We start from the raw sequence: 226330 nt of genomic DNA, 5'->3' as shown, positions 1-226330 counted from the left end.
GGTATACGACTGCTTCATCTCGGCAACCTCCTCTGGTGTACCGCAACCGATGATCTGACCACCTTTAGAGCCACCCTCGGGGCCGAGGTCGACGATCCAGTCAGCGGTCTTGATCACGTCCAGGTTGTGCTCAATCACCACAACGGTGTTGCCGTGGTCGCGCAGGCGGTGCAGTACGTCGAGCAGTTGCTGAATATCCGCGAAGTGCAGGCCTGTGGTGGGTTCATCAAGGATGTATAGCGTTTTGCCGGTATCGCGTTTGGACAACTCGCGAGACAACTTGACCCGCTGTGCTTCGCCGCCAGACAGGGTGGTCGCTGACTGCCCCAACTTGATGTAGGACAGGCCGACATCCATCAGGGTCTGCAGCTTGCGCGCCAGGGCAGGCACAGCATCAAAGAACTCACGGGCTTCCTCGATGGTCATTTCCAGGACCTCGTGGATGTTCTTGCCCTTGTACTTGATCTCCAGGGTTTCGCGGTTGTAGCGCTTGCTCTTGCACACATCGCAAGGCACGTAGATATCCGGCAGGAAGTGCATTTCAACCTTGATCAAACCGTCGCCTTGGCAGGCCTCGCAGCGTCCGCCTTTGACGTTGAAAGAGAAGCGACCCGGGCCGTAGCCGCGGGATCGCGACTCTGGCACGCCAGAAAACAGTTCGCGAATCGGTGTGAACAGGCCGGTGTAGGTTGCCGGGTTCGAACGTGGGGTGCGTCCGATCGGGCTCTGGTCGATATCCACTACCTTGTCCAGGTGTTGCAGGCCGTCACAGCTGTCGTGCGCTGCAGCTTCCAGGGTGCTGGCACCGTTGAGCGCCGTAGCGCTGAGCGGGAACAAAGTATTGTTGATCAGAGTCGATTTGCCCGAGCCGGACACGCCGGTTACGCAGGTTAGCAGGCCGATAGGGATCTCCAGGTCGACGTTCTGCAGGTTGTTGCCACGTGCGCCTTTGAGCTTGAGCGAGAGCTTTTTGTTACGTGGCGTGCGTTTGGCAGGTACAGCAATTTTCACTCGGCCGGACAGGTACTTGCCGGTCAACGAGTCAGGATGGGCCATTACTTCGGCTGGCGAGCCTTCGGCAACAATCTGCCCGCCATGTACGCCGGCACCCGGACCGATGTCCACCACATAGTCAGCCAGACGGATGGCATCTTCGTCGTGCTCAACGACGATGACCGTGTTGCCGATATCGCGCAGGTGATTGAGGGTTGCCAGCAGGCGGTCGTTGTCGCGTTGATGCAAGCCGATGGAAGGCTCGTCGAGGATGTACATCACTCCCACCAAGCCAGCACCAATTTGGCTGGCCAGGCGGATACGCTGGGCTTCGCCACCGGAGAGGGTGTCGGCACTGCGGTCGAGGGTCAGGTAGTCGAGGCCGACGTTGACCAGAAACTGCAGGCGCTCACAAATTTCCTTGAGGATCTTGTCGGCAATTTCGCCGCGACGCCCGGTCATCTTCAGGCCGCCAAAGTATTCGCTGGCATCACCGATCGGCAGGTTGGTCACCGCTGGCAGGGTTTTCTCGCCCACCCATACATGGCGTGCTTCGCGGCGCAAGCGTGTGCCTCGGCAATCCGGGCAGGGCTGAGTGCTGAGAAACTTGGCCAATTCCTCACGGACAGTGGCGGACTCGGTTTCGCGATAGCGGCGTTCAAGATTGGGCACAATGCCTTCAAACGGGTGCGAACGCTTGACGATATCGCCACGGTCGTTGAGGTACTTGAAATCGACGTTCTGCTTGCCGCTGCCGTGCAGGATCACTTTCTGCTGTTCAGCCGACAGGTCGCCAAAAGGCACTTCAAGGCTGAAGTCATAGTGCGCTGCCAAAGAGCCGAGCATCTGGAAGTAATAGACGTTACGCCGATCCCAGCCACGGATCGCACCTTCGGCCAAGGTCAACTCGCTATTGACCAGGCGCTTGATGTCGAAGAACTGCTTGACCCCCAGGCCGTCGCAGGTCGGGCATGCGCCAGCCGGATTGTTGAAGGAGAACAGCTTGGGCTCCAGCTCGCTGATGGCATGACCACAGATCGGGCAGGCGAAGCGTGCGGAGAAGATCATCTCTTCGAACGGTTCGTCGTCCATCGCAGCAACCAGCGCGATACCGTCGGCCAGTTTCAGTGCGGTTTCGAACGACTCAGCCAGACGCTGCTGGAGGTCTTCACGAACTTTGAAGCGGTCAACCACCACTTCGATGGTGTGCTTCTTCTGTTTGTCGAGCTTGGGCAGCTCATCGAGCTCAAACAGTTTGCCGTTGACCCGGGCACGGACAAAACCCTGGGCGCGCAGTTCGTCGAAGACGGCCAAATGTTCGCCTTTGCGTTCGCGAATCACCGGCGCCAGTAGCATCAATTTGCTGCCTTCGGGCTGAGCCAGCACCAGGTCGACCATCTGGCTGACCGTTTGCGCTTCCAGCGGGATGTCGTGGTCCGGACAGCGTGGTGTGCCTACGCGGGCATAAAGCAGGCGCAGGTAGTCGTAGATTTCGGTGATGGTGCCGACCGTGGAACGCGGGTTATGCGAGGTCGATTTCTGTTCGATGGAGATGGCCGGCGACAGCCCTTCAATCGTGTCGACGTCAGGCTTTTCCATCATCGACAGGAACTGGCGGGCATACGCCGACAGCGACTCGACGTAGCGGCGTTGACCTTCAGCGTACAGCGTGTCGAAGGCCAGCGAAGACTTGCCAGACCCGGACAGGCCGGTGATGACGATAAGCTTGTCCCGGGGCAGGGTCAGGTCGATGTTCTTCAGGTTGTGGGTCCGTGCCCCACGAATCAGGATCTTGTCCACTGCGGCCTCGCTTGGCGGGCATAACGTAAACGGTTGAGTATACGGCTCCCTGCTATTACGCGGCAAAGCGTCACGTATATGCCGTTACGCGATGGGACTGATAGAATCGCGGCCGGTTCACACGAGGTTTATCCATGCACGATTCCCACAGCGAACGCATGAGTGGCAGCGAAACCCGCGCCGCAGGCGGCCTGGCCATGGTGTTCGCCTTCCGTATGCTGGGCATGTTCATGGTCCTGCCAGTGCTGGCGACCTATGGCATGGACCTGGCTGGCGCTACGCCCGCGTTGATTGGCCTGGCCATTGGTGCCTATGGCCTGACCCAGGCCTTCCTGCAGATCCCGTTCGGGATCATCTCTGACCGCATTGGTCGGCGCCCGGTGATTTACCTGGGCCTGGTCATCTTTGCCCTGGGCAGCGTGCTGGCAGCCCAGGCTGATTCGATCTGGGGCGTGATTGCCGGGCGCATCCTGCAAGGTGCCGGGGCAATTTCCGCAGCCGTGATGGCGTTGCTGTCAGACCTTACCCGCGAGCAACACCGCACCAAGGCCATGGCCATGATCGGCATGAGCATTGGCCTGTCGTTTGCCGTAGCGATGGTGGTTGGCCCCTTGCTGACTCGCGCTTTTGGTTTGTCTGGCCTGTTCCTGACCACGGCAGCCATGGCTGTGGTAGGTATCGCGCTGATTGCGTTTGTCGTGCCTGCGTCTCATGGCGCTTTGCAGCACCGTGAATCAGGCGTCGCCAAGCAGGCTTTGGGCCCGACCTTGCGTCATCCCGACCTGTTGCGCCTGGATGTGGGCATCTTCGTTCTGCACGCGATCCTGATGGCCAGCTTCGTCGCTTTGCCTCTGGCGTTCGTCGAGCGTGGTGGCCTGCCCAAGGAAGAGCACTGGTGGGTGTACCTGACCGCCTTGCTGGTCTCATTTTTTGCAATGATCCCGTTTATCATTTACGGCGAAAAAAAGCGCAAGATGAAACGTGTCCTGCTGGGCGCGGTCAGTGTGTTGATGCTTACCGAGCTGTTCTTCTGGCTGTCGGCTGACAACTTGCACGAACTGGTGATCGGCACCGTGATATTCTTTACTGCCTTCAACCTGCTGGAGGCATCGCTGCCTTCACTGGTGAGTAAGGTGTCGCCTGCTGGCGGCAAGGGCACGGCAATGGGGGTGTATTCCACCAGCCAGTTCCTCGGCGCTGCACTGGGAGGCATTCTCGGTGGCTGGTTGTTCCAGCACGGTGGCTTGAGCACAGTGTTCCTCGGCTGCGCCGCCCTGTGTGCCGTATGGTGGGTCGTTGCGCTGAGCATGCGTGAACCGCCGTACGTGACCAGCCTGCGCATGCCGCTGTCGCCCGAGGCGGTCCGCGAAGCGGGACTGACCGAACGGCTGTTGGCCGTACCGGGTGTGACCGACGCAGTGGTGGTAGCCGATGAAGCTGCCATCTACATCAAACTTGATACACAAATTTTGGATCGTACGACCCTGGAGCGCATGGTAAACCCAGCCTCCGAAGCGTGCGAAGCCTAGGAGAACGTTATGGCCCGTGGGGTTAACAAAGTCATTCTGGTCGGTACGTGCGGCCAGGATCCAGAAGTCCGCTACCTGCCCAACGGTAACGCCGTGACCAACCTGAGCCTGGCTACCAGCGAGCAGTGGACCGACAAGCAAACCGGCCAGAAGGTCGAGCGCACCGAATGGCACCGCGTATCGATGTTCGGCAAGGTTGCCGAAATCGCCGGCGAGTACCTGCGCAAAGGTTCGCAGGTGTACATCGAAGGCAAACTGCAGACCCGCGAGTGGGAAAAAGACGGCATCAAGCGTTACACCACTGAAATCATCGTCGACATGCAGGGCACCATGCAGCTGCTCGGCGGCCGTCCACAGAACCAGGACGGTGGCAACCAGTACAATCAGGGTGGCAACCAGGGCGGCAACTACAACCAGGCGCCGCGCCAACAGGCACCGCGTCCGCAGCAGGCTCCACAGCAGCGTCCGGCACCGCAACAGGCCGCGCCGCAGCCAGCTCCGGACTTCGACAGCTTTGATGACGATATTCCGTTCTGACGAGCACCTTAGCGAAAACTGTAAAGTTTTCCTTGAAGAACCCCGCGCTTGCGGGGTTTCTTCGTTATTGGGGAGTGAAAACGCGCGCAAAAAAAGACCGGCCTGAGCCGGTCGAAAGGGGGAAACCTGTTTTAGCTCCGGGCCCTGGGCTCCCGGGGCATGCCGAGGGCGCGTTCGGCAATGATGTTGCGCTGAATTTCGTTACTGCCGCCGTAGATGGTGTCCGAGCGGGTGAAGAGGAACAGCGACTGCAGGCGCGACAGTTGGTAGGGCGCCTCGGGGAGGATCTCGGCTTGCGGGCCGAGCACGTCCATGGCCAGCTTGCCCAACTCAAGGTGCCAGGTAGACCACGCCAGCTTGTAGATCATCGCCTCGCGGCGCAGGCTTCCGTCCTGGTTGCCGGAGAGCATGCGCAGGGAGTTGTAGCGCAGCACTTTGAGGCCGGCCCAGGCCTTGGCCAGGCGCTGGCGTAACAGCGGGTCTTGGTCAGCGCCGTTTTCGCGGGCGATCTGGATGACCTCGTCGAGCTCGTTACGAAACAGCATCTGTTGGCCGAGGGTGGATACGCCGCGCTCGAAGCCGAGCAGTGCCATGGCCACCTTCCAGCCCTCGCCGGGTTGACCGATGATGTTGTCCGCTGCCGTGACGGCATCGGCGAAGAACACCTCGTTGAATTCGCTGGTGCCGGTCAACTGCTGGATCGGTTGCACCTCGATGCCCGCTTGCTCCATGGGCACCAGCAGGAAGCTCAGGCCCTGGTGGCCGATGCTGCCCGGCTCAGTGCGGGCCAGTACGAAGCACCACTGGGATTCGTGGGCCAGGGAGGTCCAGACCTTCTGGCCGTTGATGACCCAGTGGCTGCCATCGGCGTCGAGCTGAGCGCGGGTTTTCACCCCGGCGAGGTCGGAGCCGGCGCTGGGCTCGGAGTAGCCTTGGCACCAGAATTCGCGGCCTTCGAGGATGCCGGGGAGGAAGCGGCGCTTCTGTTCCTCACTACCAAGGGCCACCAGGGTTGGGCCGATCAGCCCTTCGCCGATGTGGCCCATGCGACCGGGGCCGCCGGCGCGGGCATATTCTTCGTGGAAGATGACTTGCTGGCTGATGGACAGGCCACGGCCACCGTACGCCTTCGGCCAGCCGATACCGATCCAGCCACCTTTGGCCAGTTCGCGCTCCCAGTCTTTGCGCTCTTCGGGGAACATGTGTTCGTCGCCCGGCCCACCACGAAAACGCAGCGGGGCGAAGCGGCCTTGCAGGTGGGTTTCGAGCCAGTCGGCCACTTCCTGGCGGAAGGCTTCGTCCTCGGGGCTGAATCCGATCTTCATGGGCGGGACTCCAGAATCAGGCTGGCCAGGCGTTCGCGGTGCCAGGCCGGCGTGCCCAGCAGTTGCTCACCGGCTCGGGCGCGTTTGAAAAACAGGTGTGGGTCATATTCCCAGGTGAAGCCGACACCGCCGTGTAACTGGATGGATTCGGCGGCGCAGGTCATCAAGGTTTCGCTGGCTTCGCTCTTGGCAATGTGCGCGGCCTCGGCCAGTTCACCGGCCAAAAGCGGGTCGCCCTCGTCAGCCAGGGCCTCGCGAGCCACGCATGCGGCGTAAAAGCTGGCCGAACGGGCGCACTCGATGGCCAACATGAGGTCGGCGCAGCGATGTTTGATGGCCTGGAAGCTGGCGATGGAGCGACCGAACTGCTGGCGCTCACTGATGTAAGCGAGGGTCAGGTCCAAACTCTGCTGGGCGCTACCGACCTGCTCGCAAGCCAGGGCGATTGCGCCCACGCCAAGGGCCTTGTCCAGCAGTGCGGTGCCGTCGCTGACCGGGTTCAGGCAGTGCGCTTCGGTTACTTGCACGGCGTCCAGAACGACCCGTGCCAAGCGTCGAGTCTGGTCCAGCGAAGGTAGGGCGATGCTATGCAAGCCCGGGGTGTCGGCAGGTACGGCGAACAGTAACAGGGCGTCGGTTTCATCGCGGCTGGCGAGGATCAGCAGACCAGCGCTGGCGCCGTCGAGTACTGCATCAAAGTGACCGTCCAGCTGCCAGCCCTGGTCGTGGCGGGTAGCTTTGGGCTGCGGCGCGGCGTGCCAGCCCTCACGGCCCTGGCGGTAGGCCAGGGTGGCGGTGAGGTTGCCAGCGGCCAGTTCCGGCAGCCAGCGCTCGCGCAGCCCCTCGTTGCTGCCCAGTAACAGGGCCGGTGTGGCCAGGCAGGCGCTGGCCAGGAAGGGCGAGCAGAGCAGGTGGCGGCCCATCTGTTCCAGCAGTACCGCCTGTTCGACGAAGCCCAGTCCTACACCGCCGTACTGCTCGGGGATCATCAGCGCCGGCCAGTACAGCTCCTGGGCGATCTGCTGCCAGACCTCGGGAGTAAATCCCTCCGGGCGTTGCATGGCAACGCGCACAGCCGCCGAATCGGAGGCCTTGGCCAGAAAGCCAGCGGCGCTTTCCTGAATCATCAATTGTTCGTCGTTGAAGGCGAAGTCCATCTACAGGCTCCTTGGGCCAACCTCTGTTGGCGACGAGTCTGCGTGAGCTGGCGGCGTGGCGAATCCTTAAAAAGGACTAGCAGGCGGTGTGCTAGTCCGATCCGAGGATGTAGCGGCCGGTGGCGGGGGCGAAGCTGGTCACTCCAATGACTACAGGAGTGCAGGCCATGACCGATTCGCTCATTGATCAGTTCGCCATCGAACAACTGCTCTATTGCTATGCGGCGGCGGCCGACGCGCGTGATGGCGAGGCGTACTGCGGCTGTTTCGTCGATGGCCAGGTGCGTATCCGGGGACAGTACGAGATATCCGATGGCCATGAAGTGGTGCGTCTTCTGCGGGAGTACTACCCGTGGACCATGCACAACGTGCACAACCGCCTTTACACGGTCGAGGGCGACCGCGCCAGTGGCTTCTGCTACTGCGTGGCCAGCCACGCCACGTGGCGCGACGGCAAGCCGTACAAGCTGGATCTGTACATCCGTTATGACGATGAACTGCAGCGCACAGCCCACGGCTGGCGTTTCGTCAGCCGACATCTGGACGTTCTGGCCGAGACCGTGGTTGCGCTTGAGCCGCAATAAAGTGCGGGCAGCGCTCTTTAGTCTCAACGGACGATGAGCTGCGCCTGCCCCCTTCGCACAATGCACGGTAATCACCCGACGAGCATTCAAGGAGCAGGGACATGATCGACATTCGCGCACTGAGCTACTTTGTCGCGCAGATTCGCAATCTGAGCCAATGGCAAAGCTACGCCGAGGACGTGCTCGGCATGCCGGTCAGTCCGGCCCCCGGCGGCGGCCTGTATGTGAAGATGGACGAGCGCCCGTTTCGCATGCTGATCGTAGAAGGCGACGAGGATCGCTTTCAGGCCTGCGGCTGGGAGCTGGCCAGCCGTGAGGCCTTCGACGCGGCTCTGGTGCTGCTGGCGAGCAAGGGCATCAGCTGGGAGCTGGGCGATGCCGAGCTTTGCCGACAGCGCGGGGTGCAGGCCCTGGCGGCGTTGGTCGATCCCTCCGGCAACCGTCACGAGCTGGTCTGGGGCCATCGCTCCGACTGCCTGCCCTTCGTGTCACCCCAGGGCGTGCCGCGCTTTATCACGGGCGACATGGGCTTGGGCCACGCAGTGCTGCCGGCGCCACAGTTCGATGCCACCCTGGCTTTCGCCACCGAGGTGCTGGGCTTCTCCGTGTCCGACATCTTCAACTTCAGCCCGGCCGAAGGTGTACCGCCGGTGCGCATCTACTTCCTGCACTGTGCCAACGCCCGTCACCACAGCCTGGCCTTGGCCGAGTACCCAGTGCCCAGCGGTTGCGTGCACGTGATGGTGGAGGTGGACAGCATGACCGAGGTGGGCCGCGCCCATGACCGCATGCAGGCTAGCGACGTGGCGTTGTCAGCCACCCTTGGCCAGCACCTCAACGACCACATGACCAGCTTCTACATGAAGACCCCGTCCGGCTTCGACCTGGAGTACGGCTACGGCGGCCTGCAACTCGACTGGGAACAACACTCGGTCTTCGAATTCACCCGCGTGAGCATTTGGGGCCACGACTTTTCCGTTGGCCGCCCGCAGTAAGGAATCGCCATGAACAAGCAGATGACAATCCAGGATGCAGTGGGTTTGCTGGAAGACGGCATGACCATCGGTTTCGGTGGCTGGGGCCCGCGGCGCAAGCCCATGGCCGTGGTCCGGGAAATTCTCCGTTCCGATGTCAAAGATCTCACCGTGGTGGGCTACGGCGGGCCGGAGATGGGCATGCTGTGTGCTGCCGGCAAGGTACGCAAGCTGGTATTCGGTTTCGCGACCTTAGACGCCATTCCCCTTGAACCTTGGTTCCGCAAGTGCCGCCAGGCGGGGCAGATCAAGGAGCTGATGGAGCTGGACGAAGGCATGTACCAGTGGGGGCTGCGTGCCGCTGGCATGCGCCTGCCGTTCTTGCCCACCCGCTGTGGCCTGGCCACTGACGTGACCCGTTTGAATCCGGACATCAAGACCATCACGTCGCCGTACGCGGACGGTGAGGTGCTGCTGGCCATGCCGGCGCTGAACCTGGATATCAGCTTCCTTCACGTGAACGAGGCCGACCGCCTGGGCAACACCCTGATCACCGGCAACGACCCGTATTTCGATCATTTGATGGCCCGCGCCTCGAAGCGTTGCGTGGTGTCGTGCGAGCGCATCAGCGAACGCCTGGAACTGTCGGCCGAGCAGGCGCGCTGCAACCTGTTCGAGCGCTATCTGGTGACTGGCGTGGTGCATGCGCCCTACGGCGCTCACCCGACCACCTGCTCACCGGAGTACGGCTGGGACCTGGCGCACCTGAAGCGCTACGCCGAGTCCGCCGAGGCGCAGAACGGCTGGGAGACCTACATGGACGAGTTCGTCCGCAACGGCGAGGCCGCGTACCAGGCCGCCAACGGCGGCACTGAGCGCCTGTCCAGCCTGGCCCAACCGGTGTTCTGAGGAGTTGATCATGAGTGTTGCCACTAACTTTTCCCTTGCCGAACTGCTGATCGTCGCCGCCAGCGAAGCCTGGCGCGGCAATGGCGAAATTCTCGCCTCGGGTCTCGGTGTGTTGCCGCGCCTGGGCGCCAGCCTGGCCAAGCTGACCCACAGCCCCGAGCTGTTGATGACCGACAGCGAGTGCTTCCTGGTGGAGGAACCGATTCCCGTCGGCCCCCGTGGCGACTATGTGCCGAAGTACTCGGGCTACATGGGTTTTGAGCGGGTCTTCGAGTGCGTTTGGGGTGGCCGTCGTCACGCGATGATCGGTCCGACCCAGATCGACCGCTTTGGCCAGAGCAACCTGTCATATGTGGGCGATGACTATTACCAACCGAAGATCGCCATGCTTGGTGTGCGCGGCCTGCCGGGTAACAGCATCAACCACAGAAACTCCTTCTTCATGCCTAGCCACTCGACCCGATCGCTGGTGCACGAGGTGGATATGGTGTCTGGAGTGGGCCTGAACCCGGAGCGCTGGGAAGCGGGCATGAACAAAGCGCTGATGTCCATCGGCATCGTCCTCACCGACCTCTGTGTGATCGACTTCAACGGCCCGGACAACGCGGCCCAAGTGCTCTCGCTGCATCCGGGCGTGAGCTTCGCAGAGGTGCAGGAAAAGACCGGCTTCCCTCTGCTCAAGGCACCCGGCATGGGCGAGACCCCGCACCCGACCGAAGAGCAGTTGGCACTGATCCGCCGCCTCGACCCGCACGACCTGCGCTCGCGGCAGCTCAAGGGCAATCCACCAGGCGTGAGGGGAGAGCGTCATGAGTGATTTCATCGAGCGCCACGACCAGAGCGTCTACGAAACCGAGACCCCGGTGCTGTACAGCGTGGCCGACGGCATTGCCACCGTGCGCATGAACCGCAGCGAGTTCAACAATGCGCAGAACTCGCAGATGACCTACGCCTTGGACGAAGCCTTCAAACGGGCGATCAGCGACGATGCGGTCAAGGTCATCGTCCTGCGTGGCGAGGGCAAACACTTCTCCGCCGGTCACGACATCGGCACGCCAGGGCGCGACATCAACAAGGAATTCGAACGCGCCCAGCTGCTTTGGGACCACAGCAACAAGCCCGGCGGCGAGTTCCTGTACGTGCGCGAGCAGGAGGTCTACCTCGGTATGTGTCGGCGCTGGCGCGAAATGCCCAAGCCGGTCATCGCCATGGTCCAGGGCGCTTGCATCGCTGGCGGCCTGATGCTGGCCTGGGTCTGCGACTTGATCGTGGCCAGCGACGACGCTTTCTTTCAGGACCCGGTGGTGCGCATGGGCATTCCGGGGGTGGAGTACTTCGCCCATCCCTACGAGATGAGCCCACGCATTGCCAAGGAGTTCCTCATGTGCGGCGAGCGCATGCCCGCCAGCCGCGCCTATGAAGTGGGCATGGTCAACAAGGTGGTATCGCGCGCCGAGCTGGAGCAGGCGACCTACACCCTGGCCGCGCGGATCGCCCAGCAGCCGCGCATGGGCCTGGCCCTGACCAAGCAGGCAATCAACCATGTCGAGGATCTGGCCGGCAAGCGCACGGCAATGGATGCGGTATTTGCCTGGCACCACTTCGCCCATGTCCACAACGAGCTGCTTTCCGGCGACAAACTGGGCGGCTATGACGCCAAGGCCATGGCCCTGGCCAACAAGCGCGCGGCGGGAGAAGCCTGATGTCGGCCTGGCTGGATACTGAACTGACCCGCCGCCTGGGCTGCCGCTACCCGGTGGTACAGACCGCCATGGGCTGGGTGGCCGACGCCAACCTGGTGATCGGCACCACGCGCGCTGGCGGCTTCGGCTTCCTCGCTGCGGCGACCCTGGACACGCCGCGCACCCGCAGCGAGATCGAGCGGATCATCAACGCCACCGGCAGCCGTAACTTCGGCCTGAACTTCCACATGTTCCAGGAGAACGCTGCCGACTGCGTAGACATGGCCATCGAGTACGGCCTCAAGGCGGTCAGTTACGGCCGTGGTCCGGACGCCGCGACGGTCAAGCGCTTCAAGGATGCCGGGGTGCTCTGCATCCCCACCGTGGGCGCGGCCAAGCACGCGGTGAAGGCGGTGCAGATGGGCGCCGATATGGTCACGGTGCAGGGCGGTGAGGGTGGTGGCCATACCGGCGGCGTGCCCACCTCGATCCTGCTGCCCCAGGTGCTGGATGCGGTACAGGTGCCGGTGATCGCCGCCGGCGGCATGTCCAGTGGGCGAGGTCTGGCCTCGGCCCTGGCCGCGGGTGCGTGCGGCATCGCCATGGGCACACGCTTTCTCATGAGTCGCGAATCACCGACGCCAGCCGCCACCCTTGAGCGCTATCTGGCGGTGAACGACCCGCAGCGCATCCGCGTGACCCTGGCCGTTGACGGCATGCGCCACCGGATGATCGAGAACGCCTTCATCGACCGCCTGGAGCGCGCCGGGGGGCTCGGCCGCCTGCTCATCGCCCTGCGCAGCGCCTGGAGCTGGAAGCGCCAGACCGGTATGAGCGCCGGGCACATGCTCGGCACCCTGCTCAAGGTACTCCGGGAAGAGCCCGAGGCCTTGTCTCAGACGGTGATGGCGGCGAATCAGCCGGTGCTGCTGCAGAAGTCCATGCAAGACGGCCTGCCGGACGAGGGCATCCTGCCTTCCGGTCAGGTGGCCGCTGCCATCGAAGAACTCGCCAGCTGTGAGCAAATCATCAGCGCCATCGTCGCGCAGGCTGAGGCCTGCCTTGCCGAACTCTACCAACGCAACCCCCAACCCCTGGCCGAGCCCTGCAGGAGCGTCCAATGAACAGCGCATTCACCACCCGCCGTGACAACGGCATCGTCGAGCTGGTGATCGACAAGGCCCCGGTCAACGCCCTCGACAGCCGCGAGTGGCAGGCCCTGGCCGACAGCATCAACGCCTTGGGCGCCGACCCCGAGACCCGTGTCATCGTCATTCGTGCCGAAGGCCGGGGCTTCTGCGCCGGTGTCGACATCAAGGAGTTGGACCAGCACCCCGAGCGCATCGTCGCGGTGAACCGCGGCAACTACGAAACCTTCAAGGCTGTGCACCGCTGCCCGGTGCCGGTGATCGTCGCGGTGCATGGGTTCGTGCTCGGTGGTGGCATCGGCATCACCGGTGCGGCTGACATCGTCGTTGCCTCCGAGTGCGCCAGCTTCGCCCTGCCGGAAGTCGACCGTGGGGCGATGGGCGGCGGTGCCCACCTGCAGCGCCTGTTCCCGGTGCAGAAGGTACGTTACCTGTTCTTTACCGGCGAGAAGATCGGCGCCCGCGAGGCCGAACGCTACGGCTTTATCGAGCGCGTAGTGGCCAAGGCCGAGCTGCGCGAAACGGCTTTGCAAATCGCCGCGAAAATCGCTGCCAAGAGCCCGGAGATGATCCGTATTGCCAAAGAGGCGCTGAACGGCATCGAGGACGGCAACCTAGAAGACAAGTACCGCTGGGAGCAGGGCTTCACCCTGCAGGCCTACACCTGCCCGGATTCGGCGGAGACACGCCGTGCCTTCGTCGAAAAACGCGACGCCACGTTCTGAGAGCCCGTCATGGAACTGAACTACACCCCGCGCCAGCAGGCCTTCCGCGCCGAAGTGCGCGCCTGGCTGGCGGCCAATCTGCCGCAGGAACCCCTGGCCAGCTACGACACCCGTGAGGGCTTCGAGCAGCACCGCGCCTGGGAGCGCCAGCTGTTCGAGGCACGCTACTCCATGGTGATGTGGCCCGAGCACCTGGGCGGGCGCGGCTGCGACCTGACCGAGTGGCTGATCTTCGAAGAGGAATACTACGGTGCCGACGCGCCCATGCGTGTCAACATCAACGGCCAACTGCTGCTCGGCCCCACCTTGATGGAGTTCGGCAGCGAGGAGCAGAAGCGCCACTTCCTGCCGCGCACCGCCTCCAGCGAGATCATGTGGGCCCAGGCCTGGTCCGAGCCCAACGCCGGTTCCGACATGGCCGCCATCAATTCACGGGCAATCCGCGACGGCGACCACTACGTGATCAATGGCCAGAAGACCTGGTCGACTCGCGCCAGCTACGCCGACATGGCCTTTGGTTTGTTCCGCAGCGACCCCGGGTCCAGTCGTCACCATGGTCTGAGCTTTCTGATGGTGCCGCTGGACGCGCCGGGGGTGACCATCCGCCCGATCAAGGCGCTCAACGGCAAGGACGCTTTCGCCGAGATCTTCTTCGACGAAGTGCGGGTGCCGGTGGCCAATCGCATTGGTGACGAGGGCCAGGGCTGGCACGTGGCGATGGCCACCGCCGGCTTCGAGCGCGGCCTGTTGCTGCGCTCACCAGCGCGCTTCCAATCCAGTGTGCGGCGCCTGGTACAGCTGTACCGCGCCAACCAGGCCAGTGCCGACCGCGATCCGGGTATCCGCGAAGCGGTGGCACGCGCCTGGATGGGCGCCGAGGCCTATTGCCTGGGCGCTTACCACACCGTGGGCCGGCTCGGCCGAGGGGAGAAGATCGGTGCCGAGTCGAGCACCAACAAGATCGTCTGGTCGGAGCTGGACTTGCTGATCCACGAGACCGCCATGCGCATCCTCGGCGCCAGGGGCGAGCTATTGGGCGACGCGCCGTTGCTCGGCGCTGGTGAGAGCGACTGGCTGGAGGGCTTCCTCTTCGCCCAGGCCGGGCCGATCTACGCCGGTACCAACGAAATCCAGCGCAACATTATTGCCGAGCGGATGCTCGGCCTGCCGAAGTGAGGGGCGGGCGATGAACTTCACCTTTACCGAAGATCAACTGGCCTTTCGCGAGGCCATCAGCCGCTTCCTCATGACCGAGGCGGCGCCGGAGATGCTCCGCGAGCTCTGGGAGACCGAGGCTGGCCGTTCCCCAGACCTGCGCGGCAAGATCGCCGAGCAGGGCCTGACGGCGCTGTCGGTTCCGGAAGACTGCGGCGGCCTGGGCATGGATGACGTGGCCTGGGCGCTGATGACCCAGGAGCTGGGCTACTACGCTATTCCCGATTCGCTGGGCGACACCGCCTACATCGCCGCCGGCCTGCTGGCCGCGCTGCCCGAGAGCGAGCGGCGCAGCCAGTGGCTGGCCAGAGTTGCCGAAGGCAGCGTGCGCGTTGCCGTCGGCCACCCGGTCAACCCTTGGGTCGCCGATGCCCGCGATGCCGACCTGTTGCTGCTGGCCCATGGCGACGAGGTACACGCCGTACCCCGCGCCGAAGTGGATGTGATCGCCAACCCGAGTATCGATGCCTCGCGTCGGCTGTATCAGGTGGCCTGGAATCCGTCGGCTGCGACCTGTCTGGCTGGCGGCGAGGCGGGCAAGGCGCTGTGGGCGCTGACCCTTGATCGCGGTGCGCTGTCGGTTGCCGGGCAACTGGCGGGCCTGGCCCAGCGCATGCTCGACCTGTCGGTGGACTACGTGGCCCAGCGCAAACAGTTCGGCAAACCTATCGGCAGTTTCCAGGCGGTCAAGCACCACCTGGCTGACGTCGCCACCCGCATCGAATTTGCCAAGCCGGTGCTCTACCGCGCCGCCCACGCGCTGGCACAGGGCCAGGGCCAAGCCCGGGTACGGGTTTCCCACGCGCGTCTGGCCTGCGCCGAGGCCGCCTTGCTCGCCGCTCGCCACGGCATCCAGGTGCACGGAGCCATGGGATACACCTGGGAGGTGGACCTGCAGATGTTCATGAAGCGTGCCTGGGCGCTGGATAACGCCTGGGGCGACCGCGCCCTGCACAAGAACCGTGTCGAGGCACACCTGCTCACGGCCGAACTCGCGCCGGGCCATACCTTCGAGGATTGACACCATGCCCCAAGCCTACATAGTCGACGCCCTGCGCACGCCCACCGGCAAGCGCAAGGGCGCTCTTGCCCACGTCCACGCCATTGACCTGGGCGCCCATGTGCTCAAGTCGCTGGTGCAACGCAACGGAATTCCCGCCGACGAGTACGACGACGTGATCTTCGGTTGCGTCGACACCATCGGCTCCCAGGCTGCCGATATCGCCCGCACCAGCTGGCTGGCCGCCGACCTGCCGCTGTGCGTGCCGGGCACTACCGTGGATCGCCAGTGCGGCTCGTCGCAGCAAGCGCTGCACTTCGCCGCGCAAGCGGTGATGAGTGGTACTCAGGACGTGGTGGCGGTGGGTGGCGTGCAGACCATGACGCAGATCCCGATTTCCTCGGCCATGCTCGCCGGTCAGCCCCTGGGCTTCCCCGATCCGTTCTCTGGCAGCCTGGGCTGGCGCGCGCGTTTCGCCGACCAGCCGGTGAACCAGTTTTATGCCGCACAGCGAATCGCCGACCACTGGCGGATCAGCCGCTGTGACATGGAAGCCTTCGCCCTGGAAAGCCATCGGCGCGCGCTGGCAGCCATCGAAAGCGGCCATTTCCAGCGTGAGATCGTGCCTTGCGAAGGTCTGCTTCATGACGAGACGCCGCGTGCTACCAGCCTGGAGAAGATGGCCAGCCTGGAACCGGTAGACCCGAACTTCCCAGCCATCACCGCAGCGGTGTCGAGCCAGACCTGCGATGCCTCGGCGGCACTGCTGGTGGTGTCGGAGGCAGCGCTGCAGCGCTACGGGTTGACGCCCCGGGCGCGCATTCACCATCTGACGGTGCGCGGTGACGACCCGATCTGGCACCTCACCGCGCCCATCGAGGCTACCCGCTTCGCGCTGAAGAAGGCTGGCCTGCGCATGGACGACATTGACCGGGTAGAGATCAACGAGGCTTTCGCTTCGGTGGTCATGGCGTGGGCTCAAGAGCTGGACTACGACCCGGCGCGGACCAACGTCAACGGTGGCGCCATCGCTCTCGGCCATCCCTTGGGTGCTACCGGTGCACGGCTGATGACCACGCTGCTCCACGAACTGGAGCGCAGCGGCGGTCGCTACGGCCTGCAGACCATGTGCGAAGGTGGTGGCCAGGCCAACGTCACCATCATCGAGCGTTTATAGGCGAGCGCGGTTAGCGCCTCTTACCCGACAACAGACAAGGAATAGAGCATGGCAATCCTCAAAGACCGCGTGGTCATCATCACCGGCGCTGGTGGCGGCCTTGGCGCGGCCCACGCCCGCGTGTTCGCTGCCGAAGGCGCCTGTGTGCTGGTGAACGACATCAACCGCAGCGCCGCCGAGGCGGTGGTGGCCGAGATCGTTGCCGCCGGTGGCCGCGCCGCTGCCAACCACAGCGACATCACTCACTACGGCGACAGTGCCAATGCGGTGCGCCAGGCCATCGAGACCTGGGGCGACCTGCACGTGGTGCTGAACAACGCCGGGATTAACCGTGACCGTATGTTCGCCTCGATGACCGAGGCCGACTGGGACGCCATCATGGCGGTGCACCTGAAGGGGCACTTCTGCATCAGCTCGCATGCCGTGCAGTACTGGCGCGAGCGGGCTAAGGCCGGCCATGCAGTGGACGCGCGGATCATCAACACCACTTCCGGCGCGGGCCTGCAGGGCTCCATCGGTCAGTCGAACTACGCCGCGGCCAAGGCTGGCATCGCCGCCTTGACCCTGAACCAGGCCGCCGAGCTCAAGCGCTACGGCATCACCGCCAACGCCGTGGCACCGGCCGCGCGTACCGGTATGACCACTGCGGTGGAGTCCATGGCCACGCGTATGGCTCAGCCGGACGATGGCAGTTTCGACTACTGGGCACCAGAGAACGTTTCCTCGTTACTGGCCTGGCTGGCGTCGACCGAGGCGGCGGGGATGACTGGCCGGGTATTCGAGGCCGAGGGCGGGCGAATTTCCATCGCCGACGGCTGGCGAAGCACCGCCGGAATCGACAAAGGCGCGCGCTGGCAGCCTGCGGAAGTGGGTGAGGCCATGCTCGCTTTGGTGGCCGCCGAGGTTACGGCGCAAAAGGTCTACGGTAGCTGACGGAGCGCCCCTGGCGCAGGAGGTGGTCATGGCTGGACAGGAAGGTGTGGCGCTGGTCACCGGCGCCAGTCGAGGGGTGGGGCGGGGCGTGGCCGAGGCCCTGGGTGCCGCCGGCATGACGGTGTACGTCACTGGACGGAGCGTGCGCCAGGGCGAGGCGCAGTTTCGTGGCCAGGCCCTGGAGGGCACGGTCCACGACAGTGCCGAGGCGGTGACCGCCGCTGGCGGCCTGGGCATCGCGGTGCCCTGCGACCACGGCGACGACGATGAGGTCCGCGCGCTGTTCGAGCGCATCGGGCGCGAGCAGGGGCGGCTGGACATCCTGGTTAACAATGCCCTCAGTATCGATGACAGCCTGACCGATGCCGGCCCTTTCTGGGAGAAACCACTGGCCCAGGCACAGATGCTGGACATCGGTCTGCGCTCGGCCTACGTCGCCAGCCATTACGCAGCGCCGCTGCTGATCAAGGGCGGTGGCCTGATGGCTTTCATTTCGTCCTTTGGCGCCGCTTGCTACATGCACGGGCCGGCCTACGGCGCGCAGAAAGCCGGCAGCGACAAGATGGCCGCCGACATGGCGGTTGATTTCGAAGGCCACGACGTGGCAGTGGTGTCGCTCTGGCTGGGTATGCAATTAACCCAGCGCAGCGCCCTGGCCAGTGGCGGTCACCCGGAGCACTACCGGCAATTCCTCGCCAGCGCCGAGACGCCGCAGTTCAATGGTCGGCTGATCCACGCGCTGTGGCGTGACCCCGAGCGGCAGAAACGCAGCGGTCAGGTGCTGATCAGTGCGGAACTGGCGCGGGAATATGGCGTGCTCGACGAGGGCGGCCGCCAGCCCATGTCCTGGCGTGAGCAATTGGGTGGGCCCCGGCCATTCAACCCGGCCCGGGTGGGCTGAAGGAGGAAAGACATGGATCTGCAAGTGCGTATCGCGCGTCTGGAGTCGCTGGAAGCCATTCGCCAGCTCAAGCACCGCTACCTCAACGCCTGTGACCTGAAGGAGGTGGAAACCATCCGCGACTGTTTCGCCGAGGGCGAAGTGGACATCGACTACGGGCCACTCGGGCGGTTCCAGCACCGCGATGGCTTCATCGAGCTCTACCAACGTCTGGCTTGCCAGCTTCGGGTGATCGACAGCCACCACGGCGCCAACCCGGAAATCGAGTTGCTCGACGACGACCACGCCCGTGGCCGCTGGGCGCTGAGCTACTTCAACCTGGACGCGCAAACCGGCGTCACCCGCCGCCTGGGGGTGATCTACGACGATCGTTACCAGTGTATCGACGGTCAGTGGAAGATCACCGCCAGCCGTTCGCGCATCCTCGCCGAGGTCCTCGGCCGACACCAGCCATAAGCCTGAGCATGGCCGCCCACGTCCGTTTTGACGATGTGGGCGACCGATGCGGCCTTTATATCTAACGGCGCATTCCGACCATCGAGGTTTTCGCCGTGAGACAAGCTCCCCCCTATGTGGCTGGCCATCAGTTGCTGGCTGGCAAATCTGTGCTGATCACCGCTGCCGCTGGCGCTGGTATTGGCTATGCCGCGGCTCGGCGCTGCGCCGAAGAAGGCTGCCGTGCGCTGATGATCTCTGACATCCACCCGCGCCGCCTGGAAGAGGCAGTGGAGCGCTTGAAGGCCGAAACAGGGCTGCAGACGATCTACGGCCAATTGTGCAACGTGGTAGTGGAAGAAGACGTGCAGGCACTGGTGGCCGCTGCCGAACAGACTCTGGGCGGCGTCGATGTGCTGATCAACAACGCCGGCCTGGGTGGCCAGAAGCGTGTCACCGAGATGAGCGACGAGGAATGGCTGCGGGTGATTGACGTGACCCTCACCGGCACCTTCCGCATGACCCGGGCGATGTTGCCGCACATGCAGCGCCGGGGCGCCGGGGCCATCGTCAACAACGCGTCGGTGCTGGGCTGGCGCGCGCAAAAGGAGCAGGCCCACTACGCCGCCGCCAAGGCCGGAGTAATGGCCCTGACCCGCTGTGCTGGGCTGGAAGCGGCCGAGCACGGTGTGCGCATCAATGCAGTATCGCCGTCCATCGCCCTGCACGACTTTCTGAAGAAGGCCAGCAGCGAGGAGCTGCTGGCGCAGTTGGCCGGGCGCGAGGCCTTTGGCCGCGCCGCCGAGGTTTGGGAAGTGGCCAACGTGATGATCTTCCTGGCCAGCGACTACGCCTCCTACATGGTGGGCGAAGTGCTGTCAGTCAGTTCCCAGCAGGCTTGAGGAAGGCGCCATGACCATTGTGTTCAGTAACGCTGACGAGTTGCTCGCTGCCGAGGGTACGGACTTGGGCCACACCGAGTGGTTGGAGATCACCCAGGAGCGCATCGACCTGTTCGCCGAGGCCACCGGCGATCACCAGTGGATCCATGTCGACCCCGAACGCGCCGCCAGTGGCCCGTTTGGTACCTGCATCGCCCACGGCTATCTGACCCTGTCTTTGGCCAACCTGTTCATGCCGCAATTGATGCGCATCGACAACCTGGCCATGGGGGTGAATTACGGCAGCGACCGCACGCGCTTCCCGGCGGTGGTGCCGGTGGGGTCGAAGGTGCGCGGCCGTGGCGAGGTGCTGCGCGCCGAGCGTGTCGGCGAGGCGGTGCAGTTTGCCGTGCGTATCAGCGTCGAGATCGAGGGCGGTGAACGCCCGGGCTGCGTGGTCGACACCCTCAGCCGCTACCTCTTCAATCCGGAATCCAAGTGAGTAATGCCATGAACAATGAAGTCGTGATCGTTTCCACCGCGCGTACTGCGCTGGCGAAGTCCTTCCGGGGCTCTTTCAACGACACCGAGGCACCGCTGTTGGGCGGCGCCGTGGTGCGTGCGGTGGTGGAACGCGCCGGTATCGAGGCCGACGCTGTGGAGGACGTGATCATGGGCGCGGCGGTGCAGCAGGGCACCCAGGGCTACAACATCGGTCGTCTCTGCGCCTACACCGGCGGCCTGCCGCAGAGCGTGCCGGGCATGGCCCTGGACCGCATGTGCGCTTCCGGCCTGATGGCTATCGGCGTGGCAGCAAAAGGCATCCTCGCCGGCGAGATGGAGGTTGCCATCGCGGGCGGCGTTGAGTCCCTGTCGCTGACCCAGACGCGCCACAAGAACACCTACCGGGCCCAGTCAGAGGCAGTGCTCAACTGCATGCCGACGGCCTACATCCCGATGATCGAGACCGCCGAAATCGTCTCGCGTCGATACGGCATCAGCCGTGCTGCCCAAGACGAGTATGCCCTGCAGAGCCAGCAGCGCACTGCTGCCGCCCAGCAGGCCGGCTTGTTCGCTGAGGAGATTCTGCCGCTGGCCGCGCGCAAGCTGTGCTTCGACAAGGAAGGCAAAGAGACCGGCCATGAGGACGTGTTGGTGGAGCGTGACGAGTGCAATCGTCCGAGCACCCGCCTGGAGGATCTGGCAGCACTGAAGCCGGTGTGGAAGGACGGCAAGTGGATCGAGCAGGGCGAGTTCGTTACCGCCGGCAACGCCTCGCAGTTCTCCGATGGCGCCAGCGCCTGCCTGCTGATGAGCCGCGCCGAGGCGCGCCGCCGTGGCCTGACGCCGCTGGGCATCTACCGTGGCATTACTGTGGCCGGTTGTGCACCAGAGGAAATGGGCATCGGCCCGGTGTACGCGGTGCCGCGCTTGCTGCAGCGTTTTGGCCTGACGGTTGACGACGTGGACCTCTGGGAGATCAACGAGGCCTTTGCCGCCCAGGTGCTGCACTGCCGCAACGCGCTGGGTATCGACAACGCCCGCCTGAACGTCAACGGCGGCGCCATTGCCATCGGCCATCCGTTCGGCATGTCCGGCTCGCGGATGGTCGGCCATGCGCTGCTCGAAGGCCGGCGTCGTGGCGCCCGCTACGTGGTGGTGTCGATGTGCATCGGGGGTGGCATGGGCGCAGCAGGGCTGTTCGAGTTGCCCTGAACCCTGATTGTCAGCGCCGCCCGGCCCGGTGCGGTGCAGCCCCGGAGCCTAACCCGTTTGGACGATGTGGGTGCCGGGGGCCGGCCACAAGATTGTACTCACCAGCAACCGCGCGCAGGTCCTGCGACGCGGTTCTGCCAATAACAACAAGAACGAGGATTCTCCATGCGACCTGTCAAAGTGCCAGCGGGCCTCTGTGAAGGGGGCTCCATGCCGCAACTGCTTGCTTACGCCGTTAGCGCTCTGGTGCTGGGCGCTCTGTTCTTCGTTCTGATGTCGTCTCCTGCGCCCCGGTCGTTGCAAACCGCCAGCGCCGAACTGCCCCTGCAGCCGGCGATGATGGTCCCGGCCAATCCCTGGGGCGCCTTCCGCTGAGGCGGACCGAAAACAAGAGGATGCAACATGCTTTGCTTCGTGCACGTCAATCGGCCGAGTGGAGGGCTGCCATGCGCCAGCTGATCGGCTATGCCATGAGCGCCCTGGTGATGGTCACTGTGGGCTATGCCTTCGCCCCGCGCAGCCCGGCGCCGCTTGCCGAGACTCGGCTACACGCCGACCGGGTGCAGATCAACGACATGCTGGTCAACGACCGGCAACTGGTGGCCGTGGGCGAACGCGGCACCATCCTCACCAGCGCCGATCACGGTCTTAGTTGGCAAAGTGCAGTTGTCGAGCCGCAGCGGGCCATCTCCCTGACCGGGGTGACCGCACTCAGCGACCAGGTGTTGCTGGCAGTGGGGCATGACGGTTGGATTCTGCGTTCCGAGGACGCCGGCGCCAACTGGCACGAAGTGGGCTACGACGCCGAGTCCGGTGAGCCGCTGCTCGGCGTGTGGAGCGCCGACGGGCACAAGGTCGCGGCGTTCGGCAGCTACGGGCGCTTCTTTGAATCCGACGACGGTGGCCGCAGTTGGACCCCGCGCGAGGTGAACCCGGATGGCCTGCACCTCAACGGCATGGACGGTGACGTCGACGGTCGGCGCATGCTGGTGGGCGAGCAAGGGCTGGTGATGCGCAGCAACGATGATGGCGCCACCTGGGAGAACCTCACGCCTTTCTACAACGGCTCGCTGTTCGGCGTAGTGCGCCTGAGCGACGAGAACTGGTTGGTCTACGGCATGCGTGGCCATGTGTTCCGCACTGACGATTTTGGTCGCAGCTGGCAGCGCGTCGGCCTGGACCACCATAACCCGCTCTACGGACATGTCTTGCTGCCCGACGGCGGCCTGGTGCTGGTGGGGGCAGACAGCAGCGTGGTGCACCTGGACGCCAGCGGCAAGCTGCTGGACAGCAGTCGGCGCTCTGGCCTCGGCACCCTGACCTCGGCCGCGGCGCCGAGCCAGCGGCTGGTGCTGTTCGGGGGCGAGCGAGGCGTGTTCCAGGGGGCCGACGAGCACCTGGCGGCAGGACATTGAGGGTCGAACGATGATGCAGAACAAAACGTGGATAGAACGCGGGGTGGAGTGGAGCGCGGACCGGTTGATGCAATGGCGCCGGCCGCTGCTGGCGCTGTTCGTGCTGGTGACCCTGGCACTGGGTTACAGCGCCACCCAGGTGCGCCTGGATCCGGCGTTCAACAAGCAGATTCCGGTGCGTCACGAGTACATGCTGAACTTTCTCGATTTCAGTCGCATCTTCACCGGGGCCAACCGCCTGCTGGTGAATGTGCGCTGGAAGGGCGAGGGCGACATCTATAACCCGGAGTTCCTCAAGACCCTGCAGCAGGTGACCGACGATGTGTTCTTTATCTCCGGTGTCAGCCGCCCGAGCGTGACCTCGCTGTTCACTCCAAACGTGCGCTACATCGAGATCACCGAGGAGGGCTATGTCGGCGACCTGGTGGTGCCACCTCAGTACAGCGGCACTACCGAAGACCTGGAACAGGTGCGCAATAACGCCGCACGGTCCGGGCAGGTCGGTCGCCTGTTGGCCAATGACCTGAAGGCGGCGATGGTACGCGCCGACCTTCAGGACACCGATCCGAAGACTGGCGAGCCGGTGTCGTACACCGAGATCGCTGCCAGCCTGGAAGCGATCCGCGCCAAATACAACAGTGACAAGGTAGAGATCAACGTCGTCGGCTTCGCCAAGCTGGTGGGCGATGTGGTGGAGGGCCTGAACACCGTGATCGGGTTCTTCGCCATGGCCTTCGTCATCACCGCCGTGCTGTTGTGGATTTACGCTCGTTCGCTGAAGCTGACCCTGGTGTCGCTGGTAGTGGCGCTACTGCCGGTGGTGTGGCTGCTGGGCATCCTACCGCTGCTGGGGTTGGGCATCGACCCGATGTCGATCCTGGTGCCGTTCCTGATCTTCTCCATCGGCGTGTCTCACGCGGTGCAGATGACCAATGCCTGGAAGCAGGACGTGTTGCTGGGCAGCGACTCGGTCAGTGCGGCCCGTTCGGCCTTCTGCAAGATATTCATCCCCGGGGCCCTGGCGCTGCTGATGAACGCCTTGGGTTTCGCGGTGATCATGCTGATCGACATCCCCATCGTCCACGAACTGGGCGTGACCGCCTGCATTGGCGTGATGCTGATGATCATCACCAACAAGCTGATGCTGCCGATCATCATTTCTCACCTCAGCCTGGAGCGCAGCGCGCGTAACAGCAACCGGCCCGCATCGCTGGAGCGCCATCCGCTCTGGTGGCGGTTGTCGGCCCTGGCCGAGCCGGGCCCGGCACTGGTGGTGTTTGCTCTGAGCCTGGTGCTGCTTGGCTTCGGTGTGCTCAAGGCGCGCCAGCTGGAAGTCGGCGACATCGGCGCGGGTGCGCCGGAGCTGCGCAGCGATTCGCGCTACAACCAGGACAACGCGCAAATTCTCTCCAGCTACTCCATCGGCCTGGACGTGCTGGCGGTGTTCGTTGAGGTCAAAGGTATCGAGGAGGCCTGTCTGGACCCGCGAGTGATGCGCGCGGTGGAGACCTTCGACTTCGAGATGCGCAACGTTGCCGGGGTGCAGTCGGTACAGAGTGTTGCCGGCATGGGCAAGAGCGTGATCGCCGGCAATAACGAAGGTAATCCGCGCTGGGCGGCCATTCCGGGTTCCTCCCGTGGCCTGCAACAGGGCTCCCTGGCCTACTCGCCGGATCACGGCCTGGTGACCGACGGCTGCCAGCGCATGCAGATTCTGGTGTTCCTCACCGATCACGAAGGGGCCACGGTGTTCCATGTGGTTCAGGAGGCAAAGCGCATCATCGCCAGCATCGCGGTGCCGGAGGTGGAGTTCAAGCTGGCAGGCGGCAACGTTGGGGTGATGGCGGCGGCCAACGAGGCGGTCAAGCACGCTGAGGTGGTTATGCTGGCGGCGCTGTTCTGCTCGGTGGCGCTGTTCTGTCTGCTGACGTTCCGCTCCCTACGTGCGGTGCTGTGCATCCTGGTGCCGTTGGGCATTGTGGCAACACTATGCAACGCGCTGATGGCCATGCTCGGCATCGGTCTGAAGGTGGCCACCCTTCCGGTGATGGCCCTGGGGGTCGGAGTAGGGGTGGACTACGGCATCTACCTCTACGAGCGCATCCAGCATGAGATGGCCGAAGGCCGCGACCTGCGCAATGCCTTCTACCAAGCCATGTGCCAACGCGGTACCGCCGCGGTGTTCACCGCCATCACCATGTCCATCGGTGTTTGTACCTGGGCCTTCGCACCGCTGAAGTTCCAGGCCGACATGGGCGTGTTGCTGGCGTTCATGTTCCTGGTCAACGTGTTCGGCGCGATCTTTTTGCTGCCAGCGCTGGCGGCCTGGTTCAACCAGGGGCGGCCGCTGGTGCGCGCCGCCACGCCCGTCGCCGCACAGGCCTAGGGGCCGGGTGTGATGACGGCCCCCGTGATCGAAAGAAGAGATTGCGTTCCTGCCCGCAGTAGGTGAATTTTACCGAGAAGACGCCCGTGACATTCCCCGGTCCGGGCGCTGAATTACAAGAACAACAACAATAAAGGCGGGAGCGTGGCCCGCCCCGAAAAGAGGGAAACGACCTTGGATCTCGAAGTGGAGCAAGACCAGGTAGCGGCTAGCCTTGGCATCGGCCTGGCCGAATATGACCGGATCATCGATTGCATGTACGAGGCCGCGCTTGACCCCAGGGCTCTGGGGCGTGCATTGGGGCTGGTGCGAGGCCTGTTCCAGGCCAATTACGCCACCCTGATCCTGCGGGCCTCGGACGAACCCTGTCCGTCACCGATGATCGTGTCCGGCGACATCGAGGGCATCGGCGACCCGGATGGCGAAGTGATCTACTTCACCTATCACGACGACTCCAACCCCTTTGGCAACCTGACGCCGGACAAGGTCTTCACCATGGAAGACCTGATGAGCGACGCCGAGTGGTCCCGCTCAACTTACTACCTGATGTACTGTCACCCCTACAATGTGTTCCACACCCTGGGCGCCAACATCACCACGCCCGACGGCGGCACGCTGCGCTTTCGCATCAGCCGATCGCGTTCGGTGGGGCGCTTCAACGACCGCGACCGTAAACTCTGCGAACTGCTCCTGCCGCATCTGCGGCGGGCCATGCACATGTATTCGCTACTGGACCGCAGCGAATCTCTGGGGGTGCTCTATTCCCAGGCCATCGGTCGCCTGTCGGTGGCCACCATGGTCCTGGACCAGAGTGGCTCGGTGCTGGAACTCAACCCGGTGGCCCGCGAAATCCTTGCCAGCAACGATGGCTTGAAGTTGGTGGGCGGCCGCCTGGAGGCCACCTACCCCAGCGACAACCGCGAGTTGCAGCGGGTGCTACGTACCGCTTTCTCGCGCCAGACGGGTGAGGACAGCGGCGGTGAGGCCATGTCCATCTCGCGGCCTTCGGGCCAGGTCAGCCTGGGGGTGGTGGTGGAGAGTATCCCCTCCCAGGAACTGGTGGAGGGCAAGGGACGGCCGGCGGCAGTGGTGTACATCCGCGATGCGGTGAGCAAGTCGCTGGCCAGCACTGTGGTCACCAAACAGCTGTTCAACCTGACACCGGCGGAAACCTCCCTGGCACTGGAACTGGCCAACGGTCTGTCGTTGGAGGAGGCGGCGGAGGAACTGAACATCCGTCGCAACACGGCGCGGGCGCACCTGCGCTCGATCTTTTCGAAGACAGGGGTACGCCGCCAGACCGAGCTGGTACGCATCATGCTCAACAGCGTGATGGCCCTTGGCAGCCCGTCCAAACCCCTCGCCAAGCCACTGGTTCAACCGCAAGCGGCCCGTGGCGTCGGCCGCGTGGCCGGCCTTTAGAAACCTGGTGTGTCGCCTGCGGGCGGCACGTCACTCTGTTAGTCCGAGCGGACGATGCTGGCCGCTCTCCCTCCTGCGGATACTCGACTCAAGCGTAATGCGGCCACTCGGCCGCGCGGCTGATCGTCGATTCCAATAAGGAGAACAAAATGCGACGCAAACCCTCCCTCGGTATCTTCCTGAGCGCCGCGGTGGCGCTGCAGGCCTTCTCGGGCCTGGCCCGGGCGGAACTTCCCGCCGACCAGGTCGCCCGCCTGGGCAACGAACTGACCTGCTTCGGTGCCATCAAGGCCGGCAACGCCGATGGCAGCATCCCCGCATTCACCGGCAAATGGTCCGGCGCTCCAGACGGCGTTGACTTCAAGGGTACCGGTAATCACCCCCAGGACCCCTACACCAGCGAAAAACCGCTGTTCGAGATCACCGCGCAGAACATGGAAAAGTACGCAGCGCACCTCTCGGCGGGTCAGAAGGCTCTGTTCAAGCTCTACCCGCAGACCTTCCGCATGCCGGTGTACGCGACCCATCGCGACTTCACCTACAGCCAGGGCGTGTGCGATGCCACCCTGGAGAACGCCCGCATCGCCAAGCTGGTGAACAACGGCGAGGGTATCGAAGGGCGCGCTGGCGGGGTGTTCTTCCCGATTCCACAGAAAGCCGAGGAAATCCGCATGAACGCCACCATGGGTGGCCGCTATGCCTGGACGGAGGATTACATCTCCGACAACGCCTACGTACTCAAAGACGGCAAGATCAACTGGGGCCGCGTGCATTCGCGCAACATGGCGCCGGGTAACGAGCCGGGCAAGGTGATCTACACCAAGGACATGCCGGTGTCCTCCAACTACAACAACCTCACCATGCTGCCCCAGCGCGACAAGGGCGAGGTCAACACCGGCATCAGCTTCTGGGACTACGTGGGCGCGCCGGTCCAGAGCTGGCGCTACGATCCTGGCACCCGTCGGGTACGTCAGGCCCCGGGCTATGGCTATGACATGGCCTTCCCGGGCACCGGCGGTTCCATCACCGTGGACGAGGTGCGGGTGTTCAACGGCTCCGGTCAGCGCTACGACTGGAAGATCATCGGCAAGCAGGAGGTCTACGTGCCGGCGAACAACTACAGGATCCACTCCAAGGACCTGAAGTACACCGACATGCTCACCCCCAACCACGTCAACCCCGATGTGATGCGCTATGAGCTGCGCCGCGTCTGGGTGATCCAGGGCACCCTGAAACCCGGCTTCCGCCACCTCTACGCCAAACGTGACCTGTACATCGACGAAGACAGCTGGTTCGCCGTGATGGGCGATAACTACGACAACCGCGGCGAGCTGTGGCGTACCTCGATGCTCAACAGTATCCACTTGCCTGAGCTGCAGGGTTGGCAATCTGGCGTGGGCCTGTACCACGACCTCAACGCCGGCAGTTACCTGGCCTTCAACCTGATCAACGAGCAGCGCAAGGGCTACAGCCTCAACACGGGTAACGTGAGCTCTGGCGACTTCGGCCCCGAAGCCGCCCGCCGTCTGGGTCAGTGACCCGCCGCTCCCCGCCCCGGCGGGGAGTTCGCCTTCCCATCCGCGCATCTGTGCCGGCTCGCTGGCCGGGTGCCTTCGTATCGCAAGGAGATGAGAATGAACGAACTCTGTAAGGGTAGTTTGGCACTGGTGGTGGCGCTGTCGCTGTCCAGCCACAGTGTCGAGGCGTTGGCCAATGATGCGTCACGCCTGGGCAAGGACCTGACCTGCCTCGGGGCGGAGCAGGCCGGCAATGTCGATGGCAGTATTCCGGCGTTCAGCGGCAAATGGCTGGGAGCGCCGCCCCAGGTGAAGTTCGAAGGCACCGGCCATCATCCGGTCGATCCTTACCCGCAAGAGCAGCCGCTGTTCGTGATCTCGGCGCAGAACATGGCCGAGCACGAGCGCTTCCTCACCGATGGCATGAAGGCGTTGTTCAAGCTCTACCCGCAAACCTTCCGCATGCCGGTGTACCCCTCCCATCGCGATTTCCGCTTCGGCGACAGCGTGTGTCAGGCGACGCGGGCCAACGTTGGTTACGCCCATCTCACTGACGATGGCGAAGGCGTGGTGGCCAAGACCGGTGGCACACCGTTTCCCATCCCAGCCAATGGCCAGGAGTTGCTGAAGAACGCCTCGCTGTTCACCCTGCGCCCCTGGACCGAGGAGTACACCTCAGACAACGCCTATGTGCTCAAGGACGGCAAGGTCAACTGGGGCCGGGTCTACTCGAAGAACCTGGCCCCGCATCTGGCGCCGGGACATGTTGGCGATACACAGGGCGCATCGGCCTATTACCTCAATGAAACCCTGCTGCCACAGCGCGACAAGGGCGAAGTGAACACGGGCCTGGAGTTCTGGAACGACAAAACCGAGCCACGCCAGAGCTGGCGCTACGATCCGGGTACGCGCCGGGTACGTCAGGCGCCGGGCTACGGTTTCGACATGGCCTTCCCCGGCACCGGAGGGTCCATCACCGTGGATGAGGTACGTCTGTTCAACGGCTCGGGCCAGCGCTACGACTGGAAGATCGTCGGCAAGCAAGAGCTGTACATCCCCTACAACGCCTATCGCATCCATTCGCCGCAGCTCAAGTACGCCGACCTGCTCAAACCAGGCCATATCGACCCCACCTACATGCGCTACGAGAAGCATCGGGTATGGGTGCTGGAAGGCACGCTCAAGCCCAGCTACCGGCACCTGTATGGCAAGCGTCGGCTTTATGTGGATGAAGACACCTGGTTCCCCATCGTCGGCGACAACTACGACAACCGTGGCGAGCTGTGGCGTACCTCGATGCTCAACTTCTTCTACGCCTACGAGAGCCAGACACCTCAGGCTGGCGTCGGCCTGTATCACGACCTCAACGCCGGCACCTATCTGGCTTTCAACCTGATCAACGAACAGAACAAGGGCTACATCCTCAACCAGGGCAAGTTCTCCGCCCGCGACTACGGCCCCGAGGCCGCTCGCCGCGCGGGGCGCTGATCCCGTTCTCCAGGTCCCGGGGCCGTTCGCGCGCCCCGGGGCCACTTTCTCCCGGAGTCTGCAATGAAGTACCTCAGCCTGATCCGCCGCCGGGCCGACCTCGATCGCCCGGCGTTTCGCCGCTACTACGAAGAGGTCCACGCACCGCTGGCGCTGCGCTTCTTCCCGCCCCAGCTGTACCAACGCAACCATCTCGACGAGGCCGCAGAGTGGGATTTCGATTGCCTCAGCGAATTCGCCTATCCCGACGACTTCGACCCCATGCACGTGCTGGAGGGTGAAGCCGGCCCGCTGCTGGCCCAAGACGAGGCCAACTTCATCGCCCGTGAATTTACCCGCAGCGCCTGGGGGAGGACGCTGCGCAGCCACCAGCCTGGCGCCACTGGCGAGCGCCAGCGCGAACTCTGGCTGGTGCCCCATGGGGCTGGTGAACACAACCTGCTGGCCTGCTTCGAGAGGCTACTGCCTGCGTTGGTGCCGGGGCAGGGCGCTTGCTTGGAAATGCTCGAACCCTACTACTGCGAGTCCTTCCCCTTTGCCGCGCTGATCTCGTTTGAGGGGGTGTTCGCCGGGGCACTCGACCCGGAGCTGCAAGCACTGGGAACCCTGCGTCTGGCGGTCAGTTGCTGCCCCTCGCCGACCTGAGAATGGCTCCGGTTTGCCCTAGTCCAAGCGGAGGATGAGCGGGGGTGGGCGGTGCAGGAAGATACGCCCGCAGGATCACTTGCAAACCGTGAGGACTTTGCGGGGCGGGTGACTACCACCTTAGGGTTTCCATAAAGGAACAATAACGATGACGAAACTCGCTGAAATCAAGGTTGAATCTGCCCTGGAGAACTACCGCTACGCACGCGGCTGGCACTGCCTGGGTGACGCCGACCAGTACCGTAACGGTAAGCCGCACACCCTGGACGTGTTCGGCACCCGTCTGGTGGCCTTCGCCGACAGCACGGGCAAGATCAATATCCTCGACGCTTACTGTCCGCACATGGGCGCCGACCTGTCCCATGGCACGGTGGAGGGCGACCGCGTCGTCTGTCCTTTCCACCACTGGAAGTACGATGCCGGTGGCAAGTGCGTGGAGATTCCGTACTGCAAGCGCATCCCGCCCAAGGCCCGGACCAAGAGCTGGCTGACCTGCGAGGAGAACAACCTGCTGTTCGTGTGGAACAACCCCGAAGGCAATCCGCCCCGTGAAGGCGTGGTCATCCCGCACCTGCCGGAAATGGACAGTGACGAGTGGATCCACGAGTGGAACATCGACTCGATGCTGATCGAGACCAACCCGCGTGAGCTGGTGGACAACCTGGTGGATGCCCATCACTTCGGCCCGGTACATGGCACGCCGACGTCGTACTTCTCGAACATCTTCGAAGGCCACATTGGGCATCAGATTTTCCGTGGCGACTCCTCGCGTCTGGGCGGCGGCCTGAAGGCGGACTCGGCCTACTATGGCCCGGCCACCCACTTCACTCGCATCAGCTCCAACTTCGATGGCCTGGAGATCCACGCCATCCTGCTCAACAGCCATGTGCCCATCACCCCCAACAGCTTCCTGCTGCGCTTCGGCTGCATGGTCAAGCGGGTGCCGGGCTTCACCGATGAGCAGAACCGCAAGGTCGCGCTGGACTACGTCAAGGGCAACCGCGATTCCTTCTACCAGGATGTGGTCATCTGGCAGAACAAGATCCGCATCGACAAGCCGGTGCTGGCCGAGACCGACGGCCCGGTGTACCAGTTGCGGGAGTGGTACCAGCAGTTCTTCATGGATGAGGACCAGTTGCCCACGAGCATGGCCGAGCGCCGTGAGATCGTTACTGTGGACCTGGGCCAGTCCTGAGCCTTTACCCGGTAGGAGCGGGCTTGCCCCGCGATAGCGATGTGTCAGTCACATCAAATCGCGGGGCAAGCCCGCTCCTACCGGTTGCTCAGCCCCTTGTATTGGAGACGCAACCCTGTGAGTCAGTCGCCCCTTGTCATCGAACGCCAGTCGGCCGTGCTCCGGCTGCGCTTCAATCGCCCTGAAGTGCTCAACGCTCTGGATGTGCAACTCGCCCAGTGTCTACGCGAGGTTTTTCGCGAAATCGCCGTGGACCCGGACGTGCGCGTGGTGGTGCTTTCCGGCAGCGGGCGGGCCTTTATGGCAGGCGGTGACCTCAACGCGTTGCGCGCCGACCCAGTGGGCGCCGCCACGCGTCTGATCGAGCCTATGCACGAGGCCATTCGCCTGATCAGCGAACTGCCGCAGCCAGTGATCGCCAGTGTTCAGGGCGTCGCGGCAGGCGCCGGGCTCAGCCTGTTGCTGGCGGCGGACTTGGTGGTGGCGGCCGAGGAGGCGCGCTTCAACTTCGCCTACACCGATATCGGTACGTGCTGTGATGGCGGGGCATCCTGGTCTTTGCCTCGGGCAGTGGGTTTGCGCCAGGCCCTGAGCATTGCGCTGCTGGGGGAAGGCTTCAGCGCCGCCGAAGCCCTGCAGATGGGCATGCTCACCCGGGTAGTACCGCAGGCAGCACTGGATGAGGCAGTCAGCGACATGGCCAGACGTTTGGCCAGCCGAGAGCCTCACGCCTTGGCCCATCTCAAACGGCTGATGCGCGGCGCTTCGCAGCACAGTCTGGCCGAGCAACTGGAAGCTGAACACGCCGCCTTCGTCGACTGTGCCCGACGCCCTGAGTTCGTTGCCGCCATCGACGGCTTCTATGCAAGGCGCAGTGCCAGGGTGCAAGGGGTGGCCAAATGACGGGCGCGGCCTTTGACTGGCTGGCGCCACGTTTGCCGTCGCGCAGCGAGTACGTGGACTGTTGTGGGGTAACGCTGCACCTGCGTCACTGGGGTAACCCCGAGGCGCCTTTGGTTGTTCTGCTGCATGGCTGGATGGATTGCTCGGCCACCTACCAGTTTATGGTGGATGCCTGCACGCGAGACTGGCACTTCGTGGCCCTGGACTGGTGCGGCTATGGCCGCAGCGGCAGGCGGGCGAGCTATGCCTTTTTCGACTACTTGGTGGATCTGGATGCGTTGCTCGATCGGCTGTCGCCCGAAGAGCCGCTGTGTCTCGTGGCTCATAGCATGGGCGCCAACCTGGCCATGCTCTACGCGGCGTCCCGTCCGGAGCGAGTGAAGGCGTTGGTGAACATGGAAGGTATGGCCAGCTTGCCGGGCTATGACGACGGTGCACCGGGGGCGATCCTTCGGCACTGGCTGGACAGCCAGAAAGGCGGCCCCCGGCCTCTGCGCTATGCCAACAACATCGATCTTGCGAAGCGCCTGCTGCGGGCCAATCCCGGTCTGCCGGAAGCGGGGGCAGGGTTTCTCGCGCAGGCCTTATTGCATCCAGACGGGGACGGCGGACAGGTGCTCGCTGCCGATCCCAGGCTCTATCGGCAGGTGCCCTGGTATCCGAGCCAGGAGCAGGTGCTGGCGTTGTGGCGGGATATCCAGGCACGGGTGTTGTTTATCCTTGGGGAGCGCTCTTTCGTTCATGAGAGTTTTCAGGGCCGCGAGGCGTTGCTGCAGGAACGCCTGAATTGCATCAGAGATTCTCGTTGTCTGGTTATCCCCGGATCAGGACACAACATGCATCACGAGTCTGCTGCGCAGGTGGCTGGCGCGGTGGAAGCTTTTTTTGCATAGGCGCGAAGCCATCTGAACAACGTTTCTAAAAGCTGGCGGCAGATCATGCCTCTCTATAGCGCAACTCTTCCTGTGGCGCGCCTGGCCGCAGCGAGCGCACCGCCGATGAACAGGCCAAGGTGTTCGGCCAGGCCCTCGACGGGCAGGGCGGTCATTGCCCGAGGCCAACCGGACTGGCTCCGCAGCATGCCGATGCAGGCATGGCTGAGCCGGTTCAGGGTGATGGACGCAAGGCCCGGAGCATCTTCGGCGAGAATCGCCGTCAGGCATTGAACGTAGTCTTCACACAGGGCGTCGATGTGCGCGCGTTGTTCTTGCGACAGATTCGGACTCTCACGCTCCAGCAGGGTCAGGCGATGGCCTTGCCCGGCCTGGAACTCGACGTAGGCACACACGAAGCGGTGCAAGCGGTTGCCGGGTTTCCGTAGCTCGCTGCGGGTCACTGCGAGCAGGTCATGGAGCGTGTCTTCCATCAGTTCGAAGAGCAGGCTCTGCTTGCTTTCAATGTGGTTGTACAGCGAGCCCGGCTGTAGCTCCAGGTGGGTGGCAAGGTCGCGCAAACTGGTGGCCTGGTAGCCCTGGCTGCTGAACAGCTCCAGCGCCGCCTGGCGCAGGCGCTCCTGGGTAGCGGGACGCAGGTCCAGCGATCGCATGTGGTTCATGGCTGGGTTCTCGCGAGCAGGGCGCCGCACACGCCGGCAGCGTGCCGGGACGGCGGCGCACCTTGCGTTGTGGCGGGTCAGGCGCGTTGCTTGGCCAAGGTCATGGCGGTGTCTTCGATCATGTCTTCCTGGCCTCCGACCATACCGCGACGGCCCATCTCCACGAGGATCTCGCGAGCAGACACGCCGTACTTCTTCTCGGCGCGCTTGGCGAACAGCAGGAAGGAACCGTAGACCCCGGCGTAGCCCATGGTCAGGGCATCGCGGTCGCTGCGGATCGGGAAGTCCATGATCGGGAACACCCGATCCTCGGCCACGTCCTGGATGCCGAACACCGACACGCCGGTTTCGATGCCCATGCGGTCGCAGACCGCTACCAGCACTTCCATCGGTGTGTTGCCGGCACCGGCACCCAGGCCCGCGCACGCCGCGTCGATTCGATTGGCGCCAGCGGCGATGGCGGCGATTGAGTTGGACACCCCCATGGACAGGTTGTGGTGGCCGTGGAAGCCGATCTCGGTTTCCGGCTTGAGCACCGCGCGCAGGGCGGCCACGCGGGCGGCCACGTCCTCGGGCAACAGGTAGCCGGCCGAGTCGGTGATGTAGACGCAGTGGGCGCCGTAGGACTCCATCAGCAGCCCTTGGCGGGCCAGGCCCTCGGGGCTGTTCATGTGGGCCATCATCAGGAAGCCCACGGTATCCAGGCCGAGTTTGCGCGCCTGGGTGATGTGCTGTTCGGAGACGTCCGCCTCGGTGCAATGGGTGGCCACGCGCAGGGTGCTCACGCCCAGCTCGTGGGCCATCTTCAGATGGTCGACGGTGCCGATGCCGGGCAATAGCAGGGCCGAGACCTTCGCGCGCTTCATCAGCGGGATCACCGCCGAGAGGTACTGCTCGTCGGTGTGGGCAGGGAAGCCGTAGTTTACCGAGCGGCCGCCCAGGCCATCGCCGTGGGTCACTTCGATCAAGGGCACGCCGGCCTCGTCCAGGCCGGTGGCGATGTTGCGCATCTGCTCCAGGCTGATCTGGTGGCGCTTGGGGTGCATGCCGTCGCGCAGGCACATGTCGTGGACGGTGATTTTCTTGCCGCGAAGATCCATGGTGTGCTCCTTAGGCGGTTGCGGTGGCGTTGAGCAGGGATTCGGCGAACATCTCGGCGGTGCGCGCGGCGGCGGCGGTCATGATGTCCAGGTTGCCGGCGTACTTGGGCAGGTAATCGCCCAGGCCTTCCACTTCCATGAAAATTGACACCCGGTTGCCGTCGAACACCGGGCCGTTGACCAGGGTGTAGCCCGGCACGTACTTCTGTACCTCGCCGATCATGGCGTGGATCGCAGCGGTGATCCGTGCCTGATCCGGCTCGCCCTCGGTGAGGCAGTGCACGGTGTCACGCATGATCAGTGGCGGCTCGGCGGGGTTGATGATGATGATCGCCTTGCCTTCTTTCGCCCCGCCGACCTTCTCGATGGCACTGGCAGTGGTGCGGGTGAACTCGTCGATGTTCTTGCGGGTGCCCGGCCCCACGGATTTCGAGGCGGCGGTGGCGATGATCTCGGCGTAGGCCACCGGCTGTACGCTCGATACCGCAGCCACCAGCGGAATGGTGGCCTGGCCACCGCAGGTGACCATGTTGACGTTCATCGCACCGCTGGCCAGGTTGGCCTTGAGGTTCACCGGCGGCACGCAGTAGGGGCCGATGGCCGCCGGGGTCAGGTCGATCATCAGCACGCCCAGCTCATTGAGCTTGCGGCTGTTCTCGGCATGGACGTAGGCGCTGGTGGCGTCGAAGGCGATGCGGATATCGTCGGCTTCGATATGCGGCAGCAGGCCATCGACGCCGTCACTGGTGGTCTTCAGGCCGAGCTCGCGGGCTCGTATCAGTCCCTCGGAGCTGGCGTCGATGCCGACCATCCAAACCGGTTCCAGCACCGGGCTGCGCTTTAGTTTGTAGAGGAGGTCGGTGCCGATGTTGCCGGGCCCGATCAGGGCGCATTTGATCTTTTTGCTCATGGTGTTCTCCCGAGGTGAGGCGCCGGTCACTCGACGAAGCGCAGGCTGGATTGGCCGATGCCGCTGAGGCTCATGCCGATTTCGTCGCCGGGGCCGACCGGCACCAGCGGGGCCAGGGCGCCAGAGAGGATGACCTCGCCCTTGCGAAAGGGAATGCCGAAGGCGCCCAGGGTGTTGGCCAGCCAAGCCACGGCGGCGCATGGATGGCCCTGCACCGCGCTGCCCAGGCCGTTGCCAGCGGGCTGGCCATTGAGGGTCATGCGCAGCTCCACCGCCGCCAGGTCCAGTTCGCGTGGGTCGATGCGCTCGGTGCCCAGGCAGAACACGCCGCAAGAGGCGTTGTCGGCCACGGTGTCCTGGATGCGGATGCGCCAGTCGTGGATGCGCGAGTCGACGATTTCGAAGCAGGGCAGCACCCAACGGGTGGCTGCCAGCACGTCTTCGGCAGTGATGCCGGGGCCGCTGAGGTCCTCGCCGAGGATGAAGGCGATTTCGCCTTCGGCACGCGGCTGGATCAGCCGGTGCTCGGTGCAACTCACGGCACTGCCGTCGGCTACCTGCATGCGGTCGGTGAGGAAGCCGAAGTCCGGCTGGTGCACGTTGAGCATTTCCTGCACGGCGCGGCTGGTGACGCCGATTTTTTTGCCGATGACCCGCTCGCCGACCTGTTCACGGCGTTGCAGGAAACGCAGGGAGATGCGGTAGGCGTCGTCCAGGTCGATGCCGGGGTGGCGCTCGCTCAGGGGGGCCAGGGGCTGGCGGCCTTGTAGCGCGTGGAACAGCTCGTCGCCGAGCGCTTCGATCAGGTGGGCGTCCATAGGGGGCTCGCTCCGTTGCGTGGGAATAAAAAGGCCGGGCGCGGCGTGGCTAACCCGGCAAACCGATGTCAGCCGGGCCAGACGGTGGCGTCGGCGCCACCATCGACGTCGAGGATGCGCCCGGTGATCCAGCGCGACGCCGGGCTGGCGAGGAACAGCACTGCGGCGGCCATATCAGCAGGCTCGCCCAGGCAGCCGAGGGGGGTGTTGCGCTCCATGACCTCGCGCATGGCGTCGGGCATCACCCCGGCCAAGGCGTCGGTCAGGGTTGGCCCCGGGGCCACGGCGTTGACCCGTACCTGCGGCGCGAAGTCCTGGGCCAGCAGGCGGGTCAGCTGGTTGAGCGCAGCCTTGGCGGTGCCATAGGCACTGAAGTGGCGTTGGGCATAGCGCGCGGCCACCGAGCTGATGTTGACGATGTTGCCGCCGCCAGCTTCGCGCATCAGCGGCACGCACAGTTGGCTGAGGGCGTAGGCGCTGGTGACGTTGAATTCGAGCAGTTCGCTGAAGCGTTCGGGCGGCAGCTCCAGCGGGTCGTTAGGACCGCCGCCGCCGGCATTGTTGACCAGGTGGGTGAGGCGGCCCATGTAGTTGTGGGCGTCATGCACCAAGGCGCGGCGCTGCTCGGCGTCGGTGACGTCGCAGGCCACGGCCAAGGCGCGGCGGCCGAGCGCCCTGGCCTGTTCGGCCACGGTCTCGATCTCGTCCAGGGAACGGGCCGAACAAACGATATCGGCGCCAGCTTCGGCGCAGGCCAAAGCGATGGCGCGACCGATGCCGCGGCCGGCGCCGGTAACCAGGACGACACTGCCGTCCAGGCGGAATCGCTGCAGGATACTCATCGGGTCATCTCCGTAAAGGGCGCGCTCAGCGCGGGCCCCAGAGGTCGGGCAAGCCGACGTCGGTGGTGGTGATCAGGCGTTTGAGCAGCACTTTCAGGGCGTCTGCGTCGGCGGCACCGAGGCGGTCCACCAGGTCTTGCTCCACCGCCTTGGCCAGAGCGATTTCCTCCAGCGAGGTCTCACGGCCGGCGCCGGTGAGCACATAGCGGATCTCCCCTTCGATCGACTCCACCGCCACCAGGCCCTGCTTCTCCAGGAATCGCATGGTGGCCGGAGTGACCTCGAAGCCGGTGTAGGAGACGAAATTGTTCAACTCTTCCAGGCTCAACTGGTCGCGGATGCACAGCACCGAGAGAACGAAGAAGGCGTGCTCGTCCAACTGCTGGGAACTGAGCAGGCGGCGCAGGGCGTTGAGCATCTGGTAGTGGGCGCGACCCAGCAGGTAACCCAGCAGGTCTTCGGTATAGCTGCACTCCGGCGGTGGTGTGCTGCTCAGGCGTAGTTCCTGACGCGGCTTGCGCGTGGCCAGGGCGTACTGACCCGCCTGGAACGCCAGGGGCGAGCGCTCGCTGTGATCGAAGGCGAGCACTTCGCCAACGAAAATCACATGGTCGCCGCCCTCGTATTGAAAGGCGGTGCGGCACTGGAAGCGTGCGGTGCAGTCCTGCAGCAGCGGTGCCGGGGTGATGCCCTCGTCGAGGTCGACACCGGCGAACTTGTCCTCACCCTGGCGGGCGAAACGGCCGGACAGGGTCTCCTGCTCGTGCGACAGCACATGCACGTTCCAGTGCTTGCCGCTACTGAAGGCCGGCAGGCTGCGGGCGTTCTTGGCCAGGCTCCAGAGCACCATCGGCGGGTTCAGCGAAACCGAGTTGAAGCTGTTGGCGGTGATGCCCACCGGCTCACCGTCCTCACCACGGCTGGTGATGATGGTCACCCCCGTGGTGAAGGTGCCGAGGGCGGCGCGGAAGGACTGCGGGTCAAAACTGGTGTGTGCGGACATGGCAGGCTCTTGGGCTGGAATCTCGTGGTCGCAGTATCGATACCCGCCCCCCGCACAACATCGTCTCAACGGACTAGCGCAAAGAACCCTCTCTCGTCCGATCGGACGAGGCGACCACTCCGGCTTGTCGGCAACGTTCGCCGCGGACGCCGCCGGCCGGAGAAGGCAGCGCCAACAAGAAGCCGGCACCTGAGCGATGTCGGCCAAGCCGCTCACCAGCAGGGAACCTATCCATGTTCAATTCCATCACCATCGCCCAGCGCCTGTGGTTCTGGGCGCTACTCGCCAGCCTGCTGTTTTTCGTTGCCGTGGCCCTGGGGTGGCACGGCCTTTATCAAGCACGATCCAGCCTCAAGCAGGTGCACGATGAGCGCCTCAACGCCCTGCAGACCTTCGCCGAAGTGCGCCAGCGCCTGGATGACAACCGCCGCCTGGTACTGCTGGCCTTTCAGTACGACCCCAAAGGCACCCTGGTGCTGGCCCATGAGCGTCCGGTAGCTGTCCAGCTGGATGCCATCGACGCCAACAGCCGGGCCATCGCCGGGCTGTGGAAGACTTACCTGGCAGGGCCGCTGAGCGAGCGCGAGACAGCGCTGGCAAAGGCTTTTTCCAGCAGCTACGAGGAGTGGCTGGTGGAACTGGACAGCGTGGCCGCCTCCCTGCGCCTGGACGATTTTCGCAGCGACGGCATGCTCAGTTTCCTGCAGGTGGGCATGCCCCTCGGTGAGCAGGCCAGCCAAGCCCTGGACCAGTTGCAGAGCTATCAGCGCGAACGCACCGCGCAGGACTACCAAGCGGCGGAGAAACGCTACCGCATTGCGCTGGGCGCCTACCTGGCGCTGGCGGTGCTCGGTGTTCTGGCAGGCAGCGCGACCGCGCTGTCCACGCTGCGCCGCCTGCGTCTCGCCTTCGGGGTTGCCAGCGAGGCGCTGCGCACCATCGCCGACGGCGACCTGTCACGGCGGGTGCCGGAGCTGGGGCGCGACGAGTTCGGCCTAATGCTGCGCGACGTGGCGCAGATGCGCGACAACCTGCACCGGTTGATCGCCGAAATGCGCGAACAGGTCGAACGCCTCGGTATCGAGGCGCGGCAAATGGCTGGCGCGGCGGCCGGTGCCTCGCAAGCCAGCGAGCGTCAGGCCGAGGCGCTGGCCAGCATGAGCGCAGCGGTGCAGCAGCTGTCTCTGTCCATCGACGCGGTGGAAAGCCACGCCGACGACTCGCGCCACCTCACCGAAGAATCCGCCGGGCGTTCCGGTGAGAGCGCGGGCTTCATTCGCGAGATGGCCGAAGAGATGCAGCGCATTTCCCAGGTGGTGACCGAGACCGCCAGCCAGCTGCGTGAGCTGGAGGCGTGCTCGGGCGATATCAATGGTGTGCTCGGGGTGATCAAGGAAGTGGCCGAGCAGACCAACCTGCTGGCGCTGAACGCCGCCATCGAGGCGGCGCGGGCTGGCGAGCAGGGGAGGGGGTTCGCCGTGGTGGCCGACGAAGTGCGCCTGCTGGCCCAGCGCACCGGGCGCTCCATCAACGAGATCGGTGGCACCGTCGGAAGGATCCAGGATGGCATGCGCGACGTGGCCGTGAGCATGGAGCTGGCGGTGCGCCGGGTGGGTGATGGCGTAAACCTGGCGGGCAAGGCCGGCGGTTCGGTGGCGCAAATCCGCTTGGGCACAGAGCAGGTGATTCGCGCGGTGGACGATATCGGCAAGGTGCTCAAGTCCCAGGTGGCCGCCACACGCGAGATCGCCCAACAGGTGAAAGGGGTTTCGGCCGGCACAGGCGAACTGGCTGCCAACGCTGGGCGCAGCGCCGCTGCGGCGGCCGACCTGGACCGCCTGGCGGTCAGCCTGGAGCGACTCTCGGCGCGTTTCACCATCGCCTGAATGACGCAGCGCCAGCGGCGTTCCGACTAGTCCGCTTTGACGATGAAGGAAGTGCCCCAGCCTCCGATGATCGGCCCAGGCTTGCGCAGAAGGCGCACAGAACACAGGGAGACCCCACACATGACCGGCATTCGACACATGACCCCGCAAGAGATCGAACTGATTGAACGCGCCCGGCGCCTGGTGCCCGCACTCAAGGAGCGGGCGGCGCAGGCCGAGCGCGACTTCAAGGTGCCGGACGAAACCATCGTCCAGATGCACGAGGCCGGCCTGTTCCGTGCCCTGCAACCGAAGGCCTTCGGCGGCTTCGAAGTGGACTTGCGTACCTTTTTCGAAATTCAGATGACCCTGGCCGAGGGCTGCATGTCCACCGCCTGGATCTACGGTGTGGTGGGTGTGCATCCCTGGCAACTGGCGCGCTACCCGTTGGAGGCCCAGCGTGATGTGTGGGGCACCGACAGCTCGGTGCTGATCTCCTCCACCTACATGCCTTCGGCCCGTGTCACCCCGGTTGAAGGTGGTTATCGCATCAGCGGCCGTTGGGGTTTCTCCAGCGGCTCGGAGCACTGTCAGTGGGTGTTCCTCGGCGGCATCCTGCCGGCCGAAGGCGAGCTGCCCGCCGAGCACGGTACCTTCCTGCTGCCGCGCGCCGATTACCGCATCGAGCACAATTGGGACGTGCTGGGCCTGCGTGGCACTGGCAGCCACGATATCGTGGTCGAGGACGTGTTTGTGCCAGCCCACCGTGTGCAGCGCACCAACAACTTCTCTCTGGAAGCGACGCCGGGGCGCAAGATCAACACCAACCCGATTTACGGCATTCCCTTCGCCCAGGTGTTCACCCGTGCGGTGTCCACCTCCGCTATCGGTGCCTTGCAGGGTGCAATCAACGAGTTCCGCGCGGCCGCCGCCGGCCACGTCGGCAAGCACGGTATGCGCACCGCCGACGACCCCATGGCACAGACTGCCGTGGCCGAAGCAACGATTCTCGTCGACATGCTGCGCCTGGTGCTGGAGCGCAACTATGCGCACTTGCTGGACCTCTCCGGCAAGGGGGAGGTGCCGGACACCGATACCCGCCTGCTGTACCGCTTCCAGTCTTCCTACGTGACCAACGTCTGCGCCGAGAAGGTCAGCGAGCTGCTGCGCTGCATGGCCGCCAGCGGCTTGTACAGCAGCAACCCGGTGCAGCGGCTGTTCCGCGATCTGCACCAGGCCCGTGGGCACATCGCCAACAACTACATGCTCTACGGCAGATCCTTCGGCACCGTGCAACTGGGCCTACCCAACCCCGATCCCTTCGTCTGAGGCGTGGCGGGGCGCATGTCGCCCCGCCCCTCCCGCGTTCCGGCCGTGTCGCTGCGGCCAGCTTCGATCACAGCCAAAGGCATAACAATAAATGACGGCTCAAGCAGAAGTTCAGACCAGTTTCGACCTCATCGTCGTTGGCTCCGGTGCCGGCGCCATGACTGCCGCGGTGTTTGCCGCCGACCACGGGCTTTCCGTACTGGTGGTGGAGAAGAGCAACCAGTTCGGTGGCACGTCGGCGATCTCCGGTGGCGGCATCTGGATTCCGAACAACCACCACTTCATTGCCAAGGGTGGCAACGACAGCGTCGACAAGGCCTGGACCTACCTCAAGGCGGCCGTGGGCGAGCGGGTCGACGAGAAGCGCTTGCGCACCTACCTGGAGCAGGCGCCGAAGATGGTCGGCGAGCTGGAAGCCCGCAGCCGGGTGCGCTTCGCCGTCGCCGACAAGTATCCCGACTATTACCCGCACTTGCCCGGTTCGCTGGCCGGTGGGCGTTCTCTGGATCCGGAGATTTTCGACGCCAGTGTGCTGGAGGACGAGTTCAACAACATGCGTCCGGCCTCAGCCACCACCCTGCTGATGGGCAAGATCGCCTGGACCGCGCGTCAGGCCCACAAAGCCATGTCACGCAGTTTTGGCTGGAGGCTGATGCTGCTCTGGCTGATGCTGCGCTACAAGCTGGACTTCAGTTGGCGGCGCAAGAGTGAGCTGGACCGCCGCACAGCCCTGGGTGCTTCGCTGGTGGCGTCGCTGCGCCGCTCGTTGATGGATCGTGGCGTGCCATTGTGGCTGAACACCGATTTTCGCGAGCTGACCATGGACGCCGGACGCGTCGCCGGTGTGCGCGTGCACTGTGGCGGCCGCGAGCTGGAACTCAAGGCCCGCTTGGGGGTGATTCTGGCCAGCGGTGGTTTCGAGCAGAACCAGGCGCTGCGTGAGCGCTACCTGCCGCAGCCCACGCGTCGTGAGTGGAGCGCCACGCCACCGGGCAACAACACTGGCGCGGCGCTGGAGGCCGCTCAAGCCCTCGGCGCGGCCACCGACTTGATGGAATGGGGCTGGTGGGCGCCGACCATCGCCGTGCCGGGTGAGGAGAAACCCCGGCCGATTTTCGCCGAACGCGCATTCCCCGGTGCCATCGTGGTCAACGCCAAGGGTCGGCGCTTCGTCAACGAGGCGGCGCCTTACCTCGAGTTCGTCGACGCCATGTACCGCGATCAGCAGGCCAGCGAGGGCGGCTCGATTCCGGCCTGGGTGGTATTCGATTCGCGCTTTCGCTTCAGCTATGCCATGGGCCCGCTGATGCCAGCGCAGATCATGCCCGACAGCCGTCTGCCGCAAGCGTGGTTGAACAGCCTTTACTACCGAGCCGACAGCCTGGACGCACTGGCCGCACAGATCGGCGTCGATGCGCCAGGCCTGAAAGCCACTGTCGAGCGCTTCAATGGCTTCGCCCTCAGCGGCGAGGACATCGATTTTGGCCGGGGCGGCAACGTCTTCGACCGTTACTACGGCAGCGTCGACGTCAAGCCCAACCCCTGCCTCGCCCCGTTGGCCAAAGGGCCGTACTACGCCATGCGTATCGACGCCGGCGACATCGGCACCAAGGGCGGCCTGCTGACCAACGAACATGCTCAGGTGCTGCGCGAGGACGGCCAGCCCATCGCTGGCCTTTACGCCATCGGCAACACCTCGGCCTCGGTGCTCGGCACCACCTATCCGGGGGCCGGGGGCACCCTGGGCCCAGCCATGACCTTCGGTTATGTCGCCGCCAACCATATCGCCGGCCAGCGTTGAGGAGACGTCCATGAGCAAGCACCAAGGCAGCAGTGTCACGGAAATCCTCCAGCCGCTGTACATCGACGACGCCGACGGCCAGCACTGGGATGAGCAGTGTGAACTGCTGGTGGTGGGTTGGGGCGCAGCAGGCGCCTGCACCGCGCTGGAAGGCCATGCACAGGGCCTGGACGTGTTGATTGCCGACCGCTTCCAGGGTGGTGGCGCCAGCGCCAAGAGCGGCGGGGTGGTCTACGCCGGCGGTGGTACGCGCCAGCAACGGGCTGCCGGTTTTCGCGACACTCCCGAAGCCATGCTCGACTACCTGCGCCACGAAACTCAGGGCGTGGTCAGCGATGCCACCCTCAAGCGCTTCTGTGACGAAAGCGTGGCCAACCTGGCCTGGCTGGAAGGCCACGGGGCCCGCTACGAACACAGCATGCCGCCGGGCGGCGGCAAAACCTCTTACCCGAAAGATGGCTACTTCCTCTACTACTCCGGCAACGAACTGGTGCCCTCGCATCGCGGCGAGCACGACCCCGCGCCGCGCGGCCATCGCACCGTGGCCAAGGGACAGAGCGGCCAAGCGCTGTTCGGCCATTTACGGGACGCCTGCTTGCGCGCCGGCATCCGCACCCGCTTGCAATCGGCGATCCGTCGCCTGGTGCTGGATTGTGGCGGCCGGGTGGTTGGTGCCGAACTCTGGACGTTGCCGGCCGGCAGCTCGGTGGCAAAGAAGCACGCTCGCCTGGCCGAGCGTGCCGAGCGCCTGCAAAACTTCCGCCCGGCCCATTGCGACGGCCTGCGTGCGCAGCTCAGCCAGATCGAGCGTGAGCACGCCCGGCCGCTGCTGGTGCGCGCCCGCCAGGGCGTGGTGCTGTCCACAGGTGGCTTCATTTTCAACCCGCAAATGATGCGCGAGCACGCGCGCAAGTACCTGCGCAACTTCAAGGTGGGCGCCACCGGCTGTGATGGTTCGGCGGTGCGCTTGGGCGCTACCGTCGGCGCCGCCAGCGAGCGCCTGGGCCAGGTGTCTGCCTGGCGCTTTCTCAATCCGCCGCTGTGCTGGCCCAAGGGCGTGGTAGTCAACCGCCAGGGCCAGCGCTTCTGCAACGAGGAAGTCTACGGTGCCACCCTCGGCGCGCCGCTGTGCGAGGATCACGGCGGTGATGGCTGGCTGGTACTGGATCGCAAATTACGCCGCCAAGCGCTGTGGGAGACCCTGACCGGCGGCTACTGGTGGTTCCAGACAGTGCCCGCGCTACTGCTGATGCTGAGCGCACGCAAGGGCCGAACCCCGGAAGAACTGGCTCGGGCCGCCGGAATGGACGCCGCCACCTTTGGCCGCACCCTGGCCGACAACAACGCCGCAGCGCGTGGGCTGATAGACGATCCGCAGGGCAAGTCCGCGTACAGCCGCCAGGTGCTGGATCAGGGGCCGTTCTACGCCTGCGACATCTCGGCGGGCAACCAGGCCTACCCCATGGGTGGCCTGACCCTTGGCGGCCTGCGGGTGGCTGAAGACAGCGGTGCGGTGCTGAGTGCCGAGGGCAAGGCCATTCCCGGCCTGTATGCCGTCGGCCGCGCGGCCATCGGCGTCGCTTCCAATCTCTACGTCAGCGGCCTTTCCCTGGCCGACTGCGTGTTTTCCGGCCGCCGCGCCGCCCGTGCGGTGGCGCAAGCCCGGCCCGTGGCGCAGGCGCCGCGCGCGGCCACCGCTTGTTCCTGATGAGTACCGCAACCATGAACAATTACCTGACACTGCGGGTGGCCCGGGTGGTCGAAGAGACTGCCGATGCCCGCTCCCTGATCTTCGACCTGCCGGCCGAACTGGCGGCGGATTTCCGCTACCAGCCGGGGCAGTTCCTCACCCTGCGCGTGCCCCATGACGAGGACTGGCTGCCACGCTGCTACTCGTTGTCGAGTACGCCGCTGTTGGACGAGCCGCTGCGGGTCACCGTCAAACGAGTGGCCGATGGCCGTGCCTCCAACTGGCTGTGCGGCGAGCTGCAAGCGGGTGACCAGCTGCAGGTCATGCGCCCGGCCGGGGTGTTCGTGCCGCGTCGGCTGGATGGTGACCTGCTGCTATTCGGTGGCGGCAGCGGGGTGACGCCAGTGCTGTCGATCCTGCGCTCGGCGCTGCTGGCCGGGCAGGGTCGCATCCTGCTGATCTACGCCAACCGCGACGAGTCCTCGGTGATCTTCCGTGACGAGCTGAAGGCCCTGGCCAGTGCCCATCCGTCGCGGCTGCAAGTGGTGCATTGGCTGGACTCGGTGCAGGGCATTCCCAGCGTGGCCCAACTGGCCGAGCTGGCGCGTCCCTTCGCTGCGGCCGAGGCCTTCATCTGCGGGCCGGGGCCATTTATGGACGCTTCCGTGGCGGCTCTCGCGCAGTTGGATATGCCCAAAGCCCGTATCCACGTCGAGCGCTTCGTCTCCCTGCCGGGGGAGGGCGAGGTGGTCGAGGTGGCGGCCAGCGACGCCGCGATGGCGGCTCGCGTGACCGTCGATCTGGACGGCGAGCGCCACGAGCTGGAGTGCCGCAGCGGCGAGACGTTGCTGCTGGCCATGGAGCGTGCCGGGCTCAACCCGCCCAGTGCCTGTCGCGTCGGCGGCTGCGCCTCGTGCATGTGCACCCTGGCCGAGGGCAGCGTCGAGTTGCTGATCAACGACGCGCTGGATGCTGGCGAACTGGCCGAGGGCTGGGTGCTGTCCTGCCAAGCCGTGCCCACCAGCGACGCGCTGCATATCCGTTTCCCCGAATGACCCGTAAGGCGAGCCTTTCGCGATGACTCAGACTGCCCAATCCGCCCGTTCCCTCCAGGAACGCTTCCAGCCCGACTCGATTCCCGCTCTGCTCTTCGCCGCCGCACGGCGCTACGGCGACCGCGCAGCCATAGAGGAGAACGGCGAGGCCATCGCCTATGCCGAGTTGCCAGCGCGTGTACTGCAGGTGACCCGGGCGCTGCTGGCCCGAGGCATCGAACCTGGCGACCGGGTCGCCATCTGGGCGCCCAACAGCCGTGACTGGGTGCTCGCTGCCCTTGGCCTGCATTGCGCTGGCGCCGTGCTGGTGCCAGTGAACACGCGTATGAAGGGCGTTGAGGCCGCCGATATCCTTGAGCGCAGCGGCACACGCTTGCTGTTTGTTCAGGGCGAGTTCCTTGGCGTCGACTACCCAGCGCTGCTTGAACCCCACCGCCCGGCCAACCTCGAACACCTGGTGCTGCTCGGCGCCGAGACGCCCGCGCCCGGTCGCCTCGGCTGGGAGGCGTTCCTCGCTGGCGGCGCCCAAGTGGCCGTCGACGCGGCGCGAGAGCGGGCCGAATCAGTACGTGCCGAGCACCTTTCGGACCTGCTGTTCACCTCCGGCACCACTGGCAAGCCAAAGGGCGTGATGAGCGCCCACGGGCAGAACGTGCGGGCCTTCGGCGAGTTCGTCAAGGTGCTCGGGCTGGTGCCCGGCGACCGCTACCTCATCGTCAATCCGTTCTTCCACGCTTTCGGCTACAAGGCCGGCTGGCTCACCTGCCTGCTGGCCGGAGCGACCATTCTGCCGCACCCGGTGTTCGACGCCGACGCAGTGTTCCGCCGCATCGCCGAGGAACGTATCAGTGTGCTGCCGGGGCCGCCCACCCTGTACTTGTCCATGCTCGCCCACCCAGGCCTGGCCGAGACCGACCTGTCGTCGTTGCGAGTGGCGGTGACCGGTGCTTCGACCATACCGCCGGTGCTGATCCAGCGCATGCGTGAGGAACTTGGCCTGCAGGTGGTCACTACCGCCTACGGCCTCACCGAATGCGGCGGACTGGCGACCATTTGCGACCCCACCGATGACCCCGAGGTCATCGCCGGCACCAGTGGCAAGGCCATCGCCGGCACCGAGGTGAGCATCCGCGATGCCGACAGTCGCGCGCTGGCCGTCGGTGAGACCGGGGAAATCTGCTTGCGTGGTTTCCACGTTATGCAGGGCTACTTCCAGAACCCCGAGGCCACGGCGCAAACCATTGACGCCGATGGCTGGTTGCACACGGGCGACGTCGGCAGCCTCGACGCCGCCGGCAACTTGCGCATCACCGACCGGCTCAAGGACATGTTCATTGTCGGCGGCTTCAACTGCTACCCGGCAGAGATCGAGGCCGGTTTGCTGGAGCACCCGGCCATCGCCCAAGTGGCGGTAATCGGCGTGCCCGACGAGCGCATGGGGGAGGTGGGCTGCGCCTGCGTGGTGCTGCACGAGGGGCAGCGGCTGGACGAGGCCGGGCTGATCGGCTGGAGCCGTGAGCGCATGGCCAATTACAAGGTGCCGCGCCTGGTGCGCTTCTTCCCCGTGCTGCCGCTCAACCCCTCGAACAAGGTGGCCAAGAACGAGCTGCGTGCTCACGTGACAAGCCAGGGTGCATGACCGGACTAGCTCGAATGGAGGATGTGCCGCCCTCGCAGGTTTTCCACACTGCGGGGGCGTCCAGTGGAGCCTGCGGGCGGCCACGGCCTTTCGTAGGGGCGGGAATTCGAGTGCAAAACAACAATAAGGATAAAACCATGTGCAAGAAAGAATTGGGGAGGGGGTACGTCCCCGGCATACTCGGCCTGACGCTGGCCCTGGCCAACGCAAGCGCGGTGGCCGGACCGACCATCGAGCTGGGTGAAGAGACCACTCTGGACTCGACCCTGACCGTCAACTACACCGCCTCGGTGCGTACTGGCAAGCAGGCCAACCAGTACCTCGACAGCCTGAACAACGACGACAGCACCCGCAACTTCGACCGTGGTGCGTTGATCACCAACCGTGTCAGCCTGTTCGGCGAGCTCATGCTCGCTCACCAGAACCTCGGCGCGGTGGTGCGCGGTAGTCACTTCTACGACGACGTCTACCACAACCGCAACGACAACGATTCGCCCGACACAGTGAACAAAACGGGCCGTTACGATGCCTTCATCAGCGACACCCGCCGCTACAGCGGCAGCAAGGCGCGCCTGCTGGACGCCTACGTCTACGGCAACTTCGATGTGTTCGACAGCCAGTACCTGTCGGTCAAGGCTGGCCGCCACCTGGTGGCCTGGGGCGAGAGCCTATTCTGGCCGAACATCAGCCAGGGCCAGGCGCCGGTGGACGCCACCAAGTTCAACGTGCCCGGCACCGAAGCCAAAGACGCCTACCTGCCGGTGGGGCAGATCTCCGGTTCCTGGTCGCTGAACGAAGACCTCGCGCTGCTCGCCTATTACCAGTACGAATGGGACGAGACGCAGATCAACCCGGTGGGCGACTACTTCAACGGCAACGACATCTATGGCCCCGGTGCCGAGTTCTTCCGCTTCGCCGCGGGTGACCCAAGCCTTACGGCGTTGGCCTTCGCTGGCCGTGACAAGCCCCGTGACAGCGGCCAGTGGGGTGTCGGCGCGCGCTACCGGCTGACCGAGAGCACCGAGGTAGGCTTGTTCCACTATCGCTACCACGAGCGACTTGGCGCGCTGTTCTTCAACTTTGGTGGCGACACCCAGTACTCCACCCTGGACAGCGTCGTGGCCGCCGGCACCTACAAGGTCGGCTTCTTCGAGGACGTAGACCTGACCGGCCTGAGCTTCAGCTCGAAGATCGGCGACTCGGTGCAGTTCGCCGGCGATCTCAGCTACCGTGACGGCTCGGCGGTATACCTGGACAACGGCGCCCCGGCCCGTGGCCAGGTGTGGCAGGGCAACCTCAACGCCATGTACATGATCGGCCCATCCTGGCTGGCGCAACAAACCTCGGTGTTCGGCGAGGTGATGCACCAGTACATCGAAGACGTGGACCCAGTGAGCGTCAGCGTCGGCGGCTTCACTGTCGGCAGCTTCGATAACTTCGTCTATGACGGCCAGACCCGTGGCTCGACGCTGTTTGGTATCGGCGCGCAAATGGACTACCCGGGCGTGTTCAGTGGCTGGGACCTGATCACCAAAGCCAACTGGCAGCAGAACATCGACGGCAGCGCCATCCAGGGCATCGGCCGCGAGGAGAAGCGCATGACCCTCGGCGCGGACCTCAAGTACCTGGGCAACTTCCAGGTGGGCCTGACTTACGTCGACTACCTCAGCTCGCCTAACGTTGCCATGGGCCGCCTGCTTGCAGACCGCGACTACCTGTCGTTCAACGCCAAGTACAGCTTCTGAAGCTGTTCCCCGGTCGCGGCTTGCGCCGCGGCCGGGCCAGTCGAGCGCCCATGCCAACCCGTGAAGATACGCCCGAGTCCCGGCTTGAACTGGTCGGCCTGGTCTACGAGGGCGTGCTTGAAACGGTGCCCTGGACCGCTCTGTTGGAGCGGTTGCGTCAGCTCCTTTCGGCCAACTTCGTTTCCCTGGCGGTGCGTTCGCCAACGCCGGGCGACCCTGGCCTGGTGATCTTCGCCGGCCATGCCCGGCCCGCTATCGCGCTCACCTATGAGCGTTCCTGGTATGCCCTCGATCCTTTCATCGACCTGCCGTCCGGCCAGATGCTGATGCTCCACGAACGGCTCGACGAACGTCGCTGGCTGGACAGCGCAATCTACCGCGACCTGCTCCGTGAACTGGATATCCGCCATGTGATGGGGGCCGACCTGGACCTGGAAGAGGGGCGACAGAGCCGCCTGCGGGTCACCCGGCCACCGAAGATGGCGCCCTTTAACGAGGCGCAACGTACCCTCTGCGCCTTCCTCCTGCCGCACCTGCAGCGGGCCTTGCGCCTGCACGCACGGCTCGACCGGGTGGAATCTGAGCACCGTCTGCAGGCTGCGACCCTGGAGCGCCTGGGGGTGGGCACGCTGCTGCTCGATGCCCACGGCGAACTGTTGCAGTGCAGCGCGGTGGCGGCACAACTGCTTGCCGCCAACCATGGCCTGACCCTGAAGGGGCGCCGCTTGCGAGCCACCAACGGGCTGGACGAGCGGCGCCTGGAACGGGCTCTGCAGCGGGTGCTGGCGGCCCGCACCGAGAGCGCCGGGCCTGCGGCTCAGGCGCTGGCGCTGGGCAGTGGCGAGCATGGCCTCGGGGTGCTGTTGCGCGGGTTGCCCCACGGCCAAGGTTACGCCGGCGAGGCGGCATTGGAGGTGATCATTCGCGACCCCTTGAGCCGTCCCGAGCCCTCCGAGGCTCTGTTACGCCAGCTTTATCAGTTGACCCCGGCGGAGGCTGGCCTGGCTGCGCTGCTGTGCCATGGTCAGAGCCTGGAGCAGGCGGCTGGCGCCCTGACCATCAGCCGTAATACGGCGCGGGCGCATCTACGGGTGATCTTTTCGAAAACCGGTGTATCGCGCCAGGCCGACCTGGTGCAACTGCTGCTGGGCAGCGTGGCAGCCTTCAGCCCGGAGGAGGCGGGAGGCTAGTCCTGTCGGACGATGTCGCTCGTGCAGGGCGGGCGAACAATCCCTGTAACCCACAACTACAACAACAGGGGTGACCACAACATGCACGACAATGCCCTGCGCGGCGCGGAACCGACCGCCTTTCAACCCTTGCGGATTGGCCCGCTGACCTTACGCAACCGCTTCATCAAAGCCGCCACAAACGAGGGCATGTCGCCTGCCGGGGTGCCCAGCAAGGGCCTGTTGCGCCTGCACGAGGCTCTGGCCGCCGGTGGGGTGGGCATGACTACCTTGGCTTACTGCGCGGTCAGTGCCGACGGTCGTACCTTGCCGAACCAGATCCTCCTCGACGAACCCACCCAACCACACCTACGGGCCATCACCGACGCAGTGCACCGCCACGGCGCAGCAGCCTCGGCACAGATTACCCACGGTGGCTGCTTCACCTTTTTGCCGCCCGCTGGGAGCCGTCGGCCGCTGTCTTCCAGCGGCGGCTTCAACAAGGTGGGGATCATGAGCGGCATGCTGTTCAAGCAGGCAATGACCGACGCCGACCTGGAGCGGGTGGCCGGCGAGTTCGTGCGTGGCGCGCGGCTGGCGCGAGAAGCTGGCTTCGACGCGGTGGAACTGCACATGGGGCACGGCTACCTGCTCAGCCAGTTCGTCTCGCCGCTGTACAACCGGCGCCGCGATCAGTACGGCGGCAGCCTGGAGAATCGCCTGCGCTTCCCCGCACTGGTGCTGCGTCGGGTGCTGGACGCGGTGGGCAAGGACCTCGCGGTGCTGTGCAAGTACAGCATCACCGAGGGTGTGCGCGGCGGCCACGATGCTGACGACGGTGCTGCCGTGGCGCGCATCCTCGAACGCGAGGGCGCGCACCTGCTGGTGCTGAGTGCGGGGATGAATGTGGAGTCCATCACCACCATGTTCGGCTCCTCCTTCCCCAAGGAGAACCGCGTCAGTTCTGCAAACCCGTTGATCGCTGCGGCCATGGCGGTGCAGCGCCTTACCGAACCTAAGGTGGAGTTCCGCGAGCTGTACTTGCTGGAACATGCGCGCAAGGTTCGTGCGGCGGTGCGCATGCCCTTGGCTTATCTGGGTGGGGCCAGGGGGCTGGAGGGTATTGGCCGGGTCATGGCCGAAGGCTTCGACGCAGTGGCCATGGGCCGAGCGCTGATCGCCGAGCCGGACCATGTGGCCAAGCTCAGGGGCGGTGCCGAGCGCGACTCGATTTGCACTTCATGCAACCGTTGTGTGGCGATGATGTACAGCCCCGGCGGTACCTCCTGCGTTCTCGGCCAGCCTGGCGACGCGCTGCTCAATCGTCTGGGCGCAGCGTCCTGAGCGAAGCGGTACCCATCGGCCAGTTCTGCTGGGTATCGCAGCGTCAAGTCCTTCCCTGCTGCAGCGCGTTTAGCGGCCTTCGAAGCGTGGGGTACGTTTGTCGAGGAAGGCCTGCATGCCTTCCTTCTGGTCGCGGGAGGCGAACAGCAAGGCGTTGGCCTTGCGCTCCAGGGCCAGGGCTGCCTCCAGTGGGGCATCCATGCCGGCCAGAATCACTTCCTTGATCTGCTCGGCAGCCAAGGGCGGCATGGCGGCGATGTTGCGGGCCAGTTGCAGGCTGTGCGCCAGTACCTGATGGTCGTCGACAACCTCGCTCACCAGACCAGCAACCCAAGCTTCCTCTGCACTGATCGGCGCGCCGGTCAGCGCCATGCGCATGGCCTTGGCCTTACCCACGGCGCGCACCAGTCGCTGGGTGCCGCCGATGCCCGGCATGATGCCGATGCGGATCTCCGGCTGTGCGAAGCGCGCGCTGCGTCCGGCGACGATCAGGTCGGCCAGCATCGCCAGCTCGCAACCACCGCCGTAGGCGTAGCCGCAGACGGCAGCGATGACTGGCTTCGGGCAATGCTGGATCGGTGCCCAAAGGCGCTCGGTGTGACGCTGGTAAATATCGATGGCGCCAACCCCGGCCATGCTGCCGATATCACCACCGGCGGCGAATACCTGGTCGCCGCCAGTGAGGACGATGCAGCGCACCTCGGGGTTGTCCGCCAGTTCGGCGAAATGCCCGGCCAGCAGCGTCTGCAGCTCCAGGCTTAGGGCGTTGGTAGCCTGCGGCCGGTTCAAGCGCAGCAGGGCGATGCCCGGTTCTGGGCGTTCCAGCAGGACGGGTGGGATCGGCTCGGTCATGGTGCTTCTCATAGCGGGCGGCGCGGGCCGCGTTCAGCGTGATTGTTGCCCCCACCGAAGGTCGGCTCATCGTCCGTTCAGACGTGGTGGGGCGGCGTCGCTGCTTCTAGATTGGCGCCCAGATCGCTAGAGGAGTCGAACGACCATGGATATTCGCAAAGGGCTGGATTTCAACGGCAAGGTGGTGCTGGTCACGGGTGGCGCCAAAGGCATCGGCGCGGGTATCAGCCGCAGTTTCCTGGAAGCTGGCGCCGAGGTGCTGGTGTGCGGGCGCAACGCGCCTGAACAGTTGCCGCAAGCGGGTGGACGTCAGGCACAGTTCATCGCCGCCGACGTGCGTGACAGCGAGTCCCTGGAGCGATTGTTCGCTCAGGTCCGCGAGCGTTTTGGCCGTCTCGACGTGCTGGTGAACAACGCCGGCGGCAGCCCCTCGGCCGAAGCCGCCACTGCCTCGCCGCGCTTTCACGAAAGCATCATCCGCCTCAACCTGATCGCGCCGCTGAACGTGGCCCAGCAGGCCAACGCCCTGATGCAGGGTCAGGAGCAGGGCGGGGTGATCGTTTTCATCGGCAGCGTCAGTGCCCTGCGCCCGTCGCCGCTGACTGCGGCCTACGGTGCGGCCAAGGCCGGCATCCTCAACCTGGCCACTTCACTGGCGGTGGAGTGGGCGCCGAAGGTGCGTGTGGTTACGGTCAGCCCTGGGCTGGTGCATACCGAGCAGTCCTACCAGCATTACGGCGATGAGGCGGGAATCGCTGCGGTGAGCGCTACCATTCCGGCCGGTCGCATGGCGATGCCAGAGGACATCGGCGCGGCTTGCCTGTTCATGGCCTCACCCCTGGGTGGCTACGCCAGTGGTTGCAACCTGCTGTTGCATGGCGGGGGTGAACGGCCGGCGTTCCTTGATGCGGCGAACGCTTGAGGGACTGTCTTGTTGCGCTTTAACTCCTGCTCCGGTGGGAGCGGGCTTGCCCCGCGACCGGTTGCACAGTGGCCGTAAAACAGCCGCTTGCAAGGCAAATGACACACCGAGGCGACTGAATTGCTGCCGCTTCGCGCCAGATCGCAGGGCAAGCCAGCTCCCACCTGGTGCTGGCTTCATGGTCATTCAGGCAAAGCCCTGCAAGACGGTTGGTTACGGTCAGCCCGGGGCTGGAGCATACCGAGCAGTCCTATCAGCATTACGGTGATGAGGCGGCGAACGCGTGAGGGACAGTCTTGTGGCGCTTTAACTGGCCATGAGGCCCTGCTCCGGTGGGAGCGGGCTTGCCCCGCGATCGGCTGCGCAGTGGCCGTAAACAAGCCGCTTGCAAGGCAAATGACACACCGAGGCGACTGAATTGCTGTCGCTTCGCGCCAGATCGCAGGGCAAGCCAGCTCCCATCTGGAGCTGGCTTCATGGTCATTCAGGCAAAGCCCTGCAAGACGGTATCTCCCACCGGAGCAGGTGCGATCACCCGTGGCGCAGGAACTCCAGGCTGCTGCGGTTGAACAGCTCGCGATGCTCCACCTGCACCCAATGCCCGCACTGGTTGAGCACGATAAAACGTGCCTTGCGGGCACCATCGACGATGCGCTGAGCACCGCTCACCGGGTTGAAGTTGTCGTTGCTGCCCCAGAAGCCGAGGATCGGGCAGTTGATCTCGCCCAGGCGCGCTTCCATGTTAGGGATCATCATGGTGCTGAACAGGTTCTTCGGCTGGGTCACCGCCACCGCCACCCGTTCGGCCAACAGTTCTTCCGGCAGGATCGACGGATCGAACAACTGCAGGCTCATCATGCTGCGCATTTCGTCCATACCGATGGGGCCAGCGCCAAACAGCGAGACCATGCGCAGGATGCCGGGCATTTTGAAGTAGGTTTCGCGTTCCTCGACGCCGCCCGGCGCCAACAGGATCAAGCCTTCCACCAGGTCCGGTTCGGCCAGGGCCAGGCCCAGGGCGATGGCACCGCCCAGGGAGTTGCCCAACACAGTGCAGCGAGTCAGGCCCAAGGCGCGGGTGAAGGCCTGTAGGGTCTGGACGAAGAACGCCAGGTCGTACTGGCCGTCATCGGGTTTGTCGGAACGGCCGAAACCCGGCAGGTCGAGGACGATGTTGCGGTAGCCGGCGGCGACGAACTCCGGGTAGTTGCCTTTGAAGTTGCTGTAGCCGCTGGCACCCGGGCCGCTGCCATGCATCCACAGCACCACCGGGCCCTGGCCCTCGTCCAGGTAGTGCAGCCGCAGGCCGCTGGGCAAGGTGAGGTAGTGCCCGACGGGCAGTGGCAGATCGACGAGTTGGGTCATCTGGATTCTCCGTTTCTTGTTGTAGGGGAGGCGCCAGCACGGCCTCCCTGGTTCCCGGATGCTCCACGGGCTGCGCACGCCGGGCATCGTCCGTTCAGACCAGCTGACGACAGCAGTCGCCTTAGTCTCATCGGACGATGTGGCAGCCGGGCGGGCCATCAATGATGCGAGGCAACTTCGGTCGTGCAGCGGCACGGTCGTCCGTTTATTTCTCTCGCAGGAGAACCCGCATGAAATTGCACAACAAGGTCGCCTTCGTTACCGGCGCAGGTCAGGGTATGGGCCTGGCCATCGTCCGGCGCTTCGTCGCTGAAGGCGCCAGCGTGGTCGCCACCGATATCAACCTGCAAGCGCTGCGCGAAGGGCTGGCCGAGTTCGGTGATCAAGTGCTTGCGGTGGCATGCAACGTCGCCGACAGCGCCTCGGTGGCTGATGCCATGGCTCAGTTGGAAGCGCGTTTCGGACGCCTCGACATTCTGGTCAACAACGCCGGTATCGGCGGCCTGGACAGCTTTCTCGACACCCCGGTAGAGAGCTGGCAGCGGGTCATTGGCGTCAACCTCACCGGTACCTTCCTCTGCGCTCGCGACGGCGCGCGGCTGATGGTCAAGGGTGGCCAGGGCGGCAGCATCATCAACTTGTCCAGCACCTCGGCGCTGACCGGCGAAGGCCCCAACCACTACTGCGCTTCCAAGGCCGGGGTCATGGGCCTTACCCGCGGCATCGCCCGCGAACTGGCCGCCAGCGGCATTCGCGTCAACACCCTGGTACCGGGGCCGACCAACACCCCAATGATGGCCGGCATCCCTGACCAAATGATGGCCGACCTGCTCAAGGGCGTGCCGCTCGGTCGACTCTGCGAAACCGACGAGATCGCCCGCGTGGCGGTGTTCCTCGCCAGCGAAGACGCCAGTTTCATTACCGGCCAGAACATCGCCGTCAACGGCGGTATGGCCTTCATCTGATCAGGGGAACCCGCAATGTCTGCACGTCTTGATGGAAAGATCGCCTTCGTCACTGGAGCAAGCTCCGGCATCGGCGAAGCCACTGCCCTGCGCTTCGCCGAGGAGGGCGCCTGCGTGGTGCTCTGCGGCCGCCGCGCGGAACCGCTGCACGCGCTTCGCGAGCGCATCCTCGAGCTGGGTGGTCGGGCCGATGTGGCGGTGGCCGATGTTGGTGACGAGGCGGCCTACGTCGCGGCACTGGAAGACGCCGCACGCCGCCATGGCCGACTCGACATCCTGGTGAACAACGCCATGGCCTACACCTGGGGCAGCGTCGACAGCATGTCCACTGAGGACTGGCACGCCAACTTCCGCACCACGGTAGACGGCACTTTCTTCGGTACCCGCACCGCCATGCGTCTGATGAAGGATCAGGGCGGCGGCGCCATCGTCAACATGGCCTCGATCTGCGGTCTGTTCGGCACCGCCTGGATGTCTGGTTACTCGGCGGCGAAGGCGGCGGTCATCAACTTCAGCCGCGCAGTGGCCAGCGAAGGTGCAGCCTGCAACGTGCGTTGCAACGTAGTGATTCCCGGTGTGGTGGATACCCCAGCGATGGCCGGCATGATGAACGACCCCAAGTCGCGGGCGAACACCGAGAAGCTGATCCCGATGAAGCGCGTGGGGCAACCTCACGAGTTGGCCAACGCCATCCTCTTCCTTGCCTCGGATGAAGCCTCCTACGTCACGGGCGCCACCCTCTGTGTGGACGGCGGGCGCAGCTCCGACCTCTACACCGTGCTGGAGTGAACCGCGCCATGGATCAAAAAGACTTGCTCGCACGCATCGACCGCCTCGAATCTCTCGACGAGATCCGCCAATTGGCCGGCAAGTACGCGCTGTCCCTGGACATGCGCGACCTCGACGCCATGGCCAACTGCTTCGCCCATGACGTGCGAGTGGGCCGTGACAAGGTGGGCCGAGCCCACTTCAAGGCTTGGCTCGACGACACCATGCGCCTGCAGTTCGAAGGCACCGCCCACCACTTGGGCCAACACATCATCGAGTTCCGGGATGCCGACCACGCTACCGGCGTCGTTTATTCCAAGAACGAGCATGAGACCGGCCCTGAGTGGGTGATCATGCAGATGCTCTATTGGGATGACTACGAGCGTATCGACGGTCGCTGGTACTTCCGCCGCCGGTTGCCTTGCTACTGGTACGCCACCGACCTGAACAAGCCGCCCATCGGTGGCATGAAGATGCGCTGGCCGGGCCGTGAGCCCTACGTCGGCAGCTTCCATGAGCTGTTCCCTTCCTGGGAGGCGTTCTGGGCCCGGCGTCCGGACAAGGAGATGCTGCCCCAGGTGGCCGAGCCGGCACCGCTGGAAGGTTTTCTCGCCAACCTGCGGCAAGGCGCCCAAGACCCCAAGATTCGCGTGCGCTGACGGCGCCCCCTTTTGCCCGCTCCGAAACTACCCGCCTCGCCGGGGCGGGCCTTTTCTTCTTCCGTCGCCTGTTCCGGCGTCGGCCCCTTCAGAGCCAAGGAGTTCCGTCCATGAGCCTGCTGTTCCAACCCTTGCAACTGGGCGAGCTGGCGCTGGCCAACCGCATCGTCATGGCGCCCATGACCCGTAGCCGCGCCGACGCTTTCGGGCTGCCCGGCGCCGAGATGGTCGAGTATTACCGCCAGCGCGCCGGCGCCGGGCTGATCGTCGCCGAAGGCACCGCGCCGTCGGCCGATGGTCTCGGTTATTGCCGTACACCGGCCCTCTACAACGCCGCGCAGGTGGACGCCTGGCGCGCTGTAACTGACGCCGTCCATGCTGAAGGCGGGCGCATTGTGCTGCAACTGATGCACGTGGGACGCGCCGCCAGCCATCACAACAAACCTGCGGGCGCACGTACCGTTGCGCCGTCGGCCTTGCGTGCGCGTACGCAATTGTTCAGCGATGCCGCTGGCCTGGTGGACACCGACGAGCCCCATGCACTTGGCAGCGAAGAAGTGGCCGAGGTGGTGGCAGACTACCGCCGCGCCGCGCTGCTGGCCCGCGAAGCCGGCTTCGACGGGGTGGAACTGCACTGCACCAGCGGCTATCTGCCGATGCAGTTCATGGCCAGCGGCAGCAACCAGCGCGAGGATCGCTACGGCGGCTCGCCGGACAATCGCGTGCGCTTCCCGGCCGAGGTGCTGGCCGCCATGGCCGAAGCCATCGGCGCCGGGCGAGTGGGCTACCGCATGTGCCCGGGCAACCCCTTCAACGACATCCAGGACGACGACCCGGCGGCTACCGCCAGTGCGCTGATGCGCGCAGTGGCGCCGCTAGGGTTGGCTTACTTGCACATCATGCGTTCGCCGGTAGCCGGGCTGGACGCCTTCGCCCTGGCACAAACCGAAAGCAAGGCCGCACTGATCCTCAACGACGGTTTCGACGGTGCTTGCGCCGAGGAAGCCTTGGCGAGCGGGCAGGGCGCGGCAGTTTCCTTCGGTCGCTACTTCATCGGCAACCCTGATCTGGTGGAACGCCTGCGCCATGGCCGACCCCTGGCCGGCTTCGACCGCAAGACGCTCTATACCCCGGGCCGTGCCGGCTACACCGACTATCCAGTCTGGCAGGCCTGAGCCCCAAGAGCGGCCGCCTACACCGGCAGGCCGCGCCCGATTCGGCACCGGGCCCATGGGCCTGGTGCCGGGTGGGCGGGCGGCAACTCCGTCGCCCGCACCTGCGCCAATAACAACAAGAGCATGAGGTGTACAGGATGGATTTCAAAGGCAAGACGGTATTGGTCACCGGTGGTGGTGCCGGGATTGGGCAGGACTTGGTGATGCGCTTCGCTGAGCTGGGTGCACGCCTGGTGGTGCTGGAGCGTGACGCCGAGCGTGTCGAGGCCCTGGGCCGCGCGTTGGCCACGACGGAGGCACGGCACCTGCTGCTGCACACCGATGTGACCTCGGCCGAGCAGCTCGATCAGGCGTTCACCAGCATCGGTGAGCAGTGCGCGTCGCTGGATGTACTGGTGAACAACGTCGGCGACTCGCTGCAGATCTTCAAACCGCTGGAGGACTGCAGCGACGACGACTTCGATCGACTCTATGCGGTCAACCTGGGCCAGGTGTTACAAGTCACTCGGCGTGCCATTCCTCTGCTGCGGCGCCATGGTTTCGAGCAAGCGAGCATCGTCAATATCGCCAGCATCGAAGGTTTTCGCGGCATTCCCTACCTTTCGGCTTACGCGGCCTTCAAGGCCGCCCTCGGTGGCTTCACCAAGAGCCTGGCGCTGGAGCTGGCGGCGGCGCGCATCCGGGTCAACCAGATTGCCCCGGAAACCACCGACACCGCTCAGGTGCCGGTCAGTAATTTCATCCATCCGGAATATCGCGAGCGGGTCGGCGACTGGATTCCGCTGGGCCGCTTCGGCGAGGTGCGCGACATGAGTAACGCCGTGCTGTTCCTGGCGAGTGACCAGGCCAGTTGGATCACCGGAACCACCCTGCACGTGGATGGTGGCGCCCTGGCGGCCGGTGGCTGGTACCGCACGCCCCAAGGCGGCTGGACGCTGGCGCCGGTGATTGAGCGCAGCGGTTTCATCTACTGATGCGGCACGCCCGCGCTTGTGAGCGGGCCTTCTTTTCGACAACGAGGAAAGCTGGATGAAAACACTTGTAGTGGGCGGCACCGGACTGCTCGGCGGTCATGCCGCACTGTACCTTCAGGAGCAGGGCTTCGATGTGACCCTGGCGTCGCGCCGCCCGGCTGAAGCGCCAGCCCTGCGAGCGCTGCCCTTTATGGAGCTGGACTACACCCGCACGGACCTGTCGGCGCAGCAACTCGAAGGTTACGAAGCCCTGCTGTTCTGCGCTGGCAACGACATCCGTCACGTCGACACCACGGGCGACCTGGCCGCGCAGTGGCGGGAAAACAATTCGGTGGCCATCCCGCGTTTCTTTGCCCTGGCCAAGGCTGCCGGAGTACGCCGCGCGGTCATGCTGGGCAGCTTTTACCCGCAAATGGCGCCGGAGCTGATCGAGCGCAACCCCTATGTGCGCTCGCGCCACGAATCCTGCGAGGGAGTGCGTGCGCTGAACGGCGATGGCTTTGCCGCCATCTCGGTCAATGCACCGTTCATGGTGGGCCATGTGCCGGGGCTGCAGGTGCCGATGTTCGACGCCTATCTGGCCTACGCCCGCGGCCAACTGCTGGAGGAGCTGCCGGCCTTCGGCCCGGCCGGCGGGACCAATTTCATGTCACTTCAGTCGCTGTCCGAAGCGCTGTGCCAGGCGCTGGTGCGGGGCGAACCCGGCAAGGCCTATCTGGTGGGCGACGAGAACCTGAGCTTCGCCGAGTACTTTCAGCTGTTCTTCGACGCCGTGGGCAGCGAGCGGCAAGTGGAAGCGCTGGACCGGGAGCACCCGTTGATGCCGGATTCGGCGATCTATACCGGACGTGGAAACCATGCCCGTTATGAGCCGGATGACAGCCTTGGCTATTGCCGCGGGGATGTGCGTCGGGCGGTGCAGGCGCTGGTGGCACAGCAGGGCGGTACTGCCTAGGGGCTGTTTCTGTTCATTTAAATTTAAGCTCCAGGGTTTGTAACGTGATCCTGGGGCTTTTTATTTGTCTGTGTGCAGTGCATGAGAGAAGCGACCGCGGTTCGCTATCAAACCGTCTCGGAGTCATGATTGACTCACGGCCTGATGTGAGAGGAAGTGCAAGGAAGTTCAGGGTTGAGCAAGTAGTGAGTTTGCTTGGTGGGGCTGTCGTTTTCAACGATGGAGGCTGAAGCTTGCCGAAAATACAAGGCTACTTCAGACCATCCTTCGCTCTAGGCAATGTTAAAAGCGATTAGAACCAGCTTTTTTTGCCGACGACGTAAGTCTGTTCGAAGTCTTCTTCAGACTTGATCAGGTAAATAATGAATTCGATGAACGCAATGATGCCGATGATCATCGACGGGATGCCGAGCAGCAACCAGCCGAACAGGAATACCAACAACATGATCACGCCCTGAGCGGTGTAGCCCAGGTAAAATTTGTGTGCGCCGAACGCGCCAAGAAAAAATGCCAGCAGGGCGGCCGGGATTTTTTTCGAGTTGCCAACCAACGTCGTCGTGTCGGCGTAAATCGCCTCAGCAACGCCACCGGTGTTGGTGAAGTCTACACGGCTGCCAGCCTTCGGCAGAACGGCACTTTTCCATTGGCCGACTTCAAAGGTGTAACGGTTGCCATCGTCACCAGAGATAACGCCATTGCGAGTGTTTGAGTCAAAACTCAGAATCTTGCCTTTCATTTGAAGCTCCTTGGACATTCACGTGCCGGGTGTGGCGCGCTTCTTTCTACGGTGTTGCATTGCGGTATAGCGCGGGACTACCTTCCCATGGCCATCATATTGCCATGATTCTTCTTTGATGTGTTACATGAGGTAAATGTCCGCCACCTGGGTGATGACCGTGACCATCCCTCTGTGGTAGGGACTGTCTAAAGCGCCAGTGGTCTTTTGCCATCGCGCTTCCTGAAATCTTGACTACAGTATCAACTGGTGACTGCCGCAAAAGTCGCCACCGTGATCGTTCAAGAGGCGCCGGCAATGTCCCGTGCGTCCACCACCTGATCAGGAGTGCACGATGGATCTCAACCGTCGGCAGTTCTTCAAGGTCGCAGCTGTAGGCCTTGGAGGCTCGAGCCTGGCGGCGTTGGGCATGGCCCCGACACCCGCTTTTGCCGAGCAGGTGCGTCACTTCAAGCTGGCGCATACCAAAGAAGCCCGTAACACCTGCCCTTATTGCTCAGTCGGCTGTGGCTTGATCATGTACAGCCAGGGTGACGGGGCCAAGAACGTGGCGCAAAACATCATCCATATCGAAGGCGACGCCGATCACCCGGTGAACCGCGGCACGCTGTGCCCGAAAGGCGCCGGGTTGCTCGACTTTATCCACAGCCCCAACCGCCTGCAGTACCCACAGGTGCGCAAGCCGGGCAGTAAGGAGTGGGCTCGGGTGTCGTGGGACGAGGCGCTGGATCGCATTGCCGATCTGATGAAGGCCGATCGCGACGCCAACTTCATCGAGAAGAACGCCCAGGGCCAGACGGTCAACCGCTGGCTGAGCGTAGGCTTTTTAGCCGCCTCGGCTTCGTCCAACGAAGCCGGTTACATGACCCACAAAGTGATACGCAGTCTTGGCATGCTGGGGTTCGATAACCAGGCACGTGTCTGACATGGCCCGACGGTGGCAAGTCTTGCCCCGACGTACGGCCGTGGAGCCATGACCAACCACTGGACCGATATCGCTAACGCGAATCTGATCCTGGTGATGGGTGGCAACGCTGCAGAAGCCCATCCGTGTGGCTTCAAATGGGTGACCGAGGCCAAGGCGCACAACCAGGCCCGGTTGATCGTGGTCGACCCACGTTTTACCCGAACTGCTTCGGTGGCCGACTATTACGCGCCGATCCGTACGGGCACTGATATCGCCTTCATGGGTGGGCTGATCAATTACCTGCTCACGGAAAACAAGATTCAGCACGAGTACGTGCGCAACTACACCGACGTGTCGTTCATCGTCAAAGCAGGGTTCAGCTTTGAGGATGGCCTGTTCAGTGGCTACGACGCTGACAAGCGCAGTTACACCGACAAGTCAGGCTGGGGCTACGAGCTGGGTGAAGACGGTTTTGCCAAGGTCGATCCGACCCTGCAGGACCCGCGTTGCGTCTACCAACTGATGAAGCAGCACTACAGCCGCTACACCCCAGAGTTGGCCAGTCAGATCTGTGGCATGCCGGTTGAGAGCATGCGCAAGATCTGGGAAGAGATCGCCACGTGCTCGCAACCGGGCAAAACCATGACGATCCTCTATGCCCTGGGTTGGACCCAGCATTCGATCGGTTCGCAGATCATTCGCAGTGCGGCCATGGTGCAGTTGTTGCTGGGTAACGTCGGCATGCCGGGTGGCGGGGTGAACGCCTTGCGGGGGCACTCCAACATCCAGGGGCTGACGGACCTGGGGTTGTTGTCCAACCTGCTGCCGGGTTACCTGACCCTGCCTTCGGATGCCGAGCAAGACTATGACGCCTACATCGCCAAGCGCGCCCTCAAGCCGCTGCGACCAGGGCAGATGTCCTATTGGCAGAACTACGGCAAGTTCCATGTCAGCCTGATGAAGGCTTGGTACGGCGCCAATGCCACGGCTGAGAACCATTGGGGCTACGACTACCTGCCGAAGCTGGACATTCCGGGCTACGACGTCCTGAAGATGTTCGACATGATGGCCAAGGAGCAGGTCAACGGCTATTTCTGTCAGGGCTTCAACCCGATAGCGGCCTTGCCCGACAAGAACCGCGTCACAGCAGCGCTCGGTAAGCTCAAGTGGCTGGTGGTGATGGACCCGCTAGCCACCGAGACCTCCGAGTTCTGGCGCAATGCCGGGCCGTTCAATGATGTCGATACGGCGAACGTGCAGACTGAAGTGATTCGCCTGCCCACCACTTGTTTTGCCGAAGAAGACGGCTCACTGGTGAACAGCAGCCGCTGGCTGCAATGGCACTGGAAGGGTGCGGAAGGCCCAGGGCAAGCGCGTACCGACGTGTGGATCATGAGCGCACTGTTCCTGCGTCTACGCGAGCGTTATCAGCGTGAAGGCGGGGCTTGGGCCGAGTCGATCCTCAAGCTCAACTGGCCGTACAAAGTGGCGCACGAGCCGACACCGGAAGAAATCGCCAAGGAGTTCAGCGGTTACGCCGTGGCGGATGTCACCGATGCGACGGGGGCCACGATCAAGGCCGGGCAGCAATTGGCGGGCTTTGCCCAGCTCAAGGACGACGGCAGTACCGCATCCGGTTGCTGGATCTTCTGTGGCAGCTGGACCGAGCAGGGCAACCAGATGGCTCGGCGCGACAACGCCGACCCGTTCGGCATGAAGCAGAACCTCGGATGGGCGTGGGCCTGGCCTGCGAACCGGCGGATTCTCTACAACCGGGCGTCGGCGGATGTGCAAGGCAAACCCTGGTCGCCGAACAAGCGTTTGGTGTGGTGGAACGGCAAGACCTGGGGTGGTACCGACGTGCCGGACTACAAGGCCGATGTCGCACCGGAAGCGGGGATGAACCCGTTCATCATGAACCCCGAAGGTGTCGCGCGTTTCTTTGCCCTGGACAAGATGGCCGAAGGGCCGTTCCCGGAGCATTACGAACCGTTCGAAACACCGATTGGGGTCAACCCGTTGCACCCGAACAACAAAAAAGCGGTCAGCAACCCGGCGGGCCGGGTGTTCGATTCGGTGTGGGACACCCTGGGGCAAGCCAAGGACTTCCCCTATGCCGCCACCACCTACCGGCTGACCGAACACTTCCACTTCTGGACCAAGCATTGCCCGATCAACGCAGTGACACAGCCAGAGCAATTCGTCGAGATTGGCGAAGCGCTGGCCAAGGAGAAGGGCATTGCCCCTGGCGACCGGGTGCGAGTTACCTGCAAGCGCGGGCATATCGAGGCGGTGGCGGTGGTCACCAAACGGATTCGGCCGTTGCAGGTCAACAACCAGACCGTGCATCAGATCGGTATCCCGTTGCACTGGGGCTTTACCGGGGTGACCCGGCACGGCTACCTGACCAACACCCTGGTGCCGTTCCTCGGTGACGGCAATACCCAAACGCCGGAATCGAAGTCGTTCCTGGTCAACGTGGAGAAAATCTGATGGCTAGCCAAGACATCATCGCCCGTTCGGCCACTACCACGGCACCGTCGTCCATCCGCCATCAGGAAGAAGTGGCCAAGCTGATCGACACCACCAAGTGCATCGGTTGCAAGGCGTGCCAGGTGGCGTGTTCGGAATGGAACGAGCTGCGCGACGAGGTGGGGCACAACTACGGTACCTACGATAACCCTCATGATCTGAGCGCCGAGACCTGGACCCTGATGCGCTTCACCGAGCATGAGAACGCCGAAGGCAACCTGGAGTGGCTGATCCGCAAGGACGGCTGCATGCATTGTGCCGACCCCGGTTGCCTGAAGGCGTGCCCGAGTCCCGGTGCGATCATCAAACATGCCAACGGCATCGTCGACTTCAACCAGGACCATTGCATCGGCTGCGGTTACTGCATTACCGGATGCCCGTTCAACATTCCGCGGATTTCGCAGAAGGACCACAAAGCCTACAAGTGCACCTTGTGTTCCGACCGCGTCGCGGTAGGGCTGGAACCGGCATGTGTGAAAACCTGCCCAACCGGCGCCATCGTGTTTGGCAGCAAGGAGGACATGAAGGAGCATGCCGCCGAACGCATCGTCGACCTCAAGTCGCGAGGTTTTGACCAAGCGGGCTTGTATGACCCGGATGGTGTGGGGGGGACGCACGTCATGTACGTGCTGCATCACGCCGACCAGCCAAAGCTCTACGCAGGCCTCCCGGACCAGCCAGTGATCAGCCCGTTGGTAGGGCTGTGGAAAGGGGTGAGCAAACCGCTTGCGTTACTGGCGATGGGCGCTGCTGTGCTGGCCGGTTTTTTCCATTATGTGCGTATCGGTCCGAACCGGGTCGAGGAGGACGAGCACCCGAGTGCACCCGACACCAGCGTGCATGTGGTTGACCCGACGGTGCATGTGTATGACCCGAACAAGCCGGGTGCGCAAGGGGAGGAGCGGCCATGAAAGACAAACCCATCCTGCGCTACAGCGCTAACGAACGGACCAACCATTGGGTAGTGGCGATCCTGTTCATCATGGCCGCATTGTCGGGGCTGGCGCTGTTTCATCCGGCGCTGTTCTGGCTCAGCCACCTGTTTGGCGGTGGGCCCTGGACGCGCATCCTGCACCCGTTCATGGGCGTGTTGATGTTCGTGTTCTTCCTCGGCCTGGTGCTGCGTTTCTGGCGGGCGAACTACTTCATTGCCAATGATCGCCAGTGGCTCAAGGGCATTGGTCGGGTGATGCGTAATGAAGAGGAGGGCGTGCCGCCAATCGGCAAGTACAACCCCGGGCAGAAGCTGCTGTTCTGGACCCTGCTGTTGTGCATGCTGGTGCTGTTGCTCAGTGGCGTGGTGATCTGGCGTGCCTGGTTCAGCCAGTACTTCAGTATCGGCTCGATTCGCCTGGCGACACTGCTGCATGCCCTGGCGGCGTTTGTGCTGGTGCTGAGCATCATTGTGCACATCTATGCCGGGATCTGGATCAAGGGCTCGGTCAGCGCCATGCTGCATGGTTGGGTCAGCCGCGCCTGGGCGAAGAAGCACCATGAACTGTGGTATCGGGAAGTGACCCGCGAGGAGTCACCCGACTCGCAGATCAGCAAAAAAGGATGATCATTTGAGCACTATTCTTGAACCTGGGCAGATTGAAGCGGCGGCCAGCACGCCGCCGTTTCTCTACCTGCCTCCTGCCAACCTGTTTGCCTTGCGTGCTGCGCGTCTGGATACCCTCGCAGCGGGTAATACGCTGGCTGATTACCTGCACCTGGTTGCCGAGTTATGCCGAATCCAGCAAAGCCTGCTTGACCAGCCGCCGGTCGCGGCACCGGCCGAAACGCAACGCCAGCGCCTATGCCTGGAGCACGGCTTGCCGCCGCTTGCCGCCGACAGCCTGGTGCGAGAAGGGCATTGGCTGGCTTACCTCGATGCACTGTTGCAGCGTTATTCGGTACCGGCCAACGCCGAACTGGTTGCAGCCGTCAGCCGTCTGCGTGAGGCCAGTGACGAACAACGCAAACTCTGGGGGATCGCCCTGTTGACCGGGCAGTTCAGCGCTGTACCCGCAGCGCTGGTGCCATTCTTGGGCGCTGCGCTACAGGCAGCGTGGAGCCATTGGCTGCTGAATTTACCCAGCACTGAACTCAAGGCGGGCGACAGCCTTTGTCAGTGCCCGGCTTGCGGTTCACCGGCAATGGCCGGGGTGATTCGCCATCGCGGCAAATACAACGGCCTGCGCTACCTGGTGTGTTCGTTGTGCGCGTGTGAATGGCATGTGGTGCGGGTCAAGTGCATCTATTGCGAGCAGAGCAAAGGGCTGACCTACTTCAACCTTGAAGATGACCGCTATGCCGCTGGCAAAGCACCGCTGCGCGCTGAGTGCTGCCCGGGGTGTAATAGTTACCTCAAACAGTTGTACCTGGAGTGCGATGCCGAGGCAGAGGCGCTGTCGGCCGATTTGGCCAGCCTGGCGCTGGACATGCGTCTGGACCAAGAGGGTTTTCAACGGTTGGCACCCAACCTGATGTTGGCGCCGGGAGGGGAGTGAGGCTAGGGTCTACATTATCGCGCTCCCACAGGGGAAATAACTGTGGGAGCGGGCTTGCCCCGCGATCAGGTCCACACTGTTGAAGGTAACCTTTTGCATGCCCTCCAACCTCGCCAAACTCCCGATACGCCTGCCCTCCATCGACGCCCTGTTGCGCCACCCCGCCAGCCAGCCGCTCACCGACCGTTACGGCCGTGATGCACTGCTCGCTACCCTGCGCCAACTCCTCGACGATCTGCGCGAGCCTGCCAGGCTCGGCCAACTGGAAGCCGCAGAGTTAGCGGAGGCCGTGCTTGTTGGTCGTGCCGGCGAACGGCTCGCCGCTCAGCACCGTAGTCAGGTAAGGCGCGTGTTCAACCTCACCGGCACGGTGTTGCACACTAACCTGGGGCGGGCACTGTTGCCGCAGGAAGCCATCGATGCTGTGCAAATGGCCGCGCGTTACCCGCTGAACCTCGAATTCGATCTGGCCACGGGCAAGCGTGGCGATCGCGACGACCTGATTGAAGGCTTGATCCGCGAGCTGACTGGCGCCGAGGCCGTTACGGTTGTCAATAACAACGCCGCCGCTGTCTTGCTGGCGCTCAACAGCTTGGGTGCGCGCAAGGAAGGCATCATCTCCCGTGGCGAGTTGATCGAAATCGGTGGTGCCTTCCGTATCCCCGACATCATGGCGCGTGCCGGGGTCAAACTGCATGAAGTCGGCACCACCAACCGCACCCACGCCCGTGACTACGAGGCGGCCATCGGCCCGCGCAGTGGCCTGCTGATGCGCGTGCACTGCAGCAATTACAGCATTCAGGGCTTTACCACCCAGGTTCAGACCAAGGCGCTGGCGCAACTGGCTCACCAGCATGGTTTGCCACTGCTCGAAGACCTGGGCAGCGGCAGCTTGCTCGACCTGACGCGCTGGGGGCTGCCTGCCGAGCCGACCGTGCGCCAGGCACTGGCCGATGGTGCGGATATCGTCACCTTCAGTGGCGACAAACTCTTGGGTGGCCCTCAGGCCGGCATTATCGTCGGACGCAAGGAACTGATTACGAAGATCAAGAAGAACCCGCTCAAGCGCGCCCTCAGGGTCGACAAACTGACCCTTGCTGCGCTGGAAGCTGTACTGGGCTTGTACCGCAACCCTGACTTGCTGGCTGAGCGGTTGCCCAGCTTGCGGTTGCTTACTCGGCCTCAGCCAGAGATTCTTGCCCAGGCTGAGCGCCTGGCGCCTATGCTCGGTCAGGTGTTGGGGGCTGACTGGGAAGTTACCGCTGTGCCTGCGCTGAGCATGATTGGCAGTGGCAGCCAGCCTGTCGCCCGGTTGGCCAGTGCTGCGTTGTGCCTGCGGCCTCAGTTGTCCAAACGCTTGCGTGGTCGTTATCTGCGTGGCCTTGAGGAGGCTCTACGGAACCTGCCGATCCCGGTGCTCGGGCGTATCGATGATGACGCGCTGTGGCTTGATCTGCGGCAACTGGATGACGAAGCCGGCTGGCTCGCGCAGTTGCCTCAGTTGCGCTGGGTGGAGGCGGCGAGGTGATTGTCGGCACGGCAGGTCATATTGACCATGGCAAAACCTCGCTGTTGGCCGCCCTGACCGGTCAGACAGGTGATCACCGTCGTGAGGAACGCGAACGTGGCATGACCATCGACCTGGGCTATCGCTACGCGAGCCTGGAAGCCGGGGCGCCGTTGACCGGCTTCATTGATGTGCCGGGGCATGAGCGGTTTATCCACAACATGCTGGCCGGGGCTCAGGGTGTTGATTTGGTGGTATTGGTCATTGCAGCCGATGACGGCGTGATGCCGCAGACTCGCGAACACTTGGCAATCGTTCAGTTGTTGGGCATTCCCCGGTTGCTGGTGGCCATCAGCAAGTGCGACCGCGTGGAGCCGCGCCGGGTGCAGGAGGTGCAAGCGCAAGTCAGAGAGCTGCTGGCGGCTGGGTTTTATGCTGGCGCGGCACAATTTCCACTCTCCAGCGTAACCGGCGAGGGCGTCGACACCTTGCGTCAGGCGTTGATCGCCGCTCAGGGTGAGGTGCGCGAGCGCAGTCGTCGGGGCGGTTTTCGTTTGGCCATCGACCGTGCGTTTGCTGTAGCCGGTGCCGGCATCGTGGTGACGGGCACTGCGCTGGATGGCCAGGTGCAATTGGGTGACACGCTGTCGTTGGGCAAGGCTGGAAAGTCGGTGCGGGTGCGTGGGCTGCATGCGCAGAACCAAATGGTGGCCGAGGCCTGGGCGGGGCAGCGGGTGGCGTTGAACATCAGTGCCGAGCGCCTGGAGCTGGCGCAGATTCACCGTGGCGACTGGTTGCTTGCCGAGTGGTTGCACGGGCCGACACAAAGGGTGGATATCGAGCTGCAGTTGCTGGCCAGTGAAACCCGTAGCTTTGCCCACTTCAGTCCGGTGCATGTGCACTTGGGCACCCAGGATGTCAGCGCGAGAGTGGCATTGTTGCAAGGCGAATCACTGTTGCCGGGCGAGCGTATGTTTGCCCAGCTCCAGCTCAATGCACCGCTACAGGCCGTGCATGGTGACCGGTTGGTGCTGCGTGATCACAGTGCCCAGCGCACCCTCGGCGGCGGTCGAGTGCTTGATCCATACGCCCCAGCGCGACAACGCCGGAGTGAAGCACGCCTGGCGCAGCTGCAAGCGCTGGCCGCTGCCGAGAGCCTGGAAGAGGCCTTGTCGGCGCTGCTGGCCAATGACGAAGTAGGCCTCGATCCGCAGCGTCTGGAGCGTCAGTTCAACCGTTTGCGTAGCAGTTGGGTGTTGCCGACGGATGTTCAGGTCATCGCTACCCGCCAAGGCCCATTGATGTTCACCACCGCGCGTTGGCAGGGCTTGAAGCATAAGGTGCTGGAGCAGTTGGGGCATTTTCACGAGCAAGAGCCAGATCAGCTCGGCCCCGATCGTGATCGGTTGCGCCGCTTCGTGGCCCTGGCGCTGGAGCGTCCGGGGTTTATCAGTCTTCTGGATGAGTTGCTCGCCAGCGGGGCCATTGTTGGCAATGGGCCCTGGCTGCACTTGCCAGAACATCAGGTACGGCTGAGCGAAGCGGACGAGGCGTTGTGGCTACAGGTGCTGCCGTTGTTGCAACAAGGGCAGTTCGATCCACCTTGGGTGCGTGACCTCGCCAGAACACTGCTGCAAGAAGAGGCGCAGGTTCGCATGTTGCTGCGCAAACTCTCGCGCCTGGGCCAGGTGCACCAAGTGGTGCGTGATCTGTTCTATCCTGAGGCCACAATCCGACAAATGGCAGCTATGCTCTTGCAGCTGGCCAGCGACGATCCCGTGGTGCAAGTCACGGCGTTTCGTGATGTGCTGGGCATCGGCCGCAAGCGCAGTATTCAGGTGCTGGAGTATTTTGATCGGATAGGCCTGACCAGGCGCGTCGGTGACCGACGTCAGGTCCGTGCTGACAGCGCCCTGGCACAATCGCCAGGGCATTGAGTTCAAGGAAGGCAATCGCGCCCGGTGGCGCGGCCGGGCTTCAAACCCGGTTGGGGACGGCAGCCGTTCCCGGGCAGGTTCGACTCCCGCTGCCTTCCGCCATTTCTACTGCGCCCTTTCCCCACACAGGTCCAGGGCGAACCAGTGCTGCGCGGTGGCCACATCCAGCCCGGCACCCAGTAGCGAGAACAGTTTGCCTAATGCCGCCTCGCGGGTCATGCCACCGGCCGATATCAAGCCAGCATCGCGCAGTCGGCTGCCTGCCGCGTAAGTGTCGAACATCACACTGCCTTCAGGACATTGGCTGACCGCGACCATCAGCACACCACGCTGGCGCGCCTCGGTCAGGACCTTAAGCAACGCCAGGTCATCGGAAGGGCCGGTGCCGCTGCCGTAGCATTCCAGCAGCAAGCCTTTGACACCACTGTCGATCAGCGCCCGCACATGTGCGGCCTGTAACCCTGGAAAGATGGGCAACACGGCCAGATTCACCGGCACCCGGGGCTGACAGTAGGTGAGTACCGCCGGCACCTGTTCAGCACGTTGGCCCTCACGGTGACGCGGCAGTGCGGCAAAGGCATTGAAGGCTTCGCTGCGCAGTTTGCTGGCGCGGGCACCGTGTAGCAGCTGACCGGCGAAATACAGATGCACGCCGTCGGCTACGCCAGTTTCGAACAGGCTCAAGGCGCCGCACAGGTTGCTCCAGGCATCACTGTTTGGCGCACCGGCAGGCAGCATCGAGCCGGTCAGCACCACCGGTACATCCAGCCCAAGCAACAGAAACGACAGGGCGGCTGCGCTGTAGGCCAGGGTATCGGTGCCATGCAGCACCAGAACGCCGTCGTGACCCTCTTGCTTCACCGCCTCGACAATCGCATCGCACATCGCCAGCCAGTTGGCTTGCTGCATGTTGGCGCTGTCGAGCAACGGTGAGAGCTCACGCAATGTCCAGCCGATGGTGGGCGCGTGTGGGTTGGTTGCCAGATAGTCACGCATGCGTGGCTCGAAACCACCCGCAGGCGCCAGGCCCTGCGGGGTTTCGAGCATGCCGATGGTGCCTCCGGTATAGAGCACCAGCAGGTTTTTCACGGCGCGCATATCAGTGCTGCGGCTGCGCAGTAGCAGTTGCAGTGACCGGGCTTTGGGCTGTAGTCGCCGGGTTGGTTGGCCAGGCTTGCAGGTCCAGATCCAGGTCGCTGAACTTCGAGGCATCAAACACGGGTTGTTTGATACCGGCTTTGCGTTGCTCGTCGTAGTCGCGCATCACCCGCAGGCCGATTTTGAACAGCAGGGCCAGGGCAATCAGGTTGACGAACGCCAGGCAGGTCATGGTGATGTCGGCGAAGGCAAACACGGTGGACAGGTTTTGCACCGAACCCCAAACGATCAGCGCCAGCACCAGGGCGCGGTAGCCCAGCAGCACCATGCGGTTACGAGTGAGGAACTGCAGGCTGTTTTCGCCCAGGTAGTAGTTGTACAGAATGCAGGTGAAGACAAACAGCGACAGCGCCACGCTGACGAACAAACGACCCCAGTCACCGACGACAGCCGCCAGCGAGTTCTGGGTCAGGACAATGCCGTCGCCTTCAAAGCCTGGGGTGTAGAAGCCGGACAGCAGGATCAGCAGCGCCGTGCAGGTACAGATGACGAAGGTGTCGAGGAATACGCTGAACGCCTGAACCACGCCTTGCGCGCCAGGGTGACGTACGGCTGCTACAGCGGCGACGTTCGGCGCACTGCCAAGGCCCGCTTCGTTGGCAAACACACCCCGTTTCACGCCCATGACAATAGCGCTGCCGAGCAGGCCACCGAAGGCCGGGTCGAGGCCGAAGGCGCTCTTGAAGATGGTTTCCAGCATGGCCGGAACGTGTTCGATCTGGCTGCCGATCACGTACAGGGTTACGCCGATGTAGGCCAGCGTCTTGACTGGCACCAGCAGGTCGGAAACCGCCGCAATACGTTTAATGCCACCCAGAAAGACGATAGCCAACAGCACTGCCAGCGCGACGCCGGTGTGTTGCGGTTCAAAGCCGAATGCATTCTGCAGTGAGTGAGTTACGGTGTACGACTGCAGGCCATTGAAGGCAAAGCCGTAGGTCACCAGCAACAGCAGCGAGAACACCACGGCCATGGTCTTGAGTTTCAGGCCGTGCTGGATGTAGTAGGCCGGACCGCCACGGTACAAGCCGTCACCATCGCTGCGTTTGTAGACTTGAGCCAGGGTGCATTCAAAAAAGCTGCTGGACATCCCCACCAGCGCAGTGACCCACATCCAGAACACGGCACCAGGGCCGCCCAGGGTAACGGCGATGCCGACACCGGCAATGTTGCCCGCACCCACTCGACCGGCCAGGCTCAGCATCAGCGCCTGGAACGAACTCAGTTGGCCGGCCTGGCCGCGCAACGACTCCTTGAAAACACCGAACATGTGGCCGAAGTGGCGGAATTGGACAAAGCGGGAGCGCAGGGTGAAATAGCTGCCGAGTCCGACGATGAGCACGATGAGGAGTTTCCCCGAAAGGAAATCGTTGAGCGCTTCGAGCATGGAGTAACCTCGATTCTTGTTTTTTTGCATGAAAGACGACAGGGCCGCCGTCGATGCGTCGTGCCCTGGGCGCGCATAGTTGGCCAAGATAAACGTTGTTACAATTTCGCATGTTGCTCTGAGTTGACGCGACTTGATGCTAAACTGGCGCCTGTCGCATCACCTGGAACGGATCGCATGAGCGAAAATCTCGGTATCAACCTCAAACTCGCCTGCAGCCACTACCGCTCTATTTCAGAGGTTTGCCGCCAGCTGTCGATCAACCGTGCGCAGTTCAACAAGTACCTGAGCGGGCAAAGCCAACCGACACCTTTCAACCTCAAGCGCATCGGTGATTTCTTCGGCGTGGAGGATTACGAGCTGGGGTTACCACCTGAGCAGTTCGCCCGTTTGATCGGCGCGCGCAATCCGGCCACCGTCGCCGCCTCACCGGCAGACCCGCTGAGCGACTTGCTCAAGCCATTGCGCGAGCAGAGCGGCAACCTCTCGCGCTATTGCGGTTATTACTTCGAGTACTCCAACTGCATGTCGGTGCCGGGCTTGATCCTGCTGTCGCTGGTTCATCTGCGCGAAGAGCGGGGCACTTTTCTGTTCGAGCGTCAGGAGCGCCAGGAACGTTCGAGCAGCACCGATGTACAGGCCGAAGACTGGGTGCGTTGTCGCTATCTGGGGGCGGCGTTCCAGTTGCAGGATCGCTTGTTTCTCATCGACTACGAGTCGCTGACGGTCAATGAAATGAGCCAGACCATCCTGATTCCGAGCTTCAAAAGCCGTATCACCCGGCTCAACGGTTTGAAAACCGGGGTGTCCAGCGGCGACCGACGCACCCCGGCCTGCACCCGGGTGGTGTGGGAGTACCTGGGCACGGAGATCAACCGCATCAATGCCTACCGTCAGGTAAAACTGTACCGTCCGGATGATCCGCGCATCGATGATGACGTGCGCGAGCGGCTCAGCGTCGGGCCTGTCAGCAATGGGTTGTTCGAGATCGAATGATCAGCGCTCGCCGAGGATGAACTCTGCGACCGTTTGCGCCACCTGGTCGGCGACCAGGGGCGTGGAACGCAAATGTGCGGCGACACCGTGATCACAGTTTGAAAGCAACAAACACTCCAGATGCGGTGGCGGCACCGATTTGAGCAACGTGCGGGTAACTTCCTCCGGAATCGGGCTGTACCGCTGCGCACCTGCCAGCCACAGGGTCCCGGCCGAAGTGCCCGCGCCTTGGCCGTGAACCTGAGAGTTGAGCCCGTCGAATTCCCCCATCACCAGCAGCACGCGGCCCTGAAATTGGCGCAAGAACTCAAAACTGTCGCAATCAAGAAAGCCATAGGGCTTGCTGATCGCAGCCTTGAACGCCGGTCCGAAGGGCGCGTCGTGGGCATTGTCCGGGTACACCGCAGGGCAAATCAGCACCAACTTATCCACAGCGGGTTGCTGTGCCGCCAACTTCAGGGCAATGGAAGCCCCCAGGCTATGGCCGACCACCGTTTCGCAGCGCGTTGCAATATGCCGGTGAAAGCGCAGTGCTTCTGCGCGGTTGGTGCTCAGCGAGGGTTCGAGCGCGCCTGGTTCGCTGGCGACACTGTGGCCGGACAGGTTGGCGGTCAGAGAGCCGATGCCCATTGCCTGCAAGCGGTAGAGCAGGGGATTGAGGCGGGTAAAGTCGGATTGTGCGCCGCCGACGACGAACAGTGGCGGCGCGCATTCTTCATCAGGTATCAGCCAGCGTGCCTGTTGCTCATAACTATCGAAAGTCTCAGTGATGAACTGCTCTACGCCGGGGCTGGGTTCATCGTATTGCCAGGTAGAACGATATGAAGAAGTTGCTTCAAGCTGCATGGACCACCACCTAAAGAAGCGCAAGATGTAACCAATCACCGAGTGGGTTACCTGTGCTGAGCAACAGCTTGAGCGCCATGATGCAGCACACGCAAACCAACAGTGGCCGAATCAGTCTAGGGCCAAAATGCACAGCGCATCGTGCACCGGCTTGTGCGCCGAGAAACGCCGCACAGGCCATTGCCAGAGCAAGTGGCCAGATGATTGCACCGCTGAGCGAGAATACCGAGAGTGCACCAAGGTTGCATGCAGCGTTTAGCAGTTTGCTGTTGCATACAGCCTGCAGCAGGGTTTGGCCGAGCAAAATCACGCAGGCGAGCATGAAAAAGGAACCGACCCCAGGGCCAAAGACACCATCGTAAAAGCCGATGACTGGCGCCACCGCCAGGCAAAACAGCGCAGTGGACAGCTTCGCCTTGCGTTGCTGGTTGTCCAGCTTGGGGCTGAAAGCGAAGTAGGTGGCTACCAGAATCAGCAGTACAGGTACGCAGGCCTGCAGTAGCGTTTTGGGCACCAAACTCACAGACAACGCACCAAGGGCGCCACCTGCGAAAGACATGCAGGCCATGGGTAATCCGCGCTTCCAGTTGATCATGCCTTTATGGGCAAATGCATAGGTTGCGGACACCGTGGCCGATGCCGCTTGAAACTTGTTGGTGGCAATTGCGGCCAGTGGGTCAATGCCCACAACAAACATCACTGGTAGTGTGATTAGCCCTCCACCGCCAGCAATGGCGTCAAAAAAACCAGCCAGCAATGCCACGCCGGCCAACGTCAGCAACAGGGCAATATCTATTTCGATCATCTGCGCGTATTCCTCTCATCAGCCTTGAACCAGCAACGGGTCTTGGCGGATCACAATGGGCTGGGCGAAGCGGGAGTAGCCGAACAGGCGTATCAGCAGGCGTCGGTTGTCTATCAGGGCATCCCGGCCGTGCAGTGTTCGGGTGTTGTTGATCAGCAAGGCTGAATCCGGTTGCAGCTCGAAAGTCAGGGGTTCGGCTGCCTGAACCAGCGCCACAAACGCATCAAAGGCTCGGCCCGCAGCATCACTGGCATGGTGGTTGAGGGAGAAGCGATAGGCGTTGTAGCGCAGGGTAAAGCCGCCATTGGCGTCGAACTGCAGTATCGACGTTGCAGTGCCGGCTTCGCCCAGGCCGGCGACGAAGCATTCACTGCGGGAGAAGTCGAACGATGCTGATGTCAGGGCCAGCGCGTGCAAGGTGCCCAGGCGCTCAATGATGCTTGGCAGCGGCACGATGTTGATAGGTTGGCGGGCCGGGTTCCATCGCGCCGTGAGGATCAGTGCCGACGGGGCCGGGGAGTGCCCGGCACGGGCGATCACAGAGCAGTTGTAAGGGGCTTCGGTATGTAACCCCAGTTTTAAGCCTGAGTGAGAGCTAAGTTCCACGGGAGCACACGTTGTTTCACTTGCCAGTGGTACACGGCCACCTCCCTTGAAGTTGCCGACCAGGCGAATCTGTTTGCCTTCATTGTCGATATCGAACGCAAAAGCGCGGTAACGAACCAATTCAAGCAACAGCTGATTGCGTGCTGCCAGGTACCTGCAGCGCGGGCATTGCTCCAAGGTGGGCAGGTCAGGTAGTTGTTCAGGGATGGGATCAGGGCCCGGACAAGGCAGGTTTGAAAACATCAAGGCCGATAACCGTCCATCGGCAAAACGCTGAATAACGCCTTTCTGTTCTGGTTGCAGAGTGGATGCCAGATGCTTGACCCATTGCCGGGCCAGGTCGGCAACGCCAGGGGCTTCTGGGCCCCCTATCTGGGTGAGATGCTCGCTGGCAGCCGCAAGTTCGCGGCCCTGGTGGAGATCAAAGCTTAGATACGCAACGTCTGAATGCTGCATGAAGAAACGTTCCTTGTTATTGATTCTTATAGGAAATACGCGCAAGGCGGTTTTCAATCGGGCGGGCAGTTGGCCTGAAAACGATTGAGGGGTAATTCAACGCAGTTTGTGATGACAGAGGAATTCAGACTTTTCCGCGTAATGCGTAAGACGTTTCCTAAACTTGTGAAGTCGGCAAAGAAAGTCATTGATCAAGACGCCAGGCACATGCTGAGCGGGCCCGGGTTGGACTTCCCAAGCCGGAAAACGCAAAATGTGCCTTTTCCTCAATCAATCTGACCGGATCTGCTGACTCTATGCGAATGCGCCTGATGCTGTTGGGTGGTGGAAATGCCCTTGGGCAAGCGCTGATTCGTCTTGGTGCCGAGGAAGACATCGGCTTTCTGGCGCCGCGCCCACCCGAACAAGGCTGGGATCCGGCCAGCCTGACTCAGTTGCTGGACGACACCCGCCCCGATGCGGTGATCAACCTCGCGTATTACTTTGACTGGTTCCAGGCCGAGTCGGTCAGCGAACAGCGGCTGGCGCTGCAGGAGCGCTCGGTGGAGCGCTTGGCCGAGTTGTGCCAACACCACAACATCATTCTGATTCAACCGTCGAGCTACCGTGTGTTCGATGGCTCGCGCGCCACGGCGTACAGCGAGAAAGATGAGCCGGTACCGCTGGGTCTGCGTGGCCAGGCACTGTGGCGCATTGAGCAAAGTGTGCGTGCAACTTGCCCGCAACACGTGCTGCTGCGGTTTGGTTGGTTACTCGACGAGAGCATCGACGGTGTGCTGGGGCGTTTTCTGACCCGTGCCGAGCAGCCACAGGAATTGCTCCTCGCCGATGACCGGCGCGGCAACCCGACGCCAGTGGATGACGCTGCGCGGGTGATTCTCTCGGTGCTCAAGCAACTCGACTGTGCGGCACCGCTGTGGGGCACTTACCACTATGCCGGTAACGAAGCCACCACGCCGCTGGCGCTGGGGCAGGCTATCCTCAGTGAGGCCTCGCAGCTGCACAAGCTGGCTGTCACTGCACCGACCGCGCAGGCTCACGCCTCCCGTCCGGATGCCAGCGAAGAGCCGCAACATGCGGTGCTGGCCTGCAAGAAAATTCTGCACACTTTCGGTATCAAACCGCGGGCCTGGCGCTCGGGTTTGCCACCTCTACTGGATCGATTCTATCGTCATGGCTGATGCCCCAATTCTGATCACCGGCGGCGCGGGCTTCATCGGCTCTCACTTGAGCGATGCGTTGCTGGAAAAAGGCTACGCGGTACGGATCCTCGATGACCTGTCCACCGGAAAGCCCGAAAACCTGCAAATGGGCAACCCCAGGCTTGAGCTGATCAAAGGCGATGTGGCCGACGCCGAACTGGTCAAACAAGCTGCGGCAGGGTGCCAAGCGGTTGTTCATCTGGCCGCCGTTGCCTCAGTGCAGGCGTCGGTGGACGACCCGGTGAAAACCCACCAAAGCAACTTTATCGGCACCTTGAATGTGTGCGAGGCGATGCGCCTCAACGGCATCAAGCGTGTGCTGTTTGCCTCTAGCGCGGCGGTGTACGGCAACAACGGTGAAGGCCTGGCAATCGAAGAAGAGGCGCCTAAAGCCCCGCTGACTCCTTATGCCGTCGACAAACTGGCCAGTGAGCAATACCTGGACTTCTACCATCGTCAGCATGGGCTGGAGCCGGTGGTGTTCCGCTTCTTCAACATCTTCGGCCCGCGCCAGGACCCGTCCTCACCGTATTCGGGGGTGATCAGCATTTTCTGTGAGCGCGCCTTGAGCGGCCAGCCGATCACTCTGTTCGGGGATGGCGAACAGACCCGTGACTTTCTCTACGTGGGCGATCTGGTCAGCGTAATGGTTCAGGCGCTGGAGCAAGCGCAAGTCGAGGACGGGGCAGTGAACATCGGCCTGAACCAGGCCACGTCACTGAACCAGTTGCTGGCTGCGCTGAAATCGGTGCTGGGTGATTTGCCGGCCATCCATCATGGGCCTGCGCGTTCCGGCGACATTCGCCATTCGCGGGCGAATAACCAGCGCTTGCTGGCGCGATTCGACTTTCCTGAGCCGACGTCGATGGCCGAAGGGCTGGCGCGGTTGTTGGGGCGCTAAACGCATCGCGGGGCAAGCCCGCTCCTACAAACCACGGTAGGAGCGGGCTTGCCCCGCGATCGATCTAAAGCCTTAAATCAGAACTTGTAACCTACACCAACCATGTAAACCCATGGATCGACATCGACGTCGACCTTGGTTCTGCTGACGCCCAGGGCGGTTGGGCCATCCATGGTGGCCTTGGTGTCGATGTCGACGTACCAGACCGCGGCGTTGACCAGGAAGTGATCGGTGATCATGTAGTCCATGCCCAACTGACCAGCCAGGCCCCAAGAATCTTTGAGCTTCAGGTTGCTGAAGCCTTGCGCCTTACGGTCGCTGCTCAGGTCTTCGTCAAAGAACATGGTGTAGTTCAGACCGATACCGGCGTAAGGCTGGAACTTGGACGTCGGTTCCATCGGGTAGTACTGCAGCGACAGAGTCGGTGGCAGCTGTTTGATGTCGCCCAGTTTGCCATCCAGGCCGGCGCCCAGGCCTTTGACCCCAACGGTGTGTTGGAAGGGAGTGGCCGCGAGCAGCTCCAGGCCGATGTGGTCGGTGAGCATGTAGGCGAAAGTCAGGCCCAGTTGGGTGTCGCTGTCCAGCGTAGCTTTGGTGCCCGAAACTTTGGCACCATCGAGTTTGATGTCGCCGCTGTCTTCATTGGGAGCGGTAGTGATTGCGCCAGCACGCAGGATAATGTCACCTGCTTGGTGTGCATGGGCAACAGGGGCTGCGAGCGCCAAGGTAATGAGCGAGGCGCTGAGCAAGGACTTGTTCATGGAAGCTCCCAAAGGACGTTTAGAATTAAGTACGTCCAATGTTAAAGAGCCACCCGTTTTGCAATTTGACCCAGCTCAATGAAAGCGTCAAAGCCTGTAGCGCGGGCGATTCATTCTAGTTCATAGGCGTAGATTTTTTCGGCGTCCATCTGATAGCCCGCATCGGCCAGCTCACTGCTGGTGTTTTTGACTTGCATCCGCCCTTCAATCCAGTAGGGCTGGTAGAGATCTTCTACCCTGACGCCCATCTCGCTGACGATATGCACGATCTGGTTCGACGGTGGTGGCGGTACATGGATGCAGGCGCCGTAATAAGGCACCAGCAGAAACTCGGTGGTGCGGCCTTCTTCGCTGACTTCCAGTGGCACGATATAGCCCGGCAACTTCACCTGCTGGCCATCGAGCGCCTTGACCACCGGCGCGTTCGGCGCCTGCTGGCGCGCCGCTGGCGCAGATTCTGCCGCCAGGGCATCCGCCAATTGCGAGAGGTCGTGCATCGGCGCCAGTTGCGGCTGGACAATCGGGGCACCGGCCGGGATCAACTGTGGCCACTCCAGTGTGCGAGGTTCGCTTGCCCACAACGGCGTGGTCACCAGCAGCAGTATCGATAGCAGAACACGTGGCATTGAATGTCTCATAAGTGAATAGACAGGCCATCGGCCAACGACTGCCGGTAGGCACGCCAGGCCGGTACGCTCCCCATGATCAGAGCCGCCCCCAGAATCAACGCCAGCAAGTTCCATTCGTGGGCGCTGGGCCAGGCCAGGGGCAGGTAGAGCCCATAGTTGGCTTGTACATAACCTTGCGCAAGGGCAATGCCGATGTATAGCAAGCCCAGGCCTGCAGCAATCCCCACCAAGGCCAGCGCCAGGGCTTCTAGCACCAGCAGCCCGGCAATGTGCCAGGGGCGGGCGCCCACTGAGCGCAGGATCGCCATTTCCCGGCGGCGCTCGTTGAGGCTGGTGAGGATGGCGGTGAGCATGCCGATCAGCCCTGTCAGGACGACAAACAAAGAGACCACGAACAACGCTTGCTCGGCCGTGCTCATCAAACTCCAGAGTTCTTGCAGTGCAACCCCGGGCAGAATCGCCAGCAAGGGTTCGTTGCGGTACTCGTTGATTTCGCGTTGCAGGCTGAACGTTGAGATCTTGTTGTTCAGGCCGAGCATGAAGGCCGTGATGGCGGCAGGCTTAAGGTCCATGTCGCGAGCCTGTTCGGCACTGATACGCCCAGCACCTCGGGCCGGCACGCCGTTGTGCCAGTCGATGTGGATGGCTTCCATGCCGCCCAGGCTGATGTGCAGCGTGCGGTCTACCGGTGTCCCGGTGCGCTGCAACACGCCGACCACCGTAAACGGTTTGTCGTCATGCTTGACCAGGCTAATGGCGGCCACACCATGGGCCAGTACCAGTTTGTCGCCGAGCTTGTAGTGCAGTGCTTGAGCGACCTCGGCACCCAGCACCACCTCGAACGGTTCGGTGGCAAAGGCGCGACCCTGGGCCAATTGCAGGTTCTGCTTGCGCGCGTACTGGTAGTGTTCAAAGTAGCTGCTGGTGGTACCCATTACCCGATAGCCGCGATGGGAGTCGCCAAGGGAAATCGGAATCGCCCACTTCACCCGTTTGTCGTTGGCGAAGTGTTCGTAGCTGTCCCAGCGAATGTTGTTGGTGGCATTGCCGATACGGAACACCGAATACAGCAGTAGGTTCACCGAACCGGAGCGGGCGCCGACAATCAGGTCAGTGCCGCTGATGGTGCTGGCGAAACTGGCGCGGGCTTCGGTGCGTACTCGCTCGACAGCCAACAACAGGCAGACCGAAAGAGCAATGGCAAACGCGGTGAGCAAGGCGGTGAAACGGCGATTGGCGAGGCTCGCCAGGGCAAGACGGAGCAGGTACATCAGGCCTCCAGATCGTTGGCTGGCTGGGCCGCACGGTTGAGTTCGGTCAGTGACAACTGGCGGTCGAACAGGCCTGCCAGGCTCTGGTCGTGGCTGACGAACAACAGGCTTGAACCTGCGTCACGGCATTCAGCGAACAACAGGCGGATGAAGGCCTCACGGGTATCGGCGTCGAGCGCGGAGGTCGGTTCGTCTGCAATCACCAGCTCGGGCTGGCCGATCAGGGCGCGGGCAGCCGCCACCCGTTGCTGTTGACCAATGGACAGGCTGTCGGCGCGACGCGCGAGCAAGGCCGGGTCTTTCAAACCCAGGTGGGCGAGCAGGCTGGCGGCAGCCTGGTCGATGCTTCCGTGACGCTGCACGGCGCGTTGTGCGCGGCTGCGTGAAAAGCGGCAAGGCAACTCGACGTTTTCCCGCACCGAGAGAAACGGCAGCAAATTGAATTGCTGAAAGATGTAGCCAGTGTGGTCGACCCGAAAACGGTCGCGAGCAGCCATTTTCAGTGCGCTCAAGTCCTGGCCGAGCAGGCGGATGCTACCGCGTTCAGGCGTGTGTACGCCGCCGAGCAGACCAAGCAAGGTGGTTTTGCCGCTGCCGCTTGGGCCTTTGAGAAACAGCGATTCACCGGCCTCGAGGCGCAAGGCGGGAATATCCAGCAAGGGGGCTTGGCCCGGCCAGGCGAAGCCCAGGTCGGTCAGTTCAATCAGTGCCTGGCTCATAAATGAACGCCCAGGTTACCCTGGGCGCTTCGCTGCAAAAGGGCTATTAGAAGGTAAGGGTGGCCTTGTCCGGAGTCGCTTCGACACCTTGCTGGCCGCTGGGCCCGATCAGTTGTAGCTGAATTTTCCGGGTAGCGGGGAAGGCGTTGAACAACGGGCCTAGGTCGAGCGCTTTGAGCTGATCGGGGTTCTCGCAGATGAAGCGGTAGTGCGCATTGATGTCGCTGTGATCATGCCCGTCTTCATCGACCGCCGGTGTGTCGCCGAACAGCGGACTTTGCAATTCTTGGTCACTGATACTGCAGTTTGCAGACTTGGCCAGGGTGAACAGGGTCAATGGCTGCTCAAGTTGACTGCGTACGGCGGCGACCTTGGCCTTATCGGCATCGCTGCTGGCCACATGTTCGAAACCAACCAGGTTCATCGCCGGGCTGTCCAGTTCCAGCTCCAGTGTCTTGCCATCGAGTACAGCATTAAGGCGGGCAACGCCATGTTCATGGGCGGCGAGGCTGCCGTGGTCGTGATCATGGTCGTGGTCCTCATGGGCATGGGCTGCGGCCAGAGGTAACAAAGCAAGCGGCAAGGCGAGGAACAGGCGACGCATGGGCAAGACTCCACGAGGGCATAGAACAGATTTGGTTATGTTATAACAAGTTATTCCGTACTTGCTAGCGTGCTTGGCGGCGGGTCGTTGGCGTGGGAGCATTGAGCCCGTTAGTGAGCAGAGGACACGACCGTGCGAATTCATGGACATATCGGTGACTGGCCGGTGGATTTGACCCTGGAGCTGGACCCGGCGGAATGGGCGCAGTTGGGCGGGCAACTGACGGCGGTGGCGCCGGTCGCGACGGCTGCGGCGGTGACATCGGTGGCCAGCAGTCGGCCGGATGATGCGCTTTGGCAGGCGGCTCGAGAGGTGCTGCGCAAGGCCGGGCAGCTCAGTGGCCCTGAGTTATTGGAGCATCTGGAAGGGTTGGCGGGCAGTACGGCAGCGGGTAAACGCCTGCTGGTGCGCTTGCGTCACAGCGCCGAAGTGAAAGTGGAAAGCGGCGCAGATGCACCGGTGTATCACTGGCTAGGGTAGGAGCGGGCTTGCCCCGCGATGCGATGTGACAGGCACTCCGCAATCGCGGGGCAAGCCCGCTGCTACCGGTATAAGTCAGTACAGCGCGGCAAACAGCTTGCGGCGATAGGTTCCTACCAGTGGGTGGTCATTACCCAGCAAATCGAACACTTGCAGCAGGGTCTTGTGCGGCAAGCCACCTTCATAGCCACGATTACGCATGAACAGTTTGAGCATGCCATCCAGCGCCGCTTCGTACTGCTGACGCGACAGCTGCTGAATGCACAGCTGATAAGCGGCTTCATCGTCTTCGCTGTTTTGCGCCAGGCGCGCTTTAAGGTCAGCCACTTCCGGCAAACTGGCAGCCTGGCGCAGGAAGGTCAGTTGCGCCTTGGCACCGGCCAGAGCGGCCTTGTGTTCATCACTTTTGACCGCATCGAGTACGGTTTGGGCTTCGCCCAGCTCACCGCGCTCGGCCAGGCAGCGGGCATAGAGGATCAACGCACTGGCATTGGTGTTGTCTTCGGTCAATAGCGCCTTGAGGGTTGCTTCGGCTTCGCTGAAACGCCCTTCTGCAAACATCGCCTGAGCCTGCTCCAGCGGGTCGGCAGCGGCTGGTGGTGGCATTTGTACATGCGGTTCGAGCAAGGCACGGATCGCCGACTCGGGCTGGGCACCGGCAAAGCCATCCACCGGTTGGCCGTCTTTGAACAGCACCACGGTTGGCAGGCTGCGAATGCCGAAGCGGGCAACGATGTCTTGTTCGATGTCGCAGTTCACCTTGGCCAGCAACAGTTCACCTTGGTAGCTCTCGGTGATTTGCGCGAGCAGTGGCATCAGCGCCTTGCAGGGGGCACACCACTCGGCCCAGAAGTCGACCAGGACCGGTTTGTGGAAGGAGTTCTGAATGACCGACTGATCGAAGTCGGCCGCAGTGGCGTCGAAAATGTACGGGGTTGCAGGGCTCATCGCGACTCTCGAAAATCCGTGAATGGCATCACTATAAAGGCTGGCGGCTGGCGTGGTACAGGCTGACCCGGCGGAATTCATGGGGTTCGGCCAGGTCAGGCAGGGTCAGCGCTTCCAGCACGCCAAGCGGTTGGTACAGCGGGTGGCTGAAGTCGCGCACGCGCGAGTCGGCCACCAGGGCCTGCCGGCCACGGGTGAGAAACTCATCAAGCAGCGGCAGGTTGGCACGGTCATACAGCACATCGGCCACCAGAATCAGGTCAAAGCGGTCGGCTTCCTGGAAAAAATCGTCGGAGTAGCTCAGTTCCACACCGTTGAGTTCGGCATTCGCCCGGCAGGCTTCCAGCGCCAGCGGGTCAAGATCGCAAGCAACTACTTCCAGGGCGCCGGCGCGTGCGGCAGCAATGCCAGCAATGCCCGAGCCTGCGCCAAAATCCAGCACCCGCTTGCCTTCGACCCAATGGCGGTGCTGATCTAGATAACGGGCCATGGCCAGGCCGCTGGCCCAGCAAAAACTCCAGTAGGGTGGTTCGTGGAGAATGCGGCGGGTTTCATCGGCGCTGAACTCGCGGTCCATGTTCTGGGCATCGATCAACCACAGTTTGAGCGCGCACTCTGGTAGATCGCTTACCACCAGGCGGGCATCGCCTAGCAGTTCACCCAACGCGTGTTGTAAAGACGCAGGTGCCATCATGGGGCCTTTTCGAAGCGCAGGGGGCCGGTGGCCTGGGTTTGTGCCTGGAAAATGCGCACAGGCGGCAGGTGCAGGATCAGCTGCCCGGACTTGCTGGCCCGCCCGCGCAGTTCGACCCGGCCACCCGCCGGAAAGGCCTCGGGGCTGAAGCGCAGTTGATAGGGCAGGTCCAGGCCGTTACCGCTGATCGTGCTGCTGGCCAATAGGTTTTGCGGGCGGCCGCGTTCATCGATGACCAGCAGGGCCAGTTCGACTTCGGCGCCTGATGGCACATTCAGCAAGGTGCCGCTCAATTCACGTTGATATGCTGGCAAGGGGCCGAGCGGTTTCGCGGTTTTGCTGGCGACCGGGGCTTTTGGCTCCGGCGCAGGCTGTGGTTGATCGCTGCTACAGGCTGCCAGCAAGGCGGCAAAACTGAGCACAACAAGCGCTCGAAATGGCATGGGGAATTCCTTCGCGACATATTTCCTCAGTGGATGGTAACCCCTTTGGCTTGTCTTGCCAGTGGGATGCGCTACCATGGCCCTCCCTTTTTTTGTTGCCTGCCACCATGCACTGTCCCTTCTGCGGTGCCAACGACACCAAGGTCATCGACTCGCGACTGGTTGCCGAGGGCGAGCAAGTGCGCCGTCGGCGCGAATGCGTAGCCTGCGGTGAGCGTTTCACCACCTTCGAAACCGCCGAGCTGGTGCTGCCCCGCTTGATCAAACAAGACGGCAGCCGCCAACCCTTCGACGAAGAAAAACTGCGCGCCGGAATGCAGCGCGCCTTGGAAAAACGACCGGTCAGCGTCGAGCGACTCGAGGCGGCGCTGGCGCACATCAAGCACAAGCTACGGGCGACTGGCGAGCGTGAGGTCAAGTCGTTGGTGGTGGGCGAACTGGTGATGAACGAGCTGCAGAAGCTCGATGAAGTCGCCTATGTCCGCTTCGCTTCGGTGTACCGACGTTTTCAGGATCTCAACGAATTTCGTGAAGAGATCGAACGCCTGGCCCGTGAGCCCGCAAAAGAATGACTATGGCCAACGAACGCGCGGTACTCGATGCCCACTACATGGCCCGAGCCTTGGAGCTGGCCCGTAAGGGCGTGTATTCGACCCACCCGAATCCGCGCGTCGGCTGCGTGATCGTTCGCGACGGCCAGATTGTCGGTGAAGGCTGGCATGTCCGTGCAGGTGAGCCGCATGCCGAAGTGCACGCCTTGCGTCAGGCCGGCGAGCTGGCCCGCGGCGCGTGCGCCTATGTCACGCTTGAGCCTTGCAGCCACCACGGGCGTACGCCGCCGTGTGCCGAGGCGTTGGTCAAGGCGGGTGTCGCGCGAGTGGTGGCCGCCATGCAAGACCCCAATCCGCAAGTGGCGGGGCAAGGCCTGCAGCGTCTGGCCGCAGCCGGTATCGAGGTCGCCAGCGGCGTCCTTGAAGCTGAGGCGCGGGCACTCAACCCTGGGTTTCTCAAGCGCATGGAGTTTGGTGTCCCGTTCGTGCGGGCGAAACTGGCGATGAGTCTCGACGGCCGCACCGCCATGGCTAATGGCGAAAGCCAATGGATCACCGGGCCGGCCGCTCGCTCCGCCGTGCAGCGCCTGCGGGCGCGCTCCAGCGTGGTACTGACCAGCGCCCAAAGCGTGTTGGCCGACAATGCGCGGATGACCGTACGCGGCGAAGAGCTGGGCCTGGACCTGGAAACCACGGCGTTGGCCCTGGCGCGTCCCCCCTTGCGCGTGTTGATCGACGGGCGCTTGCGTCTGCCGCTTGATGCGCCGTTCTTCACCGTTGGGCCAGCGCTGGTGGTGACTGCCGCAGCGGTCGAAGCGCGTTATGCCGAGGCCGGCCATGAACTGCTGAGCCTGCCGGGTGAAAACGGGCAGGTTGATCTGCCTGCCTTGCTCCGCGAGCTGGCCGTCCGCGGTGTCAGCGAGGTGCTGCTTGAGGCCGGTGCAGGCCTGGTGGGAGCTTTTGCCCAGCGCGGCCTGATCGACGAGTACCAGATTTTTGTGGCCGGCAAGTTTCTCGGTTCCAGCGCCCGCCCGTTACTGGACTGGCCGCTGAACCACATGAACGAGGCGGCACACCTGAAAATTACTGAAATGCGCGCAGTAGGCGATGACTGGCGAGTCACTGCGGTTCCTGTGCCGGCGCCCGGCGTATAATTCCAGGCTAGCCATGCGCAGCCCTGTTCTCGAGGAGGACTCATGTTCACCGGCATCATCGAATCCATAGGCAGCATCCGCTCGCTGACCCCAAAAGGCGGCGACGTGCGCGTGTATGTCGAAACCGGCAAGCTCGACCTGGGCGACGTCAAGTTGGGCGATAGTATCGCCGTCAACGGCGTGTGCCTGACTGCTGTCGAGCTGCCTGGCGACGGCTTCTGGGCTGACGTCAGCCGGGAAACCCTGGAATGCACCGCGTTTGACGACCTCAAGAGCGGTAGCCGGGTCAACCTGGAAAAAGCCTTGACCCCCACCACCCGTCTGGGTGGTCACCTGGTCAGCGGTCACGTTGACGGTGTAGGCGAAGTGATTTCGCGCAGCGATAACGCCCGCGCCATCCAGTTCCGCATCCGTGCCCCGAAAGAGCTGGCCAAGTACATTGCCCACAAGGGCTCGATCACCGTTGATGGCACTAGCCTGACGGTGAATGTCGTCGATGGCGCCGAATTCGAGCTGACCATCGTCCCGCATACCCTGGCCGAAACCATCATGGCCGACTACCGTCCAGGTCGTCGGGTGAACCTTGAGGTCGACCTGCTGGCCCGTTACCTGGAGCGTTTGCTGCTGGGTGACAAAGCTGCCGAATCCAGCAATGGCGGCGGCATTACCGAAAGCTTCCTGGCCGCTAACGGCTACCTGAAATCCTGATTTGAAAGGGGGTGCCGCGTGGCGCTCAACAGCATCGAAGAACTGGTTGAAGACATCCGCCAGGGCAAAATGGTCATCCTCATGGATGACGAAGACCGCGAGAACGAAGGCGACCTGATCATGGCCGCCGAGTGCTGCAAGGCCGAGCACATCAACTTCATGGCCAAGCACGCCCGTGGCCTGATCTGCATGCCAATGTCGCGCGAGCGTTGCGAAACGCTCAAGCTACCGCTGATGGCACCGCGTAATGGCTCGGGCTTCGGCACCAAGTTCACGGTGTCGATCGAAGCCGCCGAAGGCGTGACCACCGGTATCTCCGCCGCTGACCGTGCGCGCACTGTGCAGGCGGCCGCGGCCCGTGATGCCAAGGCTGAAGACATCGTCAGCCCTGGCCACATCTTCCCGCTGATGGCCCAGCCTGGCGGCACCTTGGCCCGTGCAGGCCATACTGAAGCCGCCTGCGACCTGGCGCGTATGGCTGGGTTCGAGCCAAGCGGTGTCATTTGCGAAGTGATGAATGACGACGGCACCATGTCGCGTCGTCCGGAACTGGAAGTATTTGCCGCCGAGCATGGCATCAAAATCGGCACCATCGCCGACCTGATCCACTACCGCATGATCCACGAGCGTACCGTTCAGCGGGTTTCTGAGCAGCCGCTGGACAGCGAGCTGGGCAGTTTCAAGCTGGTGACCTACCGTGATTCGGTCGAAGGTGACGTGCACATGGCCCTGACTTTGGGCAACATTTGCGCTGAAGAACCGACCCTGGTGCGGGTACACAACATGGACCCGCTGCGTGACCTATTGATGGTCAAGCAACCTGGCCGTTGGAGCCTGCGCGCCGCTATGAGCGCGGTTGCCGAGGCCGGTAGCGGTGTGGTGCTGCTGCTCGGTCACCCATTGGAAGGCGATGTGCTGCTGGCGCATATCCGCGAAAGCGCCGACGCCGCACCGGCGAAAGCCCCGACCACTTACAGCACCGTCGGTGCCGGTTCGCAGATTCTGCGTGACCTCGGCGTGCGCAAAATGCGCCTGATGAGTTCGCCAATGAAGTTCAATGCGATATCCGGATTCGATCTGGAAGTTGTAGAATACGTGCCCTCCGAATAAAGCAGGCGCTTCGTCGCACTGCCATTCGTGTCCCAAACCCCTACAGGCCGCCCTTTGCGGCCTGGCTCTTTAAGATGAGAACTGCGCAATGACCCTGAAGACCATCGAAGGTACCTTCATTGCCCCCAAAGGTCGCTATGCTTTGGTGGTTGGCCGCTTTAACAGCTTCGTCGTCGAAAGCCTGGTAAGCGGTGCCGTTGATGCCCTGGTTCGCCATGGCGTGAGCGAAAGCGACATCACCATCATCCGTGCACCGGGTGCTTTCGAAATCCCGCTGGTGGCACAGAAAGTCGCCCAGCAAAGCGAATACGCTGCGATCATCGCCTTGGGCGCTGTGATCCGTGGCGGTACCCCGCATTTCGAATACGTGGCGGGCGAATGCACCAAGGGCCTGGCCCAGGTGTCCATGGAGTTCGGCGTACCGGTTGCATTCGGTGTCCTGACTGTCGACTCGATCGAACAGGCCATTGAGCGTTCCGGCACCAAGGCCGGCAACAAGGGCGCTGAAGCTGCCCTGTCCGCTCTGGAAATGGTTAGTCTGCTGGCGCAGTTGGAGGCCAAGTGATTAGCGACGAGCACGATCGTTTCAACCCGCGCGATCCAAAACCTGCGGATGCTGGCAAGCCATCGAAGAGCGCCAAGCGTCGCGAAGCCCGTCAGCTCGCGACTCAGGCCCTGTATCAATGGCACATGGCTCGGCAGTCGCTGAACGAGATCGAAGCGCAGTTCCGGGTCGATAACGATTTCACCGATGTCGACGGTGCCTATTTCCGCGAAATCCTGCACGGGGTTCCGGTAATGGTGCAGGAAATCGACAAGGCCCTGGCTCCTTGCCTGGACCTGGCCCTTGAAGAGCTTGACCCGGTCGAACTGGCGGTTCTGCGTCTGTCTACCTGGGAGTTCATCAAGCGCGCCGACGTGCCTTACCGCGTTGTCATCAACGAAGGCGTCGAGCTGGCCAAAGTCTTCGGTGCTACCGACGGTCACAAGTTCGTCAATGGTGTGCTCGACAAGCTGGCTCCACGGCTGCGTGAAGCCGAAGTAAAGGCGTTCAAGCGCTGATCTCGGCGCTGATTGCCAATGGGTGAGTTCGAGCTGATTCGCCATTACTTCGCCGCTGCGCCTTGCGCGCAAGGCGGCGAAGCGGTTGCGTTGGGCATTGGCGATGACTGTGCCTTGCTCAACCTGCCGGCCGGTGAACAACTGGCGATCTCCACCGACACGCTGGTGGCTGGGGTGCATTTCCCGGCTGTCAGCGATCCTTTTCTGCTCGGTCAGCGCTCGCTGGCCGTTGCCGCCAGTGATCTGGCAGCCATGGGGGCTACCCCCGTCGGTTTTACCCTTGCCCTGACGCTACCGGACGTCAACGCCGAGTGGTTGCAGGCATATGCCAAGGGCCTCAATCACATGGCGCAGTCATGCCGCCTGAGCCTGATTGGTGGTGATACCACCCGCGGCCCCTTGAGCCTGACGATGACCGTGTTTGGTCGCGTACCCGTCGGCCAGGCCCTGACGCGCAGTGGTGCACATGCCGGCGATCTGCTGTGTGTGGGCGGCGAGCTGGGTAATGCTGCAGGCGCCTTGCCGTTGGTGCTCGCGCAGCGCCAGGCTGATCCGATAGTCGCCGAGCCGTTGCTCGCCCATTACTGGTCACCGCAGCCACAACTGGCCCTGGGGCAGGCGCTGCGTGGCAAAGCCACGTCTGCGCTGGATATCTCCGATGGTTTGCTGGCCGACTGCGGGCATATTGCCAAAGCGTCGCAGGTGTCGTTGCAGGTTGAGTTAGAGCGCTTGCCTTTGTCTGCCGCGCTGCAAGCATTCTTCGGCCTTGAAGGCGCCCGCCAGGCAGCGCTGGCCGGTGGTGACGACTACGTACTGGCTTTCACCTTGCCTGAAGCGGAACTGGCGCCTTTGCTTGCAGCCGGCTGGTCGATCCATGTGGTGGGGCGGGTTGCCAGCGGGGCGGGGGTTCACCTGCTCAATGGTCAAGGGCAAGACATCACCCCGCAAACCCGGGGTTATCAACATTTTAGGGAGCAACCGTGACCGATCACCCCAATCAGGTGCCTGCGGAGAACGTTCCGCCGTCGGTCTGGCGCAATCCGTGGCATTTTCTCGCGTTCGGCTTCGGCTCCGGAACCTTGCCCAAAGCGCCGGGAACCTGGGGTTCGCTGGTGGCATTGCCGTTCATCCCGTTGTGGCAAATGTTGCCCGATTGGGGATATTGGTTGATGCTTGGTCTGACCATGCTGTTTGGCTTCTGGCTGTGCGGCAAGGTCGCCGATGACTTGCGTGTGCACGACCATGAAGGCATTGTCTGGGACGAAATGGTCGGTATGTGGATCACCCTGTGGTTGGTCCCCGAAGGCTGGCAGTGGTTGTTGGCGGGTTTTTTGATGTTCCGCTTCTTCGACATCCTCAAGCCGTGGCCGATTCGCTGGGTTGACCGTCATGTCCATGGCGGCGTCGGCATCATGCTTGACGATGTGCTGGCAGGTGTCTTTGCTTGGTTGGGCATGCAGGTGCTGGTATGGAGTGTCACTTAAGGGAGTCGCACGATGCGTGGATGGCGAGTGGTCCTGTTGAGTCTGGTGCTGGGCATCAGCGGCGTTAACGCCAACGAGACAATCGAGGTGCCCAAGCAGGTTCGATTGGCCAGTGAGCGTTGGGAGGATTACACCAACGCCGACGGCACCGGCATCGCCTGGGACATTCTACGAAAGGTATTCGAACCCGCTGGCGTCAAAGTGGTGGTGTTCAGCGTCCCTTACAGCCGTGCCATCGGCCTGGTCAAGCGCGGTGAGGCCGATGCCTGGGTGGGCTCCTATCACGAAGAGAGCCCCGACAACCTCTACCCGCGCTGGAATTTCGACACCGACCACATCTACGCCCTGAGCCTGGCCAGCAAACCGCTGCCAACCCCGGAAAACCTGGGTCAGTTCAAGCTTTCCTGGGTGCGCGGCTACGACTACCAGTGTTATTTGCCGACAGTCGGTGAGTACCGCGAGGTGCAGCGGCGGGAAGGAATCCTACCGATGCTTGAGCGCGGGCGTGTCGACTTCTATATCGATGCACAAACCGAAGTCGACTACGTACTGGACCAAGCGGTAGAAGGTGAGCGCAGCAAATTCCGCAGTACGCACATCGCAGAATTGCCGCTGTACCTCGCCTTCGGCAAAACGGATAGAGGCCGTGCATTGCAGGCATTGTTCGATCAGCGCATGGAAAAGCTGGTTGCCAGTGGTGAACTGCGTGCGATCTTCAGCCATTGGTCGCAACCTTATCCGTTCGACAAGGTTGAGGGCCTGAGTACGTTAAATCGTACCTGTCGATCGATTTGAACAAACATTCAGCCTGAGCAGCGGGTCCACATACTGATACAATCGGTCCACTTTATTTTCCAAGTTTTCGAATCAGGAGCACAAAGTGCCCGTCGTCTTTGTTGCCGCTTCCAAGCTGCCTACCCCGTTTGCGATTTTCACCATGCATGGTTTTCTCGATGAGGCCACGGGCCGCGAGCACGTTGTGCTCAGCCTGGGTGATGTAGCCGACGGGCAACCGGTACTGGGGCGTTTGCATTCCGAGTGCCTGACAGGTGACGCCTTGTTCAGCCAGCGCTGTGACTGTGGCTCCCAGCTTGAGGCGGCATTGCAGGCCATCGCCCGCGAAGGCCGTGGCGTGCTGCTGTACCTGCGTCAGGAAGGCCGTGGCATTGGCCTGCTGAACAAAATTCGTGCTTATGAATTGCAAGATGGCGGCGCCGATACGGTCGAGGCCAACGAGCGCCTGGGCTTTGCCGCCGACCAGCGTGACTATGGCATGTGCCTGCCAATGCTTGAGCACCTGGGGGTCAAGTCGCTGCGACTGATGACCAACAACCCGCGCAAGGTCAAAGCCCTCACCGGCATGGGCATTCCGGTTGCTGAGCGGGTGCCGCTGCATACCGGGCACAATCCGCACAACAAACACTACTTGGCCACCAAGGCTGGCAAGCTCGGCCACATGATGGGTAACGAGCACCAGGGCGAGGCCGGCCGGGCGTGACCCGCGCGCAAGTTCGCCGTCGTCTGGAGCTCGCCTGGTGGCAGTACCTGGCGGTGGCGCTGGCACCTTTGTTGGTGTTCGCATGGGTTTTTGGCGGTGGTCAGGCACTGATTCCGGTGCTGGCCATGCCGATGTTCATCGCCGGTGTGGCCTCGATGTTTCTCAGCTTGCCGCGCTTTGGCGCCTACAAGCATGCGCTGATCGCCACGCAAAAAGCCTTGAACACTGACGCCGAACCGGGCGCCTGGATCGACTTGGCGCGTATTCGGCGTCTGGGGATGTTGTTTGCTTGCCTGCCAGCGTGGATAGCGGCGCTGTCCGTGTTTGTCGGGCTGGAAGCCGTGCCGCAGATCCTTCTGGCAGTGTCCAGCCTGGTGCTGATGTACCTCTATCGAATTCCGCGTCAGCTGGGTTGATGCGCGGCGTTCTGCTGCTGGCAATGCTGACACTGGCCGCTCCACTGATGGCGGCCACGCGGGTGGTCAGCTTGGCACCTTCGTTGTCGGAAATCGTCGTTGAACTGCACGCTGCCGACCTGCTGGTGGGTCAGCTTAAGGGTGGCGAGCGTCTCCCGGCCTTGGCTCAGGTGCCTTCGGTCGGGCGCTATGGCCAGATCGACATGGAGCGCCTGCTCAGCGTCAAGCCTGATCTTTTGCTGCTGTGGCCCGACAGCGTCCCGGCGGCACAGCGCGACCAGCTCGCGCGCCTGGGTATTCCCGTTTACAGCGCCGAACCCCACAGCCTGGATGAGTTGATCGATCAGATTGAGGCGATCGGTGAGCAGTTGGGGCGCGCGCAGCAAGGGCGCGAGCGTGCTCAGCAGTTGCGCGAGCAGTTGCAGGCGCTGCGCACGCGCTACCATCGCGAGCAGCCGCTACGGGTTTTTTATCAGGTATGGGACAAGCCCCTGTACACCCTCGGCGCTGCGCAGATTGTCAGCGATGCGCTGGCGGTGTGCGGTGCGCGCAATGTATTCGCCGACCTCAAGATGCCGGCGCCGCAGGTAAGCCTGGAGTCGGTGCTATTGCGCGACCCGCAGGTAATTCTCGCCGCTAATCAAGCCCAGCTCGACGCCTGGAAAGCCTGGCCACAGGTGGATGCAGTGCGTAACGGGCGCTTGCTGCAAGTACCCGACAAGGGCTTGGAACGTCCCAGTGGGCAAATGATCGAAGCTACCGCGCGCTTGTGCCAGGCGCTGGAAGCTACAGCGCCGGTGTCCAGGTGACGCCGAGCAACCAGGTACGGCCCTCTTCGCGGTAATCTGCAAACCCGCTGCCGTAGCTGTACTGAGCGCGGCTGTAGGTTTTATCCAGCAGGTTTTCGGCTTTCAATTCCAGACGGATTTCGTCGCTGAGGTTCCAGCTGCTGCGCAAGCCCAACAAACCGTAGCCACTGAGCGTCCGGGTGTTGTCGGCATCGGCATAGCTGCTGCTGACCGCTTGCCAGCTGGCGCCCAGGCCCAGGCGATCGAACTGCCGGTCCAGGTCCAGGCTGAGGGTGCGGCGTGCCCGGCGTTCCAGAGTGTGGCCGGATTCGCGGTCACGCGGGTCGATCAGCGACAAACCAAGGCTGCTTTGCCAGCCAAACCATTGCTGATGCAGGCTGGCCTCGAAGCCATTGATCCGTGCCGATCCGACGTTTTGCGGAATGTAGTTGCTGTCGAGGACAATCGCATTTTGCAGGTCGGTGCGGTACAGCGATGCTTCCAGGCGGGTGGTCTCACTCAACTGGCTGCGCCACTGCAGTTCGTAGCTTTTGGAGCTCTCGGGCTTGAGATCGCGGTTGCTGTATCCCGGGAAATAGAGGTCATTGAAGGTCGGTGCGCGGAAACCTTCGGTGTAGGACAGCAGCAAGTCGTTGCTCAGGTTCACCGGTAGGGTGAGGCTCGCACTCCAGCTGTTCTGGCTGCCAAATTGCTGGTTTTGGTCTCGTCGCACGCCCAATTCGGTGGAGAATTGCTCGCCTTTGTAACGATGCTGTATGAAGGCCGCGCGGTTCCAGCGGCTATCTTCGTTCAGAGGGCTGCTGGTGTGCAGGCGATCCTGGTACCAGTCGCCACCGACAATCAGGTTGTTGCGCTCATTCAGGCTAAAGTCGTTGTGCCAGTTGACTGCGTCGCGATAGGTATTGAACTCGCTAGGCTGGAGCGGGTCATGTCTGGTGTCACGGTTCTCGCTATGGCCCAACTCCAGGCGCGAATGCCAGGCATCACTTAGCTGCGCGTCGGCATAAGTACCAACACTACTCAGGTTGAAGTCGTAATATGGCTGACTGGCGTCGAAAGGCGGGTTGTCGTATTCACTGCGGCCACGGTTATCGAGCAGGTTCACCCCCAGTTCCAGCGCGTCGCTGACGACATGGCTGAGGTTCAGGTTAAAGCTCTTGTTACGGTAAGCGTCGTGATCGCCGTTCGCTGGGTAGGACGTAGTCGTTGCATCGATGCCAGCGCTTTCTTCCAGGCCCGCCGAGAGATTGAAGCGGGTTTGATCGTTGCCGCCGGAAAGGCCGACATCACGTTGCCAGGTCTGGTTGCTGCCGGCACCCAGGTGCAGCCTTGCTTGCAGGCCGGGCTTGTCGGCGCGGCGGGTAAAGATCTGAATCACCCCGCCAATCGCGTCGCTGCCATAGATGGCCGAGCGTGAACCACGAAGCACCTCGACCCGTTCGACTTGGTCGATGTTGAGAAATTGCAGGCCACTGTCGCCAGAAGAGGTATTGGCGATACGTACCCCATCGACCAGTACCAGGCTCTGTGCCGATTTAGTGCCGCGAATGAATATGCCCGGCAGGCTGCCGCGACCGCCGGTACGCGAGACCTGAACCCCAGGAACACGGGTCAGCAGGTCGGTGACGCTGGACGGCTGCAGGCGATCGATGTCGTCGCGGGTGAACACGGTGTTGGCAGTGCTCGATTGTGTGCGGTCTTCAACCTGGCGATTGGCGCTGATCAGCGTGTCGGACAGCTTCAGAGCGCTGTCGCGATCAACGGGGTCGGCCAGCAGGGCGGTGGGCAGGCACAGCAGGAGCGGGGCAAGGCGCAGGGGTTTCATGGGTGCTTCCAATGCTATCGCGGGGCAAGCCCGCTCCTACAGAAGGGTTAATCAACCTAACTGTGGGAGCGGGCTTGCCCCGCGATAAAGTCTCATAGACCGAGCAATTGCAGGCGCTGACGCACCGAAGTCTCAATGCCGTTAGCGTCCAACCCGCATTCAGCCAGCATCTGCGCAGGCTTGGCGTGCTCGACATAGACGTCAGGCAGGCCCAGATGCAGTACCGGCTTGAGCATGGCTTCGCGGGCGAGGAACTCGCTGACCGCAGCACCAGCACCGCCCATGATGGCGTTCTCTTCGATGGTCACCAGCAGCTCATGGCTTGCCGCCATGTCGCGCACCAAGGCCTCGTCCAGCGGTTTGACAAAACGCATGTCAACCACAGTTGCATCCAACTGTTCAGCGACCTTCAGCGCTTCTGCCAGTTGAACGCCGAACACCAGCAGGGCGACTTTGCTGCCCTGGCGGCGCACCACACCTTTGCCGATTTCCAGCGGTTCGAGGTTGTTCTCGATGGTCGCGTTCGGGCCACTGCCGCGTGGGTAGCGAACAGCCGCCGGGCCGTTGTACAGGTGGCCGGTGCTGAGCATTTTGCGCAGTTCGTTCTCGTCGCTCGGGGTCATCACCAGCATGCCGGGGATGCAGCGCAAGAACGACAGGTCGAAACTGCCAGCGTGGGTCGGACCGTCTTCGCCCACCAAGCCGGCACGGTCGATGGCGAACAGTACGTCGAGATTCTGTACCGCAACGTCGTGGATCAGTTGATCGTAGGCGCGCTGCAGGAAGGTCGAATAGATCGCCACTACCGGTTTGGCGCCTTCGCAGGCCATGCCGGCCGCGAGAGTGACTGCATGCTGTTCAGCGATGGCCACGTCGAAGTAACGCTCAGGGTAGCGCTCGCTGAAGGCCACCAGATCAGAGCCTTCTTTCATTGCCGGGGTAATACCGACCAAGCGCTCGTCAGCGGCGGCCATGTCGCACAGCCACTGGCCGAACACTGCCGAGTATTTCGGGCCGCTGACCTTTTTCGGTGCGGCAACCGGTGCGTCGACAGGCTCAAGCTTGGTAATGGCGTGGTAGCCAATCGGGTCGACCTCAGCCGGGGCGAAGCCTTTGCCTTTTTTGGTGACCACGTGCAGGAACTGCGGCCCCTTGAGGTCGCGCATGTTGCGCAGGGTGGTGATCAACGTCGGCAGGTCGTGGCCGTCGATCGGGCCAATGTAGTTCCAGCCCAGCTCTTCGAACAGGGTGCCGGGGACCAGCATGCCCTTGGCGTACTCTTCGGTGCGGCGGGCAATTTCCCAGGCGCCAGGCAAGCGCGAGAGAACCTTTTTGCTGCCTTCACGCATGCTGGAGTAGGTGCGGCTGGAAAGGATCTTGGCCAGGTAGTTGGACAAGCCACCGACATTGCGCGAGATCGACATGTCGTTGTCGTTGAGGATCACCAGCATGTCGGCATCCACTTCCTGAGCGTGGTTCAACGCTTCGAAAGCCATGCCGGCGGTCAGCGCGCCGTCACCGATCACCGCGATGGATTTACGCGGGTCGTTCTGCAGGCGGGCGGCAATGGCCATGCCCAGGGCGGCGCTGATCGAGGTGCTGGAATGGCCGACGCCAAAGGTGTCGTACTCGCTCTCGGCGCGGCGCGGGAAGGCGGCGAGGCCGTCTTTCTGGCGCAGGGTGTGCATGCGCTGGCGGCGACCGGTGAGGATTTTGTGCGGATAGGCCTGATGACCGACGTCCCACACCAGCCGGTCGTCCGGGGTGTCGAAAACGTAGTGCAGGGCAATCGTCAGCTCGATGACGCCCAGGCCGGCACCGAAATGCCCGCCGGTCTGACCAACGGTATAGAGCAGCTCCTGGCGCAGTTCGTCAGCCAGGTTCTCCAGGTCGGCTTCAGCCAGGCGGCGCAGGCCGGCAGGCGTATCGGCACGGTCGAGCAGCGGCGTGACCGGGCGTTCGCGGGGGATCTCTTGAAACGTCGTGGGCATCAGGCGAATCGTTATAGATATGAAATGGCGGCAGTTTACCTTATTGCGGTAATGGCTGCCCGTTTGCGCTACTCGCGGGGCAAGCCCGCTCCCACAGTAGCCGTAGGAGCGGGCTTGCCCCGCGATAGCTGCACTGATTAGTTACGGCGCTCGACGATATAACGTGCCAAGGCGCGCAGCGGTTCGGCTGCTGCGTCGAATGGTCGCAGGGCCTCCAGTGCTTGATCGCGCAATTCCAAAGCATAGACCTTGGCGGCTTCCAACCCGAGCAGGGCGGGGTAGGTTGGCTTGTCGCGGGCGATATCGGCGCCCTGGCGTTTGCCCAGGGTTTCGGTATCGCTCTCAACATCGAGAATATCGTCTTGTACCTGGAATGCCAGGCCAATGGCCTGCGCATAAGTTTGTAGGGCATCAAGCTGCGCCTGGCTGGCGCGGGCGCTGGCCAGGGCACCGAGCCGGACACTGGCTTCAATCAGGGCGCCGGTTTTGTGCCGGTGCATGAACTCAAGCGCAGTCTGATCCAGCTTCACCCCCACCGAACCGAGGTCGATGGCCTGACCACCCACCATGCCAGCTGGCCCGGCCGCCTGGGCCAGGGTTTGAACCATGGCCAGACGAATTGAATCGGCCTGCGGGCTCAGTTGTGGGTCGAGCAGGGCGTTGAAGGCCAGGCTCTGTAAACCGTCGCCGGCAAGAATGGCGCAGGCTTCGTCAAAAGCTTTATGCGTGGTCGGCTGGCCGCGGCGCAGGTCGTCGTCGTCCATGGCCGGCAGGTCGTCGTGCACCAGCGAATAGGCATGGATCAATTCGACGGCACAGGCGGCGCCATTGGCATGCTCAGGCGTAGCCCCAAGGGCCTCGCAGGCGGCATAGGCCAGCAGTGGGCGCACCCGCTTGCCGCCGTTCATCACGCTGTAGCGCATGGCGGCGTAAAGGCGGGTCAACTCCACCGAAGGCGCAACGAACAACTGCTCAAGGGCTGCATCGACCCGAGCCTGAGAGCTGGCTTGGTAGTGGGCGATCATTCTGCCGATTCCGCGTCGAATGGTTCTGCCTTCAGTTCGCCATCGCGCTCCAGCAAGACCTGAACCTTCTGCTCGGCTTGCACCAACGCGCTCTGGCAGTCGCGGGTCAGGCTGATGCCTTGTTCAAAGGCGGCCAGCGAGTCTTCCAGTGACAGCTCACCGTTCTCCAGGCGCTCGACCAACGCTTGTAGGTCGGCAAGGGATTGCTCGAAATCAATAGTGGCTTTTTTTCGGGCCATGGCGGCTGTCTCGGTGGCAGTATAAACGGCGCGACACTAGCAGAGCGGGGCGGGGGGAGCAAATCGATAGGTCGGATCTTTCGTCGCATTCTGTTGCATAAAGTCCGACAGCTGAGCCTTGATTTTCCCGCAAGGCTCGCGTTGTTCGCGGCTGCAGCTCTCTGCCATAATCGCGACCGCTTTACCTTGTGCCTTGCGCGCAGGTACAGCCTCTTCTCTCTGACGTCACGTAATGGACTACGTTGTGAGCTTCCTTTCGATTGAGTTTGGCCTCAGCTTCATTCTGTTTTTCGTCATTTATTGGAGTTTGTGCTGGAGCTTTCGACTTCAGAACGTACTTCTGCTGGCAGCCAGTTATGCCTTGGTAGCGAGTTTCAGCCTCAACTCCCTGTATGTGCTGTTGGGCTATACCGTACTGGTTTACCTGCTTGGCCTGCTGGGCGAACGCTATCCGGGGCGGCGCTTCAGTTATTTGCTGGTGTTGCTGCTGGTGCTGGGCTGCTTCTACCTGTTCAAGTACCAAGAATTTTTTGTCGCCAGCCTGCAGGGCGCGCTGGCCAGCGCTGGCTTTGATGTGTCGTTGCCGGTGCTGGAAGTGCTGGTGCCAATCGGGCTGTCGTTCTACACCTTTCACTCGGTCAGCTACCTGGTGTCGATCAATCGCCAGCAGTTGCCGTCGGCAAGCCTGCTGGACCTGGCGCTTTATCTGGCCTTTTTCCCGAGCCTGATCGCCGGCCCGGTCAACCGCGCTGCACACATGCTGCCGCAGATACGCCCGCAGGTCCTGCGTCAGGTGCTGGAACCGCAGCGGGCACTGGGGCTGATCGCCCTGGCAGTGGTGAAGTTGTTTTTCTGCAGCGCCTGGCTGGCCAGCGAGTGGGTCGATCCGGTGTTCGAAACGCCAGGTGCATACTCTCCGGAGCAGGTGTTGCTGAGTGTCTATGGCTACAGCTTCCTGATCTATTTCAACTTCAGTGGCTACACCAACCTGGTCACCGGAATCGCGCTGCTGCTGGGCTTTCGTCTGCCGGATAACTTCAATGCGCCCTATGCGGCACACAACCTCAAGGAATTCTGGGCGCGTTGGCACATCAGTCTGTCGCTATTCATTCGTGACTACGTGTACATCCCGCTGGGAGGAAATCGCCGGGGGTTATGGCGTGGCAACCTGAACATGCTGCTGGCCATGCTGATTTCCGGCCTGTGGCATGGCGCAAGCCTGAATTTCATCATTTGGGGCGCGCTGCACGGTGTGGGGCTGGCGGTGTACAAAGCTTCGACCTACGTGCTGCCACAGCCAATGCACTGGCCTGGAGCTGGGCTGGCAGCACGGCTGTTGACCTTCCATTACGTGGCCTTTGCCTGGATCTTTTTCCGCAGCGCAACACCGAGTGACGCCGTGGACATGCTCGCCGGGATAGGCAGCTTGACCCTGAACGGGCTGTTCACGGGCACCGGCATGCTGTTGTTTGCGTGCGTCGCGTATGTCGCGGTGTATCCGCAGCTGTTGGCCTTGGTGCGCCCGATGTTTGCCGCCTCAACCCGCTTACCCTGGCAGTTCTACCCGATTCCGCTCGGGGTGTTTGTGTCGTTGGTGATCTTTGCTTCGCAGTCGGGCGTGCCGGGGTTTATCTATGCAAGTTTCTAACGCTGCGCAACTGCTGCGCACGCACCTTGGGGCCGCCAGGGCGCTGTACGGCATAGTGCTGACCACGTTATTGCTGTTATGGCTGAACCAGGACTCGATCAGCCTTTACTGCCAGCAGAAATACCACCAAAGCTGCGAGCTGCCGGTTCTCGGGCAAAGCCCGGCCTGGCGCCTGGGCGGCAACCTCACCGAAGCGTTGGGCGCGGCGCGTGACAGTTTTGTCGACAGCCTGACCCAGAGTCGTACGGCAGTTGCCCAAGTTGAAACCGTTGAGCTACCGCCGCCGATCCCCGTGGTTCCGGTTGTTCTGGATGCCCCCAAGGCGCCCGCTCCTGTTGTAGCGAGCAAACCAATTGTTGCAAAAGTGGCGGCGGTCACTGCGCCAGCGAGCAAGCCAGCCGCAGCCATTGGCTCACCTGTACCCGCTGCAACGGTAGTCTCCCTTGCAGTAGGAGACGAAGTGTTTCTGGTGGGGGATTCGTTGATGCAAGGCGTTGCGCCGCACTTGTCCAACAGCTTGCGCAAGCGCTACCAGATCAAGAGCGTCAACCTCAGCCGGCAAAGCACCGGGCTGGCGTACCCGGGATTTTTCAACTGGCCGCAAACCGTGGCGCGCACACTGGAGAGCTCACCCAACATTCGCTTGATGGTGATCTTCCTCGGCCCCAACGATCCGTGGGACATGCCCCAGGGAAAAGGCAAACCGTTCCTGCGGTTCAAATCACCAGACTGGGAAGCCGCCTACCGTCAGCGCATCGATGCAATCCTCGAAAAGGCTCGTGAGCACCAGGTGCAAGTGATCTGGGTCGGGCCTCCGAATATGCAGAAACCGCGACTGTCCAGCGCCATGGCCTACCTCAGCGGCTTGTACCAGGAGCAGGTTGGCCTGTACCAGCAACACTACCTCTCGGCCAACCCGGTGCTAGGTTACAAGGACGACACGTTTTCCTACACCTTGCAGAACAGCCAGGGCAAACGGGTCAAGACTCGGGTCGATGACGGCATCCATTTCACCATTACCGGGCAGAAGCTGATCGCCGAACAGATACTGTCGATGATTGCTTTCCCGGGCCTCACTGTAACGGGACACTGATGCGTCGACTGCACAATATTCTCGGGCTTGCCCTGCTGATCCTGCTGTTGCCGGGCTGTAGCCCGGTGGCGGCGGTCAACACCGCAGGCAAGCCAGTCACTACGCCTGCCAGGGGGCCGGTCACTCAAGGTAATGGCAACCTGGCGGTGCTGGCCGGCAAGTTAAAGGCGGCCAACCGTGCGCCGGTGACCATCGTCCAGTTCGGTGATTCCCACACCGCTGCCGACCTGTTCAGCGGCGAGATGCGCCGCTTGCTGCAAGCGCAGTATGGCGACGGCGGCATCGGCCTGGTGTCGGCTACGCCCGTGCCCGGCACGCGTTATGAGCAGGTCATTCTCAAGACCGCCAAGCGCCAGTGGGAGCTGGTGTCGGCGCGTAACCAGCAAAGTACGCAGTTTCCCCTGGGTGGTTATCTGTCGGTGCCGTTGGCGGCAAAGCCAAGCGTGCGGATTGAGGCGCGAGAACCGAGCACGCAACGCTACCGAGTGTCGGCCTTGTACCAGGCCCGTGAAAGCACCTCCCTGCTGCTGAGCGACAGCCGCAGCCAGAACCGCCGACTGCTGGCGGCCACCGCCGGGCAATGGCGCTTCGGCCCGATGGTCAACAACCTTGGCTTGCCGCTGGACCTGACCCTCGACAGCCGCCCCGGTACGGTGCTCGGTGGCTGGTACCTGCAAGGGCAGAAGAATGCTGGTGTCATTTACTCGGCACTGGGCATCAATGGCGCTCGCCTGGACGTACAGAACAAATGGCAGCCCGGTTGGGAATCCACGCTGAAATCGCTGCGTCCAGACTTGGTGATCCTCGCGTACGGCACCAATGAAGCCTTCGATGACACGCTAGACCTGAACTTGTACCAAGCGCAGCTTGAGCAAACCCTTGAGCGCCTGCGTCGCGATCTGCCGCGTGCAGTGCTGTTGATCATCGGCCCGCCTGATTCGATCAAGCACCGTAAAGCGCAAAGCTGTGCAGCGCGCCAACCGCAGCCATTGGCGGCAGTGGTGCGTATTCAGCGTGAGGCAGCCAGACAGGCCAATGCCCTGTTCTGGGACTGGCAGGCATACATGGGCGGGCCCTGCTCGATTGCTGCCTGGCAGGCGCAAGGGTTGGCGCGGGGGGACCTGGTGCACCTGAGCGCAGACGGCTATCGCAAGAGCGCCGCCGGGCTGTACGACTATCTGCGTACGCAGCTGAATTTGCAGTAAGAGCAGGAAAAGGAGAGGCGGGGACAACTCCGGGTTGGCTTGCGGGGCCCCATGGAGTTGTCTACCCGGCCCTCAAAAGAGGCCGATCCAGATGCCCGAAAGCACCTGCTCAGCAAGTGTCGGTTGACATGCTGCCAACCGCGATTCGGCCCTCTGAATACACCTTAGTCGCTGTCTGATGTACTGTAAATTTTCTCGAACGCATTATGTATCGGCGTGTAAAAACGCGACTGTCTAGCCAGAGGTGGGACATGAACCTGCTTGAAGTGGTCGGTGGCAAGCCCATCAAACTCTGGACCCAAGGTGTTCCAGTCGAAGACGAGGCTCGTCGGCAACTGATTAATACGGCGAAGATGCCGTTCATCTTCAAACACCTGGCGGTGATGCCGGATGTGCACTTGGGCAAAGGCTCGACCATCGGCAGCGTCATCCCCACCCTCGGCGCGATTATTCCGGCAGCGGTTGGGGTGGATATTGGCTGCGGCATGATCGCTGCCCGTACCTCGTTGTTTGCCCGCGACCTGCCAGACAACCTGCACCGCCTGCGTAGCGCCATCGAACACGCCGTGCCCCACGGCAAGACCTTCGGCCGTCACGACCAGGGTGCCTGGGATAACGTCCCGACGCAGGCAGACCATGCCTGGAAGGCGTTGGCCGGGCGCTTCAAGGCCATCACCGGCAAGTACCCGCGGTTGGAAAAAACCAACAACCGTCATCACCTTGGCACCTTGGGCGGCGGCAACCATTTCATCGAGGTGTGCCTGGACGAAGCCGACCGGGTCTGGTTCATGTTGCACAGCGGATCGCGTGGCGTCGGCAACGCCATCGGTAACCTGTTCATTGAGCTGGCCCAGGCCGACATGCGCCAACACATCGCCAACCTGCCGGATAAAGACCTGGCCTATTTCGAAGAAGGCAGCCGACATTTTGCCGACTACGTCGAAGCGGTGGAGTGGGCTCAGGACTTCGCCCGGCAGAACCGCGCCTTGATGATGCAGGCGGTGATCAGTGCGGCTCGTCAGGTGCTTGGTCGACCATTTGAAGCGGACCTTGAAGCCGTCAACTGCCACCACAACTACGTACAACGCGAGCGCCACTTTGGTCACGATATTCTGGTGACGCGCAAGGGGGCGGTATCAGCGCAGAAAGGCCAGCTCGGCATCATTCCCGGCTCAATGGGCGCGAAGAGTTTTATCGTGCGCGGCTTGGGCAACGAGGAATCATTCTGCTCTTGCAGCCACGGCGCCGGGCGAACCATGAGTCGCACTCAGGCGAAAAAGCAGTTCACCGTGCAGGATCAAGTACGTGCTACAGCGCATGTGGAATGTCGTAAAGACAAGGACGTGATCGATGAGATTCCCATGGCCTACAAAGACATCGATGCGGTGATGCAGGCCCAGCGGGAACTGGTGGAAGTGGTACATACCTTGCGCCAGGTGGTGTGCGTCAAGGGTTGAGATGACCCAGCGAAGGCAGCGTTCAAGCTGCCCTCGCTATGGATCGGCGCGGTGAGTGCCGGTTAAGGCATCTTGCCTTCAGCGCACCAGTCTTCCCATTCGCCGATTTGCCCGCTGGTGACCATGGCATCTTCACCCACTTCGTTACGGTAGGCGGTGACCCAGGAGTCCAGGCACGTTTCGGCAGACACCACAGCAGCTGTACTCAGCAGCGACGATGCGGACTCTCGCACACCATTGGCCCAGCGTTCTTCGCCTTCTAGCTGGCCGGTTTGAGCGTTGTACGACTGGATCACGCCGTCAGGCACCAGGTTGCCCGGATAGCCGCTGTGGAAATCTTCGTCTTCGGCTTCTTGAGTACGCACCAACTTGATTTCTTGCAGTACCTTTCCGTCTGGCGTACTGAACTGCCGGAACCAGCCGGAAATGGCAGTACCGTTCTGGTAGATCACTTCGGATTCTTGCTGCACGATTTCGGTGTGCAGAATGTTTTTGTACTGCTTCTGCACCCCGTCCAGCTTGCCGTCGTTGTAGTTGCCCTCTGCTGCTACGTACTGCTTCACCGTTCCGGCGAAGTAGCCATAACCGATTTGCGCGCCATGCAGTTGGCCGTTGGCATAGCTCTGCTTGCCGTTGGAGTCGGTTTCAAAGCCGCTGAACTTCTGGCCGTTGCTCCAGGTAAGTTCAGTGATCAACTTGCTGCCGTCGGCGGTCCAGCGGGTTTCCTTGCCATCAGGCTGGCCATCTTTGAACGCCTGCTGATACGTCAGCACACCGTTCTGGTATTCCTCGGTAACCCCGTCCTGGCGACCGTTCTTCCAGTGTTTGACAGAAACTTTAGCGCCCGACTTGGCGTCGTACACGGTTTCTACACCGCTCTTTTTGCCAGCCTCGTATTCAACTTCGTACACCTTGCGCGAATCATAAAAGCATTCGCTTTTACCGTTGTAGCGCCCCTTTTCGATCTGCGAATTGCACAGCGCGGAAATGCCAGGCAGGCCGGCTGGTGTGTTAACCACGCGACCACTGAAAGGATCGGTGTCGCCGTATTTGTAGATCAGGCCGTTTCGCGTCACAACTTCCGCATTGTCGATTTCGGCGCTGCAGCCTGTCAGCACAACAGCGGCCAAAGAGACTGCAAGTAGATTTCTCATGTTGCGTTCCATATCCATTAGCGTCTTGGGGTAAAAATTTTGGCAAAGCCTGCAATGGCCAAAAAGGTGGCCTTCAGAGGGCATTCAGCGGGCCGTGGGAGTCTCGAGGGTGAGGGCGTTGATGTCAATGTGCTAGCGCGGCGCGCGCGGTGACCACCCTGATAAAAATGCCAGTAGGCAGAGGGGGGGAGTGGGAGGACGATAAGTTCCAGTTGAGCGCATCCGTGTTCAACGACGAGCCTTATTTAACTTGTCAGGAGATGAAAGATGCCTACTGGAACCGTTAAGCACTTCGACAGCGAAAAGGGGATTGGCGTCATTATTGAGGAAGGTGAGCCGAGTGTGGACATATTCGTGCATTTCTCAGCCATTAACTCGGGCGGCTTCCGGGCGCTGGAAGAGGGGCAGCGAGTCGAATTTGATATCACGCAGTCCAGTGCTGGTCCGCAGGCTGTAAATGTCCAGGTTTTGTAGCGTTTAACGCCACAGTAAATGACAAAGCCGATGCAAACTGGCTGGGTTTCAGGCAGGCATTAAAAAGCCGGCTTGTGGCCGGCTTCCAGGGGATGGGCTTGGCTAATTTATGGTAAGCCGCAACCATCTTAAAATCGTTGGACCGGCGCTGGGGCCGGGAGAGGCTGCAAGCAGTGTGTGCCGCGCCAGGCCCGCTGGCGTGCTAAGCAGCCGGGGCTAAATGTGCGGCGTAGCATACTGGGTATAGCGGCCAATGCCCAGCAATAATTGCACTTCAACCGCTCAAGCCGGGCGACTGCCGCGTAAATGGCTCCACCAGAACACCCAACCCAGTACGCTCAACTTCTGGTTTTTCAGCTGTGCCGGGCTGTAGGTTTCGGTGGGGTGTTCGTCGCTATTGTGGCTGTGCAGGCGCAGGCTGCCGTTGGGTTGCTGGCTGAGGCTGTTGATGCGCAAGCGTCCGTTGTGCAGCAGGGCATAGACTTCGCCTTCAACGATAGCGGTCAGGCTGCAGTCGACGGCCAGGGTGCTGCCGCGCGGAACCAGCGGGCTCATATTGCTGGTGGGCATACTCAGGCACAAGGCCTGACGCGGATCAACGCCGAGGGCGTCAAGGGCACGAATGGGCAGGCGCAGGTAACGCTCGGCAATGGGTTTCAGTTGCCTGGACTGCATGTTGTAGAACGGCAACTGAATGTCGTTGGCGGTGTTGGCGGCCAGCAGGCCTGGGTCTGTTGGTTCTGGACCGGGTTTGCACGGGCTTGTATCAATGCGCGGTAACGGAGCCGGGTGCTTGGGCCCTTCACCGGTGCGCAGCCATTTGCTGCGAACACACAGCAACTCGGCGATTTCGTCGAGCCGGGCCAGGGGCACGCCACGTTTGAACCAGTTATTGACGTGCTGCGGCGTAACCTTGCGCTGTGCGGCAAAATCCGAAGGCGAGAGGTTGCACTCGATCAGCAGGGTTTTGAGACGATCACCTGACGTATTCATAAGTCCCGAGTCTAGTGGGCCAGGGCCGCGAGGGATATAAACGCTAAGTTCATTTTTAAGGCCGAAAATGTTCTGGTTTTACAGGCAATTCCTAGGCTGCTGTAAGAGATTTCCTGGCAAACAAATCAGCCCGACCTGCAGAGGGGCTGAGTGAGGTGCGACCCGGTGCACACTCTTTGAAATCGGGGCAGATTGATGGCCAATTGATGGTTACCTGTTCAGGAATATCGCTGTATAAGGCAGTCAGCGCGAGATGGTCCGTTCAGACGGGCTGCGCCTGCACGCAAGCGTCCTTTAGGGCGGTTGGTAAAAATGGAATTTGTGCTCGCTTTGGATAGCCTGCGGCGACGCACCTTTGGGCCTGCCTTATGAAAACTTACAAGCTCATCGCAGTACTGATCTTGCTGCCTTTATGTCTGAACCTGTTCGGCGTCTGGGAACTGAATCGCAGCACCGAAACCAATTCGGAACTGGTCAGTATTCAAGCCAATATCAACGAAATCCTTCCGGAACTTGAAGCGCTGGTCTCCCAGAGCGGCTCACAAGCGCCTATGGTCGAGATCGATGGAGAACGCCTTTCCGCCAGTCTGGCCTTGTCCCGGTTGAGCACCGCCAAAAATGACATCAATACGCTGATACCTCTGGGTGAATTGAAGAGCTGGCTGGCCAAGGCGGTGATTGCCTTGGGGCTGCTCGCCGCGCTGGTCGGCGGAATCGGTATGTGGGGGTTGAACTGGGCGGGGACGCGCGCCCTGCATTCTCGTGAGCGATTGCTACACACGTTCACCCGCGTCAGTCGGATTCTGCCTTACGTGCTTGTGGGGCATATCATTTTGATGGGCGCTGCGGTTGCCTCGATTCTCGCCTTCGAAGGCCTGGGGATCTGGCACGCGGGGAAAATGAACACCGGCGAAATCAAATTGATGCTGGTCGCGCTTTTGATCATGGCGGGCTGCCTGTATTCAATGTGGCAAATGGCCAAGCAATTGCGGGTCATGCTGCACATGTTCGAGCCTACCGCCATGCCGGTGCTGGGGCAGGGCGTTAGCGAAGCACAAGCGCCTGTGCTTTGGGCACATGTGCGTGAGCTAGCCGGTCGCCTCGGTGCGTTGGCACCCGACCACATCGTATTAGGCATGTCCGAGGGCTTTTACGTCACCTCCAGCGACGTCGAACTGCTGCCCGCCGGCAGCACGCTGCAGGGCCGTACCTTGCATGTGCCGTTGATGTACCTGGGGCTGCTCGACACGGGTGAGATCGATGCGGTCATTGGCCATGAACTGGCGCACTTCGCCGGTGCCGACACCGAGTACAGCCTGCGCTTCGTACCGATTTACGATGGAATCGGCCGCAGCCTGGGGGTGATTGCCGAAACCATGCTGGCCAGCGATATGCTGCAGCGCACGATCCTGCGCCCGGCATTCATGCTGGGCGTCTACTTCATGGAGAGCTTTGACCACGCCGTCAATCACTGGAGTCGTGTGCGCGAACTGGAAGCCGACGCTGCAGGCGCACAATTGGCGGGCAACCTGGCAATGGCGTCGGCATTGGTGCGTATCTCCGCCATCGACCCTGTGCTGTTGGAGCGGATGCACACGCATATCGCCAGCGCGGTCCAACAGACGCCCGAGCATCCGCCGGTTGCCGACTTGCCGACTTGTGTCACCCAGGAGTTGGCGGGGCAACCGTTGAGTCTGCCGGAAGAGGAAATGGCGACACAGTTGCCGCACCCTTCAGACACTCACCCCTCGAACGGCGAACGCGTAGCCGCATTGCAGGTTGCCGTCGATGATGCCGTCCGTAGCGGCACCCGTGCCCTGGATGCAGGGCAGGCCTGCGCTGCGCTGGATCGCTACTTTGCCGACCCGCAGGCGTTGCGCACGCGCATTACCCAGGATTACATCAACCACTATATGGCCCAGGATGCCGCAGCGGTCGAAGAGTTACGTGATCATGCCAGCAAGGTCAGCGGCAATGTCAGCTTGCATGAAGGTTCGCAGCTGCGTGGTTTGCTGTTGCTGGTCTTTTGCGCGGTGCTCACACTTGCCGCACTTGGTGTAATGACCATACCGTTCTTGTCTTCGACGGCGGGAGAGAAATTCCCGCGTATTTTGATCGTGACTACCGGCGTTTTGATTTTCACGGTGGCGTGCATATTGCCGTTTGCGTTGCGCATGCGTGCCCGCTCCGACAAAACGGCCTTGCTGCTTACCCCGGACCATCTGGTTTTCAGCAACTTCAAAGCACCATTGCCGATTCAACACATTGCCGACTTCGGTTTGCAGACCGGTCAGGGCGTGATTCTGAATATCCAACTTGAAGACGGCGCGCCATTGCCGGAGTTGGCTTCGCGGTCGTTCTTTGCCCCGAATGCCAAAGTGTTCAAGAAAAAACGCTGGATTCAGTTGCAGTTGACGCAGTTCTGTCGCAATGGCAAAGCGCTCAAAGCTCAGGAACTCGCCGACTTGATCGGTAGCTACCTGAACGCTGGCGCGGCGCGTCACTTGCTGCAACAGCGTTTCGAACAGGCATAACGCAAGGGCTCCAGCAGCCCGCTGAAAACAAAAAGCCCCGCAAGTGCGGGGCTTCTTGTTTTGGGTCGCTTAGCCTTTGTAGGCAGCAACCGATTTGGTGATCGCAGCACGGGCGGCGTCAGCGCCTTCCCAGCCTTCGATCTTGACCCACTTGCCTTTCTCCAGATCTTTGTAGTTCTCGAAGAAGTGCTCGATCTGCTGAATCAGCAGTGCTGGAAGGTCGGTGTATTCTTTGACGTCGACGTACAGCTGCGACAGTTTGTCGTGCGGTACGGCAACAACTTTAGCGTCGCCGCCGCCGTCGTCGGTCATGTTCAGGATGCCGACCGGGCGAGCGCGGATCACCGAGCCTGGGGCAACCGGGTAAGGGGTAACAACCAGCACGTCCAGCGGATCACCGTCGTCAGCCAGGGTGTTCGGGATGTAACCGTAGTTGGCCGGGTAGAACATTGGGGTGGCCATGAAACGGTCAACGAACAGGCAGTCGCTGTCTTTGTCGATCTCGTATTTGATCGGGGCGTGGTTGGCTGGAATTTCGATGGCGACGTAGATGTCGTTCGGCAGGTCTTTGCCAGCCGGAATCTTGCTGTAGCTCATTGGGCAGTGCCCCCATGTTTGGCCAAAAATTGGTCGCGATTATAGGCACATTCCGCTGTGCTTGCCACGCCCACCCGGATGTCTGGTGTGTCAGCCTTGTGTCTGCTGGTAATGCGGGTGGTTGTGCTGCAAATGCTGCAGGCGGGCCAGCGGGTCCTGGCGGTAGAAGCCGCGCAGTTGTTGGTATACCGCAGGGTAGGCTTCATTGAGCAGGTCGGGGGCGCTGAAGAAGTATTCGCTGGTCACAGCGAAAAATTCTGCGGGGTTTTCTGCCGCGTACGGATCGATGGCGGTCTCGGCGTCCGGGTCGCGGTCGAGCTGACGATTGAGGTCGTCGTAGGCCTCTTGCATGGCCTTGGCCCAGTCACTCACGCGCATGTCATTGTGCAGCGGCGGCAGACCGTTGGCGTCGCCATTGAGCATGTCGAGTTTGTGCGCCAGTTCGTGAATGACCAGGTTGTAGCCCTCCCAGCCGCCGCTGGCCAATACGCCGGGCCAGGCCAGAATCACCGGGCCTTGCTGCCAGGCTTCGCCACTGTGTTCGCCATTCCATTCGTGTTCCACGCCGCTGGCGTCACGGTGGCGCTGAGGGCTGAGGAAGTCGTCGGGGTACAGCACGATTTCGTGGAAGCCCTGATACCAGTTCAGCTCACCCAGATGCAGCAGCGGCAACTGGGCCTGGGCGGCAAGAAACAGGCGCTGCTCACCGTCCAGCTCAACACCGGGCAGGGCGCTCAGGTGTTTGTCATGCAGAAACAGCACACAGGCTTCGCGCAACCAGTGGTCTTCGTCGGCGCTCAGGCCGTCGAGCATCGGCAGACGCTCGCGAACCCGCTGCCAGCGCTGCGGGTCGACGGGGTGGCGGGCCAGGGTGCGGCGTCGGCGCCAGGCGCTCAGCGACCACATGACCCGAACTTAGTGGACCTTGGCGGTGCGGTGCATACGGCTGCGCACCACGCCAATGATCATCGGTACCAGCGACAGCAGGATGATCGCGACGATCATCAGCGACAGGTTCTGCTTGATGAACGGGACATTGCCGAAGAAGTAGCCAAGGGTCACAAGGCCTCCGACCCACAGCACGGTGCCGGCGACGCTGAAGGCGAGAAAACGTGGGTAATGCATCTTCGCGATGCCGGCGACGAACGGTGCGAAGGTCCGCAGGATCGGCAGGAAGCGCGCCAGGGTGACGGTTTTACCGCCATGACGCTCGTAAAAGTCGTGGGTTTGCTGCAGGTAGTCGCGACGGAAGATCTTCGAGTTGGGATTGCGGAACAACCGTTCTCCCGCCGTTCGGCCCACCACGTAGTTGGTGCTGTCGCCGAGTATCGCCGCAGCCATCAACAGGCCACCGAGCAGCACAGGGTCCATGCCGCCGCCAGCCGCTACCGCACCGGCAATGAACAGCAGCGAATCGCCCGGCAGGAACGGCATTACCACCAGGCCGGTCTCGCAGAAGATCACCAGGAACAGGATTGCGTAAATCCAAGGGCCATAGTTGTTGACCAGCAAATCGAGGTAGGTGTCGAGATGCAGAATGAGGTCCAGCGGGTTGAAATCCATGTACAGCACCTGTGTTCTTTGACCCGGTAGAGGGGCATGCGATGACTGGCAGTGCGAATGCGAGCAGCCGTTACCCGAGAGATGGGTAAAGTGTCACACATTTTTGGAGGGCGCATTATACGGAGACGACAAGAATGTGCCTGCGCAGTTTGTAGCGACGGATTTCTAAAACAGGCAGGGGCGAACACAACCTTGTGGGAGCGGGCTTACCCAGCGATTGCGGTGTGTCAGGTATGCCGCAATCGCGGGGCAAGCCCGCTCCCACAGGGTGGTGGGTCAATCTGAGTTGATGGGCAGGATGTAGCTCTTGAACTCGGTGTCCTCACGAAAGCCCATGGATTCGTAGGTTTTCATCGCCACTTCGTTGTTGCTGCTGGTAGACACCCGCATGCGCACGGCGTTGGTTTCTTTGGCCATTTTCTTGGCTTCGCGCATGAGGTGGTCGGCAACCAGCATGCGGCGGGAGTCTTCGGCTACAAAGATGTCGTTGAGGATCCAGACACGTTTGAGCGACAGCGACGAGAAACTGGGGTAGAGCTGGCAAAAGCCAAGCAACTTGCTGTCGTCATCGTCTGGCAGCGCCAGGTAGATGATCGATTCGCCACGCTCCAGGCGCTTTTGCAAGAAGTTGCGGGATGAGTCGGGGTAGGGCAGTTGCCCGTAGAACTCGCGGTAACGGACGAACAGTGGGGCAAGCAGGTCCAGATGTTCCAGGGTTGCTTTGATGATTCGCATAAGCAGGCCTCAGGGTCCATGGAAGTGTGCGGCGAATCGCCGGCAGCCTCGGGTGATGCTGCCTGAAGGCAATTAGAAAGTGCAATCTACGAAACCGATGCCGGTTCAGGATTTACTTAGCAAGAAGTTTCCTTTGTTTGGCGCGTCTGCTGCGGACTCCAGCGTGTGCACTTGCGCTTCATCTTTGAGGTTGACCCCGGACAGCTGCCGCCGGCACGCCTCGCGCATCAGGTACAACAAACGGTGGGCGGCCATGCCATAACTGAGCCCTTCAAGGCGGACGTTGGAGATGCAGTTGCGGTAGGCGTCGGTCAGGCCGACCTTAGGGTTGTAGGTGAAATACAGGCCCAGGCTGTCTGGAGAACTCAGGCCGGGGCGCTCACCAATGAGGATCACGGTCATTTTTGCCCCGAGCAATTCGCCGACTTCGTCGGCTACTGCGACGCGCCCTTGCTCCACCAGAATGACGGGTGACTTCGACCAACCTTCGGCAGCCGACTGTTCTTCAAAGCGGGCCAGAAACGGCAAGGTATGGCGGTGTACAGCTAAGGCGGAAAGGCCATCGGCAACCACGATGGCCAGGTCTATACCGCCTGGATTGGCTGCGGCATGTTCGCGTAACTGTCGAGCCGAGTCCGGGTGCAGCCGACGGCCCAGGTCTGGGCGTTGCAGGTAGCTGTGACGGTCGGCAGCGGCGCTGTGTAGCAGCAGGCTTTGCTGCTGGCGTTCGTCCAACTGGGCGCGCAACCCTTGGTGGTCAAAGGCCAGATGCACGGCATCTCGGGCCTGTGCATGGGCGAACTGGAAGTCCAGCTGAGCACTGGTGGGCAGGCTGGTGCCGGTGCGGCCCAAGGCAATGCGCGCCGGGGTCAGGCGGCGCAGTTCCAGCCAAGGGTTGCTGCTGTTGTCGGGGGTCTTGTCCATGATCACCTCGCTTATCCCAGTTGTGCCAGGGCCTGGCGAAACGCCGGTGGCAAGTTGTCACCGAAGCGCACGCGGCCATCGGCCTGGGTGAAAATCCCGGTGCGTGCCAGCCAGGCTTCGAACTCCGGCGCCGGTTTCAGGCCCAGGGTCTGGCGGGCATAGAGGGCATCGTGGAACGACGTGGTCTGGTAATTGAGCATGATGTCGTCGGAGCCTGGGATGCCCATGATGAAGTTGATCCCAGCCACACCGAGCAGGGTCAGGAGCATGTCCATGTCGTCCTGGTCGGCTTCGGCATGGTTGGTGTAGCAAATGTCACAGCCCATCGGCACGCCGAGCAGTTTGCCGCAGAAGTGGTCTTCAAGGCCGGCACGGATGATTTGCTTGCCGTTGTACAAGTACTCCGGGCCGATGAAGCCGACCACGGTGTTGACCAGAAACGGTTTGAAGTGCCGGGCCACAGCGTATGCGCGGGTTTCGCAGGTTTGTTGGTCTACGCCGTGATGGGCGTTGGCCGAGAGTGCACTGCCCTGGCCGGTTTCGAAGTACATCAGGTTTTGCCCGAGGGTGCCGCGATTGAGGCTCAAGCCCGCTTCGTAACCTTCTTTCAACACGTTCAGATTGATACCAAAGCTGGCGTTGGCCGCTTCGGTGCCGGCAATCGATTGGAATACCAGGTCCAGCGGCACACCACGGTTGATCGCTTCGATCGAGGTGGTGACGTGGGTGAGCACGCAAGCCTGGGTGGGAATGTCGTAGCGCTGGATGATGGCGTCGAGCATTTCCAGCAGCGCGCAGATTGAGGCGATGCTGTCGGTGGCCGGGTTGATACCGATCATGGCATCGCCGTTGCCATACAGCAGGCCGTCAAGAATGCTGGCGGCAATACCGGCCGGTTCGTCAGTCGGGTGGTTGGGTTGCAAGCGTGTAGAGAGGCGCCCACGCAGGCCCATGGTGCCGCGAAAGCGGGTGACTACACGGATTTTTTGCGCGACGAGCACTAAGTCTTGCACACGCATGATTTTTGACACGGCTGCGGCCATCTCCGGGGTGAGACCGGGTGCCAGCGCACGTAAAGCGGCCTCATCAGCCTGATCGCTGAGCAGCCAGTCACGCAACCCGCCCACGGTCAGGTGGCTGACGGGAGCAAAGGCGGCGGCGTCGTGGGTGTCGATGATCAGCCGGGTAACTTCATCGGCTTCGTAGGGAATCAGGGCTTCGTTGAGGAAGTGCTTGAGGGGGATGTCGGCCAGGGCCATCTGTGCGGCGACCCGTTCACCGTCGTTGCTGGCTGCCACCCCAGCGAGAAAATCGCCCGAGCGGGCCGGGCTGGCCTTGGCCATTACTTCCTTGAGGCTTTCAAAACGGTAAGTCTGGTGACCTGCCGTGTGTACAAAACTTGCCATACAGAATCTCCAGAACGCCGCAGGCCGGGCCTGCGGCGCAGGTGGCGTTGATCAGTGCAGGGCCTCTTCGGCCTTTTGGATCGCGGCGAACTCTTCTTCCGGTGTGCCCGCTACCAAGTGGTGGCGGCTGTAGAACGCAAAGTAGGCAATCAGTACGCCATAGATGATCGCAGCACCAATAACCACCCGTGGGTCTACCAGGAAACCGGCGACGACGGCCAGGCAAGCCAGCACCAAGGCCACACCCGAAGTGAAGATCCCGCCCGGTGTGCGGTATGGGCGCTCCATTTTGGGGCGTTTGATGCGCAGGGTGATGTGCGCGGCCATCATCAGTACATAAGACAGCGTAGCGCCGAACACCGCAACCAGGATCAGCAGGTCGCCCTGGCCGGTCAACGACAAGACAAAACCGATGATTCCGGGAATCACCAAGGCCAGCACCGGTGCTTTGCTCTTGTTGGTTTCTGAGAGTTTGCGCGGCAGGTAGCCGGCCCGTGACAAGGCGAAAATCTGCCGCGAGTAGGCGTAGATGATCGAGAAGAAACTGGCGATCAGCCCCGCCAGGCCCACCAGGTTGACGAAACCACCCATCCAGGTAGAGCCGCCATAGGCTTTGGCCAGTGCTTCAACCAGCGGGTTGCCCGAGCTTTTCAGTGCATCGGCACCTGCGCCGCCGGGGCCAACCACCAGAATCAGCAGGGCGAAGGCCAGCAGCACCAACATGGCGCCGATCAGGCCGCGAGGCAGGTCGCGCTTGGGGTTTTTGGTTTCTTCGGCAGCCAGCGGTACGCCTTCGACTGCGAGGAAGAACCAGATCGCGTAAGGGATCGCGGCCCACACTCCAACGTAACCGAACGGCAGGAAACTGCTGGCGCCCACAGCGTCGGTCTGGGCAATGTCGAACAGGTTATTCACATCAAAGTGCGGCACCATCGCGACCAGGAACACGCCCAGTGCAATGGCGGCGATAGCGGTGATGATGAACATCAGCTTCAACGCTTCACCGACCCCGAAAATGTGGATGCCGATAAAGATGATGTAGAAGGCCAGGTAGATCATCCAGCCGCCAATTCCGAACAATGATTGGCAATAGGCGCCGATGAACACGGCGATGGCCGCCGGAGCGATGGCGTATTCAATCAGGATCGCCGTGCCGGTCAGAAAGCCACCCCAGGGCCCAAAGGCGCTGCGGGCAAAGCCGTAACCACCACCGGCGGTGGGGATCATGGAGGACAGTTCAGCCAGAGAGAAACACATGCACAGGTACATGGTGGCCATCAGCAAGGTGGCGAGGAACATGCCACCCCAGCCGCCTTGGGCCAAGCCAAAGTTCCAGCCGGCGTAGTCGCCGGAAATTACGTAGGCAACACCTAGGCCGACCAGCAACACCCAGCCTGCTGCGCCTTTTTTCAATTCACGTTGTTGGAAGTAGTCGCTGCCGACTTTTTCGAAATCGACGGAAGAACCGGCCGGCACGCTGCCGGAGTGATCGCTTGGCATAGGGTTCACCTGTTTTTTTCTTTTTCAACCAGCGGTTGCCAGTTGTTGGTGATGGTCTTGCAGGAAGCGAGCCAGAGCGGCCCCGGGGTGGGGCCGCGCTGTGAGTGGGTTAGAAGAAGCCCAGCGGATTGATGTCGTAGCTAACCAGCAGGTTTTTGGTTTGCTGGTAGTGGTCGAGCATCATTTTGTGGGTTTCGCGGCCAACGCCAGACTTTTTGTAGCCACCGAACGCGGCGTGCGCCGGGTACAGGTGGTAGCAGTTGGTCCACACGCGACCAGCTTTGATGCCGCGGCCCATGCGATAGGCGCGGTTGATGTCGCGGGTCCAGACGCCAGCACCCAGACCGAACTCGGTGTCGTTGGCGATGGCCAGGGCTTCGGCTTCATCCTTGAAGGTGGTGATGCTCACCACCGGGCCGAAGATTTCTTCCTGGAACACGCGCATCTGGTTGTTGCCCTTGAGCAGGGTTGGCTGGATGTAGTAACCGGTCGCCAGGCTGCCTTCGAGTTTTTCCACCTTGCCGCCGGTCAGCAGCTCGGCGCCTTCCTTCTCGGCGATTTCCAGGTAGGAGAGGATCTTGTCAAATTGCTGCTCGGAGGCCTGGGCACCCACCATGGTGTCGGTATCGAGGGGATCACCGCGTTTGATCTGTTTGATCTTTTTCATCACCTCTTGCATGAACGCCGGGTAGATCGACTCTTGTACCAGAGCCCGCGATGGGCAGGTGCACACTTCGCCCTGGTTGAAGAAAGCCAGCACCAGGCCTTCTGCAGCTTTTTCGATGAAAGCAGGCTCGGCCTGCATGATGTCTTCGAAGAAGATGTTCGGCGATTTACCGCCCAGCTCTACAGTCGACGGAATGATGTTCTCGGCGGCACATTTCATGATGTGCGAGCCCACCGGGGTGGAGCCGGTAAAGGCGATTTTGGCGATGCGCTTGCTGGTGGCCAGGGCCTCACCGGCTTCGCGGCCATAGCCTTGCACCACGTTGAGTACGCCAGGTGGCAGCAGGTCGCCGATCACCTCCAGCAGCACGGTGATGCCCAGTGGGGTCTGCTCAGCCGGTTTGAGTACTACGCAGTTACCGGCAGCCAGCGCCGGTGCGAGTTTCCACGCAGCCATCAGGATTGGGAAGTTCCACGGAATGATCTGCCCGACCACGCCCAGTGGTTCGTGCAGGTGGTAAGCAACGGTGTTGCCGTCGATTTCTGCGGCGCCGCCTTCCTGGGCGCGCAGGCAGCCAGCGAAGTAGCGGAAGTGATCGGCGGCCAGCGGGATATCGGCGTTCAGGGTTTCGCGGATGGCCTTACCGTTATCCCAGGTTTCGGTGATGGCCAGCAGTTCCAGGTTCTGTTCGATACGGTCAGCGATTTTCAGCAGGATCAACGAGCGTGCCTGGGCTGAGGTGGTGCCCCAGGCGTCAGCGGCGGCATGAGCAGCATCCAGGGCCTTTTCTACGTCTTCGGCAGTGGAGCGCGGGAATTCGGCAATCAGTTGGCCGTTGACTGGCGAGGTGTTCTCGAAATATTGCCCTTTGACCGGTGCAACGAATTCGCCACCAATGTAGTTCCCGTAACGGCTCTTGAAGGAAACCTTGGCGCCTTCGGTACCGGGGTGTGCATAACGCATGGTGTGTCTCCTGGCTCTTGTGTTTGTTTGGGAGGTAATAACTAAGCATAGAGCAAGGCTTGGGCCAGTGTTGCCCGGCTCAGGAAAATCAAGGGTTTGCGAGGTTTTTGCGGGGCAAGGCAGGGAGGTGCTGTGGCAGGGCTGATACAGTGCGGGTGACACTTTGTACCGTTTATGGCACAGGCTGTGACTCGGTGGTCAAGCCGCCATTGCATTGCACCGACGGGTAGAGGATGCTGGGCCTATCTTGTCTGCGGAGAACAATAAAAAGTGCAGAACAATCACCTCAGCCGGCACGCCCGGCAAGTGCTTACGGTGACTCAGGGGCAAGCACAGATGCAGGGGCCTGGCAGTGATCCATCCATTGCCCGCTCGTGGCTGCGTTGCCTTGAGGACTACCATTTGGACCCAGCCCTGAGTGTGGCGCCCACGGTGCTGGAGCATGGGCGCGTGCTGGAGAGCCGTGAGCGCCTGCAGCAGGTACTGCAAATTGCCGGTAATGAGATGAACAGTCTGCACCAGCAGTTGTCCGGAGCAGGGCATGCGGTGCTGCTCACCGATGCCCGCGGGGTGATTCTCAACTGTGTCACGGCGCCCACTGAACGGCGCATTTTCGAGCGTGCCGGGTTATGGCTGGGTGCCGACTGGAGCGAGGCCCGTGAGGGCACCAATGGCATTGGCACCTGCCTGGTCGAGCGTCAGGCGCTGACTATCCACCAAGACGAACATTTTCGAGGTCGCCACACGGGCCTGACCTGTTCGGCCAGCCCGGTGTTCGATCCACATGGCGAGCTGTTGGCGGTGCTCGATGTTTCTTCGGCGCGCCCGGATGTTTCGCGCCAGAGCCAGTTCCATACCATGGCCCTGGTCAATCTCTCGGCGAAGATGATCGAGAGCAGCTATTTCCTGCGGTATTTCGAAAACCAATGGTTGCTGCGCTTTCACCTGCAGGCGGAATCGCTGGGCCTGTTCAGTGAGGGATTGCTGGCGTTCGACGGTGACGGGCGGATCAGTGCGGTCAATCAGAGTGCGCTGAACTTGCTCGGTACGATCCGTGGCGGTGTGCTGGGCAAGCCTGTGGATATGTTTTTCGATTGTTCTCAAGATGAACTGTTCAGCCGTGCGATGCCTGAGAGCAGCGCCCGCTGGCCGCTGCGCACCCGTGACGGGCGGCAGCTTTTTGCCAGCTTGCGTGGACAGGCGCGTTCGCTGCCGGCTGTGGCAGTGCCAGTCATACCGGTTCAGGCGCGTAGCCCGGCGAGCATCTGCTTGGTCGACCCAGCGTTGCAGAATGATTTTCGCCGCGCGGTGCGGGTGTTTGAGCGCGATGTACCGCTGCTGCTCAATGGCGAAACCGGCTGTGGCAAGGAGGCGTTCGCCAAGGCGGTGCATCAGGCCAGCCAACGCAACGGCAAGGCCTTCGTCGCGCTCAACTGTGCATCGATCCCTGAAAGTCTGATCGAGAGCGAGCTGTTCGGCTATCGCGGTGGCAGTTTTACCGGAGCGCGCAAAGAAGGCATGCGTGGCAAGTTGCAGCAGGCCGATGGCGGTACGCTGTTGCTGGATGAAATTGGCGACATGCCGCTGGCCTTGCAAACCCGTCTGCTGCGCGTGCTCGAAGAGCGCATGGTAGTGCCCATTGGTGGCGAGCCGCAGGCGGTTAACGTGCGCATCATCAGTGCCACGCACCGTAACTTGTTGGAGCGGGTGGCAGACGGTAGCTTCCGTGAAGACCTCTACTACCGGCTCAATGGCTTGGAAATCCAGCTGCCGGCGTTGCGTGAGCGCAGTGACAAGTCGCAGTTGCTGGATTTCATCCTGGCTGAAGAGGCGGGTGAGCAAACGGTGGTGCTGGAACCAGCGGCGCGTCAGGCCTTGCTCGACTTCGCCTGGCCCGGGAACGTACGCCAGATGCGTAACGTGTTACGCACCTTGGCGGCCCTGTGTGACGACGGTTGCATCCGCCTCCCCGACTTGCCATCAATCATGGTGGGAGCGGCGGTGCGGCGATCCGACTTGCCCCGCGATTGTAATCTGTCTGAACCAGTGCATCGCGGGGCAAGCCCGCTCCCACAGGAGGTGCTCCCACCGCTGGAGGATGCTGAACGCAGTGTTTTGCTCAATGCGCTGGAGCAGCAACGCTGGCACATGACCCATGTGGCGGCGCAGTTGGGAGTTAGCCGTAATACCTTGTATCGAAAACTTCGCAAACACGGCATCGCTCGCGACGCTTGAGCGAAACACAGGGTGCGATTTCCTGCGCCCTGGGCTACCCTGCCTCGACGTTTTGCGAGGTCGATAATGCATATTCATATTCTTGGTATCTGCGGCACTTTCATGGGCTCTCTGGCAGTGCTGGCCAAAGAGCTCGGGCATCGGGTTACCGGCTCCGACGCCAATGTCTATCCGCCTATGAGCACTCAGCTTGAGGCGCAGGGCATCGAGCTGACCCAGGGTTATGATGCGGCCCAGCTTCATCCGGCACCTGATCTGGTCGTCATCGGTAACGCCTTGTCGCGCGGTAACCCGGCGGTCGAGTATGTCCTCAACAAGGGCCTGCCTTATGTTTCCGGGCCGCAGTGGTTGGCTGATCACGTACTGCAAGGGCGTTGGGTGTTGGCAGTGGCCGGTACGCACGGTAAAACCACCACCAGCAGCATGCTGGCCTGGGTACTGGAACATGCCGGTATGAGCCCAGGCTTCCTGATTGGTGGTGTACCGCAGAACTTTGCCGTGTCGGCTCGTTTGGGTGGCACGCCGTTCTTTGTGGTTGAGGCCGATGAGTACGACAGCGCATTCTTCGACAAGCGCTCGAAATTCGTGCACTACCGCCCACGCACCGCGATCCTCAACAACCTTGAGTTCGATCATGCGGACATTTTCCCTGATCTTGCTGCCATCGAACGACAGTTCCACCACTTGGTGCGCACCATTCCGAGCGAAGGCCTGGTGATTCATCCCACCACTGAGCCGGCGTTGGAGCGGGTGATCAAGATGGGCTGCTGGACCCCGGTACAAACCACCGGTGAAGGCGGGCAGTGGCAGGTCAAATTGCTCAGTGCCGATGGCTCGCGCTTTGAAGTCAGCTTTGAAGGCGAAAGCCAAGGTGTGGTCGAGTGGGCGCTGACCGGCCAGCACAACGTGGCCAACGCTTTGGCTACCCTGGCTGCGGCCCGCCATGTAGGCGTGGTACCGGCACTGGGCATTGCTGCGCTGAGCGCGTTCAAAAGCGTGAAGCGGCGCATGGAAAAGGTCGCCGAAGTGCAAGGCGTGACCATTTATGACGACTTTGCCCATCACCCGACCGCCATTGCCACCACCCTCGACGGCCTGCGTAAACGTGTTGGCGATGCGCCACTGATCGCCGTGATCGAGCCGCGCTCCAATTCGATGAAGTTGGGTGCCCACCGCGACGGGTTGCCGGAAAGCGTTAACGATGCTGACCAGGTCATCTGGTACGCGCCACCGAATCTCGGCTGGGATCTGGCAGCCACCGCTGCCGAGTGCACGGTACCGTCGATGGTTGCCGATAGCCTTGAAGCCATCATTGAGCAGGTTAAAAGTCAGGCCAAGCCGGGCACCCAGGTGGTGATCATGAGTAACGGCGGTTTTGGCGGGCTGCATGGCAAATTGGCAGAGGCGCTGAAATGAGTGGGCCGGAACGCATCACACTGGCGATGACCGGCGCCTCGGGGGCGCAGTATGGGCTGCGCCTGCTCGATTGCCTGGTGCGTGAAGACCGCGAGGTGCATTTCCTGATCTCCAAGGCAGCACAACTGGTGATGTCGACCGAGACCGATGTGGTGCTTCCGGCCAAACCCCAGGCGATGCAGGCCTTTCTGACCGAGTACACCGGCGCTGCAGACGGGCAGATTCGTGTGTATGGCAAGGAAGACTGGATGTCGCCGGTGGCGTCCGGCTCCGGCGCACCGGCGGCGATGGTGGTGGTGCCATGCTCTACTGGCACCTTGTCGGCGATTGCTACCGGCGCGTGCAACAACCTGATCGAGCGCGCCGCCGATGTCACGCTCAAAGAGCGCCGCCAGCTGATTCTGGTGCCACGTGAAGCGCCGTTCTCGACCATTCACCTGGAAAACATGCTCAAGTTGTCGAACATGGGCGCAGTGATTTTGCCTGCGGCACCGGGGTTCTATCACCAGCCGCAGACCATCGACGACCTGATCGATTTTGTGGTGGCACGGATTCTCAATCTGCTAAACATCCCTCAGGACATGCTGCCGCGTTGGGGTGAGCACCACTTCGGCGCTGATGAATGAAGCGACTGCTTGGCGTCGCCTTGTTGGGGATGTTGGCCAGTGGTTGTGCAACCGTGCGCACGCTGGATGCAGCGAAGCCGGGTGCGCCGTTGGTGTATAGCGGTACACGCTTGGATTTATATGCGTTACAGGGTGGGTGCTGCGCCATGGACCGCTTTGGCGCTGAGGCACCGCAGTATCCGGGGCTTGATCTGCCGGGCAGTGCTTTGCTCGATACCTTGCTACTGCCCCTGTCGGTGCTGACGGCTATAGGCGTGAGTTTTCAGGCGACAGGTGGATTGTAAATCGCGGGGCAAGCCCGCTCCCACAGGCGCCTCATAACCTGTGGGAGCGGGCTTGCCCCGCGATCATTTCCCAAGCCTGCGCAGCTCATCAGACTCGACAATACGAATCCCGTCTTGCTCCTCAAGCGCCAAGCGCCATAAAGCACGCGCCAGCTGGCAGGCTTCAATGCCACGGTACTTGCCGGGAATCAGCTTTGACAGCGGCCCTGCAACCCGTTCGGCCAGGCGCGGCTCTTGTCGATCGCCCAGCAGCAGGGAAGGCCGGGCAATGGTCAATTGTGGCCAGTCTTGCGCCTTCAGCGCTTCTTCCATCTCGCCTTTGACCCGGTTGTAGAAAATCGGCGACTTCGGGTCGGCCCCCAGGGCACTGATGACGATCAGGTGACGTGCGCCCATTTCCCGCGCGCGTTTGCCGAAGGCGACCACCATGTCCAGGTCAACGGCACGGAATGCGGGTTCGGAGCCTGCCTGTTTTATCGTGGTGCCCAGGCAGCAGAAGGCGATATCGACGCGACCGCCCAACTGCGGTAAGAACAGCGCAGGGTCTCCCACCGGGTTTTCCAGGTGCGGGTGTTCAGCCAGTGGCCGGCGGGTGGGCGCCAGTACCCGGCTGACAGTCGGCTCGTTGAGCAGCCGATCGAGTAAATGTTCACCGGTGAGGCCGGTGGCTCCGGCAAGCAGGATGTGTTGAGGCGTCAAGTACATGATGTCTCTCCCTTGATACACTCAGCTTAGTGGTTGCCGGCATGTTTTGCATGCCCGGTCAATTTCTGCGCATTGCTCTGCAGCGCTTTGCGTGCCTGTTGCTGGCGTAGTTGCTGCCAACGCGACAGTACTTCGCTCGGGGCCCAGATCTGTGGCTCGGATGCTTCGAAACCTTCCACGGTCTCCCGCTCGGCAACCAGGGTGTTGGCCAAGTCAAATGCCTGACGCAAATCGTCGGTCTGGTTCAGGGCCTGGGCGAACAGAGCGTCGCCGAAGTAGGTGAAGTCGGCCTCTTCAGAGCAGCCGAACGACACGCGGTCAGCGCGTGCGGCGGTCATGATCAGGGTCTTGTTGTCTTTGAGTGCGTCGATGTAGCCACCGGAGTAGCACGCCGAAATGACGATCACTTTGTCGCGATCTTTTAATGGCGCCAAAGCGCTGGCCAGCGCGTCGGCGGGCAGGTCGGCCAGTTGCAGGCGCGGTAAGTCCAGCACCAGTTCGTGGTCTTGGCTGCCATGGCTGGTCAGGTAGATGAACAACAGGTCTTCGGGGCCACTGCGTTCGGCCAGGGTGCGTGCGGCACGCGCCAGGTTTTCGCGGGTGGCCAGCGGGCGGTCGTCGAGGTGATCGCGGTGGTTGACCAGGTTGACCTGGCCGATGGCGCCGAAACGGCTTTTGAGCAAGGTGCTCACGTACTCGGCTTCGCGCATGAACACACTTTGTTTTCCATCGCCCGCCAGCACCAGGCTGTACAGTTCGATTTCGGGGGTCGATGGCGGGACCTTGGCCAATGCGTTATCCAGTAATGTGCCTTGGTTGAGCAGGGCCAGTTCCAGTGGGTCAGGTAGCAACCTGCCTTGCTCGTCACGCACGCGCTGGCCATTGACCCAGTAGCCACTCTGGCTGCTGCCATCGCTCAGGGTCAGGCGGCCCTGGCCGTGGTAGGTGTCGTTGTCGAATCCACCCACATACAGGCTGCCATCAGCCAATTGCAGACGACCCTTGCCGGTAAAGCGCCAGTCTTGGAAGTTGCCCTTGTAGTGGCTGCCATCGGCGCCAATCAGTTCACCTTTGCCATTGAGCGTGCCGTCTTTGAACTGGCCAATCCACACATCGCCCTCGGCGCTTTCGTAGCGGCCGCGACCTTCCAGGCGGTTGTCATGGAACGCGCCGATGTACTGATCGCCTTCGGCGCTGTTGAAGGTGCCGCTGCCTTCCAGCTGACCATTGGCGAAGCGGCCGCTGAACTGGTTGCCGCTGGCGTCGCTGCGAATGCCTTCGCCATTGGGTTTGCCGCGAGCGAACAGGCCCTGGTACTGGCTGCCATCGGATAACTCCAGATGCCCGGCGCCACTGTACTGATCGTCCTTGAACTGGCCGCGATACAACAGGCCGTTTTCTTTGAGAATGCCTTCGCCGTCGCGGCGCCCGGCTTTGAAACTGCCGGTGTAGCTGCTGCCTGGTGTTTTCAGGGTGCCCAGCCCATGAAACAAGCCCTGCTGGAACTGGCCACGGTAGACCTCGCCGTTGCTGCCATGCCACTCGCCTTTACCGTGCCATTGGCCAGCCTGGAAGTTGCCGGCGTACCAGCTGCCATTGGGGTAATCGATGCGCCCTTCGCCTTGCAGCAGGCCATCCACGATTTGCCCACGGTAGCGTCCGCCATCGGGGAGGCGAGCATCAGGTGGAGACAGTGGTTCACCCTCGCCACAGGCGGCGAGTAGTAAGGTCAGGGCAAGCGGAACAAGTGGGCGCATGACGGGGTCCGGACGGGTAAGGCCCCGAGTATGCCGCACAATGCGCAGGCTGAAACAGCCGCCGAGGGCTGTTTCAGTGTAGGGCGCTTCTTAGACGAAGCAGAGGGTCAGTGGCTCAGCAATATAGGCGGGCTTTTCCTGGCCTTCGATTTCCAGGGTGGTGGTGAGCTTGAGTAGCCATTGGCCAGGCTTTTTCTCCTCCGCTTTTGCCAGCTCAACTTTGAGCCGTACCCGGCTGTCGACCTTGACCGGTTGGATAAAGCGCACGCTGTCGAGGCCGTAGTTAACGACCATCTTCAGGCCCTCAGGAAGCACAATGATGTCTTCCATCAATTTGGGGATTAGCGAAAGAGTGAGAAAACCGTGAGCGATAGTGCTGCCAAATGGCGTATTTGCTGCCTTCACCGGATCGACATGGATGAACTGAAAATCGCCAGTGGCTTCAGCAAACAGGTTGATGCGGTTTTGATCGATGGTCAGCCATTCGGAACGTCCCAGTTCCTTACCAACGTACTGCGAAAGCTCTGCAACAGGTACTTGAGGCATCGTGACTCTCCAGATTGCTTTGGTTTTCTTATAGGGGCGGCAGAATCGAAAGGCTAAATTCACCACGCCTGCCAAAAGCGGTCAAGTCGGCATGTTTTCGGCGAATATCAGGTTATAGGCAGGTCGTTAGCGTGCTTATAATGGCCGCCAGGCCCGAAGGAGAAAGTTATGCTGTTGCGTGGTTTGACCTGGCTGGTGTTGTTTCAATTGCTTGGGACGGCGATTAACCATTTGTTTGTGCCCATCTTGCCTGGGCCGATTATTGGTCTTCTGCTCTTGCTGGTGTTTCTGATGCTGCGCGGGGAAGTAGGCGCGCCGCTGAGCGAGGCGGCCAACAGCTTGCTGCGTTACCTACCGTTGCTGCTGGTACCGCCAGCGGTGGGTGTGATGGTGTACGCCGCAGACATCGCTGCAGATTTCTGGGCCATTGTCGGGGCGTTGGTGATCTCGGCGCTGGTGACCCTGGCTTTTGTCGGCGTGCTCATGCAAAAGCTTATCGCCCGGCAGGCCAAGCGTGAGGAGCGGCCATGAACCTGGACTGGAACGGTGCGCTGAACGCGGTCATTCATCACCCCTTGTTTGGCATCGGCATTACCCTGGGCGCGTACCAGTTGGTGTTGGCGGCCTATGAAAAGACCCGCTGGATTTTTCTGCAGCCGGTACTGGTGTCGATGCTTGTAGTCATTGGCGTACTGCTCACCTGTGGCCTGACTTACAGTGAGTACCGCAAAAGTACCGAAATCATGAGCATCCTGCTCGGGCCTGCGACCGTCGCACTGGCGGTTCCGCTTTATCTCAATCTGCGGCGCATTCGCCAGCTGTTCTGGCCGACCTTTACTACGCTAGTAATCGGAGGGATCGTGGCAACAGGCGCTTGCGTGTTGCTGGGCTGGTGGTTTGGCGCCGAGCATATGATTCTGATGACCATGGCGCCCAAGTCGGTGACTTCGCCTATCGCCATGCTAGTGGCTGAACAGATTGGCGGCGTGGCCGCACTGGCAGCGGTGTTTGTGCTGATCACCGGCGTGATCGGTGCGATCTTTGGCCCTCAATTGCTGTCGCGTTGTGGGGTTCACAGCCCGGAAGCACGAGGCATGGCCCTGGGGGTAACCGCTCATGCGGTGGGCACTTCGGTGGCCCTGCAGGAAAGTGATGAGTGTGGGGCCTTTGCGGCCCTGGCGATGAGCCTGATGGGCGTGGCCACTGCGGTTTTCCTGCCGTTGGCGGTCAGCCTGGTTGCTTGAGGAATTGCAATGACGTTACCGCTGTTTCCACTCAATACCGTGCTGTTTCCAGGTTGCTTCCTTGATTTGCAGATTTTCGAGGCGCGCTACCTGGACATGATCGGCCGCTGCATGAAGCAGGGCGGCGGCTTTGGTGTGGTTTGCATCCTGGAGGGCGAGCAGGTCGGCAAGGCGCCTGAAGGCTATGCCTCTATTGGTTGCGAGGCAGTGATCCGCGATTTCCAGCAGCAAGACAATGGCCTGCTCGGCATTCGTGTCGAAGGTACTCGGCGCTTTCGTGTGCAGAGTGCTCAGGTGCAGAAAGATCAGCTACTGCTGGCCGATGTGCAGTGGTTGCAGGAACGTCCGGACACTCCATTGGCTGAGCAGGATGACGACCTGCTGGCGCTGCTCAAAGCGTTGGGCGAGCACCCGATGGTGGCTGCGCTGAACATGCCGTCTGCGGTGGTGGGCCAGCAATCGCTGGCCAACCAGCTGGCCTACCTGCTGCCCTTTGTCGAAGAAGACAAACTGGACCTGCTGGCCATCGACTCCGCGCAGCAACGCCTGAATGCTATTCAGGCATTGCTTGACCGCCTGCAAGGCGAACTCTTCGCCTGAGTTCTCAATACTGATAGCGCAGCAGGGCGTCCGGCATTGCGTGCAAGCTGAAGAACGCCAGAAGGGCGATGCACGCGGGCAGAATCAACCACCAGACCTTTAGTGGCAGGGCCGTCAGCGGTTGGCGGCGCTGGATCAAGGTCAGACTGGTGGCGCATATACAGCAGGCGAGCATGGCGCCGGCAAGAATATCGGTTGGCCAGTGCACTCCCAGGTAGACCCGCGACAGGGCAATGGCCAGTGCTGGCAAACAACCCAGCATGATCCAGGTCAGGCGCATACGCGCTGGCTGGCCGCGTCCGGCCAGTACTGCCAGCACCAGGAAGAAGGCAAACGCCGCCGAACTGTGGCCGCTGGGCATGCTGTAGGTGGTAAGCGGATCGGTCAGGACTTCCGGACGGGCGCGGGCGAACAGCCATTTCAGACTGCCGTTTGCCAGGGCAGTGCCGACCAGCGTGGTGCCGGCAAACAGCGCTGGACGCCACTGCCGTGCCAGCAGCAACAGGCCGGTCAGCAGGCCACCGAGGAAAAACTGCGTGCGAAAATCGCCCATGCGGGTGATCAGCACTACCGTGCCATCGATGGCGTTGCTGCGATGCTCCTGAATCAGCGTCATCAAGCCCTGATCGAACTCATGCAAATACGGCCAGCCAACAAACAGCCCGGTCAGCGCCAGCAGGCTGAGCCCCGCGATCACGCGGGTGCCGCGACGCATGCTGCGCAGGCTGCAATTGATGCTGACGCCAACCAGAATCGCCAAACCGGCGGCGATCAGGCCGGCATCGAGCCAGAAGCCCTCGGGCAGTGGCAAGCGCATGGCGGCACCTGTGGCCCAGCCGGGCAACAGGTAGGCAACCGACCAACCGGCACCAGCGATCAGGCTGACGGCGATAAAGCGTGGCAGGGGCATGTCGAACATCCCGGCGACCATCGGCAGCATCGGCCGCAGTGGCCCGATGAAGCGCCCTACCAACAGGCTGGCAATACCGTAGCGCTGGAAATAGGTTTCGGCGCCGCCGATCCACTCCGGGTGATGGCGCAGCAAGGGCAGGCGCCGGATGTTCTGATGAAACTTGCGCCCCAACGTGTAGGAGATGGCATCGCCCAAAATGCCGCCTAGGAACCCCAGTAGCAAGGTTTCACCCAGCGACAGGGCACCGCTGCCCGCCAATACGGCGACGCCAAACAACAGTACGGTGCCCGGTACGATAATCCCGGCGATGGCCAGGCATTCCACGCAGGCCACCAGAAAAATTGCCAAGCCAAGCCATTGCGGGTTGGCACCAAGCCAACCGGTCAGGCTGTCGAGCCATTGGCCCATCGTGTCAGATTCCTTGTGTCAGTAAAAAGTAGTCCCGGCCTTCGACTTGGCCGCGGCGCAGTGGGTTCCGCGTGCACTGGCGGGCAAACTCGGCGTCGACAAAGCGGTAGGGCAGATGTTCGTCGCGGCCAGCGGGGATGCCTAGACGGGTGGTCTGGATAATGTGTTTCACCTTGATTCCGCAGTCTTCAACGAACAGCCGTTCGGCGTCAAAACGCTTGGCATCCCAATGCGGTACTTTCAGGCCCAGTGCTTTGCACAATAGCGTCTGACCTGAGCACAAGCGTTCGCTGTCGCGCAATTGACCGTTGGCGGCGGGGCTGTTCAGTTGCATCTGCGCCAGGCTGTTGGCATCGGAAATGGCGTCGACGAAGGCGACGGCCGATTTGATCAGCACCGCATTGCCCGGGCCCTGGGCGCTGAAGTTCAGCGAGTCGCCGCCGCGTGCGTAGTACATGTAGATGTGCCCGCCATCGAGGAACAGCGCCTTGCGTTTTTCTGTGTAACCGAGCGAGGCGTGGCTGCCCTTGTCGCTCAGGTAATAAGCCTCGGTCTCGATAATGCGCGCCGCCAGCCAGTAAGGGCCTTGGCGGTGGCGGATGATCTTGCCCAGCAGGGCCTTGGCCAGTTCCTGTGCATCGCGGTTAAAGAAACTGTCGGGCAATGCTTGGGTCGGGCAGGGGGCTGAGTCGGGCATGCGGGCAGGTTCGCGGTGGGCTGGTCGGCGATAATAGCAATTTCTGCCTTAACCGAACCTGTAGGAGCGGGCTTGCCCCGCGAGGCGATGTGACAGACAAATCGCAATCGCGGGGCAAGCCCGCTCCTACAGGGAATCGAAACTGTTTTTTACCATCCGCCTGTCTCCGCTGGGCGCGGGGCGGCGCGACAGTTATAATCAGCCGATTTCCCCTTCGCCAAGACACTGAGCCCATGACTGAGTCTGTTCTTGACTATATGACCCGCCTGGGTCGCGCTGCCCGTGAGGCGGCCCGCGTCATCGCCCGAGCCAGCACCGCGCAGAAGAACCGTGCGCTGCAGGCCGCTGCCAATGCCCTGGATGCTGCTCGTGACGAACTGTCGGCCGCCAACGAGCTGGACTTGGCCGCCGGCCGTGCCAATGGCCTGGAACCGGCCATGCTGGAGCGCCTGGCGCTGACCCCAGCCCGCATCGACAGCATGATCGTCGGCTTGCGTCAGGTGGCCAGCCTGCCAGATCCGGTCGGTGCCATTCGTGACATGAGCTACCGCCCATCGGGTATTCAGGTCGGCAAGATGCGCGTACCGCTGGGCGTCATCGGCATCATCTACGAGTCACGTCCCAACGTGACCATCGATGCGGCCAGCCTGTGCTTGAAGTCGGGTAATGCCACCATTTTGCGCGGCGGCTCCGAGGCGATTCACTCCAATCGCGCGATTGCCGAATGCATCCAGCGTGGTCTGGCTGAGGCAGGCCTGCCTGCGGCTGTGGTTCAGGTGGTAGAAACCACGGATCGCGAGGCGGTCGGTGCATTGATCAGCATGCCGGAGTATGTCGATGTGATCGTGCCGCGTGGCGGCAAGGGCCTGATCGAGCGTATCAGCCGCGATGCGCGGGTGCCGGTGATCAAGCACCTCGACGGCATCTGTCATGTGTACGTGGCTGAGCATGCGGAGCTGGACAAGGCGCGGCGTATTGCCTTCAATGCCAAAACCTACCGTTATGGCATCTGTGGGGCGATGGAAACCCTGCTTGTGGACCAAACGGTCGCAGCAGACTTTTTGCCGGAAATGGCCCGCCAATTTCGGGAAAAAGGCGTCGAACTTCGCGGTTGCGAGCGCACCCGCCAGATTATCGATGCCGTGCCGGCCAGTGAAGAAGACTGGAACACCGAGTACCTGGCGGCGATCCTGTCGATCCGTGTGGTCGACGGCCTGGATCAGGCTATCGAGCACATCAACCATTACGGTTCGCACCACACCGACTCCATCGTCACTGAGCATCAGGGGCAGGCCCGGCGCTTCACTGCCGAAGTTGATTCGTCTTCGGTCATGATCAACACGCCAACCTGCTTTGCCGATGGCTTCGAGTACGGCCTGGGCGCAGAAATCGGTATTTCCACCGACAAGCTGCACGCCCGTGGCCCGGTCGGTCTGGAAGGCCTGACCTGCGAAAAATATGTAGTGATCGGCGACGGTCAACTGCGCGGGCAGGAGTCGCTCTGACTTGGCTGAGCGCAAACCGCTCGCTACAGTCATGACGATGACGCCTGGCCGGCGCATCGGCGTGCTCGGCGGGACATTCGACCCGGTCCACATTGGTCACCTGCGCAGTGCGCTGGAGGTGGCCGAAGTGCTGGCGCTGGACGAGCTTCGGCTGATGCCCAACGCCCGTCCGCCCCACCGCGACACACCACAAGTGTCGGCCCAGGACCGGCTGGCAATGGTTCGCTGTGCCGTTGAAGGTGTGCCGAATCTGTCGGTGGATGCGCGCGAGCTGGAGCGTGACACGCCGTCGTATACCATTGAAACACTTGAGCTGATGCGTGCCGAAATGGCCGCCTCTGATCAGCTGTTTCTGCTGCTGGGCTGGGACGCGTTCTGCGGCCTGCCGAGTTGGCATCGTTGGGAAGAATTGCTGCAACACTGTCACATCCTGGTGCTGCAACGCCCGGATGCCGACGTCGAGCCACCAGATGCCCTGCGCAATCTGTTGGCTGCACGCTCAGTCAGTGATCCGCAGGCCCTGGTGGGGCCAGCGGGACATATTGCATTCGTCTGGCAGACGCCGCTCGCGGTGTCAGCCACGCAGATCCGACAGCTGCTGGCCAGCGGCAAGTCGGTGCGGTTTCTGGTGCCGGACGCAGTACTGGCCTACATCGATGCGCACAACCTTTACCGTGCGCCGAACTGAAGGTGCTGTGAAGCGCCTCACACTATTGAGTTGAATGAGTTTTATATGACCAAGCAAAAAATCAGTGCCATCAGTGGCGAAGAACTGGTCGAACTGACCAAGGCCGCTCTGGAAGACGTCAAGGCCCAGGACATCCAGGTCATCGACGTGCGCGATAAACACAGCCTGACCGATTACATGATCATCGCCACCGGTACGTCCAACCGCCAGATCAACGCGATGCTGGAAAAGGTCCGTGAAGCGGTCAAAGCCAAAGGCGCGCAGCCGCTGGGCGAAGAAGGCAAGGGCGACAGCGACTGGGTACTGCTCGACCTCAACGATGTCATCGTTCACATGATGACCGCTGCTGCCCGTCAGTTCTACGACCTCGAGCGCCTGTGGTTGGGTGCCGAGCAGAGCCGTGCCGCTGATGGCAAACACCACAGCCCGGAAAATAACCACGCCTATTCCGACAACCTCAAAGACCGGGAATAAGGAAGGCTCGTGCGTCTGCGTCTGATCGCGGTCGGCTCGCGCATGCCCAAATGGGTCGAAGACGGTTGGCATGAGTATGCCAAGCGCTTGCCCTCGGAGCTGTCGCTGGAGCTGGTGGAGATTCCGCTCAATACCCGGGGCAAGAATGCCGATGTCGCTCGCCTGATTCGTCAGGAGGGCGAGGCCATGCTCGCCAAGGTCCAGCCAGGGGAACGGATTGTCACCCTGGAGGTCCATGGCAAGCCGTGGAGCACCGAGCAACTGGCTGTTGAGCTGGACCGCTGGCGGCTCGATTCGCGCACTGTGAACTTCATGGTCGGCGGCCCGGAAGGGCTGGCGCCGGAAGTCTGCGCGCGTGCCGAACAGCGCTGGTCGCTGTCGCCGCTGACCCTGCCGCACCCATTGGTAAGGATACTGATCGGCGAACAGCTGTACCGCGCCTGGACCGTGCTGTCCGGGCACCCTTACCACAAATGAACCTGTAAGCCTTTCAATGACGCAGCCGATTCGTCTCAAGGATCACGAGAAAGACGCCCGTTTGGTGCGCAGTCGCGTCGTGGTCGGTGCCGTGGCGATCGTCCTGCTGATCTGCGTGCTGATCGCTCGCCTGTATTACCTGCAGGTGATCCAGTACGACTATCACTCGACCCTGTCGGAAAACAATCGGGTGCATGTGCAGCCGATTCCGCCGACCCGCGGGCTGATTTTCGACCGTAACGGCGTGATCATCGCCGACAACCGGCCCAGCTTCAGCCTGAGCATGACCCGAGAGCGTTCCGGCGACTGGCAGCAGGTGCTCGACGTGATCGTCGAGGTGCTCGAGCTGACCCCAGACGACCGTACGCTGTTTGAAAAGCGCATGCGTCAGGGGCGTCGACCGTTCGAGCCGGTGCCGATTCTGTTTGAGCTGACCGAGGAGCAGATCGCCCGGATTGCGGTGAACCAGTTCCGTTTGCCCGGTGTTGAAGTGGTTGCCCAGTTGGTGCGGCATTACCCGCAAGGTGCGCACTTTGCGCATTCGGTCGGCTATGTGGGGCGGATCAACGAGAAAGAACTCAAGACCCTCGACCCGGTCAACTACAGCGGTACCCACCATATCGGCAAGACCGGCATCGAACGTTTTTACGAGCCTGAGCTGCATGGGCAGGTGGGCTATGAGGAAGTCGAGACCAACGCCCGCGGCCGGGTATTGCGGGTGCTCAAGCGAACCGACCCGATTCCTGGCAAAGACATTGTCCTGAGCCTCGACATCAAGCTGCAGGAAGCCGCCGAAGCTGCGCTGGCCGGGCGTCGTGGCGCTATCGTCGCGCTCGATCCGAACACCGGCGAGGTGTTGGCCATGGTCAGTCAGCCGAGTTTCGACCCCAACCTGTTCGTGACCGGTATCAGTTTCAAGGCCTATGCCGAGCTGCGCGACTCGATTGATCGGCCGCTGTTCAACCGCGTGCTGCGCGGGCTGTATCCGCCGGGCTCGACGATCAAACCAGCCGTGGCCATTGCTGGCCTGGATAGTGGCGTAGTGACTGCTTCGAGCCGGGTATTCGACCCTGGTTATTACCAACTGCCCAATTACGACCACAAGTACCGTAACTGGAACCGCACTGGTGATGGCTGGGTCGACCTCGACACGGCGATCATGCGTTCCAATGACACCTACTTCTACGACCTGGCGCACAAGATGGGCATCGACCGCCTGTCCAGCTACATGAACCGCTTCGGGATTGGTCGCAAGGTCTCGCTGGATATGTTCGAAGAATCACCCGGCTTGATGCCTTCGCGTGAGTGGAAGCGTGCGACGCGTCGCCAAGCCTGGTTCCCCGGCGAAACCCTGATTCTTGGTATTGGCCAGGGCTACATGCAGGCCACACCGTTGCAGCTGGCCCAGGCCACTGCGCTGATTGCCAACAAAGGTAAGTGGAACCGTCCGCACCTGGCCAAGACCATCGAAGGCCAGCCGCCGGTGGATGAGAACCCGATCGATGACATCGTGCTGCGGGACAAGTCCGACTGGAACAAGGTTACCCACGGCATGGAGCAGGTGATGCACGGCGCGCGGGGTACAGCGCGCAAGGCTTCGATCGGCGCGCAATACCGGATTGCCGGCAAGAGTGGTACCGCTCAGGTGGTGGCCATCAAGCAGGGTGAGAAATACGACCGCAACAAACTGCAGGAACGCCACCGCGACCACGCGTTGTTCGTAGGTTTCGCACCGGCAGACAACCCCAAGATCGTGGTGTCGGTGATGGTTGAGAACGGTGAATCCGGTTCCGGTGTTGCCGCCCCTGTGGTGCGTCAGGTTATGGACGCCTGGTTGCTCGGAGCCGACGGTCGCCTGAAACCTGAATTCACCAACCCCTCCATTGCGCAGGAATCGGCCCCGTGATGAGTAACTTCAATCGCATGCTCTCTAGTGAGGATGTGATGCGCCGCCGCGCCAGTTTCTTGCAACGTATCCATATCGATGGCCCGTTGCTGATTCTGTTGCTGACCCTGGCGGCTGGCAGCCTGTTTGTCCTTTATTCTGCCAGTGGCAAGAACTGGGACCTGCTGCTCAAGCAGGCCAGTTCCTTTGGCATTGGCCTGGTGTCGATGTTCGTCATCGCTCAACTTGAGCCGCGATTCATGGCGCGGTGGGTGCCATTGGCTTACGTCTGTGGGGTGATCTTGCTGGTGGTGGTCGATGTGATGGGCCACAACGCAATGGGCGCCACGCGCTGGATCAACATTCCCGGGGTGATTCGCTTCCAGCCCTCGGAATTCATGAAAATCATCATGCCGGCCACTATTGCCTGGTACCTGGCCAAACGCTCGCTGCCTCCGCACCTCAAGCATGTGATGATCAGTCTGATCATGATCGGCGTGCCGTTCATCCTGATTGTGCGACAGCCTGACCTGGGCACCGCCTTGCTGATTCTGGCCTCGGGTGCGTTCGTGTTGTTCATGGGCGGTCTGCGCTGGCGCTGGATTCTCAGCGTGCTCGCCGCTGCGGTCCCGGTGGCGATTGCCATGTGGTTTTTCGTCATGCACGACTACCAGAAACAACGGGTACTGACCTTCCTTGACCCGGAAAGTGACCCATTGGGCACCGGCTGGAACATCATTCAGTCCAAGGCGGCCATCGGTTCTGGGGGCGTGTTTGGCAAAGGTTGGTTGCTAGGTACCCAGTCGCACCTGGACTTCCTGCCGGAAAGCCACACTGACTTCATCATCGCCGTGTTGGGTGAGGAATTCGGCCTGGTGGGCATCTGTGCGTTGCTGCTGATCTACCTGCTGTTGATCGGCCGCGGCCTGGTGATTACTGCCCAGGCGCAAACGCTCTACGGCAAGCTGCTGGCAGGTAGCTTGACCATGACCTTTTTCGTTTATGTATTCGTCAACATCGGTATGGTCAGCGGCCTGTTGCCCGTGGTGGGTGTACCGCTGCCCTTCATTAGTTATGGCGGAACTTCGTTGGTGACGCTGCTGTCAGCGTTTGGAGTTTTAATGTCGATCCATACGCATCGCAAATGGATTGCGCAGGTTTGAATAAGGTGAAGAATTACATGCAAGCAATGCGTGGCTGGGCTGCTCGTTGTGCGCCCTGGGTTGGCCTGTTGGGCCTGCTCGGTGGCAGCCAGCAAGCGACGGCCGGGGACTATGACGGTTCGCCTCAAGTGGCCGAATTCGTCGGTGAAATGAGCCGCGATTACGGCTTTGCCGACGAACAATTGATCGATGTGTTTCGTGACGTAAAACGCAAACAATCCATCCTCGATGCGATTTCGCGCCCGGCCGAGCGGGTAAAACCCTGGAAAGATTATCGCCCCATGTTCCTGACCGACGCCCGGGTAGCCCGTGGCGTGGATTTCTGGCGTCAGCATGAGGCAACCCTGGCCCGTGCAGAAAAGGAATACGGTGTCCCGGCTCAGGTCATCGTTTCGATCATCGGCGTGGAAACCTTTTTCGGCCGCAATACCGGCAACTACCGGGTAATCGATGCACTCTCCACCCTGGGCTTCGACTATCCGCCGCGGGCCGAGTTTTTCCGTAAGGAATTGCGTGAATACCTGCTGCTAGCCCGTGAGGAACAGGTCGATCCGCTGACGCTCAAAGGCTCTTACGCCGGTGCCATGGGGCTGCCGCAGTTCATGCCGAGCAGCTTTCGTGCTTACGCCGTGGACTTTGACGGCGACGGCCACATCAATATCTGGAACAACCCGGACGATGCCATCGGCAGTGTTGCCAGCTACTTCAAACGCCACGGTTGGGTGGGTGGTGAGCAAGTGGTCAGTCGCGCCACCGTCAGTGGCGCGCGCGTCAATGAGGGCTTGAGCCCAGGCATCGAAGCGGTCAAAACGGTCGGGGAGTTGCGGGCATTGGGCTGGTCAAGTCATGATGCGCTTCGCGATGATCTGCCGGTCACCGCTTTCCGGCTTGAAGGCGACAATGGCCCCGAATACTGGCTGGGCCTGAAAAACTTCTACGCGATCACTCGCTACAACCGCAGCGTGATGTACGCGATGGCGGTACATCAGCTATCGGACCTGCTGGTTCAAGCACGGGGCGCCAAGTAATGCGCGTATTGTTTTCTGATACATCTTTGAAGCTGATCGGCTGTGCAGCCCTGGGCTTGATGCTGGCCAGTTGCTCGTCGAGCAAGCCCGCGCAACAAAGCACCAATGTGGTGCGCGCCAAGCCAGGCCTGGACATCAACCGCGCGCACAAAGACGGCGCGCCGTGGTGGGATGTGGATGTCTCGAAGATCCCCGACGCCACGCCAACGGTGCATACCGGTAACTACAAGGCCAACCCGTACACTGTACTGGGCAAAACCTACTTCCCGATCCAGGACTCGCGTAATTACCGCGCCGAAGGCACGGCATCCTGGTACGGCACCAAATTCCACGGCCAGAACACCGCTAACGGCGAGGTCTACGACCTGTACGGCATGAGTGCGGCGCACAAGACGCTGCCACTGCCGGCCTACGTCAAGGTCACCAACCTGGACAACCATCGCAGCGTCATCCTGCGGGTGAACGACCGCGGCCCGTTCTATTCGGACCGCATCATCGACTTGTCCTATGCCGCAGCGAAAAAGCTCGGCTACGCCGAAACCGGTACGGCACGGGTGCGCGTCGAGGGGATTGACCCGAAACAGTGGTGGGCCCAGCGTGGGCAACCGGCGCCGATGGTGCTGGAGCAGCCGCAGGTTGCCCAGACCCAGGCGTTTACGCCCAACACCGGTGCCGTCGAACAATGGACACCACCACCGCAGCAGCACGCAGCGGCGGTAGTGCCCGTGCAGATCGCCAGTAACTCTGCTCAGGCCGCCAATGGTCTTTACTTGCAGGTCGGTGCCTTTGCCAACCCGGACGCCGCCGAGTTGTTGCGTTCCAAGTTGAGCGGTATGGTCAGCGCGCCGGTCTTCATCAGTTCGATCGTACGCAACCAGCAGACCCTGCACCGGGTGCGCATGGGGCCGATCAACAGCCAGGGTGAAGCCCAGCAGATGCAAGACAGTGTGCGTCTGGCCAATCTTGGCCAGCCGAAAGTCGTCACGGCAGACTGATCGGGGGGACTGGTCGGTTTGTCATGCAAGCGGGCAGAACAGCCATGTACAATGGCCGTTTTGCTCGTAAGGCCCTGCGCCTGAATACGTTTTGCCCATAAGGGCATGAGCCCATTAGCCATTTCGAGAGACGGATGAACATCACCACCTTTGCCAAACGCCTTTGCCTGCTTGTACCGCTGATGATCACCCCTGCCGCCTTCGCGGCAGAGCAGATGATGCCGTCGCCGCCGCAACTGGCAGCCAAGTCCTACGTGCTCATGGAAGCCTCCAGCGGTAATGTCCTGGTCGAGAACAATGGTGACGAGCGTTTGCCGCCAGCCAGCTTGACCAAGCTGATGACTGCCTACATTGCGACCCTGGATATCCGTCGCGGGCAAATCGGCGAGAACGACCCAGTGACCGTCAGCGAAAACGCCTGGCGTACCGGTGGTTCGCGGATGTTCATCAAAGTCGGCACCCAGGTCAGCGTCAGCGACCTGCTGCACGGCATCATCATTCAGTCGGGCAACGACGCCAGCGTGGCGCTGGCCGAGCACATCGCCGGTAGCGAAGACGCGTTCGCCGACATGATGAACAAAACGGCTACTGATCTTGGCATGACCAACAGCCACTTCATGAACCCGACCGGCTTGCCGCACCCAGAGCATTACTCGTCGGCTCATGACATGGCCGTGCTGGCTCGCGCGATCATCCACGAAGACCCGGCGCACTACGCGATCTACTCGCAGAAAGAGTTCTTCTGGAACAACATCAAGCAGCCTAACCGCAACCTGCTGCTGTGGCGTGACAAGACCGTCGACGGTCTGAAAACCGGTCACACCGACGAAGCCGGTTACTGCATGGTGTCTTCGGCTGTACGTGATGGCATGCGCCTGATTGCCGTGGTCTTCGGTACCAACAGCGAACAAGCCCGTGCTGCCGAAACCCAGAAGCTGCTGACCTACGGTTTCCGTTTCTTCGAAACCCAGACCTTCTACCAAAAGGGCACTGAGCTTGCCCAGGCTCAGGTCTGGAAAGGCGCTGCCAACCAGGTCAAGGCCGGTCTGGCCCAAGACCTGACCATGACTTTGCCTAAAGGCCAATTGAAGAAACTGGCTGCAAGCATGACCATGAACCCACAACTGACCGCGCCAATCGCCAAAGGTGACGTGATCGGTAAAGTGGAAGTCAAACTGGATGACAACGTTGTCCACAGCGCCGATCTGATCGCGCTGGATGCTGTTGAGGAAGCTGGTTTCTTCGGCCGGGTGTGGGATAGCATTCGTCTATTCTTCTACGGGCTGTTCAACTGATATCGTGACCTGCCACGCCCCCGCCAATTCACGCGGGGGCGTTGTTGTTGCCACGGCTTACGAGGCCGTTACTGCCATGACCGAAGCTGACAAATCGCACAAAATCGAATTCCCTTGCGCTGATTACCCGATCAAGGTGATCGGCGACACCGTGGTCAATTTCAAAGACACGGTGATCGAGATCCTCAAGAAGTACGCCGAGGTCGATCTCAAGACCCTGGCCGAGCGCCAGAGCAAGGAAGGCAAGTACACCACCGTGCAACTGCATATCGTCGCTACCGGCGAAGAGCAGCTGCACAACATCAACAGCGCCCTGCGTGCCACCGGCATCGTGAAAATGGTGCTGTGATGCCCGCAAGCCTCGGCTTTCGCGATCTGGGATTGTTGCCTTACGAGCCGGTGCTCGAGGCCATGCAGCGGTTTACCGACCAGCGCGGCCCTGAAACCTGCGACGAAGTCTGGTTGGTGGAGCACCCGTCGGTGTTTACCCAGGGCCAGGCGGGCAAGGCCGAGCACCTGCTGGTGCCGGGCGATATTCCGGTGGTGCAGACCGACCGGGGCGGCCAGGTGACTTATCACGGCCCTGGCCAGTTGGTAGCTTATTTGTTGTTGGATGTTCGCCGGCTGGGGTTTGGTGTGCGTGATCTGGTGTCCCGGATCGAACGCTGCCTGATCGAGTTGCTGGCCAGTTACAACGTTGAGGCGGCGGCCAAGCCTGACGCCCCTGGTGTATATGTCGACGGGGCGAAAATTGCCTCCCTCGGCCTACGGATTCGCAATGGCTGTTCTTTCCATGGCCTTGCCTTGAACGTGGACATGGACCTTGCGCCATTCCGCCGGATTAATCCCTGCGGGTATGCGGGGCTGGCAATGACCCAGCTGCGTGACCATGCAGGTTCAATCGAACTCTCTGAGGTAAGGGCAAGGCTGCGCGGGCAGCTGGTCAAGCACCTCGACTATGCTGAGCAGACGACCCTTACGGGCGGAATATTCTGAATATGACTACTGTTGTGCAAGAACCAGTGCAAAGTGTGACGCCGGCGCCGCGGCCGAAGGTCGAGGCGGGTGTCAAATTGCGTGGCGCGGAAAAAGTCGCGCGTATCCCGGTAAAGATCATCCCTACCGACGAACTGCCAAAGAAACCTGACTGGATTCGCGTGCGCATCCCGGTTTCGCCGGAAGTCGACCGTATCAAGCAGCTGCTGCGCAAACACAAGCTGCACAGCGTTTGTGAAGAAGCCTCTTGCCCGAACCTGGGCGAATGCTTCTCCGGTGGTACCGCCACGTTCATGATCATGGGTGACATCTGCACCCGTCGCTGCCCGTTCTGCGATGTTGGCCACGGACGTCCGAAGCCTCTGGATGTCGACGAGCCGAAGAACCTGGCGGTCGCCATTGCCGATCTGCGCCTGAAGTATGTGGTGATCACTTCGGTAGACCGTGACGACCTGCGTGACGGTGGTGCCCAGCACTTTGCCGACTGCATTCGTGAAATCCGTGCGTTGTCGCCGGGCGTCCAGCTGGAAACCCTGGTGCCAGACTACCGTGGTCGTATGGACGTGGCACTGGCGATCACCGCCGAAACGCCGCCGGACGTGTTCAACCACAACCTGGAAACCGTACCGCGCCTGTACAAGGCTGCGCGTCCGGGCTCTGACTACCAGTGGTCGCTGACCCTGCTGCAGAAGTTCAAGGAGCTGGTGCCGCACGTACCAACCAAATCCGGTTTGATGCTGGGCTTGGGCGAAACCGACGAAGAAGTGATCGAAGTGATGCACCGCATGCGCGAGCACAATATCGATATGCTGACCCTGGGCCAGTACCTGCAGCCATCGCGCAGCCACTTGCCCGTGCAGCGCTTCGTGCACCCGGACACCTTTGCCTGGTTCGCCGAAGAAGGCTACAAAATGGGCTTCAAAAACGTTGCTTCCGGCCCGCTCGTACGTTCCTCGTACCATGCTGACCAGCAGGCACACGAGGCCAAGATCAAGCTCTGATCCTGGCTGTGCTCAATGCCGGTGCCTGCTTGCCAGCGGCACCGGCATTTTTGTTTCCGGTATTTTTTCCACACGCTATTTGACCTTCAGCGGTACTAAGGTTGATGCTCACGTCCGAACAAGGAGCCGTCTGGATGAATCTTCCTATCGATCACAGGCCTGAGCTGCATTCAGGCTGTTCAATGCTGCCCAAGGCGCTGCCCGCCGATGGCCGTATTGCCATCATCGCACCGGCTGGGCCGGCCTCTCTCGATACGCTCAAGGCAATCGAGTGGTTTGAGGGCCGTGGTTATCGCTGCCGGATCTACCCTGGAGTGATCGAGGCTGAAGGTTATTTGGCCGGGCGCGATCAGTGTCGGCTGGATGACCTGCATGCAGCATTCGCCGCAACTGATGTCGATGCGATCATTTGTCTGCGCGGTGGCTACGGCAGCATGCGCCTGCTGGACGAGTTGGATTTCGAGCTGTTGCGCAATAACCCCAAGCCGTTGGTGGGGTACAGCGACATCACTGCGTTGCACAGTGCCATTGCCCGGCATGCTGGTTTTGTGACCTTTCACGGGGCGATGCTCAAGTCTGATCTGCTGGCAAATAAGCAAGCGCCAACCCTTGCTTCACTGTTCGAGCTGCTCAGTGGACGTTTAAGGTGTGATGACGTGATTGAGCATCCTCAGGCCTACCCGCTGAGCACTATCGTCTCTGGCGCCGCCTCAGGACGGCTGCTGGGCGGTAACCTGGCCATGCTGTGTGCAACCTTGAGTACCCCGGCAGAACTGCACAGCCAGGATGGCATCCTGTTTATCGAGGATGTGAACGAGCCGCTATACCGCATTGATCGCCTGCTGACTCAGTTGCGACTTGCTGGCAAGTTCGAGGGGCTGCGCGGGGTTTTGGTGGGGGATGTGGCCGGGCTGACAGTGGAGGGGTTGACGCCGCTGCTGCGAGAGATGTTCGAACCGCTGCGGATTCCGGTGCTGGCGGGGTGGCGCAGTGGCCATTGCGACCCCAACATCACCTTGCCACTGGGGTCTCAGGTGCATCTGGATGCTGATCGCCAGTGTTTGAGCCTGAGGCAGGATCTGTTTGTTTGAATGCGATCGCGGGGCAAGCCCGCTCCCACCAGACCGTGGGAGCGGGCTTGCCCCGCGATTATTCAACGCTGGCGCAGGTTATCCAGCAGCTTATGGGTCGGATAGCCATCTGCTGGCCAGCCCAGCGCTTGCTGTGCACTGCGAATGGCCTTGCGGGTGTTGGCGCCGATAATGCCGTCGGCGGCACCTGCGTCGTAGTTCTTCGCGCTGAGCAGTGTCTGCAACTCCACACGTTCACTGCGGCTCAAGGGCAGGTCATCTTTCGGCCAGCTGCCAGCGATGTAGCCAGAACCGGAGAAGCGTTGACTGAGCAAGCCAACTGCCATGGCATAGGACGACGAATTGTTGTACTTGAGAATGGCGCGGAAGTTATCCAGTACCAGGAAGGCGGGGCCGCGATAACCTGCAGGTAGCAGCAGGGCAGCGGACAGTTGCTCGCTACCCGCAGGCAGGCGCACACCGGCGGGTAATTTCAGGCCCAGCTGCATCCATTCCGACACGGTCTTGCGCTGGCTACCATCGGCCAACCAGTAATCGAAGCCCGGTGCCAGTTGTACTTCGAAGCCCCAAGGTTCGCCACGCTTCCATCCAGAGCTTTGCAGGTAGTGGGCAGTAGAGGCCAGGGCATCGGCAGAGCTGTTCCAGATGTCTCGACGACCATCACCATCGAAGTCCACTGCGTGGGTGTTGTAGGTGGTGGGGATGAACTGGGTCTGGCCCATGGCGCCGGCCCACGAGCCCTTCATGGCATCGGGCTGGATGTCGCCGTTTTGCAGGATTTGCAGGGCTGCAATCAACTGCGCCTGGGCAAAGGCCGGGCGACGGCCTTCATAGGCGAGGGTGGCCAGGGAGCGGATTACCGACTTGCTGCCCTGGAATTGGCCGAAGTTGCTTTCCATACCCCACACCGACACCAGCACATCGCGGTCAACGCCATAGCGTTGTTCGATCTGGCTCAGCAGTGCGGCGTGTTTTTCCAGCAGGGCTTTACCGTTGCGCACGCGCACCGGTGACAACGCGCCGTCGAGGTATTCCCAGACAGGGCGGGTGAATTCCGGTTGGCTACGGTCGGCTTTGACTACATCCATATCGGGGGTGACCCCGAGGAACGCGCGATCAAAGGTGCCAGCGTTAATGCCCGCTTGCAGGGCTTGCTGGCGGAAGCCGGCTTGCCATTGGGCAAATGTTTGCAGCGGCTGAATTTCAGTGCTGGTGTCGACGGCGGGGTTCGGTACGGTCACCACCGGAGCAGGCTGGGCAGGGGCCAGCGGCAGCGCATCGGCGGCAGTGGGCTTTTCCGCGCAGGCGACAAGCAGGATGAGGCTGGAGGCAGCAATCAGCTGACGAGGTTGCCAGCGATGGGAAAGACAAAAGGGCATGCACAGGTCCAGGTATTTCAGTTCAGGTGTCGACCATACCATGCCTGTCGAATTCTTGCTTTTATGCGGCCAAAAAGTAAGAAGCCTCCCAATCTCTCGATTGGAAGGCTTCGCGGCGGTAGCTGCCTTTGCCTTTACCCGGGCGTTCCTGGCGGCAGCGGAACAAGGGTTGGGCAACAATGGATTTGGCCTTGTTGGGCCGGGACTTTTTGCTCATGGCAGGGGCTCCGTTGGCGGGTTTGGGGGCAATATAGGGGTGAAGTTGTCGCGGGGCAAGCCCGCTCCTACAGGTGTTGATCAATCTCTGTGGGAGCGGGCTTGCCCCGCGATTGGTATCACTCTGCTGGCAATGGCAGCCGCTGCCCAGCCATCAGCAACGACAACCGTGCCAGGCTGGTCCAGGGCGAGCCCTGAGCCTGGCCTTTGATTTGCGCATCGATGCGCTGGGCGTCTTGCAGCAGCTGGCTCCAGCGCTGCGCCGAGAGGCGTTGCAAGGCCTTGCTCATCAGTGGCTTGCGCTTGTCCCAGACCGGCGGTCGGGCCTGGCTGAAGGCTTTGTCCAGCGGCACGCCTTGGCTGAATTGCTGGGCAAGGCCAGCCAGTACACGTAGCTCGCGGGCCAAGGCCCAGAGAATTACCGGTGGTTCAACCCCTTCGCCACGCAGGCCTTCCAGCATGCGCAGGGCATGAGCGGCTTCGCCGTTGAGAATGGCATCGACCAGGCCGAATACATCAAAACGCGCACTGTCAGCTACGGCCGCTTGTACCGTTTCGACAGTGATCTGATTGCCTTCAGCCAACAGCTTGAGCTTTTCGATCTCCTGAGCAGCCGCCAGCAGGTTTCCCTCAACGCGTGCGGCAATCAGGTCGACTGCATCGCGCTGGGCAGACAACCCGGCCTGGGTCAGGCGTTGGTTGATCCATTGCGGCAGTTGCTGGGCATCGACAGGCCAGATCTGCACGAATTGGACGTGCTGCCCTTCGACCAGCGCCTTGCCCCATTTGGTTTTCTGCGCACTGCCATCGAGCTTGGGCAGGCTGATCAGCAGTAGGGTGTCTTCTGCAGGGCGCGAGCAGTATTCGATCAGCGCCGCAGCGCCTTTGTCACCTGGCTTGCCGGATGGCAGGCGCAACTCCAGCAGGCGGCGTTGAGCGAACAAAGACAGACTGGCGCCAGCCTGGAGCAGGGTACCCCAGTCGAAGTTGGCGTCGGCACTGAACACCTGACGCTCGTCGAAGCCTTGTTGACGTGCAGCAGCGCGGATCGCGTCGGCGGCTTCCTGGCAGAGCAGCGGGTCATCACCGCTGATCACGTAGACCGGCGCCAAGGTGCCTTGCAGGTGTTTGCTGAGTTGGGCGGGGGCGAGTTTCATGAGGGCAGGCGGGGCACCGAAGTGCCCCGTTCAGGCTCAGTTGATCGGCAGTTGCAGTGGCGACTGCTGAGGCGTTTCGTCTTGAGCGCGACGAGCGGCTTCTACGGCTTCAGCTTCAGCCTTGGCACGGGCATCGGCTTCTTGCTGCAGCTGGTCGAGCTGGCTTGGGGTCAGCAGTTGCAGGCGAACCATCATGCTCTGCACCAGGTCACGACGCATTTCCTCGCGGGTTTGTGCTGCGTCCTGGTCACCGCCGGTGATGTTGTTGCCGTCGTAGACGTAGACCTTGCGGACTTCGAGCTTGTCGTTCAGCAAGTTGGTGTTGTTCAAGCCATTGATGCTGTAGCTCAGCACGGTGGTCAGCTCATACTCGGCGGTGCTGCCGGAGCCGGAGTAGGTGGCTGCGCGCTGGGATTCGGCTTCGTTGGTCAGAACCAGTCGGTACGGTGCGCCAGTGTGTACATTGACGCCGCTGTTTTTCAGGGCCTGACGCAGTTGGGTGACAGTCTCGCCGTAGGCGTTGCGTGCGCTGACGTCCAGTTCCTTGATGCTCAGTTCACTGTTGCCGGTACCACGCAGCTGGAAACCGCAGGCGCTGAGCATGACAGCCAGGCCCATTACCAGCAGATTGCGTTTGATCATCTTGTTGCTCCCTTGTGGGCCGATTCTGTGCACCGGCCCGCGGTTCAGACGGGCCGGTATTCCTGTCAGTTGGCGACGATGTTGACCAGCTTGCCCGGTACCACGATGACCTTGCGGATGCTCAGGCCTTCGGTGAAGCGCAGCACGTTCTCGTTGCTGCGCGCCGCCGCTTCGACTTCTTCACGGCTTGCGCCGGCTGGCATTTCGATCTGCCCGCGCAATTTGCCGTTGACCTGAATGACCAGCACGATGCTGTCCTGAACCAGAGCGCTTTCGTCTACTGCCGGCCAGCCAGCATCGATCACCGCACCCTGGTGGCCCAGGCGATGCCACAGCTCGTGGCTGATGTGCGGGGTGATCGGGGCCAGCAGCAAGGCGACGGCTTCCAGGCCTTCCTGCAGCAGGGCGCGGTCTTGTTCGCTGGCTTGCGGAGCCTTTTCCAGCACGTTCATCAGGGTCATCACTTGGGCGATGGCAGTGTTGAACTTGTGGAACTGGCCGACGTCGATGCTGGCTTGTTTGATCGCTGCATGAGTGGCGCGGCGGATCACTTTCTGTGCGTCGTCCAGGCTAGCCACATCCAGCTTGCCTGGCAGGCCCTGGCTGACATGAGCCTGGGCCAGACGCCATACGCGACGCAGGAAGCGGCTAGCACCTTCGACGCCGGAGTCGGACCATTCCAGGCTCATGTCGGGCGGCGAGGCGAACATCATGAACAGACGGCAGGTGTCGGCGCCATAGGCTTCGATCATCGCCTGCGGGTCAACGCCGTTGTTCTTGGACTTGGACATCTTCTCGGTGCCGCCGATCTCGACCGGCAGGCCGTCGGTTTTCAGGCGGGCGCCGATGATCTTGGCCTTGGCGTCACGCTCGACTTCGACGTCAGCCGGGTTGAACCAGTCTTTACCGCCGTTGCTGGCAACACGGTAGTAGGTTTCGGCAACGACCATACCCTGGGTCAGCAGGTTCTTGAACGGCTCGTTGGAGGTCACCAGGCCTTCATCGCGCATCAGCTTGTGGAAGAAGCGCGCGTACAACAGGTGCAGGATCGCGTGTTCGATACCACCGATGTACTGGTCGACGGGCAGCCAGTGGTTGGCCGCTTTCGGATCGACCAGGCCACCCTCGTAGTTTGGCGAGGCGTAGCGGGCGAAGTACCAGGACGATTCGACGAAGGTGTCCATGGTGTCGGTTTCACGCTTGGCCGCCGTGCCGCATTTCGGGCAGGTGCACTCGTAGAACGCTGGCATGCGCGCCAGTGGCGAACCGGCACCATCGGGTACCACATCTTCAGGCAGGGTGACCGGCAGTTGATCTTCAGGTACCGGCACATCGCCACAGGATGGGCAGTGGATGATCGGGATCGGGCAGCCCCAGTAGCGCTGACGGCTGATGCCCCAGTCGCGCAGGCGGAACTGGGTGCGCGACTTGCCAAGTTCTTTCTTGATCAGTGCCACTTCGATGGCATCGAATGCGCCTGGGAAGTCCAGGCCGTCGAATTCACCGGAGTTGATCAGAACGCCGTGCTCGCCGCAGGCAGCATCCCACTCGGCAGCGACTTCGTCGCCCAGGCTGGTGCGCACCACTGCTTTGAACGGCAGGTTGTACTTCTTGGCAAACTCAAAGTCACGCTCGTCGTGAGCCGGAACTGCCATTACTGCGCCATCGCCGTAGTGCATCAGCACGTAGTTGGCGACCCATACCGGCAGTTTTTCGCCGGTCAGTGGGTGCTCGACGAACAGCGAAGTGGCCAGGCCTTTTTTCTCCTGGGTGGCGACGTCGGCTTCGGCGACGCTGCCGCTCTTGCACTCGTCGATGAACGCCTGCAGCTGCGGGTTGCCTTGAGCAGCCTGGGTGGCCAGCGGGTGTTCAGCCGCGACGGCGACATAAGTGGCACCCATCAGGGTATCAGGACGGGTGGTGAAGACTTTCAGCGCCCCGGCGTGGCCAATGCTGGCCTGATCGTAAGGGAACTGGACTTCCATGCCACGGGACTTGCCGATCCAGTTGCGCTGCATGGTCTTGACCTGTTCAGGCCAGCCCGGCAACTCGTCGAGGCTTTCCAGCAGCTCGTCGGCATAGTCGGTGATCTTGAAGTAGTACATCGGGATTTCGCGCTTCTCGATCAGCGCGCCCGAACGCCAGCCACGGCCGTCGATGACCTGCTCGTTAGCCAGTACGGTCTGATCGGCCGGGTCCCAGTTCACGGTACCGTTTTTACGGTAGATCACGCCTTTTTCGAACAGGCGGGTGAACAGCCACTGTTCCCAGCGGTAGTAATCCGGTTTGCAGGTGGTGACTTCGCGCGACCAGTCGAATGCCAGGCCCAGGCTCTTGAGCTGGGTCTTCATGTATTCGATGTTTTCGTAAGTCCATTTTGCCGGCGCGACGTTGTTCTTCATCGCGGCGTTTTCAGCCGGCATGCCAAAGGCGTCCCAACCCATGGGTTGCAGGACGTTCTTGCCCTGCATGCGCTGGTAACGGGCGATCACGTCACCGATGGTGTAGTTGCGCACGTGGCCCATGTGTAGCTTGCCGCTTGGGTACGGGAACATCGATAGGCAGTAGTAGGACTCCTTGCCTGGCTGTTCACTGACTTCAAACGACTTTTGCTCATCCCAGTACGTCTGGGCGGCGGCTTCGATTTCGCGGGGCTGATAGAGTTCGTGCATGGCTACTTTGCGCTTAGAAATGGGAGACCTTATCCAGGCAGCGGAAAAAACGCTGCATCGGCAATCCGGTGTCAAAATGGTGAACGGCCTAGCATACATGACCCCTGTCCATCGAGGGAAACCCTGATTGCACCGCCTGTGCGGCTGCGGGCCGTTGGTCGCAGCGCCCGGCTGCTTTTGCGAGTGACGCTAAGCTCACTTGTGGGGGGAGATATTTTATCTTCAATGAGGTGAACGGATGGGAGATTCACAGCTTCACGTAACAAAACCGGAGCTTTACGAACGCCTGATCGATCGCTTGGGGTTGGCCTTGGAAGTGGCCAAAACCTCGGTTCGATTGCGCGATGAAGTGCCTGCTGAATTGGAACTGCGTGGCCTTAGCCGCGCTGAATTCGATGTAATCAAGGCCTATCTGGACTCCCTTCCAGAAGGCAGGCATGGATGCTCTGGCGCACAGCTAACGGAGCCGTCACCTTCGGCCAGTGTGGTCTGGCTCAAGGACAAGAAGCGCTCCACCCCCACGGCAAAATCCAGGGCGCTGCAGTTCAAATAGTCGTCCGGATTTCCAGGCGCAATGCGGAGTGCGCTCTCTTTGGAAATGTTCCTGAAACCAGATGATCGGCATCTGACTATTGTTGCCAGGTGTCGATCCTCTTAGGCTGCGCATCTCCAAGGAGGTGCCGTGTGCCCATTCGCTATTTGATCAAACAAATGATCCTGCCGCCCGGGGTGTTGTTCCTGCTGTTGATAGCAGCCTGGTGGTTACGTCGTTCCTGGCCGCGACTGTCTGCCCTGTGCTTTGTTCTGGGGCTGGGTGGCTTGTGGGCGATGAGCCTGCCGATTGTCGTCGAGCGCAGTGCGCGTTTACTGGAAACCGAATCCGCCTTGAGCCAGCAGCAATGGGCGCACCTTGCTGAACAGGCTGACGCCATCGTTATTCTGGGGGCAGGGCGCGAGCGGGGTGATCTGGCCTGGGATTCCGTTGATCAACCCACCGGTGTGGCCATGGAGCGCATGCGGTATGCCGCGCAGTTGGCCAAAGCCTCAGGTTTACCCTTGCTGACCACCGGTGGCTTGCATTACGGCACACCACCCAGCGAAGCCCAGTTGATGGCCGATGCCCTGCAGCGCGATCTGGGGGTAAGTGTGCGCTGGAAGGAAGAGCGCAGTCACACCACCTGGGAAAACGCCCAGATGAGTGCTCAGATCTTACTGCCGGAGGGTATCAAGCGCGTGGTGGTGGTGACTCAGGCATGGCATATGCCGCGCTCGCGCTGGAGCTTCGAACAAGCGGGGTTTACCGTGGTACCGGCCCCAGTGGGCTTTCTGGGGCGTGACCATGCCCGGCCGTTCGGAGGCTGGCTGCCAGAGAGCAAATCTATCTGGCAGAGCGGCCAACTGCTCAATGAGGCAGTCGGCCTGCTCGGTTACCGGGTGTTCTACTAGACGGTTTTGGCTACCCGGCTGGCCAACAGCGCCCAGCCGAATAGCAGGACGCAGACAATCACCAGCGGCCAGGAGCGCCACTCCAGGTACGGCGTGAGTTTCTGCATCGGTACCACTTCACCGTAAAGGATGCCGCGCTCGAACTGCGGGATCTGCGCGGTGATGCGGCCGAATGGATCGATCAGGCCGGTGACGCCGTTGTTGGTGGCGCGAATCATCCAGCGGCCGGCCTCCAGTGCGCGCATCTGGGCCATCTGCAGGTGTTGCAGCGGGCCGATCGAGGTGCCGAACCAGGTGTCGTTGCTGATGGTCAGGAGGATGTCGCTGCGTGCAGCCAGGCTGGCCGCGAATTCCGGATAGACCACTTCGTAGCAGATATACGGTGCAATCTGATATCCCTTGGCCTGCAGCAGGGGCTGGTCTGCCGGGCCGCGGGCAAAGTCCGACATCGGCAAGTCGAAGAAGGCGATCAGGCCACGGAGCATGTCTTGCAAGGGGACGTACTCGCCGAAAGGCACCAGCTTCTGTTTCAGATATGTGCCGTCGCCTTCGCCGGTTACCGTGATGCCGTTGTAGTAGCGACGTTGCTGATGCACCACTTCACGTACTGGCACACCGGTGATCAGCGCGGAATGACGGTCGGCGGCGAAGCTGCCCATCATGTCCAGATAGCCTTGGGCCTGCTCTTTTAGCACAGGAACCGCTGTTTCCGGCCAGACCAGCAGATCAACTGGCTTGGAACTGAAGCTCATGTCCCGGTACAAGGCCAGTTGGGCATTGACGTGCTCGGGGTTCCACTTAAGTTCCTGCTCGATGTTGCCTTGCAGAGCGGCAACCGTCAGCGGCTTACCGGCAGGTTCGGTCCAGGCGTGGTTTTTGAGACTCAAACCCACCAACCAGGGCGCGACCAACAATACGATCGCCACTGCCAGGAACGGCTTGCGCGCGCGCAGACGCGGCAAGTTGCATAGCAGGGCGGCGCAAAGCGCAATACAGAAGGAGATCAGCCACATGCCACCAACCGGGGCCAGGCCGGAAAGTGGGCCGTCGAGTTGACTGTAACCGGAGTACAACCACGGGAAGCCGGTGAGGAACCAGCCGCGGAAGGCTTCCTGGCCAACCCACAGCGCGGCGAAGCACAAGGCGTCGGCCAGTGGTGCTTCGTTGCGCCGCAGCCAGCGTGCCCAAAGCCAGGCAGGCAGGGCAAAGAACCAGGCAATGGCGGCGAAGAATGCCACCAACAGGCCGGTTGCCAGTAGAGGCGTAGCGCCGCCATAGGTGTTGATGCTGACGTAGATCCAGCTGGTGCCTGCGGCATACAGGCCGAAGCCGAAACACCAGCCTCGGCCCAGCGCCTGGCGTGGGCTCAGCTCACGCAGACCGAGGTAGAACAAACCCGCCGCCAGCAATGCCAGCGGCCAGATGTCGAACGGCGCCAGCGCCAGGGTGGTGATTGCACCGGCCGCCACGGCCAGCAGGTTACCGGGCCAGCCGGGGCGGGTGATCCAGCGCATGGTTGTCCTTAACGGGTGATAGGGGTCAGTCGCAGCAAGTGGATCCGGCGGCTGTCGGCATTGAGAATGCGGAAGCGGTAAGGGCCGATTTCGGTGGTCTCGTTACGTTTTGGCAAGTGGCCAAAGGCGCTCATGACCAGGCCGCCAACCGTGTCGAACTCATCGTCAGAGAACTGGCTGTCGAAGAACTCGTTGAAGTTTTCGATTGGCGTCAGTGCCTTGATCAGGAAGTCGCCGCTGGGCAATGGCTTGATGTAGCTGTCTTCCTCGACGTCGTGTTCGTCTTCGATGTCGCCGACGATCTGTTCGAGCACGTCTTCGATGGTCACCAGGCCCGCCACACCGCCGTATTCGTCAATGACGATGGCCATGTGGTTGTGGTTGGCGCGGAACTCGCGCAGCAGCACGTTCAGGCGCTTGGACTCGGGCACGAAGGTGGCCGGGCGCAGCAGGTCTTTGATGTTGAAACTGCCGCCGTTCTCTTTGAGGATCAGGGGTAGCAGGTCTTTGGCCAGCAACACACCCAGCACATCGTCATGGCTTTCGCCGACTACCGGGTAGCGCGAGTGCGCAGCGTCGATCACCGCTGGCAGGAACTCGCGAGGCGACTGCGTGGCCTTGATGCTGATCATTTGCGAGCGCGGGACCATGATGTCGCGTACTTGCAGGTCGGCAACCTGGATGGCGCCTTCAACGATGGTCAGCGCCTCGCTGTCGAGCAGTTTGTTCTGATGGGCTTCGCGCAGCAGCTCAAGGAGCTCCTGGCGGTTTTTCGGCTCATGGGCAAAAGCCTGGGTCAGTTTGCCCAGCCAGGACTTTTGCCCGTTGCTCGATCGATCTTCGCTCATGGCGGTTACTCGTGATCCTTGCAGATATCAGTGTGGGATGTGTCGTGTTCGTCGTCGGCGTAAGGGTCCGGATGACCCAATTCAGCCAGCAATTCTCGTTCCAGGGCTTCCATTTCTTCGGCCTCATCGTCATCGATGTGGTCGTAGCCCAGCAGGTGCAGGCAGCCATGAATGACCAGATGCGCCCAATGTGCCTCCAGCGACTTGCCCTGTTCGGCAGCTTCGCGCTCGACCACAGCGATGCAGATCACCAGGTCGCCCAGCAGCGGGATGTCGAGCATGTCGTCGGGGACGTCGGCCGGGAAAGACAGCACATTGGTGGCGTAGTCTTTGTGCCGGTAGGTGTGATTGAGCTCACGGCCTTCGGCCTCGTCCACCAGGCGGATGGTCATTTCCGAATCGGCCGTGCGCTGGCGCAGGGCCAGCTCACACCATTGGCGGAACTGTTCTTCACGTGGGTGCGGGGCATCGCTTGCCAGCTGTAGATCGAGTTCAAGCATCGCGTTTAATGCCTTCGCCAGATTCTTGCGGGCGGTTGTCAAAGCGCTCGTAGGCCTCGACGATGCGTTGCACCAGTGGGTGGCGAACCACATCTTTGGGCTGGAAGTGGGTGAAACTGATGCCTGGCACGTCTTTGAGCACTTCAATCACGTGCGACAGGCCCGATTTGGTGCCGCGTGGCAGGTCGACCTGAGTGATGTCGCCGGTGATGACTGCGGTGGAGCCGAAACCGATACGGGTCAGGAACATCTTCATTTGTTCGACCGTGGTGTTCTGGCTCTCATCGAGGATGATGAAGCTATTGTTCAGAGTGCGACCGCGCATGTAGGCCAGCGGCGCAATCTCGATGACCTGGCGCTCGATCAGTTTGGCCACATGCTCGAAGCCGAGCATTTCGTACAAGGCGTCGTACAGCGGGCGTAGGTACGGGTCGATTTTCTGGGCCAGGTCGCCAGGCAGGAAGCCGAGCTTTTCGCCCGCTTCTACCGCCGGGCGCACCAGCAGAATGCGGCGCACCTGCTCACGCTCCAGGGCGTCGACTGCACAGGCCACTGCCAGGTACGTTTTGCCGGTACCCGCCGGGCCAATGCCGAAGTTGATGTCGTTAGCGAGGACTTCCTTCACGTAACGCTGCTGATTCACCCCGCGTGGGCGAATCGTGCCCTTGCGTGTACGCAGAGACACACTGACTTCGTTGACGGCTGGATGCTCCAGCTGTTCGACCGCAGACTCCTGCAGGAACAGGTGAACCATTTCCGGCGACAGCTCGGTGGCCTTGGCCTCGCGATAGAGGCGGCGCAGCAGTTGCTCGGCAGAGGAGGTGTGCTTGGGTTCGCCGATCAATTCGAACTGATTGCCGCGGTTGCGGATTTCGATAGCCAGGCGCTGCTCGATCAAGCGCAAATGCTCGTCGAACTGCCCGCACAGATTGGCGAAGCGATGGGCCTCGAAGGGTTCGAGGATGAAACGATGAGGTTCTATGGGTGCGTTCAAGGTCGTTTTTCAGCCGCCCAACGGCAATGGAGATGGACTCAAGGATAACCCTAGCCGCTGCAGGGCGAAAGCGCTGAAACGATCAAGGGTCGCCGGGCCTGTAATCAGGCCCGGTAGGACAGGTTACTGCGCCAGCGAACCGAACAGCGAATGCGGGCGGGCGTCGTCGATGTGAATATCGACGAACTGGCCGATCAGCTTCGGATTGTCGCAGCGGAAGTTGACGATACGGTTATTCTCGGTGCGCCCCTGCAGTTGGCCGGGGTCGCGGCGCGAGTAGTCGGTGACCAGAATGCGCTGGATCGTCCCGACCATTTGTCGGCTGATCTCGAAGCCTTGGGTATCGAGGCGGTGCTGCAGGGCTTTGAGCCGCTCCTTTTTCACCTCTTCCGAGGTGTCGTCGGGCAGGTCGGAGGCCGGGGTGCCCGGACGCTGGCTGTAGACGAACGAGTAGGAGAAATCGAAGCCAACCTCGGCAACCAGCTTCATGGTTTGCTCAAAGTCTTTCTCGGTTTCGCCGGGGAAGCCAACGATGAAGTCCGAGCTGATGCAGATACCCGGTACGGCTGCCTTGAGTTTGCGCAGCTTGGACTTGTACTCAAGGATGGTGTGGTTGCGTTTCATGGCTGCCAGCACGCGGTCGGAGCCTGACTGCACCGGCAAGTGCAGGTGTTTGACCAGCTCGGGAACCTCGGCGTGGGCCTGGATCAGGCTGTCGGAGAATTCCAGCGGGTGCGACGTGGTGTAACGGATACGGTCGATGCCATCGACGGCAGCTACCACGCGGATCAGCTCGGCCAGGTCCGCCAGGCGACCGTCGTGGGTCTGACCGCGATAGCCGTTGACGTTCTGCCCCAGCAGGGTGATTTCACGCACGCCGTTTTCGGCCAGGTGGATGACTTCAGACAAGACATCGTCGAACGGCCGGCTGACTTCTTCGCCGCGGGTGTACGGCACCACACAGAAGGTGCAGTACTTGCTACAGCCTTCCATGACCGAGACATAGGCGGTTGGCCCGTCGATGCGGGGCTCGGGCAGGTGGTCGAACTTTTCGATTTCCGGGAAAGAGACATCCACCTGAGGCAGGCGGGTGGTGCGTGCGGCATCGATCATTTCCGGCAGGCGGTGCAAGGTTTGCGGGCCAAACACCACGTCAACGTACGGCGCACGCTTACGGATGGATTCGCCTTCCTGGCTGGCCACGCAACCACCGACGGCGATCACCATGTCAGGGTTCTGGTCTTTCAGTTCACGCCAGCGGCCCAGCTGGGAGTACACCCGGTCTTGGGCTCGCTCGCGGATCGAGCAGGTGTTGAGCAGGATCACGTCGGCGTCTTCGGCCCGCGCTGTGACCTCCAGGGCTTGATGTTCACCCAGCAAGTCGACCATGCGCGAGCTGTCGTACTCGTTCATTTGGCAACCGTGGGTTTCGATGTAAAGCTTCTTGGCCATGGGAGATCATCAGGTAATTCGAAGAACCGCACATTATAGGGGGGAGGTGCGGCGGATCCTAGCGTTCTCGGATTGGGGGCTATGTTATAGTTTGCGCTTTCTTTACAACCTGTGACTGTCCCCGCCGAAATGAGCAAACGCGAAGCGCCTATCTACAAAGTAATCTTTCTCAATCAGGGTCAGGTGTTTGAGATGTATGCCAAGCAGATCTACCAGAGTGATCTGTGGGGCTTCCTTGAAATCGAAGAGTTTGTCTTCGGTGAGCGCACCCAGGTGGTGGTTGACCCGAGCGAAGAAAAGCTCAAGGCTCAGTTCGAAGGCGTGACGCGCAGTTTTGTGCCGATGCACTCGATCGTGCGCATTGATGAAGTCGAACGCTTGGGCACTCCGAAGATCAGCGAAGCCCGTGGTGTCAGCAACGTGATGCCGTTTCCGATGCCAATGCCGGAAAAATAACCCCGGGTTTCAGGGAAGTGGCGAGAAGGGGGTGCGCCCTTCGGCGGTCTGCAGTTCCAGCAGGTACTTGCGGAAAATCTGCCCCAGCACCTGGGTTGCCACCTCCAAGTCTTCACGAGGCATTTGCTCGGAGACCTCGTCGGCCAGGTCCAGCGCATCTTCAGCACCATTGACGGCAGCCATCTTCAGCACGATGTAGGCTTGCACGTTGTTGGCTGCGACACCTTCACCTTTGAAGAACATGGTGCCCAAGCGGTACTGGGCCTGGGCGTGGCCTTGCAGCGAGGCCTGCTCGAAGTAGTTCAGGGCTTGTTTGAGGTCGCGAGGGGTATTGGTGCCCTCATAATAGAACTCGCCCAGTTCGTATTGGGCTTGCGCGTCGCCTTGCTGAGCAGCCTGCTGGCAGGCGGCCAGGGCTTGGGGCAAGTCTTCGGGCTGGGAATTGAGGGTGCAGCGGCCCGTTGCTGGAATCAGCAACGAGTTACCGCCTGCCAGGGCCAGCAGGGGCTGAAGAAGCAACAGGCAGCCCAGGGCGAGGGCGCGGCCGGTGCGGTTCATGGGGATCGACTTACCTCTGCAAAGCTGCGGCCAAAGTGTCTGGTGGCACATTATGGGTTAAGCAGCGCCTACCTTACAAAGTCTTTACTCGATTTTCTCTTCATCGCGGGGCAAGCCCGCTCCTACATTATCCTCTGTAGGAGCGGGCTTGCCCCGCGATCAGTCCAGCATCAGAGTTTAGCGAAAGCCCGCTCAGCAGCATCCAAGGTGATTTTCAGCTCGGTTTCGCCATGGGCGATCGAGGTGAAACCTGCTTCAAATGCACTTGGCGCCAGGTACACGCCGCCTTCAAGCATCAGGTGGAAGAACCGCTTGAAGCGCTCGGCATCGCTGGCCATCACGTCTTCGAAGGTGACGATATCGTCAGCACCGCTGAAGTACAGACCGAACATGCCGCCTGCCTGGGTGGTGACGAACGGGATGCCAGCAGCATCGGCGCGCTGCTGCAGACCGTCGAGCAGGCGGCTGGTGTAGTTGCTCAGCTCGTCGTGGAAGCCCGGGCGGCTGATCAGTTTAAGGGTAGTCAGGCCGGCGGCCATGGCCAGCGGGTTACCCGACAGGGTACCGGCCTGATAAACCGGGCCCAGCGGAGCAATCTGTTCCATGATCGAGCGCTTGCCACCGAAGCAGCCGACTGGCATGCCACCGCCGACGATTTTGCCGAAGGTCGACAGGTCAGGGGTAACACCGTAATGCGCCTGGGCACCGCCCAGGGCTACACGGAAACCGGTCATCACTTCGTCGAAAATCAATACCACGCCGTGTTTGTCGCACAGCGAACGCAAGCCTTCGAGGAAGCCAGGCGCAGGCGGTACGCAATTCATGTTGCCGGCCACCGGCTCAACGATGATGCAGGCAACGTCCTGACCCACTTCAGCGAGCATTTTCTCGACAGCGTCGATGTCGTTGAAGGGCAGAGTCAGAGTGTGTTTGGCGAAGGCAGCAGGCACGCCGGCGGAGCTTGGTACGCCTTGAGTCAGCAGACCGGAACCGGCTTTTACCAGCAAGCTATCGGAGTGGCCGTGGTAGCAACCTTCGAACTTGATGATGCTGTCACGGCCGGTATAACCACGGGCCAGACGAATGGCGCTCATGGTCGCTTCGGTGCCGGAACTGACCATGCGCACCATTTCCATCGACGGCACGATCGAGCAGACCAGGTCGGCCATCTCGGTTTCCATGGCGGTTGGCGCGCCATAAGACAGGCCGTGTTCCAGTTGCTTGCGCACGGAGTCGAGTACGTCCGGGTGGCTGTGGCCGAGGATCATCGGGCCCCAGGAGCCCACGTAATCAACGTAGCGTTTGTCGTCTTCGTCAGTAACGTAGGCACCTTCGGCATGCTTGAAGAACAGCGGTGTGCCGCCAACGCTCTTGAACGCCCGCACCGGCGAGTTGACGCCCCCGGGGATATGCTTCTGGGCGTTGGCGAACAGGGTTTCGGAACGAGACATGATGGGCTCTCTCAATCAGGCAGATGCGAACAGGGCGTTGAAGGCGCGGGCACGACGGGTGACTTCCTGCGTGCTGTCAGCGCCGAACAGGCCGTGAATCACCGCCAACAGGTCGGCGCCATGGGCGACCAGCGGGGCGGCGTTGTCCAGGGTGATGCCACCGATCGCGCAGATCGGCAATTTGAGCCGGGAGCGTGCTTGCTCCAGCAAGGCCGTATCGGCTGCTGGCGCGCCCGGTTTGGTTACGGAATTGAAGAAGCGGCCAAAAGCGACGTAGCTGGCGCCTTCGCGGGCCGCCTGCTCAGCCAGCTCCAGCTGGGCGTGGCAGGTTGAGCCGATGATTGCCTGACGCCCGAGCAAGGTACGCGCCGGGGTCAGTGGGCCATCGGTCTGGCCCAGATGAACGCCGACACCCAGACGCGCTGCCAGCTCGGCATCATCATTGATGATCAGCGGCGTCTTGTAGCGCGCACAGAGTTCGGCCAGTGACTCGGCTTCCCGCAGGCGGCGCGCCTGGTCTTCGCTTTTGTCACGGTATTGCAGCAAGGTCAGGCCGCCTTCAAGGGCCGCTTCGACATAGGGCAGAAACTTACCAGCCAGCAGTTGGCTATCAGTGATGGCATACAGACCGCGGAGCTTCATCTAGGGCCTCGGGCTCAGGAGCAGAAATCCAGGGGAAGGCGACGGGGCACATATTGGCCTTTGCCCAGTTGTTCGGCATCGCGCAACGTGCGCCAGGTGTAATCCAGTGCCGAGCGTACCGCGCTTTCCAGCTGTTCACCCAGGGCCAGGCGACCGGCCAGCGCACTGGCCAGGGTGCAACCCGAGCCGTGGTAGCTGCCAGGCAGGCGCTGGCAGGTCCAGGTGTGGCGTTGGCCGTCGCGGCTGTACAGGCGGTTATGGATTTCGTGCTCGTCACCGTGACCGCCGGTGATCAACAGGTGTCTGACAAAAGGCAGCAGTTTTTCTGCGCACTCGTCGGCGGTGCCATCAGGCAGCTCTGCGAGAATGCGGGCTTCAGGGAGGTTAGGGGTGGCGATCGTCGCCAGTGGCAGTAGCCGCTCACGCATGGCGTAGCCGACTTCATCTTTACCCAGACGGCCACCACCGCCGGCACGCAGTACCGGGTCGCAGACCAGTGGCAAATGAGGATGGGCGCTGAGCAGTTCGACGACGGTGTCGACCATTTCCAGCGAGCCGAGCATGCCCAGTTTGACGGCCGCTACCGTTGAATCGGTAAGCACGGCGTTGGCCTGGGCCAGTACCCACTCGCGGTCGAGGACGCGGAAGTCACTGACATTGACGGTATCCTGAACGGTCAGGGCGGTCACGGTGGGCGCAGCGTGACAGCCTTGGGCAATCAGGGCTTCGATATCTGCCTGCAAGCCGGCACCGCCACTGGGGTCGTGGCCGGAGAGACAGAGGACAACGGGGCGGGAGCTGTAGGTATTCATGGTGCGCGAGCTTACCATCAAACGCTTTTGTCGGGTCTGCCCCTGCGCCAAGCTTTTTTGATCAAGTGGTCAGAAAATTGTTTTTTTAATCGCTGTAAATGCCGTGCTAGAGCCTTTTCTTCAAAATTTTATGTGGCGTCTGGAAGCGATGAAAAGCTATGCTAGAGTGCTCGAACAATTGATAACGGTTACTGCCGGATCGCGTCGCCTCAAACGGACAGGAGGCCTGCGCGACACGACCGGGACAGACCATGCTGGGGCTGTATGCGCTATTTGCTGATTGTTGTGCTGGGCTGGTTGCCACTACTGGCCACGGCGGTCGACTTCGACGACTCAACCCGCAGCTTGCCCTTGGGGCGGGTGATGCAGGTGTTCGAGGATCGCGATGGCAACGCCAGCATTGCGCAGGTGAGCGCTCCTTCGTTCAGTGAGCAGTTCCGTACGCACCAGGCCGACGTGTTGAACGCCGGCTACTCCACGTCGGTGTTCTGGATCAAACTCGACTTACGCTATACCGCACTGCCTACGGCTGCGCCTCGCAGCTGGTTGCTGGAGTTGGCCTACCCGCCGCTGGATCACCTCGAACTCTACTTGCCCGATAGCAGTGGCACGTTCCGCCTGGCCCAGCGCACCGGTGATGCACTGCCGTATGCCAGCCGCCAGATCGAGCAGAACAATTACCTGTTTGAATTACCTTTCAACCCCGGCCAAACCACCACAGCGTATTTGCGCTTGCACAGCCAAGGCTCGATTCAGGCACCGCTGACCTTGTGGTCGACCGAGGCGTACCTTGAAGAGCAGCCGACCCGCCTTTATGTGCTCGGCCTGATTTATGGCGTATTGCTGGGGATGCTGGTTTACAACCTGTTCATCTACCTCAGCGTGCGTGACACCAGCTACCTCTATTACATCCTCTATATCGCCTCGTTCGGCCTCTACCAGGTGTCGGTCAATGGCGCCGGTGTCGCGTACTTTTGGCCAGACAACCCGTGGTGGGCCAATGCCGCCACGCCACTGTTCATCGGCGCGTCGGGATTGTTTGGCTGCCAATTTGCCCGAACCTTCTTGCAAATGGCCCAGCACAACCGCATTTTCGATGGCGTGCTCAAAGTGTTGATGGCCAGTGGCGGGCTGGTCATGGTCTTGTCGCTGATCAGCAGCTATGGCATTGCCCTGCGCCTGGCCACGATCCTGGCCTTGCTGTTCACCGTGTGTATTTTTACTGCTGGCGTATATGCCTGGTGGCGTGGCTTGCGAGTGGCCCGTTACTTCATCATCGCCTGGACGGCGTTCTTGATCGGCGGTTTGGTCAACACCCTGATGGTGCTCGGCTACCTGCCGAATGTGTTCCTGACCATGTATGCCAGCCAGATTGGCTCGGCCCTGGAAGTCTGCCTGCTGTCACTGGCGCTGGCGGACCGTATCAACAGCATGCGTGACCAGCAGGCTCAGGCACTGCGCGAAACGGGTCGGGCGCTGGAAGTGCTCAATCAGCAACTGGCCAACAGCAACCGTTTGAAAGACGAATTCCTGGCCACCGTTACCCACGAGCTGCGTACACCGATGAACGGTGTCATTGGTTCGCTTGAGCTGATGCAAACCATGCCCATGGACTATGAGCTGGCCCAATACCAGCACACCGCCAGTGCCGCCGCCCAGGACATGATGGGCATGGTCGACAACATCCTGATCCTTACCGAACTGCAGGCTGGCCGCCTCAGAGCGCAGAATGAGCCGTTCGGCCTGCGTGGTTTGCTGCAGGAAGTGCGTAGCAAGTACGCCGCCTCGGCGCTGAGCAAGGGGCTGTACTTGAGCCTGGACACCCCCGCCGATTTGCCCGAAATGCTGATAGGCGACCGGCATAAACTGGCCTTGTGCATCAGTTATCTGCTCGACAACGGCATCAAGTTCACCCATCAGGGTGGCGTGGTGATTGAAGTTCGCGGGGGCTTGCAGGGGCCGGACGTGCTTGGCTTGATCATCAGTGTCAGCGACAGCGGCATCGGTTTTGACCGTCTTGCCGAGCCCGGGCTGTATCAGCGCTTTTTCCAGGTGGATGGCTCCATGAGCCGCCAGTATGGCGGGCTGGGCATCGGCTTAGCGATTTGCCGGCATCTGGCTGACCTGATTGGCGCGCGCCTGCAGCATGAGTCCAATCCGGGGCTGGGCAGCCGCTTCGAACTGGTCCTGAGCCTAGCCTTGAGCCAACCCCACGCGCTCACCCGACACGGGTTAAATCGCGGCTAGTTAGGCGTTTTTGTCACTTTGACCGGGGGGAGGGGCGTGATTCACTGAATTATCAGTCACGTCCGGATCCAGGAGGCCCCCCGATGAACCTGCACCAGTACGCTGAAACTCACGAAGTCACCAATCAACCGCCATCGCTGGACGGGGCCAACCTCTATCGCATTGACCTGCCTTTGCAGCAATGGTCGCAGCATTTTGGCGCAGGTTGGGCGCAAGCCCGGATTGATGCCTACGGGGCACTGGCGGGTGGGCCACTGATGGCAGCAGGTTTTCTGGCCAACCAGAACAAGCCGCAGTTCAGCAGCCATGATCGCTACGGCCATCGTATCGATCTGGTGGAGTTTCATCCGGCGTACCATGAGCTGATGCGCACGGCTATTGAGCATGGCCTGCCGTCACTGCCCTGGACTGACCCGCGCCCAGGCGCCCACGTTGCCCGCGCTTCGATGACTTACCTGCACAGTCAGGCGGAAGCCGGCAGTGGATGCCCGCTGACCATGACCTTTGCAGCGGTGCCCGCGCTCAAGCTGCAGCCGGAACTGGCCGAATACTGGCTGCCCAAGGTGCTGGCCACCGAATACGATCCACGTAATGTCGGTGACAAGCACAAAGTCGGGGTGACCATCGGCATGGCCATGACCGAAAAGCAGGGCGGCACCGATGTTCGCGCCAACACCACTCGAGCCTATCCGGTGGCGGCTGCAGGGCCGGGACAGGCCTATGAGCTGGTCGGCCACAAGTGGTTCTGTTCGGCGCCGATGTGCGATGCGTTTCTCACCCTGGCGCAAACTGAAAAGGGTCTGAGTTGCTTCCTGTTGCCACGCCATCGCCCGGATGACAGCCGCAATCAGTTCTACATTCAGCGCCTGAAAAACAAATTGGGTAACTGCTCGAACGCTTCCAGCGAAGTGGAGTTTCGCGGTACCCTGGCATGGATGATCGGTGAGGAAGGACGCGGCGTGCCGACCATCATTGAAATGGTGGCAATGACCCGTTTCGACTGCATGGTGGGCTCCAGCGCCCTGATGCGTCAGGCATTGACTCAGGCCGCACACCATTGTGCTCACCGCCAGGTGGGTGGGCGCCTGCTGGCTGAGCAGCCGCTGATGCAGAACGTCCTGGCAGATCTGGCGCTGGAGAGCGAAGCCGCCCTGGCACTGAGCCTGCGCATGGGGCATGCCCTGGATCAGCCGGATGACTCGCAACAAGCGCGGTTTGCGCGCTTGGTAACGGCGGTGGGCAAGTATTGGATCTGCAAGCGTGCACCGGCGATGATCAACGAAGCTGCCGAATGCATGGGCGGCGCCGGGTATGTGGAAGACAGCATCCTGCCGCGCTTGTATCGCGAGGCACCGGTCAACTCGACCTGGGAAGGTTCGGGTAACGTGCAGTGCCTGGATGTGCTGCGCGCCTTGTCCAAGGAGCCCGGCGTGCTGGAAGCGCTGTTTGATGAGCTGGGCGACGGCCATGGCGACCCGCGGCTGGCGGTGCACATCGGCAACCTTAAAGCAGCGTTTGCCGATACGGATGACATTCAGTATCGCGCGCGGCAGCTGACCGAAGACATAGCCCTGGGCTTACAGGCCAAGCTGTTACTGGAGGCCGGCAACAGCACGGTCAGTGATGCGTTTATCGGCAGCCGCCTCGGCGGCAGTGGTCGCGTCTACGGCGTGCTGCCACGGGGGATCGATGTTGGCGAATTAGTGGCACGGTCGACACCTAACTGGCCGCTCTAACAAGCGTGCCTTTGCCTGAATATATAGGCAAGATGGGGGCATGCATGTCAGACAGGAAGTACATTGTGAGTCGTACTGATGAAGCCTTCGTTGTCGTAGAAACCGCCGAGCAGGCCGTCGAGCATTTGGCGAGCCTGCACGAGAAAGCCACCGCGGCCTTGAGTCAGGCGCTCAAGCGCTACCTCAAGGACCGCACCGAGCCCGATGCCGACGAGCGGGCAATGTTTCGCTATCCGGAATTACGCCTGACTTACGAGTACCACGGCGAGGTGCCAGCCACCACACGTGCCTACGCCAAGGTCCAGACACCGGGCACCTACAGTGTCACCGTGACCCAGCCAGCAGCCTTCCGTAACTACCTGCTGGAACAGCTCAAGCCGCTGATGCGCGATTTCACCGTGAAAGTTGAGGTCGGCGTCAGTCAGCAGAACATTCCTTACCCCTATGTGGTCGAGCAGGGCGATGAACTCGCCGGTAGCGGGATTACCGCTGCGGCGCTGGCGCGGGTGTTCCCCAGCACTGACCTGTCTGCCGCCACAGATGGCATCGCTGATGGCCTGCATGATTGGGCCAACGTCGATCCGTTGCCGCTGGCGCTGTTCGATGCCGCGCGTGTGGACTTCTCCCTGCGCCGCCTGGTGCATTACACCGGCAGTGACTGGCGCCATGTACAGCCGTGGATCCTGCTGACCAACTACCACCGCTATGTCGACCAGTTTGTCACCCATGGTCTTGAGCAATTGCGCAATGATCCGCGTTTCGTGCGCATGGTGCTGCCGGGCAATGTGATCATTGAAAAGAGCATGGACAACGGCGAAGCCCAGGCGCTGGTGGCGGGGGTGGTCTGGCACCGTTATCAGATGCCCGCCTATCACCTGATTGCTGCCGATGGCGATGGCATTACCCTGGTCAACATCGGCGTTGGTCCATCCAACGCCAAAAACATCACCGACCACCTGGCGGTGCTGCGGCCACACTGCTGGCTGATGATTGGCCACTGTGGCGGGCTGCGGCAGTCGCAGACCATCGGTGACTATGTGCTGGCCCACGCTTACATGCGTCGTGACGGCATTCTTGACCGCGTGGTGCCGCCGCATATTCCGATTCCAGCCCTGGCCGAGGTGCAACTGGCACTGCAAGAAGCTGCAGCGCAAGTGACCGGCGAGCGTGGCGATGAGCTGAAAAAACGCCTGCGTACTGGCACTGTGTTGACCTATGACGACCGTAACTGGGAGCTGCGCTGGGCCCAGGAGCGTCCGTTGATCAACCTGTCGCGGGCGGTAGCGGTTGATATGGAAAGTGGCACGATCGCAGCGCAGGGTTATCGTTTGCGCGTCCCTTACGGCACTTTGCTCTGTGTTTCAGACAAACCGCTGCACAGTGAAATCAAACTGCCAGGCGCGGCCAATGCCTTCTACAATCGGGCGGTCAGTCAGCACCTGAAAATCGGTATCGCCGCGCTGGATCTGCTGCGTACCGAGCTGCATTCGCTGCACTCGCGTAAACTGCGCAGTTTTGACGAGCCGCCGTTCCGCTGAGGCCCCATGCCGTTACCCCCTCGCTCCAAGCCGCGCCATGGCGCGGCCAAACCCGCCGGCCCGCGTCGCCAACCCAAGGCGCCGCCGGCCGAGCCGCGGTTGATCCTGTTCAACAAGCCTTTTGACGTACTGACCCAGTTCAGCGACGGTGAAGGGCGCGCAACCCTCAAGGACTTCATTGATATTCCGGGCGTCTACCCGGCCGGGCGCCTGGACCGTGACAGCGAAGGTTTGCTGCTGCTGACCAACGATGGCCAGTTGCAGGCGCGTATCGCCGACCCCAAGCACAAGCTGGCGAAAACCTATTGGGTTCAGGTGGAGGGTGAGCCAACCGAAGCGCAACTGCAGTCATTGCGTGATGGTGTAGTGCTCAATGACGGGCCGACCTTGCCTGCTCAGGCCCGGCAACTTGAAGAGCCGCAGCTGTGGCCGCGTAACCCACCGGTACGCTTTCGCAAAAGCGTGCCGACCAGTTGGCTGGAACTGGTAATCAAGGAAGGGCGTAACCGTCAGGTGCGGCGCATGACCGCTGCGGTCGGTCTGCCGACCCTGCGCCTGGTACGGGTACGGATCGGCGACTGGACCTTGGACGGCCTCGATCAGGGGCAATGGCGGGAAGTACCGGCGCGGCGCTAGACGCCTTCGATGTAGCCGATAACCACGCTTTTGATGATGAAAGCGAGTACACCCAGACCAAGAACGAAGAACAGAATGAAAGTGCCGAACTTACCGGCTTTGGATTTCTTCGCCAGGTCCCAGACAATAAAGCCCATGAAACCAATCAGGATGGTGACCAGGACGGTCATCATCCACTCTTCGAACAACGCAGGATCCATTGATTCTCTCCGGCAGGTTGAGGCGCGCGATTATACGCCCCACTTTCCGGTCTGACTAACGCAGGTGCGTCAACGGTAGTTCGGTGCTGGCCAGCACCTGGTTGAGCACAAAGCTGGAACGCACGCTGGTGACGCCTTCGATGCGAGTCAGGTGCCCTAGCAGGAGCTTTTGGTAGTGGTCCATGTCGGGGACGACAACCTTGAGCTGATAGTCGGCGTCCATCCCGGTGACCAGGCTGCACTCAAGCACTTGTGGCAAATTGCGAATAGCCGTTTCGAATGCCTCGAAGCGTTCCGGGGTGTGGCGGTCCATACCGATCAATACATAGGCGGTCAGGCTCAAGCCCAGTTTCTTACGGTCGAGCAGGGCGACCTGGCGCGCAATGTAGCCGTCATCTTCCAGTTGTTTGACCCTTCGCGAGCACGGCGAAGGCGACAGGCCGATGCGTTCGGCCAGTTCCTGGTTAGAGATACGCGCATCGCGCTGCAATTCGGCCAGAATGCTTAGGTCGTAGCGGTCCAGTTTGCTCATGGGACATGCCTTTTCTATTTCGATTGCGTTGAATTATCAATCCTTGGGTAAAAATTGCGCAAGTGATATTTGATTGAGCAATCTTAGCAATCCTCTGCTGCCGCTCTAGCCCTATGCTTACACACAGAATCACTGCCCGGACATCAGTCCACTGCAACAGGCCATATCTGGGCTGTTGCGGCCAGCAACCCAACAGGGTTGTGCTCGGCCCCCGGGCTACACACTGTTCACAAGACAGCGTGAGGTGAGCCGACGTCACAAGCGTCGAGCACGGACAAAATTCTCAAAGGGAGGCCTTAAAGCCTCCCTTTTTTATTGCCTGTGATTTTTTATGGCGCGGCCGATAATCTGGTGTCTATCACGGCTCAAGAGAACGGGTATGAAGTTGCGAGTGAAATGTCTGGCAGTGCTGTGTGCGAGCCTGACACTGCCAGTAGGGGCCCAGGAGCAGGGCAGCTCGCCTTTGCAGTCGCGTCCGGATGAAGTGCGCCAGACACAAGCGCCACGCCCCGGTTATTACCAGGACATCCCAAGGCGTCATTATCAAGCAGGGCAACTTGTTGATAGATTTCCCGATCAGTACTGGCGCGTGCCTTACCGTGGCCAAGACTACTTCTATTCCGGAGGGTATTGGTACCGCCCACAGGGGCCCCAATACGTTGTAGTAAAACCACCTTACGGCGTTCGGATCGGTCAGTTACCGAATGACGCACGACAAGTGCGGATTGACGGTGTGCTGTATTTCCTGGCGGCGGACACCTATTACCAATACCAGCAGGGCAGCCGCGAGTTCATGGTGGTGAACCCGCAAGGAAACAGCGACGACGTCATCGCCTACCCCGCTGCTGGGCAGAGCACTGATCAGCAGGCAAGGGACCGCTATGAGTGCGATGGTTGGGCGCAGCAGCAGGCGCCGGGTAGCTATCAGCGGGCGCTGGGGGCTTGCCTGAAAGGCCGTGGGTACAGCATCAACTGACTCGGTAGGAGAGGGCTTGGCCCGCGATTGCGGTTTTTCAGTTAAATCGCATCGCGGGGCAAGCCCGCTCCTACCGATACTCAGTGCGCCGGGTCGGCGTGTACCAGTACTTCGGCCCTTGGATACTTGCCATGTATCGCCGCTGCCGCCTGCTCGCAGAGGACATGGGCTTGGATCAAGGGCAGGTCGCCGTGTAGCTATCAGCGGGCGCTGGGGGCTTGCCTGAAAGGCCGTGGGTACAGCATCAACTGACTCGGTAGGAGCGGGCTTGGCCCGCGATTGCGGTTTTTCAGTTAAATCGCATCGCGGGGCAAGCCCGCTCCTACCGATACTCAGTGCACCGGGTCGGCGTGTACCAGTACTTCGGCCCTTGGATACTTGCCATGTATCGCCGCTGCCGCCTGCTCGCAGAGGTCATGGGCTTGGGTCAAGGGCAGGTCGCCGGGTAACTCCAGGTGTACTTGCACGAACCAGTGACTGCCGGAAACCCGAGTACGCAGGTCATGGGCGCCGCGCACGCCGGGCACACTGCAGGCTAGCGCCAGCATCTGCTCGCCGATGTCGCCCGGCAGTTCCTGGTCCATCAGAATCGACGTACTCTCCCGGGCAATCTGCACAGCACTCCAGAGGATGTACAAGGCAATGCCCAGGCCGAAGAAGGCATCCAGCTGTGGCCAGCCCAGGCGGGCCAGTACCAGGGCGAGCAGGATGCTGCCGTTGAGCAACAAATCAGAGCGGTAATGCAGCGAGTCGGCCCGCACCGCAGTGGAGCCGGTAATGCGTATGACCCGAGCCTGCAGCATCAATAGAGCGATTGTCAGTGCCAGTGACAGCAGCATTACCGCAATACCGATGGCGGTGCTGCCTAGCGGCTGAGGATTCTGTAATCGCTCGACGGCTTGCACGCCAATCAGTACCGCACTGACGGCAATAAACAGCGCCTGAGCCATGCCAGCCATGGCTTCAGCTTTGCCATGGCCATAACGGTGATCGTCATCGGCGGGGCGCAGGGCGTAGTGCACGGCCAACAAATTGAGGAATGAGGCGACACCATCGAGTGCCGAGTCAGTCAGGCCCGCCAGCAGGCTCACCGAGCCGCTCAGCCACCAGGCCACCGCCTTGCTCAGCACCAGAATGCTGGCCACCGCCAGTGATGCGCGAGTGGCCAGGCGCAGCAGGCGCCGATGTTCAGCCGAAGAGTTCATCCTGCCGAGGGCATCCTTTGGGTACTCAGGCGGCGGGCTTGAGGCCAAACATTGCCAGTTGCTCGACACTGCCCTTGTGCTGGATCAGGCGTGGGTCGTTCAACGGCAGGCGCTGGCCCAGTTCGGTTTCGAGGATAGCCTGCAGTTTGCTGTTGTCGACCTTGCCGTCGGCAGTGATGGCTTGGTTGAGCTTTTCCGGGGCGACCTGAGCCGAGCGGCCGCCGGGCAGGTAAATAGCGCCGGTAGCGAAGTCGACACCGAAGGCAATCAGGCCGGGGAGCACATAAAACAGAATGCCAATGGCGTCCATTGCGGCGACCACAGGGTCGATCTTGCCTTCGATCTGACCGCGCCGGTCAGGGTAGAAAATCGTGCCGCAGGCCGATAGCTGAGTCAGCAGGGTGGCGATCAGGGCGCCGCCAATGATGCGAGAAGGAATACGCATGAATATCTCCGGAATGAAGGCCTCAAAGATACAGGCAATGAGCCGGTATCTACAGCTAAGACCATGATAGAGCAGGCTCGGTTCGCCGTTATACTCGGCGCATTGTTTGAGGGCTACCATGATTTCGTTACCGATCGATGCCGTATTGCCGGCCTTGCGCGAGGCGCTGAACCAGCGCCATGAAGCTGTGCTGGAAGCGCCACCCGGCGCCGGCAAAACTACCCGCGTGCCGCTGGCGTTGCTGGATGAGCCGTGGTTGCAGGGCCAGACCATTCTTATGCTTGAGCCACGGCGCCTGGCCGCGCGTGCAGCTGCCGAGCGGCTGGCCAGTGAGCTGGGTGAGCAAGTCGGGCAAACCGTCGGCTACCGGATTCGGCTCGACAGCAAAGTTGGTCCCAACACCCGCATCGAAGTGGTCACCGAAGGCATCCTCACCCGTCGGCTGCAGGCTGATCCTGCGCTGGAGGGCGTTGGCCTGCTGATTTTTGACGAGTTCCACGAACGTAGCCTTGATGCTGACCTGGCTCTGGCCCTGAGCCTCAATGGCCGCGAGCTGCTGCGCGATCAGCCGCCGCTGAAAATTCTGCTGATGTCGGCAACCCTAGAAGGTGAACGCTTGTCGGGTCTGCTCGATGAGGCGCCGGTGATCAGCAGCGAAGGGCGCATGTACCCGGTAGATGTGCGCTGGGGAAGGCCGTTCCAGCCGGGGGAATTCATCGAGCCGCGGGTAGTCGACACGGTTATGCAGGCGATTGCCGATGAGCCGGGAAGCCTGCTGGTGTTTCTCCCAGGTCAGGCTGAAATCCGCCGGGTGCATCAATCGTTGCAAGAGGCACTGGGAGAGCGGCAAGACCTGCTTCTGTGCCCGTTGCACGGCGAGCTTGAGCTCAACGCCCAGCGTGCAGCCATTGATGCCGCGCCACCTGGCAAGCGTAAGGTGGTACTGGCAACCAACATAGCCGAGACCAGCCTGACCATTGATGGGGTGCGTGTGGTGGTTGATGCGGGGCTGGCACGGGTGCCCCGTTTCGACCCAGGCAGCGGCATGACCCGCCTCGATACTCAACGCATCTCGCGTGCCAGCGCCACTCAGCGCGCCGGGCGTGCCGGGCGTCTTGAGCCAGGAGTGTGCTACCGGCTGTGGTCTGAAGCTCAGCATGATCAACTGGCCGCCTATGGCAGCGCCGAAGTTCTCCAGGCTGACCTTGCCGGTTTGGCTTTGCAGTTGGCACGCTGGGGCGTCACACCGGATCAATTACGTTGGTTGGATCAACCGCCAGCCGCAGCTTATGCGCAAGCGCTGGATCTGTTGCGACGCCTGGGAGCATTCAAGGCGGGTAGCCAGGACAGCCTGACCGAGCACGGTCAAGCCATGGCCGAATTGCCTGCGCACCCGCGCATCGCCCACCTGCTGTTGCGCGGCCAGGAATTGGGCCTGGCGGACATGGCCTGTGATGTCGCTGCGCTCTTGGGCGAACGCGATATTTTGCGTGGCGGCGGTGCTGACCTGCACACGCGCCTGGCGTTGGTGAGTGGCGAAACGCGGGCGAGCAAAGGCGGGCAGGGTGGCGTGCAACGTGCTCGGCAATTGGCCCGACAATATCGGGGGTACTTGCGTGGTAAGGCGCGGTCAGCGGTTGCCGACCCGGAGCATTCCCGCTGGCTCGGCGCGTTGCTGGCGCTGGCGTATCCAGACCGGGTTGCCCAACAACGCCGCGCCGGCGGGGCTGAATACCGACTGGCCAATGGTCGTGCAGCCATGTTTGGTGATGCTGATGCGCTGATGAAGTACCCGTGGCTGGTGGTTGCCGACCTGGGCAGCCGCCAGGGCCAGCGCGAAGAACGCATCTATCTGGCCGCCGAATTCGATCCTGCGTTGTTCGATGGGGTACTGGCCGAACAGGTGACCTGTGCTGACATCCTTGACTGGGACGAGCGCGAGAACGTGTTGCGCGCTGAGCGTCAACGCAAAGTCGGCGAACTGGTGCTCAGCCGTGAACCGTTGACCGGTCTGGACGAGGATGCCCGCGCCAAAGCATTGCTGGAGTTGGTACGGCGCAAGGGCCTGGAACTGTTGGCCTGGACGCCCGAGCTACGCCAGTGGCAAGCACGTGTGGCATTGTTGCGCCACCTTGACCTTCAGGCAGGTGATACCAGCGAATGGCCTGACCTGAGTGATACGGCACTGCTGGAAAGTTTGTCTGACTGGCTACAGCCTTATCTGGGTAAGGTTTCCCGCCTGAGCCATTTCGCCCAGCTCGACCTGTCGTCGATTCTGCGCAATCTGTTGCCCTGGCCATTGCCACAGCGATTGGATGAATGGGCGCCGGTACACCTGAATGTGCCTTCTGGGTCGAACATCCGCCTGGACTACAGTGAGCAACCACCTGTGTTGGCTGTGCGGCTTCAGGAGTTGTTTGGCCTGGCCGACACGCCGCGCATCGCCCAAGGTCGTCAGGTGGTGCTCCTTCATCTGTTATCACCTGCGCGCCGTCCAGTGCAGGTGACGCAGGATCTGGCCAACTTCTGGCGCACTACTTACACCGAGGTGAAGAAGGATTTGAAGGGGCGTTATCCGAAGCACTATTGGCCGGATGATCCGTTGGTGGCGGAGGCAACTGCGCGGGCCAAGCCGCGCGGAACGAATCGGTAATGATTGTTGCGCAATGGTAGTAGCCGTTGCCCAAGAGCAGCGGAGAGCTGCTCTTGGGCCTGGGCGAGCGCTTCAGTCAATCCGCTTGACCAGAAACTCGTGGATTTCACCCTCTTCAACGTTCAGCAGGTAGAAGGTGCCTTTTTGGTGATGAGGGGTGTCAGCGATCGCTTTGACCTCATGCCCGCGGTGGTCGCGCCACAGGCAAACCAAGCCTTCTTCAGTCCAGTTCAGTGGCTGAAGCTTCCAAAAGTCTGTGACCTCCGACACTTCGTAAAGCCCAAGGTAGCCATTACGGCTGGCTCCGAGCTTCTTCTTGGCGTTACGCCCTGTGCCGGAGATGTTGAAATGCAGGCGGTTTTCGGTTTCTGAGTGATAGACAAACTTGAACAGCGGCGGTTCTTCTTTGCCGCCGGCCTGGAGCCAGTCGTCTTCAGGGGTAAAGCCCCAGGTAAATTTGTCGGTGGATTGGCTGAGACGCAGTGGGATTTCACGGCCATCTTTAAGCATGTAGATTCGGCCTAGAAACTCCGAGGTATCTTCGGCGTACAGCTCTTGATCTTGGGTATCGGTCATGGGATTTCCTTATCTGTACATTGTTTGGGTTTGCGCGAGAGCAGCGGCTAGCTGCCTCGTGCTCAGTGTGTAACCCGTAAAGCGCAGATTGGAGACCGAAAGACTTCCGTTTCAGCTCAAGCCTCAGGCAGGGCCAGTTGCTATGCGCAAGTGAAGAAAGATTTGAAGGGGCGTTATCTGAAACACTAGTGAACAGATGATCCGTTGGCGATGGAGGCAACGGCACGATTCAAGACCCGCGGAGCGAATCGGCAATGAATTTTGCTCAACGATAGTGCCGGAGCGTTAGCATCGGTTGACGCCCCGGCAGTTTGGCGCGTTATTCTTCAGTATCTGGCCAACCCCCTGCTGGCATCATCTCGATCAAAAAGTGGTGCACTTCGCCACCGTCAACGTTCAGGTAGAACACGGGCTCACCGAAGAAACGCAGCCCCGTGCCACCGAGTTGCTTTACTTCGTGGCCTCGATGATCGCGCCACTGACAAACCAGGCCTCTGTCGGTCCATCTCAGAGGTTCAAGCTTCCAGTAATCAGAGACCTCCGACACTTCATACAGCCCCAGGTAGCCGTTACGGCTGACGCCGAGCTTCTTGTTGGCGTTTTGGCCCGTATCGGAAATATTGAAGTGCAGGCGGTTTTCGGTTTGTGAGTGATAGGCGAATTTGAAGGTTGGTCCAGGCACTAGATAGCTGCTTGCCAGGAGCCAGTCGTATTGAGGGGCAAGTTTAGTTCTGTCCCAGCTGAGACTCAGCGCATATTCTAAACTTGGGTATCTCTTGTCAATCATGGTGATTCTTGCAAAAAAATCTTTGGTGTAATCGAGATACCGCGGGTCTTCTTGGATATCGGTCATAAGATGTCCTTATCTGTGAATGTGCAGGTTTGCGTGAAAGCAGCTAGCTGCTTTGCACGCAGTTTGTAACCCGTAAAACGCAGATTGGAGACCGAAAGACTTCCGTGTTAGCTCACGCCTCAGGCCGCTGCGTAGCGGTTTCACTGACCAGCATGAACAGGCGGAACATCACGACGGTGCTGAACAGCTGCAAGAAGCCATTACCGCTGTCGAGGGCCAGTTGCATCAGTGGCGAAGGCTGCGGAACCAGCATTTGGCTCAAACCATCGATCAGCCACAACGGGGCGAGGACGCCAAGTACACAGGTGAGAATCCGCCAGAAGTTGCCCGTGGTCATCTGGAAGCTTTGCTGCATGGCTGCCAGTGGCGGAAGGCCGCGTAGTACCAGCAGGTACTCGGCAAAGGTCAGGTTGATCATCACCCAGATACCCGGAAGGATGAACAGCGCGGCGCCTGCCATGATCAACAGCGAGCTGAGCATGATCATCAACGTGAACGATGGCCACAGGCGCAACGCCATGGCCAGAAGATTGCGTTTGAGCGGCGTGTAGCCGTTGCTGCGGGTGTCGAGGTAGAGAATCAGGGCAGCACTGTACAGCGGGTAAAACAACAGGCTGGCCAGCATGCCGTAGATCTGTGAGGCGTCTTTGCCCAGTTGCTGATAGAGCATTTGGGTGAGGAGTGCTTCGAGCACCACCAGCGGCAAGCACAGCTGGACGATGCTCAGCAGGTGGCGGCGGAAGAAATACAGGGAGTCACGCAAAACACTGAGCGGATTCATCGGTCGATATCATTTTGAAAAAAAGCAGGGCGTAACTTTAGCCCAGCCAGCCTTTAACCTGAAGAAAGTTTCATCACAGCTTGTGTTGAATCCGCAGCTTGCGCCCCCCATTTTCAATGAACCTGAAATCCCTTGGCTTTAGTGTGAGGTTGCCCCATGAACAGTGAAGAACAAACCCTGATCGATGGCCTGTTTGGCCGGCTCAGGCAAGCCGAGGATCCGGCGACCCCGCGTGACGCCCAGGCTCAGGCCCGGATTACCGAGCACCTGCAACAACAACCCGCTGCGCCTTACTACATGGCTCAGGCGATTTTGGTTCAAGAAGCTGCACTCAAGCGCCTGGACGAGCAAAACAAGCAACTGCAGGCCGAACTCAAACAGGCCAAGGCACAACTGGCTGCCACCACCTCGAACAGCAGCGGGGGCTTTCTTTCCAGTATCTTCGGCAGCGGCACCCGTGATCCTCAACCGCTTCAATCGCAAGCGTCAGCCAGTGCATCTGGTGGTGGTTGGCGTGAGCCGGCGCGGGGCTTCAGCCAGCCCGGCACAGCCGCGCAGCAAGGTTTCAATGCCGCACCCACTCAGGCGCCCGCCCGCAGTGGCGCCAGCAGTTTCCTTGGCGGTGCTCTGCAAACGGCGGCCGGTGTGGCAGGTGGTGTGATGCTGGCGCAGGGCATCAGCAGCCTGTTCAACCATCATTCACAACCTGAAGAGGTGGTAGAGGTCATCAAGGAAGAGCCCGCACCAGCTAGCGACAACGGTGGCTGGGGGAGCAATGATGAGCAACGCCTGACCGCTGACAACAGCGACTATGGCAACGATCAGGGCGGTTTCATGGACAGCGATTACGGTAGCGACGACGGCGGTTTCTTCGACGGCGACGACACCTTCGTCTGAGTGCGCATACCCGCACCGCCTTCGTGCTGGCATACTGGGCGCCACAACGGCCCCGGTGTGCGGCGGCCGGCAATCGCGCCACGGCGCCATGAGGAAGAGCGGTGAAGAAGATCGCGGTGTTCGCCGATGTGCAGAACCTCTATTACACCGTGCGTCAGGCTTATGGCTGTCATTTCAACTATGCCGCGCTGTGGGCCGACATCAGTCAGCATGGGCAGATTGTCGAGGCGGTCGCTTATGCCATCGATCGCGGTGACAGCAAACAGCAGCAGTTCCAGCAAATCCTGCGTAACCTGGGTTTTACCGTCAAACTCAAACCTTACATCCAGCGCAGCGATGGCTCTGCCAAGGGCGACTGGGATGTCGGGATTACGCTGGACGTGATCGATGCTGCGGCCAGGGTCGATGAAGTCGTGCTGGCATCGGGTGACGGCGATTTCGACCTACTGCTGGAGCGGGTTATCAGTCGCCACGGCATCGAAGCGGTTGCCTATGGTGTCCCGGGCCTGACCGCCAACTCCCTGATTCGCGCTGCCAGCCGTTATGTGCCCATCGAAGGCGCGTTGCTGCTGCGGCACTAAGTTTTACTGAGGTTCAGTTTGGAACGTATCGCTGTTATCGACTTTGAAACCACCGGTATTTCGCCAGGTGTCAATTGCCGGGCCACGGAAGTGGCGGTGGTCATGCTCGAGCGAGGTCGTATTGTCGAGCGCTACCAGAGTTTGATGAACGCTGGCCTGCCGGTGCCTGCATTCGTTGCCGGGCTGACTGGCATCACCACGGCCATGCTGCGTACGGCGCCGCCTATTGCTCAGGTGATGAGTGAAGTGGCCGAGTTCGTTGGCGATACGCCGATGCTTGCGCACAATGCATCGTTCGACCAGAAGTTCTGGGACTATGAACTGGCCCAGATCGGCCGTGCTCGCAGTCAGCGTTTTGCCTGTTCGATGCTATTGGCCCGGCGCTTAATGCCCGCCGCTCCCAATCACAAGCTTGGCACCCTGACGCGCTGGGCCGGCCTGCCAGACACCGGCACCGCTCACCGGGCGATGGCCGATGCCGAAATGGCTGCCAACCTGGCTCAGCATCTGGCCGGGCAATTGCGTAAGCAAGGTGTCAATGCGGTCTCCCACCAGTTGTTCTGCAGCCTGCAGAAGGTGCCTGCGGCGAAGATCACTGAGGCACTCAAGGCCTACCGTTAAGCTTTCTTGCCGTTGTGCTCAAGGTGGCTCAACGGCACGCGCCGTTCCACTGCGCTGGAGAGGATGATCGAGGTTTTGCTGAAGCCGAACTGGGCAACGCGGTTGATCAGTGCTTCCAGCTCCGGCATTGAGCCAACGGCAGCTTGCATGATCACGCAAGGATCACCGGTCACCCGGTGGCATTCGGTCAACTGCGGGATCTGTGTGAGTGCTTCGTACGCCTGCTGATTGCCATGGCTGGCCAGGCGCAGTTCGATCACGCACTGAATGGGCAGGCCGATTTTCTCCAGATCGACGTTGGCTTGATAGCCAGTGATAACCCCGCTGGCCTCAAGTTTGGCGACACGTTCGGCAACCGCTGGCGCCGACAGGTTGACCTTGCGCGCGAGCTCGGCAAACGAGGCGCGGCCGTTTTCCAGCAAGGCACTGAGGAGCATTCGATCGTACTTGTCCATGGGAATCCTGAGGCGATTTATGATTCGAAAGCTATAGGCCTTAAGAACCGTGCTTTCAAAAGTGTATGGCTCTTTTAAACAGGTTTTGTAACTTATGTTTGCATCCACGCCTTTCTAAACTAACGCTCCGACAAATAAATTTCGAGCCCCTCATGTCTTCCCCTCGTCGCTTCCCGTTGGTTTTGATCGGCGCTTTCCTTGCGTTGTATTTGGTGTGGGGCTCTACCTACCTGGTCATTCGCATTGGTGTCGAATCCTGGCCGCCGCTGCTGATGGCTGGGGTGCGCTTTCTGATTGCCGGTACGTTGCTGTATGGCTTCCTGCGCTGGCGTGGCGTGCCTGCGCCGACCTGGCCGCAGTGGCGTGCTGCCGGCATCATCGGTGTGCTGTTGCTCAGCTGTGGTAACGGTGGCGTGACCTTAGCCGAGCATGCTGGCGTGGCCTCTGGTGTTGCCGCGCTGGCGGTGGCCACGGTTCCGTTGTTTACCTTGCTGTTCGGTTTGTTTTGGGGGCATCGCAACACCCGCTTGGAATGGGCTGGCATCTTCCTTGGGCTGGTGGGTATCGCCATGCTCAACCTCGGCTCGAACCTGCAGGCCAGCCCCATGGGCGCTGCGTTGATCCTGTTTGCTGCTGCCTCCTGGGCGTTTGGTTCGGTCTGGAGTAAAAGCTTGCCGCTGCCCCAAGGACCGATGGCCAGCGCGGCTGAGATGCTGGTCGGCGGTGCTGTCTTGTTGCTGGGCAGTGCGCTCAGTGGTGAGCGCATGACCCAAATGCCGACAGCGGCAGGTTGGGGCGCATTGGCCTACCTGGTGTTCTTTGGTTCGATCCTGGCCTTCAGCGCCTACATGTACTTGCTCAAGCATGTGCGTCCGGCGGCGGCCACCAGCTACGCCTATGTCAATCCGGCGGTGGCGGTGTTGCTGGGCATTCTGTTTGCCGGCGAGCAGATTGGTTTCGAGGAGTGTGTGGCGATGGCGGTGATCATCGGGGCAGTGGTGCTCATTGGTCTGCCGCAGTGGCGCAAGCCGGCAACCACAGTCAGCAAGGCGCAAGCGCCCGCAGATGGTGAGCTGTGCAAGTAGCAACGGTTTGTCAGGAAGCTGCAGGCCGAACAAGGTAAACTGCCGGCATTGCTGAATTCCCCTGACGGTACCGCTATGACATTCGCCAAACTTGGCCTGATTGAACCCTTGCTGCGCGCGCTTGAGCGCCTGGACTACAACACCCCGACGCCAGTCCAGGCCCAGGCCATTCCTGCCGTGCTGGCAGGGCGCGACCTGATGGCCGCAGCCCAGACCGGTACCGGCAAGACCGCAGGCTTCGCCCTGCCGCTGCTGCAGCGCCTGACCCTTGAGGGTGCCAAGGTCGCCAGCAATTCGGTTCGCGCTTTAGTGCTGGTGCCCACCCGCGAACTGGCCGAGCAAGTGCACAGCAACATCCGTGAATATGCCGAACACCTGCCGCTGAGTACCTACGCGGTGTACGGCGGTGTCAGCATCAACCCGCAGATGATGAAGCTGCGCAAAGGTATCGACCTGCTGGTAGCAACGCCGGGGCGCTTGCTTGACCTGTTCCGTCAGAACGCGGTGAAGTTCAACCAGTTGCAGGCGTTGGTGCTCGATGAGGCTGACCGCATGCTCGACCTGGGCTTTGCCGAAGAGCTGCGCGCAGTCTACGCCGCGTTGCCAGTGCGTCGGCAGACACTGCTGTTCTCGGCGACGTTTTCCGATGAGATCCGCATGCTGGCCGGGCAAACCTTGAATGATCCGTTGAGCATTGAAGTCAGCCCGCGCAACGTCACCGCCAGCACCGTCAAGCAGTGGATTGTGCCGGTGGACAAAAAACGCAAGCCAGAGCTGTTCAGCCACCTGATGCGCAAACAGCGCTGGAAGCAGGTGCTGGTGTTTGCCAAAACCCGTAATGGCGTTGATCAACTGGTTGAACGCCTGCGCGGCGAAGGTGTGAACGCCGACGGCATTCATGGTGACAAGCCTCAGGCAACTCGGCAACGTGCTCTGGACAGTTTCAAAGCGCGTGAAATCCAGATTCTTGTCGCCACTGATGTTGCAGCGCGCGGGTTGGATATCGACGACCTGCCACTGGTGGTCAACTTCGACCTGCCGATTGTCGCGGAAGACTACATCCACCGTATCGGTCGTACCGGGCGTGCGGGGAATACCGGTGAGGCAATTTCGCTGGTGTGTGCTGATGAAGTGCAGCTGTTATCGGCAATTGAAATGCTGACGCGCAAAACCTTGCCACGACATGAAGAGCCGGACTTCATCCCTGACCACAAAGTGCCGATGACAGATGCCAGTGGCCAGATCCTGAAAAAGCCGAAGAAACCGAAGAAGCCCAAGGAAAGCAGCAGCAAACGCAGCCTGGGCCGCTGGATGGACAGTGCTGAAACGGCTACGGCACCGGTGGCCAAGCCAGTGCGTAAGGTGCCTGCCTTCAATACCGGGCCACGCAAGCGTAAGCCTTGAGCAAGTGGGAGCGGGCTTGCCCCGCGATAGCGATCTGTCAGTCACATCGCATCGCGGGGCAAGCCCGCTCCCACAGGTCAGTGCTTCAGCCAGTCCAGAATCCCGAACCCGGCTTTGCGGCCACTGGCGAAACACGCCGTCAGCAGGTAGCCGCCGGTGGGGGCTTCCCAGTCGAGCATCTCGCCGGCACAAAACACCCCCGGCAGCGCTTTGAGCATCAAGTGCTCATCCATCGCCTCAAACATAACGCCCCCCGCGCTGCTGATCGCTTCATCCAATGGGCGAGGGCGCACCAGCTCGATCGGCAGGGCCTTGATCGCCTGGGCCAGCAAGGCTGGGTCGGCGAAGGTCTGTGCATCGGTTTGCTCGCGCAGTAGCGCTGCCTTGACCCCGTCCAGGCCGAGCTGGCTGTGCAGGTGCTTGGCCATCGAACGTGAACCGCGTGGCTTGGTTAAGGCCTTGTGGATGTTATCCACAGAGCGGTTGGGCAACAGATCAAGCAGTACAGTGGCGCTGCCTGTGCGGTTAATGGCTTCACGGATCTGTGCCGACCAGGCATACACCAGGCTGCCTTCAAGGCCTTGGGCGGTGACAATGCATTCACCCAGACGCGGAGTTTGCCCGGCAAGGCTCAGGGCGATGTTCTTCAGCGGGGCGCCAGCGAACTTGCTTTTCAGCAGATCACTCCAGGCGTTGACTTCGAATCCGCTGTTGGCGGCTTGCAACGGCGCAACCTGTACGCTTTTATCCACAAGCCAGGGCAACCAGGCTGCATCAGAGCCCAAGCGCGCCCAACTGCCACCACCCAAGGCCAGTAAGGTGGCGTCAGGTTTGAGCGCCAGTTCACCCTGTGGATAAGCCACCCGCAGGCTGCCATCGCTGCTCCAGCCAAGCCAACGATGACGGGTGTGGATAACGACCCCGATGTCACGCAGGCGTTTGAGCCAGGCGCGCAGCAGTGGCGCGGCCTTCATATCGCGAGGAAACACGCGGCCAGAAGTCCCGACAAAGGTTTCGATGCCCAGCGCGTGAATCCATTGGCGTAGGGCATCGGCATCGAAGTGTTCCAGCAGCTTGGCGACTTCGCTGCTGCGCTCGGCATAGCGCGAAATGAACGCCGGGTAAGGTTCGGAATGGGTGATGTTCATACCGCCGACCCCGGCCAAGAGGAATTTTCGACCTACCGACGGCATGGCGTCGTACAGATCCACCGCAACCCCGGCCTGACCGAGCACCTCAGCGGCCATGAGTCCGGCCGGGCCGCCTCCGATAATCACAACGTGTGGGCGGCGGGTGGAGGGGGTGTCGGTCATGGTCGGCTGTAAGCTGGAAAAAGAGCCGGCATTCTACCTCAGCAGCGCGGGCGGAAGCACTGAGCAAAAAATGAACAGTTGCTTCAAGCCCAGGCCGTTAAAGGGCTGCAGTGGCTTTCACGCAGGTTATCCACAGGCGGTTCCACAGTCATTGTGAGTAACCCAATACCCGGCTGGCGCTGTGATGAAGAATGCCGTGGCGGCGTGCGAGAGCCTGGCGGTCTTTGCTGTAGCCACCGCCGATGACTCCAACCACCGGAATATCCCGGCCTAGGCACTGGCGCAGTACATGTTCATCACGTGCTGCGACACCTGCATCGGTCAATTGCAGGTAACCGAGGGCATCGTCTTTATGCACATCCACGCCGGCGTCATACAACACAATATCCGGGCGGTACAACGGCAGCAGGTAGTTGAGGGCGTCTTCCACCACTTTCAGATAGGCCTGATCGCCCATGCCTCTGGGCAAGGGAATGTCCCAGTCGCTTTGCGCTTTGCGTGCCGGGAAGTTTTGCTCGCAGTGCAACGACACGGTAATTGCGTCGGGGGTGTTATGGAGTATCCGCGCCGTTCCATCACCTTGGTGTACGTCGCAGTCGAAGATCAACACTTTATGGACGTGACCGGCCTCGAGCAGGTAGTGGCTGATGATCGCCAAGTCATTGAAGATGCAAAAACCGGCAGGGTGGTCGTAGTGAGCATGGTGAGTGCCACCGGCCAAGTGACAGGCGATGCCATGCTTCAAGGCTTCCTCGGCGGCCAACAGTGAGCCACCTACCGCTCTGACGGTACGTCGGGCCAAGGCTTCGCTCCAGGGCAGGCCGAGGCGGCGCTGGTCTTCGCGTGACAGTTCGCCATTCATGTAGCGTTCGATGTAATCGCGATCATGTGCCAGGGCGAGGATGTCGTTCGGGCAGATCTGCGGACGCAGCAACGCCTGGTCGGTGGTCAGGCCGCTGTCGACGAGGTGGTCGCGCAACAGGCGAAACTTGTCCATTGGGAAGCGGTGCTCGGCGGGAAATGCCGGGCTGTAGTCGTCGTGGTAAATCAGCGGCAGGGGCATGGCAGGTTCTTGAGCAAGTCAGAAGTCGATCTTGCCAGTTGCAGTTGCCATTGCGCTACTTTGTAGAAAGCACGACTTCTCGCATAAGGCGCACACATGCTCGCTTCCTGGACATTCTGGGCTGTGCTTTCGGCAGTATTCGCGGCGTTGACTGCGATTTTTGCCAAGGTCGGCATCAGTGGCATCAACTCTGATTTCGCGACCTTGCTGCGCACGGTGGTGGTCTTGATCAGCCTGGCGCTGATTCTTTACGCCACCGGTCAATACCAGTCACTGAATTCCATTTCAGCACGCAGTTACCTGTTTCTGGTGTTGTCCGGGCTGGCCACTGGTGCCTCGTGGATTTGCTACTTCCGCGCCCTGCAGTTAGGCCAGGCATCGCAGGTGGCGCCTGTGGATAAGCTCAGTGTGGTGCTGGTTGCGGTGCTCGGTGTCACCTTGCTTGGCGAAAAACTCGACCTGCGTCAGTGGGCGGGCATCAGCCTGGTCACTCTGGGCGTAGTGATGCTTGCATGGCGCTGACAGCCAGCTTTCTTGCGCTTGCCTACGCTGTACACTGCAGGTGATGCGCTCAGGAGCTGGCAATGACCCCCATACTCGAACTGGAAAGTGCACGGCTGGTGCTGCGCCAATGGCAGGATGACGATCTCACCGAGTTCGCTGCCATGTGTGCCGACCCTCAGGTCATGCGTTACTTCCCCGCCCCACTGACGCGCCTTGAAAGTGCGGCGCTGATTGGCCGGATCCGTGGTCACTTCAATGAATACGGTTTTGGCTTGTGGGCGTTGGAGCGCAAAGACTCGGGCGCTTTTATCGGCATGACCGGGCTGCTCAATGTCAATTTCGACGCCGATTTCACCCCCGCGGTGGAAATTGGTTGGCGCCTGGCACGTCGTCATTGGGGGCTGGGCTTTGCCAGCGAAGCCGCCTGGACCAGCCTGCGCTGTGCCTTTGCCCAGTTGGGCCTGGAGCAGGTGGTGTCGTTCACCACGGAAAGTAACCTGCCTTCACAGAAAGTCATGCAGGCCATCGGCATGCAGCAGGATGTGCAAGGAAGCTTTCTGCATCCCAAATTACCGGCGGATCATCCGTTACGCGCCCATGTGCTGTACCGCATTAACCGGGAACAGTGGCAGCAAACCCTGCGTGGCTGAATTGCACGGCATACAGGTGAGCTATGACAAACCCTGTATCATTTGTCGCAGTTGCGCTTTGCTTTGGAGAATCTTGAATGAGCCACGTGTTGGACGATCTGGTCGATTTGTTGAGTCTGGAAGCCATTGAGGAAAACCTGTTCCGCGGCCGGAGCCAGGACCTCGGGTTTCGTCAGCTGTACGGCGGTCAGGTGCTGGGCCAGTCGTTGTCGGCGGCCAGCCAGACGGTGGAAGAAGCGCGCCACGTGCATTCTTTGCATGGTTACTTCCTGCGCCCGGGCGATGCCTCGATGCCGGTGGTCTATTCGGTTGACCGGGTTCGCGATGGCGGCAGTTTCAGCACCCGGCGGGTAACGGCGATCCAGAAGGGTCAGACCATCTTTACCTGCAGTGCCTCGTTTCAGTATGACGAGGAGGGCTTTGAACACCAGACGCAGATGCCAAGCGTGGTGGGCCCGGAAAACCTGCCTTCGGAAGTGGAGTTGTTCCAGCGCATGGCCGACCGCCTGCCGGAATCCATCCGCGAAAAAATGCTCTGCGCCAAGCCAATCGAAATGCGCCCGGTTACCGCAGAAGACCCGTTCAACCCGCAACCGGGCGAGCCGGTAAAGTACATCTGGTTCCGAGCAGACGGCACCCTGCCGGACGTGCCAGCACTGCACAAATACATGCTGGCCTATGCCTCGGACTTCGGTCTGTTGACCACTTCACTGCTGCCTCATAGCAAGTCGGTGTGGCAGAAAGATATGCAGATTGCCAGCCTCGACCATGCGCTGTGGTTCCACGGCAACCTGCGCGCTGACGAGTGGCTGTTGTACGCGATGGACAGCCCATGGGCCGGCAATGCCCGTGGTTTTTCCCGTGGCAACATCTTCAATCAGGCAGGGCAACTGGTGGCGTCGTCTTGCCAGGAAGGGCTGACTCGTCACCGTAAGGATTGGGCATGAGCCTCAACGGAATCCGCCATTGGGTGTTCGACATGGACGGCACCCTGACCGTCGCGGTGCATGACTTTGCCGCGATTCGCGAAGCGCTGGACATTCCGCCGGCGGACGACATCCTCACGCATCTGGCGGCGCTGCCGGCTGCCGAAGCTGCGGCCAAACACGCGTGGTTGCTGGAGCATGAACGTGACCTGGCGATTGGTTCGCAGGCTGCCGTGGGGGCTGTGGAGCTGGTGCGCACGCTGGTTGGGCGTGGGTGTCAGTTAGGCATTCTGACCCGCAATGCCCGCGAGCTGGCGCACGTGACATTGGAGGCCATCGGTCTTGCTGACTGCTTTGCCGAGCAGTATGTGCTGGGGCGTGACGAAGCACCGCCCAAGCCGCATCCCGGAGGCTTGCTGAAACTGGCCGATGCGTGGGGCGTGGCGCCTGCCGAGATGGTCATGGTCGGTGATTACCGTTTTGACCTTGATTGCGGTCGTGCAGCAGGTGCCAGAACCATTCTGGTCAACCTGCCGGACAACCCCTGGCCGGAGTTGACCGACTGGCATGCGGCCGATTGCCGGGCGCTACAGGCGTTGCTTCAAGGTTGAAAACCGGTGGGAGCGGGCTTGCCCCGCGATTGCGGTTTATCTGTTACATCGCATCGCGGGGCAAGCCCGCTCCCACGGATTTAGAAGTCCCAGCGCGTGGTCAGCATCAGGTTGCGCGGCTCGCCGTACCAGGTGGTGTCGAAGTTACCCAGGCCGGTCAGGTAGCGCTTGTCGAATACGTTGTTGGCGTTGACGGTGAAGCTCAGGTGCTCGTTGTACTGGTAGCGGCTCATCAGGTCGACTAGGGTGTAGCCGCCTTGTTTGATGTAGGTGTAGTCGTTCACAGCTCCGCTGTAGATCTTGCCGTAGAACGCACTCTGCCAGTTCACGCCACCACCGACGGTCACCTTGTCGAGCATGCCAGGCAGGCGGTACGTGGTGAACACACGCACCAGGTGTTCAGGTTTGCTGGTGCTCATCGGGAAGCCATAGATGCGTTGCTCGTCGGCATCTCGGGTGCGGGCGTAGGTGTAGCCCGCCGACAGGTTCCAGCCTTCTTGCAGTTCACCTGCAATCTCTAGCTCCAGGCCCTTGGTGGTAGCGCCGCTGGTGGCTTTGTAGATGCCTTCGTTAGTGATCGGGTTGGTGCCGATCGATTCGGCGACGTTGTCTTGTTCAATGCGAAAGAAGGCCAGGCTGGCGTTGAGCCTGCCGTCGAAATAGGCGGCTTTCAGGCCGGCTTCGTAGCTGTCGCCTTCAACTGGGTCGAGGGTAACGCCGTTGATGTCTTTGTTGGTCTGCGGTTGGTAGATCGAGGTGTAGCTGGTGTACACCGAATAGGTTTCGTTGAGGTCGTACACAACACCGGCATACGGCGTGACCACGCCATGTTCTTTATAGCTGGCGGAGTTGTCGCGGAAGTTCGGATTCAGGCCGTCGTAGTCGTAATCGTCGTGATACTTGAAGGTGCTGATCCGCGTGCCGAGGATCACCGAGAGCGCATCGGTCGGGCGTAGGCGGGTGGCGATGTAGGCACCGTTCTGGCTTTTCTTCTGCTCGTATTTGCCGTTTTTCGGGAAGTCCGGTACACCAATATGGCCTTTCCAGTCGAAAATGCTGCCGGGTACCAGGCCGAACTCACTGGTGTCCCAGGTGCTACCCGTCTGACGTGAGTGGGCGGTGTTGTAGCCGACCACCAGGTCGTGTTGCCGTCCCAACAGGCTGAACGGGCCAGACAGGCTCAGGTCAGCAGTGTTCTGCACGCGATGGCCTTCCCAGCGGCCCCAGTAGAAAAACATACCGTTGCCGTCACGATCCGGGCTGCCACCACTGGCAGAGGCCAGGCGGGTGTCGTGGTCGCTTTGCAATTGGTTGACGCTGAGTTTGAGTGACCAGTCATTGGCCAGGGCCTGCTCAAGGGAGGCAAAGTAGGTGCGGTTCTGGAAGTCGCGACGGCTCCAGTCAGCGCCTGGGTTGAATGAGCGGGAAAAATCGGTACGGCCGCCGTCGGCGTAGTACACCGGGTTACCGGTCCAGGAGGTGCCGCGAGGGGTGGTGTTCTGCTGATCCATACCCACAGTCAGCAAGGTGTCGGGGGTAATGTCGGCTTCGAGAATGCCGTAGTACACCTCTTTCTTCTGCTGATAGTGATCTTGATAACCCTGTTTGTCTTGTTGTGCAGTGACAAAGCGCCCACGCAGGTTACCACTGCTGTTGAGCGGCCCGGACACGTCGGCTTCGCCGCGATAGTTGTCCCAGCTACCAGCACTGCCGCTCAACGAGGCCTGGAACTGTGCAGTGGGTTTCTTGCGGATCAGGTTGACGGTAGCGGATGGGTCGCCGGAGCCGGTCATCAAGCCGGTCGCGCCCTTGAGCACTTCGACGCGGTCATAGATGGCCATGTCGACGTGGGCAGTGCCTTCGCCATAGACACCGTCATAAATGGTGTTGACCCCGTCGTACTGGTAGTTGGTGATGACCAGGCCACGGCTGGAGAATTCGGTGCGGTCGCTGTCGTAGGCCTGGGCCGAAACGCCGGGAGTGTTGCGCAACACATCGGAGATGCTTTGAGCGCCTTGGTCGTCCATCAACTGGCGGGTAACCACGGTGACCGACTGCGGTGTTTCACGGATCGAAAGCGGTAACTTGGTGGCGGTACGCGATACGGCGGTGGTGTAGGAGCCGGTGTTTTCCGTAGTTTCGCCCAGCAACTGGCTGTTGATGGTGGTTGCCCCAAGCTCCAGGGCACCGCTGTTATCAGTTTCGATCAACACATAGCCACCGTTGCTCTGGCGCTGCGCCTGTAGCCCGCTGCCCTGAAGCAACCGCGCCAGGCCTTCTTCCACGGTGTAGTCGCCCTGCAGGCCGGCCGATTGCTTGCCCTGGGTTTGGCGGGCATCGAACGACAGGGTGATGTTGGCGCGGGTCGCAAACAGGCTCAGGTTGGTGCCCAGCGCCCCGGGTGCAATCTGGAAGCTCTTGCTGGCGCTTTGTGCCATGGCGGGCGTTGGCAGCATTGCCAACATTGGCAGTGGGGCCAGGGTCAGGCCAAACAATGCCAGGTGAACGGCGCGAACCAGTGGGCGAGGGCAAGAGCGGGTCATGCAGGTTTTCCTTCGATTTGGCTGGGCAGAGGTGCAGCTGAATTTGCTGCTTTAACTGCGTAGCCGAATGAGAATGAAAATCGGCAACCCACTTTTTGAAATTATTCAGGCCGGCTCGATGCTGACCCAATAGCGAGTCAGGTAGTTGACCTTGACCGGAAGGGAGGCACCGAGGTTTTCCAGAAGGGTGTCACTGTCATCAATGCGAAAGGCGCCGGATAAACGCAAATCGGCGATGCTCTCGGCGCAGCGCAGTACACCGGGGCGATAACGGCGCAGTTCACTGACAAAGTCAGCTAGACGCCATTCGATCACGGTCAGCATGCCTTGGGTCCAGGCACCGGTACCTGGCGCGGCGCTTTGAGCGCTGCCGATACGTTGTTGGGTGAAACTGACCGATTGTCCTGCTTCCAGTCGCAGCATCATCAGCGGGTTATCCACAGGGCGGATTTCTACCGCGTGTTGCAATACGCTGACCCGGCTCTGGCCCTCATCGCTGCGCACGCTGAAGCGTGTACCCAACGCGCGAACCCGGCCTTCGGCGGTGAGTACCTCAAAGGGGCGGGCAGCGGGGTCGCTGGCGGTTTGCACCATGATCTCGCCGCGATACAAACGCAGCTGGCGTTGAAGGCCATCAAAGCGGATATCCACCGCACTGTCGGTGTTGAGTACCAGCTCGCTGCCATCGCTGAGTTTGACCTCGCGTCGTTGCCCTTTGCCGGTACGCAGTTCAGCCATCAGTGCTTGGGCAGGATTGCTTTCGCGCACCGCCCAGCCAGTGGTACCCACAGCCATGAGCAGTGCGAGGGTCTTGAGCACGGCACGACGGCGCGCGCGGACACCGGCCAGGGTCGGCAGGGCAACGTCGGCAGGCAGATTGCCGAACTGGCGCTGGAGTTTTTCCACGCGGGCCCAGGCCTGGGCATGGGCCTGGCTTGTGCTCAGCCAGGCCTGCCAGGCTTGGAGCTGGGCATCAGTGGGCGGTGCGGCATTAAGTTGCACGTACCAGGTGGCGGCCGCTTCCAGGGTGCGGTAATCCAGCGAGTGTGCCATTCAGTCGTCCGTCAGCAGCAGGCAGTGGGTCATGGCGCGGATCAAATGCTTTTTCACCGTGGTCACCGAGACGCCCAGGCGTTCGGCGGTGGCGACATAACTCAAGCCTTCCAGTTGCACCGTCAGGAAGATGTTGCGGGTGCGCTCGCCCAAGCCATCGAGCAAGGTATCGACCGCCACCAGGGTTTCGAGGATCAGCAGGCGTTTTTCCGGCGAGTCGGCCATGCACTCGGGTCGGCTTGCCAGTTCTGCCAGGTAGGCTTGTTCCAGCGCCTTGCGACGGAATTTGTCGATCATCAGCGCGTTGGCAATGGCCCCCAGGTAGCTGCGCGGTTCGCGGATCGTCTGGGCATTGCGGGCGTTCAGTACACGGATAAAGGTGTCCTGGGCCAGGTCGGCAGCATCGCTGGCATTGCCCAGGCGGGCGCGTAGCCAGCTTTTCAGCCAACCATTGTGTTCGCTGTAGAGCGTATGCAGAGCGGCATGATCGGGAGCGGACATGAGCGGCTACCAGCGTGCTAATTGATAATTAGTCGCATTATTGTTGTTTGACAGGATGTTTCGCAAGCACTGGCGCTTGACCACTGCCCAGTGGCAGCCAAGACTGATCAGCTACTTACCGGATCCACACAGGAGGTTCGCATGACCAGCAAGGCTATTTACGTTCAGGCCGGCGGCGGTTACGACAAGGTTCAGGTCGGCACGTGCGAGGCACCTGCGCCCAGGGCAGGTGAGATTACCGTACGGCTGCATGCCAACTCCCTTAACTATCACGACTTTGCTGTGGTCAGCGGCATGTGGGGGCCGAGCGAGGCGCGAATCCCGATGGCTGATGGCGCGGGTGTGGTGACTGCAGTCGGCGAAGGCGTCAGCGAATTTGCGGTGGGCGATGCTGTGGTCAGCACCTTCTTCCCGGATTGGATTGACGGCCAGCCATTAGTGGAAGGTTTTGCCTCCGTGCCCGGCGATGGCATCGACGGCTATGCACGGGAGCAGGTGACCGCGCGTGCTACCTCGTTCACCCTTGCACCGAAGGGCTTTAGCCATGCCGAGGCCGCCACCCTGACCACTGCAGGGCTGACTGCCTGGCGGGCCTTGATGGCCGACGACTCGCTCAAACCGGGTGACACCGTGCTGGTGCAAGGCACGGGTGGGGTTTCGATCTTCGCCTTGCAGTTCGCCAAGCTGGCAGGCGCTACGGTGATCGCCACTTCTTCCAGTGACGAGAAACTCGAACGTCTCAAGGCCATGGGCGCCGATCACCTGATCAACTACCGCAAGACCCCGGCCTGGGGGGAAACCGTTCGCCAGCTCACCGATAATCGTGGTGTCGATCACGTCATTGAAGTCGGCGGCCCGGCAACCCTGGAGCAATCGATGATTGCTGCACGCATTGGCGGGCACATTTCCTTGATCGGTATTCTGACCGGAGTAGCCGGCCAGTTGCCGTTGGTGCAAGCGCTGGTGCGCCAGATTCGCCTGCAAGGTGTGCTGGTGGGGAGTCGCGCCCAGCAACAGGCGATGGTACGGGCGATTGATGCCAATGGCTTGCGCCCGGTCATCGACAAAACCTTTGCCCTGGAACAGATCGTCGACGCGTTCCGCCACCAGGAAAGCAACCAGCATTTTGGCAAGATCTGCCTGGAATTCTGAACGTGTATCCCTGTGAGGCAGCCCGACCTTGGTCGGGCTTGACCTTCGCCTGAATCACTAACTATCTGCTTTTAAAGGATTTTATAGAAATCTGGGTTCACACTCTTTCGCCCTGTGTGGATGTTATTCCGAACACCTTGTGTGATATTTTGCCCGCCGCTCGAAATATCCATGGCACAGCGCCTTCATCCTGAGGATGGGCCTGTGATGCATCGCTTCAGGTGCTTCCGGAAACAAATATAAATACGCAGTGAGTGTGATCATGAGTGCAAAACCCAACATCGCCGTGGGCGGTGCTGACGCGTCCGTCTCCGAGTCATCGGGCCTGGAGGTCAAACGCCTGACCTTTGTCGAGGCCGTGGCGATGATCGTGGGCACCAACATCGGTGCGGGCGTTCTGTCGATGGCGTATGCCAGCCGTCTGGCCGGTTACATGCCGCTGCTGCTGTGGCTGGCGGTAGCTGGTGTCTTCACCACCATTTCCATGCTCTATGTATCGGAAACCACCCTGCGTACCCGTAGCCATCACCAACTGAGTGGCTTGGCGCAACGCTACGTCGGCTCTTTCGGCGCCTGGGCGATCTTCCTTTCGGTGGCAGTCAACAGCATCGGTGCCCTGACCGCTTACATGAGCGGTAGCGGCAAGATCCTCAGTGAGTTTTTCGGTATCAGCCCGGCACTGGGCAGCCTGCTGTTCTTCCTGCCTGCTGCATTCGTGCTGTACCTGGGGCTCAAGGCCATCGGCAAGGGTGAGAAGTTCATCAGTATTGGCATGGTTTCGATGACGCTGGTGCTGGTGATCGCGACGCTGATCAACGAGCGTACCGACTTTGCCAACCTGTTCGACGGTAGCTGGATCTACATGATTCCAGTGTTCAACATTGCCGTGTTCTGTTTCTCGGCCCAGTACGTGGTGCCGGAAATGGCGCGTGGTTTCAGCCATGCCCCCAAGCGCCTGCCGATTGCGGTAATCACCGGGATGGTCATCACCTTTGTTCTGCTGGCTATCGTACCGATGTCGGTGATTGCCCTGAACGGCCTGGAAAACCAGACCGAAGTGGCCACCCTGGCGTGGGGCCAGGCCCTGGGGCAGTGGGCGTTCTACACCGCCAACACCTTTGCCCTGTGCGCCATGATGACCTCGTACTGGGGCCTGGGCGGCAGCTTCCTGACCAACATTTTCGACAAGTTCAAAAGCCTGGGTTCGGAAAGCAACCCTAAAAACCGCCTGCTGGTGCTGGGTATCGTGTGTGTGCCGCCGTTCGTGCTGGCCTACAGCGGCATGGTCGGTTTTGTGAACGCACTGTACTTCGCGGGTGTGTTCAGTGGTGTGATCCTGTCGATCATGCCGATCCTGATGCTGCGCTCGGCGCGCAAGAACGGTGACATCGTCCCGGCGTGGCAGTGCGGCTGGATTGCCCATCCGGCGATTCAGGTGATGGTAGTCATTCTGTACCTGTGCAGCATGGCCTATGCCATTGCCAGTGCGCTGGGCTGGTTGCCAGGCGGCTGGTAACACCACAAAGCGTTGACTGAAGTGCTGCCGTGCCCGCTGCTACAGCAACGCACGGCAGCGCAGCACGGCATCACGGATCATGCTGTTGACCAGTGCGGGTGAAACGCCCAGTGCGGTAGCGATCTGCTTTTGCGTCATGCCGTGGATCCTGCACATTTCGAATGCATCACGGGTACGTTGTGGCAGGTCGGCCAGCGCCACGGCAATGCGCTCCAGCAACTGCTGGTCAGAGACCAGGGTTTCAGGCGATTCGGCGGGATGGGCGGGGGTTTCGGTGTGCTCCTCCTCGCTGGACATCAAGCGCTCTTCCAACCGACGACGCCGGTAATGGTCGATCGACAGGTTACGTACCACGCGGGTCAGGTAAGAGGCCTGGGAGCGGATTGGCTCGGCAGCGTCTGCACCGGACACTTTCATGAATGCATCGTGCACGATGTCTTCTGCCTGGCTACGGCATCCGATGATACGCGTGGCAATTGCGATCAGGCGGTGGCGATGGCTGAAGCATTCTTCTAGCAGCTGGGTGTCGGTCCCGGCCACTCCTCGATTCTGCATGAGGCACCTGATCTGTTTGGGGTTTGGCTGCGAGCCTGCAGAATCTAATCTTATTAAGAATAATTTTCAATCGCGGGCGTGTTGGTACTCAGGGGTGTAACTGCAACCGCAGGAGTTGGAGTAAGCTTGGCCAAATTTTCTGCGCTTGCGGCCAAGATGCCTGACCAACAGCCTCCCGCTTCCTTGAGTGAAATCGCTACCGACTGGTGCATGCGCCTGCATTTTGATGAGTGCAGCGATGCTGATCGCGAGGCGTTTCAGCGCTGGCATGACGCCGACCCGTCGCATGCGGCGGAGTACGCCACCATTTGCCGGATCTGGAACGTCAGTGCGCAGCTGCCTGCGCGTCCGGTGACGCCGATCAAGGCTAAACCCCGTCGGCGATATCATTCGTCGTGGGCAAGGGCGGCTGTGGTTGTGCTGGCCTGTGGTGCCATCTGGGTGACGGGATGGTCCGCTGGCGTACTACCGGGTAGCGTTCGCTATTACGCGGCACAAGACACTCGACACCAAGTGATCTTGCCGGACCTCAGTCAGGTCGAGCTGAACCGCAACTCCGACCTGCTGTACCTGGGCTACAACGATCAGCGCCGCGTGGTGCTGACCGACGGCGAAGCCTATTTTGATGTACAGCACAATGTTGAAAAGCCCTTTGTCGTTGCTGCCGACAATGCCAATGTCCGAGTTACCGGCACGCACTTCAACGTTTGGACCGCGCCCCAGCAAACCACGGTGACGCTCACCCAAGGGGCGGTGCAAGTAACGCATAACGATCAACGGGCGGAGCTCACGCCGGGCATGCAGGCCACTTTGATGCCGGGGCGCGAACTTCAGCTCGGTCGCGTGGACCCTGCCCGAGCATCGGCATGGCGCAAGGGCAAATTGATGCTCGATGACATCAGCCTTCGCGATGCGTTGCCGTTGATCAATCGCTACCTGAACACCCCGCTGCAGTTGAACGACCGGGAAGCCGGCGAACTGCGTTTTGGTGGTATCTACGATACTGCCGAGCTGGAACAGTTGGTTGCGGCACTGCCGCAAATCCTGCCTGTAACGATGCACCTGGCTGACGGTGTTCGTCTGATTTCAAGCCGCTCCACCCGCTGAGTTCCAGCATCTGCTGTGTGTACCTGATGTCATTTGCTGAACGAATTTGATGTTCGTTCGTCATTCAGGCGAGCCCCTGAAGTGACGGTTGTCTGTCGCTGTCCGGGCCCGCCAACACAATGACAACACTTACAGGGAACACCATGGGCACCTATCCGTTGAACCGACCGAAACAGCGACTGCGCCACGGCATCACTGTTGCGGTCATGAGTCTTGCGCTGTTGACATCGGTGCCCAGCCTGGCCGAACCGGTCCAGCTGAATATTCCGGCCCAGCCGCTGGCCTCGGCATTGTCGGAGCTGGGTAACCAGGCCAATCTGCAGATTATCTACAGTCAGGATACGGTCTCAGGGCTGCGCAGCCCGCAGGTGTCCGGGCGTATGGAGCCGCAAGAGGCGTTGCGCCGCTTGCTCCAGGGCACCTCTATCACCCCGCGTATCGAAGGCGATCATGTCACCTTGCTTGGCACCAGCGACGACTCGGCGTTGGCATTGCCGAGCATCAGTGTGGTCGGCCAGGCCTACAGTTCTGTCGCTCCGGATGACGGCTATGTGGCCAAGCGCGCCTCCGCCGGTAGCAAAACCGATACGCCGCTGATTGAAACGCCGTATTCAGTGTCGGTAGTGACGCGTGAGCAGATGGAGGCCCAACAACCCAAGTCGGTCTCGCAGGCATTGCTTTATACACCAGGCGTACATGCCGAATTGGCCGGCCCACAATTTGTCACGGACCAGTTGATGATCCGTGGTTTCCAACAGGGGACCGGGCGCATGCTGCGTGATGGCACCCGTACGTTCCTGCCGAACTTTCTTGGTTGGGATGCGCCAGAAATCTACGGCCTGGAGCGCATTGAGGTGCTGCGTGGCGCCAGCTCCGTGCTGTATGGCGCCTCTGACCCGGGCGGCCAGATCAACCTGGTGAGCAAGCGCCCGACCACCGAGCCGCTGCGCGAAGTACAGCTACAGGCGGGTAATCTGAACTACAAACAGGGTGCCTTCGACTTCGGTGACGCCCTGGATGAAGACGGTGTGTGGAGCTATCGCCTGACGGGCTTGTTCCGTGAAGGTGATGCCCAGACCGACCACATTACCAATCGTCGTCAATACATTGCCCCGGCCATCAGCTTTCGCCCCAGCGATGCAACCGAGCTGACATTCCTGGGCGAGTACCAGAAGCAGACCGGTAACTTCGCCAACCCGCTGCCTGCCGTTGGCACGGTGTTTCGTGATGCCCGCGGACGGCTGGATCGCGACACCTATGTGGGTGACAGCGCCTCAGACTTCATGACCAATGAAAAAACGTCTCTGGGTTATGTGTTCGAGCACCGCTTCGACGAGACCTGGACAGTTCGACAGAACGTGCGCTACAGCGACTATCGTCAGTCGAGTTCGGAGATTGCGATTTTCGGCGCTGTGGGCGATCAGTTCTCCCGCTACAACGATCAACGCAAGGGCGATGGTCGGTTGTTCACCATGGATAACCAGGTGCAGTCCAACTTCGCCACAGGCAGTGTCGAACACACGCTGCTGACCGGTGTTGATTACAACAACGGCAAGTTCGACCAGAAGCAATCACTGAACTTCATTCTCGAGCCCTTCGACCTGTTCAACCCGGTGTACGGCGAGCCACTGACGTTCCTGCCCTTCAGTGCTTCGAGCTATGAACAAAAGATGTCGCAAACCGGTGTCTACCTGCAGGACCAGCTGAAAATCGACAACTGGGTCTTGCTGCTCGGTGGTCGTTACGACTGGGTCTCCGACCAGAATGACGGGCGCTCGCCGCAAACCCAAAAAGATGAGAAGTTCAGCGGTCGCGCCGGCATCGTTTACCTGTTCGACAATGGTCTGGCACCTTACGCCAGCTACAGTGAGTCGTTCTTGCCGGTGGTGGGGAGCACGATCGACAACTCGCGGCTTGAGCCGGAAACCGGCAAGCAATACGAAGTGGGCCTGAAGTACGAGCCGCCGGGTGCCAACAGCCTGTATACCCTGGCGCTGTTCGACCTGACCAAACAGAACGTCACCGAGCAGGTCAATGGTTTCAGTCGCCAGGAAGGTGAAGTGCGTTCCAAAGGCGTTGAGCTGGAAGGCAAGAGCGAGATCTTCACAGGCTTCAACCTGATTGGCAGCTACACCTGGAATGATGTCGAGGTGACAAAGTCCGATACCGGCAACAAGGGCAACACGCCGTTCCGTGTGCCGGAGCACATGGCTTCGTTGTGGGGTGATTACAGTATCCAGGGTGGCACGCTGGAAGGCCTGCGTTTCGGCGCCGGTGCGCGCTATGTTGGCAGCACCTACGGGAATTCGGCGAACAGCTTCAAGGTCGACAGTTACACCGTGGTGGATGCGTTGGTCAGCTATCCGCTGGGCAAAGTCGATGCATCGTTGGCGGGTGTCGAAGTGTCGCTGAACGCCAGCAACCTGTTTGACGAGGAATACGTGGCCGGTTGCTTCAGCGACTTCGGTTGTCAGTACGGGCAGCAGCGCACGGTGTATGGCACCGTTACCTACAACTGGTAACAGGCATTGTAGGAGCGGCGGTGCGGCGACCCGACTTGCCCCGCGATCGCGGCGTCTCAGCCAGATTGGATCGCGGGGCAAGCCCGCTCCTACCGGATGGTATTCAGAAATGCCATTCCACGTGCAAGGTCGGCGCTTTTGTATGGGTGCCGGGCTTGCCGTGCGAACCATACTTGTGGCGCCAGTACTCATAGCCTGGCCCGATCAGCAGTTTGTTTTTGCGGGCAAAGGTCAGTTGGCCGACATCCACCATCAGCGCTGTTCGAATCTGGGTTTCTTCCGAGGTGTCGGCCTTGAAGTAGTCCTTGCCCTTGTCGGTCTTGTACATGCCAAAGCCCTGGAACTTGAAGGGCACACCACCTAGCTGAAAGGGAATTCCCCAGACTGCGTGCAACAGGTAGTGCGGGTCAAAATCGACGTTCTCGGTGGCGCAGCTCGATACACCACAGTGGTTCCATTCATAGGCGTACAACAGGCTGACATCCAGATAACCGGGTACGTCGAACTTGAGCGTAGGGCCTATTTCCAGCATGCGCTTGCGGTTGGCGAACTCGGTGTTCTTGTAGTTGAGTTCGATACCCGTGGTCAGCGCCACTTCTTTGACCGGCCCGAAGGCCAGCGAGCGGTCGAATACCTTGCCTAAATACAATTGATGGCGATACACCAGATAGCCCTCCGTGGCGCCGGAGTGGCTGTCTTTTTTCGGGTCGTTGTGATCGGAGCGCAACACGTCCAGGTTGAAGAAGTGCTGTCCATATGAGTAGCCGCTGGCATGGCCCAATTGCAGGATGTTCTTCTTGACCTTGTCGGGGATGCCAGGCTCGGTGAAGTCGGTGCCGTAGCGATAGCCAATGAAAGTGTCGCTCCAGGTCATAGCCTGCACGCTGGTGGCCAGGGGCAGGGCCAGGCTGGCCAGTAATACCTTGAAAGAGCGTTTTTGTAGTTGTTGTACGTTCATAGGTAGCGATTCCGAGTGTTCAGTGGCCTGGCAGTGTGTGTGCCAGGCCTGGGGGCGACGATGGCGCGGGATTACTGCATGGTGGGCATGACGAAATCGGCGCCGTCGCGAAGGCCGCTCTGCCAGCGCGAGGTGATGGTTTTCAGGCGGGTGTAGAAGCGCACACCTTCTGGGCCGTGCATGTGGTGGTCACCGAACAGCGACTGCTTCCAGCCGCCGAAACTGTGGAACGCCATCGGTACGGGAATCGGTACGTTGATGCCGACCATGCCGACCTGAATCTCATGGGCAAAGCTGCGGGCCGAATCGCCGTCACGGGTGAAAATCGCCGTGCCGTTGCCGTAAGGGTGAGCATTGATCAGTGCCACGGCAGTCTTGTAGTCGGGCACTCGGACGATGCCCAGCACCGGTCCGAAGATCTCTTCCTGATAGATACGCATGTCGCTACCGACTCGATCAAACAGGCTGCCACCGAGGAAGAATCCTTCCTCGCAACCTGCGCGTGTGATCTGCAACTGGCGGCCATCGACCAATAGCTCGGCGCCTTGGGCGACCCCCGAGGCGATGTAGGTGCTGACCCGATCACGGTGCTCGGCGCTGATCAGCGGGCCCATCTCACTTTGAGGGTCATGCCCTGGGCCGACTTTCAGCGCGCGGACTCTGGGTACCAGGCGCTCGATCAAGCCGTCGGCAACCGCGTCACCGACCGCCACCGCAATCGAGATGGCCATGCAGCGCTCACCCGCAGCACCGTAGGCGGCGCCCATCAAGGCATCGGCGGTTTTGTCGAGGTCGGCATCAGGCATCACCAGCATGTGGTTCTTGGCCCCCCCGAGGGCCTGAACGCGCTTACCGTTGGCCGCACCGGTGGCATAGATGTAGCGAGCGATGGGTGTGGAACCGACGAAGCTGATGGCTTGAACATCCGGGTGCTCCAGCAGGGCATCCACAGCCACTTTGTCGCCATGCACGATGTTGAACACTCCGGGTGGCAGCCCGGCTTCTTGCAGCAGGTCGGCAAGAAACAGCGCCGCCGAGGGATCGCGCTCCGAGGGCTTGAGAATGAAGGTGTTGCCGCAAGCCAGGGCCACCGGGAACATCCACAGGGCAACCATGGCCGGGAAGTTGAACGGCGTGATACCGGCAACCACACCCAGGGGCTGGCGCACGGCATAGGAATCGATGCGGCTGCCAATGTTTTCACTGACTTCGCCTTTGAGCAGGTGAGGGGCACCGCAGGCGAATTCGACGACTTCCAGGCCGCGGGTGACTTCACCCAGAGCGTCGGAGTGCACTTTGCCGTGTTCACGGGTGATCAAGGCTGCCAAGGTGTCGGCGTTTTGCTCCAGCAGGTCTTTGAAGCGGCTCAGAATGCGCGCCCGGCGCAAGGCTGGCGTTGCCGACCAAGCGGGGAACGCCGCCTGGGCAGCCGCTACCGCGTGCTGCATTTCTTGCGCGGTGGCCAGCGGTACCTGGGCGCCGACTTTGCCGGTTGCCGGGTCGTATACGTCGGCAAAACGTTGGCTGGTGCCGGGCACCTGTTCGCCATCGATGAAGTGTTGCAAGGTTAAGGACATGAACATTTCTCCGCGTGTAGAGGCCCGTGCCCGACGCAGGTAGCGTCGGACAGGCCAGGGGTTGTGAAGGAAAGAGAAGGGCGTTTTAACTGCCGGTTGCAGGCACCTCGGTGCTTCGGTCTTCGCTGCTGGCCGTGATGTCAGCGGGCATGAAGAACATGCTCAGGGTGGCGACTGCGAAGAATCCGGCGCACACCAGCAGGCCCAACGCCAGGCTGTAGCTGCTGGCGATGCTGCTGAGCAACAGCGGTGCGAATGCCGCCAGGCCACGGCCGAAGTTGAAGCAGAAACCGGCGCCCAAGGTGCGTACCCGCAAGGGGTACTGGTCACTGAAGTAAGAGGCGAACAGGCTGGCGAAAGCGTAGAAGAAGGCATAGACCGGCCCCAGCCAGAACAGCAGGTTGTTCTGATTGGTTTGCGAATAGACCGCCAGCATCACCGCCGCCCCGAACAGTGACAGCAGCGTGGCATTGCGCTTGCCGATGTGGTCGGCAATCAGGCCGAAGGCGTTGATGCCGATAAAGGCGCCGACGTTGAGCATGGCCATGAAGGTGGACATCATGTTCACGTTCAGCCCGCGCTCTTGCACAAGGTACGTTGGTAACCAGGTGCTGGCGCCCCAAAAACCAATGACTGCGCAGGTCGCAGCGAACGTGCCAAGCAGTGTCAGGCGTAGTAGTTGCGGCGCGAAAATCTCACGAATCGACACATGGGCGACGACGCTGGCTGAATGCTGACGCTGCACCTTGTTGGCCTTCCACTCTGCCGACTCAGGCACAAACAACAGGATGTACAGCACTGGAATCAGTGTCGAAATACCGGCCAACAGGAACAGCAACGGCCAGTTGGGCAGCAGCGCGCCGGCCATCAATGCCGCGATAGCGGCGCCCACCGGAAATGAACTCAGCACAAACCCGGTGGCCCGGGCGCGCTGATGAGGTGGCCAGGTTTCGCAGATATAGGCCGAAACAATGCCCCAGACACCGCCCAGGCCGATGCCGGACAAAAACCGCAGCAACAGTAACAATCCCCAGTCCCGAGTGCTGGCGACCAGCATGGTCAGGCTGCCGAAGATGATCAGCGATGCGAGCAGTGCTTTGCGCCGCCCGAAGTTGTCTGAGTACCAGCCGGTAGCCACGCCGCTCAGCCCGATGCCCAGCAGCGTGGCAGAAGCCAGCATGCCGGCATCGTTGATGCTCAGTTCAAGGTCTTCACGCATCACCGGCAGGGCGATGGTCAGCAAGATGATTTCCATGGCATCGAACAGGTAGGCGAGAAAGCCGCCGATCAGTACGTGCCAACGTGATGGGCCGCTGCGCCCGGGGGTGAGGCTTGGTGACATGTGAGTTCTCCTGCGATTGTTTTTTTTGTTCTGATGCAAGGCTGCGCACGCGAAGGTTCAAAGCAGTTGGCAGGCCTCCTCGAAGCTGAGGCGCGGGCTGCGCGGGAAGAGTTGTTGGTGGTCGCCGTAGCCGAGGTTGCAGATAAAGTTGGCTTTCACTTGACCGCCGACTAACCGGCCACCCGGTTGAGGAGGTGAGAAAAACACCTCATTGACCTTGGCCTCGTCGAAGCCCGACAACGGCCCACAGTCCAGTCCAAGTGCCCTTGCCGCGAGGATGAAATAGCCGCCTTGCAGTGAGCTGTTGCGCATCGCTGTGGTCTGGATCAGTTGGGGTTGCTCGGCAAACCAGTCGCGTACCCCGGGGTTGTGCGGGAACAGCCGTGGTAGCTGTTGGTGAAAGTCCAGGTCGTAGCCAATGATCGCAGTCACGGGGGCTTGCATGGTTTTTTCCACGTTGCCCGGATTGAGCGCTGGCAGCAGGCGTTGCTTGGCCTCGGCGCTGCGCAAGAACAGGATGCGTGCCGGGCAACTGTTGGCGCTGGTCGGGCCCCAGCGCATCAGGTCATAGAGGGTTTTGAGGGTTGCATCGCTGACCGCCTTGTCGCGCCAGGCGTTGTGGCTGCGGGCGTTGCGAAACAGCAGATCGAGTCCGTCTGCGGACAGGCAATCATTCATGGGTGTCTCCTTGCAGGGGCTGGTGGATGCGCTGGCGCGCTTGCGATGAGCGCGGTGCCAGTTGTGCCGAGCCTTGGCTGCCGCCCAGGAAGTACTCCACCGACATCGGTGGCCCCCACTGGTACAGACTCGAATCGCAAGCGGCGGTGGCGTTGGTGGGGGACTGGTGGTTGAACAAGTCACCGTCGGTGAAGTGCTCGATCAGGTTGCCGGACGGGTCGCGCCAGTAATCGAAAATCTGGCTACCCAGCACATGGCGACCTACGCCCCAGAATGGGGTCCACTGTTGTTCGGTCATCCAGGCATGGCCCAGGCACTGGGCGTCGAAATCCTGAACTTCGAATGAGGCGTGGTGGACAAAGTCGTGCTCGGCCTGAAACAAGGCAATCGTGTGGTGATCGGTCCATTGCGGGCCGCGGTTCAGGCGCAGGAATGCCGCGCTGGGGCAACTGTGGTCGTGACCCTCGACGATCAGGTCCGAAGGCAGCATGTGCAGCACCTGGCAATACCACTGCAGCAGGCTGTGCATGTCCTTTACACCAATGGCCACGTGGCCCAGGCGCAGCACCTGGGCGGGGCCTTTGCCGGGGCGCTGGACGTCGCCGAAGCGTTGTTTGTGCTGTGCCGAGTTGAGCGTTAGCGCCGCGCGTACGGGCATCGCCTCCACCGGCTTAATGCCGTGTACCAGTTCGATACGTCGGCCAGCGGGATCATGCAGCACCACGCAGTGGCCGCCACCGGGGGCGTCCAGGGCCTGGATCGGTGAAGCACCGGGCAAATCCTGTGCGGCGCGCAGGTCTTCGAAGCGCTCGACGGCGAACGCGATGGCTGCAAAGCCAGGCTCCGCCGCGTGTTCGATGACATAGGCGTAGGGCAGGGGACCGGCGCCCCGCAGGTATACGCGGTGTTCACTGCGATGGGCGACAACCAGACCAAAATCGACCAGAAAACGCTCGATGGAGGGTAGATCGGTATGGCGGTAGACAACGTGGTTGACATCTTTGAGCTGCAACACGGTAGAGCTCCTCGGCCCGTGTGCGGGCCAGGCGAACGGGCATCAATCCGAAGGTGAAAGGCAAATCCAGGGCGGCCGACTGCGCAGGCCATCGAATGGCCCGAGCAGAATTACGGGTGGCAACAACGCCCGCTGGATGCGGGCAATGCTCAGCCTCTGGCGGCTTCGTCGACGATGGGGTTGCTGAGGGTGCCGATGCCCTCGATCTCGACCGTGCACAGATCGCCAGGCTTCATGAACAGCGGCGGTTTGCGCGCCCAGCCGATACCTGCTGGCGTGCCACTGACGATCACGTCACCGGGCTCCAGGGTGAGGGCTTCGCTGAGCACACTGATCAGCTCGGCGACATCAAAAATCATGTCGGCAGTGTTGGCCTGCTGGACGATTTCGCCATTCAGGCGGGTGACCAGGCCTAGGCCTTTGGCGCCAGCAGGCAGTTCATCGGCACTGACGAACACCGGGCCGAAAGCGCCAGTTGCGTCGAAGTTTTTGCCGATGGTCCATTGCGGTGATTTGAACTGGTAATCGCGGATCGACGCTTCGTTGAAGATCGAGTAACCCGCCACGTGGCCCAAGGCGTCGGCGCGGCTGATGTGGCGACCGCCTTTGCCGATGATGACGGCCAGCTCACCTTCAAAGTCCAGTTGCTCGGAAGCCTTGGGGCGAATGATCGGCTCATCACAGCCAATCAGCGTTGAGGCAAAGCGAGGGAAGAAGGTGGGGTAGTTCGGTTGCTCGTAAGGGCTTTCTTTGATGTGGTCAACATAGTTGAGGCCGACACACACGATTTTGCCTGGCCGGGACAAGGGCGGCAGCAGGCGAATGGTTGAGCGGTCAATCTGTTGCGAGCTGCTCAACACCCGGTGTGCGGCTTGCAGTGCACTGTCACCGGTGCTCAGCAAATGTTGCAGTGAGCCGGGGTAACCCGCCTCATCGGCTGTCTTGCCGCGCAGTACGCCATTCTCTTCGACGGCCAGCCCTTGATGCAGGCCATCGCTGAACTGAACAAAACGCATGATCACTACCTCTGTTGTTTTTCTTGGGGGTAATCGGTCAAAGCTTTTTGGTACGGTACGTTACCGTACCCTTTTTGCGAATTTGGACTGAAAATCACAGGCCGTCAATGGCCGCATCGGTCTTTTTTGGAATATCCAGGTGCGCAACTATGCTCGGACGTCTCACCGAAACGCTGGAAGGACGCTGGGTGGCGGGGTACTCTCTGGGCTCAAACAGATCAAATTGCCGGAATGTTGCATTCCGGTCAGGCGCGGGTGCATGGAACGTCCAAGGCAAGTGGAAAAGCGGCAGAACATTCTTGTAGCTGCCACTGAAATGTTTCTTGAAGAGGGTTATGCCGGCGTCAGCGTCGACGCAATCATTGCGCGTATCGGTGGCTCAAAACGCACGCTTTATGCGTATTTCGGCGGTAAAGAAGGGCTGTTCGCGGCGATTGTCGCGCAGTTGTGCGAAGACATCGTCAACCCGCTGACCCACATGGACCTCAAACACAAATCGCTGCGCGATGCCTTGTCGAGCATTGCCCATACCTTCCTCGACGTGGTGCTCGATCCGCGTACCATCGCCTTGCATCGGCTGATCGTTGCCGAAGCGCTGCGTGCTCCGGAGGCTGCCCGCTCGTTCTTTGAAGCGGCGCCGGGTACGGCCTACCGCTGCTTGAGTGACTACTTCGACTGGGCCCAGGGCGCCGGTTTGATCCTCCCGTGCGATGCGCGCCCTCGGGCGATCATCTTTCTCGATGCCCTGACCGGCAACTTTCAGCTGCGCTGCTTGCTGGGGATGCAAGAGGCGCCGCTGCCGGAAGAGCGTGAAGCGCTCATCGACGAAGCGATTGCCGTGTTCATTCAAGGGCTGGCGGCCAAGTAAGTTCAGCCGCTTGGCTCGCGGGTAGGAGCGGCGGTGCGGCGACCCGACTTGCCCCGCGATTGCGGTTTTCCAGTTGGATCGCATCGCGGGGCAAGCCCGCTCCTACCTTTCATCTACCCCCTGCGGTGTATGTACAAGCCAAAGCCGCGGTTGATAGCGTTGCCTCCACTTTCTGTTTACGACACACAGCTTTTCATTACAAAAACAATAGTGGAGAGGTGCGTTATGAGTAGTTTGAAGTTGAGCCGAAGCCTGGGGTTCTGGGCTGCCTACTCCACCTCCGTGGGGTTGGTCGTTTCGGGCACGGCCATGGTGGCGCTGGGCAACGGTTATGGCGTTTCGGGGCCGGCCTTCAGCCTCGTGGCGTTGTTGGCACTGGTGATCATCCTCTGCATCGCAATGTCTTACGCTGAACTGGCCGCCATGCTGCCAGGCGCCGGTATGGTGGGGGAGTACACGCTACCGGCACTGGGCAAACTGCCGGCGCTGTTTGCGGTGCTCGCGGGCTACATCGTGCTGGTGGGCACCGATGGCGGTACCAACATGATCATTGGCGGGCAGTCGCTTGAGCGATTGACGGGGTTACCGTGGTACCTGTTCTCCCTGGGGATTCTGGCTGTGTTGGTGGCCATCAACCTGAAGGGCGTCGAACTGTTCGGGCGCGTGCAAACGACCTTGGCCATTGCCATGATGCTGATGCTCGGGCTGGTCGGGCTATGGGGATTGTCCGGTTTCCAGACGGCAGAGCCCTTGGCTGAGCAGCCAGCGTTCTCACAGGTTTCCTGGACGGATCAATTCGGGTATTTGAGCCTGGCGATCTGGCTGTTCATCGGTATGGAATTTGTGGCGCCCTTGGCTGAAGAGGTTAAAGAGCCAGGCAAAACCATTCCGCTGGCCATGATCTTTGGCTGCGCCAGTATCTGGTTGGTCGACCTGCTGTTTGGGGTGAGCATCACGCGCTACCTGCCTCTGGAAGAGTTGGCCGCCTCTACCATTCCTCATGTCGATGGTGCGGCGGCAATGCTGGGGCAGCCAGGGTTGATCCTGATGGGCAGTATCTCGATTCTGGCCGCAGTCACCACGTGTGATACCTACCTGATCGCCGTGCCGCGCATGCTGTATGGCTTGTCACGTGAAGGCATGCTGCCGAAGATTTTCTCCTGGCTGCACCCGGTGGCCAGAACGCCTTGGTTCAGTATCTTCTTTGTCGTGGCGCTGATTCTGATCGTGCTGGTTTACGCCATGGCCAATAACGCCGACATCGCCCTGATCACCATGATGATCAGTGTGGCCTGCACCACCTGGTTGATGTCGTACCTGATCGCTCAGCTGAACGTGGTGATCTTGCGTGTCCGCTACCCCAACGCCAACCGTCCGTTCCGCACGCCGCTTTACCCACTCCCGCAACTGATTGGCATCGCTGCCTGCCTGTACATGATTGGAACCCTGATTTCCGATGCTCAGGTGTTTGGCATTGCGGTGGTGTGTTCAGCGTTGATCCTGGCATTTGGTGTCGTGTACTTGAAGTCGACCGGGCAGGCCTTGTTCCAGCCGGTGGCTTTGGATGATGTGCTGCGTCGCATTGTCCATCGTTCCGAAGCTGTCGATGGTCAGCATGAGGGTGATGAAGGCGTGCTGCTTGCGCAGTTGAAACGACAATAACCGGCGTTCGGAGTGAGCATGGATCTTTATTCAGTCATTGACCGTCGCGCTCAACAGATGCTTCGGGACACGGTGTCGCGCTTTGGCGAGTATATGGAGCCAGAGGCCGCAGACAGTGCACGCGCCGTGCTGGGTGTTGACCACCGTCTTGCTGCGGATGGCCTGGTGCTTGAGCATCGCTTGTCGAGCAAGCTGATTGGCAGAATCTACACCTGCCGTTGGCGCTGGAAGGTCGCTGTAGACCTGGGCAGCGCGCCACTGAGCATGCGCTTGAGCTACTGCGGCTGGAAGCCTTCGACGCGCACGGCGAAATTTGTCGGGCCTTCTGACTGTGGGGCCCTGCTGGAGCAACTGAACAGCAATGCCGTGGTACTGCCCTTGTGCGTGGCCATGGAACTCGGCGGTTTGAGTATTCAGTACCACCCTGCAGAAAAGCGCTGTGAGGTTGTGCTGACGCCGAACTACGGAGACTTCGTCTGGATGCTTCTGCCCCCGGTGAAGTACGCACGCCAGCCAACACCAGCCGAAGTCGACAGCACGGTAATGCTGATCCAGCACCTCTCATTGATGCTTCACGCCAGCAACCCACTCGCACTCGCCAGCTGAGTGCTGCACCAGATCTGCTGCCCGTGCTCAGGTTGAAACTTGAGCGCGAGGGGAAAGTGTTCTCGAAAAACGTTACTTCATGAGGATGTCGTTATGTTGGACTCGAACAAGAAAACCATGACTGCCGCTATTCTTCGTGAGCTGGGCGGGGCGCTGCAATTGGAGCAGCTACCCATTCCCAAGCCAGGCATTGGCGAGATTCTGATCAAGGTAGTGGCCTGTGGTGTGTGCCACAGCGATGTGCATGCCTGTGATGGTGACTGGCCCAGCCCGCCAAACCTGCCGTTGATTCCAGGCCATGAGGTCACCGGCCATATTGCCGAACTGGGTGAAGGCGTGACCGGTTACGCGATCGGCGATACGGTCGGTGTGCCGTGGATGTACAGCGCCTGTGGCGCCTGTGAATACTGCCGCGCCGGGATGGAAACCATCTGTAAGCAAGGCGAGGCCACCGGCTATAGCAAGCCGGGAGGCTACGCCGAGTACATGATCGCGCCAGCGGCATTCGTGGCGAAAGTTCCGGACGGTGTCGACTTGTACAGCCTGGCCCCGATCCTCTGTGCCGGGGTAACAACCTATCGGGGGCTCAAGCGTTCCGGTGCACGCCCCGGGCAATGGATGGCAGTGATTGGGATCGGTGGCCTGGGCCATGTGGCGGTGCAGTACGCCAAGGCCATGGGCCTCCGGGTGGTGGCGGTTGATGTCAGCGATGAAAAGCTGGAACTGGCCCACCGCTTGGGTGCTGAGCGCGTGTACAACGTCACGAAAGACCCTGAAAGCGCTATCCACGCAGACCTGGGTGGCGTGCATGGTGTGCTGGTGACCGCGACCTCCAACAAAGCCTTTGAGCTGGCCGTGAAGCTGTTGCGCCCCGGTGGTACCGCGATTTACATCGGTCAGCCGGGTGGTGCTGCGGATGAAGTGCGCAGCTCCATCGACCGCATCGTCAATTGGGAACTGTCGATTCGTGGTTCTAACGTCGGCACCCGGCAAGACCTGCATGAGGCGGTTGAATTCGCCGCCAATGGTTTGATTAAAGTGCAGAGCAGCCTGACAACCCTGGATGAGATCAACGCGATATTCGATCAGATTCGTCAGGGGGCGGTAGTGGGCCGCAAGGTGTTGAAAATTTCCTGATGTGGGTTGGGTTGGCGCGTCAGCGCCAACCGCGCCGCTTTGTTGGAGCTCAAGCATGAATGCCTATACCCAGCTTTACATCAATGGCCAGTGGCTGGCCCCGTCTGCAGGCGGTTCGTTTGAATCGTTTGATCCCAGCAGCGAAGAACTGATCACTCAGGTTGCCGCCGCGACCGCCGCCGATGTCGACCTCGCCGTGCAAGCCGCTCGCCAGGCTTTCGATGAGGGGCCTTGGCCGCACATGAGCGGTTCGCAACGTGCTGCCGTGCTACGGCGGATTGCCCAAGGCATCCGTGATCGTCAGCAGGTGTTGGCCGAGCTGGAGGTGCGTGACAACGGTAAGCCGCTACCCGAGGCGCTTTGGGATATTGCCGATACCGCAGGCTGTTTCGATTTTTATGCCGACCTTGCCGAAGACCTGGACAGCCACGTGGAGCAACCTGTGGCACTGGCCGATGAGCGATTCAGCTCGGTAGTGCGCAAAGAGCCGGTGGGTGTGGCCGCTGCGATCATCCCGTGGAACTTCCCTATGCTGATGGCGGCCTGGAAAGTCGCTCCGGCGTTGGCGGCGGGTTGCTGCATGGTGCTTAAACCCTCAGAGCTGACCCCGCTGACAGCCATCGAGCTTGCGCGTATCGCCGATAGCGCCGGGCTCCCAGCCGGTGTATTGAACGTGCTTCCAGGCTTGGGGCACGAGGCTGGCGCAGCCCTGGCCGAGCATCCGGGTATCGACAAGGTGGCGTTCACCGGCAGCGTGCCGACCGGCAGCCGGATCATGCAGGCAGCTGCACGCGACATTAAAAACATCAGCCTGGAGCTGGGCGGGAAGTCACCTTTCATCATCTTCGCAGACAGCGACATCGAGGCGGCTGTCGAGTGGATCATGTTCGGTATCTTCTGGAATCAGGGTCAGGTCTGTTCTGCCACTTCCCGTGTGCTGGTTCAGCGTGACCTGTATGCACCACTGCTTGAGCGGTTGAAGCAAGAGGTCGAGAAGGTAAAGATCGGCAATGGCTTCGAGCAAGGGGTGCTGCTAGGGCCGCTGGTGAGCAAGGGCCAGTACGACAAGGTGCTGGCCGCTATTGCCCGTGGCCAGGAGGAGGGCGCCAGGCTGGTGTACGGCGGCTCGCGCCCGGATGGCTTCGACAGCGGCTTCTATGTGCAGCCAACGATCTTCGCCGATGTGCCACAAGACAGTTGGGTCTGGAAAGAAGAAATCTTTGGCCCGGTGGCGTGTATCTGCCCGTTTGAAGAGGAAGTCGAAGCCATTCGTGCGGCCAACGATTCGCGCTTCGGCCTGGCTGCTGCCGTGATGTCAAAAGACCTTGAACGCGCGGAGCGAGTGGCCCGCAAGCTGCGGGCGGGGATCGTCTGGATCAACTGTTCGCAGCCAACCTTTACCGAAGCGCCGTGGGGCGGCTATAAGCAGAGCGGTATTGGTCGCGAGCTGGGCGAGTGGGGCTTGAGCAACTACCTGGAAACCAAGCAGATCACCCGTTACGACAGTGATCAGGCTTGGGGTTGGTACCTCAAGTAAGGTTTGCACCCAGTGAGCACGTGGCGTTGTGAAGTCAGCCTCAGAACGCCACGTTCCTACCTTCCAGGTTTGACCGGATTCTTTGAGGCATTGCGATGATGCACCTGACTGATTGGACCAACAGCGTCGTCGAAGTGTTGAACAAACCCGCTGGAAGCCCGCAGTTGCAGGCGCTTTCCGCCTGGCTGAGGCGCTTGAGTGTTGTCGATCACTTCGTGCTTTTTGTCTATGAGGGCAGTTATCGCCCGCTGTCACTGTTCAATACCTTCAGTGCAGAGCAGCGCTGCATCTTCATCGATGAATATCAAACCGGCCCATACCTGCTCGATCCCTTCTATCTGGCCAGCCAGCCGTCTCAAGCTGAAGGGGTGTACAGCATGCGTCAGCTGGCGCCCGACCAGTTCTATAAGAGCGAGTACTTCCAGACCTACTATCACCACCTGGGGTTGAGTGAGGAAGTGGGCTTTTTCATGAACTTGAGCCCTGATACCCACGCCGTGCTTTCACTGATGCGCAGAAGGGGCCGCATGAAGTTTCATGACGATGAAGTCCGGCAACTGGAAAGCGCTGTGCCGGTCGTCAATGCTGCGGTGCGAGCAGCCTGGGAGGCGAGCCGAAAGGAGGCTGTCAGGTCCGTCGATGATCATGACCATCGGGTGCAAGAAGCGTTTGCCAACTTTGGCCGAGGCTTGTTGACAGACCGAGAGCGTGAAGTGGTCAGGTTGCTGCTGCAGGGGCATTCCAGCCTGTCGATTGCGCAGAAGCTACGGATCAGCCCGGCAACGGTGAAGGTTCATCGTAAAAATCTGTATGAAAAACTCGGCATTGGCAGTCAGTCCGGGCTGCTTGCGCTGTTCGTCCAGGCGATCAAAGGGGATGCCTCCGGATCGCTTGTAAATGCTGGGAAATGACCGATTCGGCACAGGCTGTTGAAGGTTTTTTAGCGACCTAAAAAGCCGCAAATACCTGTGCTTGAGCGCTTTGCCATCATTTGTTTCAATCTTGAAATACTTTGTTACAAGTTGGCTCTGTAGTCCGAATCGGACTTTTGTATATTTCGTCACGTTTACGTAAACGTCATCAGCAAAGTAAGTGTGTCAGCAGCGCCATAACCAATAAAAACAATCAAGGTTAGAGGGCTCCACATGTCACCAGAGTTTGTGTTGGAAACACGCGGCTTGACTAAGGAGTTTCGCGGTTTTACCGCCGTAGACTCGGTCGATCTGCGTGTGCAGAAGGGACACATCCACGCATTGATCGGTCCTAACGGGGCCGGTAAAACGACGGTTTTCAATCTACTCACCAAATTTCTTCCGCCCACCCGTGGCGAAATCCTCTACCAGGGCAAACCGATCACCCCACTCAAGCCCAACCAAGTGGCACGCTTGGGCCTGGTGCGTTCGTTTCAGATTTCAGCGGTGTTCGGCCACATGAGCGTGGTGGAAAACGTGCGCGTGGCGCTGCAACGCAAGCAGGGCAACTCGTACCACTTCTGGAAACCCGAAAGCAGCCTCGATGTACTCAACGAGCGTGCTATGCAGATGCTCGACGAAGTCGGCCTGCTGGATTACGCCCACACCCAGACCATCGAATTGCCCTACGGCCGCAAACGCGCGCTGGAATTGGCCACCACCCTGGCACTGGACCCTAACGTCCTGCTGCTCGACGAGCCCACCCAGGGCATGGGGCACGAGGACGTGAACATGGTCATTGAACTGGTACGCCGTGCCGCCGTCGGGCGCACGGTGTTGATGGTCGAGCACAACCTGAGTGTGGTCAGTGAACTCTCCGATCGCATCACCGTGCTGGCCCGCGGGGCGATTCTGGCGGAAGGTGACTACGCCAGCGTCTCTGCCAACCCGCAGGTGCGCGAAGCCTACCTGGGTAGTGAAGCGGTAGCGGCTGAAGAGGTGTGCGCATGAGTGGCCTGCACACCCCCGAATTTGAACAACTACGCATTTCCGACCTGCATGCTTTCTACGGTGAGTCGCACATCCTGCACGGTATCGACCTGCAAGTACGGCGGGGCGAACTGGTGACCTTGCTGGGGCGTAACGGCTCCGGTCGCTCCACCACCTTACGGGCGATCATGAACATGGTGGGCCGCCGCACTGGCTCCATTGTGGTCAACGGCACCGAAACCATCGGCCTGCCTGCCCATTTGATTCCACGCTTGGGCGTCGGTTTTTGCCCCGAAGAGCGGGGCATTTTTGCCAGCCTCAATGTCGAGGAAAACCTGCTGCTGCCACCCACGGTGCGCAGTGACGGAATGAACCTCGATGAAATCTACGAGATGTTCCCCAACCTCTACGAGCGCCGGTTCAGCCAAGGCACGCGCCTGTCGGGTGGCGAACAACAGATGCTGGCCATGGCGCGGATTCTGCGCAGCGGCGCCAACCTGTTGCTGCTCGACGAGATCACCGAAGGCCTGGCCCCGGTGATTGTGCAGAAGCTCGCGCAGGTGTTGATCAAGCTCAAAAACAAGGGCCTGACCATCGTCCTGGTGGAACAGAATTTCCGATTCGCCGCACCGTTGGCTGACCGTCATTACTTGATGGAGCACGGTCAGATCGTGGAGCAATTCAGCGCCGCTGAGCTGGACGCCAAGCAGGATCTTCTACACCGCTGCCTGGGCGTCTGAACCCCGCTTTACCCCTCGCGTTATGCAGGTCGTCGTGGCCCCAAAGCCCGACGATCCGGGGCCGCTTTGCCTTGAACAATAAAAATAACTTCGGACAGTGGGTGAATGACATGACGTTTTTCAAGCAAACAGCAAGCGCCATCCTGGTATCGAGCCTGATCGCTGGCGCTGCCCAGGCACAGATCAGTGACGACGAAATCCGCATCGGCTACCTGGCCGATATGTCGGGCACCTACCGTGATCTTTCCGGCCCGGGCGGCCTGGAAGCGTTGAACATGGCCGTTGAAGATTTTGGGGGGCAGGTCAACGGCAAAAAAATCGTGGTGTTCAGTGCCGACGACCTGAACAAGCCGGACGTGGGCGCCAACACCGTGCGGCAGTGGGTCGATGAGCGCAACGTCGACATGGTCACCGGGATGGTGGCCTCGTCAGTGGTACTGGCGGCCAGTAAGGTGGTCGAACAGTCCGGCAAGCTGGCACTGATTTCCGGTGCAGCAGCGTCGAGCCTGACCAACGAATACTGCTCGCCTAACCACATCCATTGGACCTACGACTCCTACGCGCTGGCCAACGGCACCGCTAAATCGGTATTGGCCGGTGGCGGCAAAAAGTGGTTCATCCTCACCGCCGACTACGCCTTCGGCCACGCCATGGAAGCGGACATCACCAAAGTGGTCGAAGCCGATGGCGGCCAAGTGGTCGGCAAGGCACGGCACCCGTTCCCAAGCAGCGATTTCTCCTCCTACATTCTCCAGGCCCAAGGCTCTGGCGCCGACGTAATCGCCTTCGCCAACGCCGGCTCCGACACCGTCAACTCGCTGATGACCGCCAGCCAGTTCGGTGTGGCCCAGTCCGGGCAGAAACTGGCCGGTATGGTGGTGTTTCTCAACGACATTCACGCCATGGGCCTGGACGTCACCCAGAACCTGATGCTGACCACCGGCTGGTACTGGGACATGAACGACGAAAGCCGCGCCTGGGCTCAGCGCTACCAGAAACGCTTCGGCAAAATGCCGGGCATGGTACCTGCCGGTATCTACTCGGCGACCATGAATTACCTCAACGCCATCAAGGCCACCGGCAGCGACGAGGCGCAGACCGTACGCACGCAAATGATGGCCACACCCGTGAATGACATGTTCGCCAAGAACGGCAAAATCCGCGCCGATGGCCGCATGGTGCATGACATGTACCTGGCCCAGGTCAAAACCCCAGCCGAGTCCAAAGGCGAGTGGGACCTGTACAAGATCGTGCGCACCATCCCCGGTGATGAAGCCTACCGCCCGGTATCGGAAAGCAAGTGCACGTTGCTCAGCAAGAACTGAGCGATGCGTGACTGAGGTACTTGCCCGGCTGCTTGCAGCCGGGCGTCACGGACTTTCTGCGGGTGGTAAATCATGACTTTGATATTCGGTATTCCCCTGAGCGTACTGTCGGGGCAGCTGCTTCTGGGCCTGATCAACGGTGCCTTCTACGCCTTGCTCAGCTTGGGCCTGGCGATCATTTTCGGCCTGCTGCGCATCATCAACTTTGCTCACGGTGCGCAGTACATGCTGGGCGCATTCACAGCAGTGCTGGCGCTCAACTACCTGGGCGTCAACTACTGGGTTGCGCTGGTGCTGGCGCCGCTAGTGGTAGGCGTGGTCGGCGTGTTGATTGAACGCTTGCTGCTGCGCCGTATCGCTGGTGAAGACCACCTCTACGGCCTGCTGCTGACCTTCGGCCTGGCGCTGATCCTTGAAGGTTCGTTCGTCAAACTGTTCGGCGTGTCCGGTTCTTCTTACCCGATGCCCGAGCAACTCAAAGGCGGCTACAACCTGGGCTTCATGTTCCTGCCAACCTACCGCGCCTGGGTCATCGTCGCGGCATTGGCAGTGTGCCTGGTGACCTGGTTCATGATCGAACGCACACGCCTCGGTTCCTACCTGCGCGCCGGTACCGAGAACCCGAAACTGATGCAGGCCTTCGGCATCAACGTGCCCCTGCTGATCACCCTGACCTACGGCTACGGCGCCGCACTGGCCGCCTTCGCTGGCGTACTGGCTGCGCCTATCTACTCCGTGACGCCAACCATGGGCGCCAACCTGCTGATCGTGGTGTTTGCCGTGGTGGTGATTGGCGGCATGGGTTCGATCATGGGCGCCATCGTCACCGGGTTGGCTATGGGCCTGATCGAAGGCCTGACCAAAGTGTTCTACCCAGAAGCATCCAACACAGTGGTGTTCCTGGTCATGGTGCTGGTGCTGCTGGTACGGCCGGCCGGGCTATTCGGAAAGGAGGCATAAGCAATGACCAGCCTGCAAATCAAACCGGCAACGGCGCAACTGCAACCGCAAGTGGTACTGGAGCGGCACCAGGCTGCCACCCGCCGCAAACGCTGGGGTTACCTCGCGCTGTTTGCCGTCGCCCTGGTGGCGCCGATGGCGATCTACCCCGTGTTCCTGATGAAGCTACTGTGCTTTGCCCTGTTCGCCTGCGCCTTCAACTTGCTGCTGGGTTACGCCGGTTTGCTGTCGTTCGGGCATGCGGCGTTTCTGGCTACCGGCGGCTACGTCACCGGCTTTCTGCTCAGCCACTACAGCGGTCTGGGCACCGAGTGGGGGATACTCGCCGGCACCCTGACATCGGCTGTGCTCGGCCTGGTATTCGGGCTGTTGGCGATTCGTCGGCAGGGCATCTACTTCGCGATGATCACCCTGGCGTTGGCCCAACTGGTGTTCTTCATCTACGTACAGGCGCCGTTCACCGGCGGCGAGAATGGCCTGCACGGCGTACCGCGCGGTGAACTGTTCGGCGTGTTCGACCTGAGCAACAACCTGACCATGTACTACTTCGTACTGGCAGTGTTCGTGTTCGGTTACGCGGTGATCCAGCGCACCATCCACTCGCCCTATGGCCAGGTGCTCAAAGCGATCCGCGAAAATGAACCGCGGGCGGTTTCGCTCGGCTACAACGTCGATGCCCACAAACTGCTGGCGTTCGTGATCTCGGCAGCACTCACCGGCCTTGCTGGCTCAACCAAAACCGTGGTGTTCCAACTGGCGTCGTTGACCGACGCGCACTGGCACATGTCGGGCGAAGTGATCCTCATGACCCTACTGGGCGGCGTCGGCACCGTACTGGGCCCACTGGTGGGCGCTGGCGTGGTGGTGACCCTGCAAAGCTACCTGTCCAACGGCCCGCTGGGCGAATGGGTACACGTGATCCTCGGGGTGATCTTCGTTCTCTGCGTGTTGCTGTTCCGGGTCGGCATTGTCGGTTGGGTGCTCAAACTCAGCCGCCGCAACTTCTAACACCTGATTCGCTGCCATCGCTGTTTGGAGCCCGCGTGGATTGCGCGGGCGAGCTGCACAACAACAATAAAAAAGAGAGCCTTATGCACGTCAAACGTTCTACTCGTATTTTCCAACTAACTGGAATCGCCGGAGCCATCGGCGTTTGCATGCCGGCCTCCGCCGCATTTGTGGAAGACAGCAAAGCCAGCGTGGAAATGCGCAACTTCTACATGAACCGCGACTTTCGTCAGGCTGGTGCCCCACAAAGCAAAGGCGAAGAGTGGGCACAAGGCTTCATCCTGCGCCTCGAATCGGGCTACACCGACGGCCCGGTGGGCGTAGGTATCGACGCCCTTGGCCAATTGGGCATCAAACTCGACTCCAGCCCAGACCGCGCCGGGGTCACCGGCCTGCTGCCCCAAGGCCCACAATCAAAACGTGCGCCAGACGACTACAGCGAACTGGGCCTGACCGGCAAACTGCGCGTCTCCAAAACCACGTTGAAAGTGGGCACCCTGATGCCCAAATTGCCGGTAATCGTACCCAACGAATCACGCCTGCTGCCGCAAACGTTCCAAGGCGGCCAGTTGAGCTCGATGGAAATCGACAACCTGACCTTCAACGGCGGCCGCCTGACCCAAGTCAGCCAGCGTAACTCGTCAAACCGCGAAGACATGACCCTGATGAAGGGCCCGCGCCGCAACATCATCACCGGCGCCAACCCCACCACCGACCAGTTCGACTTCATCGGCGCCGACTACAAATGGACCAACGCGCTGACCACCGGCTACCACTACTCCAACCTGGACAGCCTGTACAAACAACACTTCCTGACCTTGACCCACACCTTGCCGGTGACTGAAGGGCAGTCGTTGAAGACTGACTTGCGTTGGTCCAGCGCCGACGATGACGGCAACAGCAACGTCGACAACCGCATGCTCGGTGCCATGTTCACCTACTCGATCGGTGCCCACGCGTTTGGCGTTACCTACCAGAAAATGAGCGGGGACACCGGTTTTGCCAACGTCAACGGTGCTGACCCGTACCTGGTGAACCTGCTGCAGATCAACGACTTCGCCAACCAGGATGAACGCTCTTGGCAGGCGCGGTACGACTTCAACTTTGCTGGAGTGGGGATTCCTGGGCTGACCTTCATGACCCGGTATGTGAAAGGGGATAACGTCAATCTGGGGGCTGCGCCGGGGGATGGGAAAGAGTGGGAGCGGAACACGGATATTGGCTATGTGATTCAGAGCGGGCCGCTGCAGAATGTGGGGATTAAGTGGCGGAATGCGACTTATCGGACGAGCTTTACTAGTGATATTGATGAGAATCGGTTGATCCTCAGCTATACCTTGCCGCTTTGGTAAGACGGACAGGTACAAGAAAGGCACTGGCGAGGTTCGCGCAGTGCCTTTTTCTATAATCCCTTAAAAAACTGGCTGTCTGGACTTTTACGCCATCTTCTTTCTAGCAATGTAAGCAGACGGGGAGAACTCCCATTCTTCCGGATCCCAAGGTAAAAACAGTTTCACCAAGCCCTTACTCGCAATCGGGAAGGTGCCGCTTCTATCCAGCTCAATGTCATAGACGATGGCTAATCCAGTTTTTCCGGTATTGCTTCTGTGTAGCTCCAACTCGTTGGCGGTCAGTAAAAACGCTTCGGCGTTGGAACTAGTCGTTCCTTTTACCTCGATTAGCCATTTGGAGCCGCTTTTGTAGGCTTCGAAGTCGTAGGAGTGGTTAGCTGAAGTGTCACGGATAGCGCTGAAGCCAATGGCCTCCAGTTCAGCTTTGGCCAGTGCCATGGCTTGGAGCTCTACCACTCTACGTTCATCTGGATCTCGTAGTCGGCCTTGCCCTTGGGCCTTTTGGGTTGGGCTTACTACGTTTTCAATTTCGGCGCTTGCTTGGGCCAAAGCTGACTGGCTGTCGTCCGGACTTTTACCTTGGAGCACGCTGTCGTAGATGCAGGTTAACAGCGTGCAGAGCTCAGTGATGTCTTGCCAAAATTCGTTCTCGTCAAAACTCTCGGGTAAGTATTTCTTCGCACAAAGTGTTGCCCTTTCAAATTGCTTAGAAAGTTTGTTGCCATGAAGTGCTATCGGGTCCTGGAATTTCGATGTACTGAGGCCTTTAACGTTGAGGCGATCTCTGGCCCAGGCTTTTCGCCTATCGAGTTCTTCGCTTGGCAAGTGCTTTAGGTCTACCCCTTCGGTGGAGCCGCACCCAAGTGTTACGTAGAAGCAATCGCCCAAGCTGGAAAAGTGAATGACCACGTACCAGCCTTCGGTGGCTGAGGGAGATAGGCTGGGGGTAAAGATCCTGACCCAAGGTGAATAGGATTTGCGGCCAATTCCATCACTGCCTTCAACCGCGCAATCAAATCCATGCTGGGAAAAAATCGGTTCAATCTGATTGAACGCATCGTAAATGCGCTCTTTGAAGTGTTTGCGAACTAGTTCTCCGCGCTCTTGCATCAGCGGAGTGTTTTGCGAAGAGTGCTGGGTTTGAAGTTCCAAGATTCTCTTGATGATATTGCACAACAAAAGAGGTGGGGCCACCGTTTGTTTGGGAATGATGGTGAAACCCAAGCGGCTGAGTGCATTGAAGCAAACCGAGCCTTCCTCGCCTTTCAAGTCTTTGGGGTCAAAGGCTTTGTGAAAAAGGTGTTCAAGTGCCAGGGCTGCCACTTCCTTGGGTGCGTATCGCTGACTCTGGTAGACGAGTTCGAACTTGGTCGCGCTGGCGAAGCGGCTTGAGGTGCTTTGCGCTAATTGTTTCAACGCGCCCAGCACATTGGCGCGCTTAAGCGAAGCGAATAGCTGGGCAGGCGACTGATTCACTGCGGTGCTCCTCGCCAAGCGATTCGGTTGGTTTTCGTTTTCGCAATTAGCCCGTTCAGCACGTAGGTTTTTCTGCGCATCCATTTCGTATAGCTGCAAAATGCCAGTAGGAGAAATGGACGTTAAAGCGTAGGAAATTTCATGTCTATCTAAATTGTGACCGATTTCAGAAGACGTCATCGATTGGCTGATACAGGTCGCCCATTTCTGTTGCGTTCTACGACTGACTGCTAACCCAGTGAGCGTTCAAGGCATGGGGCATCAGAATTTACCGATACTCTGTAGTCCATTTCCGATTCATACTCCTGTCGCTTCCAAGCCATTGCGGTGCTCTCGCTAGCTATCTAGTCTCACCAAGTCGTTGCCAATCCAACGACCGGTTTTGACAGACCGACTCAGCAAGTACCGCATCGGCACGCGTTATGGCGGCTGTACGTGGGGCACATTCGTGTGCGCCGGGTTCCCTTGCTCTCGGTCTGTCAACCCGCGTATAGCTGCCACCTTTCTGTTTGACAGCAGGGCTGTGGCGGCTCCACCAGCAAGGAGTTCGCTATGTTAAAAATCGTTCCTGACCCACCGATCCATCCCAACCATTCCCTCGAAGACATCCTCGTCCAAGTCACCGAGCACCTGATCTGCGCCCTGACTGTGGCCCAGCAAACCGTCCTGCTGCATGCCAGCCCACCCGGTCAGGTGCTGACCATGGCGGCCATGCATGAAATCGACAATGCCCGTGCTTTGGTGGATGTAGCGTTGAGCAAGGTTCAACTGCTGCATTGACCCTGCGGCAAATCCACCCGGTGGGAGCGGGCTTGCCCCGCGATACGATGGCGCAGGCAGATCACAATCGCGGGGCAAGCCCGCTCCTACAAATCCTCAGCCTGTGGGCGGGTTCACCTGCGAAGCTGACGTCGCGCTGGAAGGCATTTCCCACCTGAGGGCTGACGTGATCGCCAATGGTGGGCCGCTATGGAGGTTCGGATGAAAGATGATGTACGCATGGGCTGTGTATGCGGGCTCAAAACACTAGGTATTGGCACATTTGGTGATGGCGAGGGTGGGGCAGAGGCTGGGCGTTTGTTCCGAGTTGAACCAGGCCACTCAGCGGCGTTTGCACTGGAGCAGGCGACGCTGCTGATGGGCTGTGCGCAACAACTGACGCTGCACGCCAGCATCGAGCAGGATGGGGCATCGAGCTGGGCTGCGCACTATTTGGTGGGCATGGCCAAGGCACTGGTCGAGGATTTGGCGTTTGGTCTGGCGACCTCAACTTAGAGTTGCACCAGAGTTGCAGCATTGAAAAAGGCGCTGGTGCGTTTCGCTCAGTGCCTTTTCTGTATTGCGAGTTTGGTGGGGCGGGGGGATTTGAACCGCCGTTTGCGCGCCGTCCAGAATGTTCAAAGTTAAAAGCGAGACGTATACGCATGATTGCTGAGGTTTAATATGCCGCCCTCAAGGTGGCTTGTGCTGTAAGCGAGCGCTCGAGAAACACAACAGACGCAAGGATGCAGAAATGTCAGTAAAAGCACTGATATACGGCTGGGCCAGCTATCTGGTGATAGCGTGGCTGACCAGCCTAGGCATTTTCTACACCGACATCGCTCTCAGCAGTGATCTGCGCCAATGGCTGCCGGTTATCGCACGGGCGCACGACTATTTCGTTGCGCACGGGCAGTTGGACTTCTTGAAGAAAACCGCCTGGATTTACGAAAAAGACCTCGCGCTTCTGGCAATCATGCTGGTTTGGCTTTTCCTGTTCTGCCGGTTTTCGCTGCGTGTAAGTGCAGTTGGTTTCCTCAGAATGGCCAACTACAGAAAAAACTACCTTGGGCTGCTTTTCTTGTTCGGGGCGGGCTTTGTGATCACTGCAGCCATTCTTGGGCCGGACATGGAGCGGTCCACTTTGGGTATTTTCAGCAACAAACTGTACCGCTTCAGTGTTTTGTTTGGCGCGTTCCATAACACGCTGCTTCTACCTACGCTGGTACCCCTCATAGCATTTGGCTTGAGCGGTTTTCTGGAGCCGATCAAAGAGCGCACCTCAGAGTGCTCTAAGCCAACCTGATGCAACCGAAGTACATCATGCGAGCCTTCGTGAAATAGTCTGCGCGTGTGAATCCAGCGAGCGTTTAAGGCCGGTTCCTTCAGAATTTACCGATACCCTGTAGTCCATTTCCGATTCATACTCCCGCAGCCCTCAAGCCATTGCGATGGTTCCTTTGCCGCTCTAGTCTCCCCGAGTCGTTGCCAATTCAGCGACCGGTTTTGACGGACCGAATTCAAAGCAAATCCGCATGTGCTCGCTTTATGGCGGCTGTACGTGGGGCACCTTCGTGTGCGCCGGGTTTCCTTTGCTTTCTCGGTCTGTCAACCCACGTATAGCTGCCACCCTTTGTTTGACAGCAGGTGTGTGGCAGCTCCCTAAAGCAAAGGAGATTGCTATGTTGAAAATCGTCCCCGACCCACCCATCCACCCCAACCACTCCCTCGAAGACATCCTCGTCCAGGTTATCGAACATCTGGTCTGCGCCCTGACCGTGGCTCAGCAAACTGTCCTGCTGCATACCAGTCCACCCGGCCAGGTGCTGACCATGGCGGCGATGCATGAAATCGACAATGCCCGGGCTTTGGTGGATGTGGCGTTGAGTAGGGTGCAGTTGCTGCATTGATGTTGCGGTGAACAGGCTCGGTGGGAGCGGGCTTGTCCCGCGATAGCGGTCTGTCTGGGCCATCGAATCGCGGGACAAGCCCGCTCCCACCGGAACTGCACAGATTCTCAACATGTGGGAGGCGGTTGGTCCCGCTGAAGGGCTGGGGTGATGGCTAATGGTGGGCAGCCAAGGAGGTTGGAATGAAGGATGAGTCGGGCATGGGCTGTGTTTGCGGGCTGAAGACGTTAGGTGTGGGCTCGTTTGGTGAGGGCGGGGCAGGGGCTGGGCGGTTGTTTCGGGTTGAGCCGGGGCACGCTGCGCCGTTTGTGCTGGAGCAGGCGACGCTGCTGTTGGGCTGTGCGCAACAGCTGACGCTGCACGCCAGTATCGAGCAGGATGGGGCTTCGAGCTGGGCTGCTCATTTTCTGGTGGGAATGGCCAAGGCACTGGTCGAGGATTTGGCGCATGGCATGCCTGGATGTCAGACATAAAAAAAGACGCCCGTGGGCGTCTTTTCAGTGTTTGGTGGAACCGGGGGGATTTGAACCCGCGTCTGACCCTTGATTTTGCTTGCCTACAGCCTGGAAGCTGGCATAAAGCTGTCATTTTTATGCGTCGTGGAAAATGTCTTGGGCCTTTCCTGTCGCCACGTAGTCCGCTAAACCTTGAAGTCGTCTGTAGTACGCTAGAACAATTTTTATGGCTGACAGTGGGTCCATGCTCGCCAGCTCCAGAATATGCGCAGCGCAGTCGTCTAATCCGAACGCCTCACACGTATCGTCCAGTAATTCAACAAGATCAATGATATCTTGATCCGATAGCTTGATATCTGTATCTGACTTGCTGAGCCAGCCTAGGTTTTGAAGGTGCCCATATGCTTTTTTGTAAGCCTCGCGAGCCGGGCTATCTTTGTCATTGATCTCGTTCACTAGTTCGCGGATGGAGTCTGCGACATCCCCGTTCATGTAAAACCTTATTTCCCCTGGTGACGCGTAATCGATTTTACGTATTGCAGCCCTATCTTGGTTTGGGATGTTTCTATACAGTTCTTTAAAGAAGTTTACAGAGCTAAAGCCACCTCTCCACGGATGCTTGTGAAAAAGTGCATTTATTTTTTTTGTGGCCGCTTGGCCAGTTGCGCCGAGAAGAGCAAATCCGAAAGAATAGCAATCCTGTACCAAATCGGAAAAGCGTCTCAAGTCGCTGATTTCCCAGCGACCGTCTATATCTACCACTTTGAAATCGCTGTTTAAGCTTTCTTCAGCATGGCCAGGAATAAACATTCCCGGCTCTGGTAGAGCATCGGCTGGTAGCTCTTCTGCGCTTTTCGTTTTGAATTCTTCTCCGACAGTACCCCAAACTTCTCCAAGCTGATACTTTCCTTTATGTAGCTTGGTCACGGCATAGTGCACATCAATTTTTTCAGCATACAGTTGTTTTAGGTGTTCAGTTTTTATTCTAGAGAAATAAAATTTGAATGCGGTTTCGCCGTCGTCATAGTTAACGCCTAAATATTTATCTCCGTTGTTCGCTTTGGCGAGCGCGATCAAGGGAACATCGTAGCTAAGCAGAATTTTTTCAACTGTTAGCTTAGCCATTGAGAGCCTCGACTTTTCCCACGATCGCTGTCGGGTCAACTGATTTGTATGGCCACCAATTCACATGCGTAGGTTGGTCTTTGTGCCAGACGCCATAGTCCTTACTAAACGGAACCTCCACAGCATGAGTGAACTTCATCTTAACCATTCGAGGGCTTTTCACGGCTGCTCGACATGCGGCCAGCGAGGTCATTAGCGAAACTGATCTGGCTGAGCATTCGTCCGGGTACTTATGGGTAGATGAGCGTTTACGCTGTGAGTCGAAATCGCTCGCCGTGTGGTTTGGCGCCCTCAGGAGTCTCCATAGCGTAGGTTCGCTTGGCACCGTCACGTTCGCAGGCGGGCAGCTATCAGGCAGGGGCTCGAGAAAATCAAATCCATTTGTTGGCATAAAGCGGTATCCGATGGTGGCATTGTGACTTGGCGCGCATTTTCTATCGGCCGCATGAGGGGCGTCAAAGCATTAGTTTTGTTCTGCGGTATCTATTTGATCAGTAAGCGATTTTTGATTGCCTACTTGCTCGAAGTCGAAAACGGCTTCAGCGCGATTTCCTGCAGTCTCATCCGCAGCTGGCATCCATCTGCCATATACCCTTGCTATCATAGTCCAATCGCTGTGCCCCATTTGCTTAGCCACCCACATTGGGTGCTCGCCCGCCGACAGCATCATGGATGCATAAGTGTGCCTGGTCTGGTACGGGCGACGGTACCGTACACCGGCCCTCTTCATTGCCGGGTGCCACATCGTCTTCCTGATCGGTTGATCTCCGGCCCATCGTTCCAGCGTGCGCGGGTTCTGAAAGACCTCCTTATCGGCCAGGAAGGTATGCTCTTTCTGCGCTTTCAACGCTTCGAGGGCAGGGCGCAGCAGCTTCACTGACCGTCTACCGGCCGTCGTCTTGGTCACCTCCGCCTCACCACCTGCAGCCTGGGTCATTGCCCGGCTGATCATCACTTGCCCCCGCACCCAGTCCACATCTCCCCAATCCAGGGCGACAAGCTCGCTTGTCCGGAGACCTGTCCACAGCGCAAACTGCACAATGTTCTTGGCCTGGCCGCTGAGGGCCGCAAGAATCGCCTGCTGCTCTTCGGGTGTGAATGGGTCCACGTCGTCATCCTTCGGCGGCGCTTCCTTCCGGGCGTATGTCCAGCCGACCAGCGGGTTGGTGTCGAGCAGCTCCTCGTCGACCGCGTCGTTGAGAGCTGATCGCAGGCAACTCTGGATATTGCTCAGGGTCTTGTTGCCGACCTGCAGCTTGTCCAGCCAGTCTTTGATCGTCTTCCGCTTGAGCTCTAGGACAAGGTGGTGGCCCAGGGCAGGAACGAGCCGCAACTCCACGATTTTTCGATAGCCTTCGAAAGTGCTGCTGGAGATGTGCTTCTTCTTCGCATCCAGCCACCTGGTCAAGTAGCCACCAACCGTTTCCTGGCTGGTTTCCGGGGCGAACTTGGCAGCCCGGGGGGAGCCCGGGAACGTGACGGAATAGTCGAACGTCCCCTGGACGATGGCATGCTCGATCGCCGCCTTGTGTTGCTGGGCCTTTTTCAGGTTAGTGGCGGTGGGCTTGAGTGAGACGCGCTCGCGACACCTAACACCCCGGTACATGAACGTGATCTCGATACTCGAGTCTGAGACTGCCCTGACCCCGCTCCCGCCTCTACCCATGTCTCGTATCCTTCCATATCGATAAGCGTCCGGCCGTCCGGCGCTTTTAGCCAAATCTCACCGAGCCGCCAGATGCCATCGCGGATCTTGGAGCGGATCGCGTCCTCGGTGTAGCCAGACTCGCTGGCGAATTTCCTGACGGTCACGTAGCGCATGTGTCGTTACTCCTGACTGATCAGGGTTTGCGATCGTGCGCAGGGAGGCGCAACTGCTCGTTGACTCCGGCGAGCTGGAAAAGCGTTGTCTTCCGATTTTTCGGTGATTTCCTGCTTGTGCCGGCAGTGGTTGACTTTGTTTTTGGTCATTTCCCAAGTCCATTTCAGCTACACGGATAGCCTACGGGCGGCTGTCCAGCGTGTGTTTCGCTTTCACGCAACAAAAGCGACGGAAATCAAAAGACGGAAAATTCCCTGCCAGGGCGACGGGCTCCCCGCAACGTGGTGTGAGTCCGGTAACCCTGTAAAACTCAAGGGCCACCTCAGGTCTGCTGTAGTTTTTTCTGCTCGTATGCGATGCGGTTCATTACGCAAATTGGAATTGCAAATCCTTGGATGTTTGTTTTGAGGGCTTCGCAACCGTCTTCGACGATTACGCAGGGCACACCCCGACGGAAACGCATTCCCCTCCCGGGGTAATTGCGCAGGATGATTTCCCAGGACTCGTGGTCGTAGTAGAAACCTGTGATCTCAGCCCAATTGGCCTTGATTCCGCTTCCAATGACTCCTTCAGGTGTCAGGCAGAAAATTTCTACCTGGCTTTCTTGGGTGACAGGTACGGCGTAAATCCGGCCATTCGGTGCTACTGGTGGGAAAACTCTTCCGTTCCCAAGGTCACGAAATTCCATGGTGGTGCTCCGTGTGCATGACGTTGCATGACACGCTATGCCAGGTCTTGGAAATCCCAAGCTGGCCCTGTCGCAGGGGATGCCGTTGGGTTTTCTGCAAGCCGCCATAAGCTGTGGTGATCACAACAGGGAGTAGCGCCATGGGTAGTACATCAACAGTGATTCGAGTCAGCGTGCTGGCTGCGGCAGTAGCTTTCCTGGTTGGGTGCTGTGCCACTCAATCGCCGAAGTCTTTTCAGCTTCCTGAGCCAAAGGATGTGCCGAAAGAAAAATGGTCGGATGCGATGCATGTTCTGACTGCCATGGGGATTTCCGGGCAGCGTGACGTTCCAATCGAGATGGTAGGGGGAGTTGATAGAGTGAGCCCCGCCAACAGCTCAGTGGCAGGGCTAGGGGACGCTGGATTAAGTGCGATTGGATATGTGTCACCACCTTCAGGCATGAGCGGTGGTGCAGCCGCAGGTGTTGGCTTGGGTTTGATGCTACTGGGTGGATCAAGTGATCCGGCTCGGGCAACTCAGGTTGTTGCCTGGGTGCCTTCCGATCAGGCCGGCTCACCAGAGGAGGCATCGGCTCTGGCCCTGCAGAAGGTGGAGGAGGCCCGTAGAAAGAGTTTTTCAGGTGGTTTGTCAAAGCTGGGTATGCAGACCGGCCGATACCCTGATGGTCATTCGCGCTCGTACGCAACGCCATCAGATATCTTTGCGGAACGTCCTACCCCATTCGCGGATACACCCGCTGCGTCACCAAGCTTCTTGGCGTCGCCTCGCAGCTACGGGCCGATATTTATCCGGCACAACCAGTTCACGCTTGATGCCTACAAGAACGACATGACGACTTCGGAAGCCATGCTACAGGCATCGAAGTACCTACCCGAATGGATCTACATCTACCATCCTGGTCAGCGACTTAGGAAAGATTCAATCCCTGCTGCCATCTTCAACCAAGGCCGAGCACTCTACTTCGTAGGAAAATAATCCTGCTGGTCTTTCGTCGCTGGCTTTCGCTAGTCTGCGACGATTTTTTTGGGTATGCCTTAGCTAATACGTCCGATTTCAAGGTTTCCCTAGTATTCGAATTTTTAAGTAACGGTCTAACTGATACGCCATAAAAACACCACCCAAACTGATACACGAAAGGAAATCTCATGTTTGTCCGCGCCTACCTTCGTGCGTCCACTGCTGAGCAAGACGCCAATCGTGCCCGTGACGCTCTACAGCAGTTCGCTGCCGACCATAGCAGGGCCATCGCTGCGCATTACATCGAGAACGCCAGTGGGGCCAGAACTGACCGAGCAGAGCTGTTGAGACTGATAGCGGATGCCTATAAGGGGGACGTATTGCTGCTGGAAAGTATCGACCGGCTTTCACGATTGCCGGTGGCTGATTGGCAGGCACTCAAGGCTGCGATTGATTCTAAGGGGCTGCGCATTGTCGCCCTGGATCTTCCGACCAGCCACCAGAGCATGAGAGACACGGCTGGTGACGAATTCACTGGCCGAATGCAGGCCGCGATCAACGGCATGATGATCGAGATGATGGCGGCTATCGCGCGCAAGGACTACGAGCAGCGCCGTGAGCGTCAGGCCCAGGGAATTCATCGGGCAAAAGCTTCCGGCGCTTACAAAGGTCGGCCGGCTGACAAGAACCTACATCAGCGCATCGGTGAACTGCTGGGCGCTGGTCTGGGTATTCGCGCAACTGCTCGCCATGCAGGCTGCAGTACCACGACGGTGCTTAAAGTTCGCGATCAGATTACCGACAGCAACGTGGTTTGAAGGGGAGACGAGGCGAGCCGGTTTAGTGCCTCAAACGCTGCTGTAGCGCGCTGATAATTCTGCTGCGTAGGAAGAAGGCTGCGACGGTTACAGCAAGAACTATCCCGCCCCCCAGCTCTCCGAGGCGGACGAAGGCAACGATGTTTACTAGGGCAAGAACCATAATGCCGTAGAACTCTGCATTGGCCCTGCCAGCGGCCAGAGTCTGGCGCTCGGTGAGCATCCATTTCGGCGACAGACAGAAGGGGCATACAGATGACTCGGGATCACCACCGCCTAGGGGAACTCCGCTTATGTAGATCGGCGCGCTGGTGATCACCTTCGGAACCATCCTCTTCCTACAGCACTGGCATTCAACTTTGCTCACGATGTCATCCTCCTTGACTTGGCACGTGCTTGAACGTGACATGATCGCTCACTTGATCCAATTAATCGGCAGTCGAGTTCGGGCGTGTTCCGCTGTGTTTGCTGTTGTCGTGCTGCTTGTCCAGGTAAGCGGCGATCCTGTAACCAATCGCGGCTGTTACCCCCAAGGCGCAGAGCACGCCGAACACTGAATAGATTAGTAGCTCAAACCGGTCCATGTTCTTCTCCCGTGCTGATGGGCATCAGAGTCTAAGAGACTCGTTCACTGTACAGAAACGCACAGCAATTTTGCATGCTGGTTCAACGTTCTAGCGCCGGCAACTGGCGGGCGCTTATTCAGTCTGCGAACGCGCCACCGTGATCGAACCACAGACTGTCGCTCATCGAGTTCATGCCGTAAGCATTGCCCATGACATCGACGCAGACATCCATCATCGGCAGCCCGTTGGCCGGGTTTACCCAAGCATAATCCATCAGATCCATGAAGCTGCTCTGCAGGCTGCAATTGTCAGCCTGAGTCTGCATGACGGGCTCGACCCAGGCCGCGTTATCGTCGATATGAAGATCGAGTGGGTAGGTCGACATCTCTTCTTCACCGGCCAGCGAGTCGGGATACTGGTACCACGTGCGCTCACTGCGGATGTTGAGACCGTCATGCAGCACGACTGCTTTCCCCTGGGTGGGATATACCACTGTGGTGTACACCGGTTTTGTCGGCTGGACGATTGAGGTCATCAGGTTGGCAATGGTGGCGAGCAGATCCATGGTAGTGCTCCTCAATGTAGGTGAGCACAGTCTCCCCTCGATCTCGGAAAACCCAAATCTCTGATCAGGCGCTTTTGGGTGGCCCTGACATCCGCTTCGCGACACATCGTAAAAAAGGGCTCACCTCCCATCTATTGCTTATGGGAGTCTGACGCTTCACCTCCCATAGAGAACTTACCGATTTGCTGGAAGGGGTGTCGTGAAAGGGTGTTGTGGCTGCAAGCCGCATGAATACTGGACTTCAGCGTTTTCACGGGCTTTTTCCAGGTGGTTGGCGTTGTGAAGGGGTGTCGTCAAGAGGTGTCGTGAAAGGGTGTTGTGGCTGCAAGCCGCATGAATACTGGACTTCAGCGTTTTCACGGGCTTTTTCCAGGTGGTTGGCGTTGTGAAGGGGTGTCGTCAAGAG

At 61.0% G+C, this 226330-nt stretch carries 218 protein-coding genes, 1 tRNA gene and 2 pseudogenes (1 of these 221 cut by a window edge); 135 read left to right on the top strand and 86 right to left on the bottom strand.

Translation table 11 applies throughout. From position 1 onward, the window contains the following. Positions 1-2793, bottom strand: the 5' portion of a protein-coding gene (uvrA, locus tag E1573_RS03415) for an excinuclease ABC subunit UvrA (protein WP_133210684.1). 42 nt of this gene lie to the left of the window's left edge; the window shows 2793 of its 2835 coding nt (coding positions 1-2793); it begins with the start codon at positions 2791-2793; the stop codon falls past the left edge of the window. 134 nt (positions 2794-2927) lie between these two features. Between uvrA and E1573_RS03410 the strand changes: the two genes are divergently transcribed. Beyond that, a complete protein-coding gene (locus E1573_RS03410; protein ID WP_133210682.1) occupies positions 2928-4322 on the top strand; it encodes an MFS transporter in 1395 nt (464 codons plus the stop codon). Positions 4323-4331: 9 nt separating this feature from the next. Beyond that, the gene (locus tag E1573_RS03405) at positions 4332-4859 is read left to right on the top strand and encodes a single-stranded DNA-binding protein (RefSeq protein ID WP_133210680.1); all 528 of its coding nucleotides are present in this window, start codon (positions 4332-4334) and stop codon (positions 4857-4859) included. Positions 4860-4990: 131 nt separating this feature from the next. Here E1573_RS03405 and E1573_RS03400 read toward each other — a convergent pair whose 3' ends face one another. Both E1573_RS03400 and E1573_RS03395 read right to left on the bottom strand, forming a co-directional pair. Beyond that, entirely contained in the window at positions 4991-6184 is a 1194-nt protein-coding gene (locus tag E1573_RS03400) for an acyl-CoA dehydrogenase family protein (protein WP_133210678.1), read from the bottom strand. Beyond that, the gene (locus E1573_RS03395) at positions 6181-7341 is read right to left on the bottom strand and encodes an acyl-CoA dehydrogenase family protein (protein ID WP_133210676.1); all 1161 of its coding nucleotides are present in this window, start codon (positions 7339-7341) and stop codon (positions 6181-6183) included. Before E1573_RS03395 ends, E1573_RS03400 begins: the two co-directional genes overlap by 4 nt. Before the next feature lie 167 nt (positions 7342-7508). Here E1573_RS03395 and E1573_RS03390 point away from each other — a divergent pair, with 167 nt between their 5' ends. From E1573_RS03390 to E1573_RS03265, 26 genes are all read left to right on the top strand, one after another. Then, positions 7509-7925 carry a nuclear transport factor 2 family protein gene (locus tag E1573_RS03390; protein WP_165957287.1) on the top strand — a complete coding sequence of 139 codons (417 nt, stop codon included), beginning with the start codon at positions 7509-7511 and terminating at the stop codon, positions 7923-7925. A 101-nt stretch (positions 7926-8026) separates the two neighbouring features. Then, complete coding sequence (locus E1573_RS03385) at positions 8027-8920, top strand: VOC family protein (RefSeq protein WP_133210672.1); 894 nt, start codon at positions 8027-8029, stop codon at positions 8918-8920. Positions 8921-8929: 9 nt separating this feature from the next. Then, a complete protein-coding gene (locus E1573_RS03380; protein ID WP_133210670.1) occupies positions 8930-9808 on the top strand; it encodes a CoA transferase subunit A in 879 nt (292 codons plus the stop codon). Positions 9809-9818: 10 nt separating this feature from the next. Next, positions 9819-10625, top strand: a complete 807-nt coding sequence (locus E1573_RS03375) for a CoA-transferase subunit beta (protein WP_133210668.1) — start codon at positions 9819-9821, stop codon at positions 10623-10625. Continuing rightward, on the top strand, positions 10618-11511 hold the full coding sequence (locus E1573_RS03370) for an enoyl-CoA hydratase (protein WP_133210666.1): 894 nt from the start codon (positions 10618-10620) through the stop codon (positions 11509-11511). Before E1573_RS03375 ends, E1573_RS03370 begins: the two co-directional genes overlap by 8 nt. After that, on the top strand, positions 11511-12614 hold the full coding sequence (locus E1573_RS03365; protein WP_133210664.1) for a nitronate monooxygenase family protein: 1104 nt from the start codon (positions 11511-11513) through the stop codon (positions 12612-12614). Before E1573_RS03370 ends, E1573_RS03365 begins: the two co-directional genes overlap by 1 nt. Continuing rightward, positions 12611-13363 carry an enoyl-CoA hydratase family protein gene (locus tag E1573_RS03360; RefSeq protein ID WP_133210662.1) on the top strand — a complete coding sequence of 251 codons (753 nt, stop codon included), beginning with the start codon at positions 12611-12613 and terminating at the stop codon, positions 13361-13363. Before E1573_RS03365 ends, E1573_RS03360 begins: the two co-directional genes overlap by 4 nt. Before the next feature lie 9 nt (positions 13364-13372). Next, complete coding sequence (locus E1573_RS03355) at positions 13373-14539, top strand: acyl-CoA dehydrogenase family protein (protein ID WP_133210660.1); 1167 nt, start codon at positions 13373-13375, stop codon at positions 14537-14539. Between the two features lie 10 nt (positions 14540-14549). Further along, complete coding sequence (locus tag E1573_RS03350; protein ID WP_133210658.1) at positions 14550-15599, top strand: acyl-CoA dehydrogenase family protein; 1050 nt, start codon at positions 14550-14552, stop codon at positions 15597-15599. A gap of 4 nt (positions 15600-15603) precedes the next feature. Further along, positions 15604-16755 carry an acetyl-CoA C-acetyltransferase gene (locus tag E1573_RS03345; protein ID WP_133210656.1) on the top strand — a complete coding sequence of 384 codons (1152 nt, stop codon included), beginning with the start codon at positions 15604-15606 and terminating at the stop codon, positions 16753-16755. Positions 16756-16803: 48 nt separating this feature from the next. After that, positions 16804-17688 (top strand): SDR family oxidoreductase, encoded by an 885-nt coding sequence (locus tag E1573_RS03340; protein WP_133210654.1) that lies wholly within the window; start codon positions 16804-16806, stop codon positions 17686-17688. Positions 17689-17716: 28 nt separating this feature from the next. Then, complete coding sequence (locus tag E1573_RS03335) at positions 17717-18589, top strand: SDR family NAD(P)-dependent oxidoreductase (RefSeq protein WP_133210652.1); 873 nt, start codon at positions 17717-17719, stop codon at positions 18587-18589. A 12-nt stretch (positions 18590-18601) separates the two neighbouring features. After that, positions 18602-19045 (top strand): nuclear transport factor 2 family protein, encoded by a 444-nt coding sequence (locus E1573_RS03330; RefSeq protein ID WP_133210650.1) that lies wholly within the window; start codon positions 18602-18604, stop codon positions 19043-19045. Between the two features lie 95 nt (positions 19046-19140). Further along, positions 19141-19926, top strand: a complete 786-nt coding sequence (locus tag E1573_RS03325; protein WP_133210648.1) for an SDR family oxidoreductase — start codon at positions 19141-19143, stop codon at positions 19924-19926. 10 nt (positions 19927-19936) lie between these two features. After that, a complete protein-coding gene (locus tag E1573_RS03320) occupies positions 19937-20407 on the top strand; it encodes a MaoC family dehydratase (protein ID WP_133210646.1) in 471 nt (156 codons plus the stop codon). Between the two features lie 8 nt (positions 20408-20415). Then, complete coding sequence (locus tag E1573_RS03315; RefSeq protein WP_133210644.1) at positions 20416-21621, top strand: acetyl-CoA C-acyltransferase; 1206 nt, start codon at positions 20416-20418, stop codon at positions 21619-21621. 165 nt (positions 21622-21786) lie between these two features. After that, positions 21787-21996 carry a hypothetical protein gene (locus E1573_RS03310; protein WP_133210642.1) on the top strand — a complete coding sequence of 70 codons (210 nt, stop codon included), beginning with the start codon at positions 21787-21789 and terminating at the stop codon, positions 21994-21996. Between the two features lie 71 nt (positions 21997-22067). After that, positions 22068-23036, top strand: a complete 969-nt coding sequence (locus E1573_RS03305) for a YCF48-related protein (RefSeq protein WP_133210640.1) — start codon at positions 22068-22070, stop codon at positions 23034-23036. Between the two features lie 10 nt (positions 23037-23046). Then, positions 23047-25422, top strand: a complete 2376-nt coding sequence (locus E1573_RS03300) for an RND family transporter (RefSeq protein WP_177494561.1) — start codon at positions 23047-23049, stop codon at positions 25420-25422. A 174-nt stretch (positions 25423-25596) separates the two neighbouring features. Further along, positions 25597-26844: a helix-turn-helix transcriptional regulator gene (locus tag E1573_RS03295; protein WP_256659470.1), complete on the top strand. Its 1248-nt coding sequence runs from the start codon at positions 25597-25599 to the stop codon at positions 26842-26844. Between the two features lie 149 nt (positions 26845-26993). Further along, positions 26994-28382: a DUF1329 domain-containing protein gene (locus E1573_RS03290; protein ID WP_133210638.1), complete on the top strand. Its 1389-nt coding sequence runs from the start codon at positions 26994-26996 to the stop codon at positions 28380-28382. Between the two features lie 96 nt (positions 28383-28478). Continuing rightward, positions 28479-29849, top strand: coding sequence for a DUF1329 domain-containing protein (locus tag E1573_RS03285; protein ID WP_133210636.1), 1371 nt, complete (start codon positions 28479-28481; stop codon positions 29847-29849). Positions 29850-29912: 63 nt separating this feature from the next. Beyond that, positions 29913-30494 carry an EthD domain-containing protein gene (locus tag E1573_RS03280; RefSeq protein WP_133210634.1) on the top strand — a complete coding sequence of 194 codons (582 nt, stop codon included), beginning with the start codon at positions 29913-29915 and terminating at the stop codon, positions 30492-30494. A 148-nt stretch (positions 30495-30642) separates the two neighbouring features. Further along, positions 30643-31689: a Rieske 2Fe-2S domain-containing protein gene (locus tag E1573_RS03275; RefSeq protein WP_133210632.1), complete on the top strand. Its 1047-nt coding sequence runs from the start codon at positions 30643-30645 to the stop codon at positions 31687-31689. A 117-nt stretch (positions 31690-31806) separates the two neighbouring features. Continuing rightward, entirely contained in the window at positions 31807-32592 is a 786-nt protein-coding gene (locus tag E1573_RS03270) for an enoyl-CoA hydratase/isomerase family protein (RefSeq protein ID WP_218568358.1), read from the top strand. Further along, on the top strand, positions 32589-33485 hold the full coding sequence (locus tag E1573_RS03265) for an alpha/beta fold hydrolase (protein ID WP_133210628.1): 897 nt from the start codon (positions 32589-32591) through the stop codon (positions 33483-33485). Before E1573_RS03270 ends, E1573_RS03265 begins: the two co-directional genes overlap by 4 nt. A gap of 53 nt (positions 33486-33538) precedes the next feature. Here E1573_RS03265 and E1573_RS03260 read toward each other — a convergent pair whose 3' ends face one another. The 6 genes from E1573_RS03260 to E1573_RS03235 all read right to left on the bottom strand — a co-directional run bounded on the left by E1573_RS03260 (position 33539) and on the right by E1573_RS03235 (position 38820). Further along, a complete protein-coding gene (locus E1573_RS03260) occupies positions 33539-34147 on the bottom strand; it encodes a TetR/AcrR family transcriptional regulator (protein WP_133210626.1) in 609 nt (202 codons plus the stop codon). Positions 34148-34224: 77 nt separating this feature from the next. Then, positions 34225-35247 (bottom strand): 4-hydroxy-2-oxovalerate aldolase, encoded by a 1023-nt coding sequence (gene dmpG, locus E1573_RS03255; RefSeq protein WP_133210624.1) that lies wholly within the window; start codon positions 35245-35247, stop codon positions 34225-34227. A 10-nt stretch (positions 35248-35257) separates the two neighbouring features. Beyond that, a complete protein-coding gene (locus E1573_RS03250; protein ID WP_133210622.1) occupies positions 35258-36157 on the bottom strand; it encodes an acetaldehyde dehydrogenase (acetylating) in 900 nt (299 codons plus the stop codon). Positions 36158-36183: 26 nt separating this feature from the next. Next, positions 36184-36975, bottom strand: coding sequence for a fumarylacetoacetate hydrolase family protein (locus E1573_RS03245; protein ID WP_133210620.1), 792 nt, complete (start codon positions 36973-36975; stop codon positions 36184-36186). Positions 36976-37043: 68 nt separating this feature from the next. Beyond that, complete coding sequence (locus E1573_RS03240; protein ID WP_133210618.1) at positions 37044-37817, bottom strand: glucose 1-dehydrogenase; 774 nt, start codon at positions 37815-37817, stop codon at positions 37044-37046. A gap of 25 nt (positions 37818-37842) precedes the next feature. Further along, positions 37843-38820, bottom strand: coding sequence for a flavin reductase (locus E1573_RS03235; protein ID WP_133210616.1), 978 nt, complete (start codon positions 38818-38820; stop codon positions 37843-37845). Between the two features lie 233 nt (positions 38821-39053). On the opposite strand from E1573_RS03235, the gene E1573_RS03230 reads away from it, so the two are divergent. From E1573_RS03230 to E1573_RS03190, 9 genes are all read left to right on the top strand, one after another. Further along, a complete protein-coding gene (locus E1573_RS03230; protein ID WP_133210614.1) occupies positions 39054-40706 on the top strand; it encodes a methyl-accepting chemotaxis protein in 1653 nt (550 codons plus the stop codon). Between the two features lie 120 nt (positions 40707-40826). Beyond that, on the top strand, positions 40827-42014 hold the full coding sequence (locus E1573_RS03225) for an acyl-CoA dehydrogenase family protein (RefSeq protein WP_133210612.1): 1188 nt from the start codon (positions 40827-40829) through the stop codon (positions 42012-42014). A 91-nt stretch (positions 42015-42105) separates the two neighbouring features. Then, complete coding sequence (locus tag E1573_RS03220) at positions 42106-43815, top strand: FAD-binding protein (RefSeq protein WP_133210610.1); 1710 nt, start codon at positions 42106-42108, stop codon at positions 43813-43815. Positions 43816-43825: 10 nt separating this feature from the next. Next, a complete protein-coding gene (locus tag E1573_RS03215; RefSeq protein WP_133210608.1) occupies positions 43826-45523 on the top strand; it encodes an FAD-binding protein in 1698 nt (565 codons plus the stop codon). 14 nt (positions 45524-45537) lie between these two features. Continuing rightward, the gene (locus tag E1573_RS03210; RefSeq protein WP_133210606.1) at positions 45538-46560 is read left to right on the top strand and encodes a ferredoxin--NADP reductase; all 1023 of its coding nucleotides are present in this window, start codon (positions 45538-45540) and stop codon (positions 46558-46560) included. Between the two features lie 22 nt (positions 46561-46582). After that, complete coding sequence (locus tag E1573_RS03205; RefSeq protein WP_133210604.1) at positions 46583-48199, top strand: FadD3 family acyl-CoA ligase; 1617 nt, start codon at positions 46583-46585, stop codon at positions 48197-48199. A 137-nt stretch (positions 48200-48336) separates the two neighbouring features. Beyond that, the gene (locus E1573_RS03200) at positions 48337-49944 is read left to right on the top strand and encodes a DUF1302 domain-containing protein (protein ID WP_133210602.1); all 1608 of its coding nucleotides are present in this window, start codon (positions 48337-48339) and stop codon (positions 49942-49944) included. Positions 49945-49994: 50 nt separating this feature from the next. Continuing rightward, positions 49995-51134, top strand: coding sequence for a LuxR C-terminal-related transcriptional regulator (locus tag E1573_RS03195; protein WP_133210600.1), 1140 nt, complete (start codon positions 49995-49997; stop codon positions 51132-51134). Between the two features lie 81 nt (positions 51135-51215). Further along, positions 51216-52457 carry an NADH:flavin oxidoreductase gene (locus E1573_RS03190; protein ID WP_133210598.1) on the top strand — a complete coding sequence of 414 codons (1242 nt, stop codon included), beginning with the start codon at positions 51216-51218 and terminating at the stop codon, positions 52455-52457. Positions 52458-52526: 69 nt separating this feature from the next. Here E1573_RS03190 and E1573_RS03185 read toward each other — a convergent pair whose 3' ends face one another. Beyond that, positions 52527-53309: an enoyl-CoA hydratase gene (locus E1573_RS03185; RefSeq protein ID WP_177494560.1), complete on the bottom strand. Its 783-nt coding sequence runs from the start codon at positions 53307-53309 to the stop codon at positions 52527-52529. Between the two features lie 145 nt (positions 53310-53454). Between E1573_RS03185 and E1573_RS03180 the strand changes: the two genes are divergently transcribed. Continuing rightward, on the top strand, positions 53455-54231 hold the full coding sequence (locus tag E1573_RS03180; RefSeq protein ID WP_133210594.1) for an SDR family oxidoreductase: 777 nt from the start codon (positions 53455-53457) through the stop codon (positions 54229-54231). A 531-nt stretch (positions 54232-54762) separates the two neighbouring features. Here the strand turns inward: E1573_RS03180 and E1573_RS03175 are convergent. Then, on the bottom strand, positions 54763-55596 hold the full coding sequence (locus tag E1573_RS03175; protein ID WP_133210592.1) for an alpha/beta fold hydrolase: 834 nt from the start codon (positions 55594-55596) through the stop codon (positions 54763-54765). A gap of 230 nt (positions 55597-55826) precedes the next feature. Between E1573_RS03175 and E1573_RS03170 the strand changes: the two genes are divergently transcribed. The 6 genes from E1573_RS03170 to E1573_RS03145 all read left to right on the top strand — a co-directional run bounded on the left by E1573_RS03170 (position 55827) and on the right by E1573_RS03145 (position 61092). After that, entirely contained in the window at positions 55827-56561 is a 735-nt protein-coding gene (locus tag E1573_RS03170) for an SDR family NAD(P)-dependent oxidoreductase (RefSeq protein ID WP_133210590.1), read from the top strand. 15 nt (positions 56562-56576) lie between these two features. Further along, entirely contained in the window at positions 56577-57350 is a 774-nt protein-coding gene (locus tag E1573_RS03165; RefSeq protein ID WP_133210588.1) for an SDR family NAD(P)-dependent oxidoreductase, read from the top strand. A gap of 8 nt (positions 57351-57358) precedes the next feature. Further along, complete coding sequence (locus E1573_RS03160) at positions 57359-57988, top strand: nuclear transport factor 2 family protein (RefSeq protein ID WP_133210586.1); 630 nt, start codon at positions 57359-57361, stop codon at positions 57986-57988. A 110-nt stretch (positions 57989-58098) separates the two neighbouring features. Continuing rightward, positions 58099-59163 (top strand): alkene reductase, encoded by a 1065-nt coding sequence (locus tag E1573_RS03155; RefSeq protein ID WP_133210584.1) that lies wholly within the window; start codon positions 58099-58101, stop codon positions 59161-59163. Positions 59164-59300: 137 nt separating this feature from the next. Then, positions 59301-60137, top strand: coding sequence for an SDR family NAD(P)-dependent oxidoreductase (locus E1573_RS03150; protein ID WP_133210582.1), 837 nt, complete (start codon positions 59301-59303; stop codon positions 60135-60137). 55 nt (positions 60138-60192) lie between these two features. Beyond that, complete coding sequence (locus E1573_RS03145; protein ID WP_133210580.1) at positions 60193-61092, top strand: NAD(P)-dependent oxidoreductase; 900 nt, start codon at positions 60193-60195, stop codon at positions 61090-61092. Positions 61093-61384: 292 nt separating this feature from the next. Here E1573_RS03145 and E1573_RS03140 read toward each other — a convergent pair whose 3' ends face one another. Then, positions 61385-61828, bottom strand: a complete 444-nt coding sequence (locus tag E1573_RS03140) for a TM2 domain-containing protein (protein WP_133210578.1) — start codon at positions 61826-61828, stop codon at positions 61385-61387. 334 nt (positions 61829-62162) lie between these two features. On the opposite strand from E1573_RS03140, the gene fdnG reads away from it, so the two are divergent. The 7 genes from fdnG (at position 62163) to E1573_RS03100 (ending at position 71305) form a co-directional block, all read left to right on the top strand. After that, positions 62163-65228: a formate dehydrogenase-N subunit alpha gene (gene fdnG / locus E1573_RS03130; RefSeq protein WP_165957286.1), complete on the top strand. Its 3066-nt coding sequence runs from the start codon at positions 62163-62165 to the stop codon at positions 65226-65228. Further along, the gene (gene fdxH, locus E1573_RS03125) at positions 65228-66178 is read left to right on the top strand and encodes a formate dehydrogenase subunit beta (protein WP_133210572.1); all 951 of its coding nucleotides are present in this window, start codon (positions 65228-65230) and stop codon (positions 66176-66178) included. The genes fdnG and fdxH overlap by 1 nt, the downstream gene beginning before the upstream one ends. Then, complete coding sequence (locus E1573_RS03120; protein ID WP_133210570.1) at positions 66175-66828, top strand: formate dehydrogenase subunit gamma; 654 nt, start codon at positions 66175-66177, stop codon at positions 66826-66828. The genes fdxH and E1573_RS03120 overlap by 4 nt, the downstream gene beginning before the upstream one ends. A gap of 4 nt (positions 66829-66832) precedes the next feature. Next, positions 66833-67759 (top strand): formate dehydrogenase accessory protein FdhE, encoded by a 927-nt coding sequence (fdhE, locus tag E1573_RS03115; RefSeq protein ID WP_133210568.1) that lies wholly within the window; start codon positions 66833-66835, stop codon positions 67757-67759. Between the two features lie 97 nt (positions 67760-67856). Next, positions 67857-69287, top strand: coding sequence for an L-seryl-tRNA(Sec) selenium transferase (gene selA / locus E1573_RS03110; protein WP_133210566.1), 1431 nt, complete (start codon positions 67857-67859; stop codon positions 69285-69287). Then, a complete protein-coding gene (selB, locus tag E1573_RS03105; RefSeq protein ID WP_133210564.1) occupies positions 69284-71203 on the top strand; it encodes a selenocysteine-specific translation elongation factor in 1920 nt (639 codons plus the stop codon). Before selA ends, selB begins: the two co-directional genes overlap by 4 nt. 6 nt (positions 71204-71209) lie before the next feature. Continuing rightward, positions 71210-71305, top strand: a tRNA-Sec gene (locus E1573_RS03100). Positions 71306-71308: 3 nt separating this feature from the next. Here E1573_RS03100 and E1573_RS03095 read toward each other — a convergent pair. Both E1573_RS03095 and E1573_RS03090 read right to left on the bottom strand, forming a co-directional pair. Beyond that, the gene (locus tag E1573_RS03095; protein ID WP_133210562.1) at positions 71309-72301 is read right to left on the bottom strand and encodes an asparaginase; all 993 of its coding nucleotides are present in this window, start codon (positions 72299-72301) and stop codon (positions 71309-71311) included. A gap of 1 nt (position 72302) precedes the next feature. Then, a complete protein-coding gene (locus E1573_RS03090) occupies positions 72303-73748 on the bottom strand; it encodes a sodium:alanine symporter family protein (protein ID WP_133210560.1) in 1446 nt (481 codons plus the stop codon). A 177-nt stretch (positions 73749-73925) separates the two neighbouring features. Here E1573_RS03090 and E1573_RS03085 point away from each other — a divergent pair, with 177 nt between their 5' ends. Then, positions 73926-74744 carry a helix-turn-helix transcriptional regulator gene (locus E1573_RS03085; RefSeq protein WP_133210558.1) on the top strand — a complete coding sequence of 273 codons (819 nt, stop codon included), beginning with the start codon at positions 73926-73928 and terminating at the stop codon, positions 74742-74744. Here the strand turns inward: E1573_RS03085 and E1573_RS03080 are convergent, their stop codons facing one another. The 3 genes from E1573_RS03080 to E1573_RS03070 are packed head-to-tail and all read right to left on the bottom strand — an operon-like array spanning position 74745 to position 77457. Beyond that, positions 74745-75590, bottom strand: a complete 846-nt coding sequence (locus E1573_RS03080) for an alpha/beta hydrolase (protein ID WP_133210556.1) — start codon at positions 75588-75590, stop codon at positions 74745-74747. A 10-nt stretch (positions 75591-75600) separates the two neighbouring features. After that, positions 75601-76395, bottom strand: a complete 795-nt coding sequence (locus E1573_RS03075) for a TSUP family transporter (protein ID WP_133210554.1) — start codon at positions 76393-76395, stop codon at positions 75601-75603. Positions 76396-76413: 18 nt separating this feature from the next. Continuing rightward, positions 76414-77457 carry a TauD/TfdA family dioxygenase gene (locus tag E1573_RS03070; protein WP_133210552.1) on the bottom strand — a complete coding sequence of 348 codons (1044 nt, stop codon included), beginning with the start codon at positions 77455-77457 and terminating at the stop codon, positions 76414-76416. A gap of 296 nt (positions 77458-77753) precedes the next feature. On the opposite strand from E1573_RS03070, the gene E1573_RS03065 reads away from it, so the two are divergent. Together E1573_RS03065 and E1573_RS03060 are read left to right on the top strand one after the other, a co-directional pair. Further along, the gene (locus E1573_RS03065) at positions 77754-78638 is read left to right on the top strand and encodes a sugar nucleotide-binding protein (RefSeq protein ID WP_133210550.1); all 885 of its coding nucleotides are present in this window, start codon (positions 77754-77756) and stop codon (positions 78636-78638) included. Next, a complete protein-coding gene (locus E1573_RS03060; protein WP_133210548.1) occupies positions 78631-79560 on the top strand; it encodes an NAD-dependent epimerase/dehydratase family protein in 930 nt (309 codons plus the stop codon). Before E1573_RS03065 ends, E1573_RS03060 begins: the two co-directional genes overlap by 8 nt. A gap of 77 nt (positions 79561-79637) precedes the next feature. Here E1573_RS03060 and E1573_RS03055 read toward each other — a convergent pair whose 3' ends face one another. The 5 genes from E1573_RS03055 to E1573_RS03035 all read right to left on the bottom strand — a co-directional run bounded on the left by E1573_RS03055 (position 79638) and on the right by E1573_RS03035 (position 83544). After that, complete coding sequence (locus E1573_RS03055) at positions 79638-80321, bottom strand: OmpW family protein (protein WP_133210546.1); 684 nt, start codon at positions 80319-80321, stop codon at positions 79638-79640. Positions 80322-80431: 110 nt separating this feature from the next. Continuing rightward, on the bottom strand, positions 80432-80947 hold the full coding sequence (locus E1573_RS03050; RefSeq protein ID WP_133210544.1) for a DUF3299 domain-containing protein: 516 nt from the start codon (positions 80945-80947) through the stop codon (positions 80432-80434). Between the two features lie 8 nt (positions 80948-80955). Then, positions 80956-82221: an ABC transporter permease gene (locus tag E1573_RS03045; RefSeq protein ID WP_133210542.1), complete on the bottom strand. Its 1266-nt coding sequence runs from the start codon at positions 82219-82221 to the stop codon at positions 80956-80958. Then, a complete protein-coding gene (locus E1573_RS03040; RefSeq protein WP_133210540.1) occupies positions 82221-82940 on the bottom strand; it encodes an ABC transporter ATP-binding protein in 720 nt (239 codons plus the stop codon). Before E1573_RS03040 ends, E1573_RS03045 begins: the two co-directional genes overlap by 1 nt. A 46-nt stretch (positions 82941-82986) precedes the next feature. Next, positions 82987-83544 carry a DUF2796 domain-containing protein gene (locus tag E1573_RS03035; protein ID WP_133210538.1) on the bottom strand — a complete coding sequence of 186 codons (558 nt, stop codon included), beginning with the start codon at positions 83542-83544 and terminating at the stop codon, positions 82987-82989. 132 nt (positions 83545-83676) lie between these two features. Between E1573_RS03035 and E1573_RS03030 the strand changes: the two genes are divergently transcribed. Next, positions 83677-84024 (top strand): hypothetical protein, encoded by a 348-nt coding sequence (locus E1573_RS03030; protein ID WP_133210536.1) that lies wholly within the window; start codon positions 83677-83679, stop codon positions 84022-84024. A 75-nt stretch (positions 84025-84099) separates the two neighbouring features. On the opposite strand, the gene trxA is transcribed toward E1573_RS03030, so the two are convergent. Genes trxA through E1573_RS03015 form a run of 3 tightly spaced genes read right to left on the bottom strand, consistent with a single transcriptional unit; the run spans position 84100 to position 86109 of the window. Beyond that, positions 84100-84972 (bottom strand): thioredoxin, encoded by an 873-nt coding sequence (trxA, locus tag E1573_RS03025; protein ID WP_133210534.1) that lies wholly within the window; start codon positions 84970-84972, stop codon positions 84100-84102. A gap of 31 nt (positions 84973-85003) precedes the next feature. Continuing rightward, complete coding sequence (locus E1573_RS03020) at positions 85004-85663, bottom strand: methyltransferase (protein ID WP_133210532.1); 660 nt, start codon at positions 85661-85663, stop codon at positions 85004-85006. Beyond that, entirely contained in the window at positions 85663-86109 is a 447-nt protein-coding gene (locus E1573_RS03015) for a hypothetical protein (protein WP_133210530.1), read from the bottom strand. The genes E1573_RS03020 and E1573_RS03015 overlap by 1 nt, the downstream gene beginning before the upstream one ends. A 107-nt stretch (positions 86110-86216) precedes the next feature. Between E1573_RS03015 and nrdR the strand changes: the two genes are divergently transcribed. The 12 genes from nrdR to E1573_RS02955 all read left to right on the top strand — a co-directional run bounded on the left by nrdR (position 86217) and on the right by E1573_RS02955 (position 94901). Next, positions 86217-86681: a transcriptional regulator NrdR gene (gene nrdR, locus E1573_RS03010; protein WP_133210528.1), complete on the top strand. Its 465-nt coding sequence runs from the start codon at positions 86217-86219 to the stop codon at positions 86679-86681. A 2-nt stretch (positions 86682-86683) separates the two neighbouring features. Continuing rightward, positions 86684-87814, top strand: a complete 1131-nt coding sequence (gene ribD / locus E1573_RS03005; RefSeq protein ID WP_133210526.1) for a bifunctional diaminohydroxyphosphoribosylaminopyrimidine deaminase/5-amino-6-(5-phosphoribosylamino)uracil reductase RibD — start codon at positions 86684-86686, stop codon at positions 87812-87814. Between the two features lie 42 nt (positions 87815-87856). Then, positions 87857-88522 carry a riboflavin synthase gene (locus tag E1573_RS03000; RefSeq protein ID WP_133210524.1) on the top strand — a complete coding sequence of 222 codons (666 nt, stop codon included), beginning with the start codon at positions 87857-87859 and terminating at the stop codon, positions 88520-88522. Positions 88523-88540: 18 nt separating this feature from the next. Continuing rightward, positions 88541-89632 carry a bifunctional 3,4-dihydroxy-2-butanone-4-phosphate synthase/GTP cyclohydrolase II gene (ribBA, locus tag E1573_RS02995; protein ID WP_133210522.1) on the top strand — a complete coding sequence of 364 codons (1092 nt, stop codon included), beginning with the start codon at positions 88541-88543 and terminating at the stop codon, positions 89630-89632. Between the two features lie 88 nt (positions 89633-89720). Next, complete coding sequence (gene ribE / locus E1573_RS02990) at positions 89721-90197, top strand: 6,7-dimethyl-8-ribityllumazine synthase (protein WP_028944446.1); 477 nt, start codon at positions 89721-89723, stop codon at positions 90195-90197. Next, a complete protein-coding gene (gene nusB / locus E1573_RS02985; RefSeq protein ID WP_133210520.1) occupies positions 90194-90694 on the top strand; it encodes a transcription antitermination factor NusB in 501 nt (166 codons plus the stop codon). The genes ribE and nusB overlap by 4 nt, the downstream gene beginning before the upstream one ends. 18 nt (positions 90695-90712) lie before the next feature. Further along, entirely contained in the window at positions 90713-91678 is a 966-nt protein-coding gene (gene thiL, locus E1573_RS02980; RefSeq protein WP_133210518.1) for a thiamine-phosphate kinase, read from the top strand. Continuing rightward, a complete protein-coding gene (locus E1573_RS02975) occupies positions 91675-92178 on the top strand; it encodes a phosphatidylglycerophosphatase A (RefSeq protein ID WP_038606274.1) in 504 nt (167 codons plus the stop codon). The genes thiL and E1573_RS02975 overlap by 4 nt, the downstream gene beginning before the upstream one ends. A gap of 12 nt (positions 92179-92190) precedes the next feature. Then, positions 92191-92973, top strand: coding sequence for an ABC transporter substrate-binding protein (locus E1573_RS02970; protein ID WP_133210516.1), 783 nt, complete (start codon positions 92191-92193; stop codon positions 92971-92973). A gap of 85 nt (positions 92974-93058) precedes the next feature. Beyond that, complete coding sequence (ribA, locus tag E1573_RS02965) at positions 93059-93676, top strand: GTP cyclohydrolase II (protein ID WP_133210514.1); 618 nt, start codon at positions 93059-93061, stop codon at positions 93674-93676. Next, positions 93673-94092, top strand: coding sequence for an MFS transporter (locus E1573_RS02960; protein WP_133210512.1), 420 nt, complete (start codon positions 93673-93675; stop codon positions 94090-94092). The genes ribA and E1573_RS02960 overlap by 4 nt, the downstream gene beginning before the upstream one ends. Further along, positions 94092-94901, top strand: a complete 810-nt coding sequence (locus E1573_RS02955; protein ID WP_133210510.1) for a cobalamin-binding protein — start codon at positions 94092-94094, stop codon at positions 94899-94901. The genes E1573_RS02960 and E1573_RS02955 overlap by 1 nt, the downstream gene beginning before the upstream one ends. Here E1573_RS02955 and E1573_RS02950 read toward each other — a convergent pair. The 4 genes from E1573_RS02950 to E1573_RS02935 form a co-directional block, all read right to left on the bottom strand. Continuing rightward, the gene (locus E1573_RS02950; protein WP_133210508.1) at positions 94879-96726 is read right to left on the bottom strand and encodes a TonB-dependent siderophore receptor; all 1848 of its coding nucleotides are present in this window, start codon (positions 96724-96726) and stop codon (positions 94879-94881) included. The genes E1573_RS02955 and E1573_RS02950 overlap by 23 nt on opposite strands. Before the next feature lie 92 nt (positions 96727-96818). Continuing rightward, positions 96819-98717: a 1-deoxy-D-xylulose-5-phosphate synthase gene (gene dxs, locus E1573_RS02945; RefSeq protein WP_133210506.1), complete on the bottom strand. Its 1899-nt coding sequence runs from the start codon at positions 98715-98717 to the stop codon at positions 96819-96821. Between the two features lie 137 nt (positions 98718-98854). Continuing rightward, positions 98855-99742: a (2E,6E)-farnesyl diphosphate synthase gene (ispA, locus tag E1573_RS02940; protein ID WP_133210504.1), complete on the bottom strand. Its 888-nt coding sequence runs from the start codon at positions 99740-99742 to the stop codon at positions 98855-98857. Next, positions 99739-99981, bottom strand: a complete 243-nt coding sequence (locus tag E1573_RS02935) for an exodeoxyribonuclease VII small subunit (RefSeq protein ID WP_133210502.1) — start codon at positions 99979-99981, stop codon at positions 99739-99741. Before E1573_RS02935 ends, ispA begins: the two co-directional genes overlap by 4 nt. 244 nt (positions 99982-100225) lie before the next feature. On the opposite strand from E1573_RS02935, the gene E1573_RS02930 reads away from it, so the two are divergent. From E1573_RS02930 to E1573_RS02915, 4 genes are all read left to right on the top strand, one after another. After that, complete coding sequence (locus tag E1573_RS02930) at positions 100226-101629, top strand: MBOAT family protein (protein ID WP_256659468.1); 1404 nt, start codon at positions 100226-100228, stop codon at positions 101627-101629. After that, complete coding sequence (locus E1573_RS02925) at positions 101616-102722, top strand: SGNH family hydrolase (RefSeq protein ID WP_133210498.1); 1107 nt, start codon at positions 101616-101618, stop codon at positions 102720-102722. Before E1573_RS02930 ends, E1573_RS02925 begins: the two co-directional genes overlap by 14 nt. Next, entirely contained in the window at positions 102722-103927 is a 1206-nt protein-coding gene (locus tag E1573_RS02920; protein WP_133210496.1) for an SGNH/GDSL hydrolase family protein, read from the top strand. The genes E1573_RS02925 and E1573_RS02920 overlap by 1 nt, the downstream gene beginning before the upstream one ends. Before the next feature lie 206 nt (positions 103928-104133). Then, positions 104134-105384, top strand: coding sequence for an RtcB family protein (locus E1573_RS02915; RefSeq protein ID WP_305955346.1), 1251 nt, complete (start codon positions 104134-104136; stop codon positions 105382-105384). Between the two features lie 62 nt (positions 105385-105446). Here the strand turns inward: E1573_RS02915 and E1573_RS02910 are convergent, their stop codons facing one another. Beyond that, positions 105447-106538 carry a toxin-antitoxin system YwqK family antitoxin gene (locus tag E1573_RS02910; RefSeq protein WP_133210492.1) on the bottom strand — a complete coding sequence of 364 codons (1092 nt, stop codon included), beginning with the start codon at positions 106536-106538 and terminating at the stop codon, positions 105447-105449. Between the two features lie 267 nt (positions 106539-106805). Here E1573_RS02910 and E1573_RS02905 point away from each other — a divergent pair, with 267 nt between their 5' ends. Continuing rightward, complete coding sequence (locus E1573_RS02905; RefSeq protein WP_133210490.1) at positions 106806-107012, top strand: cold-shock protein; 207 nt, start codon at positions 106806-106808, stop codon at positions 107010-107012. 282 nt (positions 107013-107294) lie between these two features. On the opposite strand, the gene E1573_RS02900 is transcribed toward E1573_RS02905, so the two are convergent. After that, positions 107295-108005 (bottom strand): XRE family transcriptional regulator, encoded by a 711-nt coding sequence (locus E1573_RS02900; protein ID WP_133210488.1) that lies wholly within the window; start codon positions 108003-108005, stop codon positions 107295-107297. A 368-nt stretch (positions 108006-108373) separates the two neighbouring features. Here E1573_RS02900 and E1573_RS02895 point away from each other — a divergent pair, with 368 nt between their 5' ends. Then, positions 108374-110539 (top strand): M48 family metallopeptidase, encoded by a 2166-nt coding sequence (locus E1573_RS02895; protein ID WP_133210486.1) that lies wholly within the window; start codon positions 108374-108376, stop codon positions 110537-110539. A 69-nt stretch (positions 110540-110608) separates the two neighbouring features. Here the strand turns inward: E1573_RS02895 and ppa are convergent, their stop codons facing one another. The 8 genes from ppa to E1573_RS02855 form a co-directional block, all read right to left on the bottom strand. Next, positions 110609-111136: an inorganic diphosphatase gene (ppa, locus tag E1573_RS02890; protein WP_133210484.1), complete on the bottom strand. Its 528-nt coding sequence runs from the start codon at positions 111134-111136 to the stop codon at positions 110609-110611. Between the two features lie 90 nt (positions 111137-111226). Next, on the bottom strand, positions 111227-112042 hold the full coding sequence (locus E1573_RS02885; RefSeq protein WP_133210482.1) for a zinc-dependent peptidase: 816 nt from the start codon (positions 112040-112042) through the stop codon (positions 111227-111229). Positions 112043-112051: 9 nt separating this feature from the next. Further along, positions 112052-112699 (bottom strand): DedA family protein, encoded by a 648-nt coding sequence (locus E1573_RS02880; RefSeq protein WP_133210480.1) that lies wholly within the window; start codon positions 112697-112699, stop codon positions 112052-112054. Between the two features lie 276 nt (positions 112700-112975). Continuing rightward, on the bottom strand, positions 112976-113434 hold the full coding sequence (locus E1573_RS02875; RefSeq protein ID WP_133210478.1) for a GNAT family N-acetyltransferase: 459 nt from the start codon (positions 113432-113434) through the stop codon (positions 112976-112978). A 105-nt stretch (positions 113435-113539) separates the two neighbouring features. Next, on the bottom strand, positions 113540-114361 hold the full coding sequence (eutC, locus tag E1573_RS02870; RefSeq protein WP_165957291.1) for an ethanolamine ammonia-lyase subunit EutC: 822 nt from the start codon (positions 114359-114361) through the stop codon (positions 113540-113542). An 8-nt stretch (positions 114362-114369) separates the two neighbouring features. After that, positions 114370-115764, bottom strand: coding sequence for an ethanolamine ammonia-lyase subunit EutB (locus E1573_RS02865; RefSeq protein WP_133210474.1), 1395 nt, complete (start codon positions 115762-115764; stop codon positions 114370-114372). A gap of 51 nt (positions 115765-115815) precedes the next feature. Further along, complete coding sequence (eat, locus tag E1573_RS02860) at positions 115816-117264, bottom strand: ethanolamine permease (RefSeq protein ID WP_133210472.1); 1449 nt, start codon at positions 117262-117264, stop codon at positions 115816-115818. Between the two features lie 109 nt (positions 117265-117373). Further along, positions 117374-118894, bottom strand: a complete 1521-nt coding sequence (locus E1573_RS02855; protein ID WP_133210470.1) for an aldehyde dehydrogenase family protein — start codon at positions 118892-118894, stop codon at positions 117374-117376. Positions 118895-119164: 270 nt separating this feature from the next. On the opposite strand from E1573_RS02855, the pseudogene E1573_RS02850 reads away from it, so the two are divergent. From E1573_RS02850 to E1573_RS02835, 5 genes and pseudogenes are all read left to right on the top strand, one after another. Further along, positions 119165-120878, top strand: a pseudogene (locus E1573_RS02850) (sigma-54-dependent Fis family transcriptional regulator); the annotation flags it as partial. A gap of 104 nt (positions 120879-120982) precedes the next feature. Next, positions 120983-121129: pseudogene (locus E1573_RS27155) on the top strand (helix-turn-helix domain-containing protein); the annotation flags it as partial. A 66-nt stretch (positions 121130-121195) separates the two neighbouring features. Beyond that, a complete protein-coding gene (gene mpl / locus E1573_RS02845) occupies positions 121196-122545 on the top strand; it encodes a UDP-N-acetylmuramate:L-alanyl-gamma-D-glutamyl-meso-diaminopimelate ligase (RefSeq protein ID WP_133210466.1) in 1350 nt (449 codons plus the stop codon). Further along, positions 122542-123171, top strand: coding sequence for a flavin prenyltransferase UbiX (gene ubiX / locus E1573_RS02840; RefSeq protein ID WP_133210464.1), 630 nt, complete (start codon positions 122542-122544; stop codon positions 123169-123171). The genes mpl and ubiX overlap by 4 nt, the downstream gene beginning before the upstream one ends. Next, positions 123168-123455, top strand: a complete 288-nt coding sequence (locus E1573_RS02835; RefSeq protein WP_133210462.1) for a YceK/YidQ family lipoprotein — start codon at positions 123168-123170, stop codon at positions 123453-123455. The genes ubiX and E1573_RS02835 overlap by 4 nt, the downstream gene beginning before the upstream one ends. A 63-nt stretch (positions 123456-123518) precedes the next feature. On the opposite strand, the gene E1573_RS02830 is transcribed toward E1573_RS02835, so the two are convergent. The 3 genes from E1573_RS02830 to E1573_RS02820 form a co-directional block, all read right to left on the bottom strand. Then, positions 123519-124160 (bottom strand): oxidoreductase, encoded by a 642-nt coding sequence (locus tag E1573_RS02830; protein ID WP_133210460.1) that lies wholly within the window; start codon positions 124158-124160, stop codon positions 123519-123521. Between the two features lie 26 nt (positions 124161-124186). After that, positions 124187-125917: a C13 family peptidase gene (locus E1573_RS02825; protein WP_133210458.1), complete on the bottom strand. Its 1731-nt coding sequence runs from the start codon at positions 125915-125917 to the stop codon at positions 124187-124189. A 90-nt stretch (positions 125918-126007) separates the two neighbouring features. Next, on the bottom strand, positions 126008-126463 hold the full coding sequence (locus tag E1573_RS02820) for a MaoC family dehydratase (RefSeq protein ID WP_133210456.1): 456 nt from the start codon (positions 126461-126463) through the stop codon (positions 126008-126010). A gap of 168 nt (positions 126464-126631) precedes the next feature. On the opposite strand from E1573_RS02820, the gene E1573_RS02815 reads away from it, so the two are divergent. Genes E1573_RS02815 through E1573_RS02805 form a run of 3 tightly spaced genes read left to right on the top strand, consistent with a single transcriptional unit; the run spans position 126632 to position 128307 of the window. Beyond that, positions 126632-126994: a CidA/LrgA family protein gene (locus E1573_RS02815; RefSeq protein WP_133210454.1), complete on the top strand. Its 363-nt coding sequence runs from the start codon at positions 126632-126634 to the stop codon at positions 126992-126994. A gap of 2 nt (positions 126995-126996) precedes the next feature. After that, positions 126997-127707 (top strand): LrgB family protein, encoded by a 711-nt coding sequence (locus E1573_RS02810; protein WP_177494562.1) that lies wholly within the window; start codon positions 126997-126999, stop codon positions 127705-127707. Between the two features lie 9 nt (positions 127708-127716). Further along, positions 127717-128307: an LON peptidase substrate-binding domain-containing protein gene (locus E1573_RS02805; RefSeq protein WP_133210450.1), complete on the top strand. Its 591-nt coding sequence runs from the start codon at positions 127717-127719 to the stop codon at positions 128305-128307. Between the two features lie 4 nt (positions 128308-128311). On the opposite strand, the gene E1573_RS02800 is transcribed toward E1573_RS02805, so the two are convergent. Together E1573_RS02800 and E1573_RS02795 are read right to left on the bottom strand one after the other, a co-directional pair. Continuing rightward, a complete protein-coding gene (locus tag E1573_RS02800) occupies positions 128312-129628 on the bottom strand; it encodes a bifunctional DedA family/phosphatase PAP2 family protein (RefSeq protein WP_133210448.1) in 1317 nt (438 codons plus the stop codon). A gap of 4 nt (positions 129629-129632) precedes the next feature. After that, positions 129633-130325, bottom strand: coding sequence for a DNA-3-methyladenine glycosylase (locus E1573_RS02795; RefSeq protein WP_133210446.1), 693 nt, complete (start codon positions 130323-130325; stop codon positions 129633-129635). Positions 130326-130558: 233 nt separating this feature from the next. On the opposite strand from E1573_RS02795, the gene E1573_RS02790 reads away from it, so the two are divergent. From E1573_RS02790 to E1573_RS02730, 13 genes are all read left to right on the top strand, one after another. Then, positions 130559-131830: a glutamate-5-semialdehyde dehydrogenase gene (locus tag E1573_RS02790; RefSeq protein ID WP_133210444.1), complete on the top strand. Its 1272-nt coding sequence runs from the start codon at positions 130559-130561 to the stop codon at positions 131828-131830. Positions 131831-131867: 37 nt separating this feature from the next. Next, positions 131868-132518: a nicotinate-nucleotide adenylyltransferase gene (gene nadD, locus E1573_RS02785; protein ID WP_165957290.1), complete on the top strand. Its 651-nt coding sequence runs from the start codon at positions 131868-131870 to the stop codon at positions 132516-132518. 45 nt (positions 132519-132563) lie between these two features. Next, positions 132564-132992, top strand: coding sequence for a ribosome silencing factor (gene rsfS, locus E1573_RS02780; protein ID WP_133210442.1), 429 nt, complete (start codon positions 132564-132566; stop codon positions 132990-132992). 9 nt (positions 132993-133001) lie between these two features. Further along, positions 133002-133469: a 23S rRNA (pseudouridine(1915)-N(3))-methyltransferase RlmH gene (rlmH, locus tag E1573_RS02775; protein WP_010222895.1), complete on the top strand. Its 468-nt coding sequence runs from the start codon at positions 133002-133004 to the stop codon at positions 133467-133469. A gap of 16 nt (positions 133470-133485) precedes the next feature. Next, positions 133486-135375 (top strand): penicillin-binding protein 2, encoded by a 1890-nt coding sequence (gene mrdA, locus E1573_RS02770; RefSeq protein WP_133210440.1) that lies wholly within the window; start codon positions 133486-133488, stop codon positions 135373-135375. Between the two features lie 38 nt (positions 135376-135413). Then, positions 135414-136517, top strand: coding sequence for a rod shape-determining protein RodA (gene rodA / locus E1573_RS02765; RefSeq protein ID WP_165957289.1), 1104 nt, complete (start codon positions 135414-135416; stop codon positions 136515-136517). A gap of 17 nt (positions 136518-136534) precedes the next feature. After that, the gene (gene mltB / locus E1573_RS02760; RefSeq protein ID WP_133210436.1) at positions 136535-137545 is read left to right on the top strand and encodes a lytic murein transglycosylase B; all 1011 of its coding nucleotides are present in this window, start codon (positions 136535-136537) and stop codon (positions 137543-137545) included. Next, on the top strand, positions 137545-138540 hold the full coding sequence (locus E1573_RS02755; protein WP_133210434.1) for a septal ring lytic transglycosylase RlpA family protein: 996 nt from the start codon (positions 137545-137547) through the stop codon (positions 138538-138540). The genes mltB and E1573_RS02755 overlap by 1 nt, the downstream gene beginning before the upstream one ends. A 134-nt stretch (positions 138541-138674) precedes the next feature. After that, on the top strand, positions 138675-139835 hold the full coding sequence (locus tag E1573_RS02750; protein ID WP_133210432.1) for a D-alanyl-D-alanine carboxypeptidase family protein: 1161 nt from the start codon (positions 138675-138677) through the stop codon (positions 139833-139835). Positions 139836-139911: 76 nt separating this feature from the next. Continuing rightward, positions 139912-140184, top strand: coding sequence for a DUF493 domain-containing protein (locus E1573_RS02745; RefSeq protein WP_128323087.1), 273 nt, complete (start codon positions 139912-139914; stop codon positions 140182-140184). Next, positions 140184-140831, top strand: a complete 648-nt coding sequence (lipB, locus tag E1573_RS02740; protein ID WP_133210430.1) for a lipoyl(octanoyl) transferase LipB — start codon at positions 140184-140186, stop codon at positions 140829-140831. The genes E1573_RS02745 and lipB overlap by 1 nt, the downstream gene beginning before the upstream one ends. A 2-nt stretch (positions 140832-140833) precedes the next feature. After that, positions 140834-141832, top strand: a complete 999-nt coding sequence (gene lipA / locus E1573_RS02735; protein ID WP_010222903.1) for a lipoyl synthase — start codon at positions 140834-140836, stop codon at positions 141830-141832. 134 nt (positions 141833-141966) lie between these two features. After that, the gene (locus tag E1573_RS02730) at positions 141967-142923 is read left to right on the top strand and encodes an LD-carboxypeptidase (protein ID WP_133210428.1); all 957 of its coding nucleotides are present in this window, start codon (positions 141967-141969) and stop codon (positions 142921-142923) included. Between the two features lie 62 nt (positions 142924-142985). Here the strand turns inward: E1573_RS02730 and E1573_RS02725 are convergent, their stop codons facing one another. From E1573_RS02725 to leuS, 5 genes are all read right to left on the bottom strand, one after another. Beyond that, a complete protein-coding gene (locus tag E1573_RS02725; protein WP_133210426.1) occupies positions 142986-144302 on the bottom strand; it encodes a lytic murein transglycosylase in 1317 nt (438 codons plus the stop codon). Positions 144303-144363: 61 nt separating this feature from the next. Next, positions 144364-144519, bottom strand: a complete 156-nt coding sequence (arfA, locus tag E1573_RS02720) for an alternative ribosome rescue factor ArfA (RefSeq protein ID WP_133210424.1) — start codon at positions 144517-144519, stop codon at positions 144364-144366. Positions 144520-144637: 118 nt separating this feature from the next. Then, positions 144638-145675 carry a DNA polymerase III subunit delta gene (gene holA, locus E1573_RS02715; RefSeq protein WP_133210422.1) on the bottom strand — a complete coding sequence of 346 codons (1038 nt, stop codon included), beginning with the start codon at positions 145673-145675 and terminating at the stop codon, positions 144638-144640. 36 nt (positions 145676-145711) lie between these two features. Continuing rightward, the gene (lptE, locus tag E1573_RS02710) at positions 145712-146317 is read right to left on the bottom strand and encodes an LPS assembly lipoprotein LptE (protein ID WP_133210420.1); all 606 of its coding nucleotides are present in this window, start codon (positions 146315-146317) and stop codon (positions 145712-145714) included. Positions 146318-146382: 65 nt separating this feature from the next. Then, complete coding sequence (gene leuS / locus E1573_RS02705; protein ID WP_133210418.1) at positions 146383-148989, bottom strand: leucine--tRNA ligase; 2607 nt, start codon at positions 148987-148989, stop codon at positions 146383-146385. Positions 148990-149227: 238 nt separating this feature from the next. Here leuS and E1573_RS02700 point away from each other — a divergent pair, with 238 nt between their 5' ends. Both E1573_RS02700 and E1573_RS02695 read left to right on the top strand, forming a co-directional pair. Beyond that, positions 149228-149542 carry a hypothetical protein gene (locus E1573_RS02700; RefSeq protein ID WP_133210416.1) on the top strand — a complete coding sequence of 105 codons (315 nt, stop codon included), beginning with the start codon at positions 149228-149230 and terminating at the stop codon, positions 149540-149542. A gap of 131 nt (positions 149543-149673) precedes the next feature. Continuing rightward, on the top strand, positions 149674-150435 hold the full coding sequence (locus tag E1573_RS02695; protein WP_133210414.1) for a YdcF family protein: 762 nt from the start codon (positions 149674-149676) through the stop codon (positions 150433-150435). Here the strand turns inward: E1573_RS02695 and lnt are convergent. From lnt to miaB, 5 genes are all read right to left on the bottom strand, one after another. Beyond that, on the bottom strand, positions 150432-151949 hold the full coding sequence (lnt, locus tag E1573_RS02690) for an apolipoprotein N-acyltransferase (protein WP_133210412.1): 1518 nt from the start codon (positions 151947-151949) through the stop codon (positions 150432-150434). The two genes, E1573_RS02695 and lnt, sit on opposite strands and share 4 nt — an antisense overlap. An 8-nt stretch (positions 151950-151957) precedes the next feature. Beyond that, positions 151958-152797 (bottom strand): HlyC/CorC family transporter, encoded by an 840-nt coding sequence (locus tag E1573_RS02685; protein WP_133210410.1) that lies wholly within the window; start codon positions 152795-152797, stop codon positions 151958-151960. A 5-nt stretch (positions 152798-152802) separates the two neighbouring features. After that, the gene (gene ybeY, locus E1573_RS02680) at positions 152803-153297 is read right to left on the bottom strand and encodes an rRNA maturation RNase YbeY (protein ID WP_133210408.1); all 495 of its coding nucleotides are present in this window, start codon (positions 153295-153297) and stop codon (positions 152803-152805) included. Further along, the gene (locus tag E1573_RS02675) at positions 153290-154291 is read right to left on the bottom strand and encodes a PhoH family protein (RefSeq protein WP_133210406.1); all 1002 of its coding nucleotides are present in this window, start codon (positions 154289-154291) and stop codon (positions 153290-153292) included. The genes ybeY and E1573_RS02675 overlap by 8 nt, the downstream gene beginning before the upstream one ends. 123 nt (positions 154292-154414) lie before the next feature. Beyond that, a complete protein-coding gene (gene miaB / locus E1573_RS02670) occupies positions 154415-155743 on the bottom strand; it encodes a tRNA (N6-isopentenyl adenosine(37)-C2)-methylthiotransferase MiaB (RefSeq protein ID WP_133210404.1) in 1329 nt (442 codons plus the stop codon). A gap of 129 nt (positions 155744-155872) precedes the next feature. Here miaB and E1573_RS02665 point away from each other — a divergent pair, with 129 nt between their 5' ends. Beyond that, positions 155873-156199 (top strand): DUF1820 family protein, encoded by a 327-nt coding sequence (locus tag E1573_RS02665; protein ID WP_133210402.1) that lies wholly within the window; start codon positions 155873-155875, stop codon positions 156197-156199. A gap of 9 nt (positions 156200-156208) precedes the next feature. Here the strand turns inward: E1573_RS02665 and E1573_RS02660 are convergent, their stop codons facing one another. The 4 genes from E1573_RS02660 to E1573_RS02645 form a co-directional block, all read right to left on the bottom strand. Further along, on the bottom strand, positions 156209-156757 hold the full coding sequence (locus tag E1573_RS02660; protein ID WP_133210400.1) for a tetratricopeptide repeat protein: 549 nt from the start codon (positions 156755-156757) through the stop codon (positions 156209-156211). 170 nt (positions 156758-156927) lie between these two features. Beyond that, positions 156928-158208, bottom strand: a complete 1281-nt coding sequence (hemL, locus tag E1573_RS02655; RefSeq protein ID WP_133210398.1) for a glutamate-1-semialdehyde 2,1-aminomutase — start codon at positions 158206-158208, stop codon at positions 156928-156930. Between the two features lie 15 nt (positions 158209-158223). Beyond that, positions 158224-158850, bottom strand: a complete 627-nt coding sequence (gene thiE / locus E1573_RS02650) for a thiamine phosphate synthase (RefSeq protein ID WP_133210396.1) — start codon at positions 158848-158850, stop codon at positions 158224-158226. Between the two features lie 14 nt (positions 158851-158864). Then, a complete protein-coding gene (locus E1573_RS02645; RefSeq protein WP_133210394.1) occupies positions 158865-159662 on the bottom strand; it encodes a hydroxymethylpyrimidine/phosphomethylpyrimidine kinase in 798 nt (265 codons plus the stop codon). Between the two features lie 264 nt (positions 159663-159926). Between E1573_RS02645 and E1573_RS02640 the strand changes: the two genes are divergently transcribed. The 4 genes from E1573_RS02640 (at position 159927) to E1573_RS02625 (ending at position 165819) form a co-directional block, all read left to right on the top strand. Beyond that, a complete protein-coding gene (locus tag E1573_RS02640) occupies positions 159927-161909 on the top strand; it encodes a hybrid sensor histidine kinase/response regulator (RefSeq protein ID WP_133210392.1) in 1983 nt (660 codons plus the stop codon). Between the two features lie 83 nt (positions 161910-161992). Then, positions 161993-163645 carry an acyl-CoA dehydrogenase family protein gene (locus tag E1573_RS02635; RefSeq protein WP_133210390.1) on the top strand — a complete coding sequence of 551 codons (1653 nt, stop codon included), beginning with the start codon at positions 161993-161995 and terminating at the stop codon, positions 163643-163645. A gap of 32 nt (positions 163646-163677) precedes the next feature. Next, positions 163678-165183, top strand: a complete 1506-nt coding sequence (amn, locus tag E1573_RS02630; protein ID WP_133210735.1) for an AMP nucleosidase — start codon at positions 163678-163680, stop codon at positions 165181-165183. 6 nt (positions 165184-165189) lie between these two features. After that, on the top strand, positions 165190-165819 hold the full coding sequence (locus E1573_RS02625; RefSeq protein WP_133210388.1) for a pseudouridine synthase: 630 nt from the start codon (positions 165190-165192) through the stop codon (positions 165817-165819). Here E1573_RS02625 and E1573_RS02620 read toward each other — a convergent pair. Further along, on the bottom strand, positions 165816-166019 hold the full coding sequence (locus tag E1573_RS02620; protein WP_133210386.1) for a DUF2788 domain-containing protein: 204 nt from the start codon (positions 166017-166019) through the stop codon (positions 165816-165818). The two genes, E1573_RS02625 and E1573_RS02620, sit on opposite strands and share 4 nt — an antisense overlap. A gap of 55 nt (positions 166020-166074) precedes the next feature. Then, on the bottom strand, positions 166075-166551 hold the full coding sequence (locus tag E1573_RS02615) for an Lrp/AsnC family transcriptional regulator (RefSeq protein WP_045182667.1): 477 nt from the start codon (positions 166549-166551) through the stop codon (positions 166075-166077). 379 nt (positions 166552-166930) lie between these two features. Between E1573_RS02615 and E1573_RS02610 the strand changes: the two genes are divergently transcribed. Then, entirely contained in the window at positions 166931-167527 is a 597-nt protein-coding gene (locus E1573_RS02610) for a DUF6515 family protein (RefSeq protein WP_133210384.1), read from the top strand. A gap of 80 nt (positions 167528-167607) precedes the next feature. Here E1573_RS02610 and E1573_RS26925 read toward each other — a convergent pair whose 3' ends face one another. From E1573_RS26925 to E1573_RS02595, 3 genes are all read right to left on the bottom strand, one after another. Next, positions 167608-167712: a hypothetical protein gene (locus tag E1573_RS26925; protein WP_371925123.1), complete on the bottom strand. Its 105-nt coding sequence runs from the start codon at positions 167710-167712 to the stop codon at positions 167608-167610. A 147-nt stretch (positions 167713-167859) separates the two neighbouring features. Next, entirely contained in the window at positions 167860-168732 is an 873-nt protein-coding gene (locus E1573_RS02600) for a cation diffusion facilitator family transporter (protein WP_133210382.1), read from the bottom strand. A 25-nt stretch (positions 168733-168757) separates the two neighbouring features. Beyond that, positions 168758-169177, bottom strand: coding sequence for a polyribonucleotide nucleotidyltransferase (locus E1573_RS02595; RefSeq protein ID WP_133210380.1), 420 nt, complete (start codon positions 169175-169177; stop codon positions 168758-168760). A gap of 118 nt (positions 169178-169295) precedes the next feature. On the opposite strand from E1573_RS02595, the gene hrpB reads away from it, so the two are divergent. Beyond that, positions 169296-171830, top strand: a complete 2535-nt coding sequence (gene hrpB / locus E1573_RS02590; RefSeq protein ID WP_133210378.1) for an ATP-dependent helicase HrpB — start codon at positions 169296-169298, stop codon at positions 171828-171830. Between the two features lie 72 nt (positions 171831-171902). Here the strand turns inward: hrpB and E1573_RS02585 are convergent, their stop codons facing one another. From E1573_RS02585 to E1573_RS02575, 3 genes are all read right to left on the bottom strand, one after another. Continuing rightward, positions 171903-172406, bottom strand: a complete 504-nt coding sequence (locus E1573_RS02585) for a hypothetical protein (protein WP_133210376.1) — start codon at positions 172404-172406, stop codon at positions 171903-171905. Positions 172407-172725: 319 nt separating this feature from the next. Then, a complete protein-coding gene (locus E1573_RS02580) occupies positions 172726-173259 on the bottom strand; it encodes a hypothetical protein (RefSeq protein WP_133210374.1) in 534 nt (177 codons plus the stop codon). A gap of 112 nt (positions 173260-173371) precedes the next feature. After that, entirely contained in the window at positions 173372-174040 is a 669-nt protein-coding gene (locus tag E1573_RS02575) for a hypothetical protein (RefSeq protein ID WP_133210372.1), read from the bottom strand. Between the two features lie 156 nt (positions 174041-174196). Here E1573_RS02575 and E1573_RS02570 point away from each other — a divergent pair, with 156 nt between their 5' ends. The 3 genes from E1573_RS02570 to E1573_RS02560 all read left to right on the top strand — a co-directional run bounded on the left by E1573_RS02570 (position 174197) and on the right by E1573_RS02560 (position 176139). Continuing rightward, complete coding sequence (locus E1573_RS02570; RefSeq protein ID WP_133210370.1) at positions 174197-174937, top strand: DUF2076 domain-containing protein; 741 nt, start codon at positions 174197-174199, stop codon at positions 174935-174937. Positions 174938-175038: 101 nt separating this feature from the next. Beyond that, positions 175039-175518: an NYN domain-containing protein gene (locus E1573_RS02565; RefSeq protein ID WP_133210368.1), complete on the top strand. Its 480-nt coding sequence runs from the start codon at positions 175039-175041 to the stop codon at positions 175516-175518. A gap of 18 nt (positions 175519-175536) precedes the next feature. Further along, positions 175537-176139, top strand: a complete 603-nt coding sequence (locus E1573_RS02560; protein WP_133210366.1) for a PolC-type DNA polymerase III — start codon at positions 175537-175539, stop codon at positions 176137-176139. On the opposite strand, the gene E1573_RS02555 is transcribed toward E1573_RS02560, so the two are convergent. Beyond that, positions 176136-176594, bottom strand: coding sequence for an Lrp/AsnC family transcriptional regulator (locus tag E1573_RS02555; RefSeq protein WP_133210364.1), 459 nt, complete (start codon positions 176592-176594; stop codon positions 176136-176138). The genes E1573_RS02560 and E1573_RS02555 overlap by 4 nt on opposite strands. Before the next feature lie 152 nt (positions 176595-176746). Here E1573_RS02555 and yedA point away from each other — a divergent pair, with 152 nt between their 5' ends. Then, positions 176747-177679: a drug/metabolite exporter YedA gene (gene yedA / locus E1573_RS02550; protein WP_133210362.1), complete on the top strand. Its 933-nt coding sequence runs from the start codon at positions 176747-176749 to the stop codon at positions 177677-177679. 75 nt (positions 177680-177754) lie between these two features. After that, positions 177755-179083 carry a DEAD/DEAH box helicase gene (locus E1573_RS02545; RefSeq protein ID WP_133210360.1) on the top strand — a complete coding sequence of 443 codons (1329 nt, stop codon included), beginning with the start codon at positions 177755-177757 and terminating at the stop codon, positions 179081-179083. Positions 179084-179160: 77 nt separating this feature from the next. On the opposite strand, the gene E1573_RS02540 is transcribed toward E1573_RS02545, so the two are convergent. Further along, positions 179161-180396 carry a TIGR03862 family flavoprotein gene (locus E1573_RS02540; protein WP_133210358.1) on the bottom strand — a complete coding sequence of 412 codons (1236 nt, stop codon included), beginning with the start codon at positions 180394-180396 and terminating at the stop codon, positions 179161-179163. A 148-nt stretch (positions 180397-180544) separates the two neighbouring features. Further along, entirely contained in the window at positions 180545-181459 is a 915-nt protein-coding gene (locus E1573_RS02535) for a histone deacetylase (protein ID WP_133210356.1), read from the bottom strand. A 96-nt stretch (positions 181460-181555) separates the two neighbouring features. Between E1573_RS02535 and E1573_RS02530 the strand changes: the two genes are divergently transcribed. From E1573_RS02530 to E1573_RS02515, 4 genes are all read left to right on the top strand, one after another. Then, positions 181556-181981, top strand: coding sequence for an EamA family transporter (locus E1573_RS02530; protein ID WP_133210354.1), 426 nt, complete (start codon positions 181556-181558; stop codon positions 181979-181981). A gap of 62 nt (positions 181982-182043) precedes the next feature. Continuing rightward, positions 182044-182613 carry a GNAT family N-acetyltransferase gene (locus E1573_RS02525; protein WP_133210352.1) on the top strand — a complete coding sequence of 190 codons (570 nt, stop codon included), beginning with the start codon at positions 182044-182046 and terminating at the stop codon, positions 182611-182613. A gap of 77 nt (positions 182614-182690) precedes the next feature. Further along, positions 182691-183560: an acyl-CoA thioesterase II gene (gene tesB / locus E1573_RS02520; RefSeq protein ID WP_133210350.1), complete on the top strand. Its 870-nt coding sequence runs from the start codon at positions 182691-182693 to the stop codon at positions 183558-183560. Beyond that, positions 183557-184150, top strand: coding sequence for an HAD family hydrolase (locus tag E1573_RS02515; protein WP_133210348.1), 594 nt, complete (start codon positions 183557-183559; stop codon positions 184148-184150). The genes tesB and E1573_RS02515 overlap by 4 nt, the downstream gene beginning before the upstream one ends. Positions 184151-184230: 80 nt before the next feature. On the opposite strand, the gene E1573_RS02510 is transcribed toward E1573_RS02515, so the two are convergent. The 3 genes from E1573_RS02510 to E1573_RS02500 form a co-directional block, all read right to left on the bottom strand. Beyond that, entirely contained in the window at positions 184231-186693 is a 2463-nt protein-coding gene (locus E1573_RS02510; protein ID WP_133210346.1) for a TonB-dependent receptor, read from the bottom strand. A 105-nt stretch (positions 186694-186798) separates the two neighbouring features. After that, positions 186799-187746, bottom strand: coding sequence for a FecR domain-containing protein (locus tag E1573_RS02505; protein WP_133210344.1), 948 nt, complete (start codon positions 187744-187746; stop codon positions 186799-186801). After that, positions 187747-188247 carry a sigma-70 family RNA polymerase sigma factor gene (locus tag E1573_RS02500; protein WP_133210342.1) on the bottom strand — a complete coding sequence of 167 codons (501 nt, stop codon included), beginning with the start codon at positions 188245-188247 and terminating at the stop codon, positions 187747-187749. 141 nt (positions 188248-188388) lie between these two features. Between E1573_RS02500 and E1573_RS02495 the strand changes: the two genes are divergently transcribed. Together E1573_RS02495 and E1573_RS02490 are read left to right on the top strand one after the other, a co-directional pair. Beyond that, complete coding sequence (locus E1573_RS02495) at positions 188389-189399, top strand: NAD(P)-dependent alcohol dehydrogenase (RefSeq protein WP_133210340.1); 1011 nt, start codon at positions 188389-188391, stop codon at positions 189397-189399. A gap of 262 nt (positions 189400-189661) precedes the next feature. Further along, positions 189662-190915 (top strand): amino acid permease, encoded by a 1254-nt coding sequence (locus E1573_RS02490; RefSeq protein WP_133210338.1) that lies wholly within the window; start codon positions 189662-189664, stop codon positions 190913-190915. A 39-nt stretch (positions 190916-190954) separates the two neighbouring features. On the opposite strand, the gene E1573_RS02485 is transcribed toward E1573_RS02490, so the two are convergent. Continuing rightward, positions 190955-191470 carry an RNA polymerase factor sigma-70 gene (locus E1573_RS02485; RefSeq protein ID WP_133210336.1) on the bottom strand — a complete coding sequence of 172 codons (516 nt, stop codon included), beginning with the start codon at positions 191468-191470 and terminating at the stop codon, positions 190955-190957. Positions 191471-191596: 126 nt separating this feature from the next. On the opposite strand from E1573_RS02485, the gene E1573_RS02480 reads away from it, so the two are divergent. Both E1573_RS02480 and E1573_RS02475 read left to right on the top strand, forming a co-directional pair. Next, positions 191597-192577 carry a FecR family protein gene (locus tag E1573_RS02480; RefSeq protein ID WP_256659467.1) on the top strand — a complete coding sequence of 327 codons (981 nt, stop codon included), beginning with the start codon at positions 191597-191599 and terminating at the stop codon, positions 192575-192577. A 143-nt stretch (positions 192578-192720) separates the two neighbouring features. After that, entirely contained in the window at positions 192721-195099 is a 2379-nt protein-coding gene (locus E1573_RS02475; RefSeq protein ID WP_133210334.1) for a TonB-dependent siderophore receptor, read from the top strand. Positions 195100-195202: 103 nt separating this feature from the next. Here the strand turns inward: E1573_RS02475 and E1573_RS02470 are convergent, their stop codons facing one another. The 6 genes from E1573_RS02470 to E1573_RS02445 all read right to left on the bottom strand — a co-directional run bounded on the left by E1573_RS02470 (position 195203) and on the right by E1573_RS02445 (position 201685). Beyond that, on the bottom strand, positions 195203-196057 hold the full coding sequence (locus E1573_RS02470) for a hypothetical protein (protein ID WP_133210332.1): 855 nt from the start codon (positions 196055-196057) through the stop codon (positions 195203-195205). A 71-nt stretch (positions 196058-196128) separates the two neighbouring features. Then, positions 196129-197634: a CoA-acylating methylmalonate-semialdehyde dehydrogenase gene (locus E1573_RS02465; RefSeq protein WP_133210330.1), complete on the bottom strand. Its 1506-nt coding sequence runs from the start codon at positions 197632-197634 to the stop codon at positions 196129-196131. Positions 197635-197719: 85 nt separating this feature from the next. Further along, positions 197720-198976, bottom strand: a complete 1257-nt coding sequence (locus tag E1573_RS02460; RefSeq protein ID WP_133210328.1) for an MFS transporter — start codon at positions 198974-198976, stop codon at positions 197720-197722. A gap of 57 nt (positions 198977-199033) precedes the next feature. Beyond that, entirely contained in the window at positions 199034-199654 is a 621-nt protein-coding gene (locus E1573_RS02455; protein ID WP_133210326.1) for a malonic semialdehyde reductase, read from the bottom strand. Next, entirely contained in the window at positions 199647-200669 is a 1023-nt protein-coding gene (locus E1573_RS02450; protein ID WP_133210324.1) for a VOC family protein, read from the bottom strand. The genes E1573_RS02455 and E1573_RS02450 overlap by 8 nt, the downstream gene beginning before the upstream one ends. Before the next feature lie 149 nt (positions 200670-200818). Then, entirely contained in the window at positions 200819-201685 is an 867-nt protein-coding gene (locus E1573_RS02445; RefSeq protein ID WP_133210322.1) for a fumarylacetoacetate hydrolase family protein, read from the bottom strand. A gap of 259 nt (positions 201686-201944) precedes the next feature. Here E1573_RS02445 and E1573_RS02440 point away from each other — a divergent pair, with 259 nt between their 5' ends. The 12 genes from E1573_RS02440 (at position 201945) to E1573_RS02385 (ending at position 214781) form a co-directional block, all read left to right on the top strand. Continuing rightward, entirely contained in the window at positions 201945-202553 is a 609-nt protein-coding gene (locus E1573_RS02440) for a TetR/AcrR family transcriptional regulator (RefSeq protein ID WP_133210320.1), read from the top strand. 225 nt (positions 202554-202778) lie between these two features. Further along, a complete protein-coding gene (locus E1573_RS02435; protein ID WP_133210318.1) occupies positions 202779-204215 on the top strand; it encodes an APC family permease in 1437 nt (478 codons plus the stop codon). A gap of 18 nt (positions 204216-204233) precedes the next feature. Next, the gene (locus E1573_RS02430; protein WP_133210316.1) at positions 204234-204821 is read left to right on the top strand and encodes a hypothetical protein; all 588 of its coding nucleotides are present in this window, start codon (positions 204234-204236) and stop codon (positions 204819-204821) included. Positions 204822-204914: 93 nt separating this feature from the next. Next, entirely contained in the window at positions 204915-205958 is a 1044-nt protein-coding gene (locus E1573_RS02425; protein ID WP_218568356.1) for a zinc-dependent alcohol dehydrogenase, read from the top strand. 55 nt (positions 205959-206013) lie between these two features. Continuing rightward, complete coding sequence (locus E1573_RS02420) at positions 206014-207495, top strand: aldehyde dehydrogenase family protein (RefSeq protein ID WP_133210314.1); 1482 nt, start codon at positions 206014-206016, stop codon at positions 207493-207495. A 95-nt stretch (positions 207496-207590) separates the two neighbouring features. Continuing rightward, on the top strand, positions 207591-208406 hold the full coding sequence (locus E1573_RS02415) for a LuxR C-terminal-related transcriptional regulator (protein ID WP_133210312.1): 816 nt from the start codon (positions 207591-207593) through the stop codon (positions 208404-208406). Positions 208407-208640: 234 nt separating this feature from the next. Then, complete coding sequence (locus tag E1573_RS02410) at positions 208641-209417, top strand: ABC transporter ATP-binding protein (protein WP_133210310.1); 777 nt, start codon at positions 208641-208643, stop codon at positions 209415-209417. Then, positions 209414-210136 (top strand): ABC transporter ATP-binding protein, encoded by a 723-nt coding sequence (locus E1573_RS02405; RefSeq protein WP_133210308.1) that lies wholly within the window; start codon positions 209414-209416, stop codon positions 210134-210136. The genes E1573_RS02410 and E1573_RS02405 overlap by 4 nt, the downstream gene beginning before the upstream one ends. A 110-nt stretch (positions 210137-210246) precedes the next feature. Beyond that, positions 210247-211461 (top strand): ABC transporter substrate-binding protein, encoded by a 1215-nt coding sequence (locus E1573_RS02400; protein ID WP_133210306.1) that lies wholly within the window; start codon positions 210247-210249, stop codon positions 211459-211461. Between the two features lie 72 nt (positions 211462-211533). Next, entirely contained in the window at positions 211534-212421 is an 888-nt protein-coding gene (locus E1573_RS02395) for a branched-chain amino acid ABC transporter permease (protein ID WP_133210304.1), read from the top strand. A gap of 3 nt (positions 212422-212424) precedes the next feature. Continuing rightward, complete coding sequence (locus E1573_RS02390) at positions 212425-213429, top strand: branched-chain amino acid ABC transporter permease (RefSeq protein WP_133210302.1); 1005 nt, start codon at positions 212425-212427, stop codon at positions 213427-213429. A gap of 149 nt (positions 213430-213578) precedes the next feature. Then, positions 213579-214781, top strand: coding sequence for an OprD family porin (locus tag E1573_RS02385; RefSeq protein WP_256659465.1), 1203 nt, complete (start codon positions 213579-213581; stop codon positions 214779-214781). 84 nt (positions 214782-214865) lie between these two features. On the opposite strand, the gene E1573_RS02380 is transcribed toward E1573_RS02385, so the two are convergent. After that, entirely contained in the window at positions 214866-216437 is a 1572-nt protein-coding gene (locus E1573_RS02380; RefSeq protein ID WP_133210298.1) for an MrcB family domain-containing protein, read from the bottom strand. Between the two features lie 372 nt (positions 216438-216809). On the opposite strand from E1573_RS02380, the gene E1573_RS02375 reads away from it, so the two are divergent. From E1573_RS02375 to E1573_RS02355, 5 genes are all read left to right on the top strand, one after another. Next, positions 216810-217037, top strand: coding sequence for a hypothetical protein (locus E1573_RS02375; protein ID WP_133210296.1), 228 nt, complete (start codon positions 216810-216812; stop codon positions 217035-217037). A gap of 201 nt (positions 217038-217238) precedes the next feature. Beyond that, the gene (locus E1573_RS02370; protein ID WP_256659464.1) at positions 217239-217532 is read left to right on the top strand and encodes a DUF3077 domain-containing protein; all 294 of its coding nucleotides are present in this window, start codon (positions 217239-217241) and stop codon (positions 217530-217532) included. A gap of 238 nt (positions 217533-217770) precedes the next feature. Continuing rightward, complete coding sequence (locus tag E1573_RS02365) at positions 217771-218322, top strand: hypothetical protein (RefSeq protein ID WP_133210294.1); 552 nt, start codon at positions 217771-217773, stop codon at positions 218320-218322. Positions 218323-218698: 376 nt separating this feature from the next. Next, on the top strand, positions 218699-218926 hold the full coding sequence (locus tag E1573_RS02360) for a hypothetical protein (RefSeq protein ID WP_133210292.1): 228 nt from the start codon (positions 218699-218701) through the stop codon (positions 218924-218926). A 182-nt stretch (positions 218927-219108) separates the two neighbouring features. After that, a complete protein-coding gene (locus E1573_RS02355; protein WP_133210290.1) occupies positions 219109-219399 on the top strand; it encodes a DUF3077 domain-containing protein in 291 nt (96 codons plus the stop codon). A gap of 117 nt (positions 219400-219516) precedes the next feature. On the opposite strand, the gene E1573_RS02350 is transcribed toward E1573_RS02355, so the two are convergent. The 3 genes from E1573_RS02350 to E1573_RS02335 form a co-directional block, all read right to left on the bottom strand. Further along, entirely contained in the window at positions 219517-220506 is a 990-nt protein-coding gene (locus E1573_RS02350) for a hypothetical protein (protein WP_133210288.1), read from the bottom strand. Positions 220507-220969: 463 nt separating this feature from the next. Then, entirely contained in the window at positions 220970-222172 is a 1203-nt protein-coding gene (locus tag E1573_RS02345; protein ID WP_133210286.1) for a site-specific integrase, read from the bottom strand. 478 nt (positions 222173-222650) lie between these two features. Next, positions 222651-223016, bottom strand: coding sequence for a hypothetical protein (locus E1573_RS02335; protein ID WP_133210284.1), 366 nt, complete (start codon positions 223014-223016; stop codon positions 222651-222653). A 140-nt stretch (positions 223017-223156) separates the two neighbouring features. On the opposite strand from E1573_RS02335, the gene E1573_RS02330 reads away from it, so the two are divergent. Further along, positions 223157-223993 carry a hypothetical protein gene (locus E1573_RS02330; protein WP_133210282.1) on the top strand — a complete coding sequence of 279 codons (837 nt, stop codon included), beginning with the start codon at positions 223157-223159 and terminating at the stop codon, positions 223991-223993. Between the two features lie 170 nt (positions 223994-224163). Beyond that, a complete protein-coding gene (locus E1573_RS02325; protein WP_133210280.1) occupies positions 224164-224793 on the top strand; it encodes a recombinase family protein in 630 nt (209 codons plus the stop codon). Between the two features lie 22 nt (positions 224794-224815). Here E1573_RS02325 and E1573_RS02320 read toward each other — a convergent pair whose 3' ends face one another. From E1573_RS02320 to E1573_RS02315, 3 genes are all read right to left on the bottom strand, one after another. Continuing rightward, on the bottom strand, positions 224816-225160 hold the full coding sequence (locus tag E1573_RS02320; RefSeq protein WP_133210278.1) for a hypothetical protein: 345 nt from the start codon (positions 225158-225160) through the stop codon (positions 224816-224818). 61 nt (positions 225161-225221) lie between these two features. Beyond that, positions 225222-225377, bottom strand: coding sequence for a hypothetical protein (locus tag E1573_RS26685; protein ID WP_165957284.1), 156 nt, complete (start codon positions 225375-225377; stop codon positions 225222-225224). 118 nt (positions 225378-225495) lie between these two features. After that, positions 225496-225924 (bottom strand): hypothetical protein, encoded by a 429-nt coding sequence (locus E1573_RS02315; protein ID WP_133210276.1) that lies wholly within the window; start codon positions 225922-225924, stop codon positions 225496-225498. Between the last annotated feature and the right edge of the window lie 406 nt (positions 225925-226330).

It is taken from the genome of Pseudomonas sp. H9 (genome assembly GCF_004353925.1).
Taxonomy (GTDB): Bacteria; Pseudomonadota; Gammaproteobacteria; order Pseudomonadales; family Pseudomonadaceae; genus Aquipseudomonas.
The sequence above is the reverse complement of the archived record's forward strand: the minus strand, read 5'-3'. Positions and strand labels throughout refer to the sequence as shown.

Bases quoted from the DNA above. Each gene is read 5' to 3' on its own strand.
- E1573_RS03410 (WP_133210682.1), top strand. From the start codon at position 2,928: ATGCACGATTCCCACAGCGAACGCATGAGTGGCAGCGAAACCCGCGCC.
- E1573_RS03405 (WP_133210680.1), top strand. From the start codon at position 4,332: ATGGCCCGTGGGGTTAACAAAGTCATTCTGGTCGGTACGTGCGGCCAG.
- E1573_RS03400 (WP_133210678.1), bottom strand. From the start codon at position 6,184: ATGAAGATCGGATTCAGCCCCGAGGACGAAGCCTTCCGCCAGGAAGTG.
- E1573_RS03395 (WP_133210676.1), bottom strand. From the start codon at position 7,341: ATGGACTTCGCCTTCAACGACGAACAATTGATGATTCAGGAAAGCGCC.
- E1573_RS03390 (WP_165957287.1), top strand. From the start codon at position 7,509: ATGACCGATTCGCTCATTGATCAGTTCGCCATCGAACAACTGCTCTAT.
- E1573_RS03385 (WP_133210672.1), top strand. From the start codon at position 8,027: ATGATCGACATTCGCGCACTGAGCTACTTTGTCGCGCAGATTCGCAAT.
- E1573_RS03380 (WP_133210670.1), top strand. From the start codon at position 8,930: ATGAACAAGCAGATGACAATCCAGGATGCAGTGGGTTTGCTGGAAGAC.
- E1573_RS03375 (WP_133210668.1), top strand. From the start codon at position 9,819: ATGAGTGTTGCCACTAACTTTTCCCTTGCCGAACTGCTGATCGTCGCC.
- E1573_RS03370 (WP_133210666.1), top strand. From the start codon at position 10,618: ATGAGTGATTTCATCGAGCGCCACGACCAGAGCGTCTACGAAACCGAG.
- E1573_RS03365 (WP_133210664.1), top strand. From the start codon at position 11,511: ATGTCGGCCTGGCTGGATACTGAACTGACCCGCCGCCTGGGCTGCCGC.
- E1573_RS03360 (WP_133210662.1), top strand. From the start codon at position 12,611: ATGAACAGCGCATTCACCACCCGCCGTGACAACGGCATCGTCGAGCTG.
- E1573_RS03355 (WP_133210660.1), top strand. From the start codon at position 13,373: ATGGAACTGAACTACACCCCGCGCCAGCAGGCCTTCCGCGCCGAAGTG.
- E1573_RS03350 (WP_133210658.1), top strand. From the start codon at position 14,550: ATGAACTTCACCTTTACCGAAGATCAACTGGCCTTTCGCGAGGCCATC.
- E1573_RS03345 (WP_133210656.1), top strand. From the start codon at position 15,604: ATGCCCCAAGCCTACATAGTCGACGCCCTGCGCACGCCCACCGGCAAG.
- E1573_RS03340 (WP_133210654.1), top strand. From the start codon at position 16,804: ATGGCAATCCTCAAAGACCGCGTGGTCATCATCACCGGCGCTGGTGGC.
- E1573_RS03335 (WP_133210652.1), top strand. From the start codon at position 17,717: ATGGCTGGACAGGAAGGTGTGGCGCTGGTCACCGGCGCCAGTCGAGGG.
- E1573_RS03330 (WP_133210650.1), top strand. From the start codon at position 18,602: ATGGATCTGCAAGTGCGTATCGCGCGTCTGGAGTCGCTGGAAGCCATT.
- E1573_RS03320 (WP_133210646.1), top strand. From the start codon at position 19,937: ATGACCATTGTGTTCAGTAACGCTGACGAGTTGCTCGCTGCCGAGGGT.
- E1573_RS03315 (WP_133210644.1), top strand. From the start codon at position 20,416: ATGAACAATGAAGTCGTGATCGTTTCCACCGCGCGTACTGCGCTGGCG.
- E1573_RS03310 (WP_133210642.1), top strand. From the start codon at position 21,787: ATGCGACCTGTCAAAGTGCCAGCGGGCCTCTGTGAAGGGGGCTCCATG.
- E1573_RS03305 (WP_133210640.1), top strand. From the start codon at position 22,068: ATGCGCCAGCTGATCGGCTATGCCATGAGCGCCCTGGTGATGGTCACT.
- E1573_RS03300 (WP_177494561.1), top strand. From the start codon at position 23,047: ATGATGCAGAACAAAACGTGGATAGAACGCGGGGTGGAGTGGAGCGCG.
- E1573_RS03290 (WP_133210638.1), top strand. From the start codon at position 26,994: ATGCGACGCAAACCCTCCCTCGGTATCTTCCTGAGCGCCGCGGTGGCG.
- E1573_RS03285 (WP_133210636.1), top strand. From the start codon at position 28,479: ATGAACGAACTCTGTAAGGGTAGTTTGGCACTGGTGGTGGCGCTGTCG.
- E1573_RS03280 (WP_133210634.1), top strand. From the start codon at position 29,913: ATGAAGTACCTCAGCCTGATCCGCCGCCGGGCCGACCTCGATCGCCCG.
- E1573_RS03275 (WP_133210632.1), top strand. From the start codon at position 30,643: ATGACGAAACTCGCTGAAATCAAGGTTGAATCTGCCCTGGAGAACTAC.
- E1573_RS03265 (WP_133210628.1), top strand. From the start codon at position 32,589: ATGACGGGCGCGGCCTTTGACTGGCTGGCGCCACGTTTGCCGTCGCGC.
- E1573_RS03260 (WP_133210626.1), bottom strand. From the start codon at position 34,147: ATGAACCACATGCGATCGCTGGACCTGCGTCCCGCTACCCAGGAGCGC.
- dmpG (WP_133210624.1), bottom strand. From the start codon at position 35,247: ATGGATCTTCGCGGCAAGAAAATCACCGTCCACGACATGTGCCTGCGC.
- E1573_RS03250 (WP_133210622.1), bottom strand. From the start codon at position 36,157: ATGAGCAAAAAGATCAAATGCGCCCTGATCGGGCCCGGCAACATCGGC.
- E1573_RS03245 (WP_133210620.1), bottom strand. From the start codon at position 36,975: ATGGACGCCCACCTGATCGAAGCGCTCGGCGACGAGCTGTTCCACGCG.
- E1573_RS03240 (WP_133210618.1), bottom strand. From the start codon at position 37,817: ATGAGTATCCTGCAGCGATTCCGCCTGGACGGCAGTGTCGTCCTGGTT.
- E1573_RS03235 (WP_133210616.1), bottom strand. From the start codon at position 38,820: ATGTCCGCACACACCAGTTTTGACCCGCAGTCCTTCCGCGCCGCCCTC.
- E1573_RS03230 (WP_133210614.1), top strand. From the start codon at position 39,054: ATGTTCAATTCCATCACCATCGCCCAGCGCCTGTGGTTCTGGGCGCTA.
- E1573_RS03225 (WP_133210612.1), top strand. From the start codon at position 40,827: ATGACCGGCATTCGACACATGACCCCGCAAGAGATCGAACTGATTGAA.
- E1573_RS03220 (WP_133210610.1), top strand. From the start codon at position 42,106: ATGACGGCTCAAGCAGAAGTTCAGACCAGTTTCGACCTCATCGTCGTT.
- E1573_RS03215 (WP_133210608.1), top strand. From the start codon at position 43,826: ATGAGCAAGCACCAAGGCAGCAGTGTCACGGAAATCCTCCAGCCGCTG.
- E1573_RS03210 (WP_133210606.1), top strand. From the start codon at position 45,538: ATGAACAATTACCTGACACTGCGGGTGGCCCGGGTGGTCGAAGAGACT.
- E1573_RS03205 (WP_133210604.1), top strand. From the start codon at position 46,583: ATGACTCAGACTGCCCAATCCGCCCGTTCCCTCCAGGAACGCTTCCAG.
- E1573_RS03200 (WP_133210602.1), top strand. From the start codon at position 48,337: ATGTGCAAGAAAGAATTGGGGAGGGGGTACGTCCCCGGCATACTCGGC.
- E1573_RS03195 (WP_133210600.1), top strand. From the start codon at position 49,995: ATGCCAACCCGTGAAGATACGCCCGAGTCCCGGCTTGAACTGGTCGGC.
- E1573_RS03190 (WP_133210598.1), top strand. From the start codon at position 51,216: ATGCACGACAATGCCCTGCGCGGCGCGGAACCGACCGCCTTTCAACCC.
- E1573_RS03185 (WP_177494560.1), bottom strand. From the start codon at position 53,309: ATGACCGAGCCGATCCCACCCGTCCTGCTGGAACGCCCAGAACCGGGC.
- E1573_RS03180 (WP_133210594.1), top strand. From the start codon at position 53,455: ATGGATATTCGCAAAGGGCTGGATTTCAACGGCAAGGTGGTGCTGGTC.
- E1573_RS03175 (WP_133210592.1), bottom strand. From the start codon at position 55,596: ATGACCCAACTCGTCGATCTGCCACTGCCCGTCGGGCACTACCTCACC.
- E1573_RS03170 (WP_133210590.1), top strand. From the start codon at position 55,827: ATGAAATTGCACAACAAGGTCGCCTTCGTTACCGGCGCAGGTCAGGGT.
- E1573_RS03165 (WP_133210588.1), top strand. From the start codon at position 56,577: ATGTCTGCACGTCTTGATGGAAAGATCGCCTTCGTCACTGGAGCAAGC.
- E1573_RS03160 (WP_133210586.1), top strand. From the start codon at position 57,359: ATGGATCAAAAAGACTTGCTCGCACGCATCGACCGCCTCGAATCTCTC.
- E1573_RS03155 (WP_133210584.1), top strand. From the start codon at position 58,099: ATGAGCCTGCTGTTCCAACCCTTGCAACTGGGCGAGCTGGCGCTGGCC.
- E1573_RS03150 (WP_133210582.1), top strand. From the start codon at position 59,301: ATGGATTTCAAAGGCAAGACGGTATTGGTCACCGGTGGTGGTGCCGGG.
- E1573_RS03145 (WP_133210580.1), top strand. From the start codon at position 60,193: ATGAAAACACTTGTAGTGGGCGGCACCGGACTGCTCGGCGGTCATGCC.
- E1573_RS03140 (WP_133210578.1), bottom strand. From the start codon at position 61,828: ATGAAAGGCAAGATTCTGAGTTTTGACTCAAACACTCGCAATGGCGTT.
- fdxH (WP_133210572.1), top strand. From the start codon at position 65,228: ATGGCTAGCCAAGACATCATCGCCCGTTCGGCCACTACCACGGCACCG.
- E1573_RS03120 (WP_133210570.1), top strand. From the start codon at position 66,175: ATGAAAGACAAACCCATCCTGCGCTACAGCGCTAACGAACGGACCAAC.
- selA (WP_133210566.1), top strand. From the start codon at position 67,857: ATGCCCTCCAACCTCGCCAAACTCCCGATACGCCTGCCCTCCATCGAC.
- E1573_RS03095 (WP_133210562.1), bottom strand. From the start codon at position 72,301: ATGCGCGCCGTGAAAAACCTGCTGGTGCTCTATACCGGAGGCACCATC.
- E1573_RS03090 (WP_133210560.1), bottom strand. From the start codon at position 73,748: ATGCTCGAAGCGCTCAACGATTTCCTTTCGGGGAAACTCCTCATCGTG.
- E1573_RS03085 (WP_133210558.1), top strand. From the start codon at position 73,926: ATGAGCGAAAATCTCGGTATCAACCTCAAACTCGCCTGCAGCCACTAC.
- E1573_RS03080 (WP_133210556.1), bottom strand. From the start codon at position 75,590: ATGCAGCTTGAAGCAACTTCTTCATATCGTTCTACCTGGCAATACGAT.
- E1573_RS03075 (WP_133210554.1), bottom strand. From the start codon at position 76,395: ATGATCGAAATAGATATTGCCCTGTTGCTGACGTTGGCCGGCGTGGCA.
- E1573_RS03070 (WP_133210552.1), bottom strand. From the start codon at position 77,457: ATGCAGCATTCAGACGTTGCGTATCTAAGCTTTGATCTCCACCAGGGC.
- E1573_RS03065 (WP_133210550.1), top strand. From the start codon at position 77,754: ATGCGAATGCGCCTGATGCTGTTGGGTGGTGGAAATGCCCTTGGGCAA.
- E1573_RS03060 (WP_133210548.1), top strand. From the start codon at position 78,631: ATGGCTGATGCCCCAATTCTGATCACCGGCGGCGCGGGCTTCATCGGC.
- E1573_RS03055 (WP_133210546.1), bottom strand. From the start codon at position 80,321: ATGAACAAGTCCTTGCTCAGCGCCTCGCTCATTACCTTGGCGCTCGCA.
- E1573_RS03050 (WP_133210544.1), bottom strand. From the start codon at position 80,947: ATGCCACGTGTTCTGCTATCGATACTGCTGCTGGTGACCACGCCGTTG.
- E1573_RS03045 (WP_133210542.1), bottom strand. From the start codon at position 82,221: ATGTACCTGCTCCGTCTTGCCCTGGCGAGCCTCGCCAATCGCCGTTTC.
- E1573_RS03040 (WP_133210540.1), bottom strand. From the start codon at position 82,940: ATGAGCCAGGCACTGATTGAACTGACCGACCTGGGCTTCGCCTGGCCG.
- E1573_RS03035 (WP_133210538.1), bottom strand. From the start codon at position 83,544: ATGCGTCGCCTGTTCCTCGCCTTGCCGCTTGCTTTGTTACCTCTGGCC.
- trxA (WP_133210534.1), bottom strand. From the start codon at position 84,972: ATGAGCCCTGCAACCCCGTACATTTTCGACGCCACTGCGGCCGACTTC.
- E1573_RS03020 (WP_133210532.1), bottom strand. From the start codon at position 85,663: ATGGCACCTGCGTCTTTACAACACGCGTTGGGTGAACTGCTAGGCGAT.
- E1573_RS03015 (WP_133210530.1), bottom strand. From the start codon at position 86,109: ATGCCATTTCGAGCGCTTGTTGTGCTCAGTTTTGCCGCCTTGCTGGCA.
- nrdR (WP_133210528.1), top strand. From the start codon at position 86,217: ATGCACTGTCCCTTCTGCGGTGCCAACGACACCAAGGTCATCGACTCG.
- ribD (WP_133210526.1), top strand. From the start codon at position 86,684: ATGGCCAACGAACGCGCGGTACTCGATGCCCACTACATGGCCCGAGCC.
- E1573_RS03000 (WP_133210524.1), top strand. From the start codon at position 87,857: ATGTTCACCGGCATCATCGAATCCATAGGCAGCATCCGCTCGCTGACC.
- ribE (WP_028944446.1), top strand. From the start codon at position 89,721: ATGACCCTGAAGACCATCGAAGGTACCTTCATTGCCCCCAAAGGTCGC.
- thiL (WP_133210518.1), top strand. From the start codon at position 90,713: ATGGGTGAGTTCGAGCTGATTCGCCATTACTTCGCCGCTGCGCCTTGC.
- E1573_RS02970 (WP_133210516.1), top strand. From the start codon at position 92,191: ATGCGTGGATGGCGAGTGGTCCTGTTGAGTCTGGTGCTGGGCATCAGC.
- E1573_RS02955 (WP_133210510.1), top strand. From the start codon at position 94,092: ATGCGCGGCGTTCTGCTGCTGGCAATGCTGACACTGGCCGCTCCACTG.
- E1573_RS02950 (WP_133210508.1), bottom strand. From the start codon at position 96,726: ATGAAACCCCTGCGCCTTGCCCCGCTCCTGCTGTGCCTGCCCACCGCC.
- dxs (WP_133210506.1), bottom strand. From the start codon at position 98,717: ATGCCCACGACGTTTCAAGAGATCCCCCGCGAACGCCCGGTCACGCCG.
- ispA (WP_133210504.1), bottom strand. From the start codon at position 99,742: ATGATCGCCCACTACCAAGCCAGCTCTCAGGCTCGGGTCGATGCAGCC.
- E1573_RS02935 (WP_133210502.1), bottom strand. From the start codon at position 99,981: ATGGCCCGAAAAAAAGCCACTATTGATTTCGAGCAATCCCTTGCCGAC.
- E1573_RS02925 (WP_133210498.1), top strand. From the start codon at position 101,616: ATGCAAGTTTCTAACGCTGCGCAACTGCTGCGCACGCACCTTGGGGCC.
- E1573_RS02920 (WP_133210496.1), top strand. From the start codon at position 102,722: ATGCGTCGACTGCACAATATTCTCGGGCTTGCCCTGCTGATCCTGCTG.
- E1573_RS02915 (WP_305955346.1), top strand. From the start codon at position 104,134: ATGTATCGGCGTGTAAAAACGCGACTGTCTAGCCAGAGGTGGGACATG.
- E1573_RS02910 (WP_133210492.1), bottom strand. From the start codon at position 106,538: ATGAGAAATCTACTTGCAGTCTCTTTGGCCGCTGTTGTGCTGACAGGC.
- E1573_RS02905 (WP_133210490.1), top strand. From the start codon at position 106,806: ATGCCTACTGGAACCGTTAAGCACTTCGACAGCGAAAAGGGGATTGGC.
- E1573_RS02900 (WP_133210488.1), bottom strand. From the start codon at position 108,005: ATGAATACGTCAGGTGATCGTCTCAAAACCCTGCTGATCGAGTGCAAC.
- E1573_RS02895 (WP_133210486.1), top strand. From the start codon at position 108,374: ATGAAAACTTACAAGCTCATCGCAGTACTGATCTTGCTGCCTTTATGT.
- ppa (WP_133210484.1), bottom strand. From the start codon at position 111,136: ATGAGCTACAGCAAGATTCCGGCTGGCAAAGACCTGCCGAACGACATC.
- E1573_RS02885 (WP_133210482.1), bottom strand. From the start codon at position 112,042: ATGTGGTCGCTGAGCGCCTGGCGCCGACGCCGCACCCTGGCCCGCCAC.
- E1573_RS02880 (WP_133210480.1), bottom strand. From the start codon at position 112,699: ATGGATTTCAACCCGCTGGACCTCATTCTGCATCTCGACACCTACCTC.
- E1573_RS02875 (WP_133210478.1), bottom strand. From the start codon at position 113,434: ATGCGAATCATCAAAGCAACCCTGGAACATCTGGACCTGCTTGCCCCA.
- E1573_RS02865 (WP_133210474.1), bottom strand. From the start codon at position 115,764: ATGGCAAGTTTTGTACACACGGCAGGTCACCAGACTTACCGTTTTGAA.
- eat (WP_133210472.1), bottom strand. From the start codon at position 117,264: ATGCCAAGCGATCACTCCGGCAGCGTGCCGGCCGGTTCTTCCGTCGAT.
- E1573_RS02855 (WP_133210470.1), bottom strand. From the start codon at position 118,894: ATGCGTTATGCACACCCCGGTACCGAAGGCGCCAAGGTTTCCTTCAAG.
- mpl (WP_133210466.1), top strand. From the start codon at position 121,196: ATGCATATTCATATTCTTGGTATCTGCGGCACTTTCATGGGCTCTCTG.
- ubiX (WP_133210464.1), top strand. From the start codon at position 122,542: ATGAGTGGGCCGGAACGCATCACACTGGCGATGACCGGCGCCTCGGGG.
- E1573_RS02835 (WP_133210462.1), top strand. From the start codon at position 123,168: ATGAAGCGACTGCTTGGCGTCGCCTTGTTGGGGATGTTGGCCAGTGGT.
- E1573_RS02830 (WP_133210460.1), bottom strand. From the start codon at position 124,160: ATGTACTTGACGCCTCAACACATCCTGCTTGCCGGAGCCACCGGCCTC.
- E1573_RS02825 (WP_133210458.1), bottom strand. From the start codon at position 125,917: ATGCGCCCACTTGTTCCGCTTGCCCTGACCTTACTACTCGCCGCCTGT.
- E1573_RS02820 (WP_133210456.1), bottom strand. From the start codon at position 126,463: ATGCCTCAAGTACCTGTTGCAGAGCTTTCGCAGTACGTTGGTAAGGAA.
- E1573_RS02815 (WP_133210454.1), top strand. From the start codon at position 126,632: ATGCTGTTGCGTGGTTTGACCTGGCTGGTGTTGTTTCAATTGCTTGGG.
- E1573_RS02805 (WP_133210450.1), top strand. From the start codon at position 127,717: ATGACGTTACCGCTGTTTCCACTCAATACCGTGCTGTTTCCAGGTTGC.
- E1573_RS02800 (WP_133210448.1), bottom strand. From the start codon at position 129,628: ATGGGCCAATGGCTCGACAGCCTGACCGGTTGGCTTGGTGCCAACCCG.
- E1573_RS02795 (WP_133210446.1), bottom strand. From the start codon at position 130,325: ATGCCCGACTCAGCCCCCTGCCCGACCCAAGCATTGCCCGACAGTTTC.
- E1573_RS02790 (WP_133210444.1), top strand. From the start codon at position 130,559: ATGACTGAGTCTGTTCTTGACTATATGACCCGCCTGGGTCGCGCTGCC.
- nadD (WP_165957290.1), top strand. From the start codon at position 131,868: ATGACGCCTGGCCGGCGCATCGGCGTGCTCGGCGGGACATTCGACCCG.
- rsfS (WP_133210442.1), top strand. From the start codon at position 132,564: ATGACCAAGCAAAAAATCAGTGCCATCAGTGGCGAAGAACTGGTCGAA.
- mrdA (WP_133210440.1), top strand. From the start codon at position 133,486: ATGACGCAGCCGATTCGTCTCAAGGATCACGAGAAAGACGCCCGTTTG.
- rodA (WP_165957289.1), top strand. From the start codon at position 135,414: ATGCGCCGCCGCGCCAGTTTCTTGCAACGTATCCATATCGATGGCCCG.
- mltB (WP_133210436.1), top strand. From the start codon at position 136,535: ATGCAAGCAATGCGTGGCTGGGCTGCTCGTTGTGCGCCCTGGGTTGGC.
- E1573_RS02755 (WP_133210434.1), top strand. From the start codon at position 137,545: ATGCGCGTATTGTTTTCTGATACATCTTTGAAGCTGATCGGCTGTGCA.
- E1573_RS02750 (WP_133210432.1), top strand. From the start codon at position 138,675: ATGAACATCACCACCTTTGCCAAACGCCTTTGCCTGCTTGTACCGCTG.
- E1573_RS02745 (WP_128323087.1), top strand. From the start codon at position 139,912: ATGACCGAAGCTGACAAATCGCACAAAATCGAATTCCCTTGCGCTGAT.
- lipB (WP_133210430.1), top strand. From the start codon at position 140,184: ATGCCCGCAAGCCTCGGCTTTCGCGATCTGGGATTGTTGCCTTACGAG.
- lipA (WP_010222903.1), top strand. From the start codon at position 140,834: ATGACTACTGTTGTGCAAGAACCAGTGCAAAGTGTGACGCCGGCGCCG.
- E1573_RS02730 (WP_133210428.1), top strand. From the start codon at position 141,967: ATGAATCTTCCTATCGATCACAGGCCTGAGCTGCATTCAGGCTGTTCA.
- E1573_RS02725 (WP_133210426.1), bottom strand. From the start codon at position 144,302: ATGCCCTTTTGTCTTTCCCATCGCTGGCAACCTCGTCAGCTGATTGCT.
- arfA (WP_133210424.1), bottom strand. From the start codon at position 144,519: ATGAGCAAAAAGTCCCGGCCCAACAAGGCCAAATCCATTGTTGCCCAA.
- holA (WP_133210422.1), bottom strand. From the start codon at position 145,675: ATGAAACTCGCCCCCGCCCAACTCAGCAAACACCTGCAAGGCACCTTG.
- lptE (WP_133210420.1), bottom strand. From the start codon at position 146,317: ATGATCAAACGCAATCTGCTGGTAATGGGCCTGGCTGTCATGCTCAGC.
- leuS (WP_133210418.1), bottom strand. From the start codon at position 148,989: ATGCACGAACTCTATCAGCCCCGCGAAATCGAAGCCGCCGCCCAGACG.
- E1573_RS02700 (WP_133210416.1), top strand. From the start codon at position 149,228: ATGGGAGATTCACAGCTTCACGTAACAAAACCGGAGCTTTACGAACGC.
- lnt (WP_133210412.1), bottom strand. From the start codon at position 151,949: ATGCGCTGGATCACCCGCCCCGGCTGGCCCGGTAACCTGCTGGCCGTG.
- E1573_RS02685 (WP_133210410.1), bottom strand. From the start codon at position 152,797: ATGAGCGAAGATCGATCGAGCAACGGGCAAAAGTCCTGGCTGGGCAAA.
- ybeY (WP_133210408.1), bottom strand. From the start codon at position 153,297: ATGCTTGAACTCGATCTACAGCTGGCAAGCGATGCCCCGCACCCACGT.
- miaB (WP_133210404.1), bottom strand. From the start codon at position 155,743: ATGGCCAAGAAGCTTTACATCGAAACCCACGGTTGCCAAATGAACGAG.
- E1573_RS02665 (WP_133210402.1), top strand. From the start codon at position 155,873: ATGAGCAAACGCGAAGCGCCTATCTACAAAGTAATCTTTCTCAATCAG.
- E1573_RS02660 (WP_133210400.1), bottom strand. From the start codon at position 156,757: ATGAACCGCACCGGCCGCGCCCTCGCCCTGGGCTGCCTGTTGCTTCTT.
- hemL (WP_133210398.1), bottom strand. From the start codon at position 158,208: ATGTCTCGTTCCGAAACCCTGTTCGCCAACGCCCAGAAGCATATCCCC.
- thiE (WP_133210396.1), bottom strand. From the start codon at position 158,850: ATGAAGCTCCGCGGTCTGTATGCCATCACTGATAGCCAACTGCTGGCT.
- E1573_RS02645 (WP_133210394.1), bottom strand. From the start codon at position 159,662: ATGAATACCTACAGCTCCCGCCCCGTTGTCCTCTGTCTCTCCGGCCAC.
- E1573_RS02640 (WP_133210392.1), top strand. From the start codon at position 159,927: ATGCGCTATTTGCTGATTGTTGTGCTGGGCTGGTTGCCACTACTGGCC.
- E1573_RS02635 (WP_133210390.1), top strand. From the start codon at position 161,993: ATGAACCTGCACCAGTACGCTGAAACTCACGAAGTCACCAATCAACCG.
- amn (WP_133210735.1), top strand. From the start codon at position 163,678: ATGGGGGCATGCATGTCAGACAGGAAGTACATTGTGAGTCGTACTGAT.
- E1573_RS02625 (WP_133210388.1), top strand. From the start codon at position 165,190: ATGCCGTTACCCCCTCGCTCCAAGCCGCGCCATGGCGCGGCCAAACCC.
- E1573_RS02620 (WP_133210386.1), bottom strand. From the start codon at position 166,019: ATGGATCCTGCGTTGTTCGAAGAGTGGATGATGACCGTCCTGGTCACC.
- E1573_RS02615 (WP_045182667.1), bottom strand. From the start codon at position 166,551: ATGAGCAAACTGGACCGCTACGACCTAAGCATTCTGGCCGAATTGCAG.
- E1573_RS02610 (WP_133210384.1), top strand. From the start codon at position 166,931: ATGAAGTTGCGAGTGAAATGTCTGGCAGTGCTGTGTGCGAGCCTGACA.
- E1573_RS02600 (WP_133210382.1), bottom strand. From the start codon at position 168,732: ATGAACTCTTCGGCTGAACATCGGCGCCTGCTGCGCCTGGCCACTCGC.
- E1573_RS02595 (WP_133210380.1), bottom strand. From the start codon at position 169,177: ATGCGTATTCCTTCTCGCATCATTGGCGGCGCCCTGATCGCCACCCTG.
- hrpB (WP_133210378.1), top strand. From the start codon at position 169,296: ATGATTTCGTTACCGATCGATGCCGTATTGCCGGCCTTGCGCGAGGCG.
- E1573_RS02585 (WP_133210376.1), bottom strand. From the start codon at position 172,406: ATGACCGATACCCAAGATCAAGAGCTGTACGCCGAAGATACCTCGGAG.
- E1573_RS02580 (WP_133210374.1), bottom strand. From the start codon at position 173,259: ATGACCGATATCCAAGAAGACCCGCGGTATCTCGATTACACCAAAGAT.
- E1573_RS02575 (WP_133210372.1), bottom strand. From the start codon at position 174,040: ATGAATCCGCTCAGTGTTTTGCGTGACTCCCTGTATTTCTTCCGCCGC.
- E1573_RS02570 (WP_133210370.1), top strand. From the start codon at position 174,197: ATGAACAGTGAAGAACAAACCCTGATCGATGGCCTGTTTGGCCGGCTC.
- E1573_RS02555 (WP_133210364.1), bottom strand. From the start codon at position 176,594: ATGGACAAGTACGATCGAATGCTCCTCAGTGCCTTGCTGGAAAACGGC.
- yedA (WP_133210362.1), top strand. From the start codon at position 176,747: ATGTCTTCCCCTCGTCGCTTCCCGTTGGTTTTGATCGGCGCTTTCCTT.
- E1573_RS02545 (WP_133210360.1), top strand. From the start codon at position 177,755: ATGACATTCGCCAAACTTGGCCTGATTGAACCCTTGCTGCGCGCGCTT.
- E1573_RS02540 (WP_133210358.1), bottom strand. From the start codon at position 180,396: ATGACCGACACCCCCTCCACCCGCCGCCCACACGTTGTGATTATCGGA.
- E1573_RS02535 (WP_133210356.1), bottom strand. From the start codon at position 181,459: ATGCCCCTGCCGCTGATTTACCACGACGACTACAGCCCGGCATTTCCC.
- E1573_RS02530 (WP_133210354.1), top strand. From the start codon at position 181,556: ATGCTCGCTTCCTGGACATTCTGGGCTGTGCTTTCGGCAGTATTCGCG.
- E1573_RS02525 (WP_133210352.1), top strand. From the start codon at position 182,044: ATGACCCCCATACTCGAACTGGAAAGTGCACGGCTGGTGCTGCGCCAA.
- tesB (WP_133210350.1), top strand. From the start codon at position 182,691: ATGAGCCACGTGTTGGACGATCTGGTCGATTTGTTGAGTCTGGAAGCC.
- E1573_RS02515 (WP_133210348.1), top strand. From the start codon at position 183,557: ATGAGCCTCAACGGAATCCGCCATTGGGTGTTCGACATGGACGGCACC.
- E1573_RS02510 (WP_133210346.1), bottom strand. From the start codon at position 186,693: ATGACCCGCTCTTGCCCTCGCCCACTGGTTCGCGCCGTTCACCTGGCA.
- E1573_RS02505 (WP_133210344.1), bottom strand. From the start codon at position 187,746: ATGGCACACTCGCTGGATTACCGCACCCTGGAAGCGGCCGCCACCTGG.
- E1573_RS02500 (WP_133210342.1), bottom strand. From the start codon at position 188,247: ATGTCCGCTCCCGATCATGCCGCTCTGCATACGCTCTACAGCGAACAC.
- E1573_RS02495 (WP_133210340.1), top strand. From the start codon at position 188,389: ATGACCAGCAAGGCTATTTACGTTCAGGCCGGCGGCGGTTACGACAAG.
- E1573_RS02490 (WP_133210338.1), top strand. From the start codon at position 189,662: ATGAGTGCAAAACCCAACATCGCCGTGGGCGGTGCTGACGCGTCCGTC.
- E1573_RS02485 (WP_133210336.1), bottom strand. From the start codon at position 191,470: ATGCAGAATCGAGGAGTGGCCGGGACCGACACCCAGCTGCTAGAAGAA.
- E1573_RS02475 (WP_133210334.1), top strand. From the start codon at position 192,721: ATGGGCACCTATCCGTTGAACCGACCGAAACAGCGACTGCGCCACGGC.
- E1573_RS02470 (WP_133210332.1), bottom strand. From the start codon at position 196,057: ATGAACGTACAACAACTACAAAAACGCTCTTTCAAGGTATTACTGGCC.
- E1573_RS02465 (WP_133210330.1), bottom strand. From the start codon at position 197,634: ATGTCCTTAACCTTGCAACACTTCATCGATGGCGAACAGGTGCCCGGC.
- E1573_RS02460 (WP_133210328.1), bottom strand. From the start codon at position 198,976: ATGTCACCAAGCCTCACCCCCGGGCGCAGCGGCCCATCACGTTGGCAC.
- E1573_RS02455 (WP_133210326.1), bottom strand. From the start codon at position 199,654: ATGAATGATTGCCTGTCCGCAGACGGACTCGATCTGCTGTTTCGCAAC.
- E1573_RS02445 (WP_133210322.1), bottom strand. From the start codon at position 201,685: ATGCGTTTTGTTCAGTTCAGCGATGGCCTGCATCAAGGGCTGGCCGTC.
- E1573_RS02440 (WP_133210320.1), top strand. From the start codon at position 201,945: ATGGAACGTCCAAGGCAAGTGGAAAAGCGGCAGAACATTCTTGTAGCT.
- E1573_RS02435 (WP_133210318.1), top strand. From the start codon at position 202,779: ATGAGTAGTTTGAAGTTGAGCCGAAGCCTGGGGTTCTGGGCTGCCTAC.
- E1573_RS02430 (WP_133210316.1), top strand. From the start codon at position 204,234: ATGGATCTTTATTCAGTCATTGACCGTCGCGCTCAACAGATGCTTCGG.
- E1573_RS02425 (WP_218568356.1), top strand. From the start codon at position 204,915: ATGTTGGACTCGAACAAGAAAACCATGACTGCCGCTATTCTTCGTGAG.
- E1573_RS02420 (WP_133210314.1), top strand. From the start codon at position 206,014: ATGAATGCCTATACCCAGCTTTACATCAATGGCCAGTGGCTGGCCCCG.
- E1573_RS02415 (WP_133210312.1), top strand. From the start codon at position 207,591: ATGATGCACCTGACTGATTGGACCAACAGCGTCGTCGAAGTGTTGAAC.
- E1573_RS02410 (WP_133210310.1), top strand. From the start codon at position 208,641: ATGTCACCAGAGTTTGTGTTGGAAACACGCGGCTTGACTAAGGAGTTT.
- E1573_RS02405 (WP_133210308.1), top strand. From the start codon at position 209,414: ATGAGTGGCCTGCACACCCCCGAATTTGAACAACTACGCATTTCCGAC.
- E1573_RS02400 (WP_133210306.1), top strand. From the start codon at position 210,247: ATGACGTTTTTCAAGCAAACAGCAAGCGCCATCCTGGTATCGAGCCTG.
- E1573_RS02395 (WP_133210304.1), top strand. From the start codon at position 211,534: ATGACTTTGATATTCGGTATTCCCCTGAGCGTACTGTCGGGGCAGCTG.
- E1573_RS02390 (WP_133210302.1), top strand. From the start codon at position 212,425: ATGACCAGCCTGCAAATCAAACCGGCAACGGCGCAACTGCAACCGCAA.
- E1573_RS02385 (WP_256659465.1), top strand. From the start codon at position 213,579: ATGCCGGCCTCCGCCGCATTTGTGGAAGACAGCAAAGCCAGCGTGGAA.
- E1573_RS02380 (WP_133210298.1), bottom strand. From the start codon at position 216,437: ATGACGTCTTCTGAAATCGGTCACAATTTAGATAGACATGAAATTTCC.
- E1573_RS02375 (WP_133210296.1), top strand. From the start codon at position 216,810: ATGTTAAAAATCGTTCCTGACCCACCGATCCATCCCAACCATTCCCTC.
- E1573_RS02370 (WP_256659464.1), top strand. From the start codon at position 217,239: ATGAAAGATGATGTACGCATGGGCTGTGTATGCGGGCTCAAAACACTA.
- E1573_RS02365 (WP_133210294.1), top strand. From the start codon at position 217,771: ATGTCAGTAAAAGCACTGATATACGGCTGGGCCAGCTATCTGGTGATA.
- E1573_RS02360 (WP_133210292.1), top strand. From the start codon at position 218,699: ATGTTGAAAATCGTCCCCGACCCACCCATCCACCCCAACCACTCCCTC.
- E1573_RS02355 (WP_133210290.1), top strand. From the start codon at position 219,109: ATGAAGGATGAGTCGGGCATGGGCTGTGTTTGCGGGCTGAAGACGTTA.
- E1573_RS02350 (WP_133210288.1), bottom strand. From the start codon at position 220,506: ATGGCTAAGCTAACAGTTGAAAAAATTCTGCTTAGCTACGATGTTCCC.
- E1573_RS02345 (WP_133210286.1), bottom strand. From the start codon at position 222,172: ATGGGTAGAGGCGGGAGCGGGGTCAGGGCAGTCTCAGACTCGAGTATC.
- E1573_RS02335 (WP_133210284.1), bottom strand. From the start codon at position 223,016: ATGGAATTTCGTGACCTTGGGAACGGAAGAGTTTTCCCACCAGTAGCA.
- E1573_RS02330 (WP_133210282.1), top strand. From the start codon at position 223,157: ATGGGTAGTACATCAACAGTGATTCGAGTCAGCGTGCTGGCTGCGGCA.
- E1573_RS02325 (WP_133210280.1), top strand. From the start codon at position 224,164: ATGTTTGTCCGCGCCTACCTTCGTGCGTCCACTGCTGAGCAAGACGCC.
- E1573_RS26685 (WP_165957284.1), bottom strand. From the start codon at position 225,377: ATGGACCGGTTTGAGCTACTAATCTATTCAGTGTTCGGCGTGCTCTGC.
- E1573_RS02315 (WP_133210276.1), bottom strand. From the start codon at position 225,924: ATGGATCTGCTCGCCACCATTGCCAACCTGATGACCTCAATCGTCCAG.